Raw genomic sequence first — 230,686 nt, forward strand, 5'->3', positions numbered from 1 at the left:
TAAAATAGCTCTAGCCTTTTCTGGTACTGGCGAAACTAATTGGAGCAAAATAACACTGCTTCCATTGCTTACTTGGCTCGCAGTTATACCACTTCGTAAGCTCCCTACCACGGCGTCCCGGTTCTGGATCAATACCCTAAGTTCAGTATTTTCGAGATTTTCATTTAATACAGCTAAATTGGGGGAAACAACTATGGTTCCCCAAGGAAAATTTATAGGCTTGCCAAAGGCATAGGTTTCGCCTCGCTGCCCTTCAGATTTTAAAGTGTATTGAGTGGTGGAGATGGGCGCAATATAGAAAAACCCATTTGGCGTTCCCTTTTTGCCTGCATTTGGAATTACTTTTAAATCAAAGGGTCTATTATCGAATACTTCCGCATCGCGTATGTTTCCTACCTTATAATATCGCACTACTAAGTTAAGGTTATCAACAACTCTTTCGGTCAGTGTTTTAGAGCGTAGTATTTCCAATTCATTGTTCAGCTCAGAAGTAGAAAAACTCATTCCTAAATCTTGGAAGGCGGCAAGCTCAGATAGTTCATTGCTTTTTTCGTCTTTAATAAGGATAGTAGCCTTTACTTGGTATAGTGGAACAGTATATCGCAAATAAATATAAGCCCCTACCAACATAACCAGCACACTAGCTACAAACCAAGGCCAATACCGTAAATAACTTTCCAACTGCTCCCGCAGTGTCAATTCCTGTTCCTCAATTTCGTTCTGTGGCAAATCCTGCATTCTTTATCTTTATAGTTGATGGTTGTTGGTTGTTGGGTGGTAAAGCAACATATTAACAAATTCACTAATTCACTAATTCACTAATTAAAATACTTACAATCCCTAAATCTATCGGGACAATCATTCACAAACTATCCTACTTAAAAGCAATAACCAAAACTGAAATCAACAAGGAAATAATACTGAAATAAAGGGTAGTATTTCTATTAAAACTACTCCCCTGAATTTGGGCATAATTTGGTTCCACATAAACAACATCATTTTGTTGTAAATAATAATAATCACTATTTAAAAAGGAAGACTCCCGTATATCCAAATACTTATAATCCTTAGTAGTTCCATTATCGCGAATAACCAACAAATTATCCCTACGACCAAATAAAGTCATATCTCCAGCTAAACCTAAGGCCTCAGGCAAGGTAAGCCGCTCTCCTTGTACATTAAAAGTTCCAGGGTTTCCAACTTCTCCGAGAACACTTACTCTAAAATTCATTATTCTAATAGTGACAATAGGACTGATTACATATTCCGATATACGCTTTACTAAAAGATCACTCAATTCCGCACGGGTAAGTCCGGCCACTTTTATAGTGCCCAAAACGGGCATATTTATAGTACCGTCCTGCGCGGTTAAATACCCCTGTTGTGTTGAAGTTGTTGCACCGCTAGGACCGTCAGTAGGAAGACGAGAACCACCCCCTAGATTAAAAGGGCGCACCGCGTTTAGATCGTAGGCTGAAACTTCAATGCTAAGTAAATCATCCGGCTGTATTTTAAAGGTATTCTGAACGCTATCAACAAGAGCCTTGCGTTCCTCTAAATCACGAAAATAAACAATTCTCTTTCTAGACACACAAGACGCCCCTAAAACCATAATCATTAATAACAGCAAAACTTTAGCTACAAATCCTTTCATTTAGTATTTTTTTGCAAATATAAACTTTCTTCCCTAGCATTCCCAATTTCAATTTTCAATGTTTGTCATATTTGGGCTCTTTATTCTCGACTAAAATTTTCTCCCTTCCTAACCCCATCCCAAATCCCAAAACAACAAATCACGAATCCCGAATTAACGAATCCCAAAACTGTCATGCTGAGCGCAGTCGAAGCACCAATCAACAAATCCTAAAACTGTCATGCTGAGCGCAGTCGAAGCACCAATCAACATATCCCAAAACTGTCATGCTGAGCGCAGTCGAAGCACCAATCAACAAATCCCTAATCCCTAATCCCCATCGCCTAATACCCATCGCCTAATCCAAATCCATATAAATAGAATTCTGACTAATAAACTCCGGCACTAACATTTTTAACTTTTTTATGATATGCTTCTTCTTCCCCACTTGGTTAATCATTATATCTAACTCGGCGAGAGCTTGGCATACAGGCTCATATTCATATTCCACAACCCCACTCACCATTATTTTTGGGTGGTAGGTGGGCAAAGTACATTCCCCGTTATTCAACAATTCCTCATATAGCTTCTCTCCTTCCCTCAACCCGGTAATTTCAATAGGAATATCCACATAAGGTTGCAGCCCGCTCAATTTTATCATCCGCTCTGCCATATCGAGGATTCGAACAGGTTTCCCCATATCAAATACAAATATCTCGCCCCCCTTTCCCATCGTTCCAGCTTGTAGAACCAATTGGCAGGCTTCCTGTATGGTCATAAAATAACGGATTATATCTTTATGGGTCACGGTTACCGGCCCACCATCCGCTATCTGTTTTTTAAAAAATGGAATAACCGAACCATTGCTGCCCAGTACATTCCCAAAACGGGTGGTTATAAATTTTGTGATTACCCCAGGCTTTCGTTGCAGCGCCTGCACATACATTTCAGCAGCTCTTTTCGTGGCTCCCATAACATTGCTAGGGTTCACAGCCTTGTCTGTGGAAATCATTACAAAGCGTTGGCATCCGTATTGGCAGGCCAATTCTGCCAAAATACGGGTTCCCATTATATTGTTTCGAATCCCTTCTCTGGGATGCTTCTCTATCATCGGCACGTGTTTATACGCTGCCGCATGATATATTAAATCAAAATTAAATTTGGCAAATATACCCTCCATGCGACCCCGTTGGGTAACGTCGGCCAGATAGCATTGATAGCTTAAGTCTGGATAATTTTTCTTTAAATAAACGTCAATTTCGTGTAGGGCACTTTCCGCGCAGTCAAGAACAATGAGCTTTTTGGGATGCCATACAGCCATCTGTCGCACCAATTCACTACCTATACTTCCAGCTCCCCCCGTTACTAATATAGTTTTACCGTAAAGGTCTTCCGCTATCAGCTTTGTATCTATCTCAATCTTATTGCGTTCCAAAAGATCCTCTATCTGCAATGGTGCAATCCGGATCTGCATATCGCTACTCTTTTTCCACTGCTCTGGCATAGCAAGGTTATAAACATCCAACCCTAGGTTAAAACAGCTTTCCGCAATGGAGTTCTTCTCAGGTACTGTAAATAAGTCGCTTACTATCAGGATTCCGTCAATTTCAAATTGGGCATTGATCTTCTGCAAGGTGTTATCCAAAGGTCCTTCGGAATAAAGAACTGGTAAGTCAATAATCTTAAAATTCTTACGCTTTTCCTTGGAACTTAAAAACGCGACAGGTCTAAATTCGGAAGTAGTATCCATAAGCATGGCCTGCGTCAGCGAGATAGTTTGATCGTCTATCCCTAAGATAACCACCCGTTTCTTAAAATTTGTGGACGCCGCCGCTCTCAAAAACCGATATATCTCCTTAACTGTTATCCTAAAAGCTATTAAAAGCGTCAAGGAAAAGAATGCGTAAAGCAAAAGTCCCGTCGTCAGGAAAATCCTATCCCCAGTAATAATCTGATAGATAATGTTTCCCACTATTGCAATTAATATTACAGAGCCCGTCGCCAAGGCTAACCTATAAACGTCTGTAAAGGTGCTATGTCTAATAATGCCGGAATATGTGCGGAATAAAAGAAAGCAAAGTAAATGAAGCGAGACTAGTACCAATGCTTTCTCGGTCAAGCTTAAAACATTGTAAAATTTTATAGGAGTATCCTTAAGTATAAGGAAGGCAAGTATAAAGGAAAGCAGACAGATGCTAAGGTCTATAACAACAACTGCCCATCGTGGCAAATAACGCTGCTCCAAAACGAAAAGCCGAAACTTGCCGTATGCCGAGGCAAATTTACCGATAGATTGTTTCTTACTCTTCATCTCCTAATTATTAAAATAGTGGGCTATAACGGAACGGATTCGCTCCCGATGCTTATCGTCCAAATTGCTCCCAGAAGGCAGACATAGTCCATTTTTAAAAAGTGATTCACTCGTACCATCACCATAAAATGGAGCCGTCTTAAAAATAGGTTGCAAATGCATAGGCTTCCATAACGGGCGAGACTCTATATTATCTACCAAAAATGCTTCCCGTAGTCCATCCGCATTTTTATTGCCAGTGTTCTTATCAAAGGTGATACAGCTAAGCCAATGGTTACTATAAAAATCAGAAGATGGTTCAGAAAACACTCCTATTCCCTGCTGCTCCGCAAAAATTTGCTTATAAAATTCATTCATCTTTCGTCTTAAGTCAACGTGGGCGTCCAGCACCTCCATCTGCCCCCTACCAATCCCTGCGCATACATTGCTAAGGCGATAGTTATATCCAATTTCGCTATGCTGATAATGAGGGGCGTCATCCCTTGCTTGGGTAGCAAGAAAAATAGCCTTGTTTCTATGGTCCGCATTTCGTGCTACCAATGCACCTCCACCTGAAGTAGTGATAATTTTATTTCCGTTAAAGGACAATATGGAGATATCCCCAAAAGTGCCACATTTTCTTCCCTTATAGGAACTGCCCAATGCTTCGGCGCTATCTTCAATAACTGGAATGTCATATTTTTCTGATAAGGCCCTTATCTCTTCGGTCTTATATGGCATTCCGTATAAATGCACCGCTATAATCGCCTTTGGTTTTTTACCTTTTGCAATCCTATCCTTAATGGCTGTTTCTAGATGTATAGGCGAAATATTCCAGCTATCCTCTTCGCTATCCACAAATACTGGCGTCGCTCCTTGATAAACAATTGGGTTTGCAGAAGCCGAAAAAGTCATGCTTTGGCAAATCACCTCATCTCCTCTTTCCACACCCAATAAAATAAGAGCCAAGTGGAGGGCTGCAGTTCCAGAACTAAGCGCTGCCACATATTGCTCTTCCCCCAAATACGTTTGCAAACTCTCTTCAAAATGATTAACATTTGGACCTAAAGGCGCTATCCAGTTGGCAGCAAACGCTTCCTTAACATAAACTTCCTCTTTCCCTCCCATATGGGGCGATGATAAATAAATCTTTTCTTCCATTCGTCCTTGGTTGCCAACAATCTAATTTTATTATATAATCGAGATGCTAATCCGTTTAATATCAATTAAGAATAACTATGATTACACATTTTAAGCTAACTTAGTATTTCACATTAAATTCATTAGTAGCATCTAAAATGAATCAAACCCATTGGGTTGTCATTAGTATCATGTTTCTATACTATGTATTGTCTAAATTCTAGAATATGTATAATGTAAAAGAGGAGTGCAAAGCTAAAGAATAATATAGCTAATATTGAATTTTAAGAAAAAATTAATACAAATACAACCAAATATCTTCGATAAACCGCATCGTTAATCCGATGAAAGTAGGCTAAATAGAGCGAAATGCATTAATTAATAATTAGTTATTTGCTAAATTATCAACCAAATAAATCCAAGAAATCCAAATAATCCGCGTTAATCCGCGTAAATCCAATAATCCGTGTTAATCCGCGTCAATCCGCATAATCTGCGTCCCCCTCAAAAAAGATTCAATTAAAATCTCTATATCCCCCCAAAACGACCTATTCTGATAATACTCCAAATTCATCCTAACCTTCTCCGGAAAAATCACCTCATCATTATACTTCATTGGTTCCGCTTTCTTTGCTAAAAGTGCCTCCTCATTAAAATATTTTAAAGCCGCCCTACTGCAAAGTCCCGGTTTCAATTCCAATAATTTCCTATCCTCTCCTCTTAACATATCGTAATATCCAGGCACATCCGGTCGTGGTCCCACAAAGCTCATCTGCCCCATCAAAATATTAAATAACTGCGGCAATTCATCCAATTTAGATAGTCTAAGAAAACGTCCATAACCAGATATAGCACCACAACAACTTTCCATACTGCAAATTTTATAAACTCGAAAATGCTTCCCAAACTGCCCCACTCGGGTCTGTACAAAAATTCCTTTTCCCGTATCAATAAAAGCGAAAAAAGCCAAAGGCAAAATAACCCACCCAACTGTGAGTAGCCCAATAGTAGAAAGAAGTAAGTCGAAAGTTCTTTTGATGGGATTATTTATTATTATTATTATTATTATTTATTCCCGAGTAGTTGTAACCGTGTCACCAATCAAAAATCGAAAATCGAAAATCGTTAATCAACCTGCTGTATGCGAAAAGGATAAAAACAAAAACAAGAAAAGTAGTTTTTTCAATATTTCTTACATTTTCTTAGACAATTAATAAACATAGAAATTCGCCAAGAACTTCAAAAAAGGAACTTTGCTACAATCAATAGTAATAATAAATAATAATAATTAATATTACTAAACCATCATCCCACAACACGACCTGGATTCCCAACAACAACAGCCCCATCAGCCACATCCCTAATAATAACAGCTCCCGCCCCAATAGTAACCCATTTTCCAATAGTGATCTCGGGCAACACGCACGCTCCTATACCAATATGCGTTCCTTCACCTACCCTCACACCACCCGCCAAGCTTACGTTGGGAGAAATATGAACGAAATCCCCAATTTCACAATCGTGCTCTATTACAGCCGCGGAATTAATGATGCAGTGCTTCCCGATACTTGCACAGGCATTAATTACCACCTTTGCCATAATTACCGTTCCATCGCCCACTGAAGACCAAGTTGAAATGCTTGCGGTGCGGTGAACCAAAAGTCCAAAGTTTGAAGTTAATTTTTTACTAACCGCTTTTCGTATGCTGTTATTGCCAATTGAGATGATCCAAGTATCTCTTATTCCAGAAATACCATCCACAAATTTTTTAACGGGTATATGGCACACCGCCTCCGTCCTCGGATTGTCATCATAAATTTGCTGAATTGGCTCTCCAATTGATTCTGCAATATCTATAACTGATTTACAATGCCCACTAGCCCCAAATAATATCATTTTTTATTAGATATAAGTTCAAATTATTCATAATTCATCATTCTTTCGCATTTCCTAAAAAACGCTCTGTCGTAACCTGCCCCGTCTGCGAAATCCCTTCACTTTTAAATACTTTTTTTACTGTCCTAAATAGAATCTGTAAATCCAACGCAAAACTTTGATGCGCCACATACCAAACATCATACGCAAACTTCTGCTCCCAAGAAATGGCATTTCGTCCATTGACCTGCGCCCATCCAGTTATTCCTGGCTTTACATTGTGGCGTTTTCGTTGCGTTTCACTGTACAAAGGTAAATACTCTGGCAATAATGGTCGCGGACCTACGAAGCTCATATCGCCTTTTAGCACATTTAGTAACTGTGGTAATTCGTCTAAAGAGGTTTTACGTACAAAACTGCCAATGGCCGTTAGGCGTTTGGCATCGGGTAACAATTGTCCGTCAGCGCTGCGTTTGTCGTTCATTGTTTTGAATTTTATAATTGTAAATATACGTTCCCGTTTTCCCGGACGACGTTGATAGAAAAAGGGTTTACCGTTATTGGCGATTGCCAAACCTATCCAGGCTATTAAAAATATTGGACTTAAAACTAAGAGACCCAACAGTGCACAAAAGAAATCGAATGTTGGTTTTGTGATGCTTTTGTACATGTTGCTAAAGAATAAAGCTCTCAAAGTTTGCTTGGGTTATTATTTTTACTTCAGCATTAGGATAGTTAGAAGTAAACTGTTTGGGGATTTTTACCTTGGTTCTAGGTTTCCATTTAAATTCATATCCAGTAATCTGGCCATCTGCCTCTTCAATAAAGTCCAATTCTTTTTGATCTTTTGTCCTCCAAAACCAATAATTTACCCACTTCCCATTATAATCCAAGTATTTAATTCGTTCCGAGATTAAGAAATTCTCCCAAAGCGCCCCTAAGTCTGTCCTGTTTTCAATCTGATTAAAGTTAGCAATTAGCGCATTACGTATGCCATTGTCATAAAAGTATATTTTTTTGCTGTTTTTCAGTTCATTGCGGACGTTTCGGCTAAAAGAACTCAACTTAAAGATGACGTAAGTCTGTTCTAGGACTGTAATATATTTTTCAACGGTTTTTGAATCAAGTCCACAAAGTTGCCCCAACTCGTTGTATGATACTTGCGAGCCAACTTGGAGTGCCAAGCCTTGCAACAACTTCAGCAATTTTTCGGGTTTTTTTATAGTTTCCAGCATTAGCACATCTTTATAAAGATAGCTATCCGTTAATTGTTTCAACAATTCCTTCTCATTTCCCTGCTGTTTTAACACTTCGGGATAATAACCGTATAAGAGCCTGTGCGGAAGTAAGCGCCGCTCCTCTAGTAATCCGTGGTGCGCCACCATTTCAGAGAAAGAAAGTGGGTAAAGTTTATACTCCCACTTTCGTCCAGTAAGCGGTTCGTTGACGCTGTTTGCCAATTCAAAAGACGAACTTCCAGTGGCAATAAGCTGTACTTCTGGCAATGTATCTGTTATTAATTTTAAACGCAACCCAATGTCTTTTATACGCTGAGCCTCATCGATTATAACTATTTTTTTTTTGCCGATAATGGCTTTAAATCTATCTGCTGAAACACCTTCAAATAAATTTTGGATATCGAGTTCGTCTCCATTCAACCAGATCATTTCTTTATTGGTCAAAAATAGTTCTTTTAGCAAAGTGGTCTTGCCTACCTGCCTGGGACCCATTACCAAAATCGCTTTACCTTTAAAAAGCTTATTTTTTATAGTAAATTGTAAACTGCGATGTATCATTGTATAGATAAGTGAGTCAAAACTACAACTTTTACGGAATCAAATCCGAAAAAAACGCAACTTTTTTGGAATCACTTATTTTCGAAATGTTTTTTTAATATGTTGAATCGGTGAATTGTAGAATCGGTGAATTGTAGAATCGGGTAATTGTTGAATTGTTGAATTGGTGAATTAGTTTCGGCCCTTCGGCTTCGGTCAGAGACCAGTTTGTGAATAGAAAGTCGCTTGTTGCATAGTTTCTTCGGTCGCTCCTTCGCAGCGCGGTAATATTTTGATGCTATTTGGTATGATGGTTGTAACTACACTTGGGCGGATTGCTTCACTTCGACTGCGCTCAGTACAGGCAGTTGTTTTTCAGGGCACTCCTTTACAATCACGATACCTTTTGCAGTGCGGAAAAGCTATTCTCCAAGCAATGATTTATACTCCTTTAAAAGCGCTTCCCACACTTCCCGCCGTTCAAATCTACTGGTTATTTGTATTCTCGCATTGTCTTTCAATTGCTGATATAAAGATTTATCATTCATCAGCAGCTGCATTGCTTCTGCCAATGCTTTAGTATTTTTTGACGGAATAATTATTCCATTTAAATTTGGAATTATAATCTCATTACATCCATTAATGTCCGTTACTATAGAAGGCAATCCCATAGCTCCAGCCTGCATCACCACATTCGGAAATCCTTCCCGATAACTTGGGAAAACCAAAGCATCCGCAGCTGCAAAATAAGGACGAACATCATTCTGATATCCCACAGCAAGAATATCGGCATTATTCTCAATAGCTAGCAATGTTTCAGCCTTTAAAGGATCCAATTCCGTCTCCAAAGGACCGACTAATAATAATTTAATATTCGAATCTCCATATTCCTCACCTCGTAATTCGTCGTTCGTCCCTCGTCGCTCAAAAGCCTCAACCAACTCATTTATCCCCTTATCACCAACAAGACGGCCAACAAAAACAAACACAAAACTATCTTCCGGAATATTGAGGTTTTGGCGTAGCGTGTTTCTTGTTGATTCAAAAAGTGTGGGATCAAAATATTGGGTATCGATACCATTACTACTCCCCTGCCCAATTATTTTTAGTTTTGATGACTTAGCGAGTTTCTCTGCTACTATAAAATCATAAAGGCCTTTGGAATTCGGATAAACCTTGGTTGCAAATCTATAGGTAAGTTTTTCCACAAAGTCTAGTAATTTTCTTTTCATACCAGTAGCTTCCATTAACGGTAATCCTGCTACGGTATGTAATCTATGTGGCACTCCGGCCATCAAAGCTGCCATCATTCCTACGATGCCTGCTTTGGGAGTATGGCTGTGTACAATAGCCGGTTTTTCTTTTTTTAAATATTTATATAAAATATAAACTGATTTTAAATCTGCCAAAGGGGTTATTTGACGAGTCATTTCAGTATGGTAGGTGGCGTAGCCCTCTGTCTTGCCTAAAATTTCAAGCTTTTCTTTTTCTGCGGAAATCGCGGTAACCTCAAAATTGCTTTGCATATAGCCTAACTGTCCCTCTAAGAGTTTTTCGAGGGAGAGGGGGATTGTTGTTATGCGGATGAGTTTGGGTTTATCATTCATCCTCTAACTAGATTTGACATTTAGTCATTTTTTTTCAGCATTATAAGAAAAACTCCAAAGACATATAAAAAGTAAGGCAGGTATAAACATATTTTTCTGCCGTAACATAATGCCTAGATTTCCTAGAATTATGGAAAATGTTACACTGCCAATAATAAGAAAGATAAACATAGATTTAAACATATAATTTGCAGCATTAAATATTTTTATCGGATTTAATCGAATAAACCTCCAGCTTAACACCAATAAAAGTAAATTCTCAAAAGATGCCACTATAGCCAGTACACCATTTATATCAAAGAATAAAGGACGGTATAAAAACGTAAATACTTTTAAAGGAAACGGATAGCTACTAATATCTACACCAGATCCTGTGTGGTCACGACTCAATCCAGAAACTCTATTTTCGGCAAATTGATCGATGGTTTCAGTATTTAAATCCTCAATTTTTAAAAATGCCATTATATTGTCAAACAGCGAAACAAAAGCTATTAAAAATACTCCCCCTATTAATATTTTTTGATAAGTCTTTAAATTACCATCCAAAACATATCCTAAACCAAATGAAGCAATCAAGAAGATCGTTATATGAGGTCTTACTATATAAGATAAGATTAAAGCAAGCACAATCTTAATCACATTTTTAGAAGGCTGCTGCATGCTATAAATAAAAAGACCAATACAAAAAAACAATAAGGTGTCTTTCCCCAATCCAGCAGACCAAAAATGTAAATTGGGAAGAAAAAAAACTAAGGGAAAGAGTTTGAATTTCCCTATAGTACTATTATAATGTATATGTTTAATAAACACAAGGTAGAAAAACACTATCCCCATATACCCAATTAATGTATATAGCATAGTCATCCCAAAAAACCCAATTATCTTGGCTGGAAAAACATTTAAAAGATACATTCCATAAGTTCCAGGCCCATACTGCCCAAACAGTGCTAATGCCTCCCCAATATTCAACTCTTTACTTGCCCTGTAATATCCAATACTATCCCCTCCAGGTCCATAGGCTATATATAGCCAATAAATAACTCCAAAAGAAAGATGATAAAACCATAGATTTTTTAAATTCTTTTTATCATCGACCCCAAGTTCTTTGGAAAAAGAATTTATAACCCCAAAACCCAAGGCTATTACTACTAAAAAAACAATAACATCAATCACAGATTTTAATTTATATGTTATTTTTTAATAATTTCCAAAAGACTATCAATTCTACTTTTTACTGTATAACCTTCTTCTACAATAGCTTTACCGAATTTTCCATTCCTTCTTCTTAAATCAGGGTTATTCTTATATTTATTTAAAGCTTCAGACCACTCCAAATTAGTTGACGCTAAAAATCCATTCTCACCACTATGCACTACCTCATTATTCATACCAATTGGGGATGCCACTACAGGTAAACCACATGCCATATACTGTATTAACTTATAAGCACATTTCCCTTTTTCCCAAGGAGTATCTTCCAACGGCATTATTCCTACATCAAAATTAGAGATATTATTAACTTCACTTTCTTCATTCCACGATATAAAAGTAACATTTTTAGTAAACCCCAAATCTCCATTTGCACCTACAATATGTATAGATGCTCCATTAAGAGCTAACTCCTTCAAAACCGGAGCTATCTCCTGCACGTATTTAAATGTTGATGGAGACCCGATCCATCCAATTACAAAATTTGTATTGCTTATATCTTTTTCCTGAACGGTATATCTATTTAAATCTATAACTGTAGGGATTATATACACCCGTTTTGCGCCGGCCTCATCCGCTCTACTCTTCAAATAACTATTACCGGCCATAACACATTTGCTATTTCGCATTACAACATCAATCTTATTCTTTAAAAGAAAACGAATAAAACTATTTCTATTTTTATCATAATTATGGAAAATTGCGTCATCATAATCTACTACATAATTTATTCCTAAAAAGGATAGAAATTGCTCAGCCCAAGCAGGAAGATAAGGGAATAGTTCTTTTTCGATTACAACTTTCGTTTTCTTAGAAATTTTATATAAATTTATTAATCTTTTAAAATAGCAATTTAGTATTGTTATTTTAGATACTTTACCATTATAAAGTTGGTTTAAATACTTATCTGAAAATAGCGGAAATACCGATACCGAGAAACCTGCCTCTTCAAGAAACGGGAAGTATTGATAACTTCTTAAGCGACTACTAGCACCTTTTCGAGTGTATTTTGTAAAATAAATAATTTTCATTCGAAAAACTCTTTATAAAGTTTACTATAACTTCCTACACCTTTATATAACGAAAAAACATCATCAGCTAACTTTCTACAGTTAGAAACAACTATACTTGATTTTAAGTCCATAATAATTTTAGTATAATTATAAGTATTCAATTTATTTATATCCAGAATTTTACCAGTACCATAATGCTCAACAAAATACTGATGATCTCCCACATTTTTATTTGTTAAAATAGGAACTCCACTTGCCATAAGTTCGCCAAACTTTGTAGCGGCTGATGCGTTTTTTGAAAAGAAGGGATGGATAAAAAAAACGGAGAGATCTAGTTGTCGCATCTTTTCAGGTATCTCATTAAAACCTACTTTTTTTAAACTATATTCATTGTCCTCAAAACCATATTTTAAAAGAGTTTCTTTAATAAACTGATGCTGCCCCCCATTATATATTTCCAACTCATAATGTACTTCCTTTTTGATTAGTTGAAGCAACTCAGCAGTTTTTTCAAAATTGTACCAACCTATGGCAGTACCTATATATCCAATTTTAATTGGTTTGTTTACTTTATTAAAAGCTGGGCTAAAGCGCTCCAAGTCTGTACAGGTAGGGATAAAGTATACATTTTTCAACTTTTCACTCCCTTTAAACAAGGAGCCATCATTAATTAAATCTACACTCTTTTGCGAAAGCATTACAATAGCAATAGCATTGTTGTAAAGTGTTTTTTCAATCACTTTTGCTAATTTATAAGACAATCCACTTTTTTTCCATTCGCCTACATCTGCCTTTTCATCAAACCAGAATCCACGTGTATCAAAAAGATAATTTATCTTTTTTCCTCTTTTTTTCAATAGCCACGCAATCGTTGCAGGCATATAGCTTCTGCAGTGCAAATAGCTTATTTGTTCTTCATCAATATATTTTTGTGTTAAGGAATAAAGTTGTTGAAAATTTTTTAAATAATTTTTCCCTCCAGCTAGGTAAGGTAGTGGGTACCAACTAATATTTTTATCTTTTAATTCTCTTTTTAAGGCTTCAACAGCATCAACATTTTCTAGGTCCTCCAATTTTTCCAAAGAAAGTAGCCAAAAAGAATATTCACTTGCTAGGCCCTTCAAGTAATTAAGTACTTGAGAAGCTCCTAGTGGCTCTAGCATTCCTGTGTAGCTAAGATAAATTACTTTTTTATTTTCTCCGTTTATAGATAGTTTCATTACATCATCCATTTTTCATACCATAGCTGGAACATTAAAAAATACCATAGCTTTTCATAATCTTTCCCATTTTCAGTGCGTATGGTTTGTACCAACTTTGACACTTCATTTGCATTAAAAATCTTTTGCTTCTCTAAAAAAGTCTTTCCTAAGTAATACTCTATTTTTTCAGCAAGAACACCTAAAAGCCACTTTTTAACTGGTACTGCAAACCCCATTTTTTTACGTTCCATCATCTCCTTTGGTACGTAGTTGTGAGTAATTTCTCTTAATATATACTTTTTTACGCCATTGTTAATTTTATAATTCTCAGGAAGTTGAGCCGCAAATTCTATAAGCCTATGATCTAACAGGGGTTCTCTACCCTCTAAACTTACACTCATTGTTGCCCTATCTACTTTAGGCAAAATATCATCTAGCAGATATGTTTTATAGTCATACGCCATCATACGCGAAAGATCTCCAGTAATATTGGTGTTTTTTAGGTTTTCAAAATTAAATACAGGTGTATTTATGTTACTTTTAAAATATTTCTGAATATCATTTTCAGCATAAGCAACATTCAGAACGTTTGCCAATCTTTCTGGAGAAGTATCTTTAAATAAGTCTTTTAAGCGGGAGGCTTGGTAATTATCTTTAACCAAAAGATTAACCAAAGCGTTGTAGGATAAAGGTATTTTACTGGCAGCTTTTATTATTTTAAATTTTGATAGGTAATTATAGCGTTCATAGCCTCCAAAAACTTCATCGCCTCCATCCGCCGAAAGCGCAACGGTAACATGCTGCCGCGCCATTTTACTTACCAACATGGTTGGTATAGCACTAGAATCCCCAAAAGGTTCATCGTAATAAAAGGGTACATCATCAATTAAATCAAGAAGTTCTTCCTCATTACAATATAGCTCGGTATGATCGGTACCTAAGTATGCAGCCGTTTCCTTGGCAAACTTCGCTTCATTTAAATTTGGGTCGTTCACCCCTACGGTAAACGTTCGTATTTTCTTTGAGTTGTGCTTTTGCAAAATACTTGTAACTAAGGTACTATCGTAACCTCCACTCAAAAACACCCCTACAGGCACATCGGCTACCATACGATAATTGCAGGCACTTATAAGTAAAGACTCAATTTGTTGTTTCGCTTCCTCAAAATCCAATTTCAGTCGCTCCTTTTCATAAAAGGTATCAACACTCCAATATTTATAGGTTTTTAATTCTTTGGTTTCCGTTGAAAATTTTAAAATGGAACCAGCGTTCATTTTCTTAACATTTTTAAAGATAGAATTAGGAGATGGAATATTCCCGTATTGTAAAAATTGAGCGACGCTTTGAGTATCTAATACTTTACTAAATTGTGGATGCTCATGAAATGCTTTTATTTCTGAGGCAAACAAGAGTATATTTTCATGCCAGTAATAATAAAATGGCTTTACCCCTGGCCTATCCCTAAAAGCGATTAACTGTTTTGTTTTTTTATTGAAAATTACAAAGGCGAACATCCCGATAAAATCCTTTACACAAGTGTCTCCCCATTCATCAAAAGCCTGTAAAATTATCTCGGTATCGCTTGATGTTACAAAACTACGACCAACAGCTTCTAGTTTTTGTTTTATTTCCTTATAATTATAAACTTCACCATTATAGACTATACTTAAGTCCTTATGGTGCATGGGTTGATTGGCACCGACAGCCAAGTCTATCACGCTCAGCCTTCTATGGCCTAGTCCTAAAGTAAATTCTGGTTCTTCGTATATATACGTGGAAGATGCATCTGGCCCACGGTGGGCGAGACTATCAGTCATTTTTTCCAAATGAACCAATTCGCTTTTTTTATTAAAATCTATAAAACCCGTAAAACCACACATATCCTAATTTTCATAAATATTGATCAATTCACTCATATATCTATCTTTTAGATAATATTGTTCGGCTATTTCCTTTGCTCTCTTCGTTTGCTTTTGAAGAATAAAAAAATCCTCTTTTTTAAAATTTCTAAGCCTCATCAAAACCGCTATTAATGAATGAACAGAGAGAGGATTGAAAAATATTGCATTATCATGAGTTGTTTCATGAAGTACTTTTAAATCTGATGCGATTACTGGCAAACCTACTAGCATTGCCTCAGCAACAGCAATGCCAAAACCTTCATGTAATGAAGGGAGCATATAAGCATCATATTCATTTAAAATTTCATACACATTATTAATTTTACCTTTTAGAACAATTGGTAATTTATGTTTATCTATTTGACTTTGTAATCCACTCTTTAAATTACCATCACCATATATATGGACTTCAAAAAATTCTCTAACCTCTGCTTTTTCTACAAATGCATCAATTATTAATTGGTAGTTTTTAACTTCTTTAAGATTTCCAACGCACGCTATTTTTTTGATGTCATCTCTATAATTTAGTTTTGGGTAATTTAAAAATTCTTTAGAAACATAGTTCTTTAAAACGAAGCTTTTACCTTTAATACCAACACTGTTTTTGTAATCCTTTAAAACTTCATTAGAAACTGCAATTAAAGTATGGTTTTTCTTATAAATTAATTTTTCTAATATGAGCATTTTATTGCTTTTATCAAAACTGTCGAGACTTAATGTGCTATGAATTGAAAAAAATAATTTACTGCCTTTTGGAGCAGCCAACCTACTCAGCATATTGCTATATAACAATTGTGATCTAATTATATCTGGATTAATTTTAAGCAGTATTTTTCTTAAAGAAAAATACTGCTTAAAAAATGGAAACTTTCCTTTTCTTTCAATAATAAATAGATCTTTAACATAAGTTCTTATCAAAATTTCCTCGAATTCAATTTCAGAGGATAAGATTACCAAATAAATATCAAAAGTTCTTTTTAAATCTGGCAAGAGGTCCATAAGTAAAATTTCTGCACCACCTCTACCCATAGAATCTATTACCCACACAACACTTTTCTTCATCCTAATTTTATTATAAAACCTTTTTCAAAATATAATCAGTACTGCTGTTTTCATATTCCTTATCAATACTGTCACAGTAATTTTTTGCTTTTAGATAAACATCCTGTACTGGTGTATATATTTTTAAGTAATCTATAACTTCTTCAAGCATATTAAAATAAGCTACTACTAAATTATTTGTAATAAATCCGTAATAATCATAAACTTTAGGATTTGTGTTGAAATACACACATGGTATATTGCACAAAGTTGCTTCTAAATGTATACTAGAATCTCCTCCAATAACTAGATCTGCATCTTTTACACTTTCCATGATACTATTTTCAATACATGTCTCAAATTTCAAGTTTTTAGATAAAGACCCAATTTGATAGGGATGCTCTCTAACTTTAACTAAAATATTTAGAGAATTAATTTTCGCTATCAAATCATCATATATCTTTAAATTGTCCACATTATTAATACATATTAAAACTTTACTTATACTTCTTCTGTTTGGATAAATATTAATCCAACCATCCATTTTAGAAATACCAGTCAAAAATACTTGACATTCCTTTGCAATCCCTATATTTTTATAAATTTCAAAGGAAATTTTTCCGTCTAAACAGGCATAATCAAAAGTTAGTTTTGGAAATTTAGGACTTACAGAAGCATGCTGGAGATAAATGGTTTTAACCTTAAGTTTTTTTGCTGCGTACAAAAATGCTACGTTAATTGTAGAATGATCATTAGATAACCAAACATATTTAGGTTTTGACTTTTTCAATATTTTCAAACAGGTTTCGTAAGCTCCTAAACTATAAGCAATTTGCCGAGAATAGCTCACATACTTATTTGCGGAAAAAAAACGATTGGTAAACTCATTCGAAATTTTAAAAATGAACGGATAACTCAATAACGTATTTAAATAAGCCTGCCAAAAAGGAAACTTAAACGAAGGCTCATCACTAAATCGAACGTCGTTACCTTGATAACAAACAATAGAGTTCTGTTTTAAAGATTTATAAATATTTTTTAAGGCATTATATTGGTTTGGAGATCCGAAATAAAAAAGATGTTCATTTTCATTTTTGGGCTGCAAATATATTTTACCTGAGAAAATCGATTTCAAAAATAATTTTAAAACATTGAAAAATCCATTAATTTTTCTCTCCTTTTTTAAATAGAAAATATCAATATGTAAACTATGTCGAAGATATCGTATTGTAAATATATCCATTAATGAAATTTCTTTTGATCTTTTAGCAGATAATAATGTTCCTCATCTCGCTTTTTAAATACTACGGCAGGATGCCCTCCTGCTATTGAACAAGGAGGTAACGATTTAACAACTACAGAACCTGCTTGAATAATACAACCTTCACCGATAGTAACGCCTCCTAAAATTATAACTCCATGCCCAAGCCAAACGTTGTCTTCAACAGTAACATCTTTTATAATATATGTATCATCATATGGTATTTTCTCACCCATAAAGTTATGAGTATCTGTAATTATTAGACAGTCCATTCCAGAATGGAAATTATCTCCAATGGTAACTTTACCTTTACCCATAATTTTCATACCATTAAAATTTACATTTTTTCCTAAATAAGTATTTTCATTAATATAAGAAACTCCATTAACTTTTAAAGGCAAAATATATGACTTTGCTTTTTTAAGAATAATATTTAAATAGTACTTTTTTTTATAATTCCTGTAAATATTTAATAAAGTAGAAATCATTTTTTATGTCTTTAAAACTTAATAATCATCTTTTTTAATAAAAAAATTAAAACTAGAATCAAAATAACAGAAATACAAATCTTATAAATTACTGGTATTTCGACTAAATAATAAACAATCGCTGATAATAAAAGAGTTATACTTAACCATTTTAATGGATGATATTCTAGGGTACAGTGAGCTTTATATGCTTTTAAAAAATAACCAACATATCCCATATACATTAATGCAAAAAATGTAGTATAAGCTGCAGCTTCATAACCAAAAATAGGAATAAAAATAAAATTCAAAATAACATTACTTAAACCTGCTATAAAACTCACTTTTAATAAATCCTTAGTTTTCTCGTAATAAAAAAGACGCGTGTTTGCTCCAAAATACATTGGCCTATAATTATAACCCATGATTAATATTATACCCAATGGATAAACTTTCTGTAAAGAATCATTCTTAATCAGAATAAAAAATATTTCCTTCAACCATAGTGAAATAAGAAATGTTCCAAAAAGAACAATTGTTTGTAAAAAAAAAATGATATTTCTAGCTAGTCTTTCATCTTTGTTTTTATATGCCTTTAAAAGCATAGGCCCAATAGCCAAACCAGATGCATTTACACCAGACTGAACAACACTAGAAACAGTACCGGCCACATTGTACAATCCAATATTAGCAATAGTAACATTCGTAAACTTCATTATGACTCTATCTGAAGTATTTAATAAATACGCACTATAAAAGTGTGGTACTGAAGGAAGAGAAATTTTTAACTGTTTTTTTATAAAACTCCTCTTAAAATTAAAAATAGGAGTTAATTTAAATTTTCTATTTAGGGGAATCCAATAACTTATTTGATCACAAAGCTGAGCAATTGAAACTGATAAAAACCAACCTATGTAACCCATACGTAGTACTGCAATAAAATATATATTTAACCCTATCGACAAAAAACCAATAAGCATACTTCGTATAGCTATGGGCATTGGCCTTTCTTGTAATTGATAGTATTTAGCACATAAAAAAGAGGTTGGACCAAAAAGAACAACAGGTATAGTATTAAGTAATATAATGAGCCAAGTGTTTTCGGCAGCTTCCTCTGGAATAATAAAATAAATTACAAGACCCAACATTATAGTATAAGGTATTTGCCACAGTATTAAGAAACCATATATTTGTCTCCAAGCCCATTTATGTTGCATAGGGCTCTTATAGAAGCTATTGCTTAAAACTACGTTAAGTCCTAAATTTGACAAGGCGGTCATCGCTCCCACCACTGCAACTATTAGCCCATATACTCCAAAATCTACCTCAGTTAGATATTGGGTTATTATTGGCAGTATAAAAATACCTGCAATTCGAGGTATTTGAGGAGCCAATCCATAAATAGCAGTATGTGAAAATATTTTCTTATACACTCTTATATTTGATTAGTCTTGCGGGAACACCACCAACAATGCTATTTGAATCAACATTTTTAGTAACGACAGAGTTTGCACCGATTATAGAATTATCACCTAATGAAATTCCTGGATTTATAAAAACATTTGTTCCTATCCAAACACCATCTCCGATTACAACATTTTTCATTATCTTTTTTTTCTTTGAAGTATTATCAAAATTTTGATTAACGTCATTTGATGCAGTATAAATTTTAACATTATGGCTTATAGAACAATTTTTGCCAATCGATACAGTAAAACCTTTTGAAGCCTGAATTGTAGAATAACTTCCAATATAAGTTTGCTCACCTATATTAATAACACCATCACCATATAACAAAATCCCATCACCATTAAACCTAAAAGTATTATCTATGTTATATTTTTTCCTATAATTATCATAACGTACAGACATTTCCATATTTTTACATTTGGAATATAGAAATGCAATTATCCTTTTTAAAAACATTTTGTTTTATTGTTTAAGCTTCGTTTGACTCTTCATGTATTTTATTAATACCCTGTTCATTAATCCATTCTGTGATAAAATATGTTCAACAAATTCTCTAAAGGCACCATCACCACCATTTTTGGTTGTTATAAAATTAACTTTTTCTTTTATGTATGAAGGTGCGTTAGCTGGCGTAGCTGAGAAACCTACCTTTTCAAGTAAAAGTATATCGTTAATATCATCCCCAATATAGGCCACCTCATCCAAACCAATATTTAATTTAGTACAAAGTTCTTCTGCCACTCTCACTTTATCTCTTACGCCAAGAAAACAAAAATCCACCTGCAATTTATCTGCCCTACGTGAAACCATTTTCACATTTTCACCTGTAATTATTCCTATCGGGATATTTAATAATTTTAAGAATAGAACTCCAGCACTATCTGCAGTATTAAATTTTTTCCATTCATTTCCTGTTTGGTCATAGTACATACCTCCATCTGTCCAAACTCCATCAATATCTGTTAAAACTAACTTTGGCAACATACTTAATCTATATATTTTGAATAAATTATCTCATTAGCTGGAATGTCCACCAATAGAGCTTTTCCTAGAATGGCATCTTTCTGTGACCATTTAAATCCATCACCAGGACTTAATAAATGTAGATCAGTTTCTTGAATAATATCACCCTTCTTTAAATCTCTAACTGTTGCCACAGAACGCTCTAACTTTTCTCTTGCAGCAGCTACAGAAGGTTCTACATAAATATCCTCTTTTCCTAATGACAAATCTAAATTCCTAATATCTCTCATCATTCTATATATACCATCTATTGCCAATGATCCGGACTGGTCAGTTCCTTTCATGCCTCTATCTAGAGTTATATGTTTTTCAATAATTTCTGCGCCCATTCCAATTGCCGCTAAGGGTGTGGCGATTCCTATTGTATGGTCTGAATATCCTATTTTAAATTTTGGATAATTTTTCTTTAAATAAGAGATAGTTCGAAGATTAACATTCTCGTACTTGGTTGGGTATTCTGAAACGCAATGTAGAATTGATAAATTTTCGTGGTATCTTGTAATAACATTAATGGCCTGATCAAGTTCTTCCTTACCAGCCATACCAGTAGAAATTATAATAGGTATTTTCGTTTCCGCCAAAGCTTCCAATAGTGGTAAATTAGTCAAATCTCTTGATGCTACTTTTAATCTGTCTGGTGTGAAATATTTTAAAACACTTAAACAACCAATCGCACACAAAGTTTCAACAAATTCTAGTCCTTTTTCTTTTGCGTATTTGTAGACTTCGAAATGTTGCTCATCATTTAATTCCAAAAAAGCCCTGTGCTCGCCATAAGTTTTTCCAAAAGAATTTGCACCACTGTAAGCTTTTTCCATTTGAGATTGAGACAATTCTTGTTTTAAATCTCTTTTTGTTAATTTTACGGCGTTCATAATTGAAAGTTCATTACTGAATAACTTATCAAAAATTGGTCTACTTACCACATCGACCAGAAGTTTGGCCACATCTACCGAACCATTATGATTTTGTCCTATCTCTCCAATAACATATGTACTCATATTACTTTGTATTTAAATTAATTTGTTTTTCCATTATATTTAACCAAGTTTCATTTGAAGAAACGAGTTTTAGTAAATCAATCATTTTACCACTTTTTATTTTTTTTGATTCACTGTAGATTTCTTGCAGCAATAAAAAATCTGCTTTTGTATCTATCGTCATTCGGATATTCTTAAAATCTTCAACTTTAGTAGGCATAAAAATTAATTTGATTCTAAATAAATTTGGATTTGAATAAATAAAATTAGTTACATGCTCATAATAGAATTCATCTTTTGTTAATTCTTTTACTTTAATCAACGCTGACAAACTAACAGCCTCTCCCCAAAATCCATAATGTGTAAGTATGGTCGGCACACCTTTGGACGTTTTAAAAGAACAATAATCCAAATCTTCATTTTTAAAATTATCAATCACCTCGCTTAAATAGTTTATATCAATAAATGGATTATCTGCACAAATTCGAATTATTTTTGAAATACCATATTCTTTCGAGGTATCAATAAATCGCTGTAAAACATCATTCTCTGATCCCCTGTAAAAACCGACTCCAATATCTTTACATAATTCTACCAATTTTGAATCGATACTATTAGTTGTAGTTGAAACTATAATGGGAATCTCATTAAATTCTTTTTTAAGCTTCCGGACAATAATTTCAAACACCCCTTTATTATTATAAAAGGGAAGTACCATTTTATTAGGTAATCGACTAGAACCTAATCTAGCTTGTATAATTATACCAATCATATTAATTAGTGATAAAATGATTTATTTACATTTTGAAACCAACAACTTCATTTCCAAAAAACACAAAGTTTTCAATTAAAATATTCTTTTTATTAATCCTTTATAACAACTTTTACAATAAGACCCAAACCAAAATTAGTATAAATCCCGGTGCTGTCGAATATACTAATCAACTCTCGCAAAATAACCAATTAAACATATAAACGAATATCTACCAATACTCCAAGTATATAAATCATACCTATTAATCAAAAATCTTAAAGACAAAGCAATCTTGACTACAATATAGTAATTGCTATTTGAGCATCTCATCTAAAAAAGTTTTCTAAGAAGATTCCAATTAATTCATTAAGTTTTTGATTTTTTTTAACAACAACGTTTTTGTTGTATTCTTATTTATTTAAAGCTATTTTCTTCAAGTATTCAAAATATTCTCCTTTCATTTTCATTACTCTATCACGAATTTCTTCCTTGCTAATCCATTTAGACCGCAATGCAACTTCCTCTAAACAAGCAATCTTTAAACCAGTTCTTTTTTCCACAGCTTTTACAAATTCGGTAGCTTCAGTTAATGCTTCATGGGTTCCTGTATCAAGCCAAGCAAAACCACGACTTAATATTTGCATTTTTAAAGACTCTTTACTTAAATAACTTTGGTTTACAGAGGTAATTTCCAGTTCTCCACGGTGAGAAGGTTTTACATTTTTTGCCACTTCTACTACTGAGTTTGGATAAAAATACAAGCCAACTACTGCGTAATGAGATTTTGGATCTTTTGGTTTTTCTTCAATGCTAATAACGTTCATAGCATCATCAAATTCTGCCACTCCATAACGTTCGGGGTCATTTACATAATTCCCAAAAACCACAGCCTTCTTCTCCTTTGTAACGGTTTCAACTGCTTCTTTTAATATATTTTGAAGACCGGCGCCATGGAAAATATTATCGCCAAGCACTAAACACACATCGTCATTCCCAATAAATTCTTCACCTAGAATAAAAGCTTGCGCCAAACCATCTGGGCTTGGTTGTTCTTTATAAGTAAATTTTACTCCAAATTGACTCCCATCGCCTAGCAAACGTTCAAAATTTGGTAAGTCGTGCGGTGTAGAAATAATCAGTATATCCCGAATCCCTGCCAACATCAAGACCGAAAGTGGGTAATATATCATCGGTTTGTCATAAATGGGTAATAATTGCTTACTAACAGCTATAGTTAGTGGATGCAAGCGTGTTCCCGAGCCACCGGCTAAAATAATTCCTTTCATTGTTAAGAGTTTAATATTTTAAGGCACTTCGCTAAACTTTCTTTCCATTCAGGTACCAGGACATTATATGTTTTTTTAATTTTCGTTTTTTCGAGCAGAGAAAAATTAGGCCTTTTAGCTGCAGTAGGAAACTGGTCCGATGTCACTGCATTAATTATACAATTTAGGCCACTCAATCTATTTATTTCTACTGCAAATTCATACCAGGAAATCTCTCCTTCATTGGAATAATGAAAAAAACCAGGCACCAGATTATCAGAGGTTAGGATTTTCATAATTGCTTTTGCCAAATCTAACGCATAAGTGGGAGTGCCTATTTGATCATTTACAACACTTATACTTTCTCGTTCATTCATTAAACGCAACATAGTCTTGACAAAATTATTCCCATATTCAGAATAAACCCAAGAAGTACGGATAATTACAGCATCGTTCAAATTGCGTTCAATTGAGAGTTCACCTCGTCGCTTTGTTTCTCCGTACCAATTAATAGGTGCTGCTATATCATTTTCGTTATAAGGCAACTTACTTGTACCATCAAAAATATAATCTGTCGAAATATGTATTAGTTTCGAACCATTATTAGAACACCAGTGTGAAATTGTATCTATGGCTAAATGGTTAACTTGATCAGCCAATTCTTTTTCAATTTCCGCTTTATCAACAGCGGTATATGCGCCCGCGCTTATAATGATGTCAGGCACAGTTTTATCCAAAAAAGCGATGACTTTTGTGATATCTTCCAATGGCATCTCTTCCATATCCACAAAAATGAAATCGAATGTTGGATACTCCTTTGAAATCTTTATAATCTCAGATCCTAATTGACCTTGGGCACCTGTAACCAAAATACGAGACATAGTTTCTATAATTTAAGATTTTTATAAAATGGTAGATTTAAATCTTTAGTCGATATCAAAGCCTCGTTTTCTGATATCTGCCAATCAATATTGAATTGGGGATCGTCAAAACGCAAACCAATTTCAGAATCCTTGTTGTAATAATTATCACATTTATAAAAGAAAGTAGCAGATTTGCTCAACACTGAAAACCCGTGTAAACATCCTTTGGGAACAAAAAGTTGGTTCTTATTTTTCGCACTTAATTTAATTTTAAAATGTTGCAAATAGGTTTCAGAATGTGGACGAAAGTCTACAACTACATCCAAAACTTCGCCCTTAAGAACGCGTACCAATTTAGATTGCGCATAGACTCCTTGCTGGGCGTGCAAACCCCGGATTACGCCATAGGAGGATTTGGACTCATTATCTTGAACAAAATGCACATTCAGTCCTGTTTTGTCATTAAATAGCTCCAAATTAAAACTCTCCATAAAATATCCACGTTCGTCACTGAATACCTTTGGATTAATAATAAAGCAATCCTTTATTTTAGTAGCTTCTACCTTCATCGGGTTTATTGATATTGTTCCTGATAATATTTTTGATATGCTCCAGTGGTAACTCGCATCATCCATTGTTCGTTGTTTAAATACCAATCAATGGTTTCGGATAGCCCTTCCTCAAAAGTAACGCTCGGTTTCCATCCAAGTTCTTTATTTATTTTTAAAGCATCAATTGCATAACGCAAATCGTGCCCTGGTCGATCCTTTACATAGCTAATCAATTGCTCCGCCTCACCTGCAGGTCTATTGAGTTTTTCATCCATTTGTTTGCAAAGCAATTTAACCAAATCAATATTCTTCCACTCATTAAAACCACCTATATTATAGGTTTCCTTAACCTTTCCTTTATGTAAAATAAGGTCAATGGCAATAGCATGATCCAAAACATATAACCAGTCTCTAGTATAATCACCGTTCCCATATACCGGCAGTGACTTTTTATGAATTATATTATTTATAAATAAAGGGATCAGCTTTTCAGGAAATTGGTTTGGGCCGTAATTATTGGAACAATTGGATATAATAAAGGGCAATCCGTATGTTTCTCCATACGCCCTAACAAAATGATCTGAACTCGCCTTAGAAGCAGAATATGGAGAATTTGGATCATAAGACGTTGTTTCTGTAAAAAGCCCCTCCTGTCCTAAACTACCATATACCTCATCTGTGCTAATGTGGTAGAATAGTTTTCCAGTATAGTCTTCCTTCCAAATTCTTTTAGCAGCCTGCAAAAGATTTAGCGTTCCCATAATATTAGTTCTGGCGAAGCCCAGAGGATCTATAATGGAGCGATCTACATGCGACTCGGCAGCCAAATGTATTACTTGTTCAAACTGATATTTATCAAAAACCTCATCTATCGCCTTTGCATCTGTAATATCTATTTTTAAAAAATTATAGTTTTCCTCATTCTCAATATCTCGAAGATTTTCCAGATTTCCTGCATAAGTCAAACTATCCAAATTGTATATTTGATAGTTGGGATATTTGTTTATAAACAAGCGCACAACGTGCGAACCAATAAATCCTGCTCCGCCAGTCAATAAAATATTTTTTCTTTTCTCCATAAAATCACTTACTTCAAATTCCCTCTCCCCAATTTTTAAAACTTAAAGTCAAAAATTCATAAATCATTGATTCACAATATTGGAGAAATGAGAATAATTTATTTTTTGAAGCGGCAAAGATAGAAAACACATATCGACAAACTACCAATTTTTAGCGTTTAAATGTTAATTGTTTAATAAATACTACAGCACGGCCATAGCATCTTAAATATTAGTGGTCGAGCCTTTTACAACATTTTCGTTTTTTGTGCCAATACAATCGAAGAAATTGACAACACTATCAGAATGGTTCTTGCGTACTTTCGGCTTTAAAATTTCTCTTTTAAACCCTCAGCCATAGCAGACCAATTTGTTTAATACCAATCTGCGTGATACTTTTTCTGCCCAAAACTATACATAATTCCAATACTCACGTTCACAAAACTCCCTGCCTCAGCGTCATAGTTGGCATTGAGGAGTTCTCCATTATAACCATAGTGTTGTTTGAAATTTCTAATATAGGTCATATCGCCAAAAAAGCTAATCCTTTCATTTAATTTTATCTCTCCCGTAAACCCTATTAGAAAATTCCCAATATGATCCGTTCCCGAGACAGAAGAAGGTCTCGCGAAGCTCACCCCCACCCCTGTGTGAAACAGAAGGCCGATGCGCTCCCGAAGACGGTAATCTACATTTAATAATCTCCCTACATTCGCAACCCCTTCCAGTCCCACTCTATTCATGCTAATTCCCATTGTATTGTCATTCGGGTTTTCAAACCGATTAAAAGCGTAATGTCCCTTTGCTCCAAACTTTTCGGTAAACATATACCTACCTGCCAGCTCAAACTGCTTAAAGGCAATATATTTTGTACGGGATATCTCCTTCCCAGGGGATAGAGGCACATGCACTCCAGTGGTAATTTCTAAGGAAAATTTATTAAATTTAGACTCTTGGGCAGAGGCAAGGGATCCACTCAGGATCAATAGTATAATTCCCAAGTACTTACAATAAGGCAATAAATTCATAGTGGGTTGGTTTTTTAAGGTTTGTTTGTTAAGGTTTGTTTTTATACCAATATTCTAAATTATAAAAAACCTCTTAAAATTGGCTTTCTATAAAATATTCAATATGGAAGGTCAAAACTAAAAACCCTAAGCTAACAAGGCGGGTTAATTAACATTTAATTTACAAAACCTTAAGAATTCAATTTCCATATCTATTAATTATTAGATTTTTATCCCTTTTTAGCGAACTTTCTAAAAAACAAAGAAGTTAAATTAAAAATAACTTTCATGAATTCTAATTCTCAAAATAATCGCAACCCAAATCCCAAAATCTGTCATGCTGAGCGCAGTCGAAGCACCAATTAACGAATCCCAAATCCCCAAATCCCAAATCTGTCATGCTGAGCGCAGTCGAAGCACCAATTAACAAATCCCGAATTAACAAATCCCCGAATCTGTCATGCTGAGCGCAGTCGAAGCACCAATTAACGAATCCCAAATCCCCAAATCCCAAACCTGTCATGCTGAGCGCAGTCGAAGCACCAATTACCAAATCCCGAATTAACAAATCCCCGAATCTGTCATGCTGAGCGCACTCGAAGCACCAATTAAAAAATCCCAAACCTGTCATGCTGAGCGCAGTCGAAACATCAATTACCAAATCCCGAATCTGTCATGCTGAGCGCAGTCTAAGCACCAATTACCAAATCCCCGAATCTGTCATGCTGAGCGCAGTCGAAGCACCAATTAACAAATCCCAAATCTGTCATGCTGAGCACAGTCGAAGCACCAATTAACGAATCCCAAACCTGTCATGCTGAGCGCAGTCGAAGCACCAATTACCAAATCCCAAATCCCCAAATCCCAAATCTGTCATGCTGAGCGCAGTCGAAGCAACAATTAACAAATCCCAAACCTGTCATGCTGAGCGCAGTCGAAGCACCAATTAACGAATCCCAAATCCCCAAATCCCAAATCTGTCATGCTGAGCGCAGTCGAAGCACCAATTAACAAATCCCAAATCCCAAACCTGTCATGCTGAGCGCAGTCGAAGCACCAATTAACAAATCCCAAACCTGTCATGCTGAACGCAGTCGAAGCACCAATTAACAAACCCCAAATCCCCAAATCCCAAATCTGTCATGCTGAACGCAGTCGAAGCACCAATTAACGAATCCCAAATCCCCAAATCCCAAACCTGTCATGCTGAGCGCAGTCGAAGCACCAATTACCAAATCCCAAATCCCCAAATCCCAAATCTGTCATGCTGAGCGCAGTCGAAGCACCAATTACCAAATCCCGAATTAACAAATCCCCGAATCCCAATAGTTTTCGGAACACAAATTCCCAAATCTGTCATGCCCTGTCTTGCCCTAAAATTTCCACTCACGGATACTTCATATCAAAGCCATAGCAAAGCCATAGCAAAGTCATTAAAACGTAGGAAAAAAGCTCTTTTTTCCTACAAATTTATATCTTGCTTTAATTCTTACATAAAAACAATGTAAACCCCTTATTTTAAAGCTAATTTAAACTCCCTCCCTTCGAAGGGAGGGTTGGGGTGGGATGTTATTCCTGCTTTCCAATAAAATATACTAAATAAACATAACGCATCCCCAAAGCAATAAGCAATGTCAGCGAAAGCCCCATAACAAATCTGCCCATCTATTTAACCCCTGCGGCATTTATTTTAACCTCGGCAGCATTACCTTCGGGTAATGGGATGTCACTCTTTCTTCTGGGAATCCAATTCTTCCAGGAAATAAATGGTACCCAGTATTCATTGACTGAGGAAGCTTATAATTCGCTTAGCATAGTTGAGGCGGCTATTTAGAGGGGTTTCTTACAGATCCAGCAGAACACTACAACACTTTCCCCTAAAAACAATAACCGCGGGATAAATAAATGGTTTTTTTTCGGACTTGTTCTTTAAACCCTCCAATCCCCATGCTAAAGATTGAGAAAATCAAATATCTGAAAACTCGTTCTCCAAATAACCGTAACTAATACACTTTTTGTAACTTACAAACTACCTAACAAATAAATAGGGCCATCTAACACTCCCTTCCCTCTTTTCCGTACTTCTTAACAGTGTTCTAAAATACAGAAAACATTAGTATCTTACTAAAATGAAATCCACCTCAACCAAAGAAGTCAGGCAATTAAAACATCAATATTAGTAACACCACGCTATTATCTTCACCCTGTAATCAACCACTAAAACACCTGCATACTCAATCTAACTTAATTATCAAATTATTAAGACACAAACCTAAGTCCAAAAACAAATCCCGTCCCGATAGCTATCGGAACCCGAATCCCATCACCCATCTCCCGTCACTCATCACCCCTCTAATCAAAACACTCCCATAAACCAATTAGCCTCCAATAATCTTTTTAAGATAATCATAATACTCCCCTTTCATAGCACTCGTTCTGGAAGCAATCTCCTCCTTCCCAATCCATTGGGCCCGCAGTGCAACTTCTTCCAAACAGGCAATCTTTAAACCTGTTCGTTTCTCTACGGCTTTAACAAATTCTGTAGCCTCAGTTAGGGCTTCGTGGGTTCCCGTATCCAACCACGCAAATCCACGGCTCAAAATTTGCATTTTTAAAGTTCCATTACTTAAATAACTCTGGTTTACCGTAGTAATTTCCAGCTCGCCACGGGCCGATGGTTTTACATTCCTTGCTACCTCAATTACTGAATTGGGATAAAAATACAATCCTACCACCGCAAAATTTGATTTTGGGTTTTCGGGTTTCTCGGCTATACTAATCACATTCATACTAGCATCAAACTCCGCCACTCCGTAACGCTCGGGATCATTTACATAATTGCCAAATATTACAGACTTTCTTTCCCTTGTAACGGTTTCAACGGCTTCCTTTAAGATATTTTGAAGTCCAGCACCATAAAAAATATTGTCCCCTAGCACCAAACATACATCGTCATTCCCGATGAATTCTTCGCCAAGAATAAAGGCCTGCGCCAAACCGTCGGGACTGGGCTGCTCTTTATAGCTAAGTTTAATTCCAAAATGGCTCCCATCGCCAAGCAGTCTTTCAAAATTCGGTAAATCATGCGGCGTAGAAATAATTAGTATATCTCGAATTCCAGCCAACATCAATACCGAAAGAGGATAGTAGATCATCGGTTTGTCATAGATGGGCAACAATTGCTTGCTCACGGCTATGGTTAATGGATGTAGTCGGGTTCCTGAACCTCCCGCTAAAATAATTCCTTTCATTTTATTAATTTATATTTTTATTAGTGTCCCATTAAAATATTACAAAAATCTACAGAGTCAAATCTAACAAGCATTAAATACATTTTTATAAAGTAACAGCTCGCAATTAAATTCCCCCTTGAAATTTAATAATAAATTAAGTATGCTTAATAAACTTAACCAAAGCACCAGTCTATAAAAAAGCAAGTCTTACGTCTTTCAGCGCAGCGGTCTTACATCTTTCAGCGAAGCGGTCTTACGTCTTACAGCACAGCGGTCTTAAGTCTTAATCGGACACGACTTTATATTTTCTAAACATTCCTTCAAACTATCCTTCCAATTTGGAATATTATAATTGAAATCTGTTCTTAACTTTTCTTTGCTCAACACGGAATAGGCTGGTCTTTTTGCCAAAGTTGGAAAATTTTCAGTTGGTATGGGTTCCAATTTTACGTCCAGCTTTGCAACCGCAAAAATCTCCCTTGCAAAATCGTACCAAGAAGCCACTCCTTCATTGCTATAATGGTATGTGTCCCTTCCGCTTTTGTTATTCGAAATAAGATAGACTATAAATTGAGCCAAATCTCCGGCATAAGTAGGGGTTCCTACTTGGTCTGCCACTACACTCAAACTCTTTTTAGTTTCTGCCAAACGCAGCATAGTTTTTAAAAAATTGTTTCCAAATTCGCTATAAAGCCAGCTTGTCCTAAGAATGAAATACTCACAATCACTTCTTCTTATCGCTTCTTCCCCCTTTAATTTTGAAAGCCCATAAACCCCAATAGGATTCGTATTATCTTCTTCTTTTAAAGGAGAAGTTTTTATTCCGTCAAAAACAAAATCGGTAGAAATATGTATTAAGCAGCTGTTGTTATCTTTGCAAAGTATTCCAAGATTTTCCGCACCTTGTGCATTTATATCAAAAGCCGCATCTATATCCTCTTCCGCCTTATCCACCGCAGTATATGCTGCGCAATTAACAATATATGCTGGTTTGTATTTTTGAAACAATAAATCTAAACTAGCAACATCAAGTACATCTCCTTCTTTACTTCCTAAAAAATGATATTGAAAAAGGCTTTCAGTATTGCCAACCACTTTTTTAAGTGACCACCCCAATTGCCCATCTCCCCCAAAAATCAATACGTTTTTCATTTTATTAGATAATACATAACCATTACTCTTTCAAATTTTAAAGACTACCTATAAAATACTTTTCGATAAAGTCTCGCCTCTCCCAGCGAAGCAATCTTGCCTCTCGCCTCTTACAGCTTAGCGGTCTTGCCTCTTGCAGCAAAGCGATCTTGCCTCTTGCCTCTTTTCTCAGACTATTATGAAAGCGAACTAAACAATGGCAACCCCTTATCCTTCTCAGAAACAATACGCTTTTCCAATGGAATTTGCCAATCAATATTCAAGTCAGCATCGTTGTAAATCACACCAAATTCTGAATCTTTCTTATAAAATTCATCACATTTATAAAAAAAAGTAGCAGTTTCACTCAATACGGCAAAACCGTGTAAAAATCCTTTAGGCACAAACAACTGTAATTTATTCTTTGCACTTAAGATAATTTCAAACTTTTCACCGTAGGTTGCCGAATCTTTTCGGGCATCAACCACCACATCAAGCACTTCTCCTTTCAAAACTCTCACCAACTTGGCCTGAGCATAAATTCCACCTTGCGCATGCAGCCCCCGTATAACTCCGTAGGAAGAATAGGATTCATTATCCTGCACGAAAGTGGTTTTTATTCCTGTTTTTTCCTCAAATTGAATCGAGTTGAAGCTTTCCATAAAATAACCCCTATCGTCTTCAAAAACACTAGGTTTTATTATAAAACAGTCTTTTAAAAAGGTTTCTTCAACGGTCATCTTAGTGGTATTGTTTTTTGTAGTATTCTTGATATTTTCCAGAGGTTACGTGTAATAGCCATTCTTCATTGGCAAGATACCAATCTATTGTTTTTGAAAGACCCTCCTCAAAAGTTACACTGGGTTTCCACCCTAAGTCGTTATTTATTTTGCTGGCATCAATGGCATAACGAAGATCATGCCCCGGTCTATCTTTTACAAATGTTATAAGTTTTGCGGAACTTCCCTCTGATCGCCCCAATTTTTGATCCATTAACGTACAGAGTAATTTCACCAAATCTATATTTTTCCACTCGTTAAACCCACCAATATTATAGGTCTCACCACACTTTCCATCGTTTAGAATAAGATCTATTGCCTCTGCATGGTCTAGAACATATAACCAATCTCTGGTATAATTGCCATCGCCATAAACAGGCAGGGATTTATTATTAATGATATTATGTATAAAAAGTGGAATCAATTTCTCAGGGAATTGATTTGGACCGTAATTATTGGAACAGTTGGAAATAATATAAGGAAGCTTAAATGTTTCGCCATAAGCTCTAACAAAATGGTCCGAGCTCGCCTTTGAAGCGGAATAAGGAGAATTAGGATCGTAAGGCGTAGTTTCTGTAAATAACCCTTCTTGACCCAAGCTGCCGTAAACTTCGTCTGTACTGATATGATAAAAAAGCTTTCCGGAATAATCCCTTAACCAAAGTCTCTTGGAAGATTCCAGTAGGTTTAAAGTGCCTAAAATGTTGGTCTTGGCAAAGCCTATAGGATCTGTAATAGATCGATCCACATGGCTCTCTGCTGCCAAATGCACCACAACATCAAACTTGTATTCTTCAAAAATTAGGTCTATAGTTTTGGCGTCGGTTATATCGGCTTTTAAAAACTTGTAGTTTTGTTCATCCTCCACATCCCCTAGATTTTCCAAATTTCCGGCATAGGTTAGACTATCCAAATTATAAATTTTTGCTTGGGGATATTTTTTAACCAGTAAACGCACCACATGGGATCCAATAAATCCTGCTCCGCCAGTTATAAGTATTTTCTTGTTCTGCATAAATACGCTGCTACTTTTTTCTGAAATAATAAAGGGCATAAATATACACAGAATAATACAGATGAATTTCTATTATTCCTTACAAGAAACCCTAATGAAAAATTTTAATCACCCATAGAAAAACGTGGGCTCCCTAAACTATCATCCCCGCCGCAACGGTTTCATTGGTATTATCATCAATTAAAATAATACTTCCTGTGGTACGATTTGTTCCGTATGAATCTATCATTAAAGGCTTGGTCGTTCTGATGGTTACCCGCCCAATGTCATTCATCTCAAAGGTTTCTTGGTCTTTTATACGGTCGTACGTATTTATATCAACTTTATACAAAACATTCTTTATCATCGCTTTTTGCGAATTCTCTGTATGATAAACGGTGTATTTTGTTCTTGGCTGAGACGGTTTACTGCTCATCCAACAAAGCATTACGTCAAACTCTTGCGAGGTTTCTGGCCTGTTGTTGGTTCTAACAATCATATCGCCTCTGCTAACGTCTATATCGTCTTCCAAGGTTATGGAAACAGACATTGGCACGAATGCTTCTTCAAACTCTTCCTCAAAACCATCTATACTTTTTATTTTCGAAGTAAACCCAGATGGAAGCGCAACCACAATATCTCCTTTTCTAAAAACCCCACTGGCAATTCTACCTGCATACCCGCGATAGTCTATAAACCCTTCTCTTTGCGGACGAAGTACCGTTTGTACAGGAAAACGTGCGTCAATTTTATTAAGGTCGTTGCTAATGTGTAAAGTTTCCAAAGTATATAATAATGCTGCACCCTTATACCAGTTCATATTGTCAGAACGATTCACCACATTGTCACCGTGTAAAGCACTTATCGGAATATAAGTTATGTCCTGGATTACAAGTTTGGAAGACAGTTTTTCATATTGACTAACGATATCGTCATAAACAGCCTCATCATAATTCACCAAATCCATTTTGTTGATACATACAATTAAGTGTGGTATTTGCAAAAGCGAAGCAATAAACGAGTGTCTCTTAGTTTGCTCTATAACGCCGTGTCTTGCATCCACCAAAATAATGGCTGCATTGGCCGTGGAAGCCCCCGTAATCATATTCCGAGTATATTGAATATGACCAGGAGTATCTGCAATTATAAATTTTCTTTTGGGTGTGGTGAAATAACGATAAGCCACATCTATGGTAATCCCTTGCTCCCGCTCTTCTTTAAGCCCGTCAGTAAACATGGCAAGATCAATATTGTCGTGCCCTTTTTTCTTGCTCGTATTTTCAACGGCGGCTAATTGGTCTTCAAAAATTGACTTTGAGTCGTAAAGCAATCTTCCAATCAAGGTGCTTTTACCATCGTCAACACTTCCTGCGGTTGTAAATCTTAATAATTGATTGTTGTCTATTGCCATTGTTTTTTAATATGTGAATTCGTGAGTTTGTGAATTTGTGAGTTTGTGAGTTTGTGAGTTTGTGAGCGTGTGAGCGTGTGAGCGTGTGAGCTTTTTTAATTTTTTAAAGTTTGGATTAGCTTTATCAGCATTCTTTTAATATAATATATTTTCTCTTTTAATATTTTTGAATCATCAATAAAACCTAATCTATTAGATATTTCAATTTGAGTTTCCAATTCAGCGGCTGAGCCAAGACTGATATATAAAAATCTTTTAAATTCTTTCTTTGATTCCCGCGCTGCACCTTCAGCAATATTTGATGGAATGGATACTGATGCCCGACGAATCTGACTAGTAAGCCCAAATTTTTCTGAATCTGGAAAATTATGAGTAACCTTATATATTTCGATGACCAAATCCATCGACTCCTGATAAACCCTTAAATCGTTATGTGATTTCATAAAACTCCACTTATTTACCAATTCACCTACTCACCCATTCACAGACTCACAAACTAACCTTTTAAAAATACCCCTGCTTCTTCCTATCCTCCATCGCCGTTTCCGAGCGTTTATCATCGGAGCGATTTCCTCTTTCCGTCATTCGCATTGCTGAAACTTCTTCAACAATCTTTTCCAAAGTATCTGCGTCAGATTCAATTCCACCTGTTATAGTAATATCTCCCAACGTTCTAAAACGGATTTTCTTGGTTTCTATCTTTTCGTTTTCTTCCAGTTTTAAATGTTCTGAAACCGGAATCCACGAATCACTTCGCCGAACAACTTCCCGTTGATGAGCTAAATATAAAGATGGGATGCTGATGTTTTCACGTTTAATATAGTTCCAAACGTCCATTTCAGTCCAATTGCTTATTGGAAACGCTCTAAAATGTTCACCTTCAAAATACTTCCCGTTAAGCAAGTTCCATAATTCTGGGCGTTGGTTTTTAGGATCCCACTGACCAAAATCATCTCGATGTGAAAAGAAACGTTCCTTAGCACGTGCTTTTTCCTCATCGCGTCTTCCGCCACCAATGGCGCAATCTACTTTGTTGCTTTCTATGGCATCCAATAAAGTGGTGATTTGGAGTGCATTTCGCGTAGCATTTCTACCTTTTTCTTCAGCAACTCTTCCCGTATCAATAGATTCCTGAACTGAGCCAACAATTAATTGTACTCCAAGTTCTTCAATTAAATCATCACGAAATTGAATGGTTTCAGGAAAGTTATGTCCTGTATCTACGTGCATTAATGGAAAAGGTATTTTAGAAGGATAAAACGCCTTTCTGGCCAAATGTGTTACAAGAATTGAATCTTTTCCACCTGAAAAAAGAATCACAGGATTTTCAAACTGCGCCCAAACTTCGCGAAGTATATAGATGGCTTCAGATTCCAATTCGTCTAGATAATCTAAAAAGTATTTATTCATTTGTTAATTGGTTTATTCGTTACTTCGTGATTCGTTAATTCGTTAATTCGTTAATTTGTGATTCGTTAATTCGTTAATTCGTTGTTTAAACGCAATCCAAAGAATCTCCACTTCCTCAGTAAAATTCATTAATCTGAAGTTTGAAAGTAATCCAACGAATCCCAAATCCCTATTACCTATTACCTATTACCTATTACCTAATGCCTATTACCTAAAATTTCACTTCTCATCATTCTTATTACTTAAATATCTTATATATCCATTAATCAGTTGGATGCACTTTTCGACTTGTAAGCGAATTTCTTTTAAAGTTTCCAAATTTATGTAATCGCAATCTTTTGCTTCAACGGAATGGTCTAATATTTCTGAAACGGATCCTCTGGAATATCTTAAAAAATTGATATTTTCTTTGTAATGATAACTTCCCCAACCTTCAGCTATATTAGCTGTTGAAGAACGAGCGGCCCGCAATATTTGTGAGTACAATTCAAATTTCTCATTTTTTGGAAGTTTAATTAAAACATTTTCTTTCAAATAGACTTTCAAATTATAACATTCCTTCCAGCAATTCAATTCCTCAAAATTCCCAGCCATAATTTTTTTCATTAAGTTGGTTAATTGGATAATTCGGGATTCGTTAATTCGTTAATCCGAAGTTTAAAAGCAAATCCAACGATTCCCCGAATCCCGAATCCCGAATCCCAAATTACCGTCAAATCTTCTTAGCTATCACTCCCATAATTACCAAAACCGCCTCATCTACCGAAACCACCGTCGTATCAATTTCAATATCAGGAATCATCGGAGCTTCATAAGGAGCATTGACTCCAGTAAAATTCTTTATCTCTCCAGCTCTTGCTTTTGCATAGAGCCCTTTCGTGTCTCTTTTTTCACATTCTTCAATAGGCGTATTTACAAAAACCTCTACAAAGTTATTATAACCTACAATACGCTTCACATTTTCTCGATCTTCACGATACGGAGATACGAATGACGCCAAAACAACCAAGCCAGCATCAATCATTAAGTTGGCAACTTCGGCAATGCGCCTAATATTTTCGGTTCTATCTTCTGGAGAAAAAGATAGATTATTGTTTAAACCCTTGCGCACATTATCGCCATCCAAAAGATACGTATGAATACCACGCTCAAAAAGTGCCATTTCCACCGCATCTGCAATAGTAGATTTCCCCGAACCCGAAAGCCCCGTAAACCATAGCAACATTGGTTTTTGTTTCTTTAATTCGCTTCGTTGTATTTTCGAAATACTGAAATCATGCCGAATCACATTTTCCTCCATATTCAACTAATTTAAAACTTTTATAAAAATATCTAAATCTGTCACATTGAGCTCCACCAATAACTAGCTGGACGAAGTGCCATATTAACAAATTCCCAAACTCATCTCTACAAAACAACCCTCTACCCACTACCCTCTACTCTCTAACCCGTAATCCATACGGTACCAAACGCGTTCGTGAAGATAATATAAAATCATTTTGGTCAAAAGTTCCGAGAGACCAATCTTGAGTCCGATTAGCGGATTTCCAGTTACTAACCAAGACAGCAACATAGTGTCTAAGGTTCCAACCCCTCGCCAAGTAAGGGTTTTAAAAATGTGGCGTTTTCTACTTTCACGAACAATTCCTTTTTTAGAAAGATTAATTTTAAACCAAACCCTTTCGTGGAAATAATACAGAATCATCTTCGTAAATACTTCTGCCAAACCAATTTTAAGTCCCGTCCAAGGATTTCCCGTGATGAACCACGACAACAAAATCGTGTCCAAGGTTCCCACCATCCGCCATGTTATAGTTTTGGCAATATGTCTTTTACGGGATGGATCTCTCATATTAACGCTTCACCAAAAAATAGTTGTTCAATAAATTGGGTTTGTTGTATTGCATTGGTTTTCCTGTGCTTTGGTCTATCACTAAAACACCCGCGGCATTACAAATAGCGTGGCCAGCCGCAGTATCCCACTCCATTGTTGGCGCGAATCGCGGATAAATATGCGCCAAACCCTCAGCCACCAAACAGAACTTTAAAGAACTTCCTTTGGAAACGATTTCTACTCTATTATCCTTTTCTATTTCTGAAATGAAATTTTTAGTGTCTTCATTTAGATGCGAACGACTACCAACAACTATTACTTCGGAAGTAATTGGCGATGGTTTTATAATTTTAGCTTTTTCGAATATTTCTTCCAAGGAAATCTTTTCCGAAGAAACAATAATCTTTTTTGAAGATTTTTCGTCTTCAGAAGTAAAATATAGTTCTTTTGAAACTGGAACATATATCACACCAAGAATCGGACTGCCATTTTCTATAAGGGCAATATTTACAGTGAATTCGCCATTGCGTTTTATAAATTCTTTAGTGCCATCAACCGGATCCACAATCCAGCAACGGGTCCAATCTTTTCTTTCAGAATAATCTAGCTGACGATTTTCTTCACTTATAATTTGAATGCCTGTAGGTTTTAAATAGCCGTTAATCACTTCATTCGCGTTTTTATCGGCTTGCGTTAAAGGGGAATTGTCATCCTTTGTTTCCACACCAAAGTCTGTTTCATACACTTTAAGTATTTCTATTCCTGCATCTAAAGCAGCTTTTATGGCTATTGATAAATTAGTTTTCATCCTGAAATTTTGTTAGAAGCACGAAGTTACTATAATTTGAATAAAGAGAACCTTCATATTTGACTGTCGTTCTCTTAAAAAAATAGAAAAAACAACACGTTAAAAAAAGGCTAAACCCTCCTACTTTATTGTTCTCTGAAGAGCTATTGGCTATCTTTGAGAAAACCTTAAAAAAACAAAACATGGGCTATTTAAACCTAGATAAAACAAAAACTACTGCCACTGCAAAAGAATTAAACGTACTGTTGGCAGACTATCATTTATACTATCAAAAACTTCGAAATTTCCATTGGAATGTGGTTGGTAAAAATTTCTTCGAACTTCACGTAAAATTTGAAGAAATGTATGACGATGCTAAACTAAAAGTGGATGAAGTTGCTGAACGTATCTTAACACTCCGTTTTCAGCCAGAAAGTAATTTTTCAAATTATTTGAAAACTAGTAACATCAAAGAATCTTCTGAAGACACTAAAGATGTTGAAATGGTTAAAATACTGCTGGACGACCACGGAAAACTTCTAAAACAAATGCGAAAAGTTGTTGAAACTGCAGATAAAGCTGGCGATGAAGGAACCATAGATATGATTGGTGGCTTTATTGGCCATATTGAAAAAGTAAGCTGGATGCTGGATGCTTGGTCTATGAAGAGCACGGATAATCATCCGGAAGCGTAGATTAGACGGTAGACGGTAGACGGTAGACGGTAGACGGTAGACGGTAGACGGTAGACGGTAGACGGTAGACGGTAGACGGTAGACGGTAGACGGTAGACGGTAGACGGTAGATAAAATAAAAAAAAGCTGAGAAAGTTTGACAATTTGTTCATTCTTTTTCAGCTTTTTTTGTTAAAAATCTTACTTTCAAGACGAAATCAAATTCCCCTTTAGGGGCTAGGGGGTCAAAACGTATTTAGAAATCAAACCCCAATCCAAAAGTAATACGTGTTCCTTCCTCAGAATTGAATACACTAAAGTTTGCATTCAGGCCACCGGCTCCATTAATCCACAAACCGCCACCACGAGAGTTGTGCCATTTTTTTGATGGGTCATCTTTTATCCAAATTCGTCCCAAATCTGCACCTACATAAAGTCCGGTGTCTATTGGTATTAGTCCAATTTTAAACGAAGGTAAACTGTAACGGAAATCTGCACTACCTACCAAAAACGACTTCCCGCTAAACCGCTGCTCCCGATACCCCCGCAATCCATTATCTTCCCCGAGAGTGGCTGCCTGATAAAACTGATAACGCCCGCCAATATTAACTTGATTGCGCACATTTGTTTTTAAAACCAACTTTCTATTTTTGGTTAAATGGTTGTAAAAGCCTATCCGTGATTTTATAAAGCCATGTATATCGTCCGTATCCTTCAAATTATCAGTCACACCCACATTTAAGTCAAACATCATCCCAATAGTTGGGTTTCGGATTTCATCGTAACTTCTGTAATTATAAATTGCTTCCAAAGTTCCGAAAAAACTGTTTTTATTCATATTCGGAATACTCACATCAGAAATAATTGAAACGTTGGAATTGTTCACATCATAACTATCAAAAGTAGTTTGTAGCTTGAAGAAACTACCAAAATTACTATTTCGAAGCAATCCTACGTTGGCAGAAATGTGTTGCACTTCTACCCTATTGTATTCAAACCCCTTTTCATCTTGAAAATTCTCCGTTTCATTTCCGAAGCCGAAAAAATTAATATTGTAATTGGGACTAGTAAGACTTGCTCCAAAACTAAGATTCAAATCATCCTGAATATTGGCAAACTCTCCCGAATAAGAAAGCTCGAAACTATTTTGATCCGTGAAGTAAGCAGCACCTAAAACATGTTTCTGCGAAAAAGGGTTTCGCTGAAAATTATCAACCCTATAAACGTATTGCAAAGCAGCACGAAATCCATCGTCTGGATTGTAACCTATTGCCGAAACAAAGCCTTGATTGCGTTCTATCTGTTTTCTAAAATCATAAGTATTTAGGTTGTAAACATCCGTAAAACGAATAGTTCCACCGTTTTTTGATTCAACAATACTCGGAAAGCTTTCAGAATCGTAAACTTTTACTCGTCTTCCTTCATTTAAAGCATAAGTGTCTTCATCATTACCGCCAATAGCTCGAATGTATATAAGATCGTTTTCCTTGCCATTTACAATAAATTTATCCTTACCGCTAAGGCCATAAACCCAGATTTCTTTGGTGTCTTTATGATTATAGGTTCTATCTGTAAGGGTAACAGATATTACACCATTAATGGTTGTAAATGTTTTGATATTTGTCTTTCCATCTGGTAAACGGGTAATCTCAAAAACATCGTCATAATCCGTTCCCACAACGGTTTGTAAGGTTGAAAGAAAGGTGTAATACTTATCGGCAATAGCGACCAAATTCTCCCTTCTATCTTTCAGTTTTTGCTTAATGTCTGCTAAAGATTCATCTTGAACTTCTTGCGGAATTTCATTAAAAGCCTTTTCAATAACCGCATCCGTAATACTGTCTTGAATGGATTTTGCTAAATACTTCCATTGACTTCTACCTGAATTTTCCAGTAACGCCCTGTCTAGAATAATACTTTCTTTATTGAATCGTTTTAAATCAGTTATATTTTCACCATAAACCTGACTCTCAAAAGATCCGTTGAAAAGCGAACGCGTTAAATCTGAAATATTACCTTCAAAACTTGAAAAAGCGTTGTCCCGATTCTTGGGAATGGGAACAAACACGTTCTTTTTATATCTGTTGAAGTATTCCGCCCATTGCCAATGATCTGGTTCACGGTCCCAATAACCAATGAGCATATCAAACAATCGAGATTTTATATAATTTTCTTCATCCAAAGAAACATCGCCAGTTTTTTGAAGTTTTATAAGAATATCATCCGTAGTTTCCACATCGTCTGGATATTTGAAAAGACCTTCGCCTTCACTGCTTTCAGAAGGTTCAATGGAAATTAAATACAATTCATCCCCAAAGGTTTCATTATAATTTCCCAATCGCTTTTGTTTGGGAACATAATAAAGCTGCGGCGTAGTGTAAAATATATTGATAGCCCTTGCAAGATCAGGAACAGCCATAACCGCATATGGGTGGGAAGCGGTGTAAAAGCCTATTCCCTGCCCCTTCAAATTTGGTGCGTCCACTTTCTCAGGTTCGGAAGGTTCGTTTTTATTGTCGTCAAAAACTATTTTTCTTGAAATCTGCAAGGCTTTCTTACCCATTTTCCGCATTCGGTAGCGATTGCCTTTTTGATCGGTCAGTAATAGTGAATTGTAATCTGCCCCCTTAGTTTCATTTATAACTTTTAAACCTCCATAAAGTGTATCCAAGGACGCCACTTGAGCTGTGACTGGCTTGGAATAGGCGTCCTTATATTTAGATCCCCAAATGGTTTTAAAGAACAACGCTTCGCTAATACTATCTTGTTTGTAAATTGGAACAGTGTATTGCTGCGGAAACATTTTAGGATAAATAGAAATATCTAATTTTTTTGGAGCAGGAATCACTTCCTTTTGAAAGAGAAGTTTTGGCTCGTGATTTTCGCCTTTCACAAAATAACGAACCCATGAAGAACCATCATCAAAAACATCTAAAACTGCAAATCCCTGCGCTCCAGTGCTAAAAAAACCGTCTTTGCCAGTGGCAGCGTAAGATTCCTTAGAGCCAGCTCCAGAAACAATTTGCTGAAATCCATCCTTTTCAATGTATTGTAAGTTATGATCGTGACCGGAAACAAAAACCAATCTTTTATTGTTCTTGGCGAGCTGCTGTAGGCGAATCATCAAATTATTGTAAAGCTCATTATATCTATCTTGCACCGAAACACCGCCTCGCGAACGTATTTGCACAACCAAAGAAGACAAAACTGGTAATGGAATTTTTTTCTGAAAAGGGTATAAATGTTTTTCCAAAGCAAAGTATCCACCGTGGTTTCCGTTAGTAAACATTGGATGGTGCATTGCAAAAACAATGGTTTTGTTTTGGTTCTTTTCTAGTGCTAATTCCAGTTCAATAAAAAATTTTTCACGGGTTTTGATATCGCAATTCTGGTTTATTGTGGGATTTTTGTTCCAATCTTCTAAAAACCATTGCGTATCGATCACTATCAACTGAATATCATCAGAAACCGTGATGCTTTCCAAGGGGCAACCGTTGCTGGGCCTAAAAGCATCTTGATCTGGGAACTTAGATTCCACGTAATTTTCTTCGCGAGCTACACCAACAACGCCATCGTTATACCATTCATGGTTGCCGGGAATAAAAATAGTATGTCCGTCATAATCTTTTAATGAATTATGCTGCGCATCTATCATATTTTCAGATAGCTTTCGGCGTGGGTGTCCTTCTGGATCCATTCCAGCTGGATAAATATTGTCGCCCAAAAAGATGGTATAGTTCCCTGGTATTTTTTCTTTCTTCAAATATTTTTTAAAAGTGATAAGCGCATCGCTCATTCCACCCATTGGCGAAAGGCCAGCATCACCCACTAAATAAAAGGTCTTTTCTACTTTTTTATCTGAAGGATATATAGGTTTTGCATCTTTATCCTTAAACTGAGGTGCATAAGTCGCACAGGAGGAAATAAGACAAACCGTAAAAAATAGAAAAGAAAACTTTTTAAAAATCATAAATCCATTACATTGAAAAAGCGACTCCAAAGGTAAAGCGTAATCCTTCATCTCCAGTAAAAAGATTAAAAGTTCCGCTCAAAATATCTGCAGTATTTACCCAAACACCGCCACCATAACTACTGTGCAAAACGTCTGAAGTATCATTCGGCACCCAAACACGACCCACGTCATAACCTCCAAAAACCCCAATCTGCACTGGAACAAGAGCAGTTCTAAATTTATTGAAACTATAGCGAAGATCTGCTCCTGCTACTGCTGCACTCCTACCCGTAAAACGTTCGTTTCTATATGCTCTCAGTCCGGTATCGCTTCCTAATTGTGCGCCTTGGTAAAACTCAAAATTGTTTCCTATGTTAAATTGACCACGAACATCTGTTTTTAGAACAAGTTTTCTGTTTCGAGTTAAGGCGTTATAAAAAACAATTTGTGGTTTTACGTATCCAAAAACACGGTCGCTATTTTCCACATTTTGTGTTCCACCTAAAACTAGTGTAAAATCCATCCCGCGGGTCGGGTTCACCTTATTGTCATAGCTTTCATATTCATAAGTTCCTTCGGCAGTAACGAAATACTTTGTTTCATCAAGATCTGCGCTGTTTGGATTTAGCGAGATAAATCTTCCTGGAGTGTTTTCAACTTCAATTCCTTCAAAAGTGGCTTTAAATTGAAACATGCTTCCGAAAGGAGAATCTTTTTTAATACCAATGGAACCGCCGTAGCCGCCTATGCGAACTCGGTTATAATCTTTTTCTAAATCGAATTCATAATCAGGGTTGATTGTTTCATTTCCGAAACCGAAAAAGTTTTCTGAAAAGTTAGGGTTTTTGAAATAACCTCCCAAAAGGAAATTCCAGTTTCCAAAGATATTGGCGAACTCGCCTTCATAGCTTGCATCAAAACTATTTGTTCCAAAATAATAACCCAAAGCTACTCTATGCTGCTGCGAAAAAGGATTCCGCTGAAAACCGTTAACGGTATAAACATCTGAAATACCAATCTTAAAACCATCATCAGGATTGTAGCCCAATGCAGGAAGAAAAAGGTTTACGCTTTGAATCTGTTTTTTAACGTCATACGTGTTAAAATCATAATTGTCAGTGAATCTAAAGGCTGCACCGCCTTTTTCTTCCACCGTATTTTTCTTGCTTTTTTGATCGTAAACTTTCACTTTCCGACCGTTCGCAATTTTATAAGTATCGTTGTTCTGACCACCAATAATTCTAATAAAAATTGGTCTATTGCCTTTTCCTTTCACCTCAAAAACGTCATCATCATCTAATCCATAAACCCAAATTTCGCAAGTTTCATTTGCGTCAAAAGTGCGATCTACCATTACATCTGCTTTTTCACCATCTTTAAGACGGTAGGTTTTGATATTCGTTTTTCCTTCAGGCAAACGAGTGATTTCAAATAAATCATCTTTATCTGTTCCTGTAATTACTTGCAGTTTGGCCAAATAATCATAATATTCTTGTGCTATTTTTACGATATTATCTCGTCTTCCCTTTAATTTATTTTCAATATCGGCTGCTGTTTCGTCTTGTGCCTCTTTCGGAAGGTCTCTAAAGGCGTTTTCGATTACTTCATCTGTAACATTCTCTTGAATGTATTTAGCTTCGGCTAACCAAGTGTCTTTTCCTTCGTTTTGGATTAATGCGTGATCCAGTTTTATCCCAGCAGAATTAAACCATTTGGTATGTTTAAGCTCCGCACCATACACCTGAAATTGGCGAGAAGTGTTGAATAGTGTTCTTGCCAAATCCAACAAACCACCATCAAAATTTGAATACACTTGATCTCTATCGCGTGGAATTGGATCAAAAGTTCTTGAACCATCATCGTTGTCGTGCTGCGTAAAACGCCACTGATCGTTATGACGGTCCCAATCTCCCACCAACATATCAAAAATTCTGGCGCGGATATAGGCTTTCTCGTTCAATTTGTATTTTTCGTCCTTTCTTAATTTGGCCAAAAGATCGTCCGTACTCTCAACATCATCTGGATTATCAAAAAGATCTCCGTCAAAAGCTTTATCGGGACGTTCCACAATCATATAAAGCTCATCACCATAATTTTCATTGAATTCTCCCAGAGCCTTTTGTTTTGGTACGTAATAAAGTTTGGGATTTGTATGGAGAATATTCGCTGCATCCGATAATTTTGGAATCGTAAAAGCCCCATAAGGATGGGCAGCCGTATAAAAATCGAGAATCAAATCTTCTGGAATGGTGTTCTTGAAATCGTTTTCAACTTCCTTATTCTTGACAATTACGTTTTGCAGAAATTGTAGGGCACTTTTCTTCATTGCCCGCATATTATAAGTGCGTCCGTCCTTATCTTCCAAACGAAGTGAGCGGGTTTGGTGGCCACCACCAGCGCGAATTACATTTAAACCACCATAAAGCGTGTCTAAAAGAACTGTTTTTGCAGTTACATCTGTGCCATAAACTTTACGGTAATGCTTACCCCAAACTGTTTTATAAAAACCAGTTTTCTCAACCATTTCATCTGTATAAATACTGGATTTCGTCGTTTCTGGAAAGTTCTCGTGAAGTGTAGAGAAATCGAACTTTTTTAAGGCTGGGTTTACTTCTTTTTCAAAAAGCATTTCAGAAGTACCGTCTTCATTTGCTTTAAAAAATTGTACTGTGGAAGCTCCATTTTTATAAACATCCATTCTCGCAAAACCTTCTTGCCCAGCCACAAACTGCCCGTACTGTCCAAGGGCTGCTGCCGTGGCGCCAGAACCTGAACCAGAAACGATCTGCTTTACTGGTCCGTTTTCACTGTATTGTAAGGATTCATCAAGCGCAGAAACAAAAACTAATCTATCCAAGTCTTTGGTTAGCACTTTCAATCTGTCCATCAATTCATTATAACGTTCGTTATAACGATCTTGTTTAGAGATTGCTCCTTGAATTTTTACTTGCTTAATAAAAGTGCTGAAAAAATCCTTGTGAATCATAGGGTATTTTCCGCCGTGTTCGCCATAGGTTATCAAAGGATGATACATTGCAAAAACGATTGTTTTGGTGGCGTTTTTCTTCAATTCGCCTTCAATTTCTGTGAAGAGTTTATCACGGGTTTTTATATCACACTTATCATTCATCTTTGGATATTTGTCCCAATCTTCCAAAAACCATTGCGTATCTAAAACGATTAATTGCGTGTCTTTATCCACATCGATACTTTCCAATGGGCAGCCATTGTTGGGTTGAAGAACATCGGCATCATTGAAACGAGCTTTTAGGAAATCTTCTTCAAACTCCAATCCGTCCACACCGCTTTTCCAGTCGCGATTACCTGGAATTACTACAACTTTTCCTTTAAAATCTTTTAAAGCGTCAATTTGCAACTGCATAGATGTTTCGGCTTTCTTCTTTTTCGCCTCGTCTTTTGGCGGCATTCCTTCAGGAAAAAAACTGTTTCCCAAAAACAGAACATAACTATCTTCGGAATTGTTTTTAGACAAATAATTCTTTAGGGAGTTGACAGAATTGGATATTTCAGAATCACCAGTTCCCGCATTTCCAATAAGATAAAATGAATTATCCACTTCCGCTTTGGAAGTTATTGTTTGGGAGGAATCCTGATTAGCTGAATTTTGTGGTTGATACGTAGCGCAAGCTGAGAAGAGAATGCTTGCCGTAAAAGTTATAAAGATGTTAATTTTATTCATATAAATTTTTGGATATTGATTTTTTAGTACTTTGGATAACTAAATCTTAAACTATGAGTGATATTGTTGAAGCTGCTGATAAATTTATTTTTCAACTCTTTAAAGACAAGCTTCCAAATACCTTTATTTACCATAATTACAAACATTCTTGTCGTGTTCATAAAAGTATAAATGAAATCATTGAAAACTCCCAAATTGATGTTAAAGATGCTAAAATACTACGTTTAGCGGCTTTGCTTCACGATACAGGCTACACAGTTTCTAGGGAAAACCACGAAGAAGAAGGCGTTAAAATCGCCACCGAATTCCTGAAGGAGCACAATGTAGAAGACGATATAATAGAAGGTGTTAAGAAATGTATTCTCGCAACAAAATTTAAAGATACCGTCCCGAATTCCGAACTCGAAAAAATAATACGCGACGCCGATACCTCTCATCTTGGAAAGGATTATTTTGAAGAAGCCAGTGAATTTTTAAGGCAGGAATTACAATTGCAAAATATTCAAAAATACACAGCTGAAGAATGGATTGATCTAAACATTAAGATGCTTTTGGAAGAACACCAATTTTACACGGATTATGCGTTGAAAAACTGGTTACCAGTAAAAGAAGATAATCTTGCAAAATTGTTTAAAGACAAAAAAAAGAAAAAGGAAAAGATTCAAAAAGAACGCGTAAAAGCGAAGTTAAAAGCGAAATACAAAAATGACAGTCCCGAACGTGGCATACAGACTTTTTATAGAACTGCCCTGCGTAACCACATGAAATTGAGCGACATTGCAGACACCAAAGCAAACATAATGCTCTCGGTAAACGCTATTATAATTTCGTTGGTACTTTCCAATCTTATCTCTAAGTTGGACAACAATAATTACTTGATAATCCCAACGGCTATATTCATTCTTTTTAGTGCCATAACGATGATTCTGGCAGTAATAGCAACACGTCCCAACGTAACCCGCGGCGAGTTTACCAAGGAAGATGTTGAGAAACGAAACGTAAACCTAACCTTCTTTGGAAATTTCCACAAAATGGAATTGGAACAATTTGAATGGGCTATTGACGAACTTTTGAAGGATAGAAATTATGTTTACAAATCCCTAACGAAGGATTTATATTTCTTAGGAAAAGTTCTGGACAGAAAATATAGAATCTTAAGATTGACTTATACTATATTCGTAGCAGGAACCATAATTTCTCTTATATCTTTTGCAGTATTCTTTTATTTGGAAATGTAGTTTGAAATATTATTTCATATCCGTTTTAAAATTATATTAGTAAAAAATCTGCGACCCGAGCGATAGCGAACTGGCGAAGCAAATCTGATGAATAATTTTTCCGGAGATTACGCATATTTACGCAGAATATATTTTGCCGAGATTCCTAAAAATTATTCCTGAATTTGTGAAATAAGGTCTTCGTAAGTGTAATATTCTTTTGACTTTTCGTTGTTTTTCGAATATAAGACAGTCACTCGAATTGCCTTAAGGCCAGTTACACCTTGCAAATCTTCAAGATCTAATATTTCGATTTTTTTATCTAGCAATTTTTTATGCTGAAGAAAATGTACATATTTTAAATATTCCTGTTCGTCATCTTCGTGGGAATATATAATTGAAATTTTCCCAGGTTGGGTTATGCGCTCTTCTGTACCTTTTATATTGGCTTTATCCACGCGTTTTTTCACCACTTCATATCTTGCATTGTAAGTTCCATCTACGTCGAAACGCTTTTCATCCATCCGGAAACGCAGTGATAGCGAGCCGTTAAAGGCTAATATCATAGAAGCAACATCCAAATCTACTGGCAATTTGTCCTTGAAGTTGTAATAATTATTCTCCATTTCACAAACCACCTGCAATTGCCATAATTTTATGTTATTGAGGTATATTTTGTTAAACGAATGATCCTCGCTAATGGAAGCTCCCATATAGAGATTGTGCTCCACACCATCGGTCTTAAACCGTTCAAAATAGTGTGGGTACATAAGTTGTGCTTCTCGTTGCTTTTTATCTAAAATAGACGCTAGCTTTTTGTTTACAAGCATTACGGATTCATCATAATCCTTTCTGTGTTTATAAACCAAGCCAGAATTTGCATCAATCATTTCGTAATATTCATCCACCCAACCCTTATAAGTTTCGTTGATTTCGCGAATGTATTTGAAAAAAGGAATTATTTCTGAAGTTAAATAATTCATAGTTTTTTGCTCCGTATCTACATGAAGGTTTTCCCCGATTTCTTCTAAAAATCCTTCAATCACGAAGTTCATTTGCTCATAAATAGGCAATGAATTGTGCTTGTTCAGCTTTTTCAATAAGTTTTCGATGTAATTAAGTTGCAATAACAAATCCTTTTTAGTGGCTTCGTTTCTAGCGGCTGATGAACCTTTAATATCTGTTTGCCCATAAAGCGGATAAACATCTTTAAAAACCACTTCACGGAAAATAGTTGGATTTCCTTGAGAAATAGAACTTAAATAACGCTTGGCTTCTTTTCTGAATTTCCAGTGAACACTTGTATGAATTGCGGTACATTCCTCTTGTATTACAAGTTCCAATTCGTTTTCTAGATTTTCTTTAGAACGAATTACGGAGTCAATCATAAAAGGCATGATGTCTCGTAACTTATTAGCGTTTATGGTATTAAGGTCATTTGCGTTTGGTGAAACGAGTTCCAAAACTCCTAACATTTTATCTTCAGAAACAATAGAGGCGAAAATAGCGCTTTTCATTCCTTGGTCTAACATTTTTTTGTACAACAGATTTTCTGGATAAAGTTTGTGATAACGCTCAGCATCCGTCACGCAATAAAATTCCTTTTGTTTGAAAAGTGTGTAGTATGAAGCACTGCAAAGCGCCTCCTTACTATGTTGTGATTTTTTATTATTCAGAATAAAACTGGAAACTTCCTTAAAAAGCGTGCGTTCAAAGTGTTCCGTTTCTTCATTATAATCCGTAAAGCCGATCATTAAATTCTTCAACCCAAAAATGGAACGAAAAATACTACTGAATTCGGTATTCTGAAAACCGCCATTTTTTTCGAGTTGGAGCAAATTGGTCTTAAATTCCGAAATGGAAACATCCATCGTAACGTCTGTTAACGAAGCAATCACAAACCCGTTGAAAATATAACTCTCCGGCGGAAACTTTTCTTTCCAAACCGAAATGATATCAAAGCTTTCTAGCAAATCATTTATATCTTCTTCGGTTAAATCTTTTGCTTTGTCAGTTTTCTGAATGCCAACAAAATCAGCATTATATAGCAATCTGTAATTTTTTATCATTCCCTCTTCGTTGGGAATACTGTAATAGAATGAGCGTCTAAAATCTGCTTTTTTTCCGTAGTAATGACTCAGAATTATACTACAGCCCATTATGTAGAATTGGTCTTCATCAAAATTCATTATTTTCATAGAAAAATCTGAACCAGCAGTTTGCATCACTTTTTTGTAGCGCGAAGTACTTTTAAAAGCAAATTCTTGAAAAGGAAGTGTGGCAAATTTTATTTCGTTATCACTTAATAAAGTAGGGAAAAGTGGAGAAAGCACAGTGTCTATCTGCTTCTCATATTTTTTTAAGTCTTCAAAATCTTCAATACCACTTGACAATATTTGATATTGCTCTTCCACTGCAAGAATTTCTAAAGCAACATTTCGCTCCGTTTCACTATTGGCAGAACTTTCTCTATAAGCATCAAAAACCTTTTTGAAACCTATTTTTATCTTTAATGGAAAATCTTTTTCCTTCATTTTCATATTATTCATAGCTATATCAGGTAAAAATAAGGCTAATTAACTCCGCGCTATGTTAATAAATAACAAAAATACTGTGCAATCTACTTGTACAAAGAATAAACTGCTATTTTTGCGCAAAATTTAAACAACTTATTTATGAGACTCATTTTTGCTTTTATTCTTACATTTTCACTGATCTCTTGCAATAAAGATACCAATAGTTACAAATTAGAAGGAGATGCCGTTGGCTTTGCAGATGGCACCGAGATTTTTGTATATACTTTTGTAAACAATCAGCCAAAAGCTATTGATACGATAAAAGTTAGCCAAGGAAAATTCTCCGCGACTTATCCAAAGAGCGACACACTAAAATTGAATTTTTTAAGGATTACTGATGTAAATGGCTCAGTGCTTTTCTTCCCAGAAAATGAAGATATGCAAGCTACTATTTATAAGGACAGTATACAGGCATCTCGCATTAAAGGCGGAAAGCAGAACGAATCCTATAACAGCTTTGCTGATAAAATGATTACATTCAACGCAAAGAAAAAAGCAAGTATGGCGGAATTTAGCGCGGCTCGAGAAGCTGGCGATACTGCTACAATCGCTAGAATTCAAAGTGAGAACTTAAACTTGGTTAATGCGGAAACTGAATATAAAAAACAGTTTTTAAACGAAAACAACAGCACCCTTTTCGCCGTTATGCTTATCTCTGATATGACTAGCAGAAAAGAACTTACACCAGCAGAAGCTTCTGCTTATATTGAAAAACTTGATGCTAAAATAGCTTCATCACAATTGGCCCAGGATTTAAAAACCAATCTTGATACGTTGAAAAAAGCCGAAGTTGGCAATCCAGCGCCAGCTTTTAATGGTCCAACCCCAACCGGGGAAATATTGTCTCTTGATGAAGCAATGGGAAAATACACAATCATTGACTTTTGGGCGTCTTGGTGCAAACCTTGCCGAATGGAAAACCCAAATGTGGTTAATGTTTATAACAAATATCACGACAAAGGCTTGAACATTATTAGTGTTTCTTTAGACAAAGCCGAGCAAAAAGACAAATGGATTCAAGCTATAAAAGACGATAAAATGGATTGGTACCACGTTTCTAATCTTCAGTTTTGGCAAGATCCTATTGCACAACAATATAATATACGCTCAATTCCTGCAACTTTCCTTCTTGATGAAAACGGAATAATTATAGATAAAGATCTTCGTGGTGCTGCTTTGGAAGCAAAGATTGCTACGCTGTTGGGAGAGAATTAGACGGTAGACGGTAGACGGTAGACGGTAGACGGTAGAAAAAATAAAAAAACCTCGGTTCAAAACAAGAACTGAGGTTTTTTTATGAAAGAATTCTGTGTTATTTCATTCTTCTAAACTTTTAAACACTTAAACTTTTAAGCTTAATTCAATAGAAAACTAACATTCACAGTAGTTTTTATTTCCATTTCGCCAGGCGATATAGTTTGTTCTCCTCCACTACTAGAATCAGCCATCATTGCGCTTTTGTACATCATTGGTTGTGGACCAGAGTTGTTTCTAAATTCGCTTATTAAAACTGCTTTGCCAACGGTTTGGTTTAAAACAGAAGCGTATTCTTCAGCTTTCATTTTAGCGTTTTCAACAGCTTTTTTACGGGCTTGACTTTCTAATGCTTCTATGTTTGAAGATGAAAAGGTAACGCCATCAATTCGGTTTATGCCCGTATCTAAAAGGCCTTTCATAACAGGTTCATATTTGTTCATATCGCGCAATTTCACTGAAAGTGATTGATTGGCTGCAAAAGTGTAGGTCTTGCTGTTATAGTCATAATTTTTACTGAGATTCATATATTCAGTACGAACATCTTTATCATCAATACCCGTTTTCTTCAGAAATTTCAACACTTCATTGACGGTTGCATCATTCTGTTGCTTCAGTGTTTTTGTGTTCTCGCCAGTATTTTCAACGCGAATGTTGATTGTAACTTCGTCAGGAATCACATTGACAATTCCTTCGCCCGTAACATCTATTGTTGGGGGTGGTAAAGTGCTTTGAGCCATCATGGTCGAAGTTGTAATTGCTAAAATTAAAAGGGTTTTCATCATTTTCATAGTATTGTCTTTTTTATTTATTCTTTTCTCTTTATTCTTTTCTCTCTAAATTTTCCCCAGCTTATGCATTATAAATAAAATAATCAAAGGAAGAGCTAATAAAACCACAATCCATAAACTAGTTTGAAACAAAACTGGTGCAAATAAAAGTGTGAGTACATAACCGCCAATTGCACCACCAATGTGAGCGTCGTGACCTATATTTCCCATTCTTTTTTTCATTACGTAGATTGAATACAACAAATATGCCATCCCGAAAAGCCAAGCAGGAATTGCTATTGGAATAAAGAAAAGATAAAGCCCCATATTAGGAAAAAATAGTATGGCGGAATACAAGATTCCCATAACTGCCCCACTCGCCCCTATCGCGCTATAATGATATTCATCTTTGTGAAAATAAAATGAAAGCAGGTTTCCAGCCAAAAGACTAACAACGTAAATAACAACAAAGTAAATAACCCCTACGCTCCCAATTACTACATTTGCAAAAAAGTAAAGCGTAAGCATATTGAACAACAAATGTGAAAAATCTGCGTGCAAAAAAGCCGAACTAAACATTCGTATCTTTTCCCCACGGCGTATTCCCGCAATGTTGAATTTATACTTTTCAAAGAAAGCGAAGTCATTAAACCCTTTCATTGAAATGATTACGTTTGCAGCGATGATTATAATTGTTGCGATGTGAATGTTTTGCATTTTGTACTAAAGAGTTAATTGTTAAACGTTAATGGTTAATTGTGTCCTCGACCTTGAACTATAAACCTTGAATTATAAATATTGAACGTTAAATATTGAACATTTATTTAATTAGTTTTGCGATACTAATTACTATGCAAAGATTGCTATATATACTGGTTTATCCAATACTTTGGTTACTTTCCAAATTGCCAATGGGTATTTTGTACTTTAAATCTAGTGCTTTGTACATTTTGGTCTATTATGTTGTTGGTTACCGAAAAAAGGTGGTGAAAGACAATTTAGCCCTAGTTTTTCCCGAAAAAACTCAGTCTGAGCGCGACAGAATAGCAAAACAATTCTTCAAACACCTCTGCGATGTTATTTTTGAAACCATAAAATCATTCACAATTTCTGAAAAAGAAATCCGCAAAAGATTCAAGGTCACAAATGTTGAAATACTAGACTCCTATTACCAAAATGACCGAAGCATCCTACTAATGGCAGGCCATTACGGAAATTGGGAATGGAGCGGAATTCTAAACAAATTGATGCAACATCAAGCCCACGCCGTTTACAAACCCTTAGACAGTAAACAATTTGATGCTTTGGTAAAAAAAACGCGGGAACACTTTGGCGGCATCATTGTAAGCAACAAAAAAATAGTTGGTGTACTTTTCAGAAAATGGAAAAAAGGTATTAAAACACTAACCTATATTCTTTCAGACCAAACCCCGAAACTTGGCGCTTTCAAACATCGAGATACGTTTATGGGAATAGACGTGCCAATGTTCACCGGAACTGAAGAACTGGCCAAAAAACTTGACTTTTCCGTACTTTATCTAAAAGTTGAAAAAGTAAAACGCGGTTACTACACCGCCACTTTTGTTTCTTTGGTGGAAAACCCAAAAGAATATCCAGATTTTCAAATTACCCGCATGTTTTTTGATGCTTTGGAAAGCCAAATTCGTGAAAAACCGGAGTATTATTTATGGTCGCATAAACGGTGGAAGCTTCGGGATGTTTAACGAGATTGGAAATAAAACACTTTATATAACGAGTTGCCTCACATTCAAAAAAATTGAGAACAAGCATTTCATAATGTGCAAAATTTATACTTCTATCAGCGTCACGCGATAGCGAAAAATTGATGTGAAAATAACACACTGATGAAAGCATAAAACTTGAATTGTATTATTACAATCATTTGACAAGCCCCAATCCATATTCTATTTAAATCCCTAAGTAGTTGTTCTACATCATTTTATAATTGGTTATTTATTATTTTTTCTTACCTTTCATACTTAACTAAAAAGTTATGAAAAATATTATCCTAATTATTTTTTTGATCTTCACAACTCAAATCAAAGCACAAGATCCCGAAATATTCGATACTACATGGTATCTCTATGCTTCATCAGGAGAGACTGAAGTAGATCCACCAATAGAAGCTGATCCTTGTGAGATTCCCCTTTCTATTTATTTTGAACAAAACAATACATTCTATGGTAGAGATGTATGTTCAGAATTTACGGGAAATTGGGATTACGATCCAGTTGAGAACGTTTTTGTTCTATCAAATTTCAACAACATTGTTGTTAATCCTTGTGATAATTCTTGTAGTTATGGTCCAACAGGTCCTAGCTTCCCCCTTTTTATTTTCTTATTAGATAGATACTCTACTAATCAGGAGGCTTTGTGGATTGAAGTTTCCCAGACAAACGGTATCAGAAATTTGCTGATAAGTGAACCTGGTTGGACTTGGCTTCAATTCGGTGACGTGCCGCTCTTATCCTCTTCCGATATAACAAAGAGAGCATTTTCGGTTTATCCAAACCCCGCTTCAGGCGTTCTTTTGTTTTCATCCAACTCAAATATCGCGATAAAACGTTTAACGGTTTATTCCAATTTAGGTAAGATAATTTTGAAAAAGAATATTTCTTCTTCTAATTCCTTGGATATATCAACACTGGAAAGTGGATTATATTATGTTGAAATAATCTCAGATACTGGAAAAGAAATCCACAAAATTGTTAAAATTTAATTTTTACAGGTAAATTCCCAAAAACGTTTATGCTCCTGTTTCAGTAGGAGTATTTGTCTAAAAGAATTAGAATCTAATGAATAACGCTATGAAATACACTGAACAGAGTTAGAATAAAAAACGTGAGGCAACAAGCGTATATAACATATTAATTAACAGCCTAAATTTTCTAAAGCTTCGAAATTAATTTGTAGCTATATTTCAGGATGAGACAGCAATTCCCTTAATTTCCCCAATAATCCTATCCGCCAAAGCATCCGCTTCTTCCTGGGTTTTCGCTTCAGTATAAATCCTAATTATAGGTTCTGTGTTCGATTTACGAAGATGTACCCAGTTTTCTGCGAAATCAATTTTTACTCCGTCAATCGTGGTGATATTCTCAGAAGCATACTTTGCTTCCATCGCTTTCAAAATTGCATCCACGTCTAATTGTGGCGTTAATTCAATCTTCTTTTTACTCATAAAATAAGCAGTATATCGCTTCCGAAGTTCGCTTACAGCAATTTTTTCTTCAGCAAGAAAGCTTAAAAACAAAGCGATGCCCACCAAACTATCGCGACCGTAATGAAGTTCTGGATAAATTATTCCACCGTTTCCTTCGCCACCAATCACGGCGTTGGTTTCCTTCATTTTTTCAACTACGTTTACTTCGCCTACAGCACTTGCGGTATACGCTCCACCACGTTTTTCAGTAACATCGCGCAATGCTCTTGATGAAGACATATTGCTCACAGTATTTCCTGGATTGTTCTGTAAAACATAATCTGCAACGGCAACCAGTGTATATTCTTCGCCGAACATTTCACCTTTTTCATCTACAAAAGCGAGACGATCTACGTCTGGATCTACAACTATTCCAAAGTCTGCGTGGTTTTTTACAACACTTTCCATCAAATCGCCCAAATGTTCTTTTAAAGGTTCTGGGTTATGTGGAAATTCGCCATTTGGAGTACAATGTAATTTCACTGGTTCCACACCTAAAGCTTCCAAAAGTAAGGGAACAGCAATTCCGCCCGTCGAATTTACAGCATCAACAACTACTTTAAATTTGCATCGTTTTATGGCGTCTGCTTTCACTAAAGGAAGATTCAAAATTTCATCAATGTGTAAATCTATATAGGCATCATTTTTATGAATTTCGCCTAAAAAGTCAACCTCTGCGAATTCAATAGTTCCATTTTCGGCAATGTCCAAAATTTGTTGTCCAGCTGCGGCATTTAAAAATTCACCTTTATTATTTAGCAATTTCAAGGCGTTCCATTGTTTTGGATTATGGCTTGCGGTTAATATAATTCCACCATCGGCGTGTTCCATTGTAACGGCCATTTCTACCGTTGGAGTTGTGGAAAGATTCAAATCAATTATCGTAATGCCCATTCCAACTAGCGTATTCATTACTAATTGTTGAATCATTTCTCCTGAAATTCGCGCATCACGCCCAACTACAACTTTATAATTTTCTTTGTTTCGCTGCTGTTTTACCCAAGTTCCGTAAGCTGCGGCATATTTTACAGCATCAATTGGCGTTAAATTTTCGCCTTGTGTCCCGCCAATAGTTCCGCGAATTCCTGATATAGATTTTATTAGTGTCATGTTTTAACTGATAATGGTTATTGGTTATATGGTAATTGGAGAATAATCATTAATTATTTTCTGAAACGATTTTTCAATTTTAAAAAGTAAAGCTCAAAGTAAGTATAAGACAGATGAGCTATTAAAAGTGTGCCCGCGAAGGTAAGCAGGAGCATTAAAATTATTGTTAAATTATCATTAAGGTTTTGTAGGAATTCCAGTTTCAGAAACAAAAATACAACCGCATTTAAAACTATGGCGTGAAACATATAAATTCCATAGGAAATACTGCCTAAATGATTCAGGATTTTACTGTTCACTTCCACCCCACGGTTGTTGAAAGCCAATGAATGAATGAAGAATCCAAACAACGAACAAGTCAGTAAAGACCGTAACCACATTGCTTCTAGAAGAAACCAATCGGTAACAAAATACAGTAAAGTCGCTACGCAAATTATGAATGGGAAAAACCAAGAACGCTTCAAAAACTCCAACATTTTCCGTTCTTCAAGAATAGCAATAACTCCACCCGAAAAAAGATAGAAAAACACAAAAGTATATTTTCGAAGTATTTCAAAAACGTCAGACCAATAAAGAATGAAATAGCCAAGGAGCAACAAACTTAAAACTCGCAAAATCCATTTCACATTTATTAGGAAAAGCAGAGGTGCAATCACTAGATAGAATTGTTCTTCAATCCCAATAGACCACAGAATCTCAATAATGCCGCCAGGTTCGTAGATTTTCGCAAAGACATTTGGTAGAAAGAAAACGTTATATAGAAATGCTTCTTTCCAAGTATAATTTATTTCGAAGGGAATATTCAGAAAAGGCAGAATAACGTTGTAAAAAACTAGCCCAAAACCCAAAACGAGATAGTAAAGCGGAAAAATTCGCAGAATTCTTCTAATATAAAAATCTTTTATTGAGAAAGTGCCCTTCAGTTTTGCGCGATAAATAAGTCTGATTATCAAAAACCCACTCAACACAAAAAACATATAAACCGCCTCCAACCCTCGATGAAAGATAGGAAGCCCGTCAAAATAAGGCAGTCCTTGATTGGCAGATAGTTGGGGTAAGTGAAAAAGCAACACTATGGAAGCCAGAAAAAACCGCAGTGGGTCCAAATTTGGTAATCTGTTCAATTTTCAGTTTTTACAGTTCAAAAATACATATATTTATTGAATGAATTTTTTAGCCCACATCTATCTCTCCGGCAACGAAGAAGGCGTTATAATCGGCAACTTTATAGCCGATGGTATCAAAGGAAAACGTTATGAAAAGTTTCCTCCTTCTATTGCAAAAGGAATTTTACTGCATCGCGGCATTGACAGTTTTACAGATGCACATCCCACGGTACATCAAAGCACAGCGCGACTTCACAAAAATTATAGTCATTATAGCGGGGTTATTGTAGATATACTTTACGACCACTTTTTAGCCAAAAACTGGAGCAAATATTCAGATGAACCTTTGGATGAATATGTGCAGAATTTTTATGAATTGCTCCGTAAAAATTTTACAATCCTTCCAGCAAGAATCCAAAAAATGATGCCATATATGATTGCCGACAATTGGCTCTTAAGCTACGCCACTGTTGAAGGAATTAGCAAAATTTTGGCACAAATGAATGTACGTACTAAAGGAGTTTCAAAAATGAATCTTGCCGTTGCAGAGCTTGAAGATTATTACGAAGAATTTGAAGCCGAATTCACTTCCTTTTTTGATGAATTAATAGCTTTTTCAAAACAAAAACTTACCGAATTATGAATTGAATCGCCCGTACAGACGCACGGCCGTGCGTCTCCACAAGACCACGCGTTTCCACACGTACAAATAATTGAAATATAAAACACTATAAATATGAAAATCTATCACATACTTATCCTACTTCTCATATTTGCCTGCAAAGAAAAACCAAAAGCACAAACCCCAATTGATAAAACCAAAATTGAAACCAAGCAAGCAGTTATTGTCGACAGTGCAATGGTTGTTTCTGCTCGTGTGGAAGCCTCTAAAATCGGATCAGAAATACTTAAAAGCGGCGGCAATGCTTTTGATGCAATGATTGCTACCGAAATGGCTTTGGCAGTTTGCTATCCTTACGCAGGAAACCTCGGCGGTGGTGGATTTATGGTTTTTAGAAGTCAATACGGCGAAATTGGTTCTTTGGACTATCGTGAAAAAGCTCCGATTGCCGCAACAAAAAACATGTATCTGGATAAAGACGGTAATGTAATTCCCAACAAAAGTTCCGTTGGTGCAATGGCCGTAGGCATTCCGGGAACTATTGCAGGAATGTTTGCAGTTCACGAAAAATATGGCAGTTTACCAATGGAAGTTATTTTGAAACCCGTTATTGAACTCGCCAAAAAAGGATATATAATTACCGAAAAACAAGCAAGACGTCTTGAAGAGTTTAAGAGCCAATTTGAAGAAGTTAATGGCGGAAAAATACTATATTCCGAAAATTATAAAGTTGGAGATACATTGAAAAATGCTGCATTGGCAAACACGTTAGAACAAATTGCAAAAAACGGGCGTTCCGAATTTTACGGAGGCGAAACAGGTAAAAAACTGGTTTCATTTATAAAGAAAAAAGGAGGAATTATTACCATAAAAGATTTAGAAGCCTACGAAGCCCAATGGCGCGAACCCATTGTTTTTAATTATAAAGATTTGAAAGTAATTTCAATGGCGCCACCTTCAAGCGGAGGAATTTGTTTAGCCCAGATTTTAAAAATGGTAGAACCCTTCCCTCTTAAAAAGTACGGTCATAATTCCAAAAGATACATTCAAGTTTTAGCTGAAGCAGAACGCCGCGCTTATGCGGATAGAAGTTTCTATTTGGGAGATCCCGATTTTGTTGATATTCCAAAAGATTCATTGCTTTCTGAAGCCTATCTTTCACAAAGAATGGAGAATTTTTCATTAGAAGCAGCAACACCTTCTTCAAGTATAAAACCAGGAGTTATTGTTGGTTATGAAAGTCCACAGACTACACATTATTCTATCGTGGATTCCTTCGGAAATGCAGTTTCGGTAACAACAACGCTCAATTCAGAATATGGCTCAAAACTTTATGTGAACGACCTCGGTTTCTTTTTAAACAACGAAATGGACGATTTCAGCGCCAAACCCGGCGAACCGAACGTTTATGGCTTAGTGGGTGGAAAGGCAAATGCAATCGCGCCACAAAAACGTATGTTGAGCTCGATGACTCCAACCATTGTTGAAAAAGACGGAAAACTGTTTATGGTTGTTGGAACTCCTGGAGGCTCAACTATTATAACTTCAGTTGCACAAATCATTTTAAACGTTTATGAATTCGATATGAATATGCAGGAGTCTGTTGATGCGCCGCGCTTTCACCATCAATGGTTGCCTGATGCTATTCGTTATGAATATGAAAAATTTCCAAGTCAAATAATTGATGATCTTGAAATATTAGGTTATCCCGAAAACAAGGATTCCGATCCTATAATTGGCAAAGTGGATGCAATTTTAATCCTTCCCAACGGAAAACTTGAAGGTGGCGCCGATAGTCGTGGCGATGATACGGCTGTTGGGTTTTAGAAATTAAATCAGGATCAAAATATCGGTCATTTTTTAGCCAAAATCTAGCAAAATTTCCCACCTACATTTCGAATTTCAGAACTGAAACTGTACCTTTGCCAACTATGCTAAAAAATGAGGATTTTATTGAAGTTTTGGGCGCTCGCGTTCATAACTTAAAGAACATTGACGTTCGTATTCCAAGAGAAAAATTAGTAGTAATTACAGGTCTTTCCGGTAGCGGAAAATCCTCATTGGCGTTTGATACTATTTATGCCGAAGGTCAGCGTCGGTATATTGAGACTTTTTCGGCTTACGCGCGCCAATTCCTCGGAAGTTTAGAACGTCCTGATGTAGATAAAATTGACGGACTTTCTCCAGTAATTGCGATTGAGCAGAAAACTACTAGTAAAAGTCCGCGTTCTACCGTTGGCACTATTACAGAAATTTACGATTTTCTGCGTCTTTTTTACGCCCGTGCAAGTGATGCATACAGTTACAACACTGGCCAAAAAATGGTTAGTTATAGTGATGAGCAAATACGACAACTAATTCTTGAAGACTTTTCTGATAAAAAGGTAAGCATTCTAGCTCCAGTAATTCGCTCTCGAAAAGGTCATTATCGTGAGCTTTTTGAGCAAATTGCAAAGCAAGGTTTTCTGAAAGTCCGCGTGGACGGCGAGGTTCGTGATATTGTGAAGGGAATGAAAGTGGATCGTTACAAAAATCACGACATTGAAATTGTAATTGATCGACTAAAAGTTTCAACTGAAGCTGATAATTCCAAAAGACTTTCTGAAACCATAAACACTGCAATGTATCACGGCGATGATGTTTTGATGGTTTTAGATAATGAAACGGACCAAGCCCGTTATTTCAGTCGTTCGTTGATGTGTCCTTCATCAGGAATTTCATACCCAAATCCAGAGCCGAACAATTTTTCATTCAACTCACCAAAAGGAATGTGTCCCAATTGTAAAGGATTGGGAAAATTATATGAAGTAAATCTTAAAAAACTCGTTCCAAACCCAAAACTTTCCATAAAACAAGGAGCTTTGGCAGCGCACGGACCTCAAAAAGGCAATTGGGTTTTTAAACAGTTGGAATTGATTGCACAAAATTTCAATTTTAAACTGACAGATTCTTTTGAAAGTATTCCGCAGAAAGCCAAAGACGTTATCTTTTTCGGTGGTAATGAAATGTTTAATGTTGAATCTAAAGACCTTGGCATTACTCGTAATTATAAAATAGATTTTGAAGGAGTTGCAACCTTTATTCAAAATACTTTCGATGCTAGTGAAACTACTTCATTGAAACGTTGGGCCAAGGAATATATGGACAAAATTCCTTGTCCAGAATGCAACGGAACACGACTTCGGAAGGAATCACTTTACTTTAAAGTGAACGACAAAAACATAGCCGAACTCGCCCATATGGACATTGTTGAGTTGGCAGAATGGTTTGCAAATCTTGAAAAAAACCTTTCAGAAACACAACAAAAAATTGCTTCAGAAATCATTAAAGAAGTGCGTTCAAGACTTCAGTTTTTACTAGATGTTGGACTCAATTATTTAGCCTTAGACCGCGGTTCAAAATCACTCTCGGGTGGCGAAGCACAACGAATTCGTTTAGCTACACAGATTGGCTCACAGTTGGTTGGCGTGCTTTATATTCTTGATGAACCTAGTATTGGCTTACATCAGCGCGATAATGAACGCTTAATTTATTCCTTGAAACAACTTAGAGAACTTGGCAATTCCGTAATAGTTGTAGAGCACGACAAAGACATGATTGAAAGCGCCGATTATGTTATCGATATTGGTCCTGCAGCCGGAAAATACGGTGGCGAAATAGTTTCTGAAGGAACCCCAAAAGAAATAGAAGAGCACGATACGCTAACCGCAGATTATTTAAACGGAAGAAGAAAAATTGAAATTCCAGAGAAACGACGAGAAGGAAACGGAAAAACCTTAACGCTAAAAGGCGCAACGGGAAACAATTTGAAGAATATTTCAGTTACTTTCCCATTAGGCAAAATGATTGGCGTTACAGGAGTTTCGGGCAGCGGAAAATCTACACTCATAAACGAGACCCTCTACCCTATTCTAAATGCACATTTTTTCAACGGTGTAAAAAAACCGATGCCCTATAAAAAAATTGAAGGACTTGAGAATATTGATAAAGTTATAGACATTAATCAATCGCCTATTGGAAGGACTCCAAGAAGCAATCCAGCGACTTATACAGGTCTTTTTTCAGAAGTAAGAAATCTTTTTGCAAGAACACCAGAAGCTATGATTCGTGGTTACAAACCCGGACGTTTTAGTTTCAATGTTGCAGGCGGAAGATGCGAAACCTGCAAAGGCGCAGGTTTACGAGTTATTGAAATGAATTTCCTGCCAGACGTTTATGTGGAATGTGAAACTTGTCAAGGAAAACGGTTTAACCGTGAAACTTTGGAAATTCGTTATAAAGGAAAATCTATTTTCGATGTTTTGGCAATGACTATTAATGAAGCTTGTCCTTTTTTCGAAAACATTCCAAAAATATATCGAAAAGTAAAAACCATTCAAGACGTTGGTTTAGGTTATATTACCCTCGGCCAACAGTCCACAACTCTTTCTGGCGGCGAAGCACAACGAATTAAGCTAGCAACCGAACTCTCCAAACGCGATACAGGAAACACCTTCTATATTCTAGATGAACCCACAACTGGCCTTCATTTTGAAGACATTCGCGTTTTGATGATAGTTTTGAACAAATTGGTTGACAAAGGAAATACAGTACTAATAATTGAACACAACCTAGACGTAATCAAAACGGTAGATTACGTTATAGATATCGGTCCTGAAGGCGGAAAACAAGGCGGAAAAATAATGGCGCTCGGCACTCCAGAAGAAATTGCGGAAGACAAAAAGAGCTATACCGCCCGATTCCTTAAAAAAGAATTACTTTAGTCGCAAACCGTAAAGACGCACGGACGTGCGTCTCAAACTGATAAAAAATAACAGAGAACTGATAACGGAACAATGAGAAACGAACAAACACCAAAAAACTGGAACCAAGTAAAAACAAACGATTCCTGGGCGATTTTTAAAATCATGGGAGAATTTGTAAACGGATATGAAAAAATGAGCCGTATAGGCCCATGCGTTTCTATATATGGATCCGCACGTACAAAGCCAGACCATAAATATTATAAACTTGCAGAGAACATTGCCAAAAAAATTACCGAAAATGGCTATGGCGTAATTACTGGAGGCGGACCTGGGATTATGGAAGCTGGAAACAAAGGCGCACATTTAGCTGGAGGAACTTCCGTAGGATTAAACATCACTTTACCTTTCGAACAACACGATAATCCGTATATTGACAGCGATAAAAGTCTCGATTTTGATTACTTTTTTGTTCGAAAAGTTATGTTCGTAAAGTATTCCCAAGGCTTTGTTGTAATGCCTGGAGGTTTTGGAACGCTCGATGAATTTTTTGAAGCATTAACGTTAATACAAACACACAAGGTTGATAAATTTCCAATAATACTTGTAGGAACCGAATTTTGGGGCGGTCTTTACGATTGGATAAAAACCACACTTTTGGAGGCCAATAACAATGTTTGTGCAGAAGACCTGGATTTGTTTCATTTAGTGGATACTGAAGATGAAGTGTTGAAAATTTTAAATGAATTCTACGATGAGTATAACCTAAGCCCAAACTTTTAATATTTAAAATTCCGAAGAATGTTTAAAAAAATATTGTCGCTGGCTTTTATATTAGTTTCCTTGTCCATCAACGCGCAGGGAACTATAAAAACCATGGTTTACAATCTACTAGAGTATCCTTCTGCAAATCCATCCAACCGCGCAGTGATTTTAAGAGATATACTTGATGAATATGAGCCAGACATCTTTATGGTCTGTGAACTGGAAAGCGAAGCCGGAGCAAACCTGATTTTAAACACTTCTCTAAATAATGAAGGCAATAATTTCGCAATGGCTCCTTTTGAACCCAGCCAATCTGGCGACCCAGACCATCAACAACTTATTTTTTACCGAAAAGCGATGTTTTCATTGGAAGCTTCGGAAGTCATTCCAACGCCAGTTCGCGATATAAATCATTACACTTTAAAACTTAAAACTGCAGATCAACAAACTGATCCTGTAGTTTTTGAAGTTTTTGTAACGCATTTAAAATCTAGCCAAGGCACGGCCAATAAGCAGTTACGTTTGGAAATGGTGCAAAAGTTTACCACTAAACTGAAAACTTTAGTCCCTAATTCTTTTGTGATTTTTGGTGGTGATTTCAATCTTTACACGCAAAGCGAACCAGCGTATCAGGAACTTTTGGATCCTACCAATGCTATAGTAATGTTAGACCCAATAGACCGTCCTGGTTCTTGGAACAATAATATAAATTTTCAGGATATACATTCACAAAGCACTCGTATTAGCTCAGGTCCTTTTGGCGCAGGAGCTGGCGGTGGTTTAGATGATCGGTTTGATTTTATTGTAATGTCCCAAAACATGCAGACGGATCCAAAATTAAAATACATTCCAAACACCTATAAATCTTTCGGAAACAACGGTAATTGTTATGATAACAGTATAAACAGTCCTGACTGCTCGGGAGATTTTAGTCAAGCATTGCGAGAAAATCTTTACAATATGAGCGATCATCTGCCTATTGTGATGAATTTTGAAACCAACAAACAAATTGTTTTGAGTATTAATGATATTTCAGCAGAATCTCCGATTGAACTTGAAAACACTTTGGTTACTGATAAATTGAATATTCGTTTAAACACAAATAAAACTGAAAATATTTCGTTTGAAGTTTATAATCTTTTAGGTCAAAAATTGCTGGAATTTACTTCAGAATCCCTAAGCTTCGGGACAAATTATATCTCAATAGACGTAAGCCAACTAACCAAGGGTATTTACTACTTAAAAACAAACCTTCCAGCCTCTCGAACTTTTAAATTTCTTAAAACTTCTTGATAGTACGCAAAATTTTTTATAGCATCCTTTTTTGTTTGGCGTTTCAAGCAACGGCGCAGCATACCATAAATATTGATGCCACGCTGAATGCTTCCGAAAAAACCATTTCGATAAAACAGCAGATTACTTATAAAAACTCTTCCGAAGACACTTTAAAAGAAATCTACTTTTTTGATTGGGCAAATAGTTTTTCTTCCAAAACCACTCCCTTGGGAAAACGTTTCTCTGAAAACTATGAAAGTGCCTTTCATTTTGAAAAAGATGAAGATAGAGGAAGAACGGACATTGAAAAAATCTACAACAATTCCGCAGTTCCTTTGCAGTGGCAGCGAGGCGATGCGGCAGATATTTTAAGAATTATTCCCGAAACTCCCCTACTGCCTGGAGATAGCTATACTTTTAATTTAGAATACATAGTAAAAGTTCCCAACGATCGTTTTACGCGCTATGGAATAAATAATATTGAAGATTACAGATTGCGTTATTGGTTCATTGCACCAGCAATTTATAATGGCGAATGGCAAGTTTTCAGCAATAAAAATACGGACGATTTATATTTACCTCCTTCGGAATTTTCAATCGCAATTCATCTTCCAAAAGCTTACTCCGTTACTTCAGATTTTGATGTGGTTTCTGAAACCATTTCAGATAAAACGAAGACTACCGTGCTTTCTGGGAAAGATCGTACAAAAGCGGTTTTATATTTCATCAAAAATTCCAATTTCGAGACTATTGAAACCGATAAACTAAAAGTCGTTACCAACATTGAAAATAGCAAGGTAAATCCACCTGTTCAAGCGTTGATGATAGATAGGGTTGTTCGGTTTTTGGATGAAAAACTTGGTTCTTATCCATTCGATAAAATGGTAATTAGCCAGACGGATTACAAAACGAATCCAGTTTATGGTTTGAACCAATTGCCCAGTTTCATCAGTCCATTTCCCGATGGTTTTGAGTACGATATGGAACAACTGAAAACCATAACGAGGCATTATATTGACAATACCCTAATGCTAAATCCTCGCAACGATTTTTGGTTGCAGGATGCACTTCAGACGTATTTGATGATGGAATATGTGGATACTTATTATCCAAAAATGAAGATCATTGGTAATCTCAGTAATTGGTGGGTAATCCGTTGGGCACACGCCGCAGACCTTGAATTCAACGACCAATATCCAATACTTTATTTGAATATGGCGCGTAATAATATCCATCAAGCGTTAACTACTCCGAAGGATTCTTTGTTGAAATATAATATGAATATTGCCACTGGTTATTACGGCGGAAGTGGCTTAAAATATTTGAGTGATTATTTGGGTGAAGATGTTTTAAACGAAAGCATTCACCAATTCTATATTGAAAATAAACTGAAACAGATTAAATCTTCAGATTTTGAAGCGTTTCTTTCAAAACGAACAGACCTTCCCATCAATTGGTTTTTTGACGATTTTGCAGACTCTAGAACTACAATCGACTTCAAAATAAAAAGAGTTGAAAAAGAAGGTGATTCATTAAAGGTTTTGATCAAAAACAACCGCAAATCCGAGCTTCCCGTTTCGCTTTATGGTCTGAACAAAGATGAAATAGTTTATAAAACCTGGACAAAACCTATTGATAGCGTCTCCTCTATAACCATTCCAGCCGCAAACATCAGGAAGTTAGCGCTGAATTATGGTGGAGAAATTCCAGAATACAATCGCCGGAATAATTTTAAAGCCGTAAAAGGTTTATTGAACAAACCGATACAATTTCGGCTTTTTCAAGATGTAGAAGACCCAAATTATGCACAGGCTTTCTTTATGCCAATTTTTGAATACAACCTTTATGATGGCGTTTCGGCGGGACTTCGACTTTATAATAAAACGGTGCTTCCAAAGGCGGTTCAGTATAGTTTAGAGCCACAATTTGGATTTCGCTCCAAAACACTTGTGGGGCGTGCTTCCGTGAAATATACACAAACTATGAATGAAGGAAATCTATATGCCATGCGCTATGGATTTTCGGGAAATTACTATTCCTACGACCGCGGATTGTTCTATAAAAAATTTACGCCATACATCACTTTCGCCTTTAGAAATCCAGATCTGCGCGACAATGAAAAGCAATATATTGACTTGAGAAGTGTAAATGTGTATCAAGACGACGATCCAAACAATCCAAATCAGGAGCCTAATTACAGCGTTTTTAATATGCGCTACGTTTACAGTAATCCAAACCTGATAAACTATTTTAGAGGTGTTGTGGATTATGAAATCTCTTCAAGATTCAGCAAACTTTCTGTAAATTTTGAATATCGAAAACTATTTTTGAGCAACAGACAGTTGGATCTTCGCTTTTTTGCGGGAGCATTTCTTTTTAATGATACGCGTGAAAATGAGGATTTCTTCAGTTTCGCTTTAGATCGCCCAACGGATTATCTTTTTGATTATAATTATTACGGGCGTAGTGAAGATTCGGGGCTTTTTAGTCAACAATTAATTATGGCTGAAGGTGGTTTTAAGTCGCAGTTGGAGCCAGCCTATGCGAATAGTTGGATAGCAACCGTAAACGGAAGCACCAATATTTGGAAATGGATTTACGCTTATGGAGACGCCGGTTTGGTTCACAATAAAGCCAGAGGCACTAATGCTGTTTTTGACAGTGGGATTCGTTTAAGTCTAGTAGCAGATTATTTTGAGCTCTATTTCCCTGTGTATTCCAGCTTAGGTTTTGAACCAGGATTACCGCATTATGATGAAAAGGTTCGTTTCATTATAACCATAAGCCCAAAAACACTTCTTGGACTTTTTACCAGAAGATGGTATTAAATATTAACCACAAAGGGCTCAAAGTAAAACACACAAAGTTCACAAAGTTATTCTCCGTGAACTTTGCGTAAAACCTTTGTGGTTGAATAATTAGTTCCAATAATCATTAGCCGCAGCTATAGTTGCAAATTCAATAGCTACAACTTGTCCGATTGCAATGAGCATCGCAGCATCTTCGGCATAAATTGGGCGTAGTCTTTCACGAACTGCCGCATCAGGTTGAGTAAATTTTATATTTAAACGCGCCATTTTAACGGCTAGTAGGCGGCCTTCTTCGGGTGTTTCGGTGATTAATGAGTTTCCGGGAATCAATTGAATTTGTTCAGACATTTTTAAAATATTTAGAGGTTAGAATTCCTAAAATTAACAAAAAAACAATCTTTTAAAAAGACTTTTTCCTTTCTAAAATTTATGTTGATTAATCAATTCGTCGCGTTTAGCTTTTAGACTGGCACTCAAACCAATTTTATAAAAATGTGGATTTTGGAAACGCTTATATTCGTCAGGTAATAATGACAAACGCATTTTGGCATATTCCGCAATTTCGGAAACCGTTCTTTTTGCCTTCGTTCTTTTCCCTTTAACCATTACTTCCTCTAGCAAAGCTTCCTGCTTAAATACTTGAAGATCGAGACTTTTATTAGAATCAAACGGATGGAACATCTGGGTTATATTCTCTTCGGAAGCAAGACATATTGCATCAGCTCCGTAAAACATTCCGTTTTGGTCAATCATTCTATACACTTGCTTTTTACAGGGAAGTGACACCTTAATAAAATTTTCTGAAAGCTTTATTCTGGGATTACCGTTGTACTCGGAAAGTTTATAAACACCGTCTAGCGCCGCATCTGGCTTACCAGTAACTAAATTGGTACCAACTCCATAAACATCAATTGGGGCATTTTGCTCGTTCAAACTTTTTATAACGTATTCGTCCAATTGATTTGATGCAACAATCTTCACATAGTCAAGATTATTGTCATCGAGCATCTTTCGTGTTTTTTTGGATAAATAGGCTAAATCACCACTATCCAATCGTACTCCAAACAAGCGTTCTCCCCTACTTTCCATTTCTTTTGCAACAGTTATAGCATTGGGAATTCCACTTTTCAGCGTACTAAATGTATCCACCAATAACACACAATTATTTGGACGAAAAAGAGCAAAATCTTGAAAAGCTTTCAACTCATCTTCATAGCTTTGGATAAAGGAATGAGCCATAGTTCCTGATGATGGAATGTTGAAATCTTTTGCGGACTTTACGTTACTCGTACTGTCAAAACCACCAATTGCTGCGGCGCGACTGGCAAAATAACCGCCAGTGGCGTGGGCGCGCCGCAAGCCCATATCCAGCAAAATTTTATCTCCAGCACTACGGCGAATTCTATTTGCTTTTGTGGCAATTAACGTTTGAAAGTTAAGGATGTTTAGTAAAACGGTTTCAACAATCTGAACTTCAATAATAGAACCCGCAACTTGTAGAATGGGACGATTTGGAAAAACAATATCTCCTTCGGAAACTGAAAAAATTGATCCTCGAAATCGAAAATCCCGAAGATATTCTAAAAAATCATTTTCAAAATCGTGTGTTTTTAAATATTCAATGTCGGCATCAGTAAAACGAAGATTTTCAAGAATATCAAGAATATTTTCTAGTCCAGCGAAAATCGTGAAACCACCTTGAAAAGGATTATTTCTAAAATAATAATCAAAAACTGCTGTACTTTTTGGTTTGGCTTTAAAATAAACTTGTGCCATAGTTAACTGATACAAATCTGTATAAGAAGCAGAAATATTTAGCATAACCGTTTTACTATTTGTTATAATCACTAAGCATTTGCAAAAGCTTTTCGTGCATAGCATCCGTATAGTCAAAGTGAGTAACTATTCGAAGTTTTCCTTGACCCATCGAACTAATTTTCACGCTCTTCTGAAGCAAATCATTCATAAATTTTTCTTCGGAAATAGCTTCTGCAAGGTAAAAGATCACAATATTAGTCTCGGTTGATTCAACCTTTTTTACATAGGATTGTTTGGCGAGCATTTCAGAAATTTCGGAGGCTTTTTTATGATCTTCCGCTAAGCGATTTCTGTGATTATCTAACGCATAAATTCCAGCAGCCGTCATAAAACCTATTTGGCGCATCCCGCCACCTAAGACTTTACGGACGCGCATCGCTTTTTTCATAATTTCATTTTTGCCCAATAGAACACTTCCCATCGGGGTTCCCAAACCTTTACTCAAGCAAACTGAAATGGTATCAAAAACTTTTCCATAGTCTCTCGGGTTTTGTTTTTGAGCTTCTAAGGCATTCCAAATTCGTGCGCCGTCAAGATGAAAGCCTAATTCATGTTTATCGCAAACTTGTCGAATTTTTTCAATTTCAGAAAAATCATAACAAGCGCCACCGCCTTTGTTAGTGGTGTTTTCCAAACAAACCAAACTTGTTAAAGGGCTGTGGTAAAAATCTGGTGGATTGATGTTTTCTTCAACCTGTGCAGCTGTAACCATTCCGCGATTACCATCAATCAATTTACAGGAAACGCCGCTGTTAAATGAAACACCACCGCCTTCGTAATTGAAAACGTGTGCCCATTTGTCTGCAATCAATTGTTCGCCGGGTTGGGTGTGCATTTTTATTGCGGCTTGGTTAGCCATACTTCCGCTTGGAAAGAAAAGCGCAGAATCCATCCCAAACATATCTGTTAATTTCTGTTCCAGTTTGTTAGTCGTGGGGTCTTCTTTGTATACATCATCGCCCACTTCAGCATTCATAATAGCTTGCATCATTCCGGGTGTAGGGCGAGTTACGGTATCGCTTCTTAAATCTATAATCATAATTTAGTTTTCTCTGAAAAATTTTCCGTTTATTTCTAAATTCTTTACTATTTCTGATATTTCATTATCAAGCTTAATCAATGCTAACGAGTTATTGTGAGCCGCATTCAAGTTTTTATATTTCGATTCATTTGTCAAATCAAATTGATTAAAACTTTTTTCAAAAACCTTGTTGTCGAAAACAAATTTATAATTTTTATGGCAAGATTGCACAGACATATTTCCGAACGCATTGTCATCAACTTTTTCAGCTTTGTAAGGCAAAACGTCTTCATACATTAACTTCTCCTTGTCCTTTAAAGCCCTAGCCATCGCTTTAGTAACGACAATGGTAAAAGGCTTAAAACTCCCACAATTGTCAAATTTTTGAATATTTAGCGTGTTTTCATCTTCCTTCCAAAAAACATACACTGCGTAATACGTGGAATTTGAAGAACAAATTTTCCCGTCTCTCAATTTGAAAATTTCAATATTTCCATCGCAATAATCATTTCTAAAGAAATATTCCGGGGTATCCTGCATTTCAAGCTCCGCCATTTTTTGGTTGACTATTATATTAACATAGTCTAGGTCATTTTGGGCATAAACAGTACACGTTATTGTAACTAATAAAAAGAATAATAATTTTTTCATCTGCATAAAATAATTAGAGATAAGAAGATAGACTGGTGAAGTATTCTGCATCTCTTAGTTTGCGAATTATTTGAAAGTATAAAATTAGCCGAAAAATACGTTTCTCTCACGAAGTTAATGGTATTTTTGCTGAAATTCTTACCCTTTATGACTACAACAGACCAAATTAAAGACCTTAAGGTGCGGCTAGATGCCTTGAGGCGCTATCTTTGACATTGCTGGCAAAAGTATAGAAATTACCAACGACGAAGAAAAAACTTTCGACCCCAATTTTTGGAACAACCCACGCGAAGCTGAGGCTTTTATGAAGGTGCTACGAACCAAGAAGAAATGGGTTACCGACTACGAAACTGCTACAAACCTCACCGACGAAGCTGAAATCCTCCTAGATTTTTATAAAGAAGGCGAAGGAAAGGCCGAAAATGTAGAAGCTGCCTATGAAAAGGCTGAGACTGCAATTGAAGCACTAGAATTCCGAAATATGCTTGGCGACGAGGGCGACGATATGAGTGCCGTGCTACAAATTACCGCTGGTGCTGGAGGAACGGAAAGCTGCGATTGGGCCGAAATGCTGATGCGTATGTACCTAATGTGGGCACAGAAAAATGATTATAAAGTAAAGGAGCTGAACTTTCAAGCAGGTGATGTTGCTGGTGTAAAAACTGTAACCATCGAGATTGAAGGCGAATTTGCTTTTGGTTGGCTAAAAAGTGAAAACGGCGTCCACAGATTGGTACGTATTTCACCTTTTGATAGTAATGCCAAGCGACACACCAGTTTTGCGAGTGTATATGTATATCCATTGGTTGATGATACTATTGAAATTGAAATAAATCCAGCAGATATTTCCTGGGATTTTGCCCGAAGTAGCGGCGCCGGTGGACAAAACGTAAACAAAGTAGAAACAAAAGCAATACTTACCCACCATCCTACTGGAATCATAATTCACAACAGCGAAACAAGAAGTCAGCTAGACAATCGTGAAAAGGCTATGCAAATGCTGAAATCACAGCTTTATGAAATTGAACTTCGCAAACAATTAGCTCAACGCGCCGAAATTGAAGACAGCAAACTAGCCATAGAATGGGGTTCGCAAATACGAAACTACGTTTTGCATCCCTACAAATTGGTTAAAGACGTGCGCACTAGCCACGAAACTGGAAACACGGACGCAATGCTAGATGGCGAAATCGATGGCTTCTTGAAGGCTTATTTAATGATGAGTGGGCAAAAGGAAAAGACGGATGAACTTTAAGGGAAGTGTTCAGTGTTCAGGCTCAGTATTCAGTGGTTTTGAAAAAACAAAGGGAACAAGATTAAAAAAATCTTAGTTCCCTTTGCAAATCATATTTCTTCTGTTGGTATTATCCTATGAAGTTCAGCGGGTATATTCTCAGCTGTTTTTGAAACTTAAGCACCCCGATATGATAGTTCAATAAAGATACAAGAATATTTTACAAAAACTGTCCTATTCTTCAATTACTTTAAAAAATTCTTTGATTGAAACAAACTTCCCTTCATCTGTAAAGCCTTCAAGAGTAATTTCAAACTTCCCAGAAACATCAGATGTGAAAAAAGATAAGTCTTCATTTTCTGTAGAAAGCGTCAAATTAGGTTGCCAAAGCAATTGCACTCTATAATCTGGAATTCTTGATAGCGTGTCTTTGTTACCATAATCTGCGCGGTATTGTTTCTTTTTCTTAACTGCTGGCGGTAAATCTATTGATTCAACATAATTTTTTGAAAGCCTAGGTACAAAATCTCCTTTCTTGGTTTCAACGGCAATGATTCCGCTGTAAATTTTATGACCATAACGGTAAGGTTGAATTATCACTCGAATGCTTTTTATTTCACGAGCATTATAATTTACAAGGTCTTCGTTGTTTTGAACTTCCATACCATCCATCAGGACTAAAGGCGGTAAATTATTGAATTTTGCCACCCCATTAGGGTCGTATTCATTATTAACAATAAATCGGCTATCCGCTCCTGCTCCTCTTACTGCTGCAAGGGTAACAACTTCAACAAAGGTCTCCTTAACCGAAGGAAAACGAGTATAATCATCCAATAAAAACACAGTTCCTAGATTATCGTAAAACGCAGGATTTATGTTATTCTTTAAAATACTGTCCTTTTTAGTATCAAAATAAGCGTTCTCAACCTGAACTTGCACGCTGCGTTCTAGTAGCCAATCCTTTAAATTAGCATCCAACTTTAAAACAGATGTGTCACTTTTTCCCAAGGTGAAATCTTTTTTGTCCATCACGAGGGAATAATTAACTACATTTTTTTCAGATTCAATTAGCTGAACGATGCTTTTTTCGGCATCATAACCTGCCATAACGGAAAAGAAAAATCTTCCATTTGCATTCGTTTTCGCTGTTTTGAAAACGAAATCACTTCCAGGGATTGTAAGCGACACGTTTTTGTTTGCAGCAGGATTGCCGTTTTCAGTTGAAAGTACTACTCCAGAAACTAGTTCGCCACGTAGTTCAGGAACATAGAATGTTTCCGAAGTTGAAGATTTTTTTTCGTTTATAGAATTATTCGAAATAGCAACTGGATTTATATTTCTAACAGAAAGAACATAGTTTCCATTTCTAGCTTCCAAAGCACTCTTCAAATTCAAATTAACTTTTTCGCGGAAACCATAGGATTGCTTGTTTGTTGTAATTTGAATTGCTTCATTATTACTGAGCTTTTCAGAAGAATTTATTTCACTTTCGGCTTTCAAACTTAACTTAGCGCCTTCCTCGGTATCTTTTACTATGTTTGTTTTAACAAAGGAGTTTATGATGTAAATTACCTTTTCAACAAAGGCATTATTCGTATTATTTCTTGAAAAATTTGTGTAGCCAATAAGCCTATAAACGCCAGTTTCCAATATAGATGGCGTAAAGAAATCTCCGTTTGCAGTTCCATTTTCAACCTTTAATTTGTGGGTGAAAATGATTGAATCGCTTTGGTTTCGCAAGGAAACATATAAAATGTTACTGAGTTTGCTTTCTTTGTTTGCCGCGTCTAGATTGAAAGCTTCATACTGAAGCAACTCTCCCGCCAACAATACGTTTGAATTAATTGAAAGCGCAACCTTCTCCTTCGGAAAAACACTTAAATCTGCGGAAACATCTTGCTTCGGAATTTGCGCTGTTGCAACAAAACCGAATAAAATAAATACTATATATATTAGTTTTTTTGTCATAATTAGTCTTCCCAAAAATTGGGTCTTATGTTTGATGAAAAAGAGGTGCAGAGACTGCATTCTGGTTGCACGATTCTGTATACAGTTCCTTGTCCTAGACTTAAAACTTGATAATTTCTATTTGTAACATAATCATAAAAAGTCTGGCGTTCGTCTGGATCATCATCTAGAACGGTATTATCATTATAATCTAGAAATAAAACTTCACAATCCACAAAGTAGGGTGGTTTATCAAACCCGAAATCTTGATAATTGAAATAAATTCTTTTTGAAGTCATAGAAGAAGCCTCAAAAAAACCAAGAACCTTTTCGTTAGAATTTGATTTTGAAACCATATTTCCAACTATGTAACCTGGTTGTCCTTGAGACAGCAGACTTTCAACACTGCCAAGTTCTTTCACAATTTTATAAAAGGTATATGCTTCCACACTTTGCACATATTGTTTCACCAAAATGCTGTAACGTGTTTGTAATCTCGCATCTTCTTTAGAAAGATAACGCACTGGAAAACGAAACACTCTGTTTTCATTGAGCTCGGTTGTGGTGGTCTGTGTTATTCCTTTAGAAAATTCGGTGGAATAGCAAATTTCTTCGGGAACTCTTTGGGTGAGAATTACTTTATAAGTACCTTCATCGGGATTGTAATTAATAATTTCTGCGCTGTATTGTGATGGATTTGGAGCTGTAATTTTATAGGTTTCTTCATATTCATACCTAAAATATTTTTCCTTGCCTGTAGGATCTGCTGTATTTACCAAAACCTGAACGCCATCTCTATTTTCGGTGGGACTTACAATTGTTTCAGCATAAACTTCATCAATCTTAATAGAATTAGGTAAAGTGACAGCTGAAGAAGAATAACTTTTTCCATCTTGAGTAGTAATATCTAAAGTGTAAGAAACATTGGGTTGCGCACTGAAAGGCTGTTGGGAAATATAATTGCCCGTTTCGCTATCCCAGTTAAAATTAAAACTGTTGCCATCGCTACTAGAAACAATTACGGTAGCATTATTAACAGTTAAAATTTCGGGATTTTCAAGTTTTGAAGTTCTGCTCAACTTCACAATTTGTGGTTTAAATTCATTGGTAATAGTACTTTCCACAACCAAAACACTTTCAAAGTTCACGGTTTCTATTTCATAAGGTTCTGTGCAACCCATTTGAAAAAGTAATATTGAAAGAAATATTATATATAAAATTTTCAATTTCATTTTTTTAATACTTAAAATTATAGCTACTATCTTCATTTTTGAAAATTTGTGCGTTTGCAACAAAATCCGAATATAAAGGATGTTTAAGTAGCTGTTTCTGTGTCATAATCAATCTTCCCAAAAATCAGGTTTAACGTTAGATGAAAAATAGGTGCATACGCTGCACTCCGGCTGCACTATTCTATAAACTAACCTAGAGTTTACAGAGAGCACTTGATAATCATCATAGGTAATACGGTCATACAGAGCTTCTCTTTCATTAAAGCCAAACGGTGAAGGCCCTTTGTAGTAATCATATTGGAGTATTTCACACTCCACAAAATATGGAGGCTTCTTAAATCCAAAATCGTCATAATTAAAATAGATTCGCTTAGATGTCATTGAAGAAGCTTCAAAAAAGCCCAAGACCTTTTCTTCTGGATTTGTTTCAGAAACCATGTTTCCTGAAGCATAACCTGGCTGCCCTTGCGATAGTAAACTTTGAATACTTCCCAAGTCTTTAATAATTTTATAAAAAGTAAAAGCTTCTACACTCTGCACATATTGCTTTACCAAGAGACTATAGCGCGTTTGGATTTTAGAATCCAATTTTGATAAGTAGCGAACTGGAAAACGGAACACCTTATTCTCGCTAAAATCGCTGGTTGACGCTTGCGTTATTCCTGTTGATATTTCGGTAGAATAACAAATCTCTTCCGGTATTCTTGGTGACAAAATGATTTTATAAGTTCCTTCATCAGGATTATAATCAATAATTTGAGTGTAATATTTTGTTGGATTGGGAGCTACAATTTTATAAGTTTCTTCATATTCATATCTAAAATATTTTGAATTACCAGTTGGATCTGTGGTATTTACCAAAACCTGAACCCCATCTTTCTTCTGGTTTGGATCGGTAATTGTTTCCGCATAAATCTGCTCCATTTCTACACGTGGTGGCAAAACCACTGGTGAAGACGTGTAATTTTTACCGTCTGCTGTATTTATACTTAAAGTGTAAGAAATGTTTGGCTGAGCATTGAAAGGATTGTATGAAACGTAATATCCTAAATCATTATTCCAGTAAAATTCATAGTTCTGACCATCACTACTCGAAACATGAACGGTTGCGTTACTTTCTAATAAAACATCAACATTTTCAAGAGGTGAGGTTCTGCTTAGTTTTACAATTTGAGGCTTCATTTCATCAGTAATTGTACTTTCAACCACCAAAACGTTTTCATAAATCACAGTTTCTATTTCATAGGGCTCTGTGCAGCTCCATTGAAACAGAGTTACCAAAAACAATACTATATATAAAAACTTTGTCCTCATCATCCTAAAACTTAAAGTTATATGTCACAGTTGGTACTGGCACTGAAAATATGGAAGTTTTATATGCCTTAATTTGACCTTCATCATTCACGAAAAATACTGAATACGGGTTGTTTCTACCTAAAACGTTATAAACCGAAATATTTACAAAACTGTGCGCAAGTTTCTTCAATTTGTGGTTTCCTTCGATATTTACGCCCAAATCCAATCGGTAATAATCTGGGATTCGGAATTGGTTTCTATCGCTGTAAAGCACTTGCTCTTCTCCTGCAAAAACATAACGTCCAATTGGATAAGTAATAGGTCGCCCGGTTTGATAGGTGAAATTTCCTGAAAAACTAAAACGCTTCGTGAGTTTATAGTTTGCAACTACTGAAAAATCGTGCGGCTTATCATAATTCGCTGGGAAAAATTCGCCGTTGTTTACGCGTTCTTGCATTATTTGACTGTCCAGCTTTATTTGCGAACGCGAATAGCTATAACCCAAATAACCGTTGAATCTTCCGCTATTCTTTTTCACAAGAAATTCTACACCGTAAGCCTTTCCTTCACCTTGAAGCAGTTCCGTTTCAAGATCATCATTTAAAATTAACTGGGCGCCAATTTTATAATCCAGAAGATCGTTCATCGTTTTGTAATAGCCTTCAATGCTGAATTCTACATCTTTTCCTGAAAGGTTTTTGAAGAATCCTAAACTGTATTGATTAGCTCTTTGTGGCGCAATGTTTAAATCTGAAAGCTTCCAAATATCCGTTGGTGATTGAGTTGTATTTGTGGAAAGAAGGTGTAAATATTGAATAGTTCTGTTGAAACCAGCTTTCACTGAAAAATCGTTCCCCAATAAATAACGCGCGGATATTCTATATTCCGGTCCGCCGTAGGTTTTGATGGATTTGTTATTTCCGTATTCTTTTACTTCAATTATTGAACTTTCACTTTTGGGAACTCCTTCTTCATAAACATTCTGAGTTGCTGGCCCAAGCGCCGAATAAAACGAATAACGCAAACCAACATCCAACAGAAATTTATCGCTCACTTCAAATAAATCTGCGAGATAAACGGCAGATTCTAAACCTTTTTCGCGGTCAACGGTTTTTGATAGAACGTCTGAATTTATTCCAATTGGATCAATATTTCCTGGGTCGATTGAATAAAGTTTACTGCTAAGTCCGTAACTCAACTTGTGTTTTTTGCTCAGTTTGTAAGTTAAATTGAGTTTTGCTTGATATTCATTTAGTTCATAACCAAAATCGAAATCTGCATTGGCATCGGCTTCATAATTGATTCCATATTTGTATTGGCTGTTTACCAAAATCAACTCCGCCCTACTCTTTTCGTTGAAACTATGTCCGTATTTTAAGGAAATCAGTCGATTGCTATAATCAAAAATTGAATCTGAAGTTATGCTGAAACGATCCTTACTTAAATAAAAAGTACCTTGAATGGAATTATTGTTGTCAATATTGTGTTTGTACTTTATAATACCATCATAAAACGATGCTTGGCTATTTTTCAATTCTTCTTCGTCTAGACTTCTTAAAATCCAGTCGGAATAAGTTGCTCTAAAACCTGCGATTACGGATGCTTTTTCTTTCACCACGGGAACTTCAACAGCAAGATTGGCGGTTATTGGTCCAACAGAGCCTTCACCTTTAAACTTTTCCATATCGCCAGATTTGGTTTCAATATCAAAAACTGAGGAAAGCCGTCCGCCATATTCAGCAGGAATACTGGCTTTGTAAATTTCTAAACTCCCCGTAGTAAAAGGATTTACTGCAGAAAAGAAACCTAAAAAGTGTGATGGATTATAAAGAACCGCATCGTCCAGCAAAATTAGGTTTTGATCTGCCCTTCCACCGCGAACGTTGAAACCGCTGGAGCCTTCACCCGCAGTTTTTATTCCTGGTAAAGTTGTGGCAACTTTCAAAATGTCTCGCTCACCTAAAACTAGCGGAATTGTCTTAATTGATTCAATATCAATACTCGTAACCCCAACCACGGCGTCGCGAACGTTGGCGTCTTTTTTAGATTTTACAACAACTTCTTCAAGTGATTCAGTGTTTTCTTGCAATGAAATATTCAAATTTCCATCGCCATACATAATTACGTCTTGACGGATTTTTTCAAATCCCAAAAGATTGGTTTCCAATTTATTCAACCCAGAAGGCAAGCGAATACTGAAACGTCCGTCAGAATCCGTAACTGCATATTTTGACCTATCAACTGTTGAAATTGAAAGATTTTGAAGCGGTTCATCTGTTTTCGAATTTTTAAAAACACCCGAAAGTGTGTAGCTCTTGTTTGCCGTATTTCGCTCTTGCTTACCTATAGTTACAAGTTTTCTCTTCTGAACGCTTTGCTGAGAAACATATTCCTCTTGAAAAATTGGCGCGCTATTATTATCGTCAATTACTTTTTCATCAGGTTTTGCTTCGTTGAAATAATCTGTAGGTAAGTCGGTGTAAACGTATGTATTGTTTAAAAGAATTACATTTCCATCCTTAAAAACATAGTTGATGTTTGTATTGCTGAAAAGTCCGTTCAAAACCTTCGTTAACGATTCGTTTTCAAAAGTTTTGGTTACGAAATGTCCTTTCAACCAAGCATCGTTAAAATAGAATTTTTTATTTGAAAGGGTTTCCACTTTCAAAACTGCTTCCTTTAAAGAGCTATTATTGAAGGTTACGGTTATGTTTTGCTCCGATTGCGCAAACAGTCCAGAAACAGTGAAAAATAATATAACTATTACAAAAAGTCGATTTTGCATAAAACATTTTACTTCAAATTATTGTTCAATTTTTATCTATTTGGAACCGTCTAGATATTTTACCAGTTTCGTCATAAAGCTGTCTGGGTTCGATTTGTAAAGGGCTTTGTAGCTTTTATAAAAGTCCTTAATTTCATCAGCTCTTTCTGGAAGCGCCTTCCTCAAATCTTTTGTGGAACGGATTACTGAATAAGCATTCTTGTTCTTCAACAAGTAAAAATTATCTTCAGAAAACTTATACTGAATACCGCTGTTCAAGGCTCTATCCTTTTTCCTTTTGCTGTGCTTTATGTAAAGTTGCAGATCATTGCCAAGGTAGGCGGCTTCATAAAAACCATTTCTGGCAAGTCCCAAATTTGTGTCGGACAACCGAACGAAATTGCGGTTATACATTGAAAAAGATTCAACAAACTCTGGAATAAATTTTACGTTGAAAAGGCTCAGGTTGTCATCAGAACGCGTGAGCAAGTTGTCTTCCAAAAGATCGTATTTCAAAAGCACATTTACATAATACTCGCCATTGTAAGTTACAGAGCCCCGAACATAATCAAAACCATTAAAGTATCTATAGGTACCGTCAGTATTCAAAAAAAGATCGGTAAACTCTGTTCCGTTAAACAATCCAGTGTTTTCTACCCCTACAATGTTATCAAAGGTTTCATAAATTTTGTCTTTGGAACTGGTTTGGGAAAATGCACTAATTCCGAGGATGAAAGCGGACAAAAGAGTGAGGAGCGTTTTTTTAGACTTCATTATTAATTTTTGCGATTTTAAAAATACTTAAAAAAACATACAACTACAATTTATTTCGAAGACGAAAATGTTAGCGTTGAGGTAATCATTTAATTATGAAACCTTAAGAAGACCACAGTAAAAAAGTTGAAATATTTTTAAAAAATACTCAACTTTATTTGTAACCCGTCTAAATTGTTGGCATCCAATAGGTATTATAAAATCAGTTTAAACCATAAAAAACAAATAGATCATGAAAACAAAATTTTTTATCAGATCACTTGCAACCGCTATACTTACAGTATTTATATCCGTATGCGGGTTTGCACAAGACACACCGCAACTTAATGATGCGGAAATTGCCAGCGTTGCAGTAGTTGCGAATCAAATTGACATAGATTACGCCAACCTTGCAGTAGCCACTTCTAAAAACCCAGCGGTGCGCGAATTTGCAAATACTATGATTAACGATCACAAGGCAATCATTGACCAAGCCGTGGCGCTTGTTACCAAACTTGGAGTTACACCACAGGATAATGCAGTGAGCAAATCCTTAATGCAACAAGCTAAAGAGACTACTAAAACATTGAAAGCTGCCAAGGGCAAAGCATTTGACGAAGCTTACATAAATAATGAAGTAGCATACCACAAAGCTGTGATTGGCGCTGTTAAAACCCTGTTGATTCCACAATCTCAAAATGCAGAGTTAAAAGCACTGCTTGAAACCGCACTGCCTATTTTAGAAACACATTTGCACCACGCAGAAATGGCTCAAAGCAAAATTCTAAAAAAATGAAAACAATAAAATCGCTTGTTATTAGTATCACCACTTTAGTCGTAGGAATGTCTTTTGTTCTTTTGTTATTCACAAGTTTTAAAAACACAGATGTTAGTTCTAATACTCCTACCAAACACGTTGTAAGCATTTATCAGATGAAATTTACTCCTGAAAAAATACAAGTAAAAAAAGGTGATGTTGTGGAGTGGATTAATAAAGATTTCGTGCCACACGACGTGACAGAAATCAATAAGAAATGGACTTCAAAACCCTTGAAACAAGGAGAAACCTTTTCGAAAGTAATTACTAATAATTTTGATTATTTCTGCAGCATTCACATAGTAATGAAAGGTTCAGTTACAGTTAAGAATTAGTAAAATTAAAGTTTTTTAGATTAGAAGAAATCCACTGTTGTTAAGGTTTACTTTTTTCAGCAGTGGGTTTTCTTTTTTAAATAAAAACCAATTGAATTTTTTCCAAGTTTTAATTTATGAAAAACCACAGTACCTTTACATTAAATTACATCTATGAAGGCTGCAAGTTTAAAAGAAATAAAAACGGAATTAAATCAACGATCCACTCAGGAATTACTGGAACTCTGTTTGCGTCTTTCAAAATTCAAAAAAGAAAACAAAGAACTCCTCACCTATTTATTATTTGAATCTGAAGATGAAGAAGCTTTCATCCAAAGTATCAAAACCAAAGTAGATGCAGATTTTGAAACCATCAACACCAAGACTTATTTCTACATAAAAAAAAGCATCCGGAAAATTCTTCGGGAACTTAAAAAATTCATCCGTTATTCACAGAACAAAGAAACCGAAGTTGAACTTTTGCTTTATTTTTGTGAAAAGCTAAAAGATTTCACACCTTCAATAAAACGAAACACAACGCTCACAAACTTATACAAGCGGCAGATCGATTATATTTCAAAAAAAGTGAAAACCCTACACGAAGATTTACAGTATGATTATGAGTTGGAATTGGAGGAATTATTAAAGTAGTAGTAGTAGTAGTAGTAGTAGTAGTAGTGGGCAGTTGCAGTGGGCAGTCTGAATGAAAACCGATATATGAAGAATATAACTAAAGACTTGATTTTAAAAGTTATTAAAGAATCTGATTCTACTTTAAAATCATCACACAATAAACTTTGTCTTCCAATTATCAATCGAATTTTCAAAAAAATGACAAATGGAATAAAGTTCGATGACATTAAGGTATGTGACGGTTTAATTATTGATGGTCATCATCGTTATATAAGTTCACTACTAGCTAATTTCAAACTTAACGAAGTTAAATCGTCCAAAACGAGCGCAACTATTGAGTACGAATGGGAAACTATAGAGTTTATTGAAGAAGAATGGGATACAATGGAAAAAATTAAGCGTCTAAATGAATTGGATGCTGAATTCAATAATATCTCAATTGCACAAATAATCGAAATGACAAAATAAATTCAGTAAATTTGTAATATGTTATTATACTTAGACATAGACGGAGTAATGGTTCCTGCGAACTCTTGGCGAAGACCCGAAATATTAGAAGATGATTTTCCCGAGTTTAGTTTGAAGGCAATTAAATCGCTTGATAGAATTATTTCTAATTCAAGTGCGGATATTGTATTGACTACTTCTCACAAACATAAGTACACATTGAATGAATGGAAAGATATTTTTAAACTTAGAAATATCAATACGAATAAAATAACTAGACTTCCAGAAAATACAGCCCATTTGAATAGAAAGGATGAATTAATTATCTGGTTTAATTCTAAACATATAAATGATAAATTTATAATCATAGACGATGATAAATCTTTAAATGCATTGCCAAAATTTTTAAAGGATAGATTGATATTAACAAGTGGTTCCGTTGGTTTAACCGAGCGTTTAGCAGATGAAGCTATAGAGAAGATTGAAAAGTTGAACCATGAATTTGCTAAATAGAAAGCATTGCATATAATTCATAAAAAATAATTGCGACCTTGGTGTAAAATCAAAGTCGCTTTTTATTTAATGACTAGAAAACTGAATATACTTCACTTAACAGTTCGCATTTAAAAGTCTGACGATAACCCAATTTTGAATCTTAAATTAAAAACTATGACAACCCTATACCACAACCCACGCTGTAGCAAATCCCGTCAAGCCCTTCATCTTTTGGAAGAAGAAGGCGAAACCATAGAAATAATAAGATATCTTGAAAATCCGCCAACACACCTAGAGCTAAAACAGGTTATTGAATTGCTAGGAATTAAGCCAATTGAGCTCGTTCGCACGCAAGAAACCGAATGGAAAGAAAACTACAAAGGCAAAGAACTTACGGACAATCAGATTATAGACGCAATGATTGAAAATCCAAAACTCATTGAACGCCCCATCGCCATAAAAGGAACCCACGCCGTAATTGGCAGACCAACAGAAAAAGTCCTTGAAATTTTATAATTCCAACGCTTTACTTTAACAGAATCTTGGCATTTGTCAATTAAACCAAAGGTATTTTCGTAGGTCAAAATACTTAAAAGATTTAATGAAGTTTACATTCTCCCTCCTGCTCTTGTTTACCACAACATTTCTGATGGCACAAAACCCTGAAAAAAAACAAGTTACCGTAAAAGGAATCATTCTTGAAGAAGGCACCAACTATCCGCTGGAATACTCAACGGTTTCATTCATCAATAAACAAGGAAAAACCATTACGGGAGGTATTACCGATACTGAAGGAAATTTCAGCATTGAAGTTCCTGCTGGCGTTTATACTGTTAAATATGAGTTTATTTCCTATAAAGCCAAAGAAGTTCCAAACCAAAACTTAACGAAAAACACAACGCTTCCAACTATAAAATTAGCGTTGGATGCTGCCAGCTTGGACGAAGTTGTAGTTCGTGCCGAAACCACTGAAGTACAAATAAGGCTCGATAAAAAAATATACAATATTGGTAAAGATCTAACCGCAGGTGGAGCCACAGTTAGTGATGCACTTAACAACGTACCTTCCGTAACAGTAGATGTGGATGGAACAATCGCCCTTCGTGGTAATGAAAACGTAAAAATTCTAATCAACGGGAAACCTTCTGCCATTGCAGGTTTTGGATCTACTGATGCGCTTCGCCAACTTCCCGCAGATGCTATTGAACGTGTAGAAGTAATCACCTCGCCTTCAGCCCGTTATGATGCTGAAGGAACTGCTGGTATTTTAAACATAATTCTTAAAAAAGAAAAGACTTTGGGTGTTAATGGATCATTAACCTCAACCATTGGCGTTCCATTAAATAGTAGTGTTTCGGGAAATATAAATGTTAGGACAGATAAATTCAATATTTTCAATACCACGGGACTTAGTTATAGAACTGGGCCCGGAAAGGCCTTTTTCAACAACAACTATCTTCCGCGAACTATTATAGATACTATAACTGGCACCACTACAACCGTTGAACCCAAATTTGACCAAATTATTGAAAACAGAAAATACGATCGTCTCAATCAAAACTTCAATACTAATTTAGGGATTGAATATTATTTAACAAAAAAATCTTCGCTTACGGCAAGTGGTTTTCTTCGATTGGGTAATGACGAAGACGTAACCACAAACGATACTCAAAATTTCAAGAATAACGACTTAAAGGAAAGCACCAAAAGGATTGAAAACCAAACGGAAGATGATACCAGTTATCAGTTTTCATTGAATTACGTTAATAATTTCAACGATAAAGGTCATAAACTTACTGCAGATCTTCAATATGACCGCGATAAAGAAACGCAGCGCTCTATAATTGATGACCGAAGAATATTTCCAGATTTAGAAATCCTTCCTGCCGAAGATATTACAAGTAAAGAAAACCAAACCGAATACCTTGCCCAAGCAGATTATGTTTTGCCTATTGGCGAAAACGCTCAATTTGAAGCAGGTTATAGAGGTAATTTTGAAACAAAGAGTACAGATTATTCTTTATCTAACGAAATAGGAACTTCTGGAATTTTTGTTCGTAATGATAGTATTTCCAACGTGTTTACGCACACTGAAAACGTAAACGCCGTGTATTCGCAGTATGGAAATAAATTCGGAAAGTTTTCATTTCTTTTGGGGCTTAGACTTGAAAACACACAACTTAAAGGAAAGGTAGATGCTGAAAATATTTCTGAAAACCCTCCTTTCGATTTAAATTTTGATAGGAACTATACTGGGCTTTTCCCAACTTTGAATTTTACTTTTGAATTAAAACAAAATGAAAATATCACGCTCGGTTACAACAGACGTATCAACAGACCAAGAAGCTGGTTTATTAATCCCTTCCCTTCCCGCTCTAGTGAAACAAATATTTTTCAAGGAAACCCTTCTCTAGAACCAGCTTATGCAAGTGCTTTCGATTTGGGATATTTAAAGCGTTGGAAAAAACTTACGCTGTCCTCTTCCATTTATTACCAACACGAAACCGATGGCTTTGAGCGCGTTCAGGAAGAAACGGGTCAATTTACGAGTAATGGAGTTTCAATCATTAGAACTTTACCTATCAATCTAGCTACCAACGACCGTTATGGTTTTGAATTGGGCTTGCTTTACAATCCATACAAATGGCTTACACTTAATGGAAGTTTCAACTATTTCAAGTTTAAAACCGAAGGATTTTATAACAATATAGATTACGGGACAGAAAACAACAGTTATTTCGGAAGATTCAGCAGCAAAGTGAAATTGCCTGCAAAAATTGATTGGCAAACCAATGCGTTTTACAGAGGCCCTTCAAACAACTCCCAAACCGAAAGCGACGGTATCCTTTCAGTAGATATGGCAATTAGCAAAGATATTATTGATGATAACGGTACGCTTGCACTTAATGTTAGCGATCTATTAAATTCTCGAAAAAGAAACAGTCTTACAACCACAAACACTTTTACAAGTGAAAGTGAATTTCAATGGAGAAAACGTCAAATTAACCTAACTTTTACGTACCGTTTCAACCAAAAGAAACAGCGTCAGCGTCCGCAAAAAGGTGGTGGCGATGATGAAGGAGGATTTGAAGGGTAAGATTCTTAACAACAGAGCATAAAAAAAGGGAACCAATTTGGTTCCCTTTTTTATTTAAAATATATTTTGAAAAATTATTTCAGTTGTTTATTTTTCTTTGCTTCACGCTTCATTTTCCAGCTTTCGTATAGTGAGCCACCAATCCAATAAGGTAGAATGCTTACTAAGAATATCATTAACCAAAATCCGATGGTTATTACTGTCATAATCGCGATAAATCCTAAATATTGTTCAAAAGTAAACATGATGTGGCTTTTTTAAATTGATGGTTCAAAGATAAAAGGATTTTTTGATAATAGACAATAAATTTATCTGATTTATTCACAACAAATAAACAGTCGTGCGGGTTGAACAACTTTTTGCTTTTCATTACCTTTGCCTTTTAACTCCAAAGCTTTAGTTTAGGGGTTTAATTAATTCATAATAAATCCTTTCACAATGCAATATAGAATAGAAAAAGATACCATGGGCGAGGTAAAAGTACCTGCCGACAAACTATGGGGCGCACAAACAGAGCGTTCTTTTGAAAATTTTAAAATCGGTCCAAAAGCTTCTATGCCGCTGGAAATAATCTACGGTTTTGCGTATCTTAAAAAAGCCGCAGCATATACAAACTGTGAACTCGGCGTTCTTTCCGAAGAAAAAAGAGACTTTATTGCAAAAGTGTGTGACGAAATTTTAGAAGGAAAACACGACGATCAATTTCCACTCGTGATCTGGCAAACCGGAAGCGGCACACAAAGTAACATGAATGTGAATGAAGTGATTGCCAACCGGGCCCACCAACTTGCTGGAAAAACAATTGGCGAAGGCGACAAAACCCTTCAACCAAATGATGATGTTAACAAATCACAGTCTTCAAACGATACTTTCCCAACGGGAATGCACATTGCAGCTTATAAAAAACTGATTGAAAACACAATTCCCGGAGTTGAACAACTTCAAAAAACACTTTCAAAAAAAGCGGAGGAATATAAAAGTGTGGTAAAAATTGGCCGAACTCATTTTATGGACGCTACTCCCCTAACTCTTGGGCAGGAATTTAGTGGTTATGCGGCGCAACTTCAACACGGAATAAAAGCACTTAAAAACACACTTCCACATTTGGCAGAACTCGCTTTGGGCGGAACTGCCGTTGGAACAGGTTTGAATACGCCAAAAGGCTACGACGTAAAAGTTGCAGAATACATTGCAAAATTCACAGACTTGCCTTTTATAACAGCAAAAAATAAGTTTGAAGCTCTTGCCGCACACGATGCTTTTGTTGAAAGTCACGGTGCCTTAAAGCAATTGGCTGTTTCATTAAACAAAATAGCCAATGATGTACGAATGCTTGCCAGCGGACCAAGAAGCGGAATTGGCGAAATAAACATTCCGGCAAATGAGCCAGGCTCCTCAATTATGCCCGGAAAAGTAAACCCAACGCAATGTGAAGCCTTAACAATGGTAAGTGCGCAAGTAATCGGAAACGATATGGCAATCGCCGTTGGTGGAATGCAAGGACAATTTGAATTGAACGTTTTTAAACCAGTTATGGCTGCTAATTTTCTTCAATCTGCGCAATTGATTGGTGATGCTTGTGTTTCTTTTGATGTGCATTGCGCTCAAGGAATTGAGCCAAATTACGAAGTAATCAAAAAGCAATTGAACAACAGTTTGATGCTAGTTACCGCGCTTAACCCAAAAATCGGTTATTATAAAGCTGCTGAAATTGCAAACACAGCCCATAAAAATGGAACTACTTTAAAAGAAGAAGCAGTAAACCTAGGTTATGTAACTGCGGAAGAGTTTGATGAGTGGGTGAAACCCGAGGATATGGTCTAAAGGATTTTCCAATTGTAGATTGAAAATTTATTTGACCACGAATTCACGAATTATTATTTAAAAATATTCGTGAATTCGTGGTTATTTTTTAAACTTCAGCAGCAACTTTCATTTCAGAATTATCGTTTTTCGGTAATAGAACTTGCAATAATAATGCAATTCCCATAACGATAGCGCAGCCTACAACGTTCAACCATAAATAAGGCATAAGGTCAATATACCAAAAATAGATAATGACTACTTGGGTGATTAAAGCCGCAATAAAAACAGCTTTACTACGAACGTATTTGATAAAGAATGCGAGTAGAAAAATGCCTAAAACATTTCCGTAGAAAATAGAACCGATAATATTTACAAGCTGAATAAGGTTATCAAATAAATGTGCTGAACAAGCCACTACTATTGCGATAATTCCCCATAAAAGTGTAAAGCCGCGCGAAGCCGCTACATAATGTTTTTCGCGCTTTCCGGGTACGTTTCGTTTGTAAAGATCAATACTGGTTGTGCTTCCCAAAGCATTCAGTTCTGAAGCTGTGGAAGACATTGCCGCGCTTAAAATTACGGCCAAAAGCAAACCTATCAAACCACGTGGAAGATTGGTTAAAATGAAGTGAATAAAAACGTAATCCTTATCGTTTGTTTCAGCATTGGGATTCGCTTTTTTTATTAGTGAAACCGATTGTTCTCGCAATTTATCTTCGGAAGCGTTTAAGGTTTTTATTTCTTTAACATAGGTTTGTTTCTCCAGCTCAGTTTCAGCTCTTGAATAATCTATTTGAGTGGCCGCCAATTGTTTGTCTAGAGCTTCTTTTTTTACTTCCAAAGCTTTGTATTCACCAGCATACTCAGAACTTTGAACATCTTTTACTGCGGAAGGATTAAAGTGAAGCGGAGAACTATTGAATTGATAAAAAACGAAAACCATGATTCCCACCAACAATATGAAGAACTGCATTGGTACTTTTAACAAGCCGTTCATTATTAAACCCATTTGACTTTGCTTCACACTTCTTCCGGAAAGATAGCGTTGTACCTGACTTTGGTCTGTTCCGAAATAGGAGAGCGCCAAAAAAGTTCCACCGATGATTCCGCTCCAAAAAGTATAGCGGTTATCAAAATCGAAAGAAAAATCTAAGATATCCATTTTGCCGTTGGCACCAGCAATTTCAAGGGCTTTCGTGAAAGTAATATCGAGCGGCAAATAATTTAGAATTAAAAGAAAGGCAATTAGCATTCCAAAGAAAATAACAGCCATTTGCTGCTTTTGGGTAACGCTCACGGCCTTCGTGCCACCACTTACTGTATAAATAATTACGAGTACACCGATGATGATATTCAAATAAATCAAATTCCAACCCAATACTGCTGAAAGTATGATGGATGGTGCGAAAATCGTAATTCCACAAGCCAATCCACGTTGAATTAAAAATAGAATCGCAGTTAATGTTCTTGTTTTTTTATCGAAACGAGTTTCAAGGTATTCGTAGGCTGTATAAACCTTTAGTTTGTGGTAGATAGGAATAAAAACCAAGCAGATTATCACCATTGCAATTGGCAATCCGAAATAAAACTGGACAAAGCCCATCCCATCGTGAAATGCTTGTCCTGGCGTTGAAAGGAAAGTAATTGCACTGGCTTGCGTTGCCATAACACTTAGCCCAATCGTCCACCAATGTGCCGTGTTACCACCTTTTAAATAATCGCCCACATCTTTTTGTTGACGCGATTTCCACGTACCGTAAAGCACGATAAAAAGCAGCGTCCCAATTAAAACAATCCAGTCAATCTGCTGCATTTAGGCGTAGTTTTGCATTATTAAATAAAACACATAGATATAGGCCGCATTAATCACTAAGACTAGTGTGAAGCTTTTTTTCCAAACGAATTTTTGGGGAGCGTTTTTCATTTATATTTTTTCCATTTCGGTCTCAAATTCAGAATAAGTTAAGATATTGGTTTTTCCTATTTCTTTGAGCAATAATAGGTCATTATCGCCAGTAATTAGATAATCTGCTTTGCCATCAACAGCTAAATTCAATAGAAAATTATCCTTTTCGTCACGACAAATTTTTAAATTAGAAGTTGGTTTTATTTGAATACCGTATACTTTAAAAACAGCAAACAAAATATTTACATCTTCTAATGAAAAGAATTTTTTGAAATGTGGTCTACGAGAAACATCCCAAAATTCCGATATGGATTGGGTGGAAAAAAGTATGATTATATCGTTGGAAATAATAAGCTTTTTAAGAGTTTGATACTTTTTGGTTATTAAAAAACTTATCCATAAGTTGGTATCAACGATTATTTTCTTGCTCATATCTCGCTTTTCTCACTATTTCCACTTCCTCCGTGATTTCTTCGAGTGTAGGAACGTTTTCGGAATTACTTTGCAATCGCTTCAGAAGTTCTAAAAATTCCTTTTTAGAATCATCAATTTCAATCAAATCATTATCCACCATTTCCTTTAAAAGCCTTTTCGCTTTCGGATTTAAAATTTTGACGCTCAATATTTCCATAATCCTTTTATTTAATCTTTAAAAATACGAAAATCCAATCCGTTTAACAACTTATTTTCCCACAGAAAGCATATTCGCAAACAACCTATAAGCTCCTGAAACGCCAGCTGGAAGTTCACGGAAAAAGCTCAATCCCGTATAAATATAATACCCTCTTCCGTATTTGGCTACTAGAAGTGATCCTTTTGTTTGCGATTCACCCTTGTCTTTCATTCCAAGGATTGGCGTAAACTCCTTTGCCCATTCATCTGGAAAGTATAATCCGCGTTCCTGCACCCAACCTTCAAAATCTTTTTGAGTGATTTTGTTTGGTGTATTTAAAAGTGGATTTTCTGGAGCGAGAAATTTGATTTCTGAAAATTCATCGGTTACGCGGTCGCGGGATAGTTTTAGGTCGTAAGGCGCAAGATTCTCAGTAATCAATCCTCGGCTTGTATTGTACTGAACAATCATTGTTCCGCCGTTTTCAACATATTTATTCAGAATTGGTTGCACAAACGCAAGTTCGGGAACTGTATTGTATGCGCGGATTCCAACAACAATAGCATCAAAATTCTTAAGATTTTCTTCTGAAATATTTGAAGGCTCAATAGTGGTTACTATATAACCAATTTGCTTCAAACTTTCGGGAATTGCATCTCCAGCGCCGTTTATATAACCAATATTTTGTCCTTTTTTCTGAATATCAATCTTCGCCACTTTTGCTTCCGAAGGCAACAAAACACTTTGATATGGAATGTGCTCGTAATCTATTACAACCAATTCTTTATCAAAAACTTTTCCTTCAGCGCTTACAATTGCCTTTAAATATCCCTCGCTTTGTCCGCTTGGTGGCGTAACCGTAAAGTTGAAGGTTTTCGTCTCACCGTTTCTTTCAAGTTGAAACGCTTGTTGCGCAGGTTCAACCTTCCAGCCTTGGGGATGTTGCAGACTCACATTTCCAAAAATAGTGTCTTTTCCAGCGCGGACAATTACTGAAACAGTTTCAGCATCATTACTAGCGAAAATTAAAACTTTTTCTGCGATGGAAGCCGTAACTTCAGGGAGCACTTCCAACGGGCGGTAAACTTCGCCTTTTACGGGATCGTTGAATTTATAAATTATGCTTTTTGTGAAAGGAATTGTGGTGTTTTCAAATTGAAGTTCGAAAACCAATTGCTCTAACGGCGGGGTTTCAGGAAGGCCTATCAGTTCTTCTTGCGCAACGTACATTCCAACGGTTCCTTTTTCATTCAACCAATAAGGCGAAGAATATTTTGGATCGTGAGTTCCTGAATTAACTGTAATTTCTAGTTTTTCAGCTTTATTAAAAGGAAGTGTTGCAGCTTCATTCCAAAGAATTTTACCGTCAGAATTTTTAACCGATTTTAAAACAACATCTGCTTTTCCACGGTTTATGGCTTCAATATTTACTTTGAAATTTTCGTTTGGATTGATTGAATTTGCTTCGGAAGCCGCTTCAATAAAGATTCCGCCACAATCTAAAATAAGTTGATCTAGTTGTTTCAGTTTTATATTTCGCCAGTGTTCATCCTTCAAATTTGAAACTAAAGAATAGGCTTTCAACAACTGTGGAAGCATTTCAGAAGGATTTTTATAGTTGAAATTTTCTTCCAACGGATTCAAAATCGCTCCAATTGCACTTCCGCCATCAAGCCTTGACCACTTGGTGTTTATGCCTTCAAATAGATTGTTGTCTGAAGGTTTACTTCCTTCTAGCAATTCCAGATACTCAGTTTCGGTGCCGCGGGAACCTGTGCTGCCAAAACCTTGCGATTTGTGCATACTTCGACTAAGTGAAGCAATTTCGCCATTTGATAAACCAAGCTCAGGAAAATAATTTCCAGTTTCAACCGAAACTAGGTTTGATTTGTTCGCTTTTTCAAATTTTTCTTGACTTCCGTAAAACCACCATGAAGTATTAAAAAAAAGTCGTTGTGGTTTCCAAACGCCGTATTCTTCAGCAGATTTTGGAAATTTTGAAGCATTATTGACCAAATCAAAAGCTTCAACACTCAACATTGCTGAAGCAGTGTGATGACCGTGAGTGCTACCAGGACTGCGATGATCAAAGCGGTTTACGATAACATCTGGTTTAAATTTTCGAATGGTTCTAACCACATCACTTAAAACATCGTCACGATTCCAAAAAGTAAATGTTTCATCTGGATTTTTGCTGTAACCAAAATCATTGGCACGGGTAAAAAACTGCTGACCGCCGTCTGTTCTGCGAGCTGCAAGCAATTCCTGAGTGCGAATTACACCCAAAAGTTCTCGTAGTTCTGGACCAACTAAGTTTTGTCCGCCATCGCCACGAGTGAGTGAAAGATAGGCGGTATTTGCGTGAACATCGTTTACCAAATAGGAAATGAGCCGCGTATTTTCATCATCAGGATGGGCGGCAATATAAAGGGCAGAACCTACAAAATTTAGCTTTTGAAGGTTGTGGAAAATTTCTGAAGTTGACGATTTTTGAGGAGTTTGTGCGGTGGCTGCTATTGTAAAAAATAAAAATAGTAGCCTTAAAAGAATTGATTTTTGCATAAAATTAGTGCTGATTTATTCGAAAGTCTTCAAAGGTACTTATTTGTGAAAATTAATCGTGCGTTAGTTTTTCCTTATTTTTATCAAGCTCGTGCTGCTGTTCATAAAATTCTTCAGGTTTAATAATGCTCACGCCTTTTTGAAGCATCATACTATTTGGATAGGTAATAATCTCGTTTGTTGTGGTGTGAAGAATAATGTGAAAGGTTTTTATGTCTTCAATAATACCTTCACAAGGCATTTCTTTATCGTGAATTTTAATGTAATCACCTATTTTGTATGGAAAGGTGAAAAACATAATCACGCCGCTCGTAATGTTGCTTAAAATGGACCATTGTGCAAAAAATGCAATTCCAATTACAGCAAAAACGGAGGACATTACAACGCCCAAATTCCTGAAATCAACACCCCAAATTAATATAAAGCCGAAAACTAGTAGAAAAAAGATTGCAAAATTTACATGTTTCATAATCAAACCCGTACGATGTTCCAGTCGTTCTATTTTTTTTGCGAAGTTTCGAACCGTTCGCTTCAGAATTAATCGAAGTAACATTAAAACCAGAACTAGAATCGTAGATTCAATCAATTCTGGGTAAAATTCTTTAAGATTTATCATAAATATTATTATAATTCCAACGAATCTCGAAGGTGTTTAAATTCATTTTGATTTTTACTCCAGTAATCAATCCGCATTCTTTTAAGCCGTATTGCGGTTGTTTTCAATCGTAATGTGTCGTTTTGGTTGCTGGCGTTTACTTCTTCCCACTTTTCAATTTCATAAGGAAAATTGCTGTGGAAGTAAAGTGTCAATTGGCGCTGCAAATCAGGGTAAATTAAGGTATAACTAGAGATGGAATCACCCTGTTTTAAAGCTGCTGAAGCATTGTATTCCTTAGTTTCTTTATGCTTTAGCCGTAAATATTCAAATGAAGGAATAACCATTACATCACCAGTGGGTAATTCTTCTGGATTGATGCGCACAAGATTCCAAAGTTCGTTTTCCAGCCATGCTTTAGGCAGTGAAAGTTTTTGGTCCGCTTCACCTTCAAAATAGGAGTGACTTTCAATTTCGAAATTGTCACGATTATTGAGCTGCATATATACTTGTCCGCACCATTCCTGCACACTATTGCTCACTTTTATCGCGTGACTCGTATTTGAAATTGGGCTGAAAGTACTAGTCATTATAGAATACGGATAAATACCAGTATTGAATTTCTTCATCTGATTCAGCTTTAAAACTGAACTATTTTTTTCTGAAGTATTGTTTGCTTTTACCTGTGCATCTGGCAGAAAATTTTCAGAAACAAAAATGTTAACGGCTGTTCCTTCGCGGATTTCACCGTAGCGTTCTTGCATTAAGTTATACGAAGTAATTTCTGCAGTACCGTTGAACCAATAAGCTTTAAATTCTTCTGAAATATTTCTAGAAGTTACAGTTACTAGCTCAGAAGTTTCTTTTTTAGTTGAAACTTTTGAAGAATCACTTTTTTCTTCGGAAGAATTACAGCCGATTAATAAGATTAGAAAAACAAAAAGGGGAAAAGTCTTGAAACCGTTCATTTAGAAAGAATTTTGCTCAAAAATACCACAAATTCAACGGTTGGCAATCTCGGTTAACGTTTTATAAACAAGTCTCGTTGGCAATCCCATCACATTGAAATAACATCCTTCAATTTTTTCGATTCCGATGTAACCAATCCACTCTTGAATACCGTAGCTTCCAGCTTTGTCAAATGGTTTGTAGTTTTTTAAGTAATAATCAATCTCTTCGTCAGAAAGCGGTTTAAACCAAACTTTAGTAACATCGTTCACTGTTTTCTGAAAGTCTTTTGAAGTAAAACAGACCGAAGTAATAACCTCGTGCATTTGTCCACTCAAGTTTTGAAGCATCTTCTCAGCTTCTTCAAAATCTTTAGGCTTTCCAAGGGCTTTTTCGTCTTTCCAAACTATGGTATCGCTAGTTATAAGGATATCATTTTCATTCAAATCAACGAAAACTGATGCTTTAAGTTGAGAAAGATAATCAGTTATTTTCGAGTGAGTTAAATTTGTATCGTAAATTTCGTTAACCTCTTTTACTTGAATTGTATAACCCAAATCCAGTTCCTTAAAAAAAGCTTGTCTTCTCGGAGAAGCAGAAGCGAGAATGATATTGTAATTTTTTAATTTTTCGCGAAGCATATCTAATAAATTGTAATTAAATAAAGTGGAATGGAGCATATTCCCAAAAACATTATGATTTTCAAAAGCATGGAAAGTAATTTGTATTGTTTCGGTGTTTCGGCGTCCCAAGCTTTTACACAAAAATAGAGTAGTGGCGCAACAATGGCAAAAAGAAAATAAAGCATTAAAATTTGCTGATTGTACAGAAATTCATACATATAAATCACAATACCCAAAATCATTATTACAGCTAAAGTGAAAACAATCTTCATAGTTCTTTTTCTTCCCAATGCAATGGCTAGCGTATTCATTCCGCCTTTTTTATCGCCGTTTATGTCTTGTAAATCCTTAACTATTTCTCTGATAAAATTTATAGAAAACGCGAATAGTGCATAGTACAACACAATTTTGAAAACCGCAGATTGTACAGCTTGATTTTCCAAGGTAATTGCTGGCAGCAAATCAAAAAGCGGGACTATTATTAGGCTCATCGCCACCAAACCAGAAACCAAAAGATTACCGACTAAAAACATGCCTTTTAAATAGGAAGCATACAAATAAAGCAACGCAGAAAAAACGACGAACAAAGCCGAAAAACCTGACTTTCCGATGCTATTTGAAAGATAAAATCCAATTGCGACTCCAACTACATTCAGAATTATATACAAGGGATTCGCATTGCTTTCTGAAACCTTTTTGCCTATTAAAACTTTCGTTGGTTTGTTGATTTTATCAATTTCAACGTCGTAAATATCGTTGATAATATTTCCTGCTGCAGCGATGCAAAGCGTTGCTATAACAAGCAATGTGAAACTGAAAGTATTTAAAGTAGAGTCAACGCCAAAAGCTGGAAAAAGTCCGTATTTTATAAAAATTTGGACCAGAGTTATAAACAGTAGGTTTTGGTAGCGGATGAGGTTGAGGTAGTTCAAGGTTTAAAATTCAAGATTCAACCCTTCGACTGCGCTCAGGGTGATATTCGGTTTCGATTTCATTTTCGATTTCACTAGTCGTATTTAGCGCTCACGTCCTTCTGAACCATCCATTTTCCCTGAACTTTCATAACCTGTTCAATCACATCGCGAACACAACCTTTACCGCCTTTTTTGTGGGAAACGTATTTTGAAATGGCTTTAATTTCCGGTACGGCATCTTGTGGGCAGGTTGGTAAACCTACTTCTTGCATAATTTCATAATCAGGAATATCATCGCCCATATAGAGGATATTTTCGCGTTTTAGGTTGTTCGTTTTTATGTAGTCTTCCAAGATTTTGGTTTTGTGATGCGCGCCTAAAAAGATGTCCTTTATCCCTAAGTTATGAAGTCGTACGCGAACGCCTTCGTTTGTTCCACCAGAAATTATGCAAACGTGATAACCCTGTTCTACAGCGGCTTTTAAAACATAGCCGTCTTTGATGTTCATTGTTCTAAACATTTCACCTTGGGTGTTTACCTGGATGGTTCCGTCGGTTAGAACGCCGTCAATATCAAAGACGAAGGTGGTTATGTGTTTTAGGTATTCTTTATAGCTTTTTTCCATAATTCTGCTTTAGTTCTTCCGTAAACAGTTCGTAAAATTTTCGGTATTGACTGTCGCCCAACAAATGTAAATGTTTTTCAATGGTTCTAACATCATTACGCTTTGCGGGCCCGGTCTGAGCTTCTTGAGGCGATAGCGTTTCAATTTTTGAAGCGGTTTCTATAATGAGCGGCTTTAGCAAATTAAACGGTAAATCTTCTTGCTTCAATATTTCGCTTCCTATTTCATATAAATAATTTGTAAAATTATTCACAAAAACCGCAGCTAAATGAAGCTTTGCTCTTTTTTCTGAAGAAATTTCGACAACTTTTTCTGAAATTGTTTCTCCCAAACTTCGCAACAATTCCAAATCATTTGAGTTTTCAGCTTCAATGCAAATAGGAACATCTTTAAAATCTACTGCGCGTTGTTTTGAAAAAGTCTGTAATGGATAAAATATACCACGTCGGTTTTTTGACGAAAGTACATTCATTGCAACTCCGCCAGAAGTGTGAACAACTAATTTATTCTGAAAGGATAATGCCTCAGAAAAACTCAAAATGGCATCATCAGGAATTCCAATAATATAAACGTCCGCAGCTTCAACTTTTGAAATGTCATCTGTAAAAGGAATTTTTTCAAAAGGAGAAATCATTTTTATATAATTTCGATTAAAAACCTGTTTTACAGTTATTTGGTTGCTTTTATGTAAAGTAGTAAATAAATGACTATTCACATTCCCAAAACCTAAAAAAACTACATTTATCATAATGCGAAGTTAACTTTTTTTAAAATAAAGAATAAAGATGATAGAAAAAAAACTTTCCAATTATCCGAAGAATTCTGTCTTTATTCTTTGTTCTTTTATTTTTATTCTTTTTGTAATTTTTAACGAAACACCTTGTGCTTTATCAGTTTTAATTCGCCGTCCTGCTCAAGCTGCTTTATTGCTCGGATTACAGTTTCAACGCGCTGTCCGGTTAAATCTGCAATTTGCTGACGAGTCAATTCCACTTGAAAAAGATCTTCGGAACCGTATTTACGCTTTAAAAAATCGATCAACGCCAGAATGCGGTGTTCTGGTGGATGAACGGATATTTCCTTTAAAATAGTGGCTTTGTAATAAAGTCTTTTGGCAAGTGCTTTTGTGAACTTTAAATTTATTTCTGGATTGTGAGTAAGCAATTCGAACAACTTGGTTTTGCTCAGTTTGTAAAGTTTTGTAGGCTTTACCGCCGCTGCCGAAGCTGGATATTTGAAATCTGCAAATAATGGTGGTTCGCCAAAACTTTCGCCATCATAAAAAATTCCTTGCACAAATTCCTTTCCCTGTTCATTCAAATTATACATTTTCACTTCCCCAGTTTTTATCTGAAAATAGAAGTCTGCACGCTTTTTTTCTGAAAGAATAACTTCGGAAGCATCTCTGTTTTCAAGAGTTGCACCGTACTCCAACAATAAATTTTCTAAAATCATCACTTTATGATTTGCCTCATAAAATAAGACATGGTTCGGGTTGTAAATTTACATTTTTAAAACAAAACACTATTATATTATGAAATCTCTATCTATAAAAAGTTTACAGCAAGAATTTGAGTACGATTTTTATATGTATGTGCCTTTAACAATCATTTTGAACAGTTGTATTGGTTCTATTGCTGCTATGACTATTTTGGCACAAGGAACTTCGTTGCTTTCAGGAATTGAACTAACGCTCTGCGTTTCGCTCTGTATGGGCTACAATGCAGTTTTATTGGCAGGTTCAAACAAAATGATAGCGTTTTGGTTGTTGGCGGTGAGTTTAATAGTAAATATGTTATTGATTTTGATAACTTTGCTATAAAAAATGACCAAAAAGAAAATTGAATCCCGCGAAGAAGTGTCTTTGCTCGTTAGAACGTTCTATTCAAAAGTGAGGAAAGACGATCTTCTCGGGCCTATTTTCAACGGAATTATTACCGATTGGGAAACCCACCTTGAACTTCTTACCGATTTCTGGGAAACCAATTTGTTTTTTGCACGTAAATACTTCGGAAACCCAATGCACGCCCATATTGAAGTAGATAAAAAAGTTGGTGGCACCATTAATGAACTTCACTTTGGCACTTGGATAAATCTTTGGCACGAAACAATCAATGAGCTTTTTGAAGGCGAAACTGCCGAAATTGCAAAAAACCGCGCTCGGAACATGGGAACTTTTATTCATCTGAATGTTTTCAACGCCCGCGGAGAGGGTGCTAAAAAGGAAGAATAGTTATCAGATTTCAGTAGCTTAAATGGTCGCAATTCCCTAAATTTGCGCAAAATTCCCTGTAATGCAAAAAAAGATTGCTTCCGTTCTTTTCTCCACTCGTTTAACTGCCGTTTTATTCATCGTTTTTGCAGTCGCAATGGCCGCAGGAACTTTTATGGATGCAGATTCGCAAAGTCCACCAACACCTTACACTAGAGAACTTATATACAATGCCTGGTGGTTTGAAGGGATTATGTTACTTTTCATGATTAACTTCTTAGGAAATATTTTCAGATATAATCTTCACAAACGTAAAATGTGGGCTTCATTGATGCTGCATTTGGCGTTTATATTAGTAATTGTAGGAGCTTTCGTTACCCGCTATATAGGCTTTGAAGGAGTTATGCACATTCGCGAAGGACAAACCGAAAATACCATTCTTTCAGAACAAACCTACCTAGATGTTTTCATAGATGGCGATTACATTGTTGATGGAGTTGCACAACGCAGAAAATTACAACCAAAGAAACTCAGACTTTCTGAAAAGTTAAACAATAATTTCAGCATTAATACAGATTACAACGGTCAACCTGTAACTATTAAATTCAAAGACTACATTAGCGGTGCTAAAGAAGGATTAACAAAAGCTGAAGATGGTGAAGAATACCTTAAAATAGTAGAGTCTGGTGATGGTGAACGTCACGATCATTGGGTGAAAGTTGGTGAAGTTACAGATATTCATAATATTCTTTTCGCAATCAATAAACCTACTGAAGGCGCAATAAATATTACTTACACTGAAGATGGAAACTACACTATTTCCAGTCCTTTCGAAGGAAATTATCTACGAATGGCAGATCAAGTGGAAGGCAAAGTTGCTGCAGATAGTGTACAGCCATTTAATCTACGTTCCCTTTATCGAATGGGCGGAATGGCATTTGTTGTGCCAGAGCCTATTACAAAAGGAGAATATGGCGTTGTGAGAACCGAAGCTGGCGAACCTGCAAACCAAGATGCATTAATTCTTGAAATAACTTCAAAAGACGAAACTAAAACCGTAGAACTTCTTGGCGGAAAAGGTACACCAATCAATCCAAAAGAAACTGAAATAGCTGGACTGAAAGTATATATGGGTTACGGTTCTGAAAGTATCGATCTACCTTTTAGCATTACATTAAATAAATTTATTGCGGAAAAGTATCCGGGTACCGAGAAAGGTTATTCTTCTTTCAAAAGTAAAGTGACTGTTATTGATGAAGACAAAACACATTTTGATTCAGATATTTTTATGAATAACGTGTTAGACCATAATGGTTATCGTTTTTTCCAGTCAGGTTTTGACCCTGATGAAGGTGGAACTATTCTTTCTGTAAACCACGACTGGTGGGGAACTTGGATTACTTATATCGGGTATTTTTTCCTGTATATTGGAATGATGGGAATACTATTCTTTAATGGTAGCCGTTTCAAAAATCTTGAAAAGATACTCAATCGTATCAAGAAAAAGAAAGCTAATATGACGATGCTCCTCGTGTTATTTGTATCTCTTTCGGGAATGGCGCAAGTAGCCAAGGCACCAGCACACACAACGGTTCCCAAACAAAAAATAGATTCGTTGATACTAGCCAATGCAGTTAGTAAGGAACACGCAGCAAAATTTGGTCATTTGATAATTCAAGATAACGGTCGGATGAAGCCTATCAACACTTTCGCAAGTGAATTATTACGGAAAATTAGTAGAAGCGATAGTTATGAAGGTCTAGATGCCAACCAAGTCTTTATCTCGATGACAGAGTTTCCAAGACTTTGGGTTGAAGTTCCTTTAATTGCCTTAAAATGGCAGAACGACAGCATCCGCCATATAGCAGGAGTTCCAAACGAACAAGATGATATTGCTTTATTGGACTTTTTTGATGAAAAAGGAAATTATAAGTTAGAGCCTTATTTGGAAGCAGCCACAAGAACCAATACACCCAATCAGTTTCAAAAGGATTTTATAAAGGCCCACGAAAACTTTTCACTTTTGAATGCTGCACTTAGTGGAAGCATCCTAAAAATATTCCCAATTCCAGAAGATCCAGGTAATAAATGGGTTTCGTACCCTGAACTAAATGAAGCCAATTTAAAAGGAATGGATTCGCTTTATGCGAAAAATATTCTTCCTTTATATTTCGATAGTTTGAAAAAAGCCAGAGAAACGGGTGATTACAAGCAATCTGATGAATTTTTGGAAAGCATCACCAACTTTCAGAAAAAATATGGAGCCGAAGTAATGCCTTCAGAAAATAAGCTTCGCGCAGAAACTATATACAATAAAGCAGATATTTTCAACAGACTTTATAAATACTTCACCGTCTTCGGAATTTTGATGATGGTGTTTATTATTGCACAACTTTTTAATGACCGAAAAATACTTCGCAGACTTATTTCAGCCTCTAAAATTATAATGTGGGTTTTATTTGCAGCAATGACGCTTGGTTTGGCATTGCGCTGGTATGTTAGCGGCCACGCACCTTGGAGCGATGCATACGAATCTGTAGTTTATGTTGCTTGGGCAACTATATTCTTTGGTTTGGCATTTGGAAGACGAAGCGATTTAACCGTAGCGGCTACCGCGTTTGCTGGAGCAATTATACTCTGGGTTGCACACGAAAACTGGTTAGACCCTTCAATTGCGAACTTGCAACCTGTTTTAGATAGTTATTGGTTAATGATTCACGTGGCAGTAATTGTTATGAGTTATGGACCTTTTACTTTAGGACTGATTTTGGCAGCAGTTTCACTGTTTCTAATGATTTTCACAACAAAGGGCAACTACAAAAAGATGGAAATCAACATCAGTGAGCTTACCGTTGTAACTGAAATGGCTTTAACCGTTGGTTTAGTTTTACTCACAATAGGAAACTTTTTAGGCGGACAATGGGCTAATGAAAGTTGGGGTCGCTATTGGGGTTGGGATCCAAAAGAAACTTGGGCGCTCATTAGTATTATGATATACGCCTTTGTGATCCACGCCAGATTGGTTCCTGGACTACGCGGTCGTTGGACATTTAATGTTTTGGCGATGTTTGCTTATTCTTCAATTATGATGACTTATTTCGGAGTGAATTTTTACCTAAGCGGCTTACATTCCTACGCAAGTGGTAATGCACCTGCAACCCCTACTTTTGTGTGGTGGATAGCGTTGTTTGCCGTGATTCTTAGTGTTGTATCTTACTTTAGGTATAAGAAGTTCTATGGGAAGAAAAGCAAACCTAAAAAGAAAGCTATTGAATAAGTATTGAATACTCCCGAAGCTTCGGGACACGAATAATTTTACAGAAAAATTTGAGAATCAAAAAAGGCTTCAACCAACTAAGGAAGAAGCCTTTTTCTACTATTAATCAACTAGTTTAATCTTTAAATATTTTGCCAAAACCTTCTAGCTTAGAAAGGTCCAAATCTCCGTTTTCAGCAGATTTCATCAATTTTAGCATCTGATCGGGACGCATATTTTTACCCAACAATCTGAAAACTGCGAAGCCGCGGTTGTTGTCACTCGCAAAAACAATTACTTCGTCAATTGCATCCTCTTCTCCTGTGTATTTAAGCGTGGCGTTCCAATCGTTACTTTTAATTCGCGTGAGTTCTTTATATTGGTCTTGATCTAAAATAGATTTTAATTCGTTTCTTTCTTTTTCAAAATCTGCCGTATCGTTCTCTTTTATTGGATAAGCAACAACATTCACTTTTTTGATTGTGCTTAGAATATCCTTTTCTTCTTGTGTAAAATTACTGTTTTTACCTTGAAGTAAACTAGCCGCGATGTCCATTTTCACAAACTTATCGTCATCTTGCTTCTCTACTAAGTATTTCTGTAAAGATGTATCACTACACGACGACAATGCTACCAAACCCAATAAAAAGGTTAAAAAGTATTTTGCAAATCCCATAATTATTGTTTTTTGTTTTTATCTGAATTTTTCAATTCTTCGCTGCCCGGAATTTTTAAGTCTGCCGTCAATTTCGAAATTTGTTTCAAATCTATGTTTCCTGTGATGCTCATAATTACGGTCATTGGTTTTCCGTCCACAATACCGTCAAGGTGCATCAAGAGTTCACTAACGAAGTTTTCACTCTTACCTTCTTTGCTGTAAAATTTAATGTTTTTATCATCATCTTTTACACGCATCAACTCGCCTAAATTCTTGGAAGTTGAAATATACTTTGAAACCGCATCGTCCATCTTTTTCCCCACGCTAGGATTGTCTGTAGTGAAAATTTTAATATTATCAAGGTCATTTACCATCTTAAGATATGCTTGTGCTTCTGGGTCTGATGAGTTTAAATCCATCTTGCTTAAAAGTTTAAACATATTTTTGGTAACCACTACTGAGGTTACATCTTTTTCGTTTTCAAAGGAATCAAAAGCGTTCTGTGCCCAAGAAACCATTGGCGCTATTGCCAGTGCTATTACTATTGCTATTTTTTTCATTGTTAATTCTTATTATTTATTAGTATTACTTATTATTATTTATTCCTGTTTTCTATTATTACTTTGGATATTATCATTCAAATTTTTTAAATCCTTTACACACGATAAATCGAGAGCCTACAAATTTCTTTACTCTATTTTTATTCGAAAATCCTATCCTTTGTAATCGTAAACTGATCTATAAATACTATTTGTTCTGCTCCTTTATTTAAGTTTTCTGAAAGTAGCATCATTGCGTTTTTACTTTTTTCAAAAGCCGCTAAAGCTTCTTTTTCCTCTTGGGAGAAGTGTGGTTGTGAAAAGTAGAAGCTTCCCAAGCCAAAAGCTACTAACAACATTGCCGCTGCGGAATACCACCACGTTTTAATTGTTTTTGGTTTGCTTTCTGGTAAATTAAAAGCTCTGCTCGAACGTTCTTCTTTTGCAGCTTTCAACCCAAGAAAGATTTGCTGGTATTCAAGAAGTTCGTCTGCAACCGTTTCACTATTGAAATAGTTTTGCAACGCTTTTTCTTCTTCAAGGCTGGTATTGCCTTCAAAATAGGCGTCCAGCAGTTTTTTTACATTAACTGATTCCATAATTGTATTTTTTAATCATTGCATCTTTAACTGTTTTTCGAGCGCGGGAAAGCGCTACTCTTATTGCTGTTTCGTTACTGTCAAGCATTTTTGCTATTTCTGAAAACTCAAACTGTTCTACATCTCTCAGTTGAAGTATTATTTTCTGTTGCTCTGGCAAGGTTTCCATTATTTTGAAAACTATTTCCACTCCATCGTTGGCTTCAATAATTTTTTCAACATTTTCTGAATTTTGATAATTGCTATGCACAATTTTCAAATTTGAAGCTTGTTTTGACTTCAATCTATCCAAACAATAATTTTTAGTCATTGTTATGGCAAATGCTTCAGGATTTTTATAATTCTCAATATTTTGTTTTCCTTTCCACAATTTCAAAAAAACTTCTTGCACAGCATCTTCAGCTTCGTCGTTGGAAACCAGGATTCTTTTCGCCAAACGGTAAAGCCTATCTTTAAAAGGCATTACTATAGTTATGAATTCGGTTTTGTCCATTTGGTTGGTTGTGGTTTTTCCGGTCTCTATTTAAATGACGAACGTGAATAATTTTTGTTACAATTTAAATTGTAGTCTTATAAAATTAACCACCATTAGACGAATGTTTGTTTCATCAATTATTCGTGTATTCGTGGCAAAATAAATTCCTCTTGAAATATCTCGAATTAATTTCGACTAAAAAACATATTTTTACCATTGCAATATATTCCCTAATTTACTTGTTTTAATTTCAAACATTAATAAAACCTTCTTATGAAAATAAAATTTTTCATTCCTTTACTTGCGCTTTCTCTTCTTCTAACCTCCTGTTTTGAAGATATGGACGATAATATTCAACCTGCTACAACCATTGATATTCAGAATTTTATTTATCGAGGATTAAATTATTATTATCTCTATAAAGCTGATACTCCAGAACTTGCAAACGATGTTTTTGGAAATCAAGCCGAGCTCAATGATTTTTTGAATAATTATGAAACGCCTGAGTCGTTGTTTGATTATTTACTTTCGTCTCAGGATCGTTTTAGCAATCTTTTTAGTGATTTTAGGGTGATTGAAGATGCGCTTAACGGAATAAGCCTAAGTAACGGCATGGAATACGGTCTTGTTTTTTATCCAGATAATAGCGGAAATGTTTTTGGATACGTGCGATACGTTTCTCCAAACACAGATGCCGAAGCCAAAGGTTTGCAGCGTGGGGACCTTTTTACAACTGTTGATGGTCAACAAATTACGGACAAAAATTTTATGAACCTTTTCACTCCTAATAGTTATACCATTGGTTTAGCTACTTCTGACGGCACCAATTTTTTACCAACTGGTGAAACGGTTGCATTAACCAAAGCCGAATACAACGAAAACCCTGTTTTTAAAGTGAAAACAATTGACGTGAACGGTGAAAAAATTGGTTATTTGATGTACAATAGCTTTATTAGAAATTATGATATTCAGCTAAATGATGCTTTTGCGAAATTTAAAGCAGATGGTGTTACCAACCTTGTTGTGGATCTTCGCTATAACGGTGGCGGCGCGGTGGAAACTGCGACGGATTTGGCGAGTATGATTACTGGACAGTTTAATGGACAAGTTTTTTATAAAGAATTTTGGAATGCCGATCGCCAAGCTGCAAACGCAAGCGACGGTCTTTTTGATGGTTCAATCAGTAATGGAGCGCCAACGAACAGTCTTAATCTAAGTAACGTTTACATTTTGACTACGCGAAGAACGGCTTCTGCTAGCGAGTTGGTAATTAATGGACTAAAACCATATATAAATACAGTGCAAGTAGGAGATTTAACTACTGGAAAGTTTCAAGCTTCTTTTCTGCTATATGATGCTCCCGCTCCAAACTTTAGCAGACAACAAGCAAATCCATCACATTATTACGCAATGCTACCATTGGTTTTCAAAACATCAAATGCAGTTGGAAATACAGATTATGGCGATGGATTATTCCCAGAAATTCTTTTAAGGGAAAATTATTTTGACCTTGGCCAGCTTGGTGATGAAAACGAACCACTTCTTGCCGCAGCTCTTTTTAAAATTGCTGGAAGGCCGATACTGGTTAGTAAAGCTTTTAATGAGTTAGAAGAGATTTCTGATAGTAATGCAAGTTCTCCTATTAACGGAAAAATGATTGCCAACTAGATTTTTTTAAATCAATAAGCAAACAAAATACAACCCGGACTAGTTTTAAAAAATCATTTTAGAACTTTTACTGGGTTTTTATTTTCATCAATGGCGACGAAAGTGAATTCACCTGTGACTGCTTTTTCACGTCTATAAGTGTACATTTCTTCAATGTATATATTTACTTTCACCTTTAAACTAGTGCTTCCCAAATAGGAAACTTTCCCTACCAGTTCAACAATAGTTCCTGCCGGAATAGGTTTGGTGAAATCTATACGGTCTGATGATACTGTTACCATTCGTTGTCTGCTAAAACGAGTGGCTGTAATAAAAGCTACTTCGTCCATAAGTTGCATTGCGGTCCCTCCAAAAAGTGTGTCGTAATGGTTTGTTGTGTTTGGAAAAACGGCTTTAAATATGCTAGTTTCAGATTTTGAAATTCTTTCCTCTACGTTCATAACATTTCAGTTTCTAACGCTAAATAGTGCGTAGTTATGCCGTTTGTTTTTATTGGAAAAATTTGAATTTGGCACCAGTACTCTTCTTGGTCCTTTTTATAATTCAATATTTTCTGAATGAAGGGTTTGTCCAATTGAATTTTTTCTCGAATTGCAACTTTTGTTTCTGTTGAAGTTTCCTTGCCCTGCAAAAACGACGGTCTTTTTCCTATGGCGTAGCTTTCAGAATATCCTGTCATTTTAAAAAACCCGGGATTGGTCCAAATAATTTTTTGTGAAACATCTGTAACAACAAGCGCATCATAACTTCTGTTTATTATTTCAGAAAAATTTATTTTCCATTGAAATTGATTTGCCAAGCGTAAAAGCGTTTCACTATCTTCTTTTTGGGACTGTAAAAGCGTTGATGGTGTGAAAAATTCGGAAGATATTCCCCAACTCATTAAAGGGGATATACAAGATTTAGGTTGAATACCTGCAATATACTTTTTACGCTCTGTTTCATTTAAGGATTGTAGAAATATGTCTAATCCCTTCATATTCCATAAATTGTAATTTGCCATAATTCCTAAATTTAAAAAAAGTTATTATTTATTTGATAGACATTTTGAAAGAATCTATTCATTTAAAATAGATTCTTTCGCCATATCTTTCACTAACACTAATTCAAACTAATCGTTAAAATAAATTCCTCCAGGAATAATACCCGTCTGGAAATCCTGTACTAATTGATTGGTCGACAAATCGTAAATATTCAAAGAACCTTTACTCGCGAAATCTTTTGCGTCAGTAGCGTAAAGTCTTCCGTTTTTTGCTTGTAGCGTATAAAAGAAACCATCAATAATTCCTGTTCCCGGCAAAGAAATAGAAGCGGTATTTACTTTATAAACTTTTCCGTCAAGATTGTATAAAAGGTTGGTTGCATCAATTGTTAAGCTGTTTGGGTGTTGGGTTGTTTCAAAAGTATACGTTTGCGAAACTTGACCAGTTGAAAGATCAATTTTCACTAAGGAACCAGCGGTTTCGGTACCTGCATAGCTAGGATTTCCTCCACATAGCACATACAAATCATTCCCAGAAATCACCATTGAGTTGGGAACATCACCCACAGTAATTGTACTTTCAACAGTATTCCCAAAAATTACAGATACTAAATTATTCTGCCCATAAGCACCTTGATGCGCCACATAAATCCTGTTATTATACGCAACCATCTTTTCAGGTCCGAAAGCAACAGGAATAGTTGCTGAAATAGTATTATTTCTTAAATCCATAACAGAGATATAATCATCAGAATTGTCATTTGGATCACCCCAATTGCTAACATAACCCTTGTTGCCATCTGCGCCTATAAAATATCGAGGATTGTTTAAGCCAGTGGTTATAGAATCCACACTTTGAAAAGTATAACGATTTGCAATCGTGATTTTTTGAGAATTACTAACAACTATATAAGCATTATCATTCTGAAAGCCCATAGACTGAACAATATTGCCCAATTCCTTGCCGTTTTTTGTTCTATAAATATTCTGAGCTACTGTAGCAAAATCATTTGAAACATACGTTATTGTTCCGCTTCCGTTGTTGAATGGTCCTTCATTAGTTATAAGGATACCGTTTTCAAAGGCTTCTGGGATGTATTCAATGGGCGTGTCGTCATCACTGCTACAAGCATTCAATAGTAAGACTCCAAAGGCCATAAAAAATAATTTTTTCATCGTTTTCATTTTTGTTAAATATTAAGGTTTAAGAATATTTCAAAGTTTCTGGACGGCATCGGTCTGTATGCAACGTTTTCATAATATACATTAAAAACGTTTTTAAGCCTACCTCCAAAAGTTATATTTGGATTAAATGGTAGCGTATATTGTGCCCCAAAATTAAGGACAGCATAACTATCCACAATTTCGCTATTATCAGTCGTAGTATATGCTTCCCCATTAAATAGACCTTGTATATAAGCCGAAAAATTTTTAAGATTATATTTCATTGAGCCAGCAGCTTTGTGAAATGGCACGTAAATAAGCTGTTTCTCTTTTTCTAAATCTTCAGCTTTGGTGTATGAGTAATTTCCATTAATGCTTAAAGATTGTGTTTTGCTGAATTTCAAACTATAATCAAGAGTCACTTCAACACCGTAGTTTCTAGTCTTGTTAATGTTTTCTGGTTGCCATAGTCCACCATTTCCAGGAATCCATTTTATTAAATCTTTGGAAGAAATATAATAAGCAGCCACATCAGCTTTCAATTTTCCAACTGAAAATTCCTGTCCAAGCTCTATCTGATATGAAGTTTCTGGCTTTAATTCAAAATTTCCGCCAGCGTACCAATACAAATCATTGAAAGTGGGAATGCGATAATTTTTAGAACCATTCAAACGCAGAATATAATTCTTTGAAAAGCTATATTTCGCATCTGCTGAAAAAAGAAGTGGATTGTCAAAATCATTCAGAAATTCTTGTCTAAGATTAATTCCGTAGTTGAATTTTTCTGAAAGTTTATGATTCAACAAAACCACGGCAGCGAAGGTTTTTCGAGAATTGTCACCAACATTTTCACCTTCGGCATCAACGTAAGTATATTCTACTTTTCCGTTTATACGAAGCTTCTTTTGAAGTAAAATTTCAGACTGAAATGCACCGATAAAAGTATTTGCTTTTCCGCCAGTACTAAATGGTTTTTCACTATCTGGAAAATAATTATACTGTTCAAAAAGATGGGCAACACTGGCTTTTGTATTGAAAACACCAAGTTTTCGCTGTAATTGCCAAAGATTTCGGGTTGCAATGTCTTTATAAGCATCCCTCCCATTTGTGTTTAAACTTCCAGAAAAATTGCGGTCGTTATAAGTGTATTCCGAATTCCAAGTCGCAACGCCGCGTTTCAGCTTTCTGGCTTCATTCACTTTTGCTGAAAACCGTACAAATTGGCCGTGATTGTTTGTTTTATTCTTTCCTACGTAATCATAATCATTTTCAGAACTGATAAAATCTACACCCACATTTAAGTAATGATCTCCCCAAGTTTGTGTTGTGCTCGCATTTCCACCAAGGCTTGAAAAACTTCCGTATCGCAAACCAATTTTAGTAGTATCAATTTTTTTAAAGGAATACGAATTGTTTAAATGAATACTTCCGCCAACAGCACCGCTTCCGTATTGCACCCCTCCACCACCGCTTCTAATAGCAATTTCGTTATAATTTAATGGAGAAATCGTATTAAAATCTATTTGCCCTGTAAAGACTGAATTGATGTTTATACCATTCCAAATAACAGCAGTTTGCGCGGCATTCGTTCCACGGAAAGAAGGTGATGAAACCATTCCGAAGCCGTTTTCTTTAAAATATATAGAAGAATTGTATCGAAGCGTTTCGGTTAAAGAGGAAGAATTCCGCTCAATCACAGAATCGTTAAGTTTTTCAAGCTTGAAACCTTTTGAAAATTGGACGAGTTTAGCATCCGTAAGCATCACTTCCGGCAATTGCTGAATACTGTCCAGTTGCGCAAATGCAGAAGCCGTGCACAATAATAGCATGAATATAATATGGAAAACGTTTTGTTTCATAATTCAACCTTTATCCCGAAAGTTTGATGATTTTATGTTATGAATCTGGCAGGTCTCCTGGCTTGTCTTTTGTACGACCTTCCCGCGATGAAGCAGTGGTTTTGAAGAATGCACGCCCAAAATATTCGGGACGACTTACAGTTGCGGGAACAGCTTCGGTTTTTAACCGAATTCCCTTTTAAGAGCTATTTCTATTATGAAAATTGCTCACCAAAATTCTTTGCGAAGATAGTTGTAATTTTTGAGGCTTGAAAAGGTTATTGCGTGAAGTTTCACAAAGCATTCTGAAGGGATAATTCTTGTTACATAATCAATCCTTTTCTTTGTGAAACTTTGTGATACCTTTGTGCAACTTTGTGTAATAACTATCCAGCAATGCCCAATTTCTATAAAATATTTCTTTCATTCTTATTATTAGCAGCAATTATTTCCTGTAAGAACGAACCAAAAAAGAGTGTAGAAACCAAGGCTGCATCAAAAAAAGAACAGAGTATAAAATACGCGAAAGGCTTTGAAATCAAGACTTTTGAAGGCTACAAAACCATCACCTTAAAAAATCCTTGGCCTGGAACTGAGAAGACTTTTAAATACGCTTTGGTAGAAAAAAATGGTTCACTTCCAAATAATGAAAGTTTTGATGCCGTTGTAAAAATTCCTGTAAAACGAATCGTTGTTACCTCTACTACTCACATTCCTTCTTTGGAAATGCTTAATGAAACCGAGGCTTTAGTGGGATTTCCAAATCTCAATTACATTTCTTCTGAAAAAACGCGTGAAAGAATCTCCGAAGGAAAAATTACTGAGTTGGGAAGAAACGAAGACATAAATACTGAAATCTTAATTAATTTAAAACCAGACGCAGTGATTGGATTCGCAGTTGATGGAAATAATTCAACCTTTGCTACTATTGAAAAAACTGGTATTCCAGTTCTTTACAACTCAGACTGGACGGAAACTTCACCATTGGGAAAAGCGGAGTGGATTAAATTTTTTGGTGCGCTTTTCAATAAAGAAGAAGAAGCTGATAGTATTTTCAAACTGATTGAAACCGAATATCTTTCCGCTAAAAAAATTGCTTCCGAAGCAAAAAAAACCCCAACAGTAATAAGTGGCGCAATGTATAAAGATGTTTGGTATATGCCACAGGGTGAGAGTTGGGGCGCGAAGTTTATTGCAGATGCCAACGGCGATTATCTATGGAAAGATTCAAAAGGAACTGGCGGATTATCTTTAAGCTTAGAATCGGTGCTCAATGAAGGCCACAATGCCGAAGTTTGGATTGGACCAGGACAATTTACAAGCTTAAATGAAATGAAAAGCGCAGACCAAGCCTACACCCAGTTTGCCGCTTTTAAAACTGGAAATGTATATTCCTACAGTTTGAAAAAAGGGGAAACTGGAGGTGTTATTTATTTTGAATTAGCGCCAAACAGACCTGACTTGGTTTTAAAAGACCTTATCAAAATACTTCACCCGGAATTGTATCCAAATCACGAACTTTACTTTTTTGATAAAATTCAGTAATGCAAACGGCTCAAACATATCGGATTCATTTCTCGATGCTTTTTCTAGTATTGATTGCCGCATTTTTGGTGAATTTGAGCATTGGCTCTGTTTCCATTCCGTTGAAAGATATATTTTTTGCCTTCACAGGAAACGGCGCATCCAAAGAAACCTGGCAATACATTTTGATAGATTACAGACTCCCAAAAGCAATCACAGCAATGCTTGCTGGTGGCGGATTGGCAATTTCAGGCTTATTGATGCAAACACTTTTTAGAAATCCGCTGGCGGGACCTTTCGTTCTAGGGTTGAGCAGCGGCGCTAGTTTGGGCGTTGCAATTTTAATTTTGGGCGCAAGTGCTTTTGGCGGATTTTTTGGAACGATGCTTTTAAGTCAATGGAGTTTGGTTATCGCTTCTGCATTAGGAAGTTTTTTAGTGTTGCTAGCCGTTTTGGCGGTAACTTTTAGAATAAAAGACACGATGGCGATACTAATCATCGGACTTATGTTTGGAAGCGTAACAACAGCTGTGGTTTCGGTTCTGTCTTATTTCAGCAATGCGGAACAATTGCAACAATACATTTTCTGGTCCTTCGGAAGTTTGGGAAACCAATCCTGGCAAGGTGTTTTGATTTTAGGGATTTGCTTTTTGGCGGGATTGATTTTGAGCATTTTTAGTAGTAAATCATTGAATGCATTACTTTTAGGCGAAAACTATGCGAAAAGTATGGGACTTCACATTAAAAGAACCACTTTTATAATAATCGTAGCAACAAGTATTTTAGCGGGAGGCATTACAGCTTTTGTGGGACCAATCGCCTTTGTTGGCTTGGCCGTGCCGCATTTGGTTCGTCAGTTTTTCAAAACCTCAAACCATTTAATTTTATTACCAGCCGTCCTGCTTTGTGGAAGTTTATTAATGCTAATTTGTGATACCGTGGCCCAATTGCCTTTCAGCGAATTTACGTTGCCAATAAACGCCATTACTTCATTAATTGGCGCTCCCGTTGTAATTTGGCTGTTGGTACGAAAACGAAAACTCTTCTTTTAATGGCTTTAGAAGAAAAAAATATCATTTTAGAAGCTCGAAATCTATCAGTTGGTTATTCGAATAAAAAGGCAGAATCTGTAATTGCAGAAGAAATCAATTTTTCTATTGAAAAAGGTGAGTTAGTTGGGCTCGTAGGTGCAAACGGAATTGGAAAATCTACATTACTAAGAACTTTAACAGGAATGCAAAACGCCTTAAATGGCGACGTGTTTTTGAAAGGAAAGAACTTAAAAGAATATTCATCATTTCGGCTTGCAACGCAGTTAAGCGTGGTTTTAACAGAAGCACCTGCTTCTAAAAATCTTTCGGTTTTAGAAATGATTTCCTTGGGAAGACAGCCTTATACAAATTGGATCGGTTCTCTTTCCGAAACGGACAAAAAAGCGATAAATTTCGCTTTGGAAGCTACTGAAACCACTACCCTCGCCCACCGAAAATGTTATGAATTGAGCGATGGTCAAATGCAGCGAGTTGCCATTGCAAGAGCTTTGGCGCAGGACACGCCAATTATTATTTTAGATGAGCCAACTACGCACTTGGACATTTACCATCGTGCTTATGTCCTGAAATTGCTTAAAAAACTGGCTTCAGAAACACAAAAAACCATTCTATTTTCAACTCACGAAATTGATTTAGCAATTCAGCTTACAGACAAAATGCTTGTCATGGCAAACAATGAAAACCATTTTGATTCGCCCTGTAAATTGATTAAAGCCGGAAGATTCGACGCTCTTTTCCCCAAAGAAACCATCGATTTTGATGGGAAAACGGGACGTTTTACCATAAGAAAATAAGTATATTTACTTCAAAATTTATTGCAATGAGCGAAACTTTTATATTCCTTTTATTAGCCGCGATCTGTCTATTAATTGGCGCATTTATCGGCAATCTTTTCGCACGTTTAAAAAACAAAACTGAAACTAGTAAACTTGAAGAACGTCTTGAAAACGCAACGCTTCAAATTGAAAAATTGGACGAGCGTTACACTATTTCAACAAACGAAAAAGAACAGATAAGAGCCGAAAAAGAACAAGCAAACATCCAACTTTCTAAGCAAAGTGCAGAATATGACGCACTTTACGCCAAACTGGAAGATGAAAAAGAACGCTTCCAAAATTTTGAAAAGGATTTTAAAGATAAATTCGAAAATCTTGCCAATAAAATATTGATAGATAAAACGGAAGCCTTTACAGATTCAAACAAAAAGAATATAGAAAATATCTTAAAACCTTTGAATGATAAAATTAAAGACTTCGAAGAAAAAGTTGGAAAGAATAATATAGATTTTGTTAGATCTCATGCTGAATTGGGCAAACAACTTCAGTTTTTAAACGAGCAAAATATAAAAATTAGTCAAGAGGCAGATAATCTTACTAAAGCATTAAAAGGGGATTCTAAAATTCAAGGAAATTGGGGCGAAATGATTTTATCCAGAGTTTTGGAAGAATCAGGTCTAGAAAAAGGTCGCGAATACACAACTCAAGACAGCCACGAGAATCCAGATGGCGGAAGACTGCAAACCGACGTAATCATTCATCTGCCAGATGGTAAAAAGATGATAATTGACAGTAAAGTTTCGCTTACGGACTTTGAAAGATACGTTTCCGAAGAAGATGAAAACTTAAAAAGTCTTTACTTGAAAAAACACATAGATTCTATAAAAAAACACATTCTTACACTAAGCGAAAAAAAATATTATCACGCCATAAACGAAAGCCCAGATACTATTTTTATGTTCGTGCCCATTGAACCTGCATTTGCGATAGCAGTGGCTCATCAAAAAAACCTTTATCAAGAAGCTTTTAAAAGAAAAGTTATGATTGTAACGCCTTCCACGCTTTTAGCGGCATTACGATTGGTTGAAAATCTTTGGGAAAACGATAATCAAAAGAAAAATACAATAGAAATTGCCACAGAAGCTGGCAGACTGTATGATTCTTTCGTTGGATTGCTAGATGAACTAAACAAAATAAAGCGACAATTAGGAACCGTTCAAGGCTCTTTTGACAACGCTCTTGTTAAACTGGAAGGAAAAGGAAATCTTGTGAAAAGAGTTGAAAAACTTCGAAAACTTGGCGCAATAACAAGTAAAAATATAGATCAAAAGCTATTAAAAGATTCGGATGAAAAAATCATAAATAAAGATTGATACAACTTATTATTTTTTATATTTTACCCTCTTAAACTAATTAAAACCAACAATTATAATGAAAATAAAATTACTTCTTCTAACCGTTTTACTATCAACGATTAACGTCTTTTCTCAAAACGAATTTGAATCTGGCTATATCATTCTCAACAACGGAACAAAAACCAATTGTTTAATAAAAAATGAAGATTGGAAAGGAGGTCCAACCACTTTTGAATATAAAACAGGCGAAGACAGCGAAGTAAAGATTGAAACTATTGCCAACGTAAAAGAATTTGGTTCTGGTGAAATGTTTAAATATATTAGAACCACGCTGGATGTAGATCAATCCACAGATGTGGTTAATAATCTTACGGATGTTCGCAATCCTGTTATGAAGAAAGAGACTCTTTTTTTAAAGACACTTTTGGAGGGAAAAGCATCACTTTATTATTCCGAAAAGGAAAACGTAAAGCGTTATTTCTATAAAATGGGAGACGGCGAAATAGAGCAGCTAATCTACAAGAGATATATGGTTACCCCTCAAAAAATGGGCTCTAACGATCGTTACAAACAGCAACTAGCCACGTTGTTAAACTGTAGTGATTTAAAAGAAAATAGTTTTGAAAATCTTGAGTATAAGAGAAACAAACTAATAAACATCATTACGAACTATAACAGTTGTGAAAACTCCGAAACAATAGTTTACAATAAAATGGCAACCAAGTCAAAATTTAACTTAAGTCTTCGTCCAGGAGTTACTTTTAGTTCATTATCCATAGAAGCGGCTGGTAAGGAAAAAGTGCTATTTGACAGTGAAACAGGGATTAGAATTGGTTTGGAAGCAGAATATGTTTTTCCTTTTAATAATGGGAAATGGTCTCTATTTTTAGAACCAACTTATCGCGGCTATAAAGCTGAAAAAGAGGTAGTTTATACTGAACTTTTACAAAAAAAGACACTTATAACAGCAGAATATAACTCGATTGAACTACCAATAGGTGCTCGACATTATATGTTTGTAAACCAAGATGGAGCTTTCTTCCTTGATGCTGCTGCTGTGGTAGACGTTTCGTCACTTGATTCCAAAATTGAATCTAGCAATGAGAGTTTTTATGATATGGAGGTTCGTACAGATGTTGCTTTTGGGTTAGGAGTTGGCTTCAGATATAAAAACAAATACAGTATTGAAGCAAGATATCACACTTCCCGAAAGGTTACAAATTATCAAAATATTATAACTGCTTATAATTCATTCGCTTTGGTTGCCGGTTATAATTTTCTATAATTCAGCCTAACTTTTAGATTCTATAAGCTTTCAATTTATGAAAAACACACTTCTTATACTATTTTTAGTGTTCTTTATGTTTTCATCGGTTTCCCAAAACCAGTATGAAAGCGGCTATTTTATAAAGAATGATGGTTCAAAAATCAGTTGTTTGGTTAGACCTTTAGATTGGAGCACAAATCCTGTAACCTTTCAATATAAACTTTCAGAAGATGCCAAAACAGAAATTGGGAAAATTGAAAACGTAAAAGAGTTTGGAACAGATTTTACCACAAAATTCTTCCGTACAACGGTGGAAATTGATCAATCTAGCGAAGCTATTGCAAGTTTAACTTATGATAGAAATCCTGTTTTTAAACAAGAAACGCTCTTTGTAAAGGTTCTTGTAGAGGGCAAAGTCACCTTATATTTCACTTCAAGAGAAACCAAAAATAGGTTTATTACAGTATAGATGGTGGTAAAATTGAGCAACTAATCTATAAAAGATATTTGGTTACTCGTTCTAAAATAGGAAAGAACAATAGATTTAAACATCAATCGGCAACTTCTTTAAAGTGTGAAAAATTGGATAAAAGCAATTTTGAAAACCTAGAATACAAAACCAAGAACTTGATTGCTATTTTTGAAACTTATAATAGCTGCAGTGGCTCAGATTTTGTTTCTTATGAAAAAATAAAGGAGAAAAAAATAGAAGAGGAAAAAGCAAAATATAAAGGAAAGCCTAACCTGAGTCTTCGTCCAGGAGTTACATTTTCAAAATATTATACCATAACAAATTTTCAGCGAGAAGATTTTGAAAACAAAACAGGTTATAGAATTGGCCTGGAACTAGAATACATTTTTCCCACAAAAAACCACAACTGGGCAAAGTTTATAGAGCCAAGCTACCGGAACTATGAATCTGAAAAAGAAGTGCTTTATAATGATTTCTATACTATTAAAGAATACACGACAATTACAGTAAAAAAGAACTCTTTCGATTTAATTACCGGACCAAGATATTATTTCAACTTAAGTGAAAAATCTTCGATTTATTTAGATGTTTCATTGTTGATAAATACCAATATTAATTCCGAAGAAACTTCTAGTGTTGATCTTGGTTACTACATAGATACAAGCAGTGATTTAGGAAACTCCTTTGGGCTGGGTTACAGGTACAATAAATAGTTGAGTTTGCAATTCCGTTATAATAATTAGGTTCTACCTTCAGTTCCACTGCTTTTGTTTTGGGATGTAACTTTCTGTAAAAGCGGAATAAATTGACTATTTTTAGTGAATGAAAAAAGTCCTATTCATTATCCTCGGAAGCCTTTTGGCAATTTACTTATGCTACATGGCTTTTATATATTATGTTCCATACAGCGAAGGTACACGTGCTGGAGAGCTCATTAAGTTTAGCTATCGCGGCGTAGTAATCAAAACTTGGGAAGGTGAAATAAGTCAGGGAATTAGCGGTGCACAGATTTTTTCGTTTTCAGTTTTAGACCAAGACCAAGACGTAATTGAACACTTAAAGGAATATCAAGGAAGTTATGTAAAAGTCACCTATATAGAGCGCTTTGCTTCCTTCGCCATTTGGGGCGAAACCAAATATTTCATTACTGCTGTAGAACAAGAAAATTCGCCTCATTTTAATCGAAATTAAAACGAAAGCAAATTAATCTTGGAGTAATAAAAAATTATTTTTTTGCGATTTTTAAGGTAGTCTGTAAGTTGTTTGAAGAAACTTTCACGAAATACAAACCGCTATTCATCTTACTCATATCTACTTGAGTAATATTTCCAGCTCCTCTACCTTCACTAACAAGTGTTCCTAAAACATTATAAATCTGGTAACTGTCAACTTTGAAGAGTGAAAATATAGTCAAATCATTTTTTACTGGATTTGGGTATAGTTTTAAATTCTTAACAAACTTGTCTGTTACAGACATTGTATTTTCCACCGTAATAGTCCCATTCATATTAGGGTGAAAATTACATTTATAATCATTAGAACCCTCCACAGTAAAAACATAAAGATATTCTGTTCCCTCTCCGCTGATGGTACCACTATCAAAAGTTTCTACACTAGAGCCAGCAATACTTGAAATAGTATGTGCAATATTATCCCGCAACGTCCATCGCACAGCATCACCAACTTCTATGGTGATACTCGCATCGGAACCGTTGATCCCAATCTTCCAATCAAGATCGAAGGTTGTTTGAGCAGATATAGTGGTAATTGCAAAAAAAGCAATTAAAAGGGTAATTTTTTTCATATAAAATTTGTTTTACGAAGAGTTTGAGAAAGTTACAACAATTTTAACGGAATTTATGCAATATCCACAAAAACTATAATTTATTTACTTAAGTACATTTTTCGCCTTGCATATAGATCGTAAAAAGCATCGTCCTTTAAACTTTCAATAAAAAGGATACTCTCTCCAGTACTCTTCATTTCTGGACCCAATTGCTTATTCACATTAGGGAATTTGTTGAAACTAAATACAGGCTGCTTGATTGCAAAACCATCCAATTTTGGATTAAAGTCAAAGTCTGTAACTTTATTATGTCCCAACATTACCTTGGTCGCGTAGTTTACATAAGGCTCACCATAAGCTTTCGCAATAAACGGAACCGTTCGCGAAGCACGTGGATTGGCTTCTATAATGTAAACGACATCATCTTTTATGGCGAATTGTACATTTATCAGCCCAACTGTTTTCAATGATTTAGCTATTTTGATGGTGTGATCTTTAATCTGTTGCATTACGAATTCACCAATATTGAAAGGTGGTAAAGTTGCATTTGAATCGCCAGAATGTATTCCGCAAGGTTCAATATGTTCCATTATTCCTATGATGTACACATTTTCGCCATCGCAAATTGCATCTGCTTCGGCTTCAATGGCGCCATCCAAATAATGATCTAATAATAATTTGTTATTTGGAATTTTTCGAAGTAAATCAACAACGTGTTCCTCCAATTCTTTCTTGTTGATAACGATTTTCATCCCTTGACCACCCAAAACGTATGAAGGACGAATCAAAAGCGGAAAGTCAAGTTGATCGGCAAGTGCCAAGGCTTCTTCCGTAGTTTCAGCAACTCCAAATTCTGGATAAGGAATATTGTTTTCCTTTAGAAGTGTTGAAAAACTGCCTCTATCTTCGGCTAAATCTAAAGATTTATAAGTTGTTCCAATAATGTTTATTCCATATCTATCAAGCTTTTCAGCAAGTTTTAAAGCCGTTTGTCCGCCCAACTGAACGATAACACCTTCAGGTTTTTCGTGACGAATAATGTCGTAAATATGTTCCCAGAAAACAGGTTCGAAGTAAAGTTTATCTGCAACATCAAAGTCTGTTGAAACAGTTTCGGGGTTGCAGTTTATCATTATAGTTTCGTAACCGCATTCCGCAGCCGCTAAAACGCCGTGAACGCAGCAATAATCAAATTCGATACCCTGCCCTATTCTGTTTGGACCAGAACCAAGCACTACAATTTTTTTCTTTGGAGTTACTATACTATCGTTTTCAGCATAAGGTTTTTGGCCTTCAAGCTGCATTTCGTTTTCAAAAGTAGAATAATAATAAGGAGTTTCCGCCTTAAATTCCGCAGCACATGTATCAACCAATTTATAAACACGCTGAATGTTCATTTCATCACGTTTGTTATATACTTGGCTTTCTAAACATTTCAGCATATGTGCTATTTGTCTGTCGCCGTATCCCTTTTGTTTGGCTTCTAGCAATAATTCTCTCGGAAGTGTTTCTAAAGTATATTTTGAAATCTCTTTTTCCAAAAGATATAATTCTTCGTACTGACGAAGAAACCACATATCAATTTTTGTGATTTCGTGAATTCTACTAAGCGGAATTCCAATTGATATTGCATCATAAATCACGAAAACGCGGTCCCAACTTGCGTTTTTCAGTTTGTCGAGAATTTGTTCATAATTGGTGTAACTTTTTCCGTCGGCACCAATTCCATTTCGTTTTATTTCAAGAGATTGCGTGGCTTTGTGAAGCGCTTCCTGGAAAGATCGGCCAATACCCATCACTTCTCCAACGGATTTCATTTGAAGTCCTAAAGTTCTATCAGATCCTTCAAACTTGTCAAAATTCCAACGTGGTATTTTTACGATTACATAATCTAAAGTTGGTTCAAACAATGCTGAAGTTGACTTTGTAATTTGGTTGTTTAATTCATCCAATCTATAACCAATCGCTAATTTAGTAGCAATTTTTGCAATTGGATAACCCGTTGCTTTTGAAGCCAAAGCTGAAGATCGTGAAACTCTCGGATTAATTTCAATTGCTATGATATCTTCATTTTCATCAGGACTCACTGCAAATTGCACGTTACAACCACCCGCAAAATCCCCAATACTACGCATCATATGGATTGCCATATCGCGCATTCTTTGGAAAGTTCGATCATTAAGCGTCATTGCCGGAGCTACAGTTATGGAATCTCCTGTATGGATTCCCATTGGGTCCATATTTTCAATAGTACAGATAATAACAACATTGTCATTATTATCGCGAAGCAATTCAAGTTCAAATTCCTTCCAGCCCATCATCGCTTTGTCTATCATCACCTCGTGAATTGGCGAAATTTCTAGACCGTGTGATAAAAGTTCGTCAAAATCTTCTTCTTTATAAACAATGGAAGCACCAGCTCCCCCTAAAGTATAAGAAGCTCTAATAACTAACGGAAAACCGAATTCTTGTGCAATTTCCTTTCCTTGAAGGTAAGAATTTGCAGTAGCTTGCGGCGCCATTCCAACGCCAATCTTCTCCATCAATAATCTGAACTTTTCTCTGTCTTCAGTAATATTTATGGCATCAATATCTACACCGATAAGCTTTACTCCGAAATCCTTCCAAATTCCTTTTTCATCAGCCTCAATACATAGGTTTAATGCGGTTTGTCCGCCCATTGTAGGTAAAACTGCATCAATTTGAGGATGTTCCTTTAAAATCTGTACTAGAGATTTTGTGGTAAGCGGTAACAAATAAATATGATCGGCCATAGATGGGTCCGTCATAATGGTTGCTGGGTTACTATTTATCAAAATGGTTTCTATTCCATCTTCGCGCAACGAGCGCAATGACTGCGAGCCGGAATAATCAAATTCGCACGCTTGACCAATAACGATAGGGCCAGAGCCAATAATTAGAACAGATTTAATGGAGGGATTCTTAGGCATTTCTTTTACTTTTTCGGTGCCGCAAAATTACGACACGTTAGGGTATAAAAAAAAGGTGTTGCTTAGTTAAACAACACCTTTTATATATAATTTATCAACATTATTTTTTGTGACGGGATTCAGTAGATACAGAAAGTTTTTTTCTGCCTTTCGCTCTACGCGCTGCTAATACTTTTCTTCCGCTTACAGACGCCATACGCTCTCTAAAACCGTGTTTGTTTCTTCTTTTTCTCTTTGATGGCTGAAATGTTCTTTTGCTCATTATAGTATGCTTTAACTGCTGTAATATCCTTTTTAAGAACCTTTGGGTACTACCTCAAAAGTCGGGTGCAAAAATACAACAAGTTTTCACTTAGACAAACCTTTTTTAAAAAATATCTATAATTTTTTTAGACTTGTTAATCCTTATCAATATTCAGTTTTCAAAAATACTTAAAAACACTTCAAAAATGCGAAATAAATTCTACTTCCGAAATGGAAAATCTTCCTTAAAGCAATTAGTTTTTATACCTTTGCAAGCTATTTTAAAAAATGAAACATGTTCAATAAAAATATAAAACTAGTTCTTACCGTTTTGGTCTTTGGCGCAGCCATTTGGCAATTCACAGAAACAAATATTGGCAACGGGATTATGCTGATTTTGCTTTCTTTGATGTTCGTTTTGTTGTATTTCAAAAACGAAATTATTTTGCTCGCTTTTCTTCGACTTAGAAAACAGGATTTTCCTGGGGCCAAGAAATGGTTAGATAAGATTAGAGATCCAAAAGCGGCACTCGTTCCAAAGCAAGAAGGATACTACAATTACTTGAACGGTTTAATGATATCTCAGACCAATATGGTTGAAGCTGAAAAATATTTCAAAAAAGCTGAAAAACTTGGTTTGAATATGAGTGCAGATATGGCAATGACCAAGTTGAATCTTGCCGGAATAGCTATGACCAAAAACCGCAAGCGGGAAGCCGAAATGCTTATGACAGAAGCTAAAAGCTTGGATAAACACAATATGCTGGATGATCAAATTAAAATGATGAAGCAGCAGATGAAAAAAATGGGGCAACCGCAACAACAATTTGGCGGTGGCCGTGGTCGCGGAGGTAGGAGGTTTTAATTAACGAGAGCATATTTATTTATAGATTCTTCTTCGTATTAAGAAATGGAGAGATTTATTTCTTAAACAAGTGTTAAAATAATAAGAATTTCCCTATCTTTATCCAAAGCCTTGGCTTATGGATAGAAAACTACTTTATCTTTTCTTATTGCTAACCTTCACAGCGCAATCACAGATTGAGCAAGGATCTCTGTTCTCTGAAGTGATTGGGAAAAACATTAAGAAATTCACGCAAAATTCTCAAAAAGCATATGAAGTGCATGATTTTGAGCGTGCAGATTTTCTGTTCGATTCTCTCATTAACAATGTGATAAACGGAAGTTATCTAGACAACTTTAAAGTCCGAAAACTTTCTGGCAGAAAAATCGATCTTTATAAATTCGACAAACCAATATTTTTAATGACGTACGCATCTTGGTGTACGCCCGGAGCTGGTGAGGTTCCCGCTCTAAATGACATTGCCAAAAAATATTACAAAGACATAGATTTTGTAGTTCTATTTTGGGACTCAAAAGAGAAAGTTCGTAGGTCTGCACGGAAATATTCCAGTAAAATAAGGATTATTTACGTTGATGAAAAGGAAAACAAAAACGATCATATTGTGGAAATAATGAAACATAGTCTCGGTTTTCCAACTTCCTTTTTTATTGATGAGAACAAACGCATTGTTGATGTAAGGCGCGGTGTTCTTCATCCTTATAACGAAAAATATGAAATTTCTTTTGAGTTAAATTACAACTCATTTTTAAACGGAATTTCACTTCTAAAAAATTTAGGAAACGAATCCAAAGATCATATAGCTTCAAAACAAAACCGCTAAAAACAGGTTGTTTTTAAGAGTTTATTATAAATTAATAACTCTTTATTGATAATATCCTTTTTCAGGAATTTCAATGAAATACTCCTTCCCAGATGCATTTTTCAAAAAGGTATCTCGAAGCCACGGATTATGAAGTTTCAATATTTTATAATTGATTCCGTAAGGTTTTACCCACTCTGCCCAATCGTCAACTGCTGTATCTACTTTTACCTTGTAAGTAGGGATTTCAGGATACAAATCTTTCGTTCTAAAATTGAAGCCATATAACTCAGGATGGGTCATTATCTCCTTAATAGCTATTATTCTGAAAACATATCTGCTTGTTTCATCATTAAGTAGCAAATCGTAATAGCTTGTTTCCTTTTGTCTGTTTATTTGCTTGTTCATACCTCCAACACCTGCGTTATATGATGCTGCGGCCATCGTCCAACTTCCAAATTTTTCTTTAGATTTCTTTAAATATGCTGCTGCAACTATAGTCGCCTTTTCAAGATCGTAACGCTCATCAACATATTCATTAATTTCAAGACCGTATTCTAAGCCTGTTCCTTTCATAAAATGCCAAATACCACTCGCACCTGCAGGAGAACTTTTATACTCTAAAGCACTTTCGGCCACCGCCAAATATTTAAAATCATCTGGTAAACCGTACTTCTTCAGCAACGGCTCTATCTGAGGGAAATATTTATGAGCTCTTTTAAAAAGCAAAAGTCCGTTTGATTGCCAATAAGCATTAACAAGTAACTCACGATCAATTCGTTCTCTAATGTCTGGGTTGTTGAGCGGCATAGGTTCCCCCGCAAAATCTAGACTTTCAGGAATTGGTAATGCATAAACATTATAATCATTAACCAATTTTTTTTCAAAATTCTCGTCCGTTGGAGCATCCTGAACTGCGTTAATACTAATTGCACTTATGGCTAAAAGTGCAACTCCTAAACCTATTTTACTTATCATTTTCATATTGTCAAATTTTGAATAAAGATACTGAATAAAGGCATTTCTAAGTAAAAAAGCAAATTTTATTGCTTAAAAATTTCTAACAGCTTTTTCGAAATTTCTCTGCCTTTATTTAATATCATAATGTGTGTTCCGCCTTTAATAACTTCGCATTCCTGAATATATTTTATAGGGAAAACCATATCTTTTTCACCGTGAAGATGAATGATATTCTCAATTTCCGTCTTTTTTTCCCAAGTAATCATTTGTTCAAGAGCCCAATCTAGGTATTGTTTATTGCGAACGTGCAAATATTGTTGATAAAGCGTTAATCGTTTTTTTGATTTTGGACCAACTGAAAACTTGGTTAAATCTTCAACACTTAAAACCAAACTTGTTGGGATTAATTTGTAAGCCTTTGTCAAACTGGCTATTTTCATTCGTCGTGGTAGTTCACTTCTACTTTTCACGCTGGAAATTATAATGAGTTTTTTTAATTTCAAAAAATAACTCATTTCCTGTACTACTACTCCTCCAAAGGAAACACCTATTAAAATAGCGTTTTTTTCTGTTACTCCTAGTGCCATTCTTTTGGCATAAGATTCCAAACTTTCACCTTTTTCGGGGATCAGCCATTCTAAAATATGGATTTCAAACGTTTCGGGAAATTTAATATTTCTAAAGATTTCGCTTCCCGCCGCTAGTCCGGGAACGAAATAAACATGTGTTTTTTCTGAATTCATAAGTCTTTTCTGAAGAAAAATGGCATAGCCCAAAGATTATTCGTAAATTTACGAGAACAAAGATAAAATTATATTATAGTTTCCTTAAAACTAAAAATTCCACCCATAATTTACTCTAAAGCCAAACCAAACATCCTATTGTATCGTATATAAAACAATGATTTTATGTATTTTAAACACTGCGCCGCACTGTAAACAAGTTTAAAAACTATTGAACAAATTTTTAAAACAATTCACCAATGAGAGAAGATGTAGAAATTACCGACAACGAATTTTTGAGACAATTTGAACTCGAAATTGGCGAAACTATGGCTCGTATAGAATATTCTTTACAGGATCGAAAAATTTTCCTAACCAAATATGAAATGTCTGATGAACTTGAAGAACAAGGTTATAGAGAAGTTTTTATTAAGGCAGTTTTCGAGGAAGTGAAAAGACGCGAAATAAGTCTAGTTCCCACAAGCCCCGAAGTTGCTGGGTTTATGCGAAAAAACCGTAGAAAATATAAAGATTTATTACCTGTTGGAATTAATATTTAGACCGAAACCGTTTCAGAAACAGTAAATCGTACTAAACCATCTTCATCTATCTCCGTAAGTGTAATTTCCTGTAAAGTATTAACCAATTGCGGATTCCACGGCGCTTTTACTTTAACGTAATTTTCTGTGAAACCATGAATGTAACCTTCCTTGTTTTCGCCTTCAAAAAGAACTGTTCTGTTCGACCCTAATTGACTTTCATAAAATGCTCTTCTCTTTTTTGCTGAAAGACCTCGCAACATTTTGCTGCGTTTGTTTCGCACTTTTTTAGGTACAACTCCTTCCATTTCGGCAGCTGGAGTGTTGTCTCTTTCAGAATAAGTGAAAACGTGTAAATATGAAATATCTAATTCATTTAAAAAATGATAGGTTTCTAAAAATCGTTCTTCTGTTTCATCAGGGAAACCTACTATAACATCAACGCCAATGCAAGCGTGTGGCATTAGTTCACGAATTTTGGCAACTCTTTCAATATAAAGTTCGCGCATATAACGGCGACGCATTAATTTCAGAATAGCATTGCTTCCACTTTGCAATGGAATATGGAAATGCGGTACAAAAGTTTTTGATTTTGAAACGAATTCAATCGTTTCATTCTTTAAAAGATTGGGTTCTATGGAAGAAATGCGAAGTCTTTCAATGCCTTCCACTTCATCCAAAGCTTTTACCAATTCAAAAAAAGTGTGTTCGTGTTTTTTATTTCCAAATTCTCCCTTTCCGTAATCGCCAATGTTTACACCTGTTAAAACGATTTCCTTTATGCCTTGTTGTGAAATTTCAAAAGCATTCTGCAAAACATTTTCTAAAGTATCGCTTCGTGATATTCCACGTGCCAACGGAATCGTGCAATAGGTGCATTTATAATCGCAACCATCCTGAATTTTTAGGAAAGCACGAGTCCTATCACCAATGGAATAGGAACCTACATAAAAGTCTGCTTCTTCAATTTCACAAGAATGCACCTCGCCGAAATCATTTTTGGAAAGATCATTTAAATAATCCGTGATTTTAAATTTTTCGGTAGCGCCCAAAACTAAATCAACACCATCAACATCTGCCAATTCATTTGGTTTTAGCTGTGCATAGCAACCAACAGCTGCAACAAAAGCATTTGGATTTGCTTTCTGTGCTTGTTTAACAATGGTTTTGAATTTTTTATCAGCGTTTTCAGTAACACTGCAAGTATTTATAACGTAGATGTCTGCTTTCTCGGAAAAATCCACACGCTCAAAACCTTCTCCTTCAAAACTTCTAGCAATGGTAGAAGTTTCGCTGAAATTAAGTTTGCAACCAAGGGTATAAAAAGCTACTTTTTTTGGTGAATCCATTATTACTTTTGGCATTTAAGAGTGCAAAAATACGAACTCTTAGCCACGAATACACGAATTTTATTATTTGTTGTTCAAGAAGATTGTTCGTGAAAATTCGCCACTAATTCAGAAATGTTTTTCTATTCATCGTTTCTGAAATTAGTATTCAGGAAAAATGCTTCAATAATAAAACACAATCCTTCGTGCGCCCGATAGCTATCGGGACGTGGCCAAAGAAATTACTTTCTAAAAACCAATCTCGAAATAATATTGTTTCCAGAAGCGAAAGCAATGCTATCATTTACAAACTCAATAGCATAAAAACCTTTTTTTGAAAGTTCTTTCCAGTTTTTGCCGCCATCGCCGCTAAAGGAAATTCCGGGCGAACCAACAGCCACAATCCCCTGCCCTTCTGTTCCGGGAATATATCTTACTGAAGAACGATATCCTGGTTCCTTTCCATTGGCAATGAGTTTCCATGTTTTACCTCCGTTTTTGGTTATTGCTTTATTTCCTTCATTAAAAGGTTTGTCTTCCCAGTTTCCACCGAAGACTATTCCGTTGTTTTCATCTCTAAAATCAATACTATAAATTCCTGTCATCGCTTTTCCATGAACAATTGGCGTGTCAAAAATCTCCCAAGTTTTACCTTTATCTGCGGTGTGCATTACGCGCGATTTTCTTCCGCCGGTTGCTACCCAGGCGTTGTCACCAAAGATTGCAATGTTGGAGTTACTTGTCGCAAAAGCTGCTTCCCCTTTTTCTACTTTTGGGAGATTTTCACAAGGAATTTTGCTCCAAGAGTTTCCGCCATCACAAGTTACGATGATTGACATACAATTTTCCACTGGATCACCAATTGCAATTCCTTCATCATCATTCCAGAATTTCATAGAATCGTAAAAAACGTTTTCATCTTTTTCATTAAAAACCTCTTCAATATTAGTGGCTTCGCTTCCGTTGAAACCAATTTTATATAACACAGCCGGATTAGCGATGCTCAGAACAAAAACTGCTTCCTTGGTAACAGCAATGGAACGAAAGTGAAGTAATGAGTCTCCATATTTAATCACGGCAAGTTTTGGTGTGTCGCCATCAATTAAACCAACTTTTCCTTTATCAGCACCAAACCAAACTCTGTTTTCATCCAAAGGTTGAATGGCACGAATGCTCAGACTATCAATAAAAACGGGAGTTATTTCCACTGAACTGATTTCAATTTCAGTTTTCTTTTCACAGGAAAAAAGAAGAAAAACAGTAAAGATTGCAACTATAAAACGCATAGATTTTAATTTTTGCCAAAAGTAGCGTTTATAAAATTCCAAATAACAAAAACCAAATCCCAAATTTTAAATCTGAATTCATTTTTGATTTCGCTTTCGATTTCTATTTCAATTTCAGTTTCAAAGAGATACCTTTGCAACCGCAAAAGTTTTCAAATATTGGAAACTAAATAATTAGCCACGAATACACGAATACTTTTTAATTACTATTCGAGTATTCGTAGCAAAAAAAAAGAACACTTTTCAAAAATGAAATTACACCGAAATTTAGTATTCGCCACCATAGATTCCCTCGACTTGATTTTTAACGAAAACAAGCAAGCCGATAAAGTACTTAAAAATACATTGAAACGCGACAAACGTTGGGGCGCGCGCGATAGAGGTTTTATAGCTGAAACCACTTACGACATCGTTCGATGGAAAAGATTATATGCTGAAATTGCCGAAGTAAACGAACACTTTGATCGTCCAAATCTTTTTAGAATGTTTACCGTTTGGGCAACCCTTAACGGAATCGCAATCCCAGAATGGAAACAATTCGAAGACACGCCAACCCGCCGCATAAAAGGAAGGTTTGATGAACTTTCAAAAATCAGAAAGTATCGCGAGTCTATTCCAGATTGGCTGGACGAGTTGGGACAAAAGGAATTAGGCAAGAAATGGGACAAGGAAATTGCAGCCTTAAACCAACAAGCCGATGTGGTTTTACGCGTAAATACGCTAAAAACAACCGTTGAAAAACTTCAGAATGAATTGGCAGATCTAGAAATTGGAACTGAAACTTTAGAAGGTTATCCAGACGCGTTAAAACTGAAAGAACGCGGCAATGTTTTCACAACAGATGCTTTTAAAAATGGTTTGTTTGAAGTGCAAGATGCTTCCTCTCAAAAAGTGGCCGAAATACTTGATGCAAAACCTGGAATGCGCGTTATTGATGCTTGCGCCGGAGCTGGTGGAAAAAGCCTTCACATTGCAACAATGATGGAGAATAAAGGCCAATTGATTGCTATGGATATTTACGAAAGTAAGTTGAACGAGTTAAAACGTCGTGCCCGCCGGAACGATATTTTCAACATTGAAACCCGTGTAATTGATTCCACGAAAGTGATAAAAAAATTAATTGACAAAGCCGATAAAGTACTGATAGACGCACCTTGTTCTGGTTTGGGAGTTTTAAAAAGAAACCCAGACTCCAAGTGGAAAATGAAGCCCGAGTTTTTGGATTCAATTCGCGGAACGCAAAAGGAACTATTGGATAGCTACTCTAGAATGGTAAAACCTGGCGGACAATTGGTTTATGCTACTTGCTCCATACTTCCGTCAGAAAACGAAATGCAGGTAAAAGCTTTCTTAAGCCGCGAGGCTGGAAAGGACTTCACAATGTTAAAAGATGAAAAAATATTGCCAAGCAAAAGCGGATTTGATGGATTTTATATTTCTTTGCTTCAGAAAAAAGAATAATAAACAAGTTAGCAGTCGCAGTTTTCAGTAGTCTCGCGATTTATCGCGTGCTAGTAGAAATTATTAATTTGTTGCGATATTTTAACGAGTTTAGTGGAATTTTCAACTAAAAAAATAAAATTGATTATAAAAAACTTAGATCTATGAAAAAAATATTTACCCTATTTCTATTAGTAAGCCTGCAAACCGTTTTTGCACAACAACCTTATTACAATGATGTTGACATTACTTTAACTGGTCAAGATCTTTATTTCGCACTTCAGCAAAAAATTGATATTGCCAGTGGTACTTATAATTATGGAGACACTAGAGATTCAATGAAAATAACCGATGAAGATCCTGCTAACAATAGTAATGTACTTTTACTTTACGGTTATGATGATACCGACGGAAGCTGCACCACAGACAGAACTCGAAGCAAAGGTGCTTTTGGAGGTGGAAACTGTGAGTATAACCGCGAGCATACTTTTGTGCGTTCCAATGCAAACCCTCCCATGGGCGACGCAAGTAACAACAAAACTGGAATTGTGGCGGATCCTCAGAATATTCGTCCAAGCGATCAAAAAATGAATGGGAACAGAGGAAGCAAAAAGTTTATGGATGGCTCTGGTCACGCAGATTACGTTGGAAGTGGAAACTGGTATCCAGGTGATGAATGGAAAGGCGATGTTGCCAGAATAATGATGTATATGTATACTCGTTATGGAGACCGTTGTTTGCCTTCCCTAAATGGTGTTGGACCTTTGCAAGGATCTACAGATATGCTTCAGGTCTATCTTAAATGGAACGCAGAAGATCCTGTAACAGATTTTGAAGATCAACGAAACCCATATTTGGAAACTATCTACGGAAACCGCAACCCTTTTATTGATAATCCTTATTTGGCAACCATTATTTGGGGCGGACCTGTAGCTGAAGATCGTTGGGGACTTATTGGCACGCAAGACTTTAATGCTGAAAACATTTCAGTGTATCCAAATCCAACTTCTGAAGTTGTTTGGGTTACTGACAACTCTTCTTTCCCAGTTGAAAGCTATTCGGTTTATGATATTTCAGGAAGAAACGTGATGCACAACACGTTTAATAACGCTGAGAAAAAAGTAGATGTTTCTAACCTTAATAGTGGTATTTATCTTTTGGAATTTATTTCTTCGGAAAAGAGAATCACTAAAAAAATTGTGGTTCAATAGTTTTTCGGAATATTACAAAATTGAAAAGAGCGGGCATTTGTCCGCTCTTTTTTATTTAATTGAAAGTGTAAAATGCTATTTCACAATAATTCGTGCAGTTTGCACAGCCGTGGTTGTTTGGCCACCAGCCTTGATTATATATACTCCACTAGAAGCCGAAGACATATCTAGTTTTAAGTTATAAGCTCCATCCACTTTTCCAACAGGTTTAATACCCAATTCCTGGCCAAGCATATTATAGATAGAAATATAGCCCATACCATCATAATCTGAAACCAATGAAATATCAAAATGTTTATTGTCAGTACTTGTGATTATCAATTCACCGTTTCTAATTGCAAAATCATCAACTCCCAAAGCACCAAGATTTACTGTGTAATCTTCTGTTTCTCCAAATGGAGTGTCCTGACAAGCATTTGCTGGCACAGGTCCATTCCAGTTTGCTCTCGCTCTCATTCTATGATTACCCATTGCCGAGATACCTGGAATAACCAAATTTATAGTTTCGGTATATGTTCCAGGACCTTGACCTGGCGCTATTTGAACATTATCCACAACAACCTCATCTATTGTAAAAATTGAATCGTCATTATAATCAATCCATATTTTTATGTATTGGCTTCCAAAGCCTGTTTTTATGGTAAGTGGCGTGGTGCTATTTGGTGCTAAATTTGCAACCAAATTCGTAAAATCGCCATAACCTTCACAAGCTGAAGGATTGTTAATTTCAGCAATTGAAAATAATCTAAAACCGTGACCGGCTGAACAATTACCTGAAGGCTGACAAATTATATTTTCAACTTGGGAAGTAACTGAGTTGTTTGAATTATCTCCATCACCAGCCAAAGAGGTTGAAACGGCAAGGTTATAAATTCCCAAAGCAGAAAAATCTGCAGTTTGTGCAAAGCTATAGGTCACTTCTTGTTCTGAAGCAATGGTTCCTGTATATGTTTCAACAACTGGTGTTCCTCCGTCAATAACATATTGTACGCTAAAATTTGACTGAGAAGCGGCACCAAAGTTCTTAATTTTTGCCGTAACTGTTTCACTGTTACCTAGACCTGGACTACTAACTGGTGAAACTATAACGGTAGCGCCAACGTCTTTTGCGAATAGATTTTTAACTTCCTTCGTTAATAGGTCATTAGAAGGAAACTCATCTCCTGTTAATTTGGTCTTTACTTCAATACTATAAGTTTGCCCCGGAGTAGAAAGATCTACTGTTTGTGCAAAAGTGTAGGTAGCTGTTGCTCCAGAAGCAATAGTTGCGGTAAAAGTTTCCGAAGCTATTAAACTTCCATCCACACGAAGTTCCAAAGGAATATTTGTTTGTGAAGCGGATCCATAATTTCGAATACTAACTTCAACTGTTTCCGCATTGGTTAAAATACCGTTTTCAGGTTGAACAATAGCGCTTACACCTACATCAGCCGTAAAACCTCCTGAAATTCTAAAAGAAGCTATCTGAGTTCTCCAAGCATTATTTGATGAAAAGTAATCTGCCGTATGCCAAAATGTAAAATTATCAGGATCCATGGTAGTATGGCCATAATCCCCATATCTATAGGTATTGGTTCGTACACCAACTCCATTTTTAATAGTTGTTTCTACTACAGTCATCGTTCCTAAAGGATCACCATCAAAACGACCAGTATAACGTATTCCTACTGGCAAAGTAGAACTACCAATACTATAAGCAAGACCGATGTTTCCATAGATATCCATAGCTGAGCTACTCATAAATCGGCTATTTCCGTCAGCTGGCGCATAAGTTCCCTCTTGGTAAATTGTCCAAGGGCTTGAATCATCATTTCTAAGCTCTATCCATCTAATTCCGCCTGTTTGATTGTTATCAACAAAGGTGTTGAAGGTTATAAGCCAAGAATTGTGATCAGCAAAACTTCTATAGTTTGCTCCAAAAGAAATAATCCCACCGTGTCCTGCAAGTTTTTGACTAGTTCCAGGTTGTGATATTGCTCCTTGTCCAAAAAGTTCACCAGCATCAAATGGATCTGTTGGGATTTCAAGTGGTGCAGAAATAGTGGAATTTGAAGGATTCGTCCAATCTACAGTCATTTCCCAAACTTTTAAATGGTCAAATGAAACACCATTCCATCCATCATCTTGAAGATAGGTAACATATCCCGGCGTATTTGGTGCTATTGTATTTCCTAAAAGGTTTGCAGCTTCAGGGCTTTTTACCTGGTTTGGATTCACCACGATTCCCGGAAGAGAGAATATTACAATTGCAGGGTTTGGCGCACCACTTATAATTTTATCACGGTCCAACGCAAAAGCGCGAGTTGTAGCTCCATCTAAATTTATTGTACCATAATAAGCATCTGGCCAAACAGCATAGTGTGGGTAATCTGGAAAGCCGCTAAAAGAATATTGATACACATTATAAGCTCCCGTAGGATCGCTCGTTGCAGATACTCCAATTGCTAAAGAATTACCTCCATTAATATTTCCAAATTCGCTAACAAGCCATCTGTCTGCCAATTGATCGTACAAAACAATAGGATCGCCACTGTTTCCACCAAAACCTAAAAAGGTTCCTAAAGAAACTGGACCTACCAATAAAGTTCCTGTTTTAGAGAAAATTTTTACCAGTGAATTTACAGAATGTACATAATGATTAGGCCCCACTGCTCCTGTTGGATCTGGAGGAAAAAAACCAGACTCTGACGAAGAAGCGCCAACAAAATTTTGTTCTATAGGTCTAGTAACAATTTGACCTAGTGTTTTCTGAAGATTGTCAATAACCGTTGGTGGAACGTCATTGATTTCAATTTGAGTATTAGATTCGTTTGGAACTACAGTAAGCGTTTTTGGATCTAAATTAAGATTGTTTGGCATTGTTGGAAAATCACGCAAAGGAACTGTCTGACCGACAAAGTTTCCAATAATAATTTGTTCAGGCGGGAATTTTTCTTGTGCGAATATCCCAATGCTTAGCAATAATAGTATTGCAGTAAGTAATTTTTTTTGATTCATCTGATTTAATGTTTAACGTTTAGATAATAAGGGTCGACAAGTTACCAATAAAATTTAATCTAATCATTATCAATCAAAGACTTAATGAATATTATTTTTTTTCTTAATGTCTTTTTTTTGAAATTTAAAATATCTTCAAAATAGGTTACCTTTGCACCTTCAAAAATGAACTAACAATTACAAAGTATGATTCACTTTTTTGGGAACGTTGAAAACACTGTTTTCGCAGTCCAAACCCAGGCAAATATTTCAGAAGAAAACACTAAAAAGTTAGAGTGGCTTTTCGGCAACCAACCTAAAATAGAGCAATCCGTCCTGTCCACAAACGCGGCAGATTTTTTTATTGGTCCACGCGCCGCTATGGTTACACCTTGGAGCACCAATGCTGTTGAAATAACCCAAAATATGGGCATCGATGGAATTAAGCGTATCGAGGAATTTCATAATAGCACAGTTGAAAAAGGAACTTTCGACCCAATGATTTCACAGAAATTTAAAGAGTTGAATCAAGCTATTTTTGAAATTAATATTCTGCCAGAAGCTATTTTAGAAATTGAAAACATTTCAGAATACAACCAAAAGGAAGGTTTAGCCTTGAATGCTGAAGAAGTTGAATATCTAGATAATCTTTCAGAAAAACTAGGAAGAAAACTTACAGATAGTGAGGTTTTCGGGTTCAGCCAAGTAAATAGCGAACACTGCCGCCACAAAATTTTCAACGGCGTTTTTGAAATCGACGGTAAAGAAATGCCTTCTTCCCTATTCAAACTTATAAAAAAGACTTCCGCAGAAAACCCGAATGATATTGTTTCGGCTTATAAAGATAATGTTGCTTTCGTAAAAGGGCCAACAGTAAAACAATGGGCACCAAAAAGTGGTGATAAACCAGATTGGTACGAGGAAAAAGATTTTGAAAGTGTAATTTCCATAAAAGCAGAAACCCACAATTTCCCAACAACAGTCGAGCCTTTTAACGGTGCTGCAACAGGAAGTGGTGGTGAAATCCGCGATAGATTGGCTGGGGGAAAAGGTTCGTTGCCATTGGCTGGAACGGCTGTTTATATGACTTCTTATTCAAGATTGAATGACCCGTTCGACTCCGCTCAGGTTGACAGACCTTGGGAAAAAGCAATGAAGGAACGCGACTGGTTATACCAAACGCCACTCGATATTTTAATAAAAGCTAGTAATGGCGCTTCAGATTTTGGTAATAAATTTGGGCAACCTTTAATTGCTGGTTCAGTTCTAACTTTCGAACATGATGAAAAGCAAGATGTCACCCTGAGCGCAGTCGAAGGGTCTTCGCGTAAACTGGGCTATGATAAGGTTATTATGATGGCCGGCGGAATTGGGTACGGAAAAGCTAGCCAAGCCATAAAAGGCAAACCACAAGAAGGAGATAAAATTGTAATCCTTGGTGGCGACAACTATAGAATTGGAATGGGTGGGGCTGCAGTTTCTTCAGCAGATACAGGGGAGTTTAGCAGCGGTATTGAACTAAATGCAATTCAACGTAGTAACCCAGAAATGCAAAAACGTGCCGCAAACGCCATTCGCGCAATGGTGGAAAGCGACCACAACCCAATAGTTTCCATCCACGATCACGGAGCTGGCGGACATTTAAACTGCTTGAGTGAATTAGTAGAAGAAACTGGAGGTAAAATTGAATTGAATAAACTTCCTATTGGCGACCCTACTCTATCTGACAAGGAAATTATGGGTAACGAAAGCCAAGAACGTATGGGCTTGGTTATTGGTGAAGCCGACATTCAAAAGCTGAAAAGAGTTGCGGATCGTGAGCGTTCCCCAATGTATGAAGTTGGACAAGTTACGGGCGACCAACGCTTCTGTTTTGAAAACAAAAAAGGCGAAAAGCCAATGGATTTCGCTTTGGAAGATATGTTTGGTAGCTCCCCAAAAACTATAATGAAAGATAAAACCATAAATAGGACATATAAAAACTCTGATTATGACGTTTCAAAAATAAAAGAATACGTTGCGCAAGTACTTCAATTAGAAGCTGTGGCCTGTAAAGACTGGCTTACCAATAAAGTAGATCGATGTGTTACAGGTCGCGTTGCGAAGCAACAAACAGCGGGTCCATTGCAATTGCCGCTAAACAACTGTGGTGTTATGGCGCTGGATTACCACGGAAAAGAAGGTGTTGCTACTTCAATTGGTCACTCACCTTTAACTGCTTTAATTGATGCTGCCGCAGGTTCGCGCAATGCTATTACCGAGTCTTTAACCAATATAGTTTGGGCTCCGTTAAAAGATGGTTTAAAAAGCATTTCACTTTCCGCAAACTGGATGTGGCCTTGTAATAATGAAGGTGAAGATGCTCGTCTTTATGCAGCGGTAAAAGCAGTTTCAGAATTTTCAATTGATTTGGGAATAAATGTTCCCACAGGAAAAGATTCACTTTCAATGAAGCAGAAATACAAAGATGGCGAAGTAATTTCTCCAGGAACTGTAATTATTTCGGCAGCTGGAAATTGTAATGATATTCAGAAAGTTGTAGAACCCGTTTTGCAAAAGAATGGTGGCAGCATCTATTATATAAATATTTCACAAGACGACTTTAAATTGGGTGGTTCTTCTTTTGGACAAATTATGAATTCCATAGGAAATGAAGCTCCAGACGTTAAAAGTGCGGCTTACGTTAAAACAGTTTTCAACACTTTACAGGAATTGATTAAAGACGATAAAATCCTCGCAGGTCACGATGTTGCTTCGGGTGGATTGATTACTACTTTATTAGAAATGTGTTTTGCCGATGTTAATCTGGGTGCAAATCTAGATCTTTCTGGTTTAGGTGAAAGTGATATTGTAAAATTACTTTTTGCTGAAAATTGTGGTGTTGTAATTCAAGCTTCGGAAGATGTTTCGGTTGAAAAAATGCTTTCTTCAAAAAATATAGATTTTAAAAAGATTGGAACTATTTCAGATAATGAAACGCTTCATATAAAAAATAATTCAGAAGAACTTAGTTTTAGTATTCCTGAAATGCGTGATGCTTGGTATAAAACTTCGTATTTATTAGATAGAAACCAAATCGGTGCAACTCTTGCAAAAGTACGTTTTGATAATTATAAAAATCAGCCGCTGAAGTTTGAGTTTCCAAAGAATTTCACAGGGAAGGCCTCCCCTAACTCCTCCAAAGGAGAGGAACTCCCAACTGAATGCCCTAAAGCGGCAGTTATCCGTGAAAAAGGCAGTAATAGCGAACGCGAAATGGCTTATATGATGCACCTCGCAGGTTTTGATGTGAAAGATGTGCATATGACGGACCTTATTGAAGGTCGTGAAGATTTAGAAGAAATAAAATTGCTTGTTGCCGTTGGTGGTTTCAGTAATAGTGATGTTTTGGGAAGTGCAAAAGGTTGGGCTGGTTCGTTTTTATATAATGAAAAGGCAAACACAGCTTTAAAGAATTTCTTCGCAAAAGATGATACACTTTCATTGGGCGTTTGTAACGGTTGTCAACTATTTGTGGAACTTGGATTGCTTAATCCTGAAGACGATGAAAAACCAAAAATGCTTCATAATGATACTGGCAAGTTTGAATGTGTGTTTACTTCGGTGAAAATTCAGGAGAATAATTCTGTGATGCTTTCATCTTTGGCGGGAAGCACTTTAGGTATTTGGTCTGCACACGGGGAAGGGAAATTCAGTTTTCCGAATAAAGAAAGTCATTATAACATTGTAGCTAAATATGGTTATGATGCTTTACCTGCAAATCCAAATGGAAGCGACTTTAATACTGCAATGATGACTGATAAAACAGGTCGCCATTTAGTAATGATGCCGCATTTGGAACGTTCTACTTTTCCTTGGAATTGGGGGTATTATCCAGAAGATAGGAAAGATGATGAAGTTTCGCCTTGGATTCAGGCGCTTGTGAATGCTCGTGAGTGGATTGATAAGAAATAAAAACCCGCTACTATATTAAATGACCGTTTGTGATTTTTCGCAGACGGTTTTTTGTTTGTTGTGGGGTTTAACCGCAGAGGCGCAGAGGACGCGGAGAAAAATGTGGTGGTTTGTGTTCTTTGTGCATTTGTGGTAAAAAAAAGTTGATTGCTTTTGCTTAAATAACCGCAGAGGCGCAGAGGACGCGGAGAAAAATGTGATGCTTTGTGAACTCTGTGCCTCCTCTGTGCCTTTGTGGTAAAAAAAATCTTTACTTTTATTAGGAATGCTCCAAACGAGTCATTCCTTTTTCTTTTCTAGAAGAAACTAAAATAATTTTGCTATTTTCACTTCCTTAACATCACTATCATGAAAGACCCAAAAAGACTCTTCGACTTCCCATACTATCAGTTAGAAAAATATCCACAGGCTAAATCATTAAACACCAAATACAATGGTGAATGGAAAGCCACTTCTACTCAAGAATATTTAGATAAAGCCAACCAAATAAGCAGGGCTTTAATTGAAATGGATGTAAAACCTAATGATAAAGTCGCACTAATTTCAACAACAAATCGCACCGAATGGAATATTTGTGATATTGGTATTATGCAGACCGGAGCTCAGGATGTACCCGTTTATCCAACAATTTCACAAGAAGAATATGAATATGTTCTGAATCATAGTGAAGCTGTGTATTGTTTTGTTTCCGATAAAGAAGTTTATGACAAAGTGATGGCTATAAAAGCTAATGTTCCTTCCTTAAAAGAAGTTTATAGTTTTGACCAAATAGAAGGCGTAAAAAACTGGAGCGAAGTACTTGAAACCGGAAAGGATACAAAAAATCAAGAAGAATTAGATAAAAGAAAAGCAGCCATTAGTGAAGATGATGTGGCAACCTTAATTTATACCTCCGGAACTACGGGGAAGCCAAAAGGTGTTATGCTTTCACATAAAAACATTGCAACCAATGCTAAGTTTAGTGCAGAAAGATTGCCTATTGATATGGGAAAATCTTCATCTTTAAGCTTCTTACCCGTTTGCCACGTTTATGAACGTATGCTTTTATATATGTATCAATATTGTGGTGTCGAAATTTATTATGCTGAATCTTTAGATACCATAAGCGATAACCTAAAAGAGGTGAAGCCAGAAGTAATGACGGCTGTACCAAGAGTCTTAGAAAAGGTTTACGATAAAATTTATGCAAAAGGTGGCGAACTAACAGGCATTAAAAAGAAATTGTTTTTCTGGGCAATTGAATTAGGTTTAAAATACGAACCTTACGGAGAAAACGGTTGGTGGTATGAAACTCAACTTAAACTAGCTAATAAATTAATTTTCAGCAAATGGCGTGAAGCTTTGGGTGGTAATTTAAAAGCTATCGCCTCAGGTAGCGCTCCGCTACAACCACGATTGGCAAGAGTATTTAATGCTGGTGGCATTCCTGTAATGGAAGGTTATGGCTTAACAGAAACTTCGCCAGTAGTCTCGGTAAACGATATGCGTAATCACGGTTTCAAAATTGGAACTGTTGGAAAACCTTTAAGAGAAACCGAAGTTAAAATAGCTGAAGACGGTGAGATTTTGGTAAAAGGTCCGCAAGTAATGATTGGCTATTACAAAAACCAAGAACAGACCGATGAGGTTTTAAAAGACGGCTATTTCCACACTGGCGATATTGGCGAAATTGATAGCGAAGGATTCTTAAAAATTACGGACCGCAAAAAGGAAATGTTTAAAACCAGTGGCGGTAAATATGTAGCGCCACAAGTACTTGAAAACGTAATGAAACAATCTCGTTTCATAGAACAAATGATGGTAATTGGTGAAGGCGAAAAAATGCCAGCAGCTTTAATACAACCTGATTTTGAATTTATAAAGGAATGGGGCAGCAAGAAAGGAAGAAATATTTCATCAGACCCAAGAGAAATCGTGAAAAACCAGGCTGTAATAGATCGCATTCAAGAAGAAGTAGATCATTATAACGAAAAGTTTGGTCATTGGGAAAAAGTGAAAACATTTAGGCTAACACCCGACGTTTGGAGTATTGAAGGCGGGCAATTAACCCCAACGATGAAAATGAAACGTAAGATCATTAAAGAGCAGTATAAGGATTTGTATAATGAGATTTATGGGCATACTTCGTAAATAAACTATCTTTGATTGTTCACGCTATATATCTTTTAAATTTTATGAAGACTTTAGAAACTATAAAAAAGGAACTTGGCAGAAGCAAAGCTACTTTGGTTAAAAAATATCCTATAAAATCTTTAGCTATTTTTGGTTCTTTTGCACGAAATGAACAAACAAAAGATAGTGATTTGGATCTTTTAGTAGATTTCAATGCAAGCATAGGAATTCGTTTTATTGACCTTGCTGAAGAAATTGAAAACCAATTAGGATTAAAGATTGACCTCGTATCCAGAAATGGAGTAAAAGAAAAATATTTTAAAATAATCGAAGAAGATTTAATTTATGTCTAAACGTGATTATATACTTCTTTTGGAGGATATGCTAGAGGCAGCCTCCAAAATACAGTTATATACAAAGAATTTCACTTTAGAATCTTTTTGTGAAGACGATAAAACAATAGACGCTGTTGTAAGAAACTTTGAAATCATTGGCGAAGCAGCAAATCGAATCCATCCAGACTATAGAATTCAATATCCGCAAATTGCTTGGAATAGAATCCGCGGTTTCCGGAACCGTATTATTCATGAATATTTCGGGATTGATTATGAAATCGTTTGGAATATCATTGTCAATGATCTTTCAGAGCTTGTTTTGGATTTAAGTAATATTATTGATGGTTTAAAAAATGACTCTGAACAATGAACTGGATCCTCCTAATCATCGGCGGCCTCTTTGAAGTTGGCTTCGCAGCTTGCTTAGGCAAGGTAAAAGAAACTTCAGGACTAGAAGCAAAGCTTTGGTTTGGAGGATTTCTAATCTGTTTAGCGATAAGTATGCTTCTACTTATAAAAGCTTCAAAAACGCTTCCAATTGGTACTGCTTATGCAGTTTGGACTGGAATTGGCGCAGTTGGAACTGTTTTAATTGGTATTTTCTATTTTAATGAGCCAGCTACTTTTTGGCGTGTTTTTTTCCTAGGTACGCTCATCGCTTCTATTGTGGGGCTAAAATTCATTTCAACTTAAACAATGACTAAAAAACTTTCTATCATAATGCCAGCCTATAATGAAGCTGCGACTATTCATTTTATTCTAAACAAAATAAAAGCGGTTTCAATTTCAGAAAATATAGAAAAGGAAGTTATAATCGTAAATGACTTTTCAACCGATGCTACGAAAAAAGTAATTGAAACCTACCAAGCTGAAAACCCTGAACTCCACATTGCATATTTTGAACATTCCACAAATTTGGGGAAAGGAGCGGCGCTGCACACAGGTATATCTAAAGCTACAGGCGATTTCCTTATAATTCAAGATGCCGATTTAGAATATGATCCAGAAGAATATAATGAATTGCTAAAACCTATGCTTGACGGTTTTGCAGATGTAGTGTACGGTTCCCGATTTATGGGTGGAAAACCACATCGTATTTTGTTTTTTTGGCATTCTTTGGGTAATAAATTTTTAACCACGCTTTCCAATATGGTTACAGATTTGAACCTAACGGATATGGAAACTTGTTACAAACTTTTTAAAACCGAAATAATCCAAAATATTCCCCTAAAGGAAAATAGATTTGGTTTTGAACCAGAGGTAACCTCCAAAATTTCTCGTATCAAAAATATACGGATTTATGAAGTTGGGATTTCCTATTACGGAAGAACTTACGACGAAGGAAAAAAGATAGGTTGGAAAGACGGTTTTAGGGCAATTTACTGTATTTTGAAATATGGTTTATTCAGATTATAAGTTCCGAAACCTCATCACAATCCTCTTTGTTTTATTGGGATTGGTTCTCGTTTTACTCCAAACGCAAACATATAACTTGGGCGTTACTTCAGACGGTGTAAACTACATTGAAGTGGCTCGAAATATTATGAAAGGACACGGCATCGTTAATGATGCAGGAGATTTCATAAATCATTGGCCGCCGCTCTACGCTTTGGTTTTAGCAGGTTTTTCAAAGCTTTTGAATTTAGATCCATTTCTTTCTGGAAAATATTTAAACGCCATCCTTTTAGGAGTAACATTCTGGGTTTTCAACTTAATACTGAATCTCCATAGGACAACAGACAAAACACGTATTCTCATAAATGTTTTATTGTTTTTTTCAGTTTCCTTGAACATTTATACTTGGTTTCTTTCCGAACCGCTCTTCATTACTATTCTTCTGATTGCTCTTTATTTTTTCAGAAAATGGATACTTTTGAAGAAATCATATTTATTAATTTTAAGTGGATTAACGTTCAGTTTTTTAATTTTAATACGCTACGCCGGAATTGGTTTTGTAGGCGGTCTTCTTCTTTATCTATTGATTTCTAATAAGGAAACCATCTTAAGCAGAATAAAGAATTGCTTCCTTTTAATAGCTTCAATAGCGCCGATTACCTTAATTTGGTTTCTTTACAGTAGTGAACGAACAGGAGATATTGCTAACAGATCATTTAGTTTTCATCCGATTGGATTGGAAAATATTCTGAGTTTCGGAAAAACAATACTTTCTTGGGTACTTCCTTTTCAAAGTAATTTGCAACTCGCAATAGTAGGAATTATACTTTTTTGGGTTTTTATTTATGTAATTTTTAAAACACCAAACCTCAACACTAATTTGCGCACAGTTGCTAGACATAATAACGGCCATCTCTATATTTTTGGTTTAACGATTGTTTGTTATCTGCTTTTCATTGTTTTTTCAATTTCATTTATAGATGCCGCCATACCTATGGATAGTAGGATGATGGCTCCAATATTTCCGTTGTTGCTACTCTTGATTTCACCTTTTTTAGCGTTTTATATTTCAAAACCATTTAAAGCCACTGCTCTCAACTTCCTTGTTATTATTATCTTCATTCTTTCAGTAAATACTGCTATTTTATCTTGGTTTACTGCTATAAATGAAGGTCAGGGCATTACTTCGGAAAAATTTAAGAATTCAGATACGCTTCAAAGATTGCCTCAATTCTTAGACAAAGAGATTTACACGAACGACGTGAATTATATTTCCCTGTATTTCCCCGAAACATCTCAGCAACTAAAGCCGCTCCCAAAGTGGTTATTGCCTGGAAATATGATCGTAGATGTAAATAAGGAAGCCGAAATATTGAAAATGAAAGAAACCATAGAAAACAATGAGGCGGTTTTGATTTATTTCAATACTGTGAACTGGAAGTTCTACCAAATAAATTCTGAAGACATCAGAAAAATATTCAAAGATCGACCAATTATTGAAACGAAAGACGGCTTTATAATTGAATAAAACTTTTAGCAAAACAAATTTCTTCGCTATTAAAGTTCCGTTAAACCATTAAAAATCATTCATAGCCCCTTCCCGATTTCTTACCTTTATAAGTAATCTATTCTATAAAAATGAAGACCATTTGGACCATCGGCCATTCTACTCGTTCGCTAGAGGAATTTCTAATTCTGCTGAATTCCTTCAACATAAAAACGCTCGTAGATGTACGTCATTATCCAGGTTCACGAAAATTTCCACAGTTTAATAAAGACAGCTTAGAAGTTTCTCTTCCAGAATACGGAATTGAATACACGCATCTCGTCAACTTGGGCGGACGTAGAAAACCAATTCCAAATTCAAAAAATGATGCGTGGCGATTGGATTCGTTTAAAGGCTATGCAGATTATATGGAAACGGAAACTTTTCAAAAATCATTAAAAATTCTAGAAGAAATTGCTTCAGAAAAAAATACCGCGATAATGTGTGCTGAAGCCGTTTGGTGGAGCTGCCATCGTTCTATGATTTCAGATATTCTAAAAGTTGAAGGTTGGACTGTGCTTCATATTATGGGTGAAAATAAAGCAACCGAGCATCCGTACACCGCACCAGCAAAAGTAGTTGATGGAAAATTGAATTATGCGGCTACCGAGAAAGGGTAATTTGTTTTAAATATACTATGCGTGCATAACAAATTTTTTGTATCTTTGGTATTCAAATTTTTTTGAAAATCTTCAATGCAGGATAAACATAAAGAGAAAACCATAGATTATATGCTACGCTCCACTTGGATGAGCGTCATAAAAATGTATAATGAAGAAGCTGGGAAAAAAGGAAGCACCATGGCAACAGGCTTCGCATTAATAAGTATTGACTCCGAAGCTGGAACCCCAAGCACAGCGCTTGGGCCTAAAATGGGGATGGAAGCCACAAGCCTTTCGCGCACGTTGAAATCTATGGAACAGAAAGGATTGATAGAGCGAAGACCCAATCCAGAAGATGGTCGCGGAGTGTTGATTCATTTAACGCCCTTCGGAAAGGAAATGCGGGATTTTTCAAAAGGAGTTGTTTTGGGTTTTGACGAAGCGGTTAAAAAAAATGTGTCTGCAGAAGAATTACAAACTTTTAAAAAAGTAGCAAACACAATAAACGAATTGATTAATTCAAAGAAAATATACGAGTCAAATTAAGAAATAGAGATTAGAAATTAAAATGAAATTTCAAACTCATAACTCTAAACTCATAACTCATAACTAGAAAACATGTCAAAAAGAAGAATTAACAAAGTAGCGGTAATCGGTTCCGGAATTATGGGAAGCGGCATAGCTTGCCATTTCGCCAACATTGGCGTGGAAGTGCTTTTGCTGGACATTGTTCCCCGCGAACTTAATGATGCCGAAAAGAAAAAAGGTCTTACACTTGAAGACAAAGCGGTAAGAAATAGAATCGTAAACGACGATTTACAGAAAGCTATAAAAAGTAACCCTGCCCCACTCTACCACAAAGATTTTGCTAAGCGAATTTCCACAGGAAACTTGGAAGATGATATTTCTAAAGTAAAAACTGCAGATTGGATTATTGAAGTGGTTGTGGAACGTTTAGATATAAAGAAACAAGTTTTTGAAAACCTTGACAAACACAGAAAACCAGGAACACTTATTACTTCAAACACTTCAGGTATTCCTATTAAGTTTATGAGCGAAGGTAGAAGTGAAGATTTCCAAAAACATTTCTGCGGAACACACTTTTTCAATCCCCCGCGATATTTAAAACTTTTTGAAATTATTCCAGGACCAAAAACTTCAACTGAAGTTTTGGACTTCCTAAATGGTTATGGTGAAAAATTCCTCGGAAAAACTTCAGTCATTGCAAAAGACACTCCTGCTTTTATAGGAAACAGAATCGGAATCTTCGGTATTCAAAGCCTTTTTCACCAAGTAAAAGAAATGGGACTTACTGTTGAAGAAGTAGATAAATTAACTGGTCCAGTAATTGGCCGACCAAAATCTGCAACTTTCCGTACCGTTGATGTTGTAGGATTGGATACTTTAGTACACGTCGCCAAAGGAATTTACGATAACGTTCCTGAAGATGAAGAACACGGTATATTTCAAATTCCAGGTTTCATCGATACTATGATGGAGAAGAAATGGCTTGGAAGCAAAAGTGGACAAGGTTTCTATAAAAAAGTAAAAAATGACGACGGTAGCAGTGAAATTCTTACGCTCGACCTAAATTCATTAGACTACAGAAGCGCTAAAAAAGCATCTTTCGGCACTTTGGAAAAAACGAAATCGGTAGATAAAGTAACCGATCGTTTCCCAATTCTTATTGCTGGCGAAGACAAAGCAGGCGAATTTTACCGAAAAAACTTCGGTGCAATGTTCGCTTATGTTTCAAAAAGAATTCCTGAAATAACCGACGAGCTTTATAAGATTGATGATGCAATGAAAGCTGGTTTCGGTTGGGACAACGGTCCCTTCGAAATTTGGGATGCCGTTGGCGTTAAAAAAGGAATTGAATTAATTAAAGATTTAGGAAAAGAACCAGCCGCTTGGGTAAACGAAATGCTTGAAGCTGGCGTAGATTCCTTCTATTCCATAAAAGACGGAAACACTTATTATTACGATATTCCGCAGAAAAAACATTTAAAAGTTCCCGGACAAGATTCATTTATAATTCTGGATAACATTCGTAAAACTTCTGAAGTTTTCAGAAATAACGGAGTTGTTGTTGAAGATCTTGGCGATGGAATTCTGAATGTAGAATTCATCAGTAAAATGAACGCCGTTGGCGGCGATGTTTTAGCTGGAATCAACAAAGCCATTGACATGGCCGAAAAAGATTACGATGGTTTGGTTATTGCCAACAACGGTAAAAACTTCTCCGTTGGCGCAAACATCGGAATGATATTTATGATGGCAGTTGAGCAAGAATATGAAGAATTAAATGCTGCTGTAAAATATTTCCAAGATACTAGTATGCGTCTTCGCTACTCTTCTATTCCAGTTGTGGTTGCACCGCATGGAATGACTTTAGGCGGCGGTTGTGAATTTACACTTCACGCAGATAGAGTTGTTGCAGCTGCTGAAAGTTACATTGGTTTGGTTGAATTTGGCGTTGGAGTAATTCCTGGCGGCGGCGGTTCCAAAGAAATGGCGATGCGCGCGAGTGATTTATTTAGAAAAGATGATGTTGAGCTTAACACCCTTCAAGAATATTTCTTGACAATTGCAATGGCAAAAGTTTCCACTTCAGCTTATGAAGCTTATGATACTGGAATTCTTCAAAAAGGTAAAGATATAGTAATCGTAAATGAAGCTAGACAAATTGCCGCAGCTAAAGAAGTAGCACGTATGATGGCAGATCAAGGTTATACAAAACCAATTCCAAGAACAGATATAAAGGTTTTAGGAAAACAAGCTTTGGGAATGTTCTTAGTAGGAACTGACCAAATGCTCGCTGGAAACTACATAAGCGAACACGACAAGAAAATCGCCAATAAACTTGCCTACGTTATGGCTGGTGGTGATTTGAGTGAAAACAGCTTGGTGAGTGAACAGTACTTACTCGACCTTGAAAGAGAAGCATTCTTAAGTTTAGCTGGAGAACGTAAAACTTTGGAAAGACTTCAGCATATGATTCAGAAGGGAAAACCTTTAAGAAATTAGATTGTTAGATAATTAGAACTTTAGATTTTTAGAAATCGAAACCTCTAAAAATCCAATAATCCAAAATACTAGAAAAATGAAAACAGCATATATAGTAAAAGCATACCGAACCGCAGTCGGCAAAGCACCAAGAGGCGTTTTCCGCTTCAAAAGATCAGATGAACTCGCTGCGGAAACCATTAAATATATATTGAAAGAATTACCGCAACTCGACAAAAAACGAATTGACGACGTAATAGTAGGTAACGCGATGCCCGAAGCCGAGCAAGGCTTAAATATGGGCCGATTGATTTCCTTAATGGGCTTAGAAATAGTTGATGTTCCAGGGATGACAGTTAACCGTTACTGTGCTTCCGGTCTTGAAACCATCGCAATAGCTACTGCTAAAATTCAAAGTGGAATGGCAGATTGCATTATTGCTGGTGGTTCTGAAAGTATGAGCTATATCCCAATGGGCGGTTACAAACCTGTCCCAGATTATAAGTTAGCAAAAGAAGGTCACGAAGATTATTACTGGAATATGGGTTTAACTGCTGAAGCGGTTGCTAAAAAATACGATGTTTCACGTGAAGATCAAGATGAATTTGCTTACACAAGTCAGATGCGTGCTTTAAAAGCACAGGATGAGGATCGTTTTCAAGATCAAATTGTTCCAATAGATGTGGAACGCACTTTCGTAAACGATGCTGGAAAAAAAGTAACTGAAAGTTATACGGTTACTAAAGATGAAGGCCCTAGAAAAGGAACCAATATTGAAGCTCTTTCAAAACTTCGTCCGGTTTTCGCTGCTGGCGGAAGTGTTACCGCTGGAAATTCCTCACAAATGAGTGACGGCGCAGCTTTCGCAGTAATTATGAGTGAAGAAATGGTAAAAGAATTAAATCTTGAACCTATTGCCAGATTGGTAAGTTTTACTGCCGTTGGTGTTGAACCAAAAATTATGGGTATTGGGCCAATGTACGCAATTCCACAAGCATTGAAACAAGCTGGATTGAAGCAAGATCAAATGGAAATTATAGAATTGAATGAAGCTTTTGCATCACAATCTTTAGCAGTAATCCGCGGACTTGGTTTGAATAAAGAAATTGTAAACCCAAACGGAGGAGCAATCGCTATGGGTCATCCACTGGGATGTACTGGCGCAAAACTTTCCGTGCAACTTTTTGACGAAATGCGAAAACGAAACCTTCAAGGTAAATATGGAATGGTAACGATGTGCGTAGGAACCGGGCAAGGTGCTGCAGGAGTTTATGAATTTTTGAAATAACAACTTAACAAACTTATATAGTAATGGAAACTGAAACAAAAAATAAAGAATTACTGCGCGGAGGACAATTTCTAGTAAAAGAAACAAAAGCCGAAGACGTTTTCACACCAGAAGACTTTTCGGAAGAACAAAAAATGATGCGCGATTCTGTTAAGGAGTTTGTAGATCGTGAAATCTGGCCGTTAAAGGCACGCTTGGAGCAACACGACTACGCCCTTACCGAAGAGTTAATGCAAAAAGCTGGTGAAATGGGCCTTCTTGGCGTTGCTGTTCCAGAGGAATACGGCGGATTGGGAATGGGTTTCGTAACTACTATGTTGGTATGCGATTATATGTCTGGGGCTAGTGGCTCTGTGGCTACAGCTTTTGGAGCGCACACCGGAATTGGAACAATGCCTATCACCCTATACGGAACAGAAGAACAAAAGAAAAAATATGTCCCAAAATTAGCAACAGGCGAATGGTTTGGAGCGTATGCTTTAACTGAACCTGGTGCAGGAAGTGATGCGAACAGCGGAAAAACAAAAGCCGTTCTTTCTGAAGATGGAAAAACATACGCTATCAGCGGACAAAAAATGTGGATTTCTAATGCAGGATTCTGTAGTACATTCATTGTTTTTGCCAGAGTTGAAGACGATAAAAACATTACCGGATTTATCGTTGAAAACGATTCTTCAAACGGAATTACATTTGGCGAGGAAGAAAAGAAACTAGGTATACACTCCTCTTCTACTCGTCAGGTTTTCTTTAGCGACACCAAAGTTCCTGCAGAAAATATGTTGGGCGAAAGAGGCGAAGGTTTCAAAATAGCAATGAACGCTTTAAACGTGGGTCGTATAAAACTTGCTGCTGCGGGTCTTGATGGCCAACGTAGAGTTATTTCAAAAGCGGTGGAATACGCAAACGAAAGAATTCAATTTGACGTGCCTATTTCATCTTTTGGTGCTATTAAACTTAAATTAGCTGAAATGGCAACTAATGCCTATGTAGACGAAAGTGCTTCATATAGAGCAGCTAAAAATGTTGAAGATAGAATTGCTATGCGTGTTGCAGCTGGTAACAGCCACCAAGAAGCAGAATTAAAAGGAGTTGAAGAATATGCCATAGAGTGTTCCATATTGAAAGTGGCCGTTTCGGAAGATATCCAACATTGTACGGACGAAGGAATCCAGATTTTTGGAGGGATGGGTTACAGTGCAGAAGCACCTATGGAAGCGGCGTGGAGAGATGCTCGAATTACCCGTATTTATGAGGGAACCAACGAGATAAACAGAATGCTTTCGGTAGGAATGTTAGTGAAAAAAGCAATGAAAGGTCACGTAGATCTTTTAGGGCCTGCACAAGCTGTTGCTGGAGAGTTGATGGGAATTCCTTCTTTTGACACACCAGATTTCTCTGAATTGCTTTCAGAAGAAAAAGCAATGATCGCTAAACTTAAGAAAGTATTTTTAATGGTTGCAGGAAGCGCCGTTCAAAAATATGGAACTGAACTGGAAGAACACCAACAAACATTATTGGCTGCCGCAGATATCTTGATTGAAATCTATATGGCCGAAAGTGGAATTTTAAGAACCGAAAAAAATGCAAAACGTTTTGGCGAGGATTCTCAAAAAGAACAAATTGCAATGTCGCAATTATACCTTTATCACGCGGTGGATATTATTACGGTGAAAGCAAAAGAAGCAATACTTTCTTTCTCTGAAGGTGATGAACAACGCGCTATGCTAATGGGATTGAAACGTTTCACCAAGTATCAAAATATGCCAAATATTGGTGAAATTAGAAAAACGATTGCTGCCAAAGTAATTACTGAAAACAATTATCCGTTTTAATAATTCAAATTTTTATTTGAACTGATAAAATTATCAGACCTAACAGTGTCATTTCTATCCCGATAGCTATGGGGATAGAAATGACACTGTTAGGTTTTTTTTGATTAAAAAATTCTTATCTTTAGATTTATTCACTTTACGAAGGTCTATGAAAAATTTTCTTCTTGCAATTGTATGCATTCTTTGTTTTGCATTTTCGGTTAGTGATAGCTCGGGATTGAAAATTTTAATTTTCAATAGACTGCACGAATACACTTCAGAAAAATATCCTGAAAAAATTTATATTAAAACAGACAAACCATATTATACTGCTGGCGAAGACATCTGGTTCAATGCCTTTCTTGTTAATGGTGTTACCCACAAAAAAAGTGAAAAAAGCAAAATAATTTATGTTGAACTAATAAATGAAAACGGTGAAGTAATCAGCGAACGAAAATTATTTGTCGAATCTTTTAGTGCTGATGGAGATTTTAAATTACCTCTTACACTGAAAGATGGAACTTATCTTTTACGTGCTTACACAAACTATATGCGTAATCAGCCCAGGGATTATTTCTTCAAGAAGGAAATTCCTGTTTTTGCGCTAAATTCAGAAATTCCCGATAGCGATTCTATAGAAAATTCAGAAATAGAAACAAATTCAGAGTTGCCAGACATTGGTTTTTATCCGGAAGGTGGTTATCTAATTGACGGGATGACCAATAAAGTCGCTGTAAAAATTAAGGATGCGGAAATATCGTCTAAGCCTATCGTTGGAATTATTGAAGACTTCGAAGGAAATAAAGTCACAGATTTTAAAACTCTAGAATTTGGTCTCGGATTGTTTTATTTAAAACCTGAACCGGGCAAAGAATATCGCGCGGTTATTACAAATGGCGAAGAAAACATTCTCTATCCTTTACCTATTCCACTTTCTGAAGGCTATGTTTTAAACACTTCCACAACCGATAAAGAAGTTATAATAAACCTTAGAACAAACAAAAAAGAAGGATTGAAAAATATGCTAATCGTTGGTCAGCAAAGAGGTTTAGCTGCGTTTGATTATATCCAAGACCAGCAGACCAACACAATGTTGGTAAAAGTCCCAACTTCAGATTTGATTGAAGGTGTTTTGGATATTGTAGTTTTCAATGAATCTGAAAAACCTGTTGCTGAGCGAATGGTTTATATTAAAAAGAAAGAAAAAATTGCTGTTAAAGTGAAAAAGACAAACGGTTTCAACACTAGTATTCGCGATCGTGTAAACATGATAATTGATATTAGGGACGATAGCGGAAAGCTCGTTTCTGGAACCTTTTCTTTGTCGATAACAGATGCTGAATTAATCAAACCGAACAACAATGCAGAAAACATAAAGACCTATTTATTAATGAATTCTGATCTAAGAGGAAAAATAAAATCTCCAAACTATTTTTTCACTGCTGGCGACACTATAAAAAAGAACCAACAATTAGATTTAATAATGATGACTCACGGATGGCGACGCTTTAAGTGGCAGGAATTTATTCAGAATAGCGCCAGGCAAGATTACAAACCTGAAAAAGGAATATATATTAGCGGAAACACGATCAATGCAAAATCACCTTTTCAAAATAAATTTAGCGAAACCAAACTCACTTTCCGTAAAAAAGGTTTTTATCAAGAAACTGATAACACTAATGACATTGGGCATTTTTCTTATGGACCATTTGTATTTCATGATACTATTAACGTATTCTTGCAAGCTGGATCAAGTCTTAAATCTGAAAAACCAAATTTTGCTGACACCAATATTAAGTTGGCAACAGTTCCACAAAGACCCGGTATTATTCCTGATGAAATAAACAATACATTCAATCAAAAGTTGAGTATTGCTGATGAAGAGAAATATAGAAAAAAATCACGAAATAATGTATTTAGAGATTTTCAATTTGATGGCGAAAGAGAGGTATTAGATGAAGTTTTAGTAGAAACAAAAGTAATAACAAAAGAAGAAGTTGAAGAAATAAGGAGAAATAAACGAGCACGCATCTTTGCACCTTCTTACCGCGTCGTAGTAAGTGACATGGAACAAACGGGATCTAGCACTTTTATGGATTTAATAATAAATGTGCCGGGTATTAGAACAGGAAGATACACAAAAGACCCTAAAGATGCTGACGCCATATTTAGTATTGAAAATGTTGAAGTTAACCTTAGGGGAATGAAACCCACAATTTATTTAGATGATATAGAAGTTGACTTGAAGACGGCAAGATCTATTCATTCTGGAGATATAGATTTTATTGACATTCGAAATACTGGTCACTCCGCTGCTGCTTATGGTCTAAAAGCCCAAGGTATTATTGCAATATATACAAAACAAGGGGCAAACAGGAGGTCAAATGTTACAGACAAAAAACCAGGCTCAATTAATTATAAATTAGAAGGTTTTTACACCGCAAGAGAATTTTATGCGCCAGATTATTCGTTAGTAGATAGAAATAGAAGTCGCGAAGATAAACGAACTACTCTCTTTTGGAAGCCAAATTTAATAACACAAGGTTTTCAAAATCCTACAATTAGCTTTTACACAAGTGATGATAAAGGCCGTTTTCAAATAGAAATTGAAGGGGTTTCAAATTCAGGAATCCCAGTATACGCAACGGCTTTTTTAGAAGTAGAATAATTAATTCTATTTCTATTTAACCTTTCAGCAATAATTCATTTCGTTCCTTCAGGTTTGAAAAAATGAAATACAAACTCTAAATTTTCATTACTGATTACTGAAAACTGAATACTATTTTTTTTGGCTCAGAGTTTGCTACTTTTGAAGAAAAACAAACTATAATGAAAAAGCTTTTTTTCCTCTTCATCATCATAATTGCTAATTTCACCTTCGCCCAACAAAATACCGAAGTCTATGTTTTCGATCTCGCACCAGCTTATGAAGGCTTAGAGTTGATGAATGCTCGGAATATTTCAAACAACGAAGGCTATGACAATCAACCATCCTTCATTTCAAATGAAACACTTGTTTTTGCTGGAAACAACGAAGGTCAGACAGATATTTCAGAATATAATCTGAATTCAAAAATTCAAAAATGGGTCAATCAAAAAACAGAGGGCGGGGAATATTCTCCACAAAAATTTCCTTCTAATAACGATGTAGCTGCGGTTAGGCTAGATACGGATGGTCTTCAGAGATTGTACCGTTATGATGCGAAAACTGGTAAATCTTCAGAAATAATTAAAAGTTTACAAGTTGCTTATTTCGCTTTCTACGACGATACTAAAATGCTTGCCACAGTTTTGGATGGCGACAAAATGGATTTGACTTTAATTGATTTAGCTTCAAAAACCGCTGACACCTTGTTTTATAATGCTGGTCGTTCGCTTCAAAAAGTTCCAAAAACAAATTCAATGAGCTATTCATTAATAAATGGAGAAGGTAATCTAGACCTATATTTGCTAGATATGAATTCCTACGAAAGTTTCTTTATTAGTGAACTTCCTATCGGTATTCAAGATTATGTTTGGATTAACGACACACAAATTATTGTTGGTAGCGGCAACAAACTTTATATGTATGACACGCTTGGCGAAACCGAATGGAACCGCGTTGCATCTCTTGAAGAATATGGAATAAAAAGCATTTCCCGAATGGCAATAAGCCCTGATGGAAAGAAACTTGCCATTGTTGGAGAAAATTAACGGATAGCGGTCACTTACAATTACAAACCTAACAGACGTCATTGCGAGGCCATAGGCCGAAGCAATCTCCTGTTAGGTTTTTTTATGCGCTAGTAGGTCTTCGTCTTTCTTTTTGTTATTTTTAAACAAAATTCCATTGATGAAAAAGCTGCTCTTCCTTTCTATTTTAAGCATTTCGTTTTCCATTTTCTCCCAAACAGACCAAAAGATCTATGACATAGTTAGTTCAGTTTCTTCAAAAAGAATAAAAGCAGATGTAACAACTTTGGTCAATTTCGGAACTAGAAATACCTTTAGCGATACTGTTAGCAATACACGAGGAATAGGAGCTGCCAGAAGATGGATTAAATCTGAATTCGAAAATATTTCAAAGAATTGCAGCAATTGTCTAAATGTTTTCTACCAAAAAAATTTAGTAAAAGCTGAAGGAAATGATCGCGTTCCAACGGATACTTGGATTGTAAATGTGGCGGCAGTTCAAAAAGGAACAAAATATCCAAACCGTTATATTATTATGAGCGGCGATATAGATTCCAGAAACAGCGACGGCAGCGATTTCACAAAAGACGCTCCAGGCGCCAATGACAACGCCAGCGGAATGGCCGGAACTATTGAAGCAGCTCGCGTTCTTTCAAAATATAAATTTGAAAATAACATAATTTATTTAGGTTTGAGTGGCGAGGAACAAGGTCTTTTCGGTGGAAAAGGTTTTGCGGAATTCGCCAAAGACAACAATTGGGAAATTATCGGAGTTTTCAACAATGATATGATTGGCAATATAAAAGGTGTTGACGGCGTAATCAGCAATCGCGACTTCCGGATTTTCAGTGAACCCGTTCCGCCTACAGAAACAGAGCAAGAACGGCAAATGCGACGCTTTTATGGTGGTGAAGTTGATGGAATCTCCCGTCAATTGGCGCGTTACGTTTATAAAACTACAAAAACCTATATGCCGGAAATGAATCCTATGATGGTTTATCGTTTGGATCGTTTTGGTCGCGGTGGGCATCATAGACCATTCAACGATTTAGGTTGGGCGGGAATTCGGATTATGGAATCTCATGAAGATTACAACCATCAGCATCAAGATTTAAGAACCGAAAACGGTATTGAATACGGCGACAAGATAGAGTTCGTAAACTTTGACTATGCCGCAAAACTAACAGCCGTAAATGCAATCAATTTAGCAAGTATCGCTTCTGCCCCACCAGAACCAAAAAACGTAGCAATTGGTGGCGTTGTGGAAGCTTCGGCAAAGTTGAAGTGGGAAAAAGTTGACGGAGCCACAGGTTACAAAATATATTGGAGAGATACAACTTCACCAACTTGGGACCACAGACGCTACGTGGGCGATGTTTCCGAATTTACTTTGGAAGGAATTGTGATTGATAATTCATTTTTTGGCGTAGCTTCCGTTGGAAAAAATGGTTTTGAAAGCATTGTTGTTTTCCCAAATTCAGTATTTAGATAAAATTATTTATTATGAAAGAAAAAGTCTGTACCCTCGTTTTATTGATTCTTACTATTTCTGCATTTTCTCAAGAATTTACTCGCGCTGACACCCTTCGCGGCAGCATAACTCCTGAGAGAATTTGGTGGGACGTTACTTATTACGATTTAAAAGTCGCCGTAAATCCTTCCAATAAAACCATTGAAGGCAGCAACACCATTTCATATAAAGTCTTAAAACCAAACAATGTGATGCAGATTGATCTGCAAGCACCGATGAAGATTGATAAAATATTGCAAGACGGAAAAGAAATTTCATTCACTTCGGAAGGAAACGCGCACTTTTTAAAACTTCTAAAAAAACAACAAAGAGGAAAAGAAGAAAATATAATAATTTTCTTCTCTGGAAAACCGATAGAAGCACGACGTCCGCCTTGGGACGGTGGTTTCACTTGGACTAAAGACAGCAACGGAAAAGATTTTATAGCCACGAGTAACGAAGGAATTGGTTCCAGCGTTTGGTGGCCGCTGAAAGATCATCCGTCCGATGAGCCAGATAAGGGCATTACAATCTCCGTAACCGCTCCAAAAGACTTGATGGACGTAAGTAACGGAAGATTGATAAAAGTAGTTGAAACTGACAGTACAAAAACTTGGGTTTGGAAAGTGGTAAACCCAATTAATGCGTATGGAGTGAACATAAACATCGGCGATTACGTGCATTGGGGCGAAAAGTACAAAGGTGAAAAAAACATATTAGACATGGATTATTATGTGCTTCGCGAAAATGAAGCGAAGGCAAAAGAACAATTCAAACAAGCGCCGATGATGATGGAAGCTTTTGAACATTGGTTTGGCCCCTACCCTTTTTACGAAGATGGTTACAAGCTGGTTGAAGCGCCTTATTTGGGAATGGAACACCAAAGTAGTGTGACGTATGGCAATAAATTTGAAAACGGTTATTTAGGTCGCGATCTTTCAGAAACGGGATGGGGTTTGAAGTTCGATTTTATAATTATTCATGAAAGTGGCCACGAATGGTTTGCGAACAGTATAACTTCAAAAGATGTGGCAGATATGTGGGTTCACGAAGGGTTTACTAATTATTCTGAGAATTTGTATGTAGATTATTTCTTCGGAAAAAAGGCTTCTTCGGAATATGTTATTGGTACCAGAAAAAAGATTTTGAACGATCGTCCCATTATTGGGCAATACAATGTTAGCAATTCTGGAAGTAGCGATATGTATTACAAAGGTGGAAATATGCTTCATATGATTCGCCAACTTATTGACGATGACGAAAAATGGCGACAAATTCTTCGTGGTTTGAATAAAGAATTCTACCATCAAATCGTTACCACCAAACAAGTTGAAGATTACATAAGCAAAAAAAGCGGGATGGACTTAACTGCATTTTTTGAACAATATCTTAGAACTACGATGGTTCCAAAAATAGAATATGCTATTGATGGAAATAAATTGAAATATTGTTATGTAGCTATAGTCGAAAACTTCAAAATGCCCATTATTGCAATAATTAATGGAAAAGAAGAATGGATTAAACCAACTGCGGAATGGAAGACGAAGGAATTTCCTTCAGCAATTAAAACAATGGAAATTAGAGAAGATTTTTATGTAAAATCTGAACAGCAAAAGTAATGGATGAAAGGCCAGAACTTTATTTTGAGAGTGATACGCAATGGCGGGAATGGTTGCATGAAAACCATAATGATTTTCCAAATGGGGCCTACCTTATTTTTAACAAACTAGAAACCAAAATTCCAACAATGCGTTGGGAAGAAGCTGTTAGAGTGGCTTTGTGTTATGGCTGGATAGACAGTACTTCAAAAAGCTTAGGTGACGGAAAGCGCCGTCAATATTTTTGTAAACGAAATCCAAAAAGTGTTTGGAGCGCGCTTAACAAAGCACATTTAAAAGAATTAGAAAAAGAAAACCTGCTGCATAAAAGTGGAAAACTAGTTATTTCAGCAGCCAAGAAAAACGGAAGCTGGACTGCATTGGACGATGTTGAAAATTTAATTATTCCTGAAGATCTTCAAAAAAGTTTTGATGAAAATTCAAAAGCTTTTATAAATTATAAAAACTTCTCTCCTAGTAGTCGTAAAAGCTATCTATATTGGCTAAACCAAGCTAAACGTCAAGAAACCAGAGATAAGAGAATCTCAGAAATAGTAATTTTATGCGAAGAAAATAAAAAATTTAGATAATAAAGTTAGACTTATGCTATATAGAGCCTATTGGCAATTTTATAAAACCATTTTTCCGTTTATTGCGGCATTTTCAATTATGAGTCTGCTTTATTTAGGTTTACTTTGGGCGTTTGTTCTTTTTGCAACTGCTGGTCTTTCAATTGGTTTTTTAGGATTTCAAACATTTTATTATAACCAATTCTACTTTTACTTCAATCTTGGAATTACGAAATGGAAGCTTTTTAAGGTTTCATTTATCATCAATCTTTTGGTTGGCATCCCCATTTTTTTAGTATTATTAATCATTATCCGTTTTCTCTTTGGCAATATTCAAATTACATAGCGCTTTTATATGTTTTGGCGAAAAAGAAGTTCTTAAAGAGATTTCATTTTCTTTGAAAACTGGTGAGATTCTAGGTATTTTCGGAAGAAATGGTTGTGGAAAAACAACTTTATTGAAAATGATATTTGGAACATTGCAGTTAGGTTCAATAAATATTTCTATCAACGATCAAAAAATTAATCCTTTGGAGAACATTTCTAAAGAACGTATTGCCTATTTGCCTCAACATTCCTTTTTACCTAAAAATATTAAAGTTCGAGACATTATTCCAATCTATTTTGACCAAGAAAAAAAGCAAGAAGCGGTTTTTTATGATCCTTTAATTGCAAAACTAGCTGCAAAAAAAATTGGTGAACTTTCTCTTGGTCAAGTTCGTTATTTGGAAGTTTTATTAGTTGGTAATTTAAATCATTCTTTTTTAATGCTGGATGAACCATTCTCCATGATTGATCCCTTGCATAAAATGGAAATATCAAAATTATTAAACAAACTTAAAGCTGAAAAAGGAATAATAATCACAGATCATTATTATGAGGATGTGCTTAGAATTACAACCCAAAACTTAATTATAAAAGAAGGAATTTCAATACCAATTGAAAGCAAAGAAGATTTAAAAAAGCTTGAATATTTAGGGAAAAATACTTCATAAAAAAAGCCCCATTTCTGGAGCTTTTCTTTTAAAATTCAATTTAAATTGAATTACATTTTTGGCATTAACACTTTATCTACTACGTGCACAACACCGTTTGATGCGTCCATATCAGCACTTGTTACAGTAGCCATATTTCCTTTAGCATCTTTGATCATTACTTTACCATCTTTTTCAGACAGCGTAATTGTTTCTCCATTCATTGTGGTTACGTCAAGTTTTCCACCAGCTTCTTTAATTTTTGCTACAACATCAGCAGCATTCATTTTACCTTGAAGTACGTGATACTGAAGTAAGCTTTGAAGCTTTGCTTTATTCTCTGGCATCATTAGGTTATCCAATGTTGCTTTTGGAACTTTACTGAAAGCTTCGTTTGTTGGAGCGAAAACGGTATAGTCACCTTCAGCTTTTAAAGTTTGAGCCATATCAGCTGCTTGAAGAGCGCTTACCAAAGTAGACAAATCTGAATTTGCCATTGCTTTAGCAGCAATTGAATTGGCTTCCATATCTGCCATTTGAGCTTTGTTAGCTTCTTCAAGTTGCATTAATGAATCGCTTTCGCGCTGCATACGCATTTCTTCTTGAGCTTGCATTTCAGCTTCTTTCTTTTTAGAGTCATCACAGCTAGCAAATAGCATTGCTACGACGGCCATAGACATTACAATTGTTTTTAGTTTCATAATAGTTTCGTTGATTTTAAATTTGGGTCAAAGATATTCTTTTGTTCTGTGAAGTTTTTACCAATTGTAATTAATTTTTAGTTAAATTTTTGGAAATTCAATTATTTTGAATGTTAATACCTAAAATTTTCTAAATGTTAAATTTAGATTTCTCCAAATTAGTATCTTTAAAGAATTAATTTTTAAAACATACCAAAATGATTAAGTCAAAATACCAGAGCGTTCTGGATCTAGGAGAAAAATTAAACATCCAAAACGGTGATGTAAAAGAAGAAAACGGCCAACTTAAAGTTTGGGGAACTGCAAAGACTCCTTACGATAAAAACTTGCTTTGGGACGAAATAAAAAAGATTGGTGGTGAAAACCCAACAGATATTATGGCAGATATACAAGTTGCTGACAGCTCAGTTTTTGCTCGCCACACCGTGAAAAGCGGAGAAACCTTGGGTAAAATTGCTAAACAATATTATAAGGATTCTGGTAAATACAATGCTATTTACGAAGCAAACAAAGGAAAATTGAAATCTGCAGATCTTATTCATCCAGGTGATGAGTTGGTGATTCCAAATCTTTAATACCCGTTATAAAACAATAAAACCGCTAGTTTTAGTAAAAGCTAGCGGTTTTTTTGTGCTTATAATTTTAAAGCCCACTAATGTAACTTCCGTACAAATCTTTAAAGTGAAGCCCATTCCCTAAGCTAAACTTGCTTAATTTTTTATTTTCAGCCAAAGCCCAAAGAACAACTTCCTTCAAAAAGTAACTATCATTTTTTGAAGTTTCTGGTTGGTATTTTTCTATTAACTGTTGAAGCGGAATTATTCTATCCAATTCGGTTTTATATTCTTCATCTGAATAGGAATCGAGCAATTCAAAATCATTTTCTTCAAAAAACCAAGATACAATTTCAGCATACGGATCTGCGTCGCCATCTTTTGTGAGTTTTTCAATTTTAGGAAACTTCTCTTTAAATGTTGTATTCACGGCGTCCACAATCAATTGTTGTGCAACTTGCGAAATTCCTTCCTGTTCCCCTTCGTAAACCAATTCAATTTTTCCAGTGATTGATGGAATAATCCCTATAAAATCGCCTAAGCGAACTGAAGTTTTTTCTTCACCACTATGCAAAGCGCGCCTTTCAGCAGTACTTAAAAGATTTTCAAAAGCTGTAATACTTAAACGTGCGCTCACGCCGCTTTTTGCATCTATAAAATCATTTTCACGTGCTTCAAAACTTATTTGCTCCAAAACATCTTTGGCAAGATCTGGCACGTAAATGTTCGATTTCGTTTTGATTGCTTCTTCTGTTTCTTGCTCTGTAATTGTCCGAGCAGTCTTAATATCTTCGGGATAATGCGTTAAAATCTGTGAGCCAATTCTATCTTTTAGTGGTGTAACTATACTTCCACGATTTGTATAATCTTCAGGGTTTGCAGTAAATACAAACTGAATATCCAACGGCAATCGCACTGCGAAACCACGAATCTGTATATCTCCTTCCTGCAAAATATTGAAAAGTGCCACTTGAATTCTAGGTTGTAAATCTGGCAGCTCATTAATCACAAAAATACAGCGATTGCTTCGCGGAATCATTCCAAAATGAATCACACGGTCATCCGCATAAGTAAGTTTTAAGTTCGCAGCCTTTATAGGATCTACGTCACCTATAATATCAGCAACTGTAACGTCTGGTGTCGCTAATTTTTCAGAAAAGCGATCATCACGATGCATCCAACTTATTGGTGTATCATCTCCTTTATCGTGCATTAAATTTTTTGCGTAGCGCGAAATTGGATTAAATGGATCATCGTTAATCTCGCTGCCTTCAACCACTGGTATGTATTCGTCCAAAAGCCCAACCATTTGACGAGCCAAACGAGTTTTAGCCTGACCACGAAGACCTAAGAGGTTGATGTTGTGCTTTGAAAGAATGGCGCGTTCCAATTCCGGGATTACAGTTAATTCATAACCATGAATGCCAACAAAGGGCGTTTCCTTCTTCATTATTTTTTGAAGGAGGTTTCTACGCAATTCTTCTTTGATTGATTTTGGTGCATAACCCGATTTTTTGAGTTCGCCGAATGTTTTAATATTTTCTATATTCATAATTTATATTTCTATTTTTTTTAACCACAAAGGACACTAAGTTTTACACAGAGTTCACAAAGCTTCTACTACCAACTGCGACTGAACACGGAACACTTATTTTATCCGTTTACGACGATTTGTTTCATAATCACTAAATATCATTTCACCCAAACCTTTTAAACCTGTATAAAATGCTTTTCCCTGATTTGCAGCTGTAAAATGTTCAACGAATTGCATTAAATAAGGATCTTCAGCTATCATAAAAGTTGTGATTGGAATGTGAAGTTTTCGCGCTTGTGAAGCCATTGCGTAACATTTGTTCACAATATAACTATCTAAACCGTTGCTGTTTTTATAATAACGTCCGTCGGGAAGCCTTACACAACTTGGTTTACCGTCGGTAATCATAAAAATTTGTTTGTTGGTGTTTCGTTTTCTTCTTAACAAATCCATTGCCAATTGAAGTCCTGCAACAGTGTTTGTGTGATAGGGTCCAACATTCAAGTATGGCAAATCCTTAATTTTAATAGGCCAAGCATCGTTTCCGAAGACTAAAATATCCAAGGTGTCTTTTGGATAACTGGTTGTAATAAATTCCGAAAGCGCCATCGCTACTTTTTTGGCTGGTGTAATTCTATCTTCACCGTAAAGAATCATACTATGACTAATATCTATCATTAACACAGTACTCATCTGGGTTTTGTACATGGTTTCTTCAACAACCAAATCGTTTTCTGACAGCGTGAAATCGCCTATACCGTGATTTATTTGAGCATTTTTGAAGCTTTCTGTCATTGAAATCTGCTCTAGCGAATCTCCAAAACGATAATCTCGAAACTCGCCGGCTTGCTCATCACCTCTCCCAGTTTGTTTGGTTCGATGGTTTCCCGCGCCACTTTTTCTGAGTTTGCCGAAAATCTGCTCCAAAGCACGTTTGCGAATTGCGCGTTCCGTTTTTTCGGTAATAGCCAAACCGCTTTTACCGTCCATTTTTATTTCTTCCCGCAGATAGCCTTTCTTTTTTAAATCTTCAACAAAATCGTCTAAAGTGTAATCTTCGGTTGTAAGTTTATATTCGTCGTCTATTTGTTTTAGCCAATCCATTGCTTCATCAAAATCGCCAGAAGTGTGCGTAATCAATTCTTGAAAAATATCGAAAAGTTTATCGAAGGGCGATTGATCTTTTGGAGTATGTTTGGTAAAGACAAAACCGCTTTTAGCATCATTTTTATTCATCTTCTAAAATTAAAACTTTACTTGTTTAAAATAAAAGACAAAACGTTAAACTACTACCAAAATAAAATAAATAAAAAATCATCAAATGAGTTATTAATTTATTGGTTTGTGTCAATTGGCAGTATTTAACAATTTAGTTAACAGTTATTTATGCGAGGTGCTTTCCATATTTATATAATTTTAGAAATGAAAAATTAATCAACTTCTAAAACTTATTATTATGGCAGAAATTAAAATTGAAAAGAAAAAACCAATTTGGCCTTGGTTTATCCTTGTCTTGATCATTCTTGCGGCTATTTATTTTTTTTGGTATTATAACGACAATAAGCATGATGCAGATGACGATTTAATGACCAATGACTCTATAACCCAAATAGACAATGATCAAATTTACAGAGAAACCAACGAGGATACCACATCTCTTTACGATGGATCCTACGGTGACGTTGTAAATGAAAAAGCAATCGCTGATTATCTTACTTATATAGATAATGAAAAAATGGGAGTGGATCATCAATTTACTAATGGGGCATTAATGCACCTCATTACGGCCACTGAAGCTGAAGCTAGAAATATGAATGTTGATGTGAACGCTAATTTGGAGCAAGCAAAACAGCAAGCAACCGAAATTACAAAAGATCCCACTTCATTAAAACATGCAGACAAGATAAAGATAGCTGCTGGAGAAATTTCTACCGCACTTAAAACGATTCAGGAACAAAAATTTCCGAATTTATCTTCTGAAGCAGATATGGTAAAAACCTTAGCAAGCAAAATTGACACCAAGATGGCAACTCTTCAACAAAAAGAAGATGTAAAAAGTTTTTTTGACAATTCAGGTAAACTTTTGCAAAATATGAATGCTCACGAAAATGATAACCAATAAAAAATCAAACTATGAAAAAGGAAGAAAAGCATTTATATAACCTTAACGAACTTTCAGATTATAAAGTTGCAAGCGACGATCCCGATGTAAGGAATTGGGAAGTACGTGATGCAGATAACCGCGTAATTGGTAAAGTGGATAACCTTTTGGTAAACAAAACCGCCAAACGAGTTGTCTATCTTGACGTGGAAGTGGATAATACTATAATTGATGCAAAACACGATCCATACGGACGTCCCCAAAATATTGAGATTCGCGAATTTGTGAATAAAGATGGAGACAGCCACGTTATTGTTCCCATTGGAATGGTGAATCTAGACATTGACAATAAAATGGTTCAAGCAAATGGTATTAACCACAGAACTTTTTCTGAAACCAAACGTTATCGTAAAGGAGATCCTATAAATCGCGAATACGAAGTTATTGTGCTTGATTCCTACAATCGTGATAATTTGCCACCAGAAAATGTTTATGAAGAAGATGAATTTTATGAAAGAGATGAATTTGACCGAAAGCGATATTCAGATAGAAAATTGTAATGTTTTCTAGTATCAGTTTAAAACGAGGAAAATTTTATATTTTCCTCGTTTTTTATATTTCTACCATAAGATTCTTAGCTAAAGCTTTTTATTATGAAGTAATATGTTGAAATTGTTTTAAAGAAAAATGATTAGATTTGAATTGAAAATCAACAATATAAACTCCCATAGCTTTATGAAGAAATTCAGTTTAATATGTTTAACCTTATTATTAGTATTTGCCTGCAAAGACAAGCCAAAAGATAATACCAAAGAAGTTGCAGTAGTAAAAACCTATACTATAGAACAATTTATGGGTAATGAAAATGCCTCGGCGAATGGCTTCTCTGCTGATAAATCGAAAGTACTTATAACCAGCAATCGTTCTGGAGTATATAATATGTACAACGTTTCTGCGGAAGGCGGCGAGTTTACACCCATAACCCAATCTGATAGTGCTTCGGTTTATGGCATTTCATATTTTCCTGAAGACGATAGAATTCTTTTCAGAATGGATGGAAACGGTGATGAGATTTTCAAAATTTTCATGAAAGATAGCAACGAAATTAAAAGGTTGACTCCTGAAAAAAATGTGCGTGCACTCTTTCAAGGCTGGGCTAAGGACGGCAAAAGTTTCTATTACAACAGCAACGAACGCAGTGCACAAATGATGGATGTTTATGAAATGGACATTGCTACCTTCAAACCCAAACTTATATTTAAAAACGAAGATGCGATGGATCTTGGAGGAATTTCAGCAGATAAAAACTATATGCTTCTATCAAAATCAATAACTACAAACGACAGTGATCTTTATCTTCTAAATCTTAAAACAAATCAAAAAACTAAGATCAACGAAACTATCAGCAAGAATACACCAGAAGATTTTTCACCTGATGAAAAATCATTTTATTACACAACCGATGTCGATTCTGAGTTCAGTTATTTAATGAAGTACAATATTGAAAACGGAACCAAAGAAAAAGTTTTAGAAAAAGATTGGGATATTAGTGCATTCTACTTTACATATAACGGAAAATACCAAGTTTTATTTAGCAATGAAGACGCCAAATCAAAAATGTATGTTACCGAAGTTGCAACTGGTAAGGAATTAAATTTTCCCGATATAGATGGGCAAGCAATTGAAGCTGCAAGTTTTTCTAACGATGAAACAATGGCATTATTGACTGTTGGCAGCTCCCAACTTCCTACAAACACTTACTCCTATAATATAGCTTCTGGCAAATATCACAAACTTACCGATGTTTTAAACAAAGAAATAAATCCTAACGATTTGGTTGAAGCAACAGTTGTTAGATTCAAATCTTTTGACGGATTGGAAATTCCCGCTATTTATTACGAACCTAAAAACGCAACAGTGGATGAAAAAGCTCCTGCATTAGTTTGGGTTCACGGTGGGCCAGGTGGACAGTCTCGACAAGGTTTTAATTCTTTCATACAATATGTAGTTAATCACGGTTATGCCGTTTTGGCCGTCAACAATCGCGGCAGCAGTGGTTATGGCAAAACTTTTTATAGAATGGACGACCAAAATCACGGTGATAAGGATTTAAAAGACTGCATTGCAGGAAAAGACTGGTTGGCAAGCCAAGAAATGATAGATAAAGATAAAATAGGAATTCTAGGTGGTTCCTATGGTGGATTTATGACGATGGCTGCGCTGACTTCTGCCCCTGAGGAATTTAAGGTTGGGGTCAATATTTTTGGCGTTACAAACTGGATGCGAACTTTAAAAAGTATTCCGCCGTGGTGGGAATCTTTTAAAGATGCGCTATACCAAGAAATGGGCAATCCAAATACTGCAGATTCAGTTCGTTTGAAGCAAATTTCACCCTTATTTCATACTGAAAATGTAACAAAACCCTTAATGGTATTGCAAGGCGCACAAGATCCTAGAGTTCTAAAAATTGAATCTGATGAAATTGTTGAAGGCGTGAAAAAGAATGGCGTTCCGGTGGAATACGTAGTTTTCGAAGATGAAGGCCATGGATTTGTAAAGAAGGAAAACGAAATTGAAGCTTACGGAAGAGTTTTGAAATTTTTAGATAAATATTTAAAAGATGCGGGCGCAACCAATTTAGATAATACAAAAACAGATTCAACTGAGATAAAGTAAATTACTTTTATAATATTCCAATCTTTTCTGAATGTGCAATTGCTTCGTGACTATTAGAAAAATAGCAAGTTGCAACATTCAAGGATTCGATATTTTGTAGTGTTTTTTCCACAAGCTGTTTTGTCTTTCGGCCAGTTTGCCTAATATATATGGCTTTTATGTTTTCAGGAAATATTTTCACAATCCGTTCATATAAAAAAGGATCTTTTTGAGAATCGTCGCCTAATAAAACATACTCTAAGTTTGGGTAAAACATAATTATATCCTTAATCTTTTCAAATTTATGATCGTGGCTGCCCCTTCCGGTGAACAGAAAATCTGAGATTCCTGTCTTTATTTTTTTAAGTTTAATTACAGCCTTCGGAAGTTGATGTAGTCGAGCGAAAGAGTCTATAAATTCATATAAATTCCACTCGCTACTAGAAACATAGAAAAACGAATTTGAAGCCGTATCATTCTCCTGTCCGGCTCTACTCAACGATTGGTAATGCGGCACTACATCTTCAAAAATCTTTCGTTTGTTGATATTTTTAAGTAGGAGCACATAAAGCTTTTTCAAAAAATTACCACTGTGAGAAACCAAAAAAGTATCATCAATATCAGAAATAATTCCAAATTTACTTTCAAAAGGTTTTAGCAATTCAGAAGATTCTACAATGCCGAAATCGTAAATTTTACAACTTACTTCATACGAATGCCAACCAGGTTCGAGTTTTTCGGTGTAAGGAATGGTAAATCGAAAATAACCATCGGCCAAGGTTTTGGTAAACACATCAATATTTTTGAATCTTAGTTTTACTGCAACATTCTCTAATGGTTTTATACGAAACATATGGATAACAGAAACCGCATGACGAATTCCTCTACGATCCAATCGATATTTATCTGGCGCCCAAGACTTAAAAACGTGACCAAATACCACCAATTCCTGATCGTTTACATAGCCACGGTATAGTTTTAAATCTAGCTTCAATTAATTGATATTTCGTTAACGGTTTCGCATTTACAAAATAAGTATTTTTAGGCTCAATCTTTACTAATGAAATCAGAAAAATATATTTTACTAATTGTCAATCCTATTTCGGGCGATAGTGACAAAACTCTCATAATTGATACGGTGAAAGATGAGGTTGCCAAAAGAGGATTTGGATTCCAACTGTACGAAACTTCAGGTGAAAACGATAAAGAAAAAATTTTTTCGCTTGTAAAAGAACTAAATTCAACTCGTATTTTAGTTGCGGGTGGCGATGGAACTATCTCCTTGGTGGCAGAATGTGTCTTAGACAAAGATATTGTCGTGGGCATAATTCCTGCGGGATCTGCTAATGGAATTGCTGTTAACTTCAATCTTCCTGAAGATCTTACCGACCAACTCAATATTGCATTTTCAGACTGTACCTTGAAGTTGGATGTTCTTTTTATAAACAACAAACTTTGTCTGCACATTGCAGATTTGGGCATCAATGCGGAGTTAATTAAGAATTACGAAAATTCGGGGATTCGAGGCAAGTTGGGTTATTTTTTGCAATCAATTCCCACACTTATTAATTCTGAAGCACCATTTCATTTTGAAGTTGAAACCGAAGATGGCATTACTAATGAAAGCGGTGTTTTATTGGCAATTGCGAATGCAAACAAATTTGGAACGGGCGCCACAATAAATCCAAATGGCAAAATGAATGATGGAAAGTTTGAAATTCTCATTTTTAAAAATCTCAACTTCATCGAAATTTTTAAAACAATAAACGAACAACCAGAAATGTCCTCAGATTTTGTACAAGTTATTTCAACAAGCAGCGCCGAGATTCGTTGTAAAACAAATGTACCTTTCCAGATAGATGGTGAGTTTTTAGGAGAAATCAAGGAGGCCTCCGTAAACTTAAGAAAGGAAACTCTCTTGGTGGCGGTGCCAGAAATGTTCTGTAAATTACATACTATAACTACTTAAAGATGAATATTCAAAAAGTATCTTTCACTAACAAAGATAAGGAGCAACTAGCAGGCAGACTGGAACTCCCGTTAGATCAGGAACCACATAACTTTGTGATTTTTGCACACTGTTTTACTTGTACTAAAAACTTGACCGCCGTAAAAAATGTTGGTAGAGAATTAACCGATGCAGGGTTTGGTGTTCTTAGGTTTGATTTCACTGGCTTGGGCGAAAGCGAAGGCGATTTTGAAAATACAAATTTCTCCGGAAATGTAGATGACCTTATTGAAGCCGCAGATTTTTTGAAAAAGAACTTTATGGCTCCTACCCTGCTTATTGGCCATTCCCTAGGTGGCGCAGCTGCTATTTTTGCTGCCTCAAAAATAGAATCTATAAAAGCTGCCGTAGTTATTAATTCGCCCAGCCATCCTTCGCACGTGCTACATTTGTTGAAAGATAGCCAACAAGAAATTAATAAAAACGGCAAGGCAAAAGTGAATTTAGGCGGAGTAGATTTCACCATAAAAAAACAGTTTTTGGACGATCTTGAAAACAAATCGCTTATTGATGTTGTTAGTAATTTTGGAAAAGCACTTTTAATCTTGCATTCGCCTCAAGATCCTACTGTTGGTATTAAAAACGCTGAAGAGATATACAAAGCAGCTCGTCATCCAAAAAGTTTTATTTCTTTGGATGGAGCGGACCATATGCTTTCAAACAAAGAAGATTCAAAATATGTAGGACAAGTTATTGCAGCCTGGGCAACGCGCTATGTTAATGTCCCAGAAGTTGAAACAGTGAAAACCAAAAGCAAAGTTGCTGCAAGTTTGAAAGGCGACGATAAATTTACAACGCATTTAAAACTGGGAGACCATTCTTTTATTGCCGATGAACCCACCAGCTTTGGAGGAAATAATTACGGTCCTTCGCCATACGAATTTCTTTCTGCCGGACTCGCAGCTTGTACAGTAATGACCATCCAGATGTATGCGAAAAGAAAGAAGTGGGAAGTTGAAAACGTTACTTGCCACATCAATTATTCTAAAGATCACGCCATAGATTGTGAAGCCTGTGAAGAAGATTCCGCAAAGATTGATACCTTTACTCGCGAAATTAATTTGAAAGGTAACCTTTCCGAAGAACAGAGAAAAAGACTGTTAGAAATTGCTGATAGATGCCCAGTACACAAAACATTACACAGTAAAACCCAGATTATTACAAAGCTCATAGAATAATCTGAGATATTGAAATAGTTCAATAAACTCAAAATAAAATGCTAAGATTTATTTAAAATTTTGATTTCGACCAATTGAAATCATACCTTTAATAATCTTAAAAGATGTAACCAACATTAATAATTAAAAAATCTCCAAATGAAAAAATTAGGAATATTAGTTGCAGCCCTTGCTATCACAGTATTTTTAGGCTGTAAAAATGAAAAAAAAGACATGGATAACCCAGACGGAATGAATGATTCCATCGAAATGGATTCCTCTGCAGACCAAGAAGCACCAAAAACAGTTTCCGTAGTTATGGAAGCAAAAAGTGGAAGCACGGCTGAAGGAGAAGCCTATTTTACCGAAGAAAACGGAATGGTAAAATTAGAAGCTAAATTCTCTGGTTTAAAGCCTGGTACGCACGCTATCCATATTCACGAAAAAGCAGATTGCAGCTCTGAAGACGGAAAATCTTCTGGAGGTCACTGGAACCCAACCCACGAAAAGCACGGTAAATGGGGCGATGCTGACGGATATCACAAAGGTGATATAGGTAATTTTGAAGTTGGTGATGACGGTAGCGGTAGAATCACAATGCAAACTGACGAATGGTGTATAGGTTGTGGCGATGAAAACAAAGATATTGTTGGCAAAGCCGTAATTATTCACGAAGGTACAGACGATTTTACTACGCAACCTACTGGTGATGCTGGTGGACGAGTTGCTTGTGGTGGGATTATAAAATAAGCCGACCTTAAATATTTAAATTAAGCCATCCCAAATTTGGGATGGCTTTTTTAATACATCAAAAGTCCCTAAATTTTGAAAGCCAAAAAGGCTAAAATTTTCCTTTTAAATAAATATGAATTATAAAATTACTATTATTGAAAAAAATAACGTTTTTCAGTCTTTCTTTATGAGTAGAACTATCCGTTTCCTTTTTCTAGCTATTTTTATTTTCTTCAATTTAAATACTTTAATCGCCCAAGACCGTAAAGATTATGGACTTCTTTGGGAAATTAAACATAAGGACAGCAACAAAAAATCATATTTATTTGGCACGATACACGTCAAAGATAACCGAGCTTTTCAGTTTAGTGATTCTGTAATTCCGGCAATTAAAAATTCTGAAATGTTTGCCTTAGAAATTAACCCCGATTCCGTTTATACCGATTTTGGCAGAAATTATGTTTCAAAAGAGTCTGAAAATGTTTTCAAGAAAATTTTGTCTAAAGAAGATTACGAAAGACTAAAAGTTAGATTTCAGAAAGTAAACAAAACAGATCTTGACAGTTTTCCAATTTCGCATCCGCAATTGATTGAATCTATGCTAACAAAGGAGCAGAATAAGCCAGATGATAGACGCACATTCCTAGATGCCTATCTCTATGGAATTGCTTTTAATAATAACAAGGAAATAACAGGTCTTGAAAAAATTGAAGATCAAATTCCTCTACAGAAAGATTTAGATGAAAAGGATTTGAAAAAAAGCATTCTAAACATCTTGGACAGTAGCGGTCCAGACTTAAACAAGCAGTTAGAGGAGCTAATCCTAATTTATTATGATGGTAATATAGATAATATCCTGAACTATGTAGACAGTTTTGGTCCAGCCGATAAAATAATGGTGAGTCGCAACAATGTTATGGTTAATAGCTTAGACAAAATAATGCAGAACAAAACAGTTTTCGCCGCTGTGGGAACGGCTCATTTACCGGGAAAAAACGGGATGTTGGAACTGCTTACTAAAAAAGGATATACTGTCCGCAAGATGGGCGCCAGTTTTAATGATGAAGAACAACAATTCGCTATAAAACCGAATACAGATCGCTGGCAAATTAACACGGACGAATCTTTAGGATATAGCGTTTTAACTCCCACAAAACCGATTCCATTAAAAATTGGAGATAATTATGAAATGCTCACCAGCACCGACCTTATTTTTGGTGGCACGTTCCATTATATGGTGCTTGATTTAAGAAATCAAAATCTAAAAGAAGGTTTTGACTTTGAAGAAAATATAATCAAAGGTCAACTTAAAGACTCAACGTACTCTGTTCTAAAAAGAAAAACATTTTTAATAGACAGTGTTCCATTTACTGAGGTTTTTATTCAAAAGGAAAAGAGTGTTTCCCGAATGCAGTTTACGCTAGTGAATAAAATTATATATACTTTTTTTTCAGAAAGTTCATTAGAAGAAGTTACCTCACCCTATGCCGATGCTTTTTTTAATTCAATAAAAATTATCACTCCAAAAGTTGAACCGTCTGTTTGGCGAAACAAAACAGATAGCATTGGAGCATATAGCATTCGTATTCCAGAAGCTGAATTGGATCGTTCCTACGAAGCGCCTAACCCGAATGGCAGCGAGGAATCGCCTTATGTTTTAAACATCTTTTCATCTGAAGATAAAGCGAAAAACACAATCTACCTCTTTAGATATAATGATCAACCCGTTGGCTATTATTTAAACCAAAAAGATGATTATTATATCTACTTCGAAGACTTTTTCAAAGAACGAGGCACGCCCATAGGTGAGCCAAAAAACATAACAATGGACGGCGCTGAAGGAAAAGAATATGAGCTATTGTTTTCTGATAAATATCACACAATAGCAAAGTTGTTTTTACGTGGAAACCGAACGTATTTATTAATGGCGCAAACTTTCAACGAAAGTGAAAAAATCGCAGAAGATGATGAATTTTTCTCTTCTTTCAAACTTCTACCTTATGCCGACGCCTCTTTCGATACGATTGTAAACATAGATGAATATTATTCCTTTAAAGCTCCAAGTGAAAAGGTTGTAATTGAAGCAGAATCTGTTGGCGGTTTATCGGAATATGGCTATATAAAAAATTACAGTTCCCTTGATCTTAAAACTTCTGGCACCTATTTGGTTCAGCAATCAAAACTGAAACCATACGTGCGGAAAAAATCTCTTCAAGCTTTTTATGATGATTATATTGAAGTGCTCACCGATTATAATGACTCTCTAACAAGCAACATTCCAACCACTATGGCTGGAAAACCAGCGCGCGAGATTAGAATGCAAAACTCCGATACAGACGTAAAACAAAGAATGAAATTACTTCTGGACGATGATACTATCGTGCTGTTTTTAACCTATTTAGGCGATGAAGAAATAAATGAGCCAAGAGTGGATGAATTTTTTAATTCTTTCGAAATAAAGAAGAAATCAAACAAATTTGATCTTACTGATTCAAAAGCAGATTTAATTTTCAAAGACTTAAAATCCAAAGACTCAACGAAATTTATAGCAGCCAAAGGAGCTTTGTCATATTATGATTTTGATGCTTCTGAATACAAAATCTTAAAAAAGAATTTGAACAAACGTTATGCTGACGACACCCTCACTTATGGTGTGAAATATTATATAATCAATGCACTAACTTCCCTTGAAAAACCTGAAACATTAAAAACACTTACCGATTTTTATAAAAAAGAAAAGAACAGCTACAATGGAAGTTTGGAAGCTCTTGAACAAATATTAATGCTGAAAAACAGCGAAGCAGCAGCAACCTATTTTGATTTATTGGAAAATCATAAACCCGAAAGAATTTCAGACAATCCTTACGAGGTTTTAAGCACATTATCAGATACTATTCCACTATTCATCGCCAACGATGCACGTTTTTCAAAACTTGCAGATATAGATGATTATAGAGACCAACTCTCAGAAATCTATGTTTACAATATTTCTGGAGACAGTCTTAACGGAGACAAAATGCCGCTATTTAAAAACAAACTTATTTCGCATTTATACAAAGATTCTCAATTATATATTGACACAATAGCCCGAAAAAACAACGACTACCTAACTTACAGTCTCATTAGCAGTTATATTAAACTTTCCAAAGATATTGGTGGAAAGAACCCTGAAGTAAGCAAAACGTTGAAGTTGCTTTCAGAAAACATTAAAAAGGATGGATGGTTGCGAGCTGAAGCTTTAATAACTTCCGTAAAGTTAGATATTGAAATAGACCCTAAAATCTGGAACGAAGCTTTAGAAGATTTATATTCTCGATTTGAACTGATGGAAGGCCTTGTAGATGCTGAAAAGACCGAAATGATTCCAGAAGAGTATTTACAGCCGAAGGAATTTGCCAAACTATCACTTTACAACACAGCTGGAGAGGAATATGACGAATATCCTAGCGCTTTCAACTTTTTGGGAGAAACTATAGTAGACGACAAATGTTATTACACGTTTACTTATTCCTTTGGAGAAGATAAACGTGAAGATGAACAATTCCTTGGAGTTGTAGAAGAAACTGCCATAGATTTTTCAAATTTCAAATTGGCCAACGTATATCTAGACTGGGAATCTGTAGAAGAAAACTGGCAAACCCAAGCCACCAAAATCATTAAAGAAGCTACCAATTCCGAAGATTCTATAATAGAAGAATAATCCCAAAAAAGTAGATAAATGCAAAAGTCCCGCGTAAGCAGGACTTTTTGAATTCATGAATAATAATATTTTAAATGTTTAATGCTCTATCATCTGTAGCAGCAAGCGCGGCTTCTTTAACAGCTTCCGCATAAGTTGGGTGCGCGTGGCTCATTCTTGCAATATCTTCAGCGCTAGCACGGAATTCCATCGCAACAACGGCTTCAGCAATTAAATCTGCAACGCGGGCGCCTACCATATGAACGCCTAAAACCTCATCAGTTTTTTTATCTGAAAGGATTTTCACAAAACCATCGGTATCACCACTGGCGCGACTTCTTCCTAAAGCACGCATTGGGAATTGACCAACTTTATATTCAACTTTCGCTTCTTTAAGTTGCTCTTCAGTTTTTCCAACAGAAGCAACTTCAGGCCAAGTGTAAACCACGCCAGGAATTAGGTTATAGTCAATATGTGGTTTTTGTCCAGCGATTATTTCAGCAACCAAAACGCCTTCTTCCGAAGCTTTGTGCGCCAGCATTGCCCCACGAACTACATCACCAATGGCGTATATGTTTTTAATATTTGTTTGAAGATGGTCGTTAACGTCAATCATACCGCGTTCGGTGATTTTCACGCCAGCGTTTTCAGCTTTTAAACCATCTGTGTAAGGTTTTCTTCCAACGGAAACCAAGCAATAATCACCTTTGAATGTAACTTCTTTATCGTTTTTATCGGTTGCAGTAACGGTTACTTCTTTTCCCTTTTTAGAAACTGCGGAAACTTTATGCGAAAGATTGAATTTCACACCTTGTTTCTTCATAACCTTTAACAATTCCTTGCTTTGAGCAGCATCCATTGTTGGGATAATTCTGTCCATATATTCAACTACAGTAACTTCTGAACCTAAACGATGATAGACTTGACCTAGTTCAAGACCAATCACGCCACCACCAATAACTACAAGGTGTTTCGGTATTTCTTTTAAACTTAATGCTTCAGTAGAAGTTATAACTCGGTCTTTATCAAGTTTTATAAAAGGAAGCGTTGAAGGCTTGCTACCAGTAGCAATTATAGTATTTGCAGCTTCAATGGTTTCAGTTTTCTTACCATTTGTGATTTCAATGTGGGTAGCATCTTTAAAAGCGCCCATTCCTGTGAAAACGTCAATTTTGTTTTTGTCCATCAAAAACGCAATTCCTTTGGTAGTTTGATCTACAACCGAAGCTTTGCGTTCTATCATTTTTTTGAAATTCAGCTTTATATCGCCTGGAATCTCGATGCCGTGTTCTTCAAAATGCTTCATAGCATCTTCGTAATGATGCGAAGAATCTAACAATGCTTTGCTGGGAATACAACCCACGTTTAGGCAAGTTCCACCCAAAACACTATATTTTTCAATGATTGCGGTTTTCATACCCAATTGTGCGCAACGTATTGCTGCTACATATCCTCCAGGACCTGAACCTATTATTGCTACATCATATTTTGACATCTTGAATCTTTTTTTAAATGAAGTGGCAAAGGTACAATACTGTTCATTGGTTTTAAAGTTTTTTTGAAAGTGTTCAGTATTCAGTAGCAGTATTCAGTTAACCATATTCGTAGGCTCGTGATTTATCGCGTGCCAATTAATTTTCCTGCTTTATTTGTGATGCAGAATAGGAACAAAAATATTTTTAATATAAAAACTTACTCATTGCTTTTTATATCATTTAAAATCCAGTCAATTTCTGGATCTCTTTTTGCTTCTCTATCAGCTCTTGTGGGTATAATTTCTTTATCTACTGTAACCCCAAAACCATCGGGCTCAACGTTGTAGAAGGTTTCAATTTGCATTAGGCCTAAGCGCATCACGATTTTAGAATTGGGCAGTTCATAGCCTTTCATAATTCCTGCGACCGTGCCATTATAAGCGCCGCCTGTTTCCTGACCTACAAATGTTGCTTTATTAGTTGCTTTTAATTGTGTGGAAAGAATGGAAGATGCAGAAAAGGAATTCCCGTTTATTAAAACGTATAGCTTGCCTTTATAATTTTGTGGATTGGGTTTGTGTTCTTTGGAAGATTTTAATCTGTAGTAAATAGTACCATCTATTTTCTTCGTTTTAAGAAGATTGTGGGTTATGATTACTGGAGCAAAAACTATAGCCAAGCCCTTAAGAAAAACTGGGCTTGTATTGTTTACAAAACTAGGTAGAAATGGAATTCTGGTAGTAACTTCACTAGGTTCCACAAGTGTGTATGGAGTTTCTGTAAAATAGGAATACAGGTTATCAATTTCATCTAAACTTCCACCGCCATTGTTTCGCAGGTCTAAAATCATAGTTTTAACTCCTAAAGAGTCTATGGTTTTAAAACTTTCTGCATAAAAATCCTCAGGGTTTCCATTAGAAAAACCTCTAATTTTCATATAAGCCACTAAGCTGTCAGCGCCTATTAAATCAAATGTTCTGGTATATTCATTTTTACTTTCTATATATCCTCGTTTACTATTGTATTTTCTTTTTAAACGCTCTGCAGTTCTTTCGGCTTTTCTTTCTTCTTTGGTTAATTTTTTCACAACCAATTTATCAATACTATCATTTGCAATAGAATCTTTGGAATTTTCTTTGGCATCCTTTTTCTTCTTCCAAAGTATAGTTCGAGTAAAAATTGAATCCGTGTTTTTAAAAGTTACGTGAATGCTATCTTGAAAGCCATTGTTTTTAAGGTAATAACGCGTAAACCTTGAACCAACAATACCATCAAATAAGGTTTTATTGAAACCATCACTCGCAATCAGAGTATTATATTTTTCGATGAGCTCTTTTGGTGTTTTATCTTCTACAGCCGCGACCTCACTCCCAATAAGCAAAGATTCCTTGCCCTTGGCGTTGGTAAGCCATAATGTGTTTTCAAGATATTCAAAATCCATGGTGTTAAAAGCAAAGGCCTTATCTTTATAATTCTTTCGCTCTTTTCGGCTTCGCTTTATGTTTGGAGGACTAATACTAACGTGACCTTGTCTCACACTTCCAACTACTGGCGCAAGTTTTTCATAAAAATCTCTACTAGATAAAGGAGTTTTAATAGCATTTTTCAAACTATCAAATTTAAAATCCATTTGTTCTTTTGGTGTATATTGATACAACCGTGGATGGTACTTTTTTAGCTGATTATATGCAGCATCAACATCTTCTCTCAGTTCTTGTGGAGAATGTAGTTTGCTAATTTGTTCATTATATTTTTTGATGCTGCTACAGGAAGTGAAAATAATAGAAGCTATGAAAAGAAGTGATTTTATGTGCATTAAGTACTTTTTTAATAATCAAAAATTAACGATGAAAGTTCTAATTTTAAGACACATAAATACGGATTTAATTTGAATAATTAAAGTGCCTTTATTTTTATATCCGTCTCAAATTTCGCAATTTTGTGCAACAACCAAAAAACTACGATTATGGCTTTCAAACCCGCAGACAATATTCAGGATTTACAATACTTTGGCGAATTTGGCGGAGTTAATCCTTCCATTTCAGATTCTTCAACCTATACCTTTCTTTCAGCAAAAACTATGTTCGATACTTTTGAAGGAAATGCAGACGGCTGTTATCTCTATTCGCGTCATTCCACCCCTTCCAATTTATATTTAGGCAAAGCATTAGCTGCGATGGAAGGCACCGAAACCGCAAATGTTGCAGCTAGCGGAATGGGCGCGATAACCCCAGCGATTTTACAACTCTGCAAAGCTGGCGACCACGTAGTTTCTAGCCGAACAATTTACGGTGGAACTTATGCTTTTCTAAAAAACTTTGCTCCAAGATTGAATATTGAAACGGCTTTTGTAGATATCACGAATCTTGAACAAGTGGAAAGCTCAATTACAAAAAACACAAAGATCATTTATTGCGAAACCGTTAGCAATCCACTTTTGGAGATTGCAGATATTGAAGCACTTTCAAAAATTGCTAAAAAACATAACTTACAATTGTTGGTTGACAATACGTTTTCACCTTTAAGCCTTTCTCCTGCTGAAATGGGAGCTGATGTGGTTTTGCACAGTTTAACAAAATTCATCAATGGAAGTAGCGACACCATGGGCGGCGTAACTTGTGGAACTCAGGATTTTATTAATAGCCTTCGTAGCGTGATTGATGGCGCAAATATGCTTTTAGGCCCTGCAATGGATAGTCTTCGTGCGGCTTCAATCTTGAAAAACCTTAGAACACTTCATATTCGCATAAAACAGCACAGTGAAAACGCTTTGTATTTAGCTGAAAAGTTTGAAGCTGATGGTTTAAAAACTGTTTATCCAGGTCTAAAATCGCACTCTGGTCATGAACTATTCAAAAAAATGATGAATAAGGAATACGGTTTTGGTGGCATGTTAACTATCGATGTTGGCGGAATTGATAAAGCCAACGAATTGATGGAACTGATGCAAGAACGTAATCTTGGATACTTAGCAGTAAGTCTTGGTTTCTACAAAACGCTTTTCAGCGCGCCAGGTTCTTCCACTTCTTCAGAAATACCTGAAGAAGAACAAAAGGAAATGGGTCTTAGTGATGGATTGATTCGTTTTTCAATTGGGCTCGATAATGATATTGCGCGTACTTATAAGATGATGCGGGAGTGTATGGTTGAGGTTGGGGTTTTGTAATTAGCGCTAAATTTTTAAAGAATTTTTGGACATTCCTTCTGTGTTTTTTATAGTGACTCTATAGTTAAATTGGTCATATTAGCGAATATTTTAATTTTTGGCGTTTGAGCATTTGGTGTGGCAGAATCTGTCTTACCTGCCTGGATAAAATAAGTTTGTTCTGCATCAAGCTGTAAAATTTTTACTACCGTAACAGTATGTATTTTGTCATCTGTGATTTCTGTATAAATTGATGTAGAAGGTATTCTACCAGAATTATTTTTTGAAAGATAAAATTCAACAGATTTAATATCAGGAGCATAGGGAATCATTCCGTTCATAACTTTATAAGTGATTGTATAAGTTACCTTAAATGGTGCAGAACTCGGGGATCCGGTATATCTAATTCCATTCAAAAGTAAATCGACATTGGCGCTTCCGTTTCCAGCAGCAAAACTTGCAGGCAAAGCAAGGTTATCATTATATTGAGAAAATTGGAAATCTACATCATCTTTTAAAAATATCTCTCCATATTTCGGTGCTACACTTCCTCCAGCAGTTGGTGTTTTCCAAGTAACATTTCCTGACCCATCTGTTTGTAGAACTTGATTATTAGCTCCACGTGTATTTGGCATAATATAATTTGTATTGTTGTCAGTGCGTCCAATATTTAATTTACCCGCTGTTTTAACTTCGGCAATACTTGTATTTCCAAGAACAACTTGGTTTGCTAATGTGGTTACTGCTCCATTTCCAAAAGCGGATGAGTTTGTTTGAATAGCTCTACTAGCCTGACCTACCGCAGTTGAGTTAGAACCTGTTGCTTGCGCATCACGCCCCACAGCAATAGTATTTGAATTAGTTGCTTGGGAAATATCTCCTATTGCAACTGAGTTATCTCCAATAGCTTGAGCAACTTGACCTACTGCTGTTGAACTTGCACCTTCTGCTTTACTTCTTAAACCAATAGCAATCCCGTTCGTTTTATTTGGATCATTAAAATTAGATTGCGCTCTATTACCGATAGCTACAGAATTAGCACCAAATGATTCTGATGTATCTCCAATTGCTATGGAACTAGAACCTCGTGCTTTGCTTAAAACTCCAATTGCCACTGCGCTTGCAGTATTTGCAGATATAGCTTCTGCCCTAGAACCAAGAGCAACCGCATTATTTGTAGTTGCCCTTGCACCCTCTCCTAATGCAACTGATCTATCTCCGATTGCCTCAGCTTCCGAACCTACCGCAACTGACCGGTATTGATTCGTAATAGCATTTTTTCCTATTGAAACACCCTGTTCAACATTATTTAAACCGACGCGAGAATTTTCGCCAATTAATATACTTTCTGTTAGATTTATTGGCACAATCTGTCCACTATTTGTAAATTGAACACGTTCGATATTCTTTACTCTAAATTTTATTGGTTTATCATTTATAGTTCCTAAAAAGTCGGCGTCTACAACGGTGTTTCCCCTTAAATTCCATTTATCAACAGAAGCCGCCGGTGTCATTTGTACCCAAATAGTTCCGTTCCAATAAACATATCCAGGAGTAATTGGATTATTTCCAATAATTGTTGCTGTATTGAATATTAATGTTCCTGCAACCAAAGCACCTCCGTTGGGATTTATAACGGTATTAGTATCAATATTTCCCCTTAATGCATAAGTTGGAATTAATAAACCGCCAGGTATGGAACTGTTTATTTCCAAAGCAGCTCTGGGTGTTGTTGTTCCAACTCCCACCTGAGCGTAGGATGAAAACGTTATTGCAAATACAATTAAAATTGGGGATAAAAATTTCATAAATTAATTTTTCGCAAACTTACAATTGTTTAAGTTTTTTCCTAATGATAATTAACAATTTATTAATGACAAAAAAAACTTTGTATTAAAGAAACAAGAAGAGTCCTAGAGTTTAAATTAAGTAGACCAGATTATTTTTATTCATTTTTGTTTAATTTGCATACCTTTTCACAAAATCGTAACATTACATACCAAAAAATATTACTTCCGTATGCAAAGCCAAGACATCAAGCCAACAGATCCCAAAGACGACCAAGTTGTAGAAAACGTAGAACTGAATATTTGGGAGGCACTGATTCCTGTTGTTGCATTGATTGCAATGTTGGCGTACAATGTACTTGTGGCTTATAATGGTGAAGACGATAACCCTTTAGGAGGTAGTAATCAATTTGTTCTTTTGCTTGGCGCTGCCGTAGCTGCTATTGTTGGTTTTTTCAACAAAGTGAATTTTGAGCAAATGGTAGAGGAAGTAGCTGTAAACATAAAATCTACAGCTAGTGCTATTTTAATTCTACTAATGGTTGGAGCTTTGGCCGGAACTTGGCTCATAAGCGGTATTATACCAACGATGATTTATTATGGTCTACAAGTATTGAATCCAACAATTTTTCTTGCCGCCTGTGTTATTATTTGTGCAATAATTTCTGTTGCAACGGGAAGTAGTTGGACAACTTCAGCAACGGTGGGTATTGCCTTAATTGGTATTGCAGATGCTCTGCACGTTCCATTAGGAATGACGGCTGGTGCTGTGCTATCTGGCGCCTATTTCGGTGATAAAATCTCACCAATGAGCGATACAACAAACCTTGCTCCAGCAATGGCTGGAACGGATTTGTTTACTCACATTAAGTACATGCTTTACACTACCGTACCTACAATCATTATTACCTTAATTGTCTTTATTATTATAGGTCTCAATTTAGATACTACCGGAAAAGCAGATACGCATTTAATCTTAGCTTCCGTAAATAAGGCAATTCACGTTAGTCCTTGGTTGTTTGTAGTTCCCGTTATAGTGATTGTGTTAATTATCAAGAAAACTTCTCCTTTAATCGCCTTATTAATAGGAACTCTTTTAGGTGGAGTTGCCGCATTAATTTTTCAACCAGAAATTGTAACCTCTATTGGTGGTGGAACTTCTTTGGATTTTAGAACAGCATATAGAGGAATTATGAACGCTATTACCATAGAATCTTCAATTCCAACAGACAATGAAGCACTAAAAGGATTATTTACCGGAGGGGGTATGAGCAAAATGCTTCCAACCATTTGGCTAATTCTTTGTGCAATGACTTTTGGAGGAGTTATGGATGCTATTGGTGCTTTGGCTGCAATTAGTAAAGCATTATTAAAAGTATTTCATACTGTTTTTGGATTATTTGCTAGTACCGTTTTTAGCTGTTTGGCATTAAATGTAACGGCGAGCGACCAATATTTAGCAATTGTAATCCCCGGAAAAATGTATGCAAAAGCTTTTAGAGATAAAGGCCTTGCTCCTGAAAACCTTTCGCGAACATTGGAGGATTCTGGTACTGTTACTTCTGTATTGGTACCGTGGAATACTTGTGGAGCCTATCAGAGTACTGTTTTGGGTGTAGATACACTTCATTATGCAGGTTATGCAATTTTTAACTGGCTGAGTCCTTTTATGACACTTCTTTTTGCCGCTTTCAGGATAAAAATTAGACAGCTCGCTTCTCCAGTAAAAGCATAATTTACTGTACATAAGACGATAAGACTTAAGACGTAGGACTACCTATTTTATTTCAAAAATAATTAATCGAAACAATTTTGATCTTTCATCTATTTTTAAAATATTTCTACTTCATTCAAACAAAGACATATAACTTTTATTTATTGTTAAAAAATTAACCTATTATCAAAACCTATCGGTTTATAAGTTAATCCATTCGTTATATCTTCCTTCAGCGGGCATACTTCCTATCTTTGCCGTAGTAAATAAACAATAACAATAAATAATAAAATATGTCATTAGTAGGAAAAAAATTCCCAAACATTACAGTAGATGCAATGAACGAAATGGGAGACACTTTTAAACTAAACGTGCTTGAAGAAGCAAAAAAGAACAACAAAAAAGTATTGCTTTTTTGGTATCCAAAAGATTTCACATTTGTTTGTCCAACTGAAATTCACTCTTTTCAAGAAGTACTTTCAAAATTTGAAGATAGAAATACAATGATTATTGGAGCATCTTGTGATTCTGCGGAAGTTCACTTTGCTTGGTTGAACACTCCAAAGGATCAAGGTGGAATTGAAGGTGTTACTTATCCTTTAATTGCAGACACGAACCGCAACCTTTCAAACGCACTTGGTATTCTTGATATTTCAAACGAACGTTATGATGAAGAAACAGGCCTTTTGATGGTAGATGGAAGTAACGTTACGTATCGTGCAACTTACCTAATTGACGAAGAAGGGAAAATTTTCCACGAAAGTGTAAATGATATGCCACTAGGTAGAAATGTAAACGAATACCTTAGATTGGTAGATGCTTACGCACACGTTCAGAAAAACGGGGAAGTTTGTCCAGCAAACTGGGAAGAAGGAAAAGAAGCAATGATCGCTAATCGCGAAGGTGTTGCAACATACTTAAGAAATTAATTATGGTAATTGAATTAAAAGATGATAGCCTGCAACAGCTGGTTTCTGAAGAAAAAAACGTAATCGTTCAATTTTCAGCAGGTTGGTGTGGCAATTGTAGAGTGATGAAGCCGAAATTTAAAAAGTTGGCTTCAGAAACTGAAGATTATAAATTTGTTTTGGTGGATGCTGAAAAATTCCCGGAAAGTAGAAAAATGGCGAATGTAGATAATTTACCAACTTTCGCAACTTTCAAAAATGGCGAATTGGTAAACCAAGTACAGACCAACAAATTCGAACTTTTAAAAGATCTTGTAGATGAAGTTACCAGTAATTAGACATATTCAAAAGAACAATTCCATTGAACAGATTGAAAACTGTGTGGAAGTTTTGGAGTCGTTTAGTGAATACAACCGAATCACAGACGAAGAACTAGACATCATTGGAGAGCTAATTACCAACCTTTGCGGCGCGGTAGAAGTTCATAAAATGATTGAAGACGGAATGCCAGAGCGCGACGCTGCAAATACATTTGCACAAAAAGTGTTGGGTTCTATAGACCGATAGCATTTAATAATTTATTTTGAAAAGTCCCTTTACAATTTTGTGAAGGGACTTTTACATTTAGAGGAATTCGTTTTCTTTAAGAACTTCTTGACACTTTAACAAAAAACGAATTGGTACCTTTATCCTTCATTTTTAAAAATTAAAATAATGGCTACAATAACATTAGGAGGAAACGAAATAGAAACAATTGGAAACCTACCAAATACAGGAGATACCGCTCCAGATTTTAACCTTACTGCACAGGATTTAAGCTCGAAAAAACTTTCAGATTTTAAAGGCTCACGCGTAGTGATGAATATTTTTCCAAGCATAGATACTGGTGTTTGTGCAACTTCGGCAAGAAAGTTTAACGAAGAAGCTTCAAAACTAGATAATACAAAAATTCTTTGCATTTCAAAAGATTTGCCTTTCGCCCAAAAACGTTTTTGCGCAGCAGAAGGAATTAATAATCTAGAAATGCTTTCAGATTTTCGTGATGGTAACTTCGGAAAAAATTATGGCGTAGATATGACAACTGGTGCTTTTCAGGGACTACATTCAAGAGCCGTGGTGGTTTTGGACGAAAATGGAAAAGTAATACACAGTCAACTTGTTCCAGAAATTGGCGAAGAGCCTAATTATCAAGCAGCATTAAAACCACTTTTATAATGTGGAATACCTATTTGGGAAAGCGTTTAAAAGGTGGCGGTTATGCCATAAAAGGCGCTTTCCTTTTACTTCGGAATGAAGCTAGCATACAGGTTCAAGCTATAATTGGTATAGTTATGACCATTGCTGGGTTCTATTTTGAAATTTCTGCAACCGAATGGATGTTTCAGATTTTATCTATTGGATTGGTTTTGAGCACAGAAGGCTTAAATTCCGCAGCAGAAGAGATTGCAGATTTCGTACATCCAGACTTTCATAATAAAATTGGTTTAATAAAAGATATAGCTGCCGGCGCTGTCTTTTTTGCTGCTTTAACTGCTGTTGTCATTGGATGTATAATTTATATTCCGAAGTTTTAGGTTTTAAAAAAATGTAAAATCACATATCTTGTGAGTTAATTATTGATATGTTCAATTTTAAAAAGTATCAAAATGATAAAAACAAGAATTGGAAGCAAAAGTGATATTGAAGGAGTGCAACAGCTTCAAGAAAAATATTTATTTAAAAATCTATCCGAAAAGGATCGTGAAAATGGCTTTGTAACTACGCCTTTCACAATCGCACAATTAGAAGAAATTACTAAACAAAACGGAATCTTCATTGCCGAAAATGAAAACAATCTAATTATTGCCTATGCTTTCGCAGGAAGCTGGGAATATTTTAAACAATGGGAAATTTTTAATTTTATGGTGGCTCGATTTCCACAATTGTCATTCAATACTAATGAAATAACTGTGAAAAATAGTTTTCAATACGGTCCAGTTTGCATAGACAAACCCTACAGAAGCAAAGGTTTATTAAACCAAATCTTTGAAGAAATGAGGATTGAATTTGTCAAAAAATATCCAATTTCAATAACTTTCATCAATAAAATCAATGTGATTTCTGAAAAAGCACACACACAAAAACTAGGCTGGAAAATTATTGATGAATTTCAATTTAATAACAACACATATATCGGATTGGCTTTTGATATGAAAAATTCAGTATTAAATTAGAAAAATATAGTAGCTTCAATCTTCAAGACCTTAACTATTATAATAATGAATATTGAACCTGAAATCTTTAATTAATAGAACTAAAATTACATTTGAAAACTACCAAACTATTGGCAAATTTGTTTTTTATGTTAATTTGAAATTTTCCTCATTGATATTTGTATTTTTGCTGAAAAGTCAACCGTTCCATTAATGGCCAAAAAGAAGAAAACAACCACAAAAACTCCGCGCAAAAAGATTAGTTTTTCGCTTTCCAAACAACAGAAAATACTTTTGGGTAGCTTTTTGTTTTTGTTGGGAATAGCTTTGCTGTTCTCCTTTGTTTCCTACTTTTTTACTTGGCAAGCAGACCAAAGTGAAATCGGTTTACTTTCAGAACGTGAGCTGCAAACTCAAAATTGGCTTAATAAGTTTGGTGCAAACGTGGCTCATTTCTTCATTTATGATGGCTTCGGTATTTCTGCCTTTATTTTAGCTTCCCTTGTAATTCTTACCGGCGTTTATTATTTCTTTGATTATGCTAAAAAACAATTAGCCAAATTCTGGTTTTGGGGATTGCTATTGATGCTTTGGATTTCGGTATTCTTCGGATTCTTTGGCGAAAAAACGAGCATTTTCAGCGGAATTATAGGGTATGAAACCAATGACCTGATGCAAGATTATATGGGCTTTGTTGGTGCAATGCTCGTTATGATTTTCGTGTTGATAATCTATTTAGTAGTTCGGTTAAAACTAACTCCTGAAATGGCTGTAGATGCTTTGAAAAAGTCAAAAAAGCAAATTACTTCGGAATTAGCTTCGAATGAAATCGAAAACAAAATTGAAATCAAAAACGAAGATGAAGTTGAAGATGACGAAGAACTTCCAGAACCATATATTGAAGAAAAAGTAACCACTCCACCACCCCTTGAAAAAATAATTCTAAAGTCTGATATTGAAGGCGATGTGGAAATGGAAGTTGAAACCGCCACCGAGGAAGAAGAAGTAGAAAATAAAAGTGAACAGTTAGTAAAAGATTTTGGCGAATTTGATCCTACGCTGGAATTGAGCAAGTATAAATTCCCAAGTATTAATCTGCTACGCGATCACACAGTGGGTGCTGGAATTACAATTGACCAAGAAGAACTTGAAGAAAACAAAAACAAAATTGTTGAAACGCTAAACAATTATAAAATTGGTATTTCCAGCATAAAAGCCACAGTAGGACCAACCGTAACACTTTATGAAATTGTGCCAGATGCTGGAGTCAGAATTTCAAAAATAAAAAACCTTGAAGACGATATTGCGCTTTCCCTTTCAGCATTAGGAATACGTATTATAGCGCCAATTCCAGGTCGTGGAACCATTGGTATTGAAGTGCCAAACAAAAACCCAAAAATGGTTTCCATGCGCTCGGTGATTGCTTCTGCTAAGTTTCAAAATGCAGAAATGGAACTTCCCATAGCTTTTGGTAAAACTATTAGCAATGAAACATTTGTAGTAGATCTTGCCAAAATGCCGCATATGCTTATGGCTGGTGCAACGGGTCAAGGTAAATCGGTTGGTTTAAATGCCGTGCTTACTTCACTTTTGTACAAAAAACATCCTGCTGAAGTAAAATTCGTTTTGGTAGATCCCAAAAAAGTGGAACTTACACTTTTCAACAAAATAGAAAGGCATTACTTAGCTAAACTTCCAGATACTGAAGAAGCGATAATTACAGATACAAACAAAGTGATAAACACCTTAAATTCACTTTGTATTGAAATGGACGCGCGTTACGATTTGCTGAAAGACGCAATGGTTCGTAATATTAAAGAGTACAATACTAAATTCAAAAACAGAAAACTAAACCCTAATGAAGGACATCGTTTTTTACCTTATATAATTTTGGTAATAGATGAATTTGCAGATTTAATAATGACCGCTGGAAAGGAAGTTGAAACTCCAATTGCCCGTCTAGCCCAGCTTGCAAGAGCAATTGGTATTCATTTAATTGTTGCAACGCAAAGACCTTCTGTAAACGTAATTACAGGTATTATAAAAGCAAACTTCCCAGCTCGTATTGCTTTTAGGGTTACGAGTAAGATAGATTCACGAACCATTTTGGACAATTCTGGCGCAGACCAACTTATAGGCCGTGGGGATATGCTTTTCACACAAGGTAATGAATTAACTAGAATACAATGTGCTTTTGTAGATACTCCTGAGGTTGCAGATATTACAGACTTTATTGGCTCACAAAAAGCATATCCAGATGCATATTTACTGCCAGAATATGTTGGCGAGGAAGGTGGCACAAATCTTGATAATGACATAGGGGAACGCGACAAATTGTTCCGCGAAGCCGCAGAAGTATTGGTAATTGCGCAACAAGGTTCTGCTTCATTATTACAACGAAAGCTTAAACTTGGGTACAACCGTGCAGGTAGAATAATAGACCAAATGGAAGCGGCGGGTATCGTTGGCCCTTTTGAAGGCAGCAAAGCCAGACAAGTCACGGTTCCAACGATTGATGCTTTAAATCAACTTTTAGATAACGAAACAAATAACAATTAAAATGAAGAAGTTAACAATTATTTTAATCGCTCTTTTTATTACAACTTTCTCTCAAGCTCAGGATGCAAAAACCTTGCTTAAGGAAGTTTCAGCAAAAGCGAAAAGCTACGATAATATTACTATCGACTTTAAATACAACTTGAACAATTCCAAAGAAAACGTAAACCAAGAAACTCGTGGCGATGTTACGCTTCAAGGCGATAAGTATGTGCTAAATATGCTTGGAACCACACGTATTTTCGACGGAAAAAATATTTACACCATTGTTCCAGAGGATGAAGAGGTGACCATTTCGGCATACAATCCGAAGGATGACAAAGAAGTTACGCCTTCAAAAATGCTCACTTTTTATGAAAAAGGTTATACTTACAAAATGGACATTGAGCAAAACGTAAAAGGTAGAAAAATTCAGTTTGTAAAATTGATTCCAATTGATTCAAAAGCCGAAATAAAAGACATTCTTTTGGGCATCGATTCGCAAACAAAGCATATTTACAAATTGATTCAGACCGATGCTAAGGGTACTAAATACACACTTACGGTTAATTCATTCAAAACAAATCAACCTGTTTCCAAAACCTTGTTTACTTTTGACGAGGCCAAATACAAAAAAGACGGTTACTACTTAAACAAGCTTTAACCCTACGTGAAAATACTGGACAGGTATATATTAGTAACCTTTTTGAAGACGTTTGTAAGCGTCTTCATTATTTTAATGTTCATATTTGTCCTGCAGACCATTTGGCTCTATATTTCTGAACTTGCGGGTAAAGATTTGGACGTCTGGATTATTCTAAAATTTCTTTGGTATGTCTCGCCACGACTAATTCCATTAGTACTTCCCCTCACAATTTTGGTCACCTCCTTAATGGTTTTTGGAAGCTTTGCTGAAAAGTATGAGTTTGCCGCAATGAAATCTACTGGAATCTCGCTACAAAGGGCAATGGGAAGTGTGATTGGTTTTATTGTTGTACTTTCTATTACCGCCTTCTTTTTTGCAAACAACGTAATCCCCTATTCCGAATACAAATGGCAAAACTTGCGTAGAAATATCTCGCAGTTTCAGCCGTCTATGGTTATTTCTGAAGGACAATTCAGCCAAATTGGCGATATGTTCAATATTAAAGTTGAAAAGAAAAGTGGCGATCGCGATCAATACTTGAAAGATGTTGTAATTCATAAGAAAAATGAAACACGACCAAACGGAAACTTTACAGTTATCGTTGCTAATAATGGTGAACTTGCCAGTCAAGAAGGCAGTAACACACTCTCACTAATTTTAAAGGAAGGAAATTATTACGAAGAAATTCAGGCAAAAACTCCAGCAAAGCAAAAAGCAGAACCGTTCGCTAAAAGTTATTTTGACGAATATTCTATAAATATTGACCTCACAGAACTGAACGCTAAAGATATTGATAAAGAAAACGATCTGAACAACCAGAATATGTACAATATTAGCGAGCTTGGGGTTGAAATTGATTCACTTTCAAATACTTATTCCAGAGATATTGCTGCCTATACCAAAAACATGTATTACCGTAGCGGTGTTGAAAAATTCCAAGAAAATAAAATTAGTGATACTGCTAGACCACCAGACATCAGTACTATTCTCGAAATTTATAATCCCACGCAGCAAGTTCAAATAGTAAAACTCGCATTGAATAACGCAAAAGGAACACTACAAACCGTTGATGCAAAAAAGGTGGAATTTAAAGAAAAAGCAAAACGATTAAACAAAACCGAAATAGCACTTCACGAAAAATATGCTTTGGGAATTGCTTGTATCATCCTATTTTTTGTTGGCGCACCGCTAGGAGCCATCATCCGTAAAGGTGGAATGGGTTTACCGATGGTAGTTGCTATTTTACTGTTTTTGACATATCATTTCATTGGTATATTTGCGAAAAACAGTGCTGAAGATGGCACCATGCATCCGTTTATCGCCACTTGGCTAAGTACGGGAATTATGCTTCCGTTAAGCGTTTGGCTTACCTATCGTGCAACTACCGATCAAGGTATTTTTGATTTTGATTCATTTTTGCAGCGGATTGGGCGGTTGTTCGGATTAAAGAGGAAAAAGAAGTGATTTTTTTAACCACAGAGTTCGCAACATAAATATAGTAAAAATTCCACCCAAAGAATCCCCAATTGAAATGTTTAGTTATGGACGTTTCTACTATCTTTGCACCACATTATTTACAGCTATGATTTCCACAGAAAAAGAAAATTCCGTTCAACTAAATACTATTGAAGAAGCTATTGAAGACATCCGCAATGGGAAGATAATCATTGTGGTTGACGACGAAAACAGAGAAAATGAAGGAGACTTCATTGCCGCTGCCGAAATGGTTACGCCAGAAATGATAAACTTTATGGCAACCCACGGAAGAGGTCTAATTTGCGCTCCATTAACTGAAGAACGCTGCAACGATCTCGGTTTAAATATGATGGTGGAAAACAACACAGTGCTTCACCACACCCAATTTACAGTTTCAGTAGATTTGATTGGTCACGGTTGTACCACTGGAATTTCAGTTCACGACCGTTCAAAAACCATAAAAGCGTTGGTTGATGAAAACACAAAAGCTAACGATTTAGGAAGACCGGGACACATTTTTCCACTTCGAGCAAAGGAAGGTGGCGTTTTAAGAAGAACAGGCCATACCGAAGCTGCCATAGACTTAGCGAGACTTGCAGGTTTGAAACCAGCAGGGATTTTGGTTGAAATTTTAAATGAAGACGGAACAATGGCGCGACTTCCACAGTTAATGAAAGTTGCCAAAAAATTCGATTTAAAACTTATCTCCATTGAAGATTTGGTGAAATACCGAATGGAACACGATTCCTTGATTGAAAAAAAGGAAGATTTCAAAATAAATACAAAATTTGGAGATTTTAGACTTCGAGCTTACAAACAAACCACAAACGATCAAATTCATATTGCGCTTACAAAAGGAAATTGGAAAGAAAATGAACCAGTTTTAGTTCGCGTAAACGCGACTTTGGTAAATAGCGATATTCTGGGAACCCTAACAAACAATGCCGAGCAAAAACTTGATGATATGTTCAACGTTTTGAACAACGAAGGAAAAGGCGCAATTGTTTTCGTGAATCAACAAAGTCAATCGTTGAACCTTTTAAGCCGATTGAAGGAATTAAAAGAAACACAAAAACCAAATGAAATTGCTAAAGCTCCAAGAATAGAGATGGACAGCAAAGATTTCGGGATTGGCGCACAAATTCTTCACGATTTAGGAATTCACAAAATACGATTGCTTTCAAATAGTGAGCAAACCAAGCGTGTTGGGATGATTGGGTATGGATTGGAGATTATGGAGTATGTGAGCTATTAATTAGCAAGCCGCTCCCTAACCCATTTTGCATCTTCTTTTTCAAAAAGAAACTTGATTATTTCATAAGTTTCTTGAATATCCTTTTTTTCGTTTTTCTTAAACTTCTTATACAAATCTGGATATTTCTCTTCTAGTAATCTAGTCATGTTTTCTCTTTTCACTGGATAAAACTTTCCATCGGCTAGGTTAAAAATTATTGGGCGTCTTGATTTTACATATTTATACCCTGAACGTCCTTTTGCAATAGTATATGCAGTTATATAATCGTCTGCAATGAAATCTTCTGTAAAGAGCAGAAAATTATCGATATGGTATGTTTTTATAAAATAATCTGAATTGTTATAAAAACTTGAGTTCAGATAAAAACTCTCACCATTAAAATATGAAAAATATTCACAAGGCATTTCATTAGCGTCTGTAATCTCAATAGTCTTGCTGCCTTTATTCTTTGATTTATCTTTAATATTGAATTTTAAACTAACATCTGGTAAATTGTTAGCCAATTCAGCATAGGTTTTATAAAATCCCGGAGTGGGCTTTTGGGTTAGAATCGTTGGTTCTTCTATATATGCCAATTTTATTGGTCTCCCAGTTTTAGAAACATCAATTTTAGTTGAGATTAAATCAATTGACTCGAATAAAATTCCTGCCAAGTGACCAATATTACCGATTGTAGCGTCAAACGTATTCCTTTTGGATGTAATGGAATAACTATAAATCAAGCTATAAAGACCTTCCCTTTCCTTTTTCAAAACATCAAATTGAAAGTTTAAATCGCCTACTTCAACTAAAAATTTTGGATCTTCTTTGATGAATAAATCATTAACCCTTATTGTTACTGGAATTTTAGAATTTTCAAAAGGAAACATTCGTTTAAAAAAATCTCCTAATTCATTTTTTAAGGAGCTTTCAAATTTTAAAGGAACTGGGTAATTGTAAATTCCATACTGGGCAATACCAATATATTCGTTGTAGAGTCTGTTATCTATAACATCTTCCACATAGAAGTTTAATGTATGTACCTTTTTAAGTCCGTAAAAGAGGGAATCTAACTTTATGGTTACTGCTTCTTGGGAAAAAGAATTTATTGAAAAGAATAAAATAATATATAGAAGTAGTTTCTTCATTAATAAAGGTATCTATTATGAAAGAATGGAATTAATAGCGTTTTTCATAGCTTCTGCCCTATCGCTAACTTGTATTTCTGTCCAACCAATTTTTATCAACGAGGAAATTGTTCGGCTCATAACAGCATCGCTTTTTGAAAAGTCTGTGTTATTTAAATCCTGCATTTGGTTTTTTACTTCGGAAGAAAGATTTCCTAAAGATTTTAAATTTCGCAAATGTTCCCAACCGTTTATATAGTGCCAATTGTTAGTGTACCAATAGAAACAAGCATCTACGCCAGCTTCAGACAAAGCTTTGTGTGCTTTTTTGGTTAACTCTTCAGTTGGAAGGAAAAAATTCAGAAACGAATAATTTTCTACGCCACCTTCGGGAACTCTTCTGAAAGTAACACCTTCAACTGTTTCCAAAGCTTTACGAAGTATTGAATAATTCTGTTTTTGAGTTTTTAAAATTTCATCTAATTTATTGAGCTGTGCTACGCCAACAGCAGCATTCAATTCAGAAATGCGGAAATTATATCCTAAAAAAGGATGGGTTTCTGCTCCACGGTCTTTGCCAACATGGTCGTGACCGTGATCTTGATAATGATCTGCGTTTAGTGCATACTTTTCATTATTTGTAATAATTGCCCCACCTTCACCACAAGTGATGGTTTTTACATAATCAAACGAAAAGCAACCTAAATCGCCGTAGCTTCCAAGAGGTTTTCCATCGTAAGTTCCTCCGATTGCTTGACAAGCGTCTTCTAAAAGTATTAAATTATGCTTTTCGCAAATTGTCTTCAACGCTTTTAAATCTGCCATAGAACCGCACATATGTACTGGCATAACGCATTTGGTTTTTGAAGTGATAGCTGCTTCCACCGCTTTTGGACTTAGCGTTAAAGTATCATCAATATCTACCAAAATCGGTACTGCCCCCAAAGCTAAAATAGATTCAAAACTCGCCACAAAAGTGAAGGTTGGCATAATAACCTCATCGCCTGCTCCAATGCCTGCAGAAGACAAAGCTACTGTTAAAGCAGCCGTTCCGCTGGAAACTAATTGGCAATATTCTAAGCCCATTCTTTTGGCAAAAGCTGTTTCAAATTCTTTAGCTTTCCAGTGGTTGTTACGCATCCCGTCAAAACCGTAACGCATCAAAACACCAGTTTCTAATACTTCGTTTACTTGCTTGCGCTCTTCGGCGCCAAAAATTTCAAATCCAGGCATTTTTTATTTTTTATTATTATTTTTTATTTCCTATTACATCTTTAACCAAGATGATTGCCCAAGGTAAGAGTTGCGTATTCAGCTGAGAACTATGCTATTTAATTTAAAAAATTAATCCAAGTCAATTATAAGTTCTTCAACGCCGCGACGTACTTTTTTAAGGTCTTTAAAAAAATCTGATTCATCGCGATAGCCTACAGGCATAACGATAACAGATTCTAGTCCTCGTTTATCTAATTCGAGAAACTGGTCGTATTTTTCTGGTTCAAAACCTTCCATTGGGCAAGCATCTATTTCTTCAACAGCGCAAACTGTTAGTAGCGCTCCCAAAGTTAAATAAAGTTGATTTATCATCCAATCGCGAATCTCTTGGCTGTTTTTCTCTGTGAAAGATGCAATCAAATTCTTTTCAAAAGGTTCTAAAATTGTTCGTGGCGTATTGCGGGTTCCTTCAACCCTTTTAAAATGATCTAAAATAAAATCTTCATTAATTTTACTCTCTATACATAAAATAAGTAAATGAGATGCATCGCGAACTTGCGTTTGATGGTATGTAAACGGCATTAACTTCTCTTTTAATTCGGGCTTGCTTATCACAACCAATTTTAAAGGTTGTAAGCCAAAAGAAGTTGCTGTAAGATTAAAAGTTTCCTTTAAAATAGTTAGCTTTTCTTCGGTAAGAATTTTTGAAGCATCAAATCTTTTTGTTGCGTAACGCCATTGCAACTTTTCAATAGTATTAGAAGACATTTATAAAAACGAATTAGTATTAGATGCAAAAATAGCGATAAAAATATTGAACTTTTACCGCTTCATTTACTACTAATTAAACAACTCAAATTACTTAAAGTCTCAGCGATTCATAATTTTAAAAATTTTATGGTTTTCAATACTTTGTTGTCTAAAAGAATTTTCAATTCATATTTACCTTGCTTAAGATGATCGATGCTCATATAAATAACATCGTCTTTTTTATTTTTTTCAAGGGAATTTTTCATTGATTAAGCCTTTTACTCTTATCAAATTTATAAAGAAAGAAAATTGAAGGATGTTACAGATGTTCCAAAACATAGAAGAAATGTTTCAGAAGAACAGATTAGGCTATTTAATAGGATTTAAAGATTGTTCGAAAGATATTCATTTGGGGTACAGCCATACGTTTCCTTGAAACATTTACCAAAATAAGAAGGTGTATTGAATCCAACTTGGTAGGCAATTTCTGAAACGTTCGCATCTGATTTTCTAAGTAAATCTACAGCCAATTTTAAACGCTGTGAACGTATAAACTCGCTAGTAGACATTCCTGTAATTGCTTTTAATTTTCGGTGAAGTTGAGTGCGACTCATCAGCATTAGTTTTCCAAAACTATCACTCGTGAATTCGGAATTAGTTATATGGCCATCCAATACTTTCTGTAAACGTATTAAGAAATCACTTTCGGTTGAAGTAATTGCCATCTCTGGATTGATGCTAAGAGTTTTACTGAAATGCTTTTGCAGGTTTCTTCTGTTTTCAATAAGTTTTTCGACCCTGATTTTTAGTTTTTCACTGCTGAAAGGCTTCGTTACATAAACATCGGCTCCTGTTTTTATGCCTTCAATTTCGTTTTCTTCGCCAACCTTTGCGGTGAGAAGAATAATTGGGATGTGGCTAGTAAGTTCGTTTTTTTTAAGCGTGTTGCATAGCTCAATGCCATCTACTACAGGCATCATTATGTCGCTGATAATTAGATCTGGGAGATCTTTTAACGCTTTCTCTACACCTATCTTTCCGTTTTCAGCTTCAGAAACTTGATAGTTATATTTAAATATTGAACTAATAAACGCTCGAATATCAGCTTCGTCTTCAACAATCAAAAGCAGTGGTTTTTCTTTGTTTGAAATATTAATCGTTTGTACTATTTCGGTTTCAGTTATAGCCTCTTCATTAGTAATTATAACCTCATCTTCAAAAGCTTCTTTATTTATAGGAAGCGAAACCGTAAACTGAATCCTGTCATCATCAATATTATTAGCAATAATACTTCCTTTGGAAAGTGCAATCAATTCTCTAACTAAGGCCAAACCAACCCCTACACCTTCTGAAAGTTTATTGTCCTGATAAAAACGTTGAAATAGTTTACTTAAATCTTTTTTGCTTATACTATCACTTTCGTTTATAACTGAGAGCACCAACATTCCTTCTTGTTTGTTTGCTTCAAAAACAATGATGCTATCTATAGGTGCGTATTTTACCGCGTTCGAAAAAAGATTTGAAGTCACTTTTTCTATAATGTCCTTATCAAACCAAACACTATTTAAATCGTTGATTTTACTAGAAATAGTTATCCGCTTTTGATTTGCTTTATATTGAAATGCACTAACAATCTGTTTAAGCAATACCGAAAGGTTTCCTTGTTGTATGGCTAATTTTCGCTGTCCTGAATCTATCATAGACAATTCGAGCATTTGATCTACCAAATTTAGCAGCCGTTCTGCATTTTGTTTAACTAGGGACAGTTCCATTTTATCTCGTTCAGAGATTTCTGGTTTCGCCAATTGATTGTCAATAGGCCCAGAAATAAGGGTTAATGGCGTTCTAAATTCGTGCGAAATATTTGTGTAAAGCTTAGTTTTTAATTCATCCAGTTTTTTAAGTCTTGCCGTTTCCTCGAGCTCCAGTTGCAACTGGGTTTTTATTTCCCAACGCCATTTTAGATATCTGTAGAGGTAAAATGCAAACGAAAGAAACAACAATAAATAAAAGACTTTTGCCAAGTTTGTGGTGTACCAAGGCTTCAAAATTGTGAATGAATAGGTTGCAGGCTCCATATTCCAAACGCCATCATAATTGCTAGAAATTACTTGAAATTCATAATCATTTGGCGGGAGGTTGGTGTAATGTGCAAGATTGGTATTTCCAGCGGCAATCCAATCTGCATCGTTGTTTATGAGTTTATATCTATATTCGTTGCGCTCTGGCTGCGAAAAATGTAATGAGGAAAACGTAAATGTTAACGTATTTTCATCATATTTAAGGTTTTGATTTGGTGTGAGATTTCGACTTTTGTTAAAAACATCAAATCCTGAAATAACAGTTTTTGGTTGTATTGGATTAAACGATAATTGATTCGGATTAAACCAATTAATCCCTGCCAAACCGCCAAAATATAGCATGCCATTTTTGTCTTTAAAATAAGCACCTGTATTGAACTCAAAAGCCTGCAAGCCATCATAATTACTATAGTTATCAATGACTGAAATAGAATTCTCTTCAAATTTTAGTTTTGAAATACCTTTATTGCTGCTTATCCATAAATACCCTTCGTTATCTGGGAGAATTCCGTAAATAACATTGTTTGGCAAACCTTCTGCAGTTTTATATTTTTTAATGGCTTTTTCTTGTTTACCAGCAGTTATGGCATTGGTATTAAGAATTTGCAGTCCGTCGCCGTTTGTTCCTATTAGAAGATCAGAACCATTAAAATAAAGTGATTTTATATTGCCATTTACAATTTCAACATTTTCAATACTATTAGTTTGGGTATTTAATTTAAAAAGACCGTCAGTTTCTGTGCCTATCCATAGTTCACCCTCCTTTCCTTGTTCAACTGTTCTAATATTATTGGTAGAGAGGTTTGAATTTTCTATTGTGAATTGCTGAATAATTCCTTTGTTTTTATCAAACTGAAGCAAACCGTGATCTCTTGTACAAAGCCACAATGCTCCGTTTTTATCTTTATAAATTTTCCAAATTGTGAATAAAGCAGTTTCTTTAAAAGAAGTTATTTTCCCTTTGGCATCCATCATTTGCAAACCGTGTGTTTGATGCCCTATCCAAAGTATTCGTTCATCAAACAATAAACTCATAATTCTATCTCCCAAAAGATCTGAATTCTGAGTAGTGTAGGTGTAAAAATCTTGTTTATCTATATTAAAACGAGTCAATCCTTTTCCTGAAGTTCCTACCCAAGTATTATTTTCAGTATCATTTGTAATCGCTCTAATAACGTCCACATTCACGTTTAACGGCACTTGATCGTTAGTAAGCACATTGAACTTTATCAAGTATTCGTCATAATAACTCAACCCAGTTCCGTCAGTACCTAGCCAAACGGTTCCTGTATTATCTTCAAACAAAGACAGTACATCGTTATAGTGCAAGGCATAAGGATTGTTTTTATTTTCAGTGAAGTTTTGAATGGTTTGTTTTTCAAAATTTACCAAATAAACACCGCGTCCGTAGGTAGCAATCCACAGCTGGTTACGCTTATCAACTAAAAGGTCTTGAATAATTAAATCTTCAGGTATTTCTGCATTTTTAAAACCTTTAAACTGACTAAAATCTGCCTCGTTTCGTTGCTTTATAAAAAGTCCTTTTCCGTAACTTCCCAAGTAAAAAGTATTGTTTTGAGACTGAGTAATAGTACTGAAGTTCGTCTCAGGCCTAATTGGTTGAAATTCATAGCTATCATTATTAATTATGAAGAAACCATTGTCTGTAGTAGCCAAGATGGTATTGTTGTATAATTCAAGAAAATCATAAATAGTGCGTTTGGAATCTTCTGGTTTTAAAAATTGAAGCGTATCGCCATTCTTATGGTTGATTTTATAAATACCATTTTCATAAGTTCCCAAATAATAGTTGAAAGCTTCATCTTGAATAAGTGTACTCACATTATTGACACTTTTAATAGCTTTGAAATTAACGTTTTCTGGATTGTATTTTTCTAATCTTCCTGAATTTGAAACTATCCAAAGATCGCCGTCCTTTGCTACATATATTTCACCAAGCTTGCTAAAAGTGGGGCGTGTTACGTCTTCAAATTGAATGTCAAAATGTGTAAAAGCACGACCGTCATACTTATTGAGTCCGTCTTGTGTTGCGAACCACATATATCCAGTGCTATCTTGAGCAATGCTCACCACGCTGTTTTGCGACAGTCCCTGCTCAACGGTAAGTTCCCGAAACGCCACTTGCTTATTGTTTTGTGAAAGGGCAAAACAAGGTAGCATTAAAAGAAATAGCAGCTTTAAAGGATTCATTTTGGGGTTGGTTTGCAGCTTAAAAATACTAAAAATATTTCAGTCAAAGTTACTGCCAAATCAGATGTGGTTCCAACTAACTTATATGAGGCTTTAATACAGATTTAATTATGATTATTTTTAAAAAACAAAAACATTTAAAAAGCAATAGGATATTTGAAAAAGCTTTTTATATTTGCACCCGCATTAAGGCAAATAGCTTTATGAGGCACTCAAGGAGAAATGGCAGAGTGGTCGAATGCGGCAGTCTTGAAAACTGTTGAGGGTCACACCTCCGGGGGTTCGAATCCCTCTTTCTCCGCAAAAGGAAACCCACGACTTTTTTAGTCGTGGGTTTTTTATTTATTGTAACGACTCAAGCCCCTTCGGCTTGAAAGGAGTGGAAATAAATTAAAAACCTAGCATCGTCTTTTTCTGACGATGCGTGGGTTTCTATGCTTGTCCAGGATTTCCTATTGGGATCAATTTATTAATCCCTCATAAAAGACATCTTAGGTAGATTCAATTTCTAATTAAACTGAACAAATGTATTTTAATTAATAAAAAACTTAGTTGAAAGATGGAATTGGTATGCGTTTAAGCTAAAAATTAGTTTCTGTCTTTCATTTTTGGTTTGCGATATATGTGACATGTTATAAGAATATCTAATAGTTTGAATAATTTTTTCAAAAGCAAAGTAATTACAAAACTAACCGTCGCACCAACTATAGCTAGAATACAAGTTGTTAATAGCTGTTCTACACCAATATTTGGTAGCAGAGATGCTAAGGTGCCACCGGCAGTACCGGCGAGAATTGGAGCGTTTTTAAAATCCATCGTTTTGGGGATTAGGATGTTTGTTTTCCGTTTTATCGTCCATGGCAACCTGACTGATAGCGGTGGCAACCGTTCCAGCTTCCACAAGATATGTGAATATGCTATATAGCCACATCGGGATATTTATTGGAGCTACTGCCAAAGCCCCCCCGATTGTGGGTAAAGCTTTTGGCCAATTTCTCATTTGCTTGAAAAATTTAGGTGTGGGTCTGCTGTATCTTTCTAAGATATTCATAACGGTTTGAGTTTATATTTAAAAATAGTTTATCATTATTTTCCTTTAATTGGTGGAATATGGAAAGCAACTTTTTCAAGGCCAGTCTTGAATATATACCAGTGCCGATACCAGTAAGTTGCATTACAGGAGCAATACAGCCACGTAATTCTTCAATTGCATTATTTGCAGGATGGATTAGAATTAATGTTCGTCCATACACATCCAAGATTTCAAGATGGTTGTTGAAGTTCGGAGAGTACCGAGATCTGAGTTGATATTTGCCTTCCGGAATACAGGAAATATTTCTTTGGTTTTCCTGCCATGGAAGCTCTATGGTGAAACAGATGAAATGTCCGTTTAAGGTGAGGGTACCATTGGTACCCCCACACTTATACACCCTTGTAAGGTTAAGTTCCATACTTAAATTTCGCTGACCTCTACAACACCAAGGGCATTGAAAGCACCATTCTTTAAGGAGTAAAACTCTCCGTTAACTTCCTGATAAAATTCAATTCCCATAACCGTTAAAACAGGCAGGGTGGAATTAGGAGTTACCGAGGCAGTTAATGTTGCAGCCAGTACAGGCGCGCTGTCATAAGGTTGAATGCCCAAATCCATTTCATTGTAAACAAATACCTTATTTTCAAAGTCGAGCTCTGTGGCAGCCATAGCCAATTTATAATGAGTAGTTCCAGAAGGTGCAGCAATACGCTCAGAAGCATTAAATGCATCGATAGCAATTGTAGCATCACCTGACACCCGATCAAAAGATGGAGTGTAGAGACCGAAGAAGGTGGTATCTAGCTTGCCATTACTGTTAAAGTCGAACCCTTCCAATAATACTAGATTCCCACCATCCAGATTACGCTGCCCTCTTTTGTTGACAGGATCTGTTTTGATTATAGCAAGAAGCGCGGTAGTAAGCCTACTAACCACTCGATTGTCCTTTGCATTTTGCATCAGGGAGCGCAGAGCACTTCTAACAAGCTTACCTCCCTTGCCCGCAGTTCCAAATTCTGAGTTATTTTCGCGGGTTCTCGCAAAGGCAGCACTGTGCTTGATTTTGTCGCGATCTACTCCACCTTTTGCACGAGCGAGGTGACCATCTGCAGTTTTGTAAAAGGCGATATCATCGATAGTACCTTTTAATTTGATAATTCCAGTTTGTTTTGCCATTTTAAAAAGATTTAAAGTTAGCTGCAAAGATGGGGTTCTGAAAAAACGAATTATCACAAGGTGGGTATGACTTGGGTAAGATTATTTTTTACAAAATGAGTTATGGGCACTATTGTCGGGTGGTTTGTAAATAAAATCTTTTATGTGTTTATATAAATGATGATTGACAAATTTCAAAACCAGGAAAATGTAGAATATTTCTGGCAAATACCTCGACGCTGGACTTGGGATGTAATTATTAAAACAACTGGAAATCGCCTATAAAATAAAGAGATATAGTTAAAACTACTTTAAATAGATTATGCTCAGTTTTCACACCGAAGACCCAAGTTGAATTAAATAAAAATCCATTTTGTAGGAAAATAGACTCATTTTCTTACATTTTAATGACTTTGCTATGGCTTTAGTATGGGTTTACCTTAGTCTTGGTTTGGGAAACCTACAGTAAAAATTTATTAAGTTTTCTTAAATGAATAACCAATTTTAAATTCAAAATGAATTCATTCTTGTGACATCTAAATAGAGCATTCAACCTAAACTGGAAAATTTGTTAGGCGCTTAATCATCGGCTTCTACAATTTTTCGAAGAAGACTATCCTTAAGCTTATCTAAAAGTTTCGATTGATTGGTTTTGCGCAATCTTATTTCAAGAAAAGTTCTATAGAAATCGCCCAAATCTTTTTGAAAAAGGGTTTGAAATATTGTTGCCAAATCGTTTAGGGTTGCCTGTCCATTGTTAACCAAACCACTTGAATGGAGTGCATAAATTAATTCCACCAAGTCTACTTTTGTGCCAGTCCATTTTAATGTTGAAGCTAAGGAGTTTTTAGAGGGGTTTTGATTTATGTTATCGAGTTTGTTAGCAAAATGTTCTATAAGCAATTCATGGGCAATAAATTTCGCAGTCAACAGGTCATGGCTTGTAGAGAAATCTGCGTCAGTGCAATAAGAAAGTGTAGCAATATGAAGACTGATTTTTCCATTGGCCCTACTAAAATACTCAAGGTCGCGATCAGTCCTTTTCTGAATAAAATATTCATAAAATTCGTGATGCTCTAGAAAAACAGACTGAAAGGAATTAATATGCATTCGGAGGTATTGACCAATAAATTTTTTACCATAGCGAGGTTTATTTTTTTCAACGGATGCAAGCTCAATATAGAAAATCAATTTACCCATAATTATGGGCTTTATTGTTTTGAAAAAATAGCATTCCTCTTCAATGTTTTTAAATCCATTTTTCAACACTACTTTCCGCAAAATAGTCAAAGAATCCTTACACAGACTTATTCCCCTCTCTACTTCAGCAAAAATTGTATTTGAAGCGAAGTTTATGGATTCCAGTTCCAGTTCAAGTTTTTCCTGAAATTTAAGATAGCGTTTCATAGTTGTCTAAATAAAAAATTTAGGAGGCTCAAATATGCGCACTATCAATATTATAGCATACTTTTCTTATCAGGATTAGGTTTTACCTTACTTTTTGTAAGGAGAAACCTTACCTCATCCTTCCGAAGAATTGGTAGTATACAACCTTGAATTTAAAAAGGTGCTTAAAATATTATTAATGATGAAAGACCCCCTTTGTGAGGATCATATCCGAGAACTTGAGAATTCATTTTCGGATCATGTGGAAATCATCTTTGGACCGATTTTGCCCAGCCCCATAAATACTATAATTAAATATGCGCCACAAATTGTCATTATCGATTTAGACTTTATAGAAGCATACGAGACTTTTCTAATTGATATTAAAAACTTACCATTTAATAGTCCCAAAATTATAGGCATAAGCTCAGATTTTCGCAGAGCATATCTAGCATTAAAAAATGGTTTTTTTGATATAATTATCAAACCTGATATTCAAACCAAGCTTTTACAAATAGTAAAACAGTGTGAAAATAGTTTTTTTAATAAAGACCAGTGTATTACCATTTCTACGCCCAAGGAAATTCGCTACTTATCTACTTCGGAAATTTTGATGTTTAAGGCAGATAATAATTATGTAAATGTCTTTCTTAATGATGGGGAAACATTTTCAATTTTCAATACACTTTCCCACTTTCAAAAAAATCTAGGATTGCCATTTCTAAGAGTTCACAAAAGCCATATCATAAATATACACTTCGTCTCCAGAATCAATTATGCCAAGAAATTCCTCAAGTTGAAGGGCTGTGAAAAGTTTATACCCTTTACCGAAAAATATACCCTCAACATCCGGCTTATAGATACCCTAAAAAAAGAGGTTAGGATGAACATAAACCCAAAAAACTAACTAGTTCACCACTTAAAGGCAAGGTTTCACAAAACTATGTCTCTTCGCTATATATCCTAAAAGAACCCCGCTATACCTTTAAAACACGGAAGTTGCTATCCGGACTGTTAAAACAGTCTTTCAAGGTGCACCATTGAATATTGTCTGTCAGAGCGACAGATCGAAATTTTATTCAACACCTTAATTCTATTTGTCATGAAAACATTTTATGTTGCTGTACTGCTCTTGATTTGTAGTATGCTGGCTACCTCCTGCACGCCTACAAATCTTGCTGAACAGGTGCAAAAAGACCAACGAAATGTGCTAAGCACTGGAGATGACCACAGTGTTCGTCCCGATAATGATAAGGATTGATTTCCCGAAAGTTATAGATAAAGCCTTTTCAATTTGGAAAGGCTTTTCTTACATTTGAGTTGGTTTAAATAATAGAAGATGTATACAGGCGCTCACCGATATCCAATCTATTTATTTATAGGAACTTTCATACTCCTACTTATCAGCTGTAAACCAGATGCAAAGAAACAAGATGCCAACATACTCAAAGTTGACTGTTTTCTGCAATCCCAAGAACACATAGGAAATTTAATGGATAATACCCAAATTAATGACGCACTGCAAACAATACAAGTACTCAACAATGATAGTTTAAAAATGATCTATTATAACAAAATAGCATATATGCTAGCCGAACAGCCCGATACCACGTTTTTCTATATAGCAAGTAAAAGAGGACTTTCTATAGCAGAACGTAGAAAAGACTCCAGCGCAATAGCCGATTCAAATTGGAATTATGGCATCCATTATTTAAAGCGCAATCTTTACAATAAAAGTTATGCCCATTACCAACAGGCTCATAGCTTCTTTCATGAAAGGAATGACTATTACGCAGGAAAAATGCTGTATAATATGGCTTATATAAGAAGCAAAATAAAAGATTATACGGGAAGTGAAATTTTGTTATTTCAGGCAATACCAATCTTTAAAAAGCTAAACAAAAACAAACAACTCTATTTCTGTTATAACCTTCTGGGAACCATCTATGATGAATTACAAGAATATGATAATGCTTTAAAACACTATGAAAAAGCCCTTGACTTTCTGAATAAGGTTAATGATAAATACTTATATGAACAGGATATACAAAACAATATTGGATTGCTATACCAGAAAAAGGGAAGACAAAAACAGGCCATTGAGCTATTTGATAAAGCCTTAAGCCAAAAAGATTTAAAAAAATTAGATCCCGCCCTATATGCGAGAATCATAGACAATAGAGCTTACAGCCTCTATCTGTTAAATGAGAATTCCCGGTTGCCAGACGAGTTTCTAACAGCTTTACACATTAGAGATAGCATCTGGCATGAACCAGGAATACTTATGAGCCATATCCATTTGTCCAGTTATTTTTTAAAACACCAAGATACAGCAATAGCGCTACAGCACGCAATACAAGCCTACACTTTAAGCAAGCAGTTACACTTAAACCGAGATGCGTTAACTGCCCTATTACTCTTGGCCGAGATTAAGCCTTCAAAAAAAGAAAATTACTTAAGGGAACATATAAAATTAACAGACTCCCTAAATCAAGAGGAAAGAAAAGTACGGGACAAATTTACGCGTATCCAATTTGAAACTGATAGTTATATTGAAAAAAACAACCAACTAACACGCGATAAAATTTTGATTGTTGCCAGTGGTGCTGCCCTCACTATAATTTTAATACTGCTCATCGTAAACTATAAACAGCGCGCAAAAAACAAAGCGCTGGAATTTGAAACAGAACAACAAAAGGCAAATGAGAAAATATATTTACTAACGCTTAAACAGCAAGCCAATCTAGACAAAGGACGCCTTCAGGAAAGAAGAAGAATCTCTGAAGAACTTCACGACGGCATTTTGGCCAGGTTATTTGGGATACGGCTTAATTGGGAGTTTTTAAAACTTTCAGGCGAGCGGAAAACCCTCGTAAAACACAGAGAGTTTCTAGCAGCATTACAACAGGCCGAAAAGGAAATACGCGATATATCCCACGATTTAAGAAATGAACTATTCCTTAGCGAGACCCTATTTGTTCGCAACGTGGAACATTTGATAAAGAAATGGGGGGAACAAGCAAGTTTTAAGTTTGAATTTAAGACCGACGAAAGTATAATCTGGGAAAATATAGACAACTACACCAAAGCCAATATTTATAAGATTCTCGAGGAGGCACTCCATAATATTGCCATACACGCCGAGGCCACTTTAATAAAAGTTTATTTTAATAAAACCCATAATACAATAAAAATCAGCGTGGAAGATAATGGTATCGGGCTAATAAAACGCTTTACGAATAAAGGGATTGGAATAAAAAACATGAAATCACGAACAAAAAAACTAAAGGGCAGTTTTTTGATACAAAGTGTTCCTAAGAAAGGAACTAAGATATTTATAAACATCCCTTTAAAAACATAAATTATGGAAACAAAAACCATACACACCTTGATAATTGATGACCATCCGCTCATCATTGAAGCCTATAGAAGTGCTATGGCCGAAATACAGGAAAAGCGACATGAGCTTGTCTTTGTAATTGAGGAAGCCACCTCCTGCGACAGTGCCACTTTTTTAATTGAACGTTCCCTGGCCTCTAATAAATTAGATCTTGTATTTCTTGATATCAAATTGCCTCCAGCAGTCAATGGCCCTCACCTATCCGGTGAAGACTTAGGCCTAGAGATTCGTCAAAAAGCGCCTAAAACCAAAATTGTTGTTGCCACTACTTTTAATGACAATTACAGGATACAGAGTATTTTTAAAAACATCAACCCGGAAGGCTTTTTAATAAAAAGTGATATTTCTTCAGACACCTTGGTTTCTGCACTAGTTGAAATACTTGTTGATCCTCCTTATTATAGTAAAACCGTGCTGCAGTCCGTTAGAAAGTACATCAGCCATGATTTTCTTCTGGATAAATGGGATCGATTTCTGTTATACGAGCTGTCCAGAGGTACGAAAATGAAAGAATTACCCACCATTATGCCCTTTTCCCTTGGGGCTCTAGAAAAACGCAAGCGTCATTTAAGAACCATTTTCGACGTTACCGATGGTGAGGATAGAGCACTATTGACGAGAGCGAGAAAGCTTGGGTTTATATAATATTCTTATTAAGAGGAGGTAAAACCTCCAAAGATGTAAGCGCATTCCACCCAATGAGTAAGGACATTTTTAGTTCTTTTAAAACCTAAGACCCTAATTTTATGAATGTAAAAAACAACATTTATAAACCATGGTCTTTGCTGCAAACATTAAGAAAACCACAAAAAGGAATACAGCGACTATTGTATCCTACCTTTTTTCGGTGCTCTTTGTATATGCTGCCATAAGCAAACTTTTAGACTTTGAAACCTTTACGGTACAATTGGCGCAGTCGCCGCTCCTCAGTGCTTACGCTGGCATTGTAGCTTGGGCAGTGCCAGCTGTGGAAATTCTCATTTCCATTTTATTGACCATTCCAAGGTATAAAATCCTGGCCCTGCATTCGGCTTTTACCTTAATGGTCATGTTTACAGTATATATCTTTATCATTCTTAATTTTTCTGATTTTATACCCTGCTCTTGTGGTGGAGTTTTGGAGAAACTGAGTTGGACGCAGCATCTCATCTTTAATGTAGTTTTTATCTTTTTGGCTGGGTTTTCAATATTATTTACAACACCTTGCACCAATAAAAGAAAACTTCTATTACTGGCCCTTCTGGCCTTAACGGGGATTAGTATTGTCGTCTTGTTGTTTGCTTTTTCGGAGAAGAAGATGCACAGGAACAATGCGTTTGTAAGACGCTACCCCCATCATCCAATAATACCCATAGACACTATTGATCTTACATATAACTCCTATTATTTTGCGGGCATTTCCAAGCAATATATTTATTTAGGAAACTATACTGCTCCATTGAATGTATTAAGAATATCAACTGATTTTAAGGATACCATTACCATTCGAATTGAGTTACCGAAGGATCGTATTAATTATAAAAACCCCCGCCTAAGAGTTTTGGACAGTACTTTTTTCTTAGCTGACGGGCAAGTACCTATTATTAATACCGGTTCAATAAAAAACTGGAAGGTTAAAAACAGCTATAGAAATATTGGATTCTTCACCGTTTTTGAGCCGATAGGCAAAAATTTACTGGTCATACGAACGCAAAGCAGCAGTACGGGGAATAATACTCTCGGTTCCATAAATCTAACCGATTCAATTAAAACTATATTATATCCAGATATTCTGCAAAGTACTGGTGACGGTTATTTTGACAGAGATGGTAGTTTGCTTTTCAACAGTCAATTTCAAACAATTGTGTATGTGTATTATTATAAAAATAAATACAATTTAATCAATATAGATTTTACCCACTTTAAGGAAAATAATACAATAGATACTGTTCAAAATCCAGTGCTAGATTTAAAAAATATAAAATCTTCAAACCAAACAGTCTTAGGCGGCCGTTCAGTTAAAGTCAATGGAATAGCCGCGTCCGATGGAGAATACCTCCTTATAAATTCTGACCGTTTGGGCAGGTATGAGCCAAATGAGGAGTTAGAAAGAATTTCTATTATAGATGTGTATAATGTACAGGAAGGAAGCTACGATTATAGCTATTACTTATACCGTCATAATAAAGAGGATCTTTTGGGTCTAAAAATTTACGATAGGGAAATCTATACTATCCTTGATAACCATCTAATTAAATTTAAAATGAAAGCTTCCCTATAGCACAAAAATACTGCAGTCAGGATTTAAGCTGAAAACCTGTAAAAAAGAGTAGGCATAATTAATAATTTAAATTTTTAAATCATGAAAACGATGAGAAAAAAATGGCTTTTACCCATAGCGGTATTTGCCATCGCAATTGCCAGTGCTTTCGCTAGCAATGTAAAAACAACCGAAAGTTTAGCCCCTATGGGCTATATAGATTCACCAACAGCCTGCCAAATAGCAGTGCCATGTTCAAGAACATTTGGTGAAGTTTGTAAAAAGTTTTCGCAACAAGCCTTCGGGCTCGACCACAACGGCACCTCGTGTACTGTTGAGCTTTACAAGCCTTAAAAGCGAGGTTTTGTAATCTGAAAGGCTGGTGTTATCCAGCCTTTCTCTTTAATCCCTAGGTATCATCCAAGGTGCAATTTCGCTATCTTTCAAATAGTGATCAAACCACTGCCAACGTTTATAGGTCATATCGATCTGATTATTGGGTTCAAAAAAATCATGTCCTTCGTTTGGGTAAATTAACATGATATGTTCCTTATTTAATATTCTAAGGGCATTATACATTTCCACCGATTGTTCCCAATTTACATTGGAATCTTTATTCCCAGTAATGGTTAAAAGGGGTGTCGTTATATATGGAGCATAGCGTATGGGAGAATTTTTGGCATACAAGTCTGGAGACTCAAAATACGTTTTATTAAAGCGCTGTTGCGCATTAAGAAACCTTCCAGATTGAGGTATTTTCCAAAGCCATGCCACCGAGAAATACAAGCTTATAAGGTCGTGAATGCCTGAAGCGCTAATAGCTGCTGCAAACAGGTCCGTTTGACCAATTATATAAGATGTTTCATAGCCTCCAAAGGAATGCCCGAAAAGACCAATCTTATCTCTTTCTACAAACCCTCTTTTTAAAACTTCCGCTACAGACGCACTTACACATTCGAGTGCAGACTTACCCGCCTGGTTTAATTTGTATTTAATATCCGGGCACAAAACAAAATAGCCTCTTGTAGTAAAATTTGTAATATTAATATCTGCTCCCGTAAACAAAGTTGGATTTTCATAATTGTTTACCCTATCAGTAAGTCTTTCATAAATATAGACCACCATAGGATACTTTTTTTTAGGATCAAAGTTGGCAGGATAAAATAGCGCCCCTTTTAACTTTTCTTCTGACGCTAGGGAATAATTAAAGAGCTCGGCTTTCCCCCAATTGTATTTCCAATGCTGTGGATTGCTTTGGAATAGTTCAAAAGCGGCGCTTTCAGTAGCAGTTTTTACCATCAATTTTGGCGGTACATCAAAATGTTCCTCAGTGTACAGGTAAACATCTGCGCTTTCCGCTTTTTGAATAGCATCCACCTTTCCGGCTGCTAATGAAAGCTGATTTATTGAACCATTAGGGGTTCTTAGATAATAACCAGTGCTTCCGTCTTCACATTTAATATAAAAAGGAATATCATTGGACAAATCATAACAGTTACCCATATATTCCCTAAAGCTTCCTACCTTAAAAACTGTTTCAGCAATTCTAAATACTTTGCCTATACTTCTCCCTCTTGTTATTCGTTCGGCATTGGAACCATCTGGGGCAACTTTCCATAAGTCATATTTATCATATAGTAAAATAGACTCATCGTTAACAGTCCATCCAGGATTACCATAGGGCGGTACAACGCCAGACCAGTCATATTCCTCATTACTAAAAGCAATAGAGATTGATTTGGTAATATTTGTATGACTGTTTTCGTTCGCGTCAAAAACCCACCAGTCATTATCTTTAAAATACGATAAGTACCTTCCGGTAGGTGATAGCATCATTAGCATTTGTGCTTTTCGCCACATCACAAAGTTTTTCGTCCCTGTATTCCAATTATAAACATATACAGGCGTTCCTTTTTTTATAGTAGTATCTGAAAAATCATCCAGTGAACTATAACTGAAAATATATGCACTCCCCTTAGCCCATATATTCTTAGAGCTGTCTTCCTCTCCAAAAATAGTTAGCTCATTTCCTATCCCCTTCCACCCTACCATTAATGGTAAATTTTTAAAATCGAATTCATTTCCATCTGTAGCAGGGAAAATAAATCGGTCCTTTGCATTCCAAATTTGTACCTCCGAACCGTGATTTTCCTTTATTACTGAGGTGGGTTTTTTTTGAATATGGAAGAATAACATTTCCCCATCTAATGAAAAGTGTAAAGTGCTAGCGCGATTATTAACAATTGAATAGTCACAATACTTACAACCAGCTTCCTCTAAATTGCATGTTTCAAGACTCGCTTTATCAAAGATGTGTCTAAACCAATGAACCACTTGGTTGCTATTGTCATGAGTATTTTCAATTACAGCTAACTCCTTATTCGGGCCCCACACAAGTTTTTGTATAGTACCATCAAATGACCTAATTGTAGTGTTTTTTATAGTAGCGTTTTCCAAAGCTACAACTCCCAGTATAGTATTACTACCCATTTTTAAAGTGTAAGCCAATAAATTTTCATCCTTATTAAAAGAAAAATCTAAAACCCCTTTTAGGGTTATTAAACTTTGTAGATCAAAATCCATAATTTCCAATGTATTTTCAATAATGGTGTCTTTTATTTTCTCAGCACTAAAGATTGACAAATACTTTAAGTCTTTGGAAACCCTATAATCTAAAGCGTTGATAAAGGTTTTGGTACTTCGGGATTCTAAATTGAATAGTTGAAGGGAATCATTTTGTCTGTAAAAAACCCAGTTAGCGTTATTTATAAATTGTGGATCAGAGCCCCTAGGAATATAAATTTTCTCCTTTGAGGTTATGTTTTGTAGCACTAGTGTATCTACTCGGTTTTCATAGGAAAGTAAAAAAGAGGCCCATTTTCCATTATCTGATATTTTTGGATCGTATAAATGGTGCCATTTTGAAAAATCTCTTGGAGTAAGGTCTTCCTTAATGCCTGCCTGCCCCCATAAAGGGCAGGACAAGCAATAAAGCATGAAAAAAACTACTTGGGGAATGCTAATCCAAATTAATTGAGTGTTATTTTCATTTTGAGCGTACATTAATAACCAGGATTTTGAGGTTCTAGGTTAGGATTAACCTTTAATTCCCTTTCTGGCAGAGGAAAAAGTTTATCGGTTGACTTCCAGCTTGGTTTTAAACTTCCGAGGATATTATCTAAATTATTAGTGCGTTTCAGATCAAAAAACCGATGACCATGTTCAGTAAAAAATTCAAATCGCCGTTCCTTTAAAATTGCCTGTATCATGGCATCATTTCCCATGGGCTGTATCGCTGGAAGGCCAGCTCGGGTCCGTATAATATTTAAATCGGCTTGCGCCCCTGCCATGTCGCCAAGTTTTGTTCTCGCTTCCGCACGGATAAGAAATTGTTCTGCCAAGCGAAAAAGTATGGAATATTCTGAATTGCTACTCTCCCCTGCTTGGTGTTGATACTTAAAGGGATAATAAAAGGTTTGCGTTCCATCGGAAACGCCTTGCGTCCAAATCGATTTCCTTAAATCGCCCTCTTCAAAACCATCCATTAAATTAAAAGTTAAAGCTCTTACAGGAGGTGGTGCAGTTTCAAAAATAAAAGTTTGTGCTTCCAAAGTGTTCATACCATCAAATTCCGGCATAAGTTGCAAAATTGTTGTGGGGCTTTCCTTTAAGAACACGCTTTCCAAATCGGTTTCCCAAGTTGTATTGGCTATAACCAAAGAAGCCATTTCTTCGGCCGCTTGCCATTGTTCATTATACAGATATACCCTAGCCAAAAGGGCAGTAGCCGTAAGCGCGTCTGCCCTAACATGCTCATCACTGGGATCAAGGTCGGGCAAACTATTTTTGGCATCAATAAGGTCTGCTATTAGATTGCTATAAACAGTTTCCTTACTGTCTCTTTTTACGGTTTTATTTTCAATGTAATTGGTAGTCTTTACATAAGGCACCTCTCCATAAAGATTGTACAGATAAAAATGAATCAAGGCTCTTAAAAACTTCGCTTCTCCAGAAAATTGCGCAGCCTCCTCTGGGGAGAAATACAACGAGTCTTCCATTCCCTCAATGATGGCATTTGCAGAATAAATTAAATTATAGGAGCCATTCCAAACAGACTCTACCGTTTGGTTTGTAGCCAATAAATTATTCTTAAAAAAATCTTCATCAGCTAGGTTAAGGTCACCATAAAAGTCCATTTCATCTGCATAATTCCCCATCAAATTGCTTAAACCTTCGGAGGAACCAGTAAGCAGGACATTTGTTCTAAGCTTACCGTATATGCCAAGTATCGCGGCTTCAACAGTACCCTTGTCGGTAAACAAGGTTTCCCCTGAAATAAGATAATTAGGCGGGTCCAGTTCGACAAATTCTTGGCAAGAAAATAAGGCAAAAAGGGATGTGATTGCCAGTATGCTGAATAAGGGTCTTCTATATATATTCTTTTTTGTTTCCATAATTTTAGTTTTTGCTTTTTAAAATTTGATTTCAGTTCCTAAGCTCCACATTTTCAAAGGAGGCAATTGGGAGGTATTTCTACTTTCGGGGTCTGCTCCTTTATAGTTTGTAACTGTAAATAGATTCTGTCCCTGAATATAAATTCTACAATCGATGCCTAAATTATTTTTGGGTACTCTATAGGATAGGGAAGCATTTTTTAATCTCATATAAGAAGCATCGCCTATTACACCGCTGCTATGTTGATATTTGTCAAAAGCTATATAGGGAGCGTCCAAATAGCCAGCACTTAGAAGTTGATTATTGGAATTATCACCGGGGTTCTGCCAGTGATTAAGTATGTCTATAGGCTGGTTTGAACCTGTTCCTGGCATAGAATTACTAGTTTCATAGGTCCATCCTGTCTGCTTAACGAACTGTAATAAAAAATCGAGGGAAATGTTTTTATAAGTGAGGGTGTTTACCAGCCCCCCATAATAATTAACGCCCCTATATACGGCCTTCTTTAGATCGTTAGGACTCGTTATAGTACCATCTCCATCATAGTCTTGAAAAGTGTAAAGACCTGTTGTGGGATCAACACCAAGATAGTTATACAAAATTTCAATATCCAGCGGCTCCCCTATTACTAGATCATTAGCATACGTAGATTCTTCCAAGCCGGGAAAGGATATAAGTTTATTTCTTGGAATGCTAAGGTTTATTCCAGTAGTCCATTTAAGATTTTTTGAATTCAAGTTTACCGTATTCAGTTCCATTTCCAACCCACTGTTTTGTACCGTAGCATCTAAATTGGAATTAACCGATGTAAATCCTGTGGTTCCGGGTAAGGGAATACCCACCAATTGATTTGAAGAGCGGTTGCGGTAATAGGTGCTTGCCAATAAAACCCTGTCCTTTAATATCCCTATTTCAACACCAAATTCCAGTTTTCGGTTTGTTTCCCAACCAAAAATTGGATTGTAAAGTTGCGAAGGTTCAAGCCCCGGAATCCCTTCATAACTAATACCACTACCAACATAAGTATTTAAGTATTTGTAATTCCCTATTTGATCGTTACCACTCGTGCCATAACTACCGTGGAACTTTCCAAAACTTAAAAATGGAATCGCTTCTTCAATTAATGGCTCCTCCCCAAATAGCCAAGCCGCTCCTACTGCTCCAAAATTTGCGAATTGTTTGCCAGGACCAAAGCGACTTGAACCGTCTCTTCTTCCTGTAAGGTTTAGAATATACTTCTTTGCCCAATTCAAATTTACACGCCCGAATATGGCATTGTACCTATATTCATCATCGGTAAAGGATTTAATGGATATGGACGCAGCAGCCGAAGGATCATTAATTAGAGCGTTTGTAGTAAAGCCTTCTGCAAAACGGATGGTGCGCCGAGAATTTTCACTTTGAAAGGAGGAGCCAATCAGCACTTCTATTTTGGCCTTATCAAATTTAAGTTCATATTCCAACTGCGGCTCCACAATCCACGATGTTCTACGCGCATTGTTTACAGTAATAGATGAATTACTGCTGTCTAAACCAAAGGCGGGATCAAAGAGCGTATTGGGAGAGGTTCGGCTTTCTTCCAGATTTATTGAGTTGTAACCAAGGTTCGTTTTTAACCAAAGATTTTTAAAAGGCTGATATTCGATAAATCCACTACCAATTAGATTGTCCGTTTTAGATAAATACGCGGCGTTGAGTTGCGCTAACGGATTGCGAAAAGTACCATCCTCCCAGTTGAGCTCCCCATTGTCATCATATAAGGCCGGAGCATTGGGAGCCAAGGAGCGCGATAGAAAAATAAAGGAGGTAGCGGGTAAATTATTACGATCTGAAACGTAATTGCCAGAAAAATGAACCCTAAATTTTTTGTCTTTAGTTTGGTGATTAAGACTACCCAAAACAGCGTTCTTTTTGTAATCAAAGTCTCCTGGAAACACCGTGGTTTCTTTTTGATGGCTCCCGCGAAGAAGAAATCGGGTTTCCTCATTGCCACCACTAACACTTGCTTGAGTACGAGTAAAATAGGCGGTACCTCCCAGTAGCACTTTTTGCCAGTCAGTATATCTGTTTTGATCCCACGTGCCATTTATATCATACTCATAAAAAGGGTAGGTAGTAATGCCATCATTGGCAAAAGCTTCTTTTCTCAATTGGAGGTATTGCTCGGTGTTTAAAAGTTTTTGGGTTCGTGTTATAGTTCCCACACCACTTTCTTGTGATACACTAAATTGCGTTTTTCCGGCCTTTCCTTTTTTGGTAGTTATCAGCACTACTCCATTCGCCCCGCGTGACCCATAAATGGCGGTGGCATCGGCATCTTTTAATATTTCTATACTTTCTATATCCGTCGGGCTTATACCATTAAGAGCACTTTGAGTGCCCCCTAACACAGCCGAAATTGTGTTTACGCCTAGAGAAGCAGAAGGATATGGAACCCCGTCTACAATATATAGAGGATCGTTACCATCCACCCGTATGCTATTTCGTCCTCTAATTCGAATATCAAAGCCTCCACCCGGAACTCCAGAGTTTTGAATAACCTCCACTCCCGTAAGTCTTCCCTGAAGTGTGGCCAGTGGATTGCTCACAGGTTGCTTTTCTATTTCCGCGGCAGTAACGCGAACAATACTCCCCGTCTTTTCCCTATCGGAAACTTTGTAGTAGCCCGCATTAATTACCACTTGGTCTAAGGCTGTTGCATCTAGTACCATAACTACATTCAATATGGACCGATTCCCTACCATAATTTCTTGAGGTTTGAAGCCTAGATAAGTAAATACCAATGTATCGGAAGGATGTGCGATTACGGTGTATTGCCCATCCAAATTGCTCTGCGTGCCCTTGGCAGTGTTTTTTATAAAGATGTTCACGCCAGCCATGCCAATACCCAAGGAGTCTGTAACCACTCCTTTGATATTATTTTGTTGAGATACTTTACCACTACGACGTGTAATGGTAATGTAATTATTTTTCGTGGTGATAATACTAAAATCGGATGGGGGAAGACATTGCTTTAATAGCTCATTTACCTTAATTATGCCTTTTTTCAAATCTATTTTAGGCAACTCTTTAAAAATATCCGATTGGTAGATGAACGTACATTCTGTCTGATTTCCAATTATTTCTAAGACCTCATAGATGGTGACTGCCTTATCCTTGTCAATCGTAATTTTGGGGTTTTGAGAAATCAGAGGGTTTGGTGAGAAGCTAAAGATGGTTGTACAAACTAAAAATAGTATGGTTCTCAGGATAATTTTCGGGAGGTGGCTTGCTTGAATTACAAGCACCTTTATTAATTTAATTTTCATAAATTTGTGAATTGATTGGTTAATATTCCAATTATAAAGGGAGTTGAGTTTTTTACTTTCCAGGTAGTCACTTTTCTCCCTTCTTTTTTTATTTGATGGTAATGGATTTGTTTTTTATCTCATAGGCGCTTATACTGTTAGTGTTTTTTATTCCGTTCAATATTTCTTCAATTGTTTGCTCTTTACTAAGAAGCCCGCTGAATTTTACATTCTGCAGTTCGGGTGAGTCGAAGGAAATGTGTACATCGTACCACCTAGAAAGGACTTGCATAATCTCCTTTAAAGGCTTGTCCTCAAAGTAGAAATAGCCCCTAATCCATGCGGTGTGGTGATTTACATCTACCGATGACTTTGATAATTGATTTGTGCTATGGTCCCAAACTGATTGTTCTCCGGGGTGCAGTTCGACACTTTTATCCTTGGCCGCAATATGCACTTTGCCTTCCACCAAGGTGGTGTATATTTTTTCTTCATCGTTATAGGCTTTCAGATTGAAAATGGTGCCGATCACATTTACCTCTTGTCCTTTCGCGATAATCTTAAAGGCATCTCCTTGGTGTTTGGAACTTGGGGAAACCATCAAATAAGCTTCGCCGTATAGTAGTTCCACCGTTCGGGTTTCTCCTGGCTGAAAGGCGATGGGATATTTTATCTTGGTATCGGCATTTAACCATATTTCAGTACCATCTGCAAGCTTTAGTTGGTACTGTCCTCCTCTTGGCACTACCAAATAATTAACGGCTGTATATAACGGAGCGTTTACGTAATTATACTCCAATCTATCCTCTTTGCTCTGAGCAACCTTATTTTTGAAAGTAGTCTCAGGGCTTAAGGCTACTTGTGTACCATCTTCTAGAATTAGCAGCGCTTTATCAGTTCCTGGTTCAATGGCGACCTGCACTGAAACTCCCTGCTCAGATTTTTGAATGTGGTTGTAGGTGAGATATGAAAGAGAAAACAATAATAAGGCAATGGCAGCCGCCTTATATAGCTTTGGCATTAGGCTTCTTGTGGGTTTTTGTAATCTTTCGACCACTTTTGCCCAGTCATTCTCAACATCAATTTCCTTCAGTTTTCCCAGTTGCTCTTCTAGGGCAGGCTTGGATAGACTTTCTTGAATACGTGTCTTAGTTTCCTGACTTAAATAATCCGCCTCCTTTAGGGCGTCAGTTTCTTCACCATTGGAAAGGGCTTTGGCCAATTTGTTTGCTAAGGCAAAAATGCGGTCATAAATTGTCATGGAGTTTCTTTTATACCTCTATAACAACAGAAATGAGAAAGTGTCTAAAATTAAATTGGAAAAATTGAATTTGATTGCTTAATGTTTGACCTATTTTATCAGTTTATTTTCTTCGTTTACCCCGTCCCTAAAGGGTGCGAAGAAAAAAAACTTCATTCCTGTCAAGAAACGTAACAGGTTGATTAGTTAAATATACCGGGTTGGGCGATACATTGAGGATTCATAAAAATGAAAGAAGATATTTTAAAGGGGCCAATAGACCTTTAAGTTTTTGATATGCCAAGCTTTTCTGGGTTCTTACCGTACTGGGGGTGATGTTGAGTTCTTCGGCAATTTCACTGGTGGTGTAGTTGTTTAGTGACAGCGTGATGACTTTCGCTGATTTTTTTGGTAGCGTATTTATTGCCTTATACAGTTGGGCATAGGTTTCTGCCGTAACTATTTGGGTAAAAAAATAATCTTCGGACTGTTGCATTACCAAATCTATGGGAGCATTATTGTCTATTGTTTTGTAGTGTTTGCTTTTTAAGTAATTCAGACAATGGTTCTTAACCGTGGTATAAAAGTAGGCTTTGGTAGTATTGTGGTTTAAAAATACTGGCTGCTTCTGCCATATTTTAATAAAAACCTCCTGAACGATGTCTTTGGAAGTATCCATATCGTTGAGGTATTTATTGGCAAATATACATATCGGTGGATACAAGGTTTCAAAAAGTGCCTTGAATCCCTCCAAATTTGTAATATTTGGTTTGTTCGTGGACATATTTAATGGGTTATTGGGAGTCAATGTAATTTCTCCCAAGCTCAACAATACAAGCTAACCTTAATTACTAAAGTTTCTTGTTTTTAAGCACTCCCATAATTTTTACAGCAATTATGTTTTAAAAGTTTGTAGAAAAAATAGGGCGCAGTACTCAACTTACCGACTAGGGGTACTGGTATACCTTGCAGAGATAAGAGAGCCCACGCCCCGGGACGTGAGCCTATCTACTTATCATCTCTCTGCAAAAAATTACCAGTTTTCTAGGCGAGATTCAAAGCGATGGCTTCAAATATGTTTATACGAAGTATCGCAAATTTAAATTTAATTATGCTAATATAAAAAAAACTTAATTGTAAACCAAATGGTTTACAATAAATATCTTGTTAAGTTGAAACTTGCAGTATGGCAAGGTCAGGAAACGAAGAGCAGAAGCTTAATAAAAAAATTTCTTTAAGAATTAAAGAACTTAGAGAGAAAATAGAACCAGTCCAGTCTAAATTTGCAAAAGATCATTTCATCGATAGGCAATTATTAAGCAGATGGGAGAACACAAATGATGATAGAGGTATTTCTATTCATACTATCCTTAAGTTTTGCAAAATGATAAATATTAGCTTAAAAGAATTTTTTGATGATGATTTGTTTGCTAAATAATTTACTAGTCTTTATTTAAATCAGTTAAAATCCAATATCTCTCCAATAGTTTTTCTTCTTCTAAAGCAATCAGATTAAATAGTTTTTTCTTCGATATATTATATTCTACCTCTACAAAAAATTTAAATATCGTATATAATACATAACGAGTTTCTCCTTTTAAATAATAGTCTACGAAGTCTCCTTTTGTAAAAACGAGGTCATATTTATTGTGTTGAGTATGCTTATTAAGTGAGGCCAGTTGGTTTTTTAAGCTTTTTCCCTGTTCTATTGTATTCTATTAATAATTAGAAACTATTATTAATTTTTGGCAAATAATTTGTAATTTGCCAAAGTTTAATCAACAAAAAACATCTTGTTCAACATATTAAAAGAAAATATTCAAGATTATTTTATAGGGCAGTCCACCATTGAAAAAGACAAATTGGTGGCAAATATTTTATTGAATTTTCCTGAATTAAAAGAAAGTTCCATTAATGTTTATCTCTCGCTTTTAAAAAAAGAAGGAGTTATCCAAAATCCTTCTAGAGGTATTTATGCCCTTGAGGAAATGAACTCATATATTCCAACTATTGATATTAAGCAAAAGCGATTATTCAGAAAAATAAAGAAAGACCTTCCGTTTATTGATTTTTGCATTTGGAACACCAAATGGCTAAATGAATTTATGTTACATCAACCTTTTAAATATTATACAGTTTTGGAGATTGAAAAGGATGCTATAGAGCCTGTTTTTTACTTATTAAAAGAACAAGGAAAGCCTGTATTTTTAGAACCTGATGCAGATACTTTTGATTTGTATATCAACAACAGTGAGGATGTTATTATTTTAAAACAACTAATTACTGAATCACCTCTCCAAGAAATTGAAAATATTCTAATCCCCACCTTGGAAAAGTTATTGGTAGATATGACTATAGATACAAATTTATATTCTGCACAACAGGGGGAGATAAAATTAATTTTTACTTCCGCATTTGAAAAATATACGGTCAACAAAAACAGAATGAAACGATACTCCTATAGACGTAATCGAGAAAATGAAATAGAGAAACTAACAAATTTAACTTTGGCAAATATTGCTTGATTTTGCCAAAACTTAATTATTAATGATATTATCATCAACATATAGTCGGAACTGGATTTATGAAGTCGAAAGAAATTTAGGAAAAAAGAAAATTGATCCAAAATTGATTGAGAAAGTTATCTATGCGCTAGCCTTTTTAGAACAACTAAAAGTAAACGGGTTAGACTTTATCTTTAAAGGAGGAACAGCATTATTGTTGGCTACTGAAGAGCCAAAGCGATTTTCTATTGATATAGATATTATTACAGAACAAACCCAGGGAGAAATAGAAGCAGTTATTGAAAAAATAAGTAAAGTCGAAATTTTCACCCATTGGGAAAGTGACAATGATAGAAAACATACACCAGATGCTCCTGTGAGTCATTATAAAATGTTTTATACAAGTAATGTAGATGGTAATATAGAGCCTATATTGTTAGATATACTTCACACTGCCAATCCTTATCCTGAGGTAAGGGAAATTCCTGTAGCACATAATTGGATTCAAACTTCTGGTCAAGTTGTGACAGTTCAAATGCCAACTTTTGATGCCATATTAGGAGATAAGCTTACTGCCTTTGCTCCTAAGACTACAGGTATTTTATATAGTAAGGAAAGACCTGTAGAAATTATAAAACAATTGTTTGATATCGCTTTTTTAGTGGACAATATTTCTAACTTGGAAATTGTCAAAAAAAGCTATAATACAGTAGTAGAAGAGGAAATCAAGTATAGAAAACTGAAAGTAGAGACTATTGATGTTTTAAAAGACACTCAAGAAGCCTGTCTTGTTTTAGCGTCTAGAGATACGAAATCGGCTGAGTTTCAAAATTTACAATTAGGAATTAGCAATTTTACAAATTTCACCATTATAAGCTTCAACTTAGAAGAAGCAATTTCGGCTAGCGCGAAAGCGGCTTATCTTGCCGAAATTTTGAAAAACAAGGGAATAATAAGTTTGGAAAAATTTAATAATCCATTACAAATTAAAGATTGGCTAATAGAAGAGGAGCAATTCAATAAATTAAACAAGCTTAAGAAAAGTAATCCTGAAGCGTTTTTTTATTGGTATAAGGCGGTTTCATTGTTTCTTGAAAATAATGTTGTGTTAACTAATCAAGAAATTAAATCTTTCGAAGAAGCATCAGAGTATTATAGATATAGAAAAGAAAAATTTCCTAGTGAAGAGGCTATGCTTAAAATTAGAGAAAAACTAGATAGCAGTAATAAATTTGAAAGTTTTAGTACTGACGAATTAAAATATATGAAAAAAATTATAGATGAGAACATTGAATATGTTACCAAAAAAGGTTATGAAGGTTTATCTCAAGATTTTCTTATTTCAAGAAAACAAGAAATACTAAAACCGCTGTTTGAAATTAGAATAAAAATTAAAAGCATGCAAAATGTCTGAAATATCATTTAAAGTATCCGCTAGGACTGCTAGGCTTATTGGTAGAGAAAATATTGCAAATTCAAAAGGAGCAATAATTGAACTTGTCAAGAATGGATATGATGCAGATAGTGATATCAGCATTGTTTATTTCGACAATGAATATTCTCCAATTATCAATGAAATAAGTGATGATTATTACAATACTCTTTTAAGGAAAGGTATTGACAAAACTGTTTTAAACAATGTATACGAATCAAAAAGCGGAATGTTTATTATTAAGGAAGAATTGGACCAAGAAGCTAGAAATTTGCTTAAAAAAGCCCTGAATAAACTTAATTGTCTTTATATAATAGATTCTGGCGAAGGAATGACGCAAAATATCATTAGGGATTATTGGATGACAATAGGTACGGATCATAAAGCTATTGACGTATTTACTAATTCTGGAAAAGTTAAATCAGGTGCTAAAGGCATAGGGCGATTTGCTTTAGATCGATTAGGTGGAAAATGTGAAATGATAACGGTATATAATCCAGAAAATCATGAACCAGATACAGATGAAAGTGGAAATCTTTCAAATTTTAATGGTTACAATTGGAAAGTGAATTGGGAAGATTTTGAAGGTGATTTCAAAACTATTGATACAGTTAAGGCTGAATTAATTGGAATCGAGTCTAAAACAATTAAAAAAGAAATAGTAAAGGAAATTCCAGAATTGAATTTAGAAAAGTTAAATACCAAAGTGGATTTTGAATTTGGCACTATTCTCAAAATAACAGATTTACGAGATAATTGGGAAGACTATTACGTAGAACAGGTTTATTCAGACCTTGAAGTTTTAGTACCACCTAAAGAAAGTGGTGAGTTTCAAATTTTTTTATTTTCAACATTATCTCCTGAAAAATATGGAGAAGTAGTTGGGTCTGTATGTGATGATTTTGACTATAAACTTATTGCATCGGCAAATGAAAAACAGATAGTCACAATTAAAATTATAAGAGACGAATATGATTTAGATAGAATAGACCCCGACTTTTTCAAAAGAAATGAAATGCAAAATAAGCCGTATACAAAAGCAGAATTTGAAAAGGGTCATTGGGAGAAAAAAATGACTTTCTCACAACTATTACCAGGCTTTTTAGAAAAAGATGAAGAAAAAGTTTTTAATAACATTGGCGTTTTTAATTTTACTTTTTACTATATGAAAAAAGGATATAGTAGCGAAGATGTTGAAAGATTTTATTATAATTCATTTATGACTAATAATAGAAGGGCATGGTTGGAAAAGTTTGCAGGTGTAAAGTTATTTAGAGATAATTTTAGAGTTCGTCCTTATGGTGAAGTGAAAAATACATCTTTTGATTGGCTAGATTTAGGTTTACGCAAATCTCAAAATCAAGCAGGTATTGCAAAAGAAGAAGGTGGATGGAGAGTAGAACCTGAAAATGTTTCTGGAGCGATTAAAATTTCTCGTCTGACTAATGTGAATTTTGAGGATAAATCGAGTAGAGAAGGTCTTCAGGAAAATAAAACATTCCAAATTTTCAAAAAACTATTAGCAAATATAATTTTAGTATTAGAAGAAGATAGAGCTTATATAGCAAGGGCTATGGATGCATTTTACAAAGAAAACAATAGCGACGCTATTGATAGAAAAAAAGCCCAAGCTTTAGCTAAATCAATACTGGAAAAAGAGAAAGCGAAAAGAGAAAAGGGGAAAAAGGAAGGTAAAGACAGTTCTCAAACACAGAATGAAAATCAACCTATTGATTCTATTTCAAATGAGAGTATTGTATTAGCTGAATTAAATAGGGAAAAAGATGAAGAAATAGAAAAGCTTAAAGACGAACAGAAAGTATTGAGAGGGCTTGCTAGTAGTGGTATAGTACTGGCCTCTTTTAGCCATGATTTAAGCAAGTTGAATGATGTCCTTGATTCGAGGGTTGAAAAACTCAAAAAAATTATTGCTGTAAAATTCAATGAAAAAGATTATAAAGATACCGAAGATAGAAAAAACCCATTTGCTCGTCTTGAAAAAATGAAAAAACAAGATTTGAAACTTCAGAACTGGTTGAAGTTTTCATTAGGAGCTACGAGAAAAGATAAAAGAAAAAGACCTCAAGTATTTCTTCATAAGTATTTCAAAGATTTAAAGGATGATTGGCAAATAATTCTTGAAAATAGAGCAATTGATTTTGATGTTTCAAGTATTGAAGAAATTGAACTTCGTGTTTTTGAAATTGAATTTGATAGTATTTTTAATAACCTTTTGGTTAATTCATTTGATGCCTTCAAGAATTCAAAGGAGAATAGAAGTAGAAAAATAAAAATAATAGCCAAAGCTACAGAGAAAGAAATCATAATTGAATATTATGATAATGGACCTGGTTTAAGTAAAGACATAGAAAATCCAGAGAAAATTTTTGAACCGCTATTTACAACAAAAAGAAATGCCTTTACAGGAGAATAAGAAGGCACTGGATTGGGAATGTGGCTCATTAAATCAATAGTTAAAGAGAATGATGGTAAAGTATCCCTATTGTATCCAAAAATTGGTTTTGGGATTCGCTTAACTTTTCCAGTTAAATATAAAAGAAAATAATTATGTATAAACTTTTATTCATTGATGAAGAGCTTGATGATATTGAAGACTTTAAAGACTATATCGAAGAAAAAGATCTTGAGGATTTATTTGAGGTTAAATCAATATATCCATTAGACAATCTTGAGGATATGATAGAAGAGATTATTAGTATATATCCAGATGCGATTGTGACGGATTTTATGCTAAATGAAATAAAAACTAGCATAAAATACAATGTTCCTTATAATGGAACACAGTTAGTCAAAACTTTTTTAGAAATCAGGGAAGATTTTCCTTGCTTTGTTTTAACGTCTTTTGATGATCAAGCTGTAAGTGAGAGTGATGATGTTAATATCGTATATATAAAAGGAATTTTACATGGTTCGGAAAAAGGAACAAAAGCTAAAGCAAATTTTGTTGACAGGGTTAAAAATCAAATTATACATTATCAAATAAAACTTGAGAAGGCAGAGACTCGTCTTATTGAACTAATTACAAAATCAGAAAAAGATATACTTGATGCCCCAGAAAAGGATGAATTATTAAAGCTTGATTCATTGATAGAAAACGCATTGGATAAAAAAAGTAATATTTCTAGAATTGCAAAATTAGAAATGCAATCTGAGCCATTATCGGAATTGCTGAATAAAGTCGATGAGTTAACTAAATCACTTAAGGATAGTAATGAGTAAACTCCCTTTTAGAAAAAAAGAAGAAATCCCTGAAAGACTTTATAAAGGGAGGGAATATGCGGACTATCGTAAATACAAGTCTTTTTTAAGAGAAGATTTTAAAATGAAGTGTGGGTATACAGGATGCATAGACCATTGGTTTGGCGGGACCGTTTCATTCCAAATAGATCATTTTTTACCCCAGTCAATACATCCACACTTAAAAACGAAATATTCAAATCTTATATATTCTTGTTCTTATGTGAATAGAGCAAAAAGCAATGATGATGGAAATTATCTTGATCCTTGCAATACTGATTATAATATACATTTTTATAGAAATCAAAAAGGAGAAATTCTTCCCGTCCAATCATCAGCTAAGGCAGTTTATATGCATAAAAAATTGAAATTATATTTAAGTAGGTATAGTATAATTTGGACATTAGAACAATTAGAAAATCGAATGTATGAACTTCAAGTATTGATTGAACGAACTAATAATGCAAAAGCAAAAGACTTATTTGTTGAAGTAGGAATGAAATATAACAATTTTAAAAAATATTTGAGAGCTTAACTTTTATAAAATGAATAAAGCTATTTTTAAATATTTAGAAACTCATTATACTGATCCTAATAATATTGATAGGTTAGTGGTTTCCAATTTCATTTATTCAAACAATCTTGAAGATACAAAAAATGAATTTATAAAGGAATATTTAATTAGGGTAGACTCCTCGGACTTTAAAGAACTTGAAAAATTTATGGTAGTCCATAAAATATCTGATTTTGAAAATCTTATACAGATTTTTGAGTTCGTCATTTCTCCCTTGGATAAAATTGTTACAGGAGCAATTTATACCCCGGAACATATAAGAAATTATATAGTTAACAATTTATTTCAAAATCTAGATGATTTATATAATATAAATGTTTGTGATCCTGCTTGTGGATGTGCCTCTTTTTTGTTGACCGCAGCAGATTGGTTACATAAAAAAACAAATAAGCCATTTAAGCTCATTTTTGAAGAAAATTTGTTTGGACTGGATATTCAAAAGTATTCTACTTTAAGATCAAAATTGGTCTTAATTCTTTTTTCATTATCTAAAGGTGAAGATAACGTGAATATCAATTTTAACCTATTCACAGGTAACGCATTAAATTTTGATTGGGCTGAACATATTATAGATTTTAATGGATTTAAAGCGGTTATTGGTAACCCACCATACGTGTGTTCTCGAAATATTGATGAAGATTCTAAATTGCTTTTAAAAAATTGGTCGGTTTGTTCAACTGGTCATCCAGATTTATATATACCTTTTTTTGAAATTGGTTTATCCATACTTCATAATAAAGGTAGATTAGGCTATATAACTATGAATACTTTCTTCAAAAGTGTAAATGGAAGAGCTTTGAGAGAATATTTTAAAAACAGGAAACAACAAATTACAATTTTGGATTTTGGTAGTGAGCAAGTTTTTAGCTCAAAATCTACATATACCTGTCTTTGTTTTATATCTAACGCTAAGCAGGATTACATTGAATTTTTGAAATTGAATCCACAAAAACTGCAAACTGATCAAACAATAACTTTAAATAGGATTCTATATTCAAAGTTAGATAGTTTCAATGGTTGGAATTTACAAAATACTGATGTGATTAATAAAATTGAATCAATAGGAACACCTTTGGGCGAAAAATTTAGAACAAGAAATGGCATAGCCACTTTGAAAAATAATATATATATATTTTCACCAATATCAGAAGATGAAGATTATTACTATTTAAATAATGACACAGTTTATGCAATAGAAAAAGGTATTTGTACAGATATCATAAATCCAAACAAGTTAAAGAAGGCAGGTATTACTGAAAAGATTAAACAAAAAATTATTTTGCCATATAAGCGTACAATGACAAACGTCGAAATAATAGATGAGAAATCATTTAGAATTAATTTCCCGATGGCTTATAAATATTTAAAATCAAAAAAAACTATTTTGGCAACTAGAGATAAAGGAAATGGAAATTATGAAAAGTGGTATGCATTCGGTCGTAACCAGTCTTTAGAAAAAATGAAGAATAAACTTTTCTTTCCTCATATCACTTCAAATATTCCGAATTACTTAATAAATAATGACGAAAATTTGCTTTTTTATAATGGCTTAGCATTAGTTGCCCAGAATCAAAAAGATTTAGAGTTTATGAAAAAAATCATGAGCTCTAGAATATTCTGGTTTTATGTAACACAAACTAGCAAACCATATGGATCAGGCTATTATTCTTTAAGTAGAACATACATCAAAAATTTTGGTTTTTATGATTTTAATGAAGACGAAATTGATTTAATTATAAAAGAAGATAATCAAGAATGGTTAAATCAATTTATTGAATCGAAGTATGAAATAGAGTTGTCTTAAAATATGTTATTCTAAACCAAATAAGTGAAAAAATTGTCGAATACAACTAAAGAAATTCCAAAAAGGTTAACCCCTAAAACAGCGACCATAAGATTGCTTTTGGCTAAATCTGGAAATCAATGTGCATTTGAAAACTGTGTTGAAGTTATATTTAATGATGCTGGAGAATTAGTTAGTGAATGTTGTCATATTGAAGCTGCTGAACCTGGAGGGGAAAGATTTAATATAGAGCAGACAAATGAAGAAAGAAGATTATTCGACAATTTAGTCTTACTGTGTCATAAGCATCATATTGAGACCAATAATATAGATGTTTATACTACTTCAAAACTTAAGGAAATTAAACAGCTTCATCTATATAAATTTTCGGAAAAAAAGATTCATATAAATCCAAATCATATTCATTCTGTAATTGATAAATTTAATGAAATATCTTTTAAGATAGATGAAACCTTAAAGGCAATAAAAAAAGTTGAAAGTAAGCAAGATAATTTATTTGAACTATTTAATACAAATAAAAATAGACAGACGATTTCAGAAATAAATGAGTTTTTTGGTCAACCTGCAATCACAAATTTTATTGGTAGAAAAGATGAATTAAAGAAGCTCAAAAATAATTTTAAAAAATTCAACACAATTATTGTTCAAGGCTTGTCAGGTATTGGAAAATCTAATCTGGTTTCAAGCTTCGTCAATACAATCAAAAATCATCAAATTTTTTGGGTTAAATGTGATATCGTAAAAAATAAGGAATCATTTTTAGTTACACTATCTGATTTTTTAATTCAAAAGTTTAAAGATAATTCCCTTAAAAAATGTTTATCAGAAAGCAACGAAGTTGTAATTAATAATAGTTTAATATATCTACTCAATAAGTATCCTATCTGTGTCATTTTTGATGCTCTTAATAATTCTAGCCATGAGCTTTTTTTGTATTCACAAATTTTAAATGCAAGCTTAAATAATTCAAAAATTATAATAACCACTACTGAAGAATTTGATATTATATCTTGGACTAATCATCCCTATAAAATCCAATTAAAAGGGATGTCTGTTGAATCATTTGCACAATTGTGTGAATTATATGGTTTGGAAGAAATAAATGATAATGATTTTAATTCTTTATATACTTTAACAGGAGGTCATCCTTACCTTGTAAAGTTATTAGCTTCTTTGAGTTCTTATCAGCCCATTAGTGAACTTATAGGTTCATTAAATTGTGGAGGTGAAAATGATTATGAAGATTATATAAATAAGAGAATCATCTCGGAATTAAATATAGAAGAAAAAAAACTATTGTCTTACATTTTAATGCTAGATATACCTTTTAGATATTTGTTAGGAGATCATTTAATTGATGTTTCGTATACCTCCTCTATAAAGTCACTTCAACAAAAATTTTTGATAGAGAAATTCGGAAATGACCATTTCATAATTCCAGAATTTATCAAGTTAAACATCCAAAAGTTTAGAAATGAGATAGGGAAAAACTTAAACTTAAATTTAAATTTACTTATTAAGTATTTACAAAATATAAAAGAACCAAGAATCATTGAAAAGATTGGGTTAATAAATTTGGCCCTCAAAATCGGTGAAGAAGAAAGTGCCAAAGAGGAATGCCAGGTTTTTATTTCAAACTTGATGGGGAGCGGCTATTTTAATTTGGTGACAAAATATGTGAATGACCTTATTTCTAAGAATCCAAATATTAGTTGGGATTTTCTTTTCTATGTTCTTGGTAGGGTTTATCGAATGCAGAAACAATATAAAAAAGCTTTAGAAATTTATAATAAGGGAATAGAGTTAAACCCGAATTCTGAAATATACTCACATTTCCTTTTTGAGAAAGCAAGTATTCTTACTTATTTATCAGAGATAGAAGGGCAAAATAATTACTTGGAACAGGCAAAAAAAATATATGATAAATTGTCACTATCTCAAATTAAATCAATTTCTATTCAAAGTCAATTAAGTATATCGAGAATATTTTTAAATGAAGGAAAGCAAAAAAAGGCAATTAAAAAAATTAATAGCTTAATAGACTCTATGGATTTTAAAAATTTAGATAATTATGTTGCCGCACAGATATGGCATTCCCAAGGGGATGCCTTTAGTGAAGATTGTCAATATAAAAAAGCTTTTGAATCTTTTGACATAGGTATTGATTATTATAAGAAGGCAATAGAAAAAAATGGATTAAATGGTTTTGAAGGATTATATCATCTATACATTAGTTATGGAACAACTTATTCAAATGCAAAAGATTATATATCGGCTGCTGAGATGTTTCAAATAAATGTGTCTTTAGCAAAACAATTTGGACTAGAAAGAAAGTTAGAAAGCGCTTTATTAGACTACGGTTATCATTTAGTTTTGTCTAAACAATTTGATGAAGCCGTTGAAGTTTTGAGTGAACATCATAGTTTGATTAATAGAAATAATACAGTTGAAGTTCCAGAGCTTCCTTTTTTATATAGATGCCTTATGTTTTCATTTTGGTATTCAAATGATTTTTTAAATTCAATAGAACTTTTAGGGCTATATGTAAATGCTTCATTATTTAATGAAAGAAAACCTTTAATCACAATATTGGAGACTATAAATAAAAATGAATCTTTCGATGTTATTGAGTTTTTCAAAAAAGGAATGAATACGTTAATTCTTCCGGAAGATAAAAATTTCGATGATTTAAAAATTTGGATAACCGAGGTTTGTTTGAAACGACCTGAATTGTCAAACGATCTGCATAGCTTTATTATGTATAAAAATCCTGATTAATATTCTCCATATACAAGCTACCTATATTTAAAAATAGACCGCCTACAAAAAGTAAATTTTTGAGATTTTTCATGATTTAAATTTTTAAAACAGAATATTATCGTGGAGAAACTAAATTATTATTGTATCATATATTAATAAACTTGAATTAATAATTTCAAGCCATAATATGCTGTTGAACACTTTTGCGAATATATTATTTAGGTCTGCCATCGCTTGGTCAGAGGATTTGTTAGTGTTTAATAAAGTTGTATTAGGTAATTGATAAGAAGGCTTTTCTGGATAATTCCATTGCGTTCTATATCCAAGATTGATCATTGCGTTTTTTACATCGGTATGATATCTATTAATATCATACGAGATTATTACGTCTCCAACTGTAGTTCCCATAATTTAAATTTTTAAGATTAGGGGATAAAGGTATGTATGGGTTTTTGATTTGTTTTACGGGATTCCGTAAAGGGAAGAGTTAATTTAGGCAGCGAAAAAGCCAAACAAAAACAATTACTTTAAATCAATAAGGTTTGAGGCAATCTTTTTTTTCAATGCATTTTCTACCCCGTATTTTTCTGCATAAACCATCCATTGCTGTATGACACCATTAATTTCCTTTATTATTTGCGTGGGCTTTTTGATATTCATTGATTTTGCTACGGTCAATAAATCTGCAATGGTAATGTTTTCCCGTTTTCCGTTAACGGTTAATGCGTGCTTGCTTACCCAATCGCTGCCAGGTCTGTATGCATAGCACATATCGTAAGCAGGGGTTATTTCCCATTCGCTTCCTTGTTTTAAACGAAAGGCGAAATTTTTTGTATGGTCGTCACAGTTACGCGCTATTACATTAAAAACCATTCTTCTGAAGATCTGTTCTGCCTGTGGATAGGGCAATCTTAAGAGGCGCATGGTTTGAAACAATTGTTCATAGCTATAGGCTCCCACTTGGTTATAATCATAATGCTGTATCCCACAGAGGGTTTGGATGTGGTGCTTGACAGCGTCAACTTCCCGATCGAAGCGCTCCGTCATAAAATGTGCACGACCGTTTTCTTCCAATAGTCTCGATGGCATCATATCTATTCCAGAATCTGTGGCCATTTTATAATATGCCATTTCTATACGACCATATCCTTTTGTTGTTCCAAATTGTACATCATCTACCCCATCCAATTTGAGAAGATAGTGTTTAAAACCATTAGGGGCTGTTGCTTGTCCGGATTTTACTTCTCCCGTTATTTCATTGTAGGCTATGATAGCCTTCGCCCTTGCTCCACCGGCAGAGGTACCAATGGCTAGGATATCTTTCATTGCCTTTAGCTCATTGGCATTTAGATTAA

General features: G+C 35.6%; 193 protein-coding genes, 1 tRNA gene, 1 pseudogene and 2 riboswitches (2 of these 197 only partly in view). Of the genes and pseudogenes, 90 read left to right on the forward strand and 105 right to left on the reverse strand.

The features are described from left to right. From AEQSU_RS14350 to cysQ, 37 genes and pseudogenes are all read right to left on the reverse strand, one after another. Nucleotides 1-738: the 5' portion of a GumC family protein gene (locus tag AEQSU_RS14350; protein ID WP_014783594.1), read on the reverse strand. It extends 1,623 nt beyond the left edge of the window; 738 of the gene's 2,361 nt are visible here — the first part of the coding sequence; the start codon lies at nt 736-738; the stop codon falls past the left edge of the window. A gap of 136 nt (nt 739-874) precedes the next feature. Beyond that, nucleotides 875-1,654 (reverse strand): polysaccharide biosynthesis/export family protein, encoded by a 780-nt coding sequence (locus AEQSU_RS14355; RefSeq protein ID WP_014783595.1) that lies wholly within the window; start codon nt 1,652-1,654, stop codon nt 875-877. Between the two features lie 337 nt (nt 1,655-1,991). Further along, complete coding sequence (locus tag AEQSU_RS14360; protein WP_014783596.1) at nt 1,992-3,944, reverse strand: polysaccharide biosynthesis protein; 1,953 nt, start codon at nt 3,942-3,944, stop codon at nt 1,992-1,994. A 3-nt stretch (nt 3,945-3,947) separates the two neighbouring features. Beyond that, the gene (locus tag AEQSU_RS14365; RefSeq protein ID WP_014783597.1) at nt 3,948-5,084 is read right to left on the reverse strand and encodes an aminotransferase class I/II-fold pyridoxal phosphate-dependent enzyme; all 1,137 of its coding nucleotides are present in this window, start codon (nt 5,082-5,084) and stop codon (nt 3,948-3,950) included. Nucleotides 5,085-5,532: 448 nt separating this feature from the next. Then, nucleotides 5,533-6,132, reverse strand: a complete 600-nt coding sequence (locus AEQSU_RS14370) for a sugar transferase (RefSeq protein ID WP_042492087.1) — start codon at nt 6,130-6,132, stop codon at nt 5,533-5,535. A 236-nt stretch (nt 6,133-6,368) separates the two neighbouring features. Further along, nucleotides 6,369-6,959 (reverse strand): acetyltransferase, encoded by a 591-nt coding sequence (locus AEQSU_RS14375; protein WP_014783599.1) that lies wholly within the window; start codon nt 6,957-6,959, stop codon nt 6,369-6,371. A gap of 37 nt (nt 6,960-6,996) precedes the next feature. Further along, nucleotides 6,997-7,608, reverse strand: coding sequence for a sugar transferase (locus AEQSU_RS14380; RefSeq protein WP_042492089.1), 612 nt, complete (start codon nt 7,606-7,608; stop codon nt 6,997-6,999). Between the two features lie 4 nt (nt 7,609-7,612). Continuing rightward, a complete protein-coding gene (locus tag AEQSU_RS14385) occupies nt 7,613-8,734 on the reverse strand; it encodes an ATP-binding protein (protein WP_014783601.1) in 1,122 nt (373 codons plus the stop codon). A 401-nt stretch (nt 8,735-9,135) separates the two neighbouring features. Beyond that, on the reverse strand, nt 9,136-10,320 hold the full coding sequence (locus tag AEQSU_RS14390) for a glycosyltransferase family 4 protein (RefSeq protein ID WP_014783602.1): 1,185 nt from the start codon (nt 10,318-10,320) through the stop codon (nt 9,136-9,138). A gap of 24 nt (nt 10,321-10,344) precedes the next feature. Continuing rightward, nucleotides 10,345-11,493 (reverse strand): hypothetical protein, encoded by a 1,149-nt coding sequence (locus AEQSU_RS14395; protein ID WP_014783603.1) that lies wholly within the window; start codon nt 11,491-11,493, stop codon nt 10,345-10,347. Nucleotides 11,494-11,510: 17 nt separating this feature from the next. After that, a complete protein-coding gene (locus AEQSU_RS14400) occupies nt 11,511-12,560 on the reverse strand; it encodes a glycosyltransferase family 4 protein (RefSeq protein ID WP_014783604.1) in 1,050 nt (349 codons plus the stop codon). Continuing rightward, nucleotides 12,557-13,762: a glycosyltransferase family protein gene (locus AEQSU_RS14405; RefSeq protein ID WP_014783605.1), complete on the reverse strand. Its 1,206-nt coding sequence runs from the start codon at nt 13,760-13,762 to the stop codon at nt 12,557-12,559. Before AEQSU_RS14405 ends, AEQSU_RS14400 begins: the two co-directional genes overlap by 4 nt. Next, nucleotides 13,762-15,624: an asparagine synthase (glutamine-hydrolyzing) gene (gene asnB / locus AEQSU_RS14410; protein WP_014783606.1), complete on the reverse strand. Its 1,863-nt coding sequence runs from the start codon at nt 15,622-15,624 to the stop codon at nt 13,762-13,764. The genes AEQSU_RS14405 and asnB overlap by 1 nt, the downstream gene beginning before the upstream one ends. 3 nt (nt 15,625-15,627) lie before the next feature. Next, the gene (locus AEQSU_RS14415; RefSeq protein ID WP_014783607.1) at nt 15,628-16,707 is read right to left on the reverse strand and encodes a glycosyltransferase; all 1,080 of its coding nucleotides are present in this window, start codon (nt 16,705-16,707) and stop codon (nt 15,628-15,630) included. A gap of 10 nt (nt 16,708-16,717) precedes the next feature. Then, the gene (locus tag AEQSU_RS14420; RefSeq protein WP_014783608.1) at nt 16,718-17,929 is read right to left on the reverse strand and encodes a hypothetical protein; all 1,212 of its coding nucleotides are present in this window, start codon (nt 17,927-17,929) and stop codon (nt 16,718-16,720) included. After that, nucleotides 17,929-18,435 (reverse strand): acyltransferase, encoded by a 507-nt coding sequence (locus tag AEQSU_RS14425; RefSeq protein WP_014783609.1) that lies wholly within the window; start codon nt 18,433-18,435, stop codon nt 17,929-17,931. Before AEQSU_RS14425 ends, AEQSU_RS14420 begins: the two co-directional genes overlap by 1 nt. Before the next feature lie 11 nt (nt 18,436-18,446). Beyond that, nucleotides 18,447-19,847, reverse strand: a complete 1,401-nt coding sequence (locus AEQSU_RS14430) for a lipopolysaccharide biosynthesis protein (RefSeq protein ID WP_014783610.1) — start codon at nt 19,845-19,847, stop codon at nt 18,447-18,449. Next, complete coding sequence (locus AEQSU_RS14435) at nt 19,840-20,292, reverse strand: acyltransferase (RefSeq protein ID WP_211206520.1); 453 nt, start codon at nt 20,290-20,292, stop codon at nt 19,840-19,842. Before AEQSU_RS14435 ends, AEQSU_RS14430 begins: the two co-directional genes overlap by 8 nt. Nucleotides 20,293-20,346: 54 nt before the next feature. Then, entirely contained in the window at nt 20,347-20,868 is a 522-nt protein-coding gene (locus AEQSU_RS14440; protein ID WP_014783612.1) for a KdsC family phosphatase, read from the reverse strand. 2 nt (nt 20,869-20,870) lie between these two features. After that, nucleotides 20,871-21,908: an N-acetylneuraminate synthase family protein gene (locus AEQSU_RS14445; RefSeq protein WP_014783613.1), complete on the reverse strand. Its 1,038-nt coding sequence runs from the start codon at nt 21,906-21,908 to the stop codon at nt 20,871-20,873. A gap of 1 nt (nt 21,909) precedes the next feature. After that, the gene (locus AEQSU_RS14450) at nt 21,910-22,659 is read right to left on the reverse strand and encodes a cytidylyltransferase domain-containing protein (protein ID WP_014783614.1); all 750 of its coding nucleotides are present in this window, start codon (nt 22,657-22,659) and stop codon (nt 21,910-21,912) included. 392 nt (nt 22,660-23,051) lie between these two features. Next, nucleotides 23,052-23,927: a glucose-1-phosphate thymidylyltransferase RfbA gene (gene rfbA, locus AEQSU_RS14455; RefSeq protein WP_014783615.1), complete on the reverse strand. Its 876-nt coding sequence runs from the start codon at nt 23,925-23,927 to the stop codon at nt 23,052-23,054. Nucleotides 23,928-23,929: 2 nt separating this feature from the next. After that, nucleotides 23,930-24,787, reverse strand: coding sequence for a dTDP-4-dehydrorhamnose reductase (gene rfbD / locus AEQSU_RS14460; protein WP_014783616.1), 858 nt, complete (start codon nt 24,785-24,787; stop codon nt 23,930-23,932). A gap of 5 nt (nt 24,788-24,792) precedes the next feature. After that, complete coding sequence (gene rfbC, locus AEQSU_RS14465; protein ID WP_042492096.1) at nt 24,793-25,338, reverse strand: dTDP-4-dehydrorhamnose 3,5-epimerase; 546 nt, start codon at nt 25,336-25,338, stop codon at nt 24,793-24,795. Between the two features lie 5 nt (nt 25,339-25,343). After that, on the reverse strand, nt 25,344-26,399 hold the full coding sequence (rfbB, locus tag AEQSU_RS14470; protein WP_014783618.1) for a dTDP-glucose 4,6-dehydratase: 1,056 nt from the start codon (nt 26,397-26,399) through the stop codon (nt 25,344-25,346). 353 nt (nt 26,400-26,752) lie between these two features. Next, nucleotides 26,753-27,283 (reverse strand): hypothetical protein, encoded by a 531-nt coding sequence (locus AEQSU_RS14475; RefSeq protein ID WP_157429291.1) that lies wholly within the window; start codon nt 27,281-27,283, stop codon nt 26,753-26,755. Nucleotides 27,284-29,763: 2,480 nt separating this feature from the next. Next, nucleotides 29,764-30,636: a glucose-1-phosphate thymidylyltransferase RfbA gene (gene rfbA / locus AEQSU_RS14485; protein WP_014783620.1), complete on the reverse strand. Its 873-nt coding sequence runs from the start codon at nt 30,634-30,636 to the stop codon at nt 29,764-29,766. A 258-nt stretch (nt 30,637-30,894) separates the two neighbouring features. Further along, a pseudogene (rfbD, locus tag AEQSU_RS14490) lies at nt 30,895-31,773 on the reverse strand (dTDP-4-dehydrorhamnose reductase); the annotation flags it as partial. Nucleotides 31,774-31,946: 173 nt separating this feature from the next. After that, nucleotides 31,947-32,489, reverse strand: coding sequence for a dTDP-4-dehydrorhamnose 3,5-epimerase (rfbC, locus tag AEQSU_RS14495; protein WP_014783622.1), 543 nt, complete (start codon nt 32,487-32,489; stop codon nt 31,947-31,949). Nucleotide 32,490: 1 nt separating this feature from the next. Beyond that, nucleotides 32,491-33,543: a dTDP-glucose 4,6-dehydratase gene (rfbB, locus tag AEQSU_RS14500; RefSeq protein WP_014783623.1), complete on the reverse strand. Its 1,053-nt coding sequence runs from the start codon at nt 33,541-33,543 to the stop codon at nt 32,491-32,493. Between the two features lie 133 nt (nt 33,544-33,676). Beyond that, nucleotides 33,677-34,933 carry a sulfate adenylyltransferase subunit 1 gene (locus AEQSU_RS14505; protein WP_014783624.1) on the reverse strand — a complete coding sequence of 419 codons (1,257 nt, stop codon included), beginning with the start codon at nt 34,931-34,933 and terminating at the stop codon, nt 33,677-33,679. Nucleotides 34,934-35,028: 95 nt separating this feature from the next. Continuing rightward, nucleotides 35,029-35,376: a four helix bundle protein gene (locus AEQSU_RS14510; protein ID WP_014783625.1), complete on the reverse strand. Its 348-nt coding sequence runs from the start codon at nt 35,374-35,376 to the stop codon at nt 35,029-35,031. A gap of 61 nt (nt 35,377-35,437) precedes the next feature. Beyond that, nucleotides 35,438-36,343 carry a sulfate adenylyltransferase subunit CysD gene (cysD, locus tag AEQSU_RS14515; protein WP_014783626.1) on the reverse strand — a complete coding sequence of 302 codons (906 nt, stop codon included), beginning with the start codon at nt 36,341-36,343 and terminating at the stop codon, nt 35,438-35,440. A 219-nt stretch (nt 36,344-36,562) separates the two neighbouring features. Then, nucleotides 36,563-36,949, reverse strand: a complete 387-nt coding sequence (locus tag AEQSU_RS14520) for a four helix bundle protein (RefSeq protein ID WP_245529077.1) — start codon at nt 36,947-36,949, stop codon at nt 36,563-36,565. Between the two features lie 106 nt (nt 36,950-37,055). Then, nucleotides 37,056-37,643 (reverse strand): adenylyl-sulfate kinase, encoded by a 588-nt coding sequence (gene cysC, locus AEQSU_RS14525; RefSeq protein ID WP_014783628.1) that lies wholly within the window; start codon nt 37,641-37,643, stop codon nt 37,056-37,058. A gap of 129 nt (nt 37,644-37,772) precedes the next feature. Further along, nucleotides 37,773-38,195 (reverse strand): DUF2061 domain-containing protein, encoded by a 423-nt coding sequence (locus AEQSU_RS14530; RefSeq protein ID WP_042492101.1) that lies wholly within the window; start codon nt 38,193-38,195, stop codon nt 37,773-37,775. 1 nt (nt 38,196) lies between these two features. Beyond that, nucleotides 38,197-38,985, reverse strand: a complete 789-nt coding sequence (gene cysQ, locus AEQSU_RS14535) for a 3'(2'),5'-bisphosphate nucleotidase CysQ (protein WP_014783630.1) — start codon at nt 38,983-38,985, stop codon at nt 38,197-38,199. Nucleotides 38,986-39,167: 182 nt separating this feature from the next. Here cysQ and AEQSU_RS14545 point away from each other — a divergent pair, with 182 nt between their 5' ends. After that, nucleotides 39,168-39,659 carry a Dps family protein gene (locus AEQSU_RS14545; RefSeq protein ID WP_014783631.1) on the forward strand — a complete coding sequence of 164 codons (492 nt, stop codon included), beginning with the start codon at nt 39,168-39,170 and terminating at the stop codon, nt 39,657-39,659. A 235-nt stretch (nt 39,660-39,894) separates the two neighbouring features. On the opposite strand, the gene AEQSU_RS14550 is transcribed toward AEQSU_RS14545, so the two are convergent. Both AEQSU_RS14550 and AEQSU_RS14555 read right to left on the reverse strand, forming a co-directional pair. Beyond that, nucleotides 39,895-43,608, reverse strand: coding sequence for a metallophosphoesterase (locus AEQSU_RS14550; protein ID WP_042492555.1), 3,714 nt, complete (start codon nt 43,606-43,608; stop codon nt 39,895-39,897). 7 nt (nt 43,609-43,615) lie between these two features. Continuing rightward, nucleotides 43,616-47,290, reverse strand: a complete 3,675-nt coding sequence (locus AEQSU_RS14555) for a BamA/TamA family outer membrane protein (protein ID WP_014783633.1) — start codon at nt 47,288-47,290, stop codon at nt 43,616-43,618. A 53-nt stretch (nt 47,291-47,343) separates the two neighbouring features. Here AEQSU_RS14555 and AEQSU_RS14560 point away from each other — a divergent pair, with 53 nt between their 5' ends. Then, nucleotides 47,344-48,528 carry a Pycsar system effector family protein gene (locus AEQSU_RS14560; RefSeq protein WP_014783634.1) on the forward strand — a complete coding sequence of 395 codons (1,185 nt, stop codon included), beginning with the start codon at nt 47,344-47,346 and terminating at the stop codon, nt 48,526-48,528. 152 nt (nt 48,529-48,680) lie between these two features. On the opposite strand, the gene AEQSU_RS14565 is transcribed toward AEQSU_RS14560, so the two are convergent. Then, a complete protein-coding gene (locus tag AEQSU_RS14565) occupies nt 48,681-51,056 on the reverse strand; it encodes a GAF domain-containing protein (protein WP_245529078.1) in 2,376 nt (791 codons plus the stop codon). A 126-nt stretch (nt 51,057-51,182) separates the two neighbouring features. Between AEQSU_RS14565 and AEQSU_RS14570 the strand changes: the two genes are divergently transcribed. Then, on the forward strand, nt 51,183-52,298 hold the full coding sequence (locus tag AEQSU_RS14570) for a TlpA disulfide reductase family protein (RefSeq protein ID WP_014783636.1): 1,116 nt from the start codon (nt 51,183-51,185) through the stop codon (nt 52,296-52,298). 140 nt (nt 52,299-52,438) lie between these two features. Here AEQSU_RS14570 and AEQSU_RS14575 read toward each other — a convergent pair whose 3' ends face one another. Beyond that, a complete protein-coding gene (locus AEQSU_RS14575) occupies nt 52,439-53,128 on the reverse strand; it encodes an SIMPL domain-containing protein (protein ID WP_014783637.1) in 690 nt (229 codons plus the stop codon). 45 nt (nt 53,129-53,173) lie between these two features. After that, complete coding sequence (locus tag AEQSU_RS14580; RefSeq protein ID WP_014783638.1) at nt 53,174-53,824, reverse strand: rhomboid family intramembrane serine protease; 651 nt, start codon at nt 53,822-53,824, stop codon at nt 53,174-53,176. 134 nt (nt 53,825-53,958) lie between these two features. On the opposite strand from AEQSU_RS14580, the gene AEQSU_RS14585 reads away from it, so the two are divergent. Then, complete coding sequence (locus tag AEQSU_RS14585) at nt 53,959-54,831, forward strand: lysophospholipid acyltransferase family protein (RefSeq protein ID WP_042492106.1); 873 nt, start codon at nt 53,959-53,961, stop codon at nt 54,829-54,831. 290 nt (nt 54,832-55,121) lie between these two features. After that, nucleotides 55,122-55,847, forward strand: a complete 726-nt coding sequence (locus AEQSU_RS14590) for a T9SS type A sorting domain-containing protein (protein ID WP_014783640.1) — start codon at nt 55,122-55,124, stop codon at nt 55,845-55,847. 201 nt (nt 55,848-56,048) lie between these two features. On the opposite strand, the gene glmM is transcribed toward AEQSU_RS14590, so the two are convergent. Together glmM and AEQSU_RS14600 are read right to left on the reverse strand one after the other, a co-directional pair. After that, nucleotides 56,049-57,440, reverse strand: a complete 1,392-nt coding sequence (glmM, locus tag AEQSU_RS14595) for a phosphoglucosamine mutase (RefSeq protein ID WP_014783641.1) — start codon at nt 57,438-57,440, stop codon at nt 56,049-56,051. Between the two features lie 53 nt (nt 57,441-57,493). Next, complete coding sequence (locus tag AEQSU_RS14600; RefSeq protein WP_014783642.1) at nt 57,494-58,564, reverse strand: acyltransferase family protein; 1,071 nt, start codon at nt 58,562-58,564, stop codon at nt 57,494-57,496. 40 nt (nt 58,565-58,604) lie between these two features. Between AEQSU_RS14600 and AEQSU_RS14605 the strand changes: the two genes are divergently transcribed. The 6 genes from AEQSU_RS14605 (at nt 58,605) to AEQSU_RS14630 (ending at nt 68,778) form a co-directional block, all read left to right on the forward strand. Then, nucleotides 58,605-59,189, forward strand: a complete 585-nt coding sequence (locus AEQSU_RS14605; protein ID WP_014783643.1) for an acyl carrier protein phosphodiesterase — start codon at nt 58,605-58,607, stop codon at nt 59,187-59,189. 93 nt (nt 59,190-59,282) lie between these two features. After that, nucleotides 59,283-60,995: a gamma-glutamyltransferase gene (ggt, locus tag AEQSU_RS14610; RefSeq protein WP_014783644.1), complete on the forward strand. Its 1,713-nt coding sequence runs from the start codon at nt 59,283-59,285 to the stop codon at nt 60,993-60,995. 104 nt (nt 60,996-61,099) lie between these two features. Then, nucleotides 61,100-63,931, forward strand: coding sequence for an excinuclease ABC subunit UvrA (gene uvrA, locus AEQSU_RS14615; RefSeq protein ID WP_014783645.1), 2,832 nt, complete (start codon nt 61,100-61,102; stop codon nt 63,929-63,931). A 72-nt stretch (nt 63,932-64,003) separates the two neighbouring features. Beyond that, entirely contained in the window at nt 64,004-64,693 is a 690-nt protein-coding gene (locus tag AEQSU_RS14620) for an LOG family protein (RefSeq protein WP_014783646.1), read from the forward strand. An 18-nt stretch (nt 64,694-64,711) separates the two neighbouring features. Beyond that, nucleotides 64,712-65,968, forward strand: coding sequence for a T9SS type A sorting domain-containing protein (locus tag AEQSU_RS14625; RefSeq protein WP_014783647.1), 1,257 nt, complete (start codon nt 64,712-64,714; stop codon nt 65,966-65,968). Between the two features lie 35 nt (nt 65,969-66,003). After that, nucleotides 66,004-68,778, forward strand: coding sequence for a gluzincin family metallopeptidase (locus AEQSU_RS14630; protein ID WP_245529079.1), 2,775 nt, complete (start codon nt 66,004-66,006; stop codon nt 68,776-68,778). A 90-nt stretch (nt 68,779-68,868) separates the two neighbouring features. Here AEQSU_RS14630 and AEQSU_RS14635 read toward each other — a convergent pair whose 3' ends face one another. The 4 genes from AEQSU_RS14635 to AEQSU_RS14650 all read right to left on the reverse strand — a co-directional run bounded on the left by AEQSU_RS14635 (nt 68,869) and on the right by AEQSU_RS14650 (nt 72,250). After that, the gene (locus AEQSU_RS14635) at nt 68,869-69,108 is read right to left on the reverse strand and encodes a hexameric tyrosine-coordinated heme protein (RefSeq protein WP_014783649.1); all 240 of its coding nucleotides are present in this window, start codon (nt 69,106-69,108) and stop codon (nt 68,869-68,871) included. 72 nt (nt 69,109-69,180) lie between these two features. Next, a complete protein-coding gene (locus AEQSU_RS14640) occupies nt 69,181-70,581 on the reverse strand; it encodes a nicotinate phosphoribosyltransferase (RefSeq protein ID WP_014783650.1) in 1,401 nt (466 codons plus the stop codon). A gap of 10 nt (nt 70,582-70,591) precedes the next feature. Next, a complete protein-coding gene (locus AEQSU_RS14645) occupies nt 70,592-71,617 on the reverse strand; it encodes a threonine aldolase family protein (protein ID WP_014783651.1) in 1,026 nt (341 codons plus the stop codon). A 3-nt stretch (nt 71,618-71,620) separates the two neighbouring features. Further along, nucleotides 71,621-72,250: a hypothetical protein gene (locus AEQSU_RS14650; RefSeq protein ID WP_042492110.1), complete on the reverse strand. Its 630-nt coding sequence runs from the start codon at nt 72,248-72,250 to the stop codon at nt 71,621-71,623. A gap of 147 nt (nt 72,251-72,397) precedes the next feature. On the opposite strand from AEQSU_RS14650, the gene prfB reads away from it, so the two are divergent. After that, nucleotides 72,398-73,505 (forward strand): peptide chain release factor 2 gene (prfB, locus tag AEQSU_RS14655; RefSeq protein ID WP_157429292.1). Its coding sequence is split into 2 segments (ribosomal slippage): nt 72,398-72,460 and nt 72,462-73,505, totalling 1,107 coding nucleotides; the frame shifts between segments, so codons are not numbered across the junction. Between the two features lie 78 nt (nt 73,506-73,583). Next, nucleotides 73,584-73,682: riboswitch (TPP riboswitch) on the reverse strand. 36 nt (nt 73,683-73,718) lie between these two features. Here prfB and AEQSU_RS14660 read toward each other — a convergent pair. From AEQSU_RS14660 to AEQSU_RS14680, 5 genes are all read right to left on the reverse strand, one after another. Then, nucleotides 73,719-75,452 (reverse strand): carboxypeptidase-like regulatory domain-containing protein, encoded by a 1,734-nt coding sequence (locus AEQSU_RS14660; protein ID WP_014783653.1) that lies wholly within the window; start codon nt 75,450-75,452, stop codon nt 73,719-73,721. A gap of 2 nt (nt 75,453-75,454) precedes the next feature. Next, a complete protein-coding gene (locus AEQSU_RS14665; protein WP_014783654.1) occupies nt 75,455-76,663 on the reverse strand; it encodes a DUF4249 domain-containing protein in 1,209 nt (402 codons plus the stop codon). A 108-nt stretch (nt 76,664-76,771) separates the two neighbouring features. Beyond that, on the reverse strand, nt 76,772-77,980 hold the full coding sequence (locus tag AEQSU_RS14670; protein WP_342626246.1) for a DUF4249 domain-containing protein: 1,209 nt from the start codon (nt 77,978-77,980) through the stop codon (nt 76,772-76,774). Between the two features lies 1 nt (nt 77,981). After that, nucleotides 77,982-80,744 carry a carboxypeptidase-like regulatory domain-containing protein gene (locus AEQSU_RS14675; RefSeq protein WP_014783656.1) on the reverse strand — a complete coding sequence of 921 codons (2,763 nt, stop codon included), beginning with the start codon at nt 80,742-80,744 and terminating at the stop codon, nt 77,982-77,984. A gap of 36 nt (nt 80,745-80,780) precedes the next feature. After that, entirely contained in the window at nt 80,781-81,497 is a 717-nt protein-coding gene (locus AEQSU_RS14680) for a hypothetical protein (protein ID WP_014783657.1), read from the reverse strand. A gap of 232 nt (nt 81,498-81,729) precedes the next feature. Here AEQSU_RS14680 and AEQSU_RS14685 point away from each other — a divergent pair, with 232 nt between their 5' ends. The 7 genes from AEQSU_RS14685 (at nt 81,730) to AEQSU_RS14715 (ending at nt 87,279) form a co-directional block, all read left to right on the forward strand. Beyond that, the gene (locus tag AEQSU_RS14685; RefSeq protein WP_014783658.1) at nt 81,730-82,272 is read left to right on the forward strand and encodes a DUF4142 domain-containing protein; all 543 of its coding nucleotides are present in this window, start codon (nt 81,730-81,732) and stop codon (nt 82,270-82,272) included. Further along, nucleotides 82,269-82,628: a plastocyanin/azurin family copper-binding protein gene (locus tag AEQSU_RS14690; protein WP_014783659.1), complete on the forward strand. Its 360-nt coding sequence runs from the start codon at nt 82,269-82,271 to the stop codon at nt 82,626-82,628. Before AEQSU_RS14685 ends, AEQSU_RS14690 begins: the two co-directional genes overlap by 4 nt. Nucleotides 82,629-82,781: 153 nt before the next feature. After that, nucleotides 82,782-83,258 (forward strand): hypothetical protein, encoded by a 477-nt coding sequence (locus AEQSU_RS14695; protein ID WP_014783660.1) that lies wholly within the window; start codon nt 82,782-82,784, stop codon nt 83,256-83,258. 66 nt (nt 83,259-83,324) lie between these two features. Beyond that, complete coding sequence (locus AEQSU_RS14700) at nt 83,325-83,708, forward strand: hypothetical protein (protein WP_042492115.1); 384 nt, start codon at nt 83,325-83,327, stop codon at nt 83,706-83,708. Between the two features lie 18 nt (nt 83,709-83,726). Next, the gene (locus AEQSU_RS14705) at nt 83,727-84,200 is read left to right on the forward strand and encodes an HAD domain-containing protein (RefSeq protein ID WP_014783661.1); all 474 of its coding nucleotides are present in this window, start codon (nt 83,727-83,729) and stop codon (nt 84,198-84,200) included. A gap of 156 nt (nt 84,201-84,356) precedes the next feature. Then, nucleotides 84,357-84,698, forward strand: coding sequence for an arsenate reductase (glutaredoxin) (gene arsC / locus AEQSU_RS14710; RefSeq protein WP_014783662.1), 342 nt, complete (start codon nt 84,357-84,359; stop codon nt 84,696-84,698). 85 nt (nt 84,699-84,783) lie between these two features. Continuing rightward, on the forward strand, nt 84,784-87,279 hold the full coding sequence (locus AEQSU_RS14715; protein WP_014783663.1) for a TonB-dependent receptor: 2,496 nt from the start codon (nt 84,784-84,786) through the stop codon (nt 87,277-87,279). A 74-nt stretch (nt 87,280-87,353) separates the two neighbouring features. Here the strand turns inward: AEQSU_RS14715 and AEQSU_RS16800 are convergent, their stop codons facing one another. Continuing rightward, the gene (locus AEQSU_RS16800) at nt 87,354-87,524 is read right to left on the reverse strand and encodes a hypothetical protein (RefSeq protein ID WP_014783664.1); all 171 of its coding nucleotides are present in this window, start codon (nt 87,522-87,524) and stop codon (nt 87,354-87,356) included. A gap of 193 nt (nt 87,525-87,717) precedes the next feature. Here AEQSU_RS16800 and fumC point away from each other — a divergent pair, with 193 nt between their 5' ends. Then, nucleotides 87,718-89,103, forward strand: coding sequence for a class II fumarate hydratase (fumC, locus tag AEQSU_RS14725; protein ID WP_014783665.1), 1,386 nt, complete (start codon nt 87,718-87,720; stop codon nt 89,101-89,103). Between the two features lie 88 nt (nt 89,104-89,191). Here fumC and AEQSU_RS14730 read toward each other — a convergent pair whose 3' ends face one another. The 11 genes from AEQSU_RS14730 to AEQSU_RS14780 form a co-directional block, all read right to left on the reverse strand. Next, nucleotides 89,192-90,898, reverse strand: coding sequence for a sodium:solute symporter family protein (locus tag AEQSU_RS14730; protein ID WP_014783666.1), 1,707 nt, complete (start codon nt 90,896-90,898; stop codon nt 89,192-89,194). Between the two features lie 111 nt (nt 90,899-91,009). After that, on the reverse strand, nt 91,010-91,423 hold the full coding sequence (locus AEQSU_RS14735; RefSeq protein ID WP_014783668.1) for a putative toxin-antitoxin system toxin component, PIN family: 414 nt from the start codon (nt 91,421-91,423) through the stop codon (nt 91,010-91,012). After that, complete coding sequence (locus tag AEQSU_RS14740; RefSeq protein WP_014783669.1) at nt 91,401-91,622, reverse strand: hypothetical protein; 222 nt, start codon at nt 91,620-91,622, stop codon at nt 91,401-91,403. The genes AEQSU_RS14735 and AEQSU_RS14740 overlap by 23 nt, the downstream gene beginning before the upstream one ends. Before the next feature lie 51 nt (nt 91,623-91,673). Further along, on the reverse strand, nt 91,674-94,166 hold the full coding sequence (locus AEQSU_RS14745; protein ID WP_014783670.1) for a PIG-L family deacetylase: 2,493 nt from the start codon (nt 94,164-94,166) through the stop codon (nt 91,674-91,676). A gap of 52 nt (nt 94,167-94,218) precedes the next feature. Then, entirely contained in the window at nt 94,219-94,782 is a 564-nt protein-coding gene (locus AEQSU_RS14750; protein ID WP_014783671.1) for a mechanosensitive ion channel domain-containing protein, read from the reverse strand. 8 nt (nt 94,783-94,790) lie between these two features. After that, nucleotides 94,791-95,729: a hypothetical protein gene (locus AEQSU_RS14755; protein WP_014783672.1), complete on the reverse strand. Its 939-nt coding sequence runs from the start codon at nt 95,727-95,729 to the stop codon at nt 94,791-94,793. Between the two features lie 33 nt (nt 95,730-95,762). Then, nucleotides 95,763-96,350, reverse strand: coding sequence for a Maf family nucleotide pyrophosphatase (locus tag AEQSU_RS14760; RefSeq protein ID WP_042492567.1), 588 nt, complete (start codon nt 96,348-96,350; stop codon nt 95,763-95,765). Between the two features lie 2 nt (nt 96,351-96,352). Then, on the reverse strand, nt 96,353-97,264 hold the full coding sequence (locus AEQSU_RS14765; protein WP_014783674.1) for a geranylgeranylglycerol-phosphate geranylgeranyltransferase: 912 nt from the start codon (nt 97,262-97,264) through the stop codon (nt 96,353-96,355). A gap of 74 nt (nt 97,265-97,338) precedes the next feature. Then, complete coding sequence (locus AEQSU_RS14770) at nt 97,339-97,872, reverse strand: KdsC family phosphatase (RefSeq protein ID WP_014783675.1); 534 nt, start codon at nt 97,870-97,872, stop codon at nt 97,339-97,341. Next, complete coding sequence (locus AEQSU_RS14775) at nt 97,856-98,620, reverse strand: Rossmann-like and DUF2520 domain-containing protein (protein WP_014783676.1); 765 nt, start codon at nt 98,618-98,620, stop codon at nt 97,856-97,858. Before AEQSU_RS14775 ends, AEQSU_RS14770 begins: the two co-directional genes overlap by 17 nt. A gap of 119 nt (nt 98,621-98,739) precedes the next feature. Beyond that, the gene (locus tag AEQSU_RS14780) at nt 98,740-99,327 is read right to left on the reverse strand and encodes a Crp/Fnr family transcriptional regulator (protein ID WP_014783677.1); all 588 of its coding nucleotides are present in this window, start codon (nt 99,325-99,327) and stop codon (nt 98,740-98,742) included. Nucleotides 99,328-99,406: 79 nt separating this feature from the next. Between AEQSU_RS14780 and AEQSU_RS14785 the strand changes: the two genes are divergently transcribed. From AEQSU_RS14785 to AEQSU_RS14795, 3 genes are all read left to right on the forward strand, one after another. Continuing rightward, on the forward strand, nt 99,407-99,694 hold the full coding sequence (locus AEQSU_RS14785) for a hypothetical protein (RefSeq protein WP_014783678.1): 288 nt from the start codon (nt 99,407-99,409) through the stop codon (nt 99,692-99,694). Nucleotides 99,695-99,697: 3 nt separating this feature from the next. After that, complete coding sequence (locus tag AEQSU_RS14790; protein WP_014783679.1) at nt 99,698-100,105, forward strand: group III truncated hemoglobin; 408 nt, start codon at nt 99,698-99,700, stop codon at nt 100,103-100,105. Between the two features lie 61 nt (nt 100,106-100,166). Then, nucleotides 100,167-103,361: a cytochrome c biogenesis protein CcsA gene (locus AEQSU_RS14795; protein ID WP_014783680.1), complete on the forward strand. Its 3,195-nt coding sequence runs from the start codon at nt 100,167-100,169 to the stop codon at nt 103,359-103,361. 115 nt (nt 103,362-103,476) lie between these two features. Here the strand turns inward: AEQSU_RS14795 and AEQSU_RS14800 are convergent, their stop codons facing one another. The 4 genes from AEQSU_RS14800 to AEQSU_RS14815 form a co-directional block, all read right to left on the reverse strand. Then, nucleotides 103,477-104,016 (reverse strand): DUF4252 domain-containing protein, encoded by a 540-nt coding sequence (locus AEQSU_RS14800; RefSeq protein ID WP_014783681.1) that lies wholly within the window; start codon nt 104,014-104,016, stop codon nt 103,477-103,479. Nucleotides 104,017-104,018: 2 nt separating this feature from the next. Continuing rightward, on the reverse strand, nt 104,019-104,558 hold the full coding sequence (locus AEQSU_RS14805; RefSeq protein WP_014783682.1) for a DUF4252 domain-containing protein: 540 nt from the start codon (nt 104,556-104,558) through the stop codon (nt 104,019-104,021). Between the two features lie 140 nt (nt 104,559-104,698). After that, nucleotides 104,699-105,136 (reverse strand): hypothetical protein, encoded by a 438-nt coding sequence (locus tag AEQSU_RS14810; protein ID WP_014783683.1) that lies wholly within the window; start codon nt 105,134-105,136, stop codon nt 104,699-104,701. Further along, nucleotides 105,123-105,629 (reverse strand): RNA polymerase sigma factor, encoded by a 507-nt coding sequence (locus tag AEQSU_RS14815; protein WP_014783684.1) that lies wholly within the window; start codon nt 105,627-105,629, stop codon nt 105,123-105,125. The genes AEQSU_RS14810 and AEQSU_RS14815 overlap by 14 nt, the downstream gene beginning before the upstream one ends. A gap of 255 nt (nt 105,630-105,884) precedes the next feature. Between AEQSU_RS14815 and AEQSU_RS14820 the strand changes: the two genes are divergently transcribed. Further along, the gene (locus AEQSU_RS14820; RefSeq protein ID WP_014783685.1) at nt 105,885-107,279 is read left to right on the forward strand and encodes a S41 family peptidase; all 1,395 of its coding nucleotides are present in this window, start codon (nt 105,885-105,887) and stop codon (nt 107,277-107,279) included. A 53-nt stretch (nt 107,280-107,332) separates the two neighbouring features. Here AEQSU_RS14820 and AEQSU_RS14825 read toward each other — a convergent pair whose 3' ends face one another. From AEQSU_RS14825 to AEQSU_RS14840, 4 genes are all read right to left on the reverse strand, one after another. Beyond that, complete coding sequence (locus tag AEQSU_RS14825) at nt 107,333-107,719, reverse strand: acyl-CoA thioesterase (RefSeq protein WP_014783686.1); 387 nt, start codon at nt 107,717-107,719, stop codon at nt 107,333-107,335. Then, nucleotides 107,716-108,282 (reverse strand): PAS domain-containing protein, encoded by a 567-nt coding sequence (locus tag AEQSU_RS14830; RefSeq protein ID WP_014783687.1) that lies wholly within the window; start codon nt 108,280-108,282, stop codon nt 107,716-107,718. Before AEQSU_RS14830 ends, AEQSU_RS14825 begins: the two co-directional genes overlap by 4 nt. A 108-nt stretch (nt 108,283-108,390) precedes the next feature. Continuing rightward, complete coding sequence (locus AEQSU_RS14835; RefSeq protein ID WP_157429293.1) at nt 108,391-109,437, reverse strand: YncE family protein; 1,047 nt, start codon at nt 109,435-109,437, stop codon at nt 108,391-108,393. Between the two features lie 14 nt (nt 109,438-109,451). After that, entirely contained in the window at nt 109,452-111,284 is a 1,833-nt protein-coding gene (locus AEQSU_RS14840) for a TonB-dependent receptor (RefSeq protein ID WP_014783689.1), read from the reverse strand. A 30-nt stretch (nt 111,285-111,314) separates the two neighbouring features. Then, a riboswitch (cobalamin riboswitch) is annotated at nt 111,315-111,514 on the reverse strand. 145 nt (nt 111,515-111,659) lie between these two features. On the opposite strand from AEQSU_RS14840, the gene AEQSU_RS14845 reads away from it, so the two are divergent. From AEQSU_RS14845 to AEQSU_RS14880, 8 genes are all read left to right on the forward strand, one after another. Continuing rightward, on the forward strand, nt 111,660-112,808 hold the full coding sequence (locus AEQSU_RS14845) for an ABC transporter substrate-binding protein (protein ID WP_014783690.1): 1,149 nt from the start codon (nt 111,660-111,662) through the stop codon (nt 112,806-112,808). Continuing rightward, the gene (locus AEQSU_RS14850) at nt 112,808-113,839 is read left to right on the forward strand and encodes a FecCD family ABC transporter permease (protein ID WP_014783691.1); all 1,032 of its coding nucleotides are present in this window, start codon (nt 112,808-112,810) and stop codon (nt 113,837-113,839) included. The genes AEQSU_RS14845 and AEQSU_RS14850 overlap by 1 nt, the downstream gene beginning before the upstream one ends. Beyond that, entirely contained in the window at nt 113,839-114,633 is a 795-nt protein-coding gene (locus AEQSU_RS14855) for an ABC transporter ATP-binding protein (RefSeq protein WP_014783692.1), read from the forward strand. The genes AEQSU_RS14850 and AEQSU_RS14855 overlap by 1 nt, the downstream gene beginning before the upstream one ends. Before the next feature lie 26 nt (nt 114,634-114,659). Next, nucleotides 114,660-115,988, forward strand: coding sequence for a DNA recombination protein RmuC (locus AEQSU_RS14860; RefSeq protein WP_014783693.1), 1,329 nt, complete (start codon nt 114,660-114,662; stop codon nt 115,986-115,988). 58 nt (nt 115,989-116,046) lie between these two features. Continuing rightward, on the forward strand, nt 116,047-117,255 hold the full coding sequence (locus AEQSU_RS14865; RefSeq protein ID WP_014783694.1) for a porin family protein: 1,209 nt from the start codon (nt 116,047-116,049) through the stop codon (nt 117,253-117,255). Between the two features lie 37 nt (nt 117,256-117,292). After that, nucleotides 117,293-117,706, forward strand: coding sequence for a hypothetical protein (locus AEQSU_RS14870; protein WP_157429294.1), 414 nt, complete (start codon nt 117,293-117,295; stop codon nt 117,704-117,706). A 113-nt stretch (nt 117,707-117,819) separates the two neighbouring features. Beyond that, nucleotides 117,820-118,422 carry a porin family protein gene (locus AEQSU_RS14875; protein ID WP_157429295.1) on the forward strand — a complete coding sequence of 201 codons (603 nt, stop codon included), beginning with the start codon at nt 117,820-117,822 and terminating at the stop codon, nt 118,420-118,422. 109 nt (nt 118,423-118,531) lie between these two features. After that, on the forward strand, nt 118,532-118,900 hold the full coding sequence (locus AEQSU_RS14880; protein WP_014783695.1) for a hypothetical protein: 369 nt from the start codon (nt 118,532-118,534) through the stop codon (nt 118,898-118,900). A 34-nt stretch (nt 118,901-118,934) separates the two neighbouring features. Here the strand turns inward: AEQSU_RS14880 and AEQSU_RS16275 are convergent, their stop codons facing one another. The 3 genes from AEQSU_RS16275 to rpmH all read right to left on the reverse strand — a co-directional run bounded on the left by AEQSU_RS16275 (nt 118,935) and on the right by rpmH (nt 122,708). After that, a complete protein-coding gene (locus tag AEQSU_RS16275) occupies nt 118,935-119,513 on the reverse strand; it encodes a T9SS type A sorting domain-containing protein (RefSeq protein ID WP_014783696.1) in 579 nt (192 codons plus the stop codon). A gap of 80 nt (nt 119,514-119,593) precedes the next feature. Next, nucleotides 119,594-122,446, reverse strand: coding sequence for a carbamoyl-phosphate synthase large subunit (gene carB, locus AEQSU_RS14890; protein ID WP_014783697.1), 2,853 nt, complete (start codon nt 122,444-122,446; stop codon nt 119,594-119,596). A 100-nt stretch (nt 122,447-122,546) separates the two neighbouring features. After that, nucleotides 122,547-122,708: a 50S ribosomal protein L34 gene (gene rpmH / locus AEQSU_RS14895; RefSeq protein ID WP_014783698.1), complete on the reverse strand. Its 162-nt coding sequence runs from the start codon at nt 122,706-122,708 to the stop codon at nt 122,547-122,549. 276 nt (nt 122,709-122,984) lie between these two features. Here rpmH and AEQSU_RS14900 point away from each other — a divergent pair, with 276 nt between their 5' ends. Both AEQSU_RS14900 and AEQSU_RS14905 read left to right on the forward strand, forming a co-directional pair. Continuing rightward, nucleotides 122,985-123,554 carry a hypothetical protein gene (locus AEQSU_RS14900; protein WP_014783699.1) on the forward strand — a complete coding sequence of 190 codons (570 nt, stop codon included), beginning with the start codon at nt 122,985-122,987 and terminating at the stop codon, nt 123,552-123,554. 118 nt (nt 123,555-123,672) lie between these two features. After that, nucleotides 123,673-124,374: a TlpA family protein disulfide reductase gene (locus tag AEQSU_RS14905; RefSeq protein ID WP_014783700.1), complete on the forward strand. Its 702-nt coding sequence runs from the start codon at nt 123,673-123,675 to the stop codon at nt 124,372-124,374. A 42-nt stretch (nt 124,375-124,416) separates the two neighbouring features. Here AEQSU_RS14905 and AEQSU_RS14910 read toward each other — a convergent pair whose 3' ends face one another. Both AEQSU_RS14910 and AEQSU_RS14915 read right to left on the reverse strand, forming a co-directional pair. Next, nucleotides 124,417-125,337, reverse strand: a complete 921-nt coding sequence (locus AEQSU_RS14910; protein WP_014783701.1) for a lytic transglycosylase domain-containing protein — start codon at nt 125,335-125,337, stop codon at nt 124,417-124,419. A gap of 59 nt (nt 125,338-125,396) precedes the next feature. After that, the gene (locus AEQSU_RS14915) at nt 125,397-126,056 is read right to left on the reverse strand and encodes an alpha/beta fold hydrolase (protein WP_042492569.1); all 660 of its coding nucleotides are present in this window, start codon (nt 126,054-126,056) and stop codon (nt 125,397-125,399) included. Nucleotides 126,057-126,295: 239 nt separating this feature from the next. Here AEQSU_RS14915 and AEQSU_RS14920 point away from each other — a divergent pair, with 239 nt between their 5' ends. After that, nucleotides 126,296-126,595 (forward strand): GNAT family N-acetyltransferase, encoded by a 300-nt coding sequence (locus AEQSU_RS14920; RefSeq protein WP_014783703.1) that lies wholly within the window; start codon nt 126,296-126,298, stop codon nt 126,593-126,595. Here the strand turns inward: AEQSU_RS14920 and mtaB are convergent. Continuing rightward, complete coding sequence (gene mtaB, locus AEQSU_RS14925) at nt 126,592-127,923, reverse strand: tRNA (N(6)-L-threonylcarbamoyladenosine(37)-C(2))-methylthiotransferase MtaB (RefSeq protein ID WP_014783704.1); 1,332 nt, start codon at nt 127,921-127,923, stop codon at nt 126,592-126,594. The two genes, AEQSU_RS14920 and mtaB, sit on opposite strands and share 4 nt — an antisense overlap. A gap of 221 nt (nt 127,924-128,144) precedes the next feature. Continuing rightward, a complete protein-coding gene (locus tag AEQSU_RS14930; protein ID WP_014783705.1) occupies nt 128,145-129,188 on the reverse strand; it encodes a beta propeller repeat protein in 1,044 nt (347 codons plus the stop codon). Between the two features lie 249 nt (nt 129,189-129,437). Between AEQSU_RS14930 and AEQSU_RS14935 the strand changes: the two genes are divergently transcribed. Together AEQSU_RS14935 and AEQSU_RS14940 are read left to right on the forward strand one after the other, a co-directional pair. Continuing rightward, nucleotides 129,438-130,649, forward strand: a complete 1,212-nt coding sequence (locus tag AEQSU_RS14935; RefSeq protein WP_014783706.1) for an RsmB/NOP family class I SAM-dependent RNA methyltransferase — start codon at nt 129,438-129,440, stop codon at nt 130,647-130,649. A 143-nt stretch (nt 130,650-130,792) separates the two neighbouring features. Then, the gene (locus AEQSU_RS14940) at nt 130,793-131,839 is read left to right on the forward strand and encodes an endonuclease (RefSeq protein ID WP_014783707.1); all 1,047 of its coding nucleotides are present in this window, start codon (nt 130,793-130,795) and stop codon (nt 131,837-131,839) included. Between the two features lie 75 nt (nt 131,840-131,914). On the opposite strand, the gene AEQSU_RS14945 is transcribed toward AEQSU_RS14940, so the two are convergent. Further along, the gene (locus AEQSU_RS14945; RefSeq protein WP_014783708.1) at nt 131,915-134,836 is read right to left on the reverse strand and encodes a GEVED domain-containing protein; all 2,922 of its coding nucleotides are present in this window, start codon (nt 134,834-134,836) and stop codon (nt 131,915-131,917) included. A 186-nt stretch (nt 134,837-135,022) separates the two neighbouring features. On the opposite strand from AEQSU_RS14945, the gene purL reads away from it, so the two are divergent. From purL to AEQSU_RS15040, 19 genes are all read left to right on the forward strand, one after another. Next, entirely contained in the window at nt 135,023-138,769 is a 3,747-nt protein-coding gene (gene purL / locus AEQSU_RS14950; protein WP_014783709.1) for a phosphoribosylformylglycinamidine synthase, read from the forward strand. Between the two features lie 348 nt (nt 138,770-139,117). Beyond that, nucleotides 139,118-140,899, forward strand: a complete 1,782-nt coding sequence (locus AEQSU_RS14955) for an AMP-dependent synthetase/ligase (protein ID WP_014783710.1) — start codon at nt 139,118-139,120, stop codon at nt 140,897-140,899. Between the two features lie 44 nt (nt 140,900-140,943). Beyond that, on the forward strand, nt 140,944-141,234 hold the full coding sequence (locus AEQSU_RS14960; protein ID WP_014783711.1) for a nucleotidyltransferase family protein: 291 nt from the start codon (nt 140,944-140,946) through the stop codon (nt 141,232-141,234). Then, nucleotides 141,227-141,586, forward strand: coding sequence for a HepT-like ribonuclease domain-containing protein (locus tag AEQSU_RS14965; RefSeq protein WP_014783712.1), 360 nt, complete (start codon nt 141,227-141,229; stop codon nt 141,584-141,586). Before AEQSU_RS14960 ends, AEQSU_RS14965 begins: the two co-directional genes overlap by 8 nt. Further along, nucleotides 141,583-141,909, forward strand: coding sequence for a DMT family transporter (locus AEQSU_RS14970; protein ID WP_014783713.1), 327 nt, complete (start codon nt 141,583-141,585; stop codon nt 141,907-141,909). The genes AEQSU_RS14965 and AEQSU_RS14970 overlap by 4 nt, the downstream gene beginning before the upstream one ends. Before the next feature lie 3 nt (nt 141,910-141,912). Continuing rightward, nucleotides 141,913-142,632, forward strand: a complete 720-nt coding sequence (locus AEQSU_RS14975) for a glycosyltransferase family 2 protein (RefSeq protein ID WP_014783714.1) — start codon at nt 141,913-141,915, stop codon at nt 142,630-142,632. Continuing rightward, complete coding sequence (locus tag AEQSU_RS14980) at nt 142,613-144,139, forward strand: glycosyltransferase family protein (RefSeq protein ID WP_014783715.1); 1,527 nt, start codon at nt 142,613-142,615, stop codon at nt 144,137-144,139. Before AEQSU_RS14975 ends, AEQSU_RS14980 begins: the two co-directional genes overlap by 20 nt. Before the next feature lie 110 nt (nt 144,140-144,249). Continuing rightward, nucleotides 144,250-144,777, forward strand: a complete 528-nt coding sequence (locus AEQSU_RS14985; protein ID WP_014783716.1) for a DUF488 domain-containing protein — start codon at nt 144,250-144,252, stop codon at nt 144,775-144,777. 75 nt (nt 144,778-144,852) lie between these two features. Beyond that, nucleotides 144,853-145,305 (forward strand): MarR family winged helix-turn-helix transcriptional regulator, encoded by a 453-nt coding sequence (locus tag AEQSU_RS14990; protein WP_014783717.1) that lies wholly within the window; start codon nt 144,853-144,855, stop codon nt 145,303-145,305. Nucleotides 145,306-145,377: 72 nt separating this feature from the next. Then, nucleotides 145,378-147,786, forward strand: a complete 2,409-nt coding sequence (locus AEQSU_RS14995) for a 3-hydroxyacyl-CoA dehydrogenase/enoyl-CoA hydratase family protein (protein ID WP_014783718.1) — start codon at nt 145,378-145,380, stop codon at nt 147,784-147,786. A gap of 76 nt (nt 147,787-147,862) precedes the next feature. After that, nucleotides 147,863-149,053 carry an acetyl-CoA C-acyltransferase gene (locus AEQSU_RS15000; RefSeq protein WP_014783719.1) on the forward strand — a complete coding sequence of 397 codons (1,191 nt, stop codon included), beginning with the start codon at nt 147,863-147,865 and terminating at the stop codon, nt 149,051-149,053. 23 nt (nt 149,054-149,076) lie between these two features. Beyond that, a complete protein-coding gene (locus tag AEQSU_RS15005; RefSeq protein ID WP_014783720.1) occupies nt 149,077-150,885 on the forward strand; it encodes an acyl-CoA dehydrogenase family protein in 1,809 nt (602 codons plus the stop codon). A gap of 148 nt (nt 150,886-151,033) precedes the next feature. Continuing rightward, nucleotides 151,034-153,532 (forward strand): alpha-2-macroglobulin family protein, encoded by a 2,499-nt coding sequence (locus tag AEQSU_RS15010; protein ID WP_014783721.1) that lies wholly within the window; start codon nt 151,034-151,036, stop codon nt 153,530-153,532. A 161-nt stretch (nt 153,533-153,693) separates the two neighbouring features. After that, complete coding sequence (locus tag AEQSU_RS15015; RefSeq protein ID WP_014783722.1) at nt 153,694-154,557, forward strand: TolB family protein; 864 nt, start codon at nt 153,694-153,696, stop codon at nt 154,555-154,557. Nucleotides 154,558-154,696: 139 nt separating this feature from the next. After that, entirely contained in the window at nt 154,697-156,028 is a 1,332-nt protein-coding gene (locus AEQSU_RS15020) for a M28 family peptidase (protein ID WP_014783723.1), read from the forward strand. A gap of 11 nt (nt 156,029-156,039) precedes the next feature. Further along, entirely contained in the window at nt 156,040-157,665 is a 1,626-nt protein-coding gene (locus tag AEQSU_RS15025; RefSeq protein WP_014783724.1) for a M1 family metallopeptidase, read from the forward strand. Continuing rightward, nucleotides 157,665-158,234, forward strand: coding sequence for a YdeI/OmpD-associated family protein (locus AEQSU_RS15030; RefSeq protein ID WP_014783725.1), 570 nt, complete (start codon nt 157,665-157,667; stop codon nt 158,232-158,234). The genes AEQSU_RS15025 and AEQSU_RS15030 overlap by 1 nt, the downstream gene beginning before the upstream one ends. A 13-nt stretch (nt 158,235-158,247) precedes the next feature. After that, nucleotides 158,248-158,559: a hypothetical protein gene (locus AEQSU_RS15035; RefSeq protein ID WP_014783726.1), complete on the forward strand. Its 312-nt coding sequence runs from the start codon at nt 158,248-158,250 to the stop codon at nt 158,557-158,559. Then, nucleotides 158,537-159,208, forward strand: coding sequence for an ATP-binding cassette domain-containing protein (locus AEQSU_RS15040; RefSeq protein ID WP_014783727.1), 672 nt, complete (start codon nt 158,537-158,539; stop codon nt 159,206-159,208). The genes AEQSU_RS15035 and AEQSU_RS15040 overlap by 23 nt, the downstream gene beginning before the upstream one ends. Before the next feature lie 50 nt (nt 159,209-159,258). On the opposite strand, the gene AEQSU_RS15045 is transcribed toward AEQSU_RS15040, so the two are convergent. Continuing rightward, the gene (locus AEQSU_RS15045; protein ID WP_042492126.1) at nt 159,259-159,888 is read right to left on the reverse strand and encodes a fasciclin domain-containing protein; all 630 of its coding nucleotides are present in this window, start codon (nt 159,886-159,888) and stop codon (nt 159,259-159,261) included. A 197-nt stretch (nt 159,889-160,085) separates the two neighbouring features. On the opposite strand from AEQSU_RS15045, the gene AEQSU_RS15050 reads away from it, so the two are divergent. Beyond that, a complete protein-coding gene (locus AEQSU_RS15050; RefSeq protein ID WP_014783729.1) occupies nt 160,086-160,463 on the forward strand; it encodes a LysM peptidoglycan-binding domain-containing protein in 378 nt (125 codons plus the stop codon). Between the two features lie 67 nt (nt 160,464-160,530). Here the strand turns inward: AEQSU_RS15050 and AEQSU_RS15055 are convergent, their stop codons facing one another. Further along, entirely contained in the window at nt 160,531-161,994 is a 1,464-nt protein-coding gene (locus AEQSU_RS15055; protein WP_014783730.1) for a hypothetical protein, read from the reverse strand. Between the two features lie 96 nt (nt 161,995-162,090). Continuing rightward, on the reverse strand, nt 162,091-163,212 hold the full coding sequence (locus tag AEQSU_RS15060) for a vWA domain-containing protein (protein WP_014783731.1): 1,122 nt from the start codon (nt 163,210-163,212) through the stop codon (nt 162,091-162,093). A gap of 220 nt (nt 163,213-163,432) precedes the next feature. Between AEQSU_RS15060 and AEQSU_RS15065 the strand changes: the two genes are divergently transcribed. The 3 genes from AEQSU_RS15065 to AEQSU_RS15075 all read left to right on the forward strand — a co-directional run bounded on the left by AEQSU_RS15065 (nt 163,433) and on the right by AEQSU_RS15075 (nt 166,753). Beyond that, complete coding sequence (locus AEQSU_RS15065; RefSeq protein ID WP_014783732.1) at nt 163,433-164,098, forward strand: hypothetical protein; 666 nt, start codon at nt 163,433-163,435, stop codon at nt 164,096-164,098. 11 nt (nt 164,099-164,109) lie between these two features. After that, nucleotides 164,110-164,637: a PRC-barrel domain-containing protein gene (locus AEQSU_RS15070; protein ID WP_014783733.1), complete on the forward strand. Its 528-nt coding sequence runs from the start codon at nt 164,110-164,112 to the stop codon at nt 164,635-164,637. Nucleotides 164,638-164,812: 175 nt separating this feature from the next. Further along, nucleotides 164,813-166,753: a S9 family peptidase gene (locus tag AEQSU_RS15075; protein WP_042492128.1), complete on the forward strand. Its 1,941-nt coding sequence runs from the start codon at nt 164,813-164,815 to the stop codon at nt 166,751-166,753. A 7-nt stretch (nt 166,754-166,760) separates the two neighbouring features. On the opposite strand, the gene AEQSU_RS15080 is transcribed toward AEQSU_RS15075, so the two are convergent. Then, complete coding sequence (locus AEQSU_RS15080) at nt 166,761-167,726, reverse strand: App1 family protein phosphatidate phosphatase (RefSeq protein WP_014783735.1); 966 nt, start codon at nt 167,724-167,726, stop codon at nt 166,761-166,763. A gap of 66 nt (nt 167,727-167,792) precedes the next feature. On the opposite strand from AEQSU_RS15080, the gene AEQSU_RS15085 reads away from it, so the two are divergent. The 4 genes from AEQSU_RS15085 (at nt 167,793) to AEQSU_RS15100 (ending at nt 174,329) form a co-directional block, all read left to right on the forward strand. After that, nucleotides 167,793-168,701, forward strand: a complete 909-nt coding sequence (locus AEQSU_RS15085; protein ID WP_014783736.1) for a diacylglycerol/lipid kinase family protein — start codon at nt 167,793-167,795, stop codon at nt 168,699-168,701. Between the two features lie 2 nt (nt 168,702-168,703). Beyond that, nucleotides 168,704-169,918 carry a bifunctional alpha/beta hydrolase/OsmC family protein gene (locus AEQSU_RS15090; protein WP_014783737.1) on the forward strand — a complete coding sequence of 405 codons (1,215 nt, stop codon included), beginning with the start codon at nt 168,704-168,706 and terminating at the stop codon, nt 169,916-169,918. A 138-nt stretch (nt 169,919-170,056) separates the two neighbouring features. Next, entirely contained in the window at nt 170,057-170,647 is a 591-nt protein-coding gene (locus AEQSU_RS15095) for a superoxide dismutase family protein (protein WP_014783738.1), read from the forward strand. A 115-nt stretch (nt 170,648-170,762) separates the two neighbouring features. Beyond that, complete coding sequence (locus AEQSU_RS15100; protein WP_014783739.1) at nt 170,763-174,329, forward strand: TraB/GumN family protein; 3,567 nt, start codon at nt 170,763-170,765, stop codon at nt 174,327-174,329. Between the two features lie 70 nt (nt 174,330-174,399). On the opposite strand, the gene lpdA is transcribed toward AEQSU_RS15100, so the two are convergent. Together lpdA and AEQSU_RS15110 are read right to left on the reverse strand one after the other, a co-directional pair. Then, nucleotides 174,400-175,803 carry a dihydrolipoyl dehydrogenase gene (gene lpdA / locus AEQSU_RS15105; RefSeq protein ID WP_014783740.1) on the reverse strand — a complete coding sequence of 468 codons (1,404 nt, stop codon included), beginning with the start codon at nt 175,801-175,803 and terminating at the stop codon, nt 174,400-174,402. A 197-nt stretch (nt 175,804-176,000) separates the two neighbouring features. Next, on the reverse strand, nt 176,001-177,599 hold the full coding sequence (locus AEQSU_RS15110) for a S41 family peptidase (RefSeq protein ID WP_014783741.1): 1,599 nt from the start codon (nt 177,597-177,599) through the stop codon (nt 176,001-176,003). Nucleotides 177,600-177,749: 150 nt separating this feature from the next. On the opposite strand from AEQSU_RS15110, the gene AEQSU_RS15115 reads away from it, so the two are divergent. Further along, nucleotides 177,750-178,949, forward strand: coding sequence for an aminotransferase class I/II-fold pyridoxal phosphate-dependent enzyme (locus AEQSU_RS15115; protein WP_014783742.1), 1,200 nt, complete (start codon nt 177,750-177,752; stop codon nt 178,947-178,949). Nucleotides 178,950-178,996: 47 nt separating this feature from the next. On the opposite strand, the gene AEQSU_RS16280 is transcribed toward AEQSU_RS15115, so the two are convergent. Then, on the reverse strand, nt 178,997-180,736 hold the full coding sequence (locus AEQSU_RS16280; RefSeq protein ID WP_014783743.1) for an autotransporter adhesin: 1,740 nt from the start codon (nt 180,734-180,736) through the stop codon (nt 178,997-178,999). A gap of 211 nt (nt 180,737-180,947) precedes the next feature. Between AEQSU_RS16280 and nhaC the strand changes: the two genes are divergently transcribed. From nhaC to ribB, 11 genes are all read left to right on the forward strand, one after another. Then, nucleotides 180,948-182,450 carry a Na+/H+ antiporter NhaC gene (nhaC, locus tag AEQSU_RS15125; RefSeq protein WP_014783744.1) on the forward strand — a complete coding sequence of 501 codons (1,503 nt, stop codon included), beginning with the start codon at nt 180,948-180,950 and terminating at the stop codon, nt 182,448-182,450. A 272-nt stretch (nt 182,451-182,722) separates the two neighbouring features. After that, on the forward strand, nt 182,723-183,358 hold the full coding sequence (locus tag AEQSU_RS15130) for a peroxiredoxin (protein ID WP_014783745.1): 636 nt from the start codon (nt 182,723-182,725) through the stop codon (nt 183,356-183,358). A 2-nt stretch (nt 183,359-183,360) separates the two neighbouring features. Next, nucleotides 183,361-183,675, forward strand: coding sequence for a thioredoxin family protein (locus AEQSU_RS15135; protein WP_014783746.1), 315 nt, complete (start codon nt 183,361-183,363; stop codon nt 183,673-183,675). Further along, a complete protein-coding gene (locus AEQSU_RS15140) occupies nt 183,656-183,904 on the forward strand; it encodes a DUF6952 family protein (RefSeq protein ID WP_014783747.1) in 249 nt (82 codons plus the stop codon). Before AEQSU_RS15135 ends, AEQSU_RS15140 begins: the two co-directional genes overlap by 20 nt. 147 nt (nt 183,905-184,051) lie before the next feature. Beyond that, the gene (gene tpx / locus AEQSU_RS15145) at nt 184,052-184,552 is read left to right on the forward strand and encodes a thiol peroxidase (protein ID WP_014783748.1); all 501 of its coding nucleotides are present in this window, start codon (nt 184,052-184,054) and stop codon (nt 184,550-184,552) included. After that, nucleotides 184,552-184,911 (forward strand): diacylglycerol kinase, encoded by a 360-nt coding sequence (locus AEQSU_RS15150; protein WP_014783749.1) that lies wholly within the window; start codon nt 184,552-184,554, stop codon nt 184,909-184,911. Before tpx ends, AEQSU_RS15150 begins: the two co-directional genes overlap by 1 nt. Before the next feature lie 72 nt (nt 184,912-184,983). Beyond that, the gene (locus AEQSU_RS15155; RefSeq protein ID WP_014783750.1) at nt 184,984-185,550 is read left to right on the forward strand and encodes a hypothetical protein; all 567 of its coding nucleotides are present in this window, start codon (nt 184,984-184,986) and stop codon (nt 185,548-185,550) included. Nucleotides 185,551-185,742: 192 nt separating this feature from the next. Next, on the forward strand, nt 185,743-188,088 hold the full coding sequence (locus AEQSU_RS15160) for a DNA translocase FtsK (RefSeq protein ID WP_014783751.1): 2,346 nt from the start codon (nt 185,743-185,745) through the stop codon (nt 188,086-188,088). A 1-nt stretch (nt 188,089) separates the two neighbouring features. After that, nucleotides 188,090-188,728, forward strand: coding sequence for an outer membrane lipoprotein periplasmic chaperone LolA1 (gene lolA1, locus AEQSU_RS15165; RefSeq protein WP_014783752.1), 639 nt, complete (start codon nt 188,090-188,092; stop codon nt 188,726-188,728). 6 nt (nt 188,729-188,734) lie between these two features. Then, nucleotides 188,735-190,174, forward strand: coding sequence for an LptF/LptG family permease (locus AEQSU_RS15170; protein ID WP_014783753.1), 1,440 nt, complete (start codon nt 188,735-188,737; stop codon nt 190,172-190,174). 118 nt (nt 190,175-190,292) lie between these two features. Next, entirely contained in the window at nt 190,293-191,441 is a 1,149-nt protein-coding gene (gene ribB / locus AEQSU_RS15175; protein ID WP_042492132.1) for a 3,4-dihydroxy-2-butanone-4-phosphate synthase, read from the forward strand. On the opposite strand, the gene AEQSU_RS15180 is transcribed toward ribB, so the two are convergent. The 5 genes from AEQSU_RS15180 to AEQSU_RS15195 form a co-directional block, all read right to left on the reverse strand. After that, complete coding sequence (locus AEQSU_RS15180) at nt 191,438-192,568, reverse strand: hypothetical protein (RefSeq protein WP_014783755.1); 1,131 nt, start codon at nt 192,566-192,568, stop codon at nt 191,438-191,440. The genes ribB and AEQSU_RS15180 overlap by 4 nt on opposite strands. A 15-nt stretch (nt 192,569-192,583) precedes the next feature. Beyond that, on the reverse strand, nt 192,584-193,780 hold the full coding sequence (locus AEQSU_RS15185; RefSeq protein WP_014783756.1) for a DegT/DnrJ/EryC1/StrS family aminotransferase: 1,197 nt from the start codon (nt 193,778-193,780) through the stop codon (nt 192,584-192,586). A 111-nt stretch (nt 193,781-193,891) separates the two neighbouring features. Then, nucleotides 193,892-194,530, reverse strand: coding sequence for an NAD(P)H-dependent oxidoreductase (locus AEQSU_RS15190; RefSeq protein ID WP_014783757.1), 639 nt, complete (start codon nt 194,528-194,530; stop codon nt 193,892-193,894). Nucleotides 194,531-194,640: 110 nt separating this feature from the next. After that, nucleotides 194,641-194,778, reverse strand: coding sequence for a hypothetical protein (locus AEQSU_RS16805; RefSeq protein ID WP_014783758.1), 138 nt, complete (start codon nt 194,776-194,778; stop codon nt 194,641-194,643). 117 nt (nt 194,779-194,895) lie between these two features. After that, nucleotides 194,896-198,804, reverse strand: coding sequence for a hybrid sensor histidine kinase/response regulator transcription factor (locus AEQSU_RS15195; RefSeq protein WP_014783759.1), 3,909 nt, complete (start codon nt 198,802-198,804; stop codon nt 194,896-194,898). A 216-nt stretch (nt 198,805-199,020) separates the two neighbouring features. On the opposite strand from AEQSU_RS15195, the gene AEQSU_RS15200 reads away from it, so the two are divergent. Further along, nucleotides 199,021-199,105, forward strand: a tRNA-Ser gene (locus tag AEQSU_RS15200). A gap of 287 nt (nt 199,106-199,392) precedes the next feature. Here AEQSU_RS15200 and AEQSU_RS15205 read toward each other — a convergent pair. From AEQSU_RS15205 to AEQSU_RS15225, 5 genes are all read right to left on the reverse strand, one after another. After that, on the reverse strand, nt 199,393-199,620 hold the full coding sequence (locus AEQSU_RS15205; protein ID WP_014783760.1) for a hypothetical protein: 228 nt from the start codon (nt 199,618-199,620) through the stop codon (nt 199,393-199,395). After that, entirely contained in the window at nt 199,610-199,804 is a 195-nt protein-coding gene (locus AEQSU_RS15210) for a hypothetical protein (protein ID WP_245529081.1), read from the reverse strand. The genes AEQSU_RS15205 and AEQSU_RS15210 overlap by 11 nt, the downstream gene beginning before the upstream one ends. Nucleotides 199,805-199,817: 13 nt before the next feature. After that, complete coding sequence (locus AEQSU_RS15215) at nt 199,818-200,234, reverse strand: DUF5675 family protein (protein ID WP_342626249.1); 417 nt, start codon at nt 200,232-200,234, stop codon at nt 199,818-199,820. Nucleotides 200,235-200,257: 23 nt separating this feature from the next. Continuing rightward, on the reverse strand, nt 200,258-201,013 hold the full coding sequence (locus tag AEQSU_RS15220) for a hypothetical protein (protein ID WP_014783763.1): 756 nt from the start codon (nt 201,011-201,013) through the stop codon (nt 200,258-200,260). A 558-nt stretch (nt 201,014-201,571) separates the two neighbouring features. Continuing rightward, the gene (locus AEQSU_RS15225; RefSeq protein ID WP_014783764.1) at nt 201,572-202,399 is read right to left on the reverse strand and encodes an RteC domain-containing protein; all 828 of its coding nucleotides are present in this window, start codon (nt 202,397-202,399) and stop codon (nt 201,572-201,574) included. A 178-nt stretch (nt 202,400-202,577) separates the two neighbouring features. Here AEQSU_RS15225 and AEQSU_RS16285 point away from each other — a divergent pair, with 178 nt between their 5' ends. The 5 genes from AEQSU_RS16285 to AEQSU_RS15250 all read left to right on the forward strand — a co-directional run bounded on the left by AEQSU_RS16285 (nt 202,578) and on the right by AEQSU_RS15250 (nt 208,371). Beyond that, nucleotides 202,578-203,285, forward strand: coding sequence for a LytR/AlgR family response regulator transcription factor (locus AEQSU_RS16285; RefSeq protein ID WP_157429296.1), 708 nt, complete (start codon nt 202,578-202,580; stop codon nt 203,283-203,285). Nucleotides 203,286-203,717: 432 nt separating this feature from the next. Further along, a complete protein-coding gene (locus AEQSU_RS15235) occupies nt 203,718-205,739 on the forward strand; it encodes a tetratricopeptide repeat-containing sensor histidine kinase (protein WP_014783767.1) in 2,022 nt (673 codons plus the stop codon). A 3-nt stretch (nt 205,740-205,742) separates the two neighbouring features. Further along, nucleotides 205,743-206,423 (forward strand): response regulator, encoded by a 681-nt coding sequence (locus AEQSU_RS15240; RefSeq protein ID WP_014783768.1) that lies wholly within the window; start codon nt 205,743-205,745, stop codon nt 206,421-206,423. A gap of 130 nt (nt 206,424-206,553) precedes the next feature. Then, complete coding sequence (locus AEQSU_RS15245; protein WP_014783769.1) at nt 206,554-208,038, forward strand: MauE/DoxX family redox-associated membrane protein; 1,485 nt, start codon at nt 206,554-206,556, stop codon at nt 208,036-208,038. 81 nt (nt 208,039-208,119) lie between these two features. Next, nucleotides 208,120-208,371, forward strand: a complete 252-nt coding sequence (locus AEQSU_RS15250) for a DUF6520 family protein (RefSeq protein ID WP_042492134.1) — start codon at nt 208,120-208,122, stop codon at nt 208,369-208,371. 48 nt (nt 208,372-208,419) lie between these two features. On the opposite strand, the gene AEQSU_RS15255 is transcribed toward AEQSU_RS15250, so the two are convergent. The 5 genes from AEQSU_RS15255 to AEQSU_RS15275 form a co-directional block, all read right to left on the reverse strand. Then, nucleotides 208,420-211,080 carry an alpha/beta hydrolase family protein gene (locus tag AEQSU_RS15255; protein WP_014783771.1) on the reverse strand — a complete coding sequence of 887 codons (2,661 nt, stop codon included), beginning with the start codon at nt 211,078-211,080 and terminating at the stop codon, nt 208,420-208,422. Continuing rightward, on the reverse strand, nt 211,080-212,471 hold the full coding sequence (locus AEQSU_RS15260; RefSeq protein WP_014783772.1) for a RagB/SusD family nutrient uptake outer membrane protein: 1,392 nt from the start codon (nt 212,469-212,471) through the stop codon (nt 211,080-211,082). The genes AEQSU_RS15255 and AEQSU_RS15260 overlap by 1 nt, the downstream gene beginning before the upstream one ends. Nucleotides 212,472-212,489: 18 nt before the next feature. Further along, a complete protein-coding gene (locus tag AEQSU_RS15265) occupies nt 212,490-215,780 on the reverse strand; it encodes a SusC/RagA family TonB-linked outer membrane protein (protein ID WP_014783773.1) in 3,291 nt (1,096 codons plus the stop codon). 88 nt (nt 215,781-215,868) lie between these two features. Continuing rightward, nucleotides 215,869-217,020, reverse strand: a complete 1,152-nt coding sequence (locus AEQSU_RS15270) for a FecR family protein (RefSeq protein WP_014783774.1) — start codon at nt 217,018-217,020, stop codon at nt 215,869-215,871. A 220-nt stretch (nt 217,021-217,240) separates the two neighbouring features. Further along, the gene (locus AEQSU_RS15275) at nt 217,241-217,783 is read right to left on the reverse strand and encodes an RNA polymerase sigma-70 factor (protein ID WP_042492589.1); all 543 of its coding nucleotides are present in this window, start codon (nt 217,781-217,783) and stop codon (nt 217,241-217,243) included. 402 nt (nt 217,784-218,185) lie between these two features. Here AEQSU_RS15275 and AEQSU_RS15280 point away from each other — a divergent pair, with 402 nt between their 5' ends. The 8 genes from AEQSU_RS15280 (at nt 218,186) to AEQSU_RS16295 (ending at nt 229,349) form a co-directional block, all read left to right on the forward strand. After that, nucleotides 218,186-218,437 carry a helix-turn-helix transcriptional regulator gene (locus tag AEQSU_RS15280; protein WP_014783776.1) on the forward strand — a complete coding sequence of 84 codons (252 nt, stop codon included), beginning with the start codon at nt 218,186-218,188 and terminating at the stop codon, nt 218,435-218,437. A 427-nt stretch (nt 218,438-218,864) separates the two neighbouring features. Further along, nucleotides 218,865-219,524, forward strand: coding sequence for a DUF6577 family protein (locus AEQSU_RS15285; protein WP_245529082.1), 660 nt, complete (start codon nt 218,865-218,867; stop codon nt 219,522-219,524). A 22-nt stretch (nt 219,525-219,546) separates the two neighbouring features. After that, nucleotides 219,547-220,917, forward strand: a complete 1,371-nt coding sequence (locus AEQSU_RS15290) for a nucleotidyl transferase AbiEii/AbiGii toxin family protein (RefSeq protein WP_014783778.1) — start codon at nt 219,547-219,549, stop codon at nt 220,915-220,917. Further along, nucleotides 220,910-223,369 carry an ATP-binding protein gene (locus AEQSU_RS15295; protein ID WP_211206521.1) on the forward strand — a complete coding sequence of 820 codons (2,460 nt, stop codon included), beginning with the start codon at nt 220,910-220,912 and terminating at the stop codon, nt 223,367-223,369. The genes AEQSU_RS15290 and AEQSU_RS15295 overlap by 8 nt, the downstream gene beginning before the upstream one ends. A gap of 134 nt (nt 223,370-223,503) precedes the next feature. After that, entirely contained in the window at nt 223,504-224,175 is a 672-nt protein-coding gene (locus AEQSU_RS15300) for a hypothetical protein (protein ID WP_014783779.1), read from the forward strand. Further along, nucleotides 224,168-224,728 (forward strand): HNH endonuclease family protein, encoded by a 561-nt coding sequence (locus AEQSU_RS16290; RefSeq protein WP_014783780.1) that lies wholly within the window; start codon nt 224,168-224,170, stop codon nt 224,726-224,728. The genes AEQSU_RS15300 and AEQSU_RS16290 overlap by 8 nt, the downstream gene beginning before the upstream one ends. Nucleotides 224,729-224,738: 10 nt before the next feature. Then, entirely contained in the window at nt 224,739-226,571 is a 1,833-nt protein-coding gene (locus AEQSU_RS15310) for an Eco57I restriction-modification methylase domain-containing protein (protein ID WP_014783781.1), read from the forward strand. 24 nt (nt 226,572-226,595) lie between these two features. After that, nucleotides 226,596-229,349: a tetratricopeptide repeat protein gene (locus AEQSU_RS16295; RefSeq protein ID WP_014783782.1), complete on the forward strand. Its 2,754-nt coding sequence runs from the start codon at nt 226,596-226,598 to the stop codon at nt 229,347-229,349. 111 nt (nt 229,350-229,460) lie between these two features. On the opposite strand, the gene AEQSU_RS15320 is transcribed toward AEQSU_RS16295, so the two are convergent. Then, nucleotides 229,461-229,739 carry a hypothetical protein gene (locus AEQSU_RS15320; protein WP_014783784.1) on the reverse strand — a complete coding sequence of 93 codons (279 nt, stop codon included), beginning with the start codon at nt 229,737-229,739 and terminating at the stop codon, nt 229,461-229,463. A 114-nt stretch (nt 229,740-229,853) separates the two neighbouring features. Then, nucleotides 229,854-230,686 carry the 3' portion of a type II toxin-antitoxin system HipA family toxin gene (locus AEQSU_RS15325; RefSeq protein ID WP_014783785.1) on the reverse strand. 469 nt of this gene lie beyond the right edge of the window, so only the last 833 of its 1,302 coding nucleotides appear in the window; its start codon lies off the right edge, out of view; it ends in the stop codon at nt 229,854-229,856.

The sequence above is a fragment of the Aequorivita sublithincola DSM 14238 genome (genome assembly GCF_000265385.1).
GTDB classification, from domain to species: domain Bacteria; phylum Bacteroidota; class Bacteroidia; order Flavobacteriales; family Flavobacteriaceae; genus Aequorivita; species Aequorivita sublithincola.

Coding starts and splice junctions, on each gene's coding strand:
- AEQSU_RS14815 (WP_014783684.1), bottom strand. CDS start 105,629: ATGGACAAAACCGAATTCATAACTATAGTAATGCCTTTTAAAGATAGG.
- AEQSU_RS14750 (WP_014783671.1), bottom strand. CDS start 94,782: ATGATAAATCTTAAAGAATTTTACCCAGAATTGATTGAATCTACGATT.
- AEQSU_RS14670 (WP_342626246.1), bottom strand. CDS start 77,980: ATGATGAGGACAAAGTTTTTATATATAGTATTGTTTTTGGTAACTCTG.
- AEQSU_RS16275 (WP_014783696.1), bottom strand. CDS start 119,513: ATGAAAAAAATTACCCTTTTAATTGCTTTTTTTGCAATTACCACTATA.
- AEQSU_RS14805 (WP_014783682.1), bottom strand. CDS start 104,558: ATGAAAAAAATAGCAATAGTAATAGCACTGGCAATAGCGCCAATGGTT.
- AEQSU_RS15100 (WP_014783739.1), top strand. CDS start 170,763: ATGAATTATAAAATTACTATTATTGAAAAAAATAACGTTTTTCAGTCT.
- AEQSU_RS14580 (WP_014783638.1), bottom strand. CDS start 53,824: ATGCAAAACATTCACATCGCAACAATTATAATCATCGCTGCAAACGTA.
- AEQSU_RS14675 (WP_014783656.1), bottom strand. CDS start 80,744: ATGCAAAATCGACTTTTTGTAATAGTTATATTATTTTTCACTGTTTCT.
- AEQSU_RS15205 (WP_014783760.1), bottom strand. CDS start 199,620: ATGGATTTTAAAAACGCTCCAATTCTCGCCGGTACTGCCGGTGGCACC.
- AEQSU_RS14845 (WP_014783690.1), top strand. CDS start 111,660: ATGCCCAATTTCTATAAAATATTTCTTTCATTCTTATTATTAGCAGCA.
- AEQSU_RS15160 (WP_014783751.1), top strand. CDS start 185,743: ATGGCCAAAAAGAAGAAAACAACCACAAAAACTCCGCGCAAAAAGATT.
- AEQSU_RS15095 (WP_014783738.1), top strand. CDS start 170,057: ATGAAAAAATTAGGAATATTAGTTGCAGCCCTTGCTATCACAGTATTT.
- AEQSU_RS15035 (WP_014783726.1), top strand. CDS start 158,248: ATGCTATATAGAGCCTATTGGCAATTTTATAAAACCATTTTTCCGTTT.
- AEQSU_RS14930 (WP_014783705.1), bottom strand. CDS start 129,188: ATGCGTTTTATAGTTGCAATCTTTACTGTTTTTCTTCTTTTTTCCTGT.
- AEQSU_RS14660 (WP_014783653.1), bottom strand. CDS start 75,452: ATGACAAAAAAACTAATATATATAGTATTTATTTTATTCGGTTTTGTT.
- AEQSU_RS16280 (WP_014783743.1), bottom strand. CDS start 180,736: ATGAAATTTTTATCCCCAATTTTAATTGTATTTGCAATAACGTTTTCA.
- ribB (WP_042492132.1), top strand. CDS start 190,293: ATGATTTCCACAGAAAAAGAAAATTCCGTTCAACTAAATACTATTGAA.
- purL (WP_014783709.1), top strand. CDS start 135,023: ATGATTCACTTTTTTGGGAACGTTGAAAACACTGTTTTCGCAGTCCAA.
- AEQSU_RS14975 (WP_014783714.1), top strand. CDS start 141,913: ATGACTAAAAAACTTTCTATCATAATGCCAGCCTATAATGAAGCTGCG.
- AEQSU_RS14435 (WP_211206520.1), bottom strand. CDS start 20,292: ATGGAAATGTCTGTACGTTATGATAATTATAGGAAAAAATATAACATA.
- AEQSU_RS15220 (WP_014783763.1), bottom strand. CDS start 201,013: ATGGCAAAACAAACTGGAATTATCAAATTAAAAGGTACTATCGATGAT.
- AEQSU_RS14870 (WP_157429294.1), top strand. CDS start 117,293: ATGAAAAACACACTTCTTATACTATTTTTAGTGTTCTTTATGTTTTCA.
- AEQSU_RS15275 (WP_042492589.1), bottom strand. CDS start 217,783: ATGTCCACGAACAAACCAAATATTACAAATTTGGAGGGATTCAAGGCA.
- AEQSU_RS15280 (WP_014783776.1), top strand. CDS start 218,186: ATGGCAAGGTCAGGAAACGAAGAGCAGAAGCTTAATAAAAAAATTTCT.
- nhaC (WP_014783744.1), top strand. CDS start 180,948: ATGCAAAGCCAAGACATCAAGCCAACAGATCCCAAAGACGACCAAGTT.
- AEQSU_RS15045 (WP_042492126.1), bottom strand. CDS start 159,888: ATGAAACTAAAAACAATTGTAATGTCTATGGCCGTCGTAGCAATGCTA.
- AEQSU_RS15065 (WP_014783732.1), top strand. CDS start 163,433: ATGGCAGAAATTAAAATTGAAAAGAAAAAACCAATTTGGCCTTGGTTT.
- AEQSU_RS14405 (WP_014783605.1), bottom strand. CDS start 13,762: ATGAAACTATCTATAAACGGAGAAAATAAAAAAGTAATTTATCTTAGC.
- AEQSU_RS14940 (WP_014783707.1), top strand. CDS start 130,793: ATGAAAAAAATATTTACCCTATTTCTATTAGTAAGCCTGCAAACCGTT.
- AEQSU_RS15090 (WP_014783737.1), top strand. CDS start 168,704: ATGAATATTCAAAAAGTATCTTTCACTAACAAAGATAAGGAGCAACTA.
- AEQSU_RS14705 (WP_014783661.1), top strand. CDS start 83,727: ATGTTATTATACTTAGACATAGACGGAGTAATGGTTCCTGCGAACTCT.
- AEQSU_RS16285 (WP_157429296.1), top strand. CDS start 202,578: ATGATGAAAGACCCCCTTTGTGAGGATCATATCCGAGAACTTGAGAAT.
- AEQSU_RS15115 (WP_014783742.1), top strand. CDS start 177,750: ATGGCTTTCAAACCCGCAGACAATATTCAGGATTTACAATACTTTGGC.
- AEQSU_RS14795 (WP_014783680.1), top strand. CDS start 100,167: ATGCAAAAAAAGATTGCTTCCGTTCTTTTCTCCACTCGTTTAACTGCC.
- AEQSU_RS15290 (WP_014783778.1), top strand. CDS start 219,547: ATGATATTATCATCAACATATAGTCGGAACTGGATTTATGAAGTCGAA.
- rfbC (WP_042492096.1), bottom strand. CDS start 25,338: ATGAAGGTAGAAGCTACTAAAATAAAGGATTGCTTTATTATTAATCCA.
- AEQSU_RS14360 (WP_014783596.1), bottom strand. CDS start 3,944: ATGAAGAGTAAGAAACAATCTATCGGTAAATTTGCCTCGGCATACGGC.
- AEQSU_RS14860 (WP_014783693.1), top strand. CDS start 114,660: ATGAGCGAAACTTTTATATTCCTTTTATTAGCCGCGATCTGTCTATTA.
- AEQSU_RS16805 (WP_014783758.1), bottom strand. CDS start 194,778: ATGAAAAATTCCCTTGAAAAAAATAAAAAAGACGATGTTATTTATATG.
- carB (WP_014783697.1), bottom strand. CDS start 122,446: ATGCCTAAGAATCCCTCCATTAAATCTGTTCTAATTATTGGCTCTGGC.
- AEQSU_RS14690 (WP_014783659.1), top strand. CDS start 82,269: ATGAAAACAATAAAATCGCTTGTTATTAGTATCACCACTTTAGTCGTA.
- AEQSU_RS14510 (WP_014783625.1), bottom strand. CDS start 35,376: ATGAAATCACATAACGATTTAAGGGTTTATCAGGAGTCGATGGATTTG.
- AEQSU_RS14425 (WP_014783609.1), bottom strand. CDS start 18,435: ATGATTTCTACTTTATTAAATATTTACAGGAATTATAAAAAAAAGTAC.
- AEQSU_RS15025 (WP_014783724.1), top strand. CDS start 156,040: ATGAAAGAAAAAGTCTGTACCCTCGTTTTATTGATTCTTACTATTTCT.
- AEQSU_RS14545 (WP_014783631.1), top strand. CDS start 39,168: ATGGGCTATTTAAACCTAGATAAAACAAAAACTACTGCCACTGCAAAA.
- AEQSU_RS14355 (WP_014783595.1), bottom strand. CDS start 1,654: ATGAAAGGATTTGTAGCTAAAGTTTTGCTGTTATTAATGATTATGGTT.
- AEQSU_RS15110 (WP_014783741.1), bottom strand. CDS start 177,599: ATGCACATAAAATCACTTCTTTTCATAGCTTCTATTATTTTCACTTCC.
- ggt (WP_014783644.1), top strand. CDS start 59,283: ATGAAAATCTATCACATACTTATCCTACTTCTCATATTTGCCTGCAAA.
- AEQSU_RS14520 (WP_245529077.1), bottom strand. CDS start 36,949: ATGAAAAAAATTATGGCTGGGAATTTTGAGGAATTGAATTGCTGGAAG.
- AEQSU_RS14740 (WP_014783669.1), bottom strand. CDS start 91,622: ATGGAAATATTGAGCGTCAAAATTTTAAATCCGAAAGCGAAAAGGCTT.
- AEQSU_RS14785 (WP_014783678.1), top strand. CDS start 99,407: ATGAAATCTCTATCTATAAAAAGTTTACAGCAAGAATTTGAGTACGAT.
- AEQSU_RS14955 (WP_014783710.1), top strand. CDS start 139,118: ATGAAAGACCCAAAAAGACTCTTCGACTTCCCATACTATCAGTTAGAA.
- AEQSU_RS14840 (WP_014783689.1), bottom strand. CDS start 111,284: ATGAAACAAAACGTTTTCCATATTATATTCATGCTATTATTGTGCACG.
- AEQSU_RS15185 (WP_014783756.1), bottom strand. CDS start 193,780: ATGCCTGGATTTGAAATTTTTGGCGCCGAAGAGCGCAAGCAAGTAAAC.
- AEQSU_RS14850 (WP_014783691.1), top strand. CDS start 112,808: ATGCAAACGGCTCAAACATATCGGATTCATTTCTCGATGCTTTTTCTA.
- AEQSU_RS14990 (WP_014783717.1), top strand. CDS start 144,853: ATGCAGGATAAACATAAAGAGAAAACCATAGATTATATGCTACGCTCC.
- AEQSU_RS15320 (WP_014783784.1), bottom strand. CDS start 229,739: ATGGGAACTACAGTTGGAGACGTAATAATCTCGTATGATATTAATAGA.
- AEQSU_RS14910 (WP_014783701.1), bottom strand. CDS start 125,337: ATGAAAATGATAAGTAAAATAGGTTTAGGAGTTGCACTTTTAGCCATA.
- uvrA (WP_014783645.1), top strand. CDS start 61,100: ATGCTAAAAAATGAGGATTTTATTGAAGTTTTGGGCGCTCGCGTTCAT.
- AEQSU_RS14745 (WP_014783670.1), bottom strand. CDS start 94,166: ATGCAAAAATCAATTCTTTTAAGGCTACTATTTTTATTTTTTACAATA.
- AEQSU_RS15030 (WP_014783725.1), top strand. CDS start 157,665: ATGGATGAAAGGCCAGAACTTTATTTTGAGAGTGATACGCAATGGCGG.
- rfbB (WP_014783623.1), bottom strand. CDS start 33,543: ATGCAGAACAAGAAAATACTTATAACTGGCGGAGCAGGATTTATTGGA.
- rfbD (WP_014783616.1), bottom strand. CDS start 24,787: ATGTCTCGTATTTTGGTTACAGGTGCCCAAGGTCAATTAGGATCTGAG.
- AEQSU_RS14865 (WP_014783694.1), top strand. CDS start 116,047: ATGAAAATAAAATTACTTCTTCTAACCGTTTTACTATCAACGATTAAC.
- AEQSU_RS15225 (WP_014783764.1), bottom strand. CDS start 202,399: ATGAAACGCTATCTTAAATTTCAGGAAAAACTTGAACTGGAACTGGAA.
- AEQSU_RS14385 (WP_014783601.1), bottom strand. CDS start 8,734: ATGATACATCGCAGTTTACAATTTACTATAAAAAATAAGCTTTTTAAA.
- AEQSU_RS14665 (WP_014783654.1), bottom strand. CDS start 76,663: ATGAAATTGAAAATTTTATATATAATATTTCTTTCAATATTACTTTTT.
- mtaB (WP_014783704.1), bottom strand. CDS start 127,923: ATGGATTCACCAAAAAAAGTAGCTTTTTATACCCTTGGTTGCAAACTT.
- AEQSU_RS14415 (WP_014783607.1), bottom strand. CDS start 16,707: ATGAAGAAAAGTGTTGTGTGGGTAATAGATTCTATGGGTAGAGGTGGT.
- AEQSU_RS14780 (WP_014783677.1), bottom strand. CDS start 99,327: ATGATTTTAGAAAATTTATTGTTGGAGTACGGTGCAACTCTTGAAAAC.
- AEQSU_RS14810 (WP_014783683.1), bottom strand. CDS start 105,136: ATGGAATCAGTTAATGTAAAAAAACTGCTGGACGCCTATTTTGAAGGC.
- AEQSU_RS14640 (WP_014783650.1), bottom strand. CDS start 70,581: ATGCTAAATATTTCTGCTTCTTATACAGATTTGTATCAGTTAACTATG.
- AEQSU_RS14985 (WP_014783716.1), top strand. CDS start 144,250: ATGAAGACCATTTGGACCATCGGCCATTCTACTCGTTCGCTAGAGGAA.
- AEQSU_RS14570 (WP_014783636.1), top strand. CDS start 51,183: ATGAGACTCATTTTTGCTTTTATTCTTACATTTTCACTGATCTCTTGC.
- rfbC (WP_014783622.1), bottom strand. CDS start 32,489: ATGACCGTTGAAGAAACCTTTTTAAAAGACTGTTTTATAATAAAACCT.
- AEQSU_RS15005 (WP_014783720.1), top strand. CDS start 149,077: ATGGAAACTGAAACAAAAAATAAAGAATTACTGCGCGGAGGACAATTT.
- AEQSU_RS15210 (WP_245529081.1), bottom strand. CDS start 199,804: ATGAGAAATTGGCCAAAAGCTTTACCCACAATCGGGGGGGCTTTGGCA.
- AEQSU_RS14505 (WP_014783624.1), bottom strand. CDS start 34,933: ATGGCAATAGACAACAATCAATTATTAAGATTTACAACCGCAGGAAGT.
- AEQSU_RS14550 (WP_042492555.1), bottom strand. CDS start 43,608: ATGATTTTTAAAAAGTTTTCTTTTCTATTTTTTACGGTTTGTCTTATT.
- AEQSU_RS14905 (WP_014783700.1), top strand. CDS start 123,673: ATGGATAGAAAACTACTTTATCTTTTCTTATTGCTAACCTTCACAGCG.
- AEQSU_RS14755 (WP_014783672.1), bottom strand. CDS start 95,729: ATGAACGGTTTCAAGACTTTTCCCCTTTTTGTTTTTCTAATCTTATTA.
- AEQSU_RS14800 (WP_014783681.1), bottom strand. CDS start 104,016: ATGGGATTTGCAAAATACTTTTTAACCTTTTTATTGGGTTTGGTAGCA.
- AEQSU_RS15050 (WP_014783729.1), top strand. CDS start 160,086: ATGATTAAGTCAAAATACCAGAGCGTTCTGGATCTAGGAGAAAAATTA.
- AEQSU_RS14555 (WP_014783633.1), bottom strand. CDS start 47,290: ATGAATAAAATTAACATCTTTATAACTTTTACGGCAAGCATTCTCTTC.
- AEQSU_RS14960 (WP_014783711.1), top strand. CDS start 140,944: ATGAAGACTTTAGAAACTATAAAAAAGGAACTTGGCAGAAGCAAAGCT.
- AEQSU_RS14730 (WP_014783666.1), bottom strand. CDS start 90,898: ATGCAGCAGATTGACTGGATTGTTTTAATTGGGACGCTGCTTTTTATC.
- AEQSU_RS14965 (WP_014783712.1), top strand. CDS start 141,227: ATGTCTAAACGTGATTATATACTTCTTTTGGAGGATATGCTAGAGGCA.
- AEQSU_RS14420 (WP_014783608.1), bottom strand. CDS start 17,929: ATGGATATATTTACAATACGATATCTTCGACATAGTTTACATATTGAT.
- AEQSU_RS14945 (WP_014783708.1), bottom strand. CDS start 134,836: ATGAATCAAAAAAAATTACTTACTGCAATACTATTATTGCTAAGCATT.
- AEQSU_RS15245 (WP_014783769.1), top strand. CDS start 206,554: ATGGTCTTTGCTGCAAACATTAAGAAAACCACAAAAAGGAATACAGCG.
- AEQSU_RS14530 (WP_042492101.1), bottom strand. CDS start 38,195: ATGAGAGATCCATCCCGTAAAAGACATATTGCCAAAACTATAACATGG.
- fumC (WP_014783665.1), top strand. CDS start 87,718: ATGCAATATAGAATAGAAAAAGATACCATGGGCGAGGTAAAAGTACCT.
- AEQSU_RS15260 (WP_014783772.1), bottom strand. CDS start 212,471: ATGGAAACAAAAAAGAATATATATAGAAGACCCTTATTCAGCATACTG.
- AEQSU_RS14400 (WP_014783604.1), bottom strand. CDS start 12,560: ATGAAAATTATTTATTTTACAAAATACACTCGAAAAGGTGCTAGTAGT.
- AEQSU_RS14605 (WP_014783643.1), top strand. CDS start 58,605: ATGAATTTTTTAGCCCACATCTATCTCTCCGGCAACGAAGAAGGCGTT.
- AEQSU_RS14620 (WP_014783646.1), top strand. CDS start 64,004: ATGAGAAACGAACAAACACCAAAAAACTGGAACCAAGTAAAAACAAAC.
- AEQSU_RS15195 (WP_014783759.1), bottom strand. CDS start 198,804: ATGAATCCTTTAAAGCTGCTATTTCTTTTAATGCTACCTTGTTTTGCC.
- AEQSU_RS14920 (WP_014783703.1), top strand. CDS start 126,296: ATGAGAGAAGATGTAGAAATTACCGACAACGAATTTTTGAGACAATTT.
- AEQSU_RS15135 (WP_014783746.1), top strand. CDS start 183,361: ATGGTAATTGAATTAAAAGATGATAGCCTGCAACAGCTGGTTTCTGAA.
- AEQSU_RS14440 (WP_014783612.1), bottom strand. CDS start 20,868: ATGTTGCCAAAGTTAGTTTTAACAGATATTGATGGAGTTTGGACAGAT.
- AEQSU_RS14820 (WP_014783685.1), top strand. CDS start 105,885: ATGAAAATAAAATTTTTCATTCCTTTACTTGCGCTTTCTCTTCTTCTA.
- cysC (WP_014783628.1), bottom strand. CDS start 37,643: ATGGAGGAAAATGTGATTCGGCATGATTTCAGTATTTCGAAAATACAA.
- AEQSU_RS15295 (WP_211206521.1), top strand. CDS start 220,910: ATGTCTGAAATATCATTTAAAGTATCCGCTAGGACTGCTAGGCTTATT.
- AEQSU_RS15235 (WP_014783767.1), top strand. CDS start 203,718: ATGTATACAGGCGCTCACCGATATCCAATCTATTTATTTATAGGAACT.
- AEQSU_RS14680 (WP_014783657.1), bottom strand. CDS start 81,497: ATGAAGTCTAAAAAAACGCTCCTCACTCTTTTGTCCGCTTTCATCCTC.
- AEQSU_RS15310 (WP_014783781.1), top strand. CDS start 224,739: ATGAATAAAGCTATTTTTAAATATTTAGAAACTCATTATACTGATCCT.
- AEQSU_RS14830 (WP_014783687.1), bottom strand. CDS start 108,282: ATGGCAAATTACAATTTATGGAATATGAAGGGATTAGACATATTTCTA.
- AEQSU_RS14645 (WP_014783651.1), bottom strand. CDS start 71,617: ATGATTATAGATTTAAGAAGCGATACCGTAACTCGCCCTACACCCGGA.
- AEQSU_RS14450 (WP_014783614.1), bottom strand. CDS start 22,659: ATGATTGGTATAATTATACAAGCTAGATTAGGTTCTAGTCGATTACCT.
- AEQSU_RS14590 (WP_014783640.1), top strand. CDS start 55,122: ATGAAAAATATTATCCTAATTATTTTTTTGATCTTCACAACTCAAATC.
- AEQSU_RS15075 (WP_042492128.1), top strand. CDS start 164,813: ATGAAGAAATTCAGTTTAATATGTTTAACCTTATTATTAGTATTTGCC.
- AEQSU_RS15190 (WP_014783757.1), bottom strand. CDS start 194,530: ATGTCTTCTAATACTATTGAAAAGTTGCAATGGCGTTACGCAACAAAA.
- AEQSU_RS14650 (WP_042492110.1), bottom strand. CDS start 72,250: ATGAAAAAATTATTATTCTTTTTATTAGTTACAATAACGTGTACTGTT.
- AEQSU_RS16800 (WP_014783664.1), bottom strand. CDS start 87,524: ATGTTTACTTTTGAACAATATTTAGGATTTATCGCGATTATGACAGTA.
- AEQSU_RS14825 (WP_014783686.1), bottom strand. CDS start 107,719: ATGAACGTAGAGGAAAGAATTTCAAAATCTGAAACTAGCATATTTAAA.
- AEQSU_RS14915 (WP_042492569.1), bottom strand. CDS start 126,056: ATGAATTCAGAAAAAACACATGTTTATTTCGTTCCCGGACTAGCGGCG.
- AEQSU_RS15265 (WP_014783773.1), bottom strand. CDS start 215,780: ATGAAAATTAAATTAATAAAGGTGCTTGTAATTCAAGCAAGCCACCTC.
- AEQSU_RS15010 (WP_014783721.1), top strand. CDS start 151,034: ATGAAAAATTTTCTTCTTGCAATTGTATGCATTCTTTGTTTTGCATTT.
- AEQSU_RS15020 (WP_014783723.1), top strand. CDS start 154,697: ATGAAAAAGCTGCTCTTCCTTTCTATTTTAAGCATTTCGTTTTCCATT.
- AEQSU_RS14770 (WP_014783675.1), bottom strand. CDS start 97,872: ATGGAAAAAAGCTATAAAGAATACCTAAAACACATAACCACCTTCGTC.
- AEQSU_RS15000 (WP_014783719.1), top strand. CDS start 147,863: ATGAAAACAGCATATATAGTAAAAGCATACCGAACCGCAGTCGGCAAA.
- AEQSU_RS14635 (WP_014783649.1), bottom strand. CDS start 69,108: ATGTCTGAACAAATTCAATTGATTCCCGGAAACTCATTAATCACCGAA.
- AEQSU_RS14715 (WP_014783663.1), top strand. CDS start 84,784: ATGAAGTTTACATTCTCCCTCCTGCTCTTGTTTACCACAACATTTCTG.
- cysQ (WP_014783630.1), bottom strand. CDS start 38,985: ATGAAAACTAATTTATCAATAGCCATAAAAGCTGCTTTAGATGCAGGA.
- AEQSU_RS15300 (WP_014783779.1), top strand. CDS start 223,504: ATGTATAAACTTTTATTCATTGATGAAGAGCTTGATGATATTGAAGAC.
- AEQSU_RS15060 (WP_014783731.1), bottom strand. CDS start 163,212: ATGAATAAAAATGATGCTAAAAGCGGTTTTGTCTTTACCAAACATACT.
- AEQSU_RS14880 (WP_014783695.1), top strand. CDS start 118,532: ATGAAAAAAGTCCTATTCATTATCCTCGGAAGCCTTTTGGCAATTTAC.
- rfbB (WP_014783618.1), bottom strand. CDS start 26,399: ATGGAGAAAAGAAAAAATATTTTATTGACTGGCGGAGCAGGATTTATT.
- rfbA (WP_014783615.1), bottom strand. CDS start 23,927: ATGAAAGGAATTATTTTAGCCGGTGGCTCGGGAACACGCTTGCATCCA.
- arsC (WP_014783662.1), top strand. CDS start 84,357: ATGACAACCCTATACCACAACCCACGCTGTAGCAAATCCCGTCAAGCC.
- AEQSU_RS14685 (WP_014783658.1), top strand. CDS start 81,730: ATGAAAACAAAATTTTTTATCAGATCACTTGCAACCGCTATACTTACA.
- AEQSU_RS15150 (WP_014783749.1), top strand. CDS start 184,552: ATGTGGAATACCTATTTGGGAAAGCGTTTAAAAGGTGGCGGTTATGCC.
- AEQSU_RS14760 (WP_042492567.1), bottom strand. CDS start 96,350: ATGCTTCGCGAAAAATTAAAAAATTACAATATCATTCTCGCTTCTGCT.
- AEQSU_RS14735 (WP_014783668.1), bottom strand. CDS start 91,423: ATGAGCAAGAAAATAATCGTTGATACCAACTTATGGATAAGTTTTTTA.
- AEQSU_RS14935 (WP_014783706.1), top strand. CDS start 129,438: ATGAAATTACACCGAAATTTAGTATTCGCCACCATAGATTCCCTCGAC.
- AEQSU_RS15085 (WP_014783736.1), top strand. CDS start 167,793: ATGAAATCAGAAAAATATATTTTACTAATTGTCAATCCTATTTCGGGC.
- AEQSU_RS14625 (WP_014783647.1), top strand. CDS start 64,712: ATGTTTAAAAAAATATTGTCGCTGGCTTTTATATTAGTTTCCTTGTCC.
- AEQSU_RS14900 (WP_014783699.1), top strand. CDS start 122,985: ATGTTCAATAAAAATATAAAACTAGTTCTTACCGTTTTGGTCTTTGGC.
- tpx (WP_014783748.1), top strand. CDS start 184,052: ATGGCTACAATAACATTAGGAGGAAACGAAATAGAAACAATTGGAAAC.
- AEQSU_RS14445 (WP_014783613.1), bottom strand. CDS start 21,908: ATGAGTACATATGTTATTGGAGAGATAGGACAAAATCATAATGGTTCG.
- rpmH (WP_014783698.1), bottom strand. CDS start 122,708: ATGAGCAAAAGAACATTTCAGCCATCAAAGAGAAAAAGAAGAAACAAA.
- lpdA (WP_014783740.1), bottom strand. CDS start 175,803: ATGTCAAAATATGATGTAGCAATAATAGGTTCAGGTCCTGGAGGATAT.
- AEQSU_RS15250 (WP_042492134.1), top strand. CDS start 208,120: ATGAAAACGATGAGAAAAAAATGGCTTTTACCCATAGCGGTATTTGCC.
- AEQSU_RS14380 (WP_042492089.1), bottom strand. CDS start 7,608: ATGTACAAAAGCATCACAAAACCAACATTCGATTTCTTTTGTGCACTG.
- glmM (WP_014783641.1), bottom strand. CDS start 57,440: ATGACACTAATAAAATCTATATCAGGAATTCGCGGAACTATTGGCGGG.
- AEQSU_RS14585 (WP_042492106.1), top strand. CDS start 53,959: ATGCAAAGATTGCTATATATACTGGTTTATCCAATACTTTGGTTACTT.
- AEQSU_RS14365 (WP_014783597.1), bottom strand. CDS start 5,084: ATGGAAGAAAAGATTTATTTATCATCGCCCCATATGGGAGGGAAAGAG.
- AEQSU_RS15270 (WP_014783774.1), bottom strand. CDS start 217,020: ATGACAATTTATGACCGCATTTTTGCCTTAGCAAACAAATTGGCCAAA.
- AEQSU_RS14835 (WP_157429293.1), bottom strand. CDS start 109,437: ATGAAAAAATTATTTTTTATGGCCTTTGGAGTCTTACTATTGAATGCT.
- AEQSU_RS15055 (WP_014783730.1), bottom strand. CDS start 161,994: ATGAATATAGAAAATATTAAAACATTCGGCGAACTCAAAAAATCGGGT.
- asnB (WP_014783606.1), bottom strand. CDS start 15,624: ATGTGTGGTTTTACGGGTTTTATAGATTTTAATAAAAAAAGCGAATTG.
- cysD (WP_014783626.1), bottom strand. CDS start 36,343: ATGAATAAATACTTTTTAGATTATCTAGACGAATTGGAATCTGAAGCC.
- AEQSU_RS15180 (WP_014783755.1), bottom strand. CDS start 192,568: ATGAAGAAACTACTTCTATATATTATTTTATTCTTTTCAATAAATTCT.
- AEQSU_RS14995 (WP_014783718.1), top strand. CDS start 145,378: ATGTCAAAAAGAAGAATTAACAAAGTAGCGGTAATCGGTTCCGGAATT.
- lolA1 (WP_014783752.1), top strand. CDS start 188,090: ATGAAGAAGTTAACAATTATTTTAATCGCTCTTTTTATTACAACTTTC.
- AEQSU_RS15140 (WP_014783747.1), top strand. CDS start 183,656: ATGAAGTTACCAGTAATTAGACATATTCAAAAGAACAATTCCATTGAA.
- AEQSU_RS15015 (WP_014783722.1), top strand. CDS start 153,694: ATGAAAAAGCTTTTTTTCCTCTTCATCATCATAATTGCTAATTTCACC.
- AEQSU_RS14790 (WP_014783679.1), top strand. CDS start 99,698: ATGACCAAAAAGAAAATTGAATCCCGCGAAGAAGTGTCTTTGCTCGTT.
- AEQSU_RS16290 (WP_014783780.1), top strand. CDS start 224,168: ATGAGTAAACTCCCTTTTAGAAAAAAAGAAGAAATCCCTGAAAGACTT.
- AEQSU_RS15130 (WP_014783745.1), top strand. CDS start 182,723: ATGTCATTAGTAGGAAAAAAATTCCCAAACATTACAGTAGATGCAATG.
- AEQSU_RS14565 (WP_245529078.1), bottom strand. CDS start 51,056: ATGAATAATATGAAAATGAAGGAAAAAGATTTTCCATTAAAGATAAAA.
- AEQSU_RS14700 (WP_042492115.1), top strand. CDS start 83,325: ATGAAGAATATAACTAAAGACTTGATTTTAAAAGTTATTAAAGAATCT.
- AEQSU_RS14980 (WP_014783715.1), top strand. CDS start 142,613: ATGGTTTATTCAGATTATAAGTTCCGAAACCTCATCACAATCCTCTTT.
- AEQSU_RS15155 (WP_014783750.1), top strand. CDS start 184,984: ATGATAAAAACAAGAATTGGAAGCAAAAGTGATATTGAAGGAGTGCAA.
- AEQSU_RS14575 (WP_014783637.1), bottom strand. CDS start 53,128: ATGAAAATGATGAAAACCCTTTTAATTTTAGCAATTACAACTTCGACC.
- rfbA (WP_014783620.1), bottom strand. CDS start 30,636: ATGAAAGGAATTATTTTAGCGGGAGGTTCAGGAACCCGACTACATCCA.
- AEQSU_RS14560 (WP_014783634.1), top strand. CDS start 47,344: ATGAGTGATATTGTTGAAGCTGCTGATAAATTTATTTTTCAACTCTTT.
- AEQSU_RS14855 (WP_014783692.1), top strand. CDS start 113,839: ATGGCTTTAGAAGAAAAAAATATCATTTTAGAAGCTCGAAATCTATCA.
- AEQSU_RS14695 (WP_014783660.1), top strand. CDS start 82,782: ATGAAGGCTGCAAGTTTAAAAGAAATAAAAACGGAATTAAATCAACGA.
- AEQSU_RS15255 (WP_014783771.1), bottom strand. CDS start 211,080: ATGTACGCTCAAAATGAAAATAACACTCAATTAATTTGGATTAGCATT.
- AEQSU_RS14970 (WP_014783713.1), top strand. CDS start 141,583: ATGAACTGGATCCTCCTAATCATCGGCGGCCTCTTTGAAGTTGGCTTC.
- AEQSU_RS15070 (WP_014783733.1), top strand. CDS start 164,110: ATGAAAAAGGAAGAAAAGCATTTATATAACCTTAACGAACTTTCAGAT.
- AEQSU_RS15240 (WP_014783768.1), top strand. CDS start 205,743: ATGGAAACAAAAACCATACACACCTTGATAATTGATGACCATCCGCTC.
- AEQSU_RS14775 (WP_014783676.1), bottom strand. CDS start 98,620: ATGATAAATGTAGTTTTTTTAGGTTTTGGGAATGTGAATAGTCATTTA.
- AEQSU_RS14390 (WP_014783602.1), bottom strand. CDS start 10,320: ATGAATGATAAACCCAAACTCATCCGCATAACAACAATCCCCCTCTCC.
- AEQSU_RS14375 (WP_014783599.1), bottom strand. CDS start 6,959: ATGATATTATTTGGGGCTAGTGGGCATTGTAAATCAGTTATAGATATT.